221 protein-coding genes, 5 tRNA genes, 3 rRNA genes and 4 pseudogenes (2 of these 233 running past the window's edge) are annotated in these 228,605 nt (G+C 55.5%); 107 read left to right on the plus strand and 126 right to left on the minus strand.

Annotated elements, in window-relative coordinates; translation table 11 throughout:
- Both MW898_RS14870 and MW898_RS14875 read left to right on the plus strand, forming a co-directional pair.
- Window positions 1–979 carry the 3' portion of a winged helix-turn-helix transcriptional regulator gene (locus MW898_RS14870; RefSeq protein ID WP_248908551.1) on the plus strand. It extends 743 nt beyond the left edge of the window, so 979 of the gene's 1,722 nt are visible here — the last part of the coding sequence; its start codon lies off the left edge, out of view; it ends in the stop codon at window positions 977–979.
- 49 nt (window positions 980–1,028) lie between these two features.
- Window positions 1,029–1,715: an SDR family NAD(P)-dependent oxidoreductase gene (locus MW898_RS14875; protein ID WP_248908552.1), complete on the plus strand. Its 687-nt coding sequence runs from the start codon at window positions 1,029–1,031 to the stop codon at window positions 1,713–1,715.
- A 31-nt stretch (window positions 1,716–1,746) separates the two neighbouring features.
- Here MW898_RS14875 and MW898_RS14880 read toward each other — a convergent pair whose 3' ends face one another.
- The 4 genes from MW898_RS14880 to MW898_RS14895 form a co-directional block, all read right to left on the minus strand.
- Window positions 1,747–2,949 (minus strand): metal-dependent hydrolase family protein, encoded by a 1,203-nt coding sequence (locus MW898_RS14880; protein ID WP_248908553.1) that lies wholly within the window; start codon window positions 2,947–2,949, stop codon window positions 1,747–1,749.
- Window positions 2,950–3,126: 177 nt separating this feature from the next.
- Window positions 3,127–5,748, minus strand: coding sequence for a valine--tRNA ligase (locus MW898_RS14885; protein ID WP_248908554.1), 2,622 nt, complete (start codon window positions 5,746–5,748; stop codon window positions 3,127–3,129).
- Between the two features lie 330 nt (window positions 5,749–6,078).
- A complete protein-coding gene (locus tag MW898_RS14890; RefSeq protein ID WP_248908555.1) occupies window positions 6,079–6,315 on the minus strand; it encodes a hypothetical protein in 237 nt (78 codons plus the stop codon).
- Between the two features lie 78 nt (window positions 6,316–6,393).
- Complete coding sequence (locus MW898_RS14895; RefSeq protein ID WP_248908556.1) at window positions 6,394–6,984, minus strand: TetR/AcrR family transcriptional regulator; 591 nt, start codon at window positions 6,982–6,984, stop codon at window positions 6,394–6,396.
- Between the two features lie 208 nt (window positions 6,985–7,192).
- On the opposite strand from MW898_RS14895, the gene MW898_RS14900 reads away from it, so the two are divergent.
- From MW898_RS14900 to MW898_RS14920, 5 genes are all read left to right on the plus strand, one after another.
- On the plus strand, window positions 7,193–8,446 hold the full coding sequence (locus tag MW898_RS14900; RefSeq protein ID WP_248908557.1) for an MFS transporter: 1,254 nt from the start codon (window positions 7,193–7,195) through the stop codon (window positions 8,444–8,446).
- Window positions 8,447–8,748: 302 nt separating this feature from the next.
- Window positions 8,749–9,015 (plus strand): HAH_0734 family protein, encoded by a 267-nt coding sequence (locus MW898_RS14905; RefSeq protein ID WP_248908558.1) that lies wholly within the window; start codon window positions 8,749–8,751, stop codon window positions 9,013–9,015.
- Between the two features lie 638 nt (window positions 9,016–9,653).
- On the plus strand, window positions 9,654–10,136 hold the full coding sequence (locus tag MW898_RS14910; RefSeq protein WP_248908559.1) for a hypothetical protein: 483 nt from the start codon (window positions 9,654–9,656) through the stop codon (window positions 10,134–10,136).
- 850 nt (window positions 10,137–10,986) lie between these two features.
- A complete protein-coding gene (locus MW898_RS14915; protein WP_248908560.1) occupies window positions 10,987–12,354 on the plus strand; it encodes a glycosyltransferase family 2 protein in 1,368 nt (455 codons plus the stop codon).
- Between the two features lie 43 nt (window positions 12,355–12,397).
- Window positions 12,398–14,143: an ArnT family glycosyltransferase gene (locus MW898_RS14920; protein WP_248908561.1), complete on the plus strand. Its 1,746-nt coding sequence runs from the start codon at window positions 12,398–12,400 to the stop codon at window positions 14,141–14,143.
- 123 nt (window positions 14,144–14,266) lie between these two features.
- Here the strand turns inward: MW898_RS14920 and MW898_RS14925 are convergent, their stop codons facing one another.
- Window positions 14,267–16,729, minus strand: coding sequence for a DUF2298 domain-containing protein (locus MW898_RS14925; protein ID WP_248908562.1), 2,463 nt, complete (start codon window positions 16,727–16,729; stop codon window positions 14,267–14,269).
- A gap of 83 nt (window positions 16,730–16,812) precedes the next feature.
- Between MW898_RS14925 and MW898_RS14930 the strand changes: the two genes are divergently transcribed.
- From MW898_RS14930 to MW898_RS14960, 7 genes are all read left to right on the plus strand, one after another.
- Window positions 16,813–17,619, plus strand: a complete 807-nt coding sequence (locus MW898_RS14930; protein WP_248908563.1) for a glycosyltransferase — start codon at window positions 16,813–16,815, stop codon at window positions 17,617–17,619.
- Window positions 17,616–18,077, plus strand: a complete 462-nt coding sequence (locus MW898_RS14935) for a GtrA family protein (RefSeq protein ID WP_248908564.1) — start codon at window positions 17,616–17,618, stop codon at window positions 18,075–18,077. The genes MW898_RS14930 and MW898_RS14935 overlap by 4 nt, the downstream gene beginning before the upstream one ends.
- 53 nt (window positions 18,078–18,130) lie before the next feature.
- Window positions 18,131–18,205 (plus strand) — tRNA-Met (locus tag MW898_RS14940).
- A gap of 302 nt (window positions 18,206–18,507) precedes the next feature.
- A complete protein-coding gene (gene citZ / locus MW898_RS14945; RefSeq protein ID WP_248908565.1) occupies window positions 18,508–19,644 on the plus strand; it encodes a citrate synthase in 1,137 nt (378 codons plus the stop codon).
- Window positions 19,645–19,717: 73 nt separating this feature from the next.
- Complete coding sequence (locus MW898_RS14950; protein WP_248908566.1) at window positions 19,718–20,248, plus strand: hypothetical protein; 531 nt, start codon at window positions 19,718–19,720, stop codon at window positions 20,246–20,248.
- Between the two features lie 227 nt (window positions 20,249–20,475).
- Window positions 20,476–21,687: a threonine ammonia-lyase gene (gene ilvA / locus MW898_RS14955; RefSeq protein ID WP_248908567.1), complete on the plus strand. Its 1,212-nt coding sequence runs from the start codon at window positions 20,476–20,478 to the stop codon at window positions 21,685–21,687.
- Between the two features lie 135 nt (window positions 21,688–21,822).
- Window positions 21,823–22,503 carry a type I 3-dehydroquinate dehydratase gene (locus MW898_RS14960; RefSeq protein WP_248908568.1) on the plus strand — a complete coding sequence of 227 codons (681 nt, stop codon included), beginning with the start codon at window positions 21,823–21,825 and terminating at the stop codon, window positions 22,501–22,503.
- Window positions 22,504–22,510: 7 nt separating this feature from the next.
- On the opposite strand, the gene MW898_RS14965 is transcribed toward MW898_RS14960, so the two are convergent.
- Window positions 22,511–23,272 (minus strand): proteasome assembly chaperone family protein, encoded by a 762-nt coding sequence (locus MW898_RS14965; RefSeq protein ID WP_248908569.1) that lies wholly within the window; start codon window positions 23,270–23,272, stop codon window positions 22,511–22,513.
- 140 nt (window positions 23,273–23,412) lie between these two features.
- On the opposite strand from MW898_RS14965, the gene MW898_RS14970 reads away from it, so the two are divergent.
- Genes MW898_RS14970 through MW898_RS25660 form a run of 3 tightly spaced genes read left to right on the plus strand, consistent with a single transcriptional unit; the run spans window position 23,413 to window position 25,044 of the window.
- A complete protein-coding gene (locus MW898_RS14970) occupies window positions 23,413–24,318 on the plus strand; it encodes an RsmB/NOP family class I SAM-dependent RNA methyltransferase (RefSeq protein WP_248908570.1) in 906 nt (301 codons plus the stop codon).
- Complete coding sequence (locus MW898_RS14975) at window positions 24,315–24,827, plus strand: DUF7122 family protein (protein WP_248908571.1); 513 nt, start codon at window positions 24,315–24,317, stop codon at window positions 24,825–24,827. Before MW898_RS14970 ends, MW898_RS14975 begins: the two co-directional genes overlap by 4 nt.
- On the plus strand, window positions 24,757–25,044 hold the full coding sequence (locus MW898_RS25660; protein WP_264822285.1) for an AbrB/MazE/SpoVT family DNA-binding domain-containing protein: 288 nt from the start codon (window positions 24,757–24,759) through the stop codon (window positions 25,042–25,044). Before MW898_RS14975 ends, MW898_RS25660 begins: the two co-directional genes overlap by 71 nt.
- A 218-nt stretch (window positions 25,045–25,262) precedes the next feature.
- On the opposite strand, the gene MW898_RS14980 is transcribed toward MW898_RS25660, so the two are convergent.
- Window positions 25,263–26,777, minus strand: a complete 1,515-nt coding sequence (locus MW898_RS14980; protein WP_248908572.1) for a DUF790 family protein — start codon at window positions 26,775–26,777, stop codon at window positions 25,263–25,265.
- 2 nt (window positions 26,778–26,779) lie between these two features.
- Window positions 26,780–28,132, minus strand: a complete 1,353-nt coding sequence (locus tag MW898_RS14985) for a DEAD/DEAH box helicase family protein (RefSeq protein ID WP_248908573.1) — start codon at window positions 28,130–28,132, stop codon at window positions 26,780–26,782.
- A gap of 107 nt (window positions 28,133–28,239) precedes the next feature.
- Here MW898_RS14985 and MW898_RS14990 point away from each other — a divergent pair, with 107 nt between their 5' ends.
- Complete coding sequence (locus MW898_RS14990; RefSeq protein WP_248908574.1) at window positions 28,240–28,692, plus strand: DUF5814 domain-containing protein; 453 nt, start codon at window positions 28,240–28,242, stop codon at window positions 28,690–28,692.
- 332 nt (window positions 28,693–29,024) lie between these two features.
- Here MW898_RS14990 and htpX (MW898_RS14995) read toward each other — a convergent pair whose 3' ends face one another.
- The 4 genes from htpX (MW898_RS14995) to MW898_RS15010 all read right to left on the minus strand — a co-directional run bounded on the left by htpX (MW898_RS14995) (window position 29,025) and on the right by MW898_RS15010 (window position 32,069).
- Window positions 29,025–29,891, minus strand: coding sequence for a zinc metalloprotease HtpX (htpX, locus tag MW898_RS14995; RefSeq protein ID WP_248908575.1), 867 nt, complete (start codon window positions 29,889–29,891; stop codon window positions 29,025–29,027).
- Window positions 29,892–30,001: 110 nt separating this feature from the next.
- Complete coding sequence (locus MW898_RS15000; protein ID WP_248908576.1) at window positions 30,002–30,409, minus strand: DUF8146 domain-containing protein; 408 nt, start codon at window positions 30,407–30,409, stop codon at window positions 30,002–30,004.
- 141 nt (window positions 30,410–30,550) lie between these two features.
- The gene (locus MW898_RS15005; RefSeq protein ID WP_248908577.1) at window positions 30,551–31,141 is read right to left on the minus strand and encodes an RPA family protein; all 591 of its coding nucleotides are present in this window, start codon (window positions 31,139–31,141) and stop codon (window positions 30,551–30,553) included.
- 1 nt (window position 31,142) lies between these two features.
- Window positions 31,143–32,069 (minus strand): replication factor A, encoded by a 927-nt coding sequence (locus tag MW898_RS15010; RefSeq protein ID WP_248908578.1) that lies wholly within the window; start codon window positions 32,067–32,069, stop codon window positions 31,143–31,145.
- Window positions 32,070–32,264: 195 nt separating this feature from the next.
- Here MW898_RS15010 and MW898_RS15015 point away from each other — a divergent pair, with 195 nt between their 5' ends.
- On the plus strand, window positions 32,265–32,549 hold the full coding sequence (locus MW898_RS15015; protein WP_248908579.1) for a DUF7091 family protein: 285 nt from the start codon (window positions 32,265–32,267) through the stop codon (window positions 32,547–32,549).
- 91 nt (window positions 32,550–32,640) lie between these two features.
- Window positions 32,641–33,630 carry a mannose-1-phosphate guanylyltransferase gene (locus tag MW898_RS15020; RefSeq protein ID WP_248908580.1) on the plus strand — a complete coding sequence of 330 codons (990 nt, stop codon included), beginning with the start codon at window positions 32,641–32,643 and terminating at the stop codon, window positions 33,628–33,630.
- A gap of 14 nt (window positions 33,631–33,644) precedes the next feature.
- On the opposite strand, the gene MW898_RS15025 is transcribed toward MW898_RS15020, so the two are convergent.
- Complete coding sequence (locus MW898_RS15025) at window positions 33,645–34,106, minus strand: Tfx family DNA-binding protein (protein WP_248908581.1); 462 nt, start codon at window positions 34,104–34,106, stop codon at window positions 33,645–33,647.
- A 3-nt stretch (window positions 34,107–34,109) separates the two neighbouring features.
- A complete protein-coding gene (locus MW898_RS15030) occupies window positions 34,110–34,589 on the minus strand; it encodes a TRAM domain-containing protein (RefSeq protein WP_248908582.1) in 480 nt (159 codons plus the stop codon).
- Between the two features lie 312 nt (window positions 34,590–34,901).
- Here MW898_RS15030 and MW898_RS15035 point away from each other — a divergent pair.
- The 4 genes from MW898_RS15035 to MW898_RS15050 all read left to right on the plus strand — a co-directional run bounded on the left by MW898_RS15035 (window position 34,902) and on the right by MW898_RS15050 (window position 36,408).
- Window positions 34,902–34,974: transfer RNA gene (locus MW898_RS15035), tRNA-Pro, on the plus strand.
- Between the two features lie 146 nt (window positions 34,975–35,120).
- Window positions 35,121–35,738, plus strand: a complete 618-nt coding sequence (locus tag MW898_RS15040; protein WP_248908583.1) for a molybdenum cofactor guanylyltransferase — start codon at window positions 35,121–35,123, stop codon at window positions 35,736–35,738.
- An 83-nt stretch (window positions 35,739–35,821) separates the two neighbouring features.
- Window positions 35,822–36,208, plus strand: coding sequence for a Rid family detoxifying hydrolase (locus MW898_RS15045; protein WP_248908584.1), 387 nt, complete (start codon window positions 35,822–35,824; stop codon window positions 36,206–36,208).
- Entirely contained in the window at window positions 36,205–36,408 is a 204-nt protein-coding gene (locus MW898_RS15050; RefSeq protein ID WP_248908585.1) for a DUF7981 family protein, read from the plus strand. The genes MW898_RS15045 and MW898_RS15050 overlap by 4 nt, the downstream gene beginning before the upstream one ends.
- 21 nt (window positions 36,409–36,429) lie before the next feature.
- On the opposite strand, the gene MW898_RS15055 is transcribed toward MW898_RS15050, so the two are convergent.
- The 3 genes and pseudogenes from MW898_RS15055 to MW898_RS15065 all read right to left on the minus strand — a co-directional run bounded on the left by MW898_RS15055 (window position 36,430) and on the right by MW898_RS15065 (window position 38,838).
- On the minus strand, window positions 36,430–37,182 hold the full coding sequence (locus tag MW898_RS15055) for an acetoacetate decarboxylase family protein (protein ID WP_248908586.1): 753 nt from the start codon (window positions 37,180–37,182) through the stop codon (window positions 36,430–36,432).
- Window positions 37,183–37,484: 302 nt separating this feature from the next.
- Window positions 37,485–37,940: pseudogene (locus MW898_RS15060) on the minus strand (TIGR00725 family protein).
- 157 nt (window positions 37,941–38,097) lie between these two features.
- Entirely contained in the window at window positions 38,098–38,838 is a 741-nt protein-coding gene (locus MW898_RS15065) for a beta-ketoacyl-ACP reductase (RefSeq protein ID WP_248908587.1), read from the minus strand.
- Window positions 38,839–39,018: 180 nt separating this feature from the next.
- Here MW898_RS15065 and MW898_RS15070 point away from each other — a divergent pair, with 180 nt between their 5' ends.
- Window positions 39,019–40,272 carry an RNA-guided endonuclease InsQ/TnpB family protein gene (locus tag MW898_RS15070; protein WP_248908588.1) on the plus strand — a complete coding sequence of 418 codons (1,254 nt, stop codon included), beginning with the start codon at window positions 39,019–39,021 and terminating at the stop codon, window positions 40,270–40,272.
- Between the two features lie 30 nt (window positions 40,273–40,302).
- On the opposite strand, the gene phaC is transcribed toward MW898_RS15070, so the two are convergent.
- Genes phaC through MW898_RS15090 form a run of 4 tightly spaced genes read right to left on the minus strand, consistent with a single transcriptional unit; the run spans window position 40,303 to window position 43,318 of the window.
- Window positions 40,303–41,802, minus strand: a complete 1,500-nt coding sequence (gene phaC, locus MW898_RS15075) for a class III poly(R)-hydroxyalkanoic acid synthase subunit PhaC (protein WP_277999790.1) — start codon at window positions 41,800–41,802, stop codon at window positions 40,303–40,305.
- A 6-nt stretch (window positions 41,803–41,808) separates the two neighbouring features.
- Complete coding sequence (locus MW898_RS15080) at window positions 41,809–42,354, minus strand: poly(R)-hydroxyalkanoic acid synthase subunit PhaE (protein ID WP_248909782.1); 546 nt, start codon at window positions 42,352–42,354, stop codon at window positions 41,809–41,811.
- 39 nt (window positions 42,355–42,393) lie between these two features.
- Complete coding sequence (locus tag MW898_RS15085) at window positions 42,394–43,011, minus strand: hypothetical protein (protein ID WP_248908589.1); 618 nt, start codon at window positions 43,009–43,011, stop codon at window positions 42,394–42,396.
- Window positions 43,004–43,318 (minus strand): AbrB/MazE/SpoVT family DNA-binding domain-containing protein, encoded by a 315-nt coding sequence (locus tag MW898_RS15090; protein ID WP_248908590.1) that lies wholly within the window; start codon window positions 43,316–43,318, stop codon window positions 43,004–43,006. The genes MW898_RS15085 and MW898_RS15090 overlap by 8 nt, the downstream gene beginning before the upstream one ends.
- A gap of 139 nt (window positions 43,319–43,457) precedes the next feature.
- On the opposite strand from MW898_RS15090, the gene MW898_RS15095 reads away from it, so the two are divergent.
- On the plus strand, window positions 43,458–44,057 hold the full coding sequence (locus tag MW898_RS15095) for a MaoC family dehydratase (RefSeq protein WP_248908591.1): 600 nt from the start codon (window positions 43,458–43,460) through the stop codon (window positions 44,055–44,057).
- 84 nt (window positions 44,058–44,141) lie between these two features.
- Here the strand turns inward: MW898_RS15095 and MW898_RS15100 are convergent, their stop codons facing one another.
- From MW898_RS15100 to MW898_RS15110, 3 genes are all read right to left on the minus strand, one after another.
- Window positions 44,142–45,023 carry an alpha/beta fold hydrolase gene (locus MW898_RS15100; RefSeq protein WP_248908592.1) on the minus strand — a complete coding sequence of 294 codons (882 nt, stop codon included), beginning with the start codon at window positions 45,021–45,023 and terminating at the stop codon, window positions 44,142–44,144.
- A 76-nt stretch (window positions 45,024–45,099) separates the two neighbouring features.
- Window positions 45,100–45,582 (minus strand): KEOPS complex subunit Cgi121, encoded by a 483-nt coding sequence (cgi121, locus tag MW898_RS15105; protein ID WP_248908593.1) that lies wholly within the window; start codon window positions 45,580–45,582, stop codon window positions 45,100–45,102.
- On the minus strand, window positions 45,582–47,816 hold the full coding sequence (locus MW898_RS15110; RefSeq protein ID WP_248908594.1) for an ATP-dependent DNA helicase: 2,235 nt from the start codon (window positions 47,814–47,816) through the stop codon (window positions 45,582–45,584). The genes cgi121 and MW898_RS15110 overlap by 1 nt, the downstream gene beginning before the upstream one ends.
- A gap of 266 nt (window positions 47,817–48,082) precedes the next feature.
- On the opposite strand from MW898_RS15110, the gene MW898_RS15115 reads away from it, so the two are divergent.
- Window positions 48,083–48,328, plus strand: a complete 246-nt coding sequence (locus MW898_RS15115) for a ferredoxin (RefSeq protein ID WP_248908595.1) — start codon at window positions 48,083–48,085, stop codon at window positions 48,326–48,328.
- Between the two features lie 85 nt (window positions 48,329–48,413).
- On the opposite strand, the gene MW898_RS15120 is transcribed toward MW898_RS15115, so the two are convergent.
- On the minus strand, window positions 48,414–49,175 hold the full coding sequence (locus MW898_RS15120; protein ID WP_248908596.1) for a bacteriorhodopsin: 762 nt from the start codon (window positions 49,173–49,175) through the stop codon (window positions 48,414–48,416).
- A 189-nt stretch (window positions 49,176–49,364) separates the two neighbouring features.
- On the opposite strand from MW898_RS15120, the gene MW898_RS15125 reads away from it, so the two are divergent.
- Window positions 49,365–50,087, plus strand: coding sequence for a lycopene cyclase domain-containing protein (locus tag MW898_RS15125; RefSeq protein ID WP_248908597.1), 723 nt, complete (start codon window positions 49,365–49,367; stop codon window positions 50,085–50,087).
- Between the two features lie 54 nt (window positions 50,088–50,141).
- On the plus strand, window positions 50,142–50,276 hold the full coding sequence (locus tag MW898_RS25665; RefSeq protein WP_264383066.1) for a hypothetical protein: 135 nt from the start codon (window positions 50,142–50,144) through the stop codon (window positions 50,274–50,276).
- A gap of 202 nt (window positions 50,277–50,478) precedes the next feature.
- Here the strand turns inward: MW898_RS25665 and mdh are convergent, their stop codons facing one another.
- Window positions 50,479–51,393, minus strand: a complete 915-nt coding sequence (gene mdh, locus MW898_RS15130; RefSeq protein WP_248908598.1) for a malate dehydrogenase — start codon at window positions 51,391–51,393, stop codon at window positions 50,479–50,481.
- Between the two features lie 241 nt (window positions 51,394–51,634).
- Here mdh and MW898_RS15135 point away from each other — a divergent pair, with 241 nt between their 5' ends.
- Window positions 51,635–52,252, plus strand: coding sequence for an Sjogren's syndrome/scleroderma autoantigen 1 family protein (locus MW898_RS15135; RefSeq protein WP_248908599.1), 618 nt, complete (start codon window positions 51,635–51,637; stop codon window positions 52,250–52,252).
- A 685-nt stretch (window positions 52,253–52,937) separates the two neighbouring features.
- On the opposite strand, the gene pepF is transcribed toward MW898_RS15135, so the two are convergent.
- The 7 genes from pepF to MW898_RS15170 all read right to left on the minus strand — a co-directional run bounded on the left by pepF (window position 52,938) and on the right by MW898_RS15170 (window position 60,502).
- Window positions 52,938–54,725, minus strand: coding sequence for an oligoendopeptidase F (gene pepF / locus MW898_RS15140; protein ID WP_248908600.1), 1,788 nt, complete (start codon window positions 54,723–54,725; stop codon window positions 52,938–52,940).
- Window positions 54,726–54,918: 193 nt separating this feature from the next.
- A complete protein-coding gene (locus MW898_RS15145) occupies window positions 54,919–55,929 on the minus strand; it encodes a hypothetical protein (protein WP_248908601.1) in 1,011 nt (336 codons plus the stop codon).
- A 166-nt stretch (window positions 55,930–56,095) separates the two neighbouring features.
- Window positions 56,096–56,890 (minus strand): tRNA pseudouridine(38-40) synthase TruA, encoded by a 795-nt coding sequence (truA, locus tag MW898_RS15150; protein WP_248908602.1) that lies wholly within the window; start codon window positions 56,888–56,890, stop codon window positions 56,096–56,098.
- Window positions 56,891–56,893: 3 nt separating this feature from the next.
- Window positions 56,894–58,189 carry a histidine--tRNA ligase gene (gene hisS, locus MW898_RS15155; RefSeq protein WP_248908603.1) on the minus strand — a complete coding sequence of 432 codons (1,296 nt, stop codon included), beginning with the start codon at window positions 58,187–58,189 and terminating at the stop codon, window positions 56,894–56,896.
- Between the two features lie 98 nt (window positions 58,190–58,287).
- On the minus strand, window positions 58,288–58,629 hold the full coding sequence (locus MW898_RS15160) for a DNA-binding protein (protein ID WP_248908604.1): 342 nt from the start codon (window positions 58,627–58,629) through the stop codon (window positions 58,288–58,290).
- 298 nt (window positions 58,630–58,927) lie between these two features.
- The gene (locus MW898_RS15165) at window positions 58,928–59,377 is read right to left on the minus strand and encodes a 30S ribosomal protein S19e (protein ID WP_248908605.1); all 450 of its coding nucleotides are present in this window, start codon (window positions 59,375–59,377) and stop codon (window positions 58,928–58,930) included.
- A gap of 54 nt (window positions 59,378–59,431) precedes the next feature.
- Window positions 59,432–60,502 carry a lysylphosphatidylglycerol synthase transmembrane domain-containing protein gene (locus MW898_RS15170; protein ID WP_248908606.1) on the minus strand — a complete coding sequence of 357 codons (1,071 nt, stop codon included), beginning with the start codon at window positions 60,500–60,502 and terminating at the stop codon, window positions 59,432–59,434.
- A gap of 163 nt (window positions 60,503–60,665) precedes the next feature.
- On the opposite strand from MW898_RS15170, the gene thiL reads away from it, so the two are divergent.
- Both thiL and MW898_RS15180 read left to right on the plus strand, forming a co-directional pair.
- Complete coding sequence (gene thiL / locus MW898_RS15175) at window positions 60,666–61,526, plus strand: thiamine-phosphate kinase (RefSeq protein ID WP_248908607.1); 861 nt, start codon at window positions 60,666–60,668, stop codon at window positions 61,524–61,526.
- Between the two features lie 383 nt (window positions 61,527–61,909).
- Window positions 61,910–62,854, plus strand: a complete 945-nt coding sequence (locus MW898_RS15180) for a ferritin family protein (protein WP_248908608.1) — start codon at window positions 61,910–61,912, stop codon at window positions 62,852–62,854.
- Window positions 62,855–63,047: 193 nt separating this feature from the next.
- Here the strand turns inward: MW898_RS15180 and MW898_RS15185 are convergent, their stop codons facing one another.
- Entirely contained in the window at window positions 63,048–64,190 is a 1,143-nt protein-coding gene (locus MW898_RS15185) for a site-2 protease family protein (protein WP_248908609.1), read from the minus strand.
- 44 nt (window positions 64,191–64,234) lie between these two features.
- On the opposite strand from MW898_RS15185, the gene MW898_RS15190 reads away from it, so the two are divergent.
- Entirely contained in the window at window positions 64,235–64,420 is a 186-nt protein-coding gene (locus MW898_RS15190) for a hypothetical protein (RefSeq protein WP_248908610.1), read from the plus strand.
- On the opposite strand, the gene MW898_RS15195 is transcribed toward MW898_RS15190, so the two are convergent.
- Together MW898_RS15195 and MW898_RS15200 are read right to left on the minus strand one after the other, a co-directional pair.
- Window positions 64,407–64,673: a DUF7123 family protein gene (locus MW898_RS15195; protein ID WP_248908611.1), complete on the minus strand. Its 267-nt coding sequence runs from the start codon at window positions 64,671–64,673 to the stop codon at window positions 64,407–64,409. The genes MW898_RS15190 and MW898_RS15195 overlap by 14 nt on opposite strands.
- Before the next feature lie 284 nt (window positions 64,674–64,957).
- Complete coding sequence (locus MW898_RS15200; RefSeq protein WP_248908612.1) at window positions 64,958–65,773, minus strand: molybdopterin synthase; 816 nt, start codon at window positions 65,771–65,773, stop codon at window positions 64,958–64,960.
- Window positions 65,774–65,867: 94 nt separating this feature from the next.
- Between MW898_RS15200 and pyrH the strand changes: the two genes are divergently transcribed.
- From pyrH to MW898_RS15215, 3 genes are all read left to right on the plus strand, one after another.
- Window positions 65,868–66,548: a UMP kinase gene (pyrH, locus tag MW898_RS15205; protein ID WP_248908613.1), complete on the plus strand. Its 681-nt coding sequence runs from the start codon at window positions 65,868–65,870 to the stop codon at window positions 66,546–66,548.
- Window positions 66,545–68,284, plus strand: coding sequence for a lysine--tRNA ligase (gene lysS / locus MW898_RS15210; RefSeq protein WP_248908614.1), 1,740 nt, complete (start codon window positions 66,545–66,547; stop codon window positions 68,282–68,284). The genes pyrH and lysS overlap by 4 nt, the downstream gene beginning before the upstream one ends.
- A gap of 70 nt (window positions 68,285–68,354) precedes the next feature.
- Complete coding sequence (locus tag MW898_RS15215; protein WP_248908615.1) at window positions 68,355–70,127, plus strand: site-2 protease family protein; 1,773 nt, start codon at window positions 68,355–68,357, stop codon at window positions 70,125–70,127.
- 12 nt (window positions 70,128–70,139) lie between these two features.
- On the opposite strand, the gene MW898_RS15220 is transcribed toward MW898_RS15215, so the two are convergent.
- The gene (locus MW898_RS15220) at window positions 70,140–70,373 is read right to left on the minus strand and encodes a hypothetical protein (RefSeq protein ID WP_248908616.1); all 234 of its coding nucleotides are present in this window, start codon (window positions 70,371–70,373) and stop codon (window positions 70,140–70,142) included.
- Between the two features lie 73 nt (window positions 70,374–70,446).
- On the opposite strand from MW898_RS15220, the gene MW898_RS15225 reads away from it, so the two are divergent.
- Window positions 70,447–70,695 (plus strand): antitoxin VapB family protein, encoded by a 249-nt coding sequence (locus MW898_RS15225; protein ID WP_248908617.1) that lies wholly within the window; start codon window positions 70,447–70,449, stop codon window positions 70,693–70,695.
- Complete coding sequence (locus MW898_RS15230) at window positions 70,692–71,090, plus strand: PIN domain-containing protein (protein ID WP_248908618.1); 399 nt, start codon at window positions 70,692–70,694, stop codon at window positions 71,088–71,090. The genes MW898_RS15225 and MW898_RS15230 overlap by 4 nt, the downstream gene beginning before the upstream one ends.
- 14 nt (window positions 71,091–71,104) lie before the next feature.
- On the opposite strand, the gene MW898_RS15235 is transcribed toward MW898_RS15230, so the two are convergent.
- Window positions 71,105–71,923, minus strand: coding sequence for a class I SAM-dependent methyltransferase (locus MW898_RS15235; RefSeq protein WP_248908619.1), 819 nt, complete (start codon window positions 71,921–71,923; stop codon window positions 71,105–71,107).
- Between the two features lie 173 nt (window positions 71,924–72,096).
- Here MW898_RS15235 and MW898_RS15240 point away from each other — a divergent pair, with 173 nt between their 5' ends.
- Window positions 72,097–73,869: a heme-binding protein gene (locus MW898_RS15240; RefSeq protein ID WP_248908620.1), complete on the plus strand. Its 1,773-nt coding sequence runs from the start codon at window positions 72,097–72,099 to the stop codon at window positions 73,867–73,869.
- 73 nt (window positions 73,870–73,942) lie between these two features.
- On the opposite strand, the gene MW898_RS15245 is transcribed toward MW898_RS15240, so the two are convergent.
- On the minus strand, window positions 73,943–74,575 hold the full coding sequence (locus MW898_RS15245; protein ID WP_248908621.1) for a ribonuclease H family protein: 633 nt from the start codon (window positions 74,573–74,575) through the stop codon (window positions 73,943–73,945).
- Window positions 74,576–74,854: 279 nt separating this feature from the next.
- Between MW898_RS15245 and MW898_RS15250 the strand changes: the two genes are divergently transcribed.
- A complete protein-coding gene (locus MW898_RS15250; protein ID WP_248908622.1) occupies window positions 74,855–75,850 on the plus strand; it encodes a DMT family transporter in 996 nt (331 codons plus the stop codon).
- A gap of 8 nt (window positions 75,851–75,858) precedes the next feature.
- Here MW898_RS15250 and MW898_RS15255 read toward each other — a convergent pair whose 3' ends face one another.
- The 4 genes from MW898_RS15255 to MW898_RS15270 all read right to left on the minus strand — a co-directional run bounded on the left by MW898_RS15255 (window position 75,859) and on the right by MW898_RS15270 (window position 79,137).
- The gene (locus MW898_RS15255) at window positions 75,859–76,281 is read right to left on the minus strand and encodes a universal stress protein (protein ID WP_248908623.1); all 423 of its coding nucleotides are present in this window, start codon (window positions 76,279–76,281) and stop codon (window positions 75,859–75,861) included.
- A 147-nt stretch (window positions 76,282–76,428) separates the two neighbouring features.
- Window positions 76,429–76,725 carry a hypothetical protein gene (locus MW898_RS15260; RefSeq protein ID WP_248908624.1) on the minus strand — a complete coding sequence of 99 codons (297 nt, stop codon included), beginning with the start codon at window positions 76,723–76,725 and terminating at the stop codon, window positions 76,429–76,431.
- Window positions 76,726–77,135: 410 nt separating this feature from the next.
- Window positions 77,136–78,257 carry a pyridoxal phosphate-dependent aminotransferase gene (locus MW898_RS15265; protein ID WP_248908625.1) on the minus strand — a complete coding sequence of 374 codons (1,122 nt, stop codon included), beginning with the start codon at window positions 78,255–78,257 and terminating at the stop codon, window positions 77,136–77,138.
- Between the two features lie 88 nt (window positions 78,258–78,345).
- Window positions 78,346–79,137 (minus strand): PHP domain-containing protein, encoded by a 792-nt coding sequence (locus tag MW898_RS15270; RefSeq protein ID WP_248908626.1) that lies wholly within the window; start codon window positions 79,135–79,137, stop codon window positions 78,346–78,348.
- A 118-nt stretch (window positions 79,138–79,255) separates the two neighbouring features.
- Here MW898_RS15270 and MW898_RS15275 point away from each other — a divergent pair, with 118 nt between their 5' ends.
- On the plus strand, window positions 79,256–79,543 hold the full coding sequence (locus tag MW898_RS15275; protein ID WP_248908627.1) for a DUF5789 family protein: 288 nt from the start codon (window positions 79,256–79,258) through the stop codon (window positions 79,541–79,543).
- A 29-nt stretch (window positions 79,544–79,572) separates the two neighbouring features.
- On the opposite strand, the gene MW898_RS15280 is transcribed toward MW898_RS15275, so the two are convergent.
- The 4 genes from MW898_RS15280 to dcd form a co-directional block, all read right to left on the minus strand.
- The gene (locus tag MW898_RS15280) at window positions 79,573–79,962 is read right to left on the minus strand and encodes a hypothetical protein (protein ID WP_248908628.1); all 390 of its coding nucleotides are present in this window, start codon (window positions 79,960–79,962) and stop codon (window positions 79,573–79,575) included.
- 44 nt (window positions 79,963–80,006) lie between these two features.
- On the minus strand, window positions 80,007–80,687 hold the full coding sequence (locus MW898_RS15285; RefSeq protein ID WP_248908629.1) for a class I SAM-dependent methyltransferase: 681 nt from the start codon (window positions 80,685–80,687) through the stop codon (window positions 80,007–80,009).
- A gap of 20 nt (window positions 80,688–80,707) precedes the next feature.
- On the minus strand, window positions 80,708–81,613 hold the full coding sequence (locus MW898_RS15290) for a thiamine-phosphate synthase family protein (RefSeq protein WP_248908630.1): 906 nt from the start codon (window positions 81,611–81,613) through the stop codon (window positions 80,708–80,710).
- Between the two features lie 61 nt (window positions 81,614–81,674).
- Entirely contained in the window at window positions 81,675–82,262 is a 588-nt protein-coding gene (dcd, locus tag MW898_RS15295) for a dCTP deaminase (protein WP_248908631.1), read from the minus strand.
- Window positions 82,263–82,361: 99 nt separating this feature from the next.
- Here dcd and pth2 point away from each other — a divergent pair, with 99 nt between their 5' ends.
- Entirely contained in the window at window positions 82,362–82,700 is a 339-nt protein-coding gene (gene pth2 / locus MW898_RS15300) for a peptidyl-tRNA hydrolase Pth2 (protein ID WP_248908632.1), read from the plus strand.
- A 135-nt stretch (window positions 82,701–82,835) separates the two neighbouring features.
- Here pth2 and MW898_RS15305 read toward each other — a convergent pair whose 3' ends face one another.
- The gene (locus MW898_RS15305; protein WP_248908633.1) at window positions 82,836–83,786 is read right to left on the minus strand and encodes a DUF7282 domain-containing protein; all 951 of its coding nucleotides are present in this window, start codon (window positions 83,784–83,786) and stop codon (window positions 82,836–82,838) included.
- 336 nt (window positions 83,787–84,122) lie between these two features.
- Here MW898_RS15305 and truD point away from each other — a divergent pair, with 336 nt between their 5' ends.
- The 7 genes from truD (at window position 84,123) to MW898_RS15340 (ending at window position 88,018) form a co-directional block, all read left to right on the plus strand.
- Window positions 84,123–85,508, plus strand: a complete 1,386-nt coding sequence (truD, locus tag MW898_RS15310; protein WP_248908634.1) for a tRNA pseudouridine(13) synthase TruD — start codon at window positions 84,123–84,125, stop codon at window positions 85,506–85,508.
- Between the two features lie 91 nt (window positions 85,509–85,599).
- Window positions 85,600–86,319 (plus strand): DUF2103 domain-containing protein, encoded by a 720-nt coding sequence (locus tag MW898_RS15315; protein ID WP_248909783.1) that lies wholly within the window; start codon window positions 85,600–85,602, stop codon window positions 86,317–86,319.
- 61 nt (window positions 86,320–86,380) lie between these two features.
- Window positions 86,381–86,647: a 50S ribosomal protein L37ae gene (locus tag MW898_RS15320; RefSeq protein WP_248908635.1), complete on the plus strand. Its 267-nt coding sequence runs from the start codon at window positions 86,381–86,383 to the stop codon at window positions 86,645–86,647.
- A 30-nt stretch (window positions 86,648–86,677) separates the two neighbouring features.
- A complete protein-coding gene (locus tag MW898_RS15325; RefSeq protein ID WP_248908636.1) occupies window positions 86,678–86,812 on the plus strand; it encodes a DNA-directed RNA polymerase subunit P in 135 nt (44 codons plus the stop codon).
- Between the two features lie 95 nt (window positions 86,813–86,907).
- Window positions 86,908–87,165 carry a KEOPS complex subunit Pcc1 gene (locus tag MW898_RS15330; protein ID WP_248908637.1) on the plus strand — a complete coding sequence of 86 codons (258 nt, stop codon included), beginning with the start codon at window positions 86,908–86,910 and terminating at the stop codon, window positions 87,163–87,165.
- A 116-nt stretch (window positions 87,166–87,281) separates the two neighbouring features.
- Window positions 87,282–87,698: a prefoldin subunit beta gene (locus tag MW898_RS15335; protein ID WP_248908638.1), complete on the plus strand. Its 417-nt coding sequence runs from the start codon at window positions 87,282–87,284 to the stop codon at window positions 87,696–87,698.
- Between the two features lie 35 nt (window positions 87,699–87,733).
- Window positions 87,734–88,018, plus strand: coding sequence for a DUF3194 domain-containing protein (locus MW898_RS15340; RefSeq protein WP_248908639.1), 285 nt, complete (start codon window positions 87,734–87,736; stop codon window positions 88,016–88,018).
- A 312-nt stretch (window positions 88,019–88,330) separates the two neighbouring features.
- On the opposite strand, the gene MW898_RS15345 is transcribed toward MW898_RS15340, so the two are convergent.
- The 3 genes from MW898_RS15345 to MW898_RS15355 all read right to left on the minus strand — a co-directional run bounded on the left by MW898_RS15345 (window position 88,331) and on the right by MW898_RS15355 (window position 91,408).
- A complete protein-coding gene (locus MW898_RS15345) occupies window positions 88,331–90,262 on the minus strand; it encodes a DUF2070 family protein (RefSeq protein ID WP_248908640.1) in 1,932 nt (643 codons plus the stop codon).
- 19 nt (window positions 90,263–90,281) lie between these two features.
- Window positions 90,282–90,830, minus strand: a complete 549-nt coding sequence (locus MW898_RS15350) for a GMP synthase subunit A (RefSeq protein ID WP_248908641.1) — start codon at window positions 90,828–90,830, stop codon at window positions 90,282–90,284.
- 65 nt (window positions 90,831–90,895) lie between these two features.
- Window positions 90,896–91,408 carry a DUF7097 family protein gene (locus MW898_RS15355; protein ID WP_248908642.1) on the minus strand — a complete coding sequence of 171 codons (513 nt, stop codon included), beginning with the start codon at window positions 91,406–91,408 and terminating at the stop codon, window positions 90,896–90,898.
- A gap of 216 nt (window positions 91,409–91,624) precedes the next feature.
- Here MW898_RS15355 and MW898_RS15360 point away from each other — a divergent pair, with 216 nt between their 5' ends.
- Window positions 91,625–93,157 (plus strand): (R)-citramalate synthase, encoded by a 1,533-nt coding sequence (locus MW898_RS15360; RefSeq protein WP_248908643.1) that lies wholly within the window; start codon window positions 91,625–91,627, stop codon window positions 93,155–93,157.
- Here the strand turns inward: MW898_RS15360 and npdG are convergent, their stop codons facing one another.
- Window positions 93,158–93,826 carry an NADPH-dependent F420 reductase gene (npdG, locus tag MW898_RS15365; RefSeq protein ID WP_248908644.1) on the minus strand — a complete coding sequence of 223 codons (669 nt, stop codon included), beginning with the start codon at window positions 93,824–93,826 and terminating at the stop codon, window positions 93,158–93,160.
- A gap of 157 nt (window positions 93,827–93,983) precedes the next feature.
- Entirely contained in the window at window positions 93,984–94,445 is a 462-nt protein-coding gene (locus tag MW898_RS15370; protein WP_248908645.1) for an NUDIX domain-containing protein, read from the minus strand.
- A 422-nt stretch (window positions 94,446–94,867) separates the two neighbouring features.
- On the opposite strand from MW898_RS15370, the gene MW898_RS15375 reads away from it, so the two are divergent.
- Both MW898_RS15375 and MW898_RS15380 read left to right on the plus strand, forming a co-directional pair.
- Entirely contained in the window at window positions 94,868–95,248 is a 381-nt protein-coding gene (locus tag MW898_RS15375; RefSeq protein ID WP_248908646.1) for a MarR family transcriptional regulator, read from the plus strand.
- Window positions 95,245–95,580: a type II toxin-antitoxin system PemK/MazF family toxin gene (locus MW898_RS15380; RefSeq protein WP_248908647.1), complete on the plus strand. Its 336-nt coding sequence runs from the start codon at window positions 95,245–95,247 to the stop codon at window positions 95,578–95,580. The genes MW898_RS15375 and MW898_RS15380 overlap by 4 nt, the downstream gene beginning before the upstream one ends.
- A 51-nt stretch (window positions 95,581–95,631) precedes the next feature.
- On the opposite strand, the gene MW898_RS15385 is transcribed toward MW898_RS15380, so the two are convergent.
- A complete protein-coding gene (locus tag MW898_RS15385; protein WP_248908648.1) occupies window positions 95,632–96,051 on the minus strand; it encodes a GNAT family N-acetyltransferase in 420 nt (139 codons plus the stop codon).
- 75 nt (window positions 96,052–96,126) lie between these two features.
- Window positions 96,127–96,915 (minus strand): enoyl-CoA hydratase/isomerase family protein, encoded by a 789-nt coding sequence (locus MW898_RS15390; protein ID WP_248908649.1) that lies wholly within the window; start codon window positions 96,913–96,915, stop codon window positions 96,127–96,129.
- 312 nt (window positions 96,916–97,227) lie between these two features.
- Here MW898_RS15390 and eif1A point away from each other — a divergent pair, with 312 nt between their 5' ends.
- The 7 genes from eif1A to MW898_RS15425 all read left to right on the plus strand — a co-directional run bounded on the left by eif1A (window position 97,228) and on the right by MW898_RS15425 (window position 102,067).
- Window positions 97,228–97,518 (plus strand): translation initiation factor eIF-1A, encoded by a 291-nt coding sequence (gene eif1A, locus MW898_RS15395; RefSeq protein ID WP_248908650.1) that lies wholly within the window; start codon window positions 97,228–97,230, stop codon window positions 97,516–97,518.
- A 1-nt stretch (window position 97,519) separates the two neighbouring features.
- Entirely contained in the window at window positions 97,520–97,942 is a 423-nt protein-coding gene (locus tag MW898_RS15400) for a hypothetical protein (protein WP_248908651.1), read from the plus strand.
- Window positions 97,939–98,796, plus strand: coding sequence for a serine/threonine-protein kinase Rio1 (gene rio1 / locus MW898_RS15405; RefSeq protein WP_248908652.1), 858 nt, complete (start codon window positions 97,939–97,941; stop codon window positions 98,794–98,796). The genes MW898_RS15400 and rio1 overlap by 4 nt, the downstream gene beginning before the upstream one ends.
- Window positions 98,797–99,012: 216 nt before the next feature.
- Window positions 99,013–99,561: a KH domain-containing protein gene (locus tag MW898_RS15410; RefSeq protein ID WP_248908653.1), complete on the plus strand. Its 549-nt coding sequence runs from the start codon at window positions 99,013–99,015 to the stop codon at window positions 99,559–99,561.
- A gap of 160 nt (window positions 99,562–99,721) precedes the next feature.
- Window positions 99,722–100,195, plus strand: coding sequence for a MaoC/PaaZ C-terminal domain-containing protein (locus MW898_RS15415; protein WP_248908654.1), 474 nt, complete (start codon window positions 99,722–99,724; stop codon window positions 100,193–100,195).
- Window positions 100,196–100,250: 55 nt separating this feature from the next.
- A complete protein-coding gene (locus tag MW898_RS15420; protein WP_248908655.1) occupies window positions 100,251–101,720 on the plus strand; it encodes a sodium-dependent transporter in 1,470 nt (489 codons plus the stop codon).
- A 2-nt stretch (window positions 101,721–101,722) separates the two neighbouring features.
- Window positions 101,723–102,067 carry a DUF8026 family protein gene (locus tag MW898_RS15425; RefSeq protein ID WP_248908656.1) on the plus strand — a complete coding sequence of 115 codons (345 nt, stop codon included), beginning with the start codon at window positions 101,723–101,725 and terminating at the stop codon, window positions 102,065–102,067.
- Between the two features lie 42 nt (window positions 102,068–102,109).
- Here the strand turns inward: MW898_RS15425 and MW898_RS15430 are convergent, their stop codons facing one another.
- Window positions 102,110–103,159: a M48 family metalloprotease gene (locus tag MW898_RS15430; RefSeq protein ID WP_248908657.1), complete on the minus strand. Its 1,050-nt coding sequence runs from the start codon at window positions 103,157–103,159 to the stop codon at window positions 102,110–102,112.
- 179 nt (window positions 103,160–103,338) lie between these two features.
- On the opposite strand from MW898_RS15430, the gene MW898_RS15435 reads away from it, so the two are divergent.
- A complete protein-coding gene (locus MW898_RS15435; RefSeq protein ID WP_248908658.1) occupies window positions 103,339–103,680 on the plus strand; it encodes a hypothetical protein in 342 nt (113 codons plus the stop codon).
- On the opposite strand, the gene MW898_RS15440 is transcribed toward MW898_RS15435, so the two are convergent.
- From MW898_RS15440 to ahaH, 9 genes are all read right to left on the minus strand, one after another.
- A complete protein-coding gene (locus tag MW898_RS15440) occupies window positions 103,616–104,632 on the minus strand; it encodes a M48 family metalloprotease (RefSeq protein ID WP_248908659.1) in 1,017 nt (338 codons plus the stop codon). The genes MW898_RS15435 and MW898_RS15440 overlap by 65 nt on opposite strands.
- Window positions 104,633–104,720: 88 nt before the next feature.
- Entirely contained in the window at window positions 104,721–106,160 is a 1,440-nt protein-coding gene (locus tag MW898_RS15445; protein WP_248908660.1) for an ATP synthase subunit B, read from the minus strand.
- Window positions 106,160–107,926 (minus strand): ATP synthase subunit A, encoded by a 1,767-nt coding sequence (locus MW898_RS15450; RefSeq protein WP_248908661.1) that lies wholly within the window; start codon window positions 107,924–107,926, stop codon window positions 106,160–106,162. Before MW898_RS15450 ends, MW898_RS15445 begins: the two co-directional genes overlap by 1 nt.
- A gap of 104 nt (window positions 107,927–108,030) precedes the next feature.
- Window positions 108,031–108,384: a V-type ATP synthase subunit F gene (locus MW898_RS15455; protein WP_248908662.1), complete on the minus strand. Its 354-nt coding sequence runs from the start codon at window positions 108,382–108,384 to the stop codon at window positions 108,031–108,033.
- Entirely contained in the window at window positions 108,381–109,436 is a 1,056-nt protein-coding gene (locus MW898_RS15460; protein WP_248908663.1) for a V-type ATP synthase subunit C, read from the minus strand. Before MW898_RS15460 ends, MW898_RS15455 begins: the two co-directional genes overlap by 4 nt.
- Window positions 109,433–110,041 carry a V-type ATP synthase subunit E gene (locus MW898_RS15465; protein WP_248908664.1) on the minus strand — a complete coding sequence of 203 codons (609 nt, stop codon included), beginning with the start codon at window positions 110,039–110,041 and terminating at the stop codon, window positions 109,433–109,435. Before MW898_RS15465 ends, MW898_RS15460 begins: the two co-directional genes overlap by 4 nt.
- 30 nt (window positions 110,042–110,071) lie before the next feature.
- A complete protein-coding gene (locus MW898_RS15470; RefSeq protein ID WP_248909784.1) occupies window positions 110,072–110,323 on the minus strand; it encodes an ATP synthase subunit C-like protein in 252 nt (83 codons plus the stop codon).
- A gap of 236 nt (window positions 110,324–110,559) precedes the next feature.
- Window positions 110,560–112,743: a V-type ATP synthase subunit I gene (locus MW898_RS15475; RefSeq protein WP_248908665.1), complete on the minus strand. Its 2,184-nt coding sequence runs from the start codon at window positions 112,741–112,743 to the stop codon at window positions 110,560–110,562.
- On the minus strand, window positions 112,730–113,062 hold the full coding sequence (gene ahaH / locus MW898_RS15480; protein ID WP_248908666.1) for an ATP synthase archaeal subunit H: 333 nt from the start codon (window positions 113,060–113,062) through the stop codon (window positions 112,730–112,732). The genes MW898_RS15475 and ahaH overlap by 14 nt, the downstream gene beginning before the upstream one ends.
- Window positions 113,063–113,552: 490 nt before the next feature.
- On the opposite strand from ahaH, the gene MW898_RS15485 reads away from it, so the two are divergent.
- Window positions 113,553–114,203: a methyltransferase domain-containing protein gene (locus tag MW898_RS15485; RefSeq protein ID WP_248908667.1), complete on the plus strand. Its 651-nt coding sequence runs from the start codon at window positions 113,553–113,555 to the stop codon at window positions 114,201–114,203.
- Window positions 114,204–114,231: 28 nt separating this feature from the next.
- On the opposite strand, the gene MW898_RS15490 is transcribed toward MW898_RS15485, so the two are convergent.
- Both MW898_RS15490 and MW898_RS15495 read right to left on the minus strand, forming a co-directional pair.
- Entirely contained in the window at window positions 114,232–114,690 is a 459-nt protein-coding gene (locus MW898_RS15490; protein WP_248908668.1) for an archaellin/type IV pilin N-terminal domain-containing protein, read from the minus strand.
- Between the two features lie 91 nt (window positions 114,691–114,781).
- Window positions 114,782–116,041, minus strand: a complete 1,260-nt coding sequence (locus MW898_RS15495) for a DUF7096 domain-containing protein (protein WP_248908669.1) — start codon at window positions 116,039–116,041, stop codon at window positions 114,782–114,784.
- Window positions 116,042–116,250: 209 nt separating this feature from the next.
- Here MW898_RS15495 and MW898_RS15500 point away from each other — a divergent pair, with 209 nt between their 5' ends.
- Genes MW898_RS15500 through MW898_RS15510 form a run of 3 tightly spaced genes read left to right on the plus strand, consistent with a single transcriptional unit; the run spans window position 116,251 to window position 119,226 of the window.
- Complete coding sequence (locus MW898_RS15500; protein ID WP_248908670.1) at window positions 116,251–117,435, plus strand: helix-turn-helix transcriptional regulator; 1,185 nt, start codon at window positions 116,251–116,253, stop codon at window positions 117,433–117,435.
- Window positions 117,436–117,472: 37 nt separating this feature from the next.
- Complete coding sequence (locus tag MW898_RS15505; protein ID WP_248908671.1) at window positions 117,473–118,264, plus strand: electron transfer flavoprotein subunit beta/FixA family protein; 792 nt, start codon at window positions 117,473–117,475, stop codon at window positions 118,262–118,264.
- Window positions 118,261–119,226, plus strand: a complete 966-nt coding sequence (locus tag MW898_RS15510; RefSeq protein WP_248908672.1) for an electron transfer flavoprotein subunit alpha/FixB family protein — start codon at window positions 118,261–118,263, stop codon at window positions 119,224–119,226. The genes MW898_RS15505 and MW898_RS15510 overlap by 4 nt, the downstream gene beginning before the upstream one ends.
- Before the next feature lie 21 nt (window positions 119,227–119,247).
- Here MW898_RS15510 and MW898_RS15515 read toward each other — a convergent pair whose 3' ends face one another.
- Together MW898_RS15515 and MW898_RS15520 are read right to left on the minus strand one after the other, a co-directional pair.
- Complete coding sequence (locus MW898_RS15515) at window positions 119,248–120,867, minus strand: SLC13 family permease (protein ID WP_368409094.1); 1,620 nt, start codon at window positions 120,865–120,867, stop codon at window positions 119,248–119,250.
- Between the two features lie 83 nt (window positions 120,868–120,950).
- Entirely contained in the window at window positions 120,951–121,196 is a 246-nt protein-coding gene (locus MW898_RS15520; RefSeq protein ID WP_248908674.1) for a DUF8599 family protein, read from the minus strand.
- 155 nt (window positions 121,197–121,351) lie between these two features.
- On the opposite strand from MW898_RS15520, the gene MW898_RS15525 reads away from it, so the two are divergent.
- Window positions 121,352–122,239 carry a polyprenyl synthetase family protein gene (locus MW898_RS15525; protein WP_248908675.1) on the plus strand — a complete coding sequence of 296 codons (888 nt, stop codon included), beginning with the start codon at window positions 121,352–121,354 and terminating at the stop codon, window positions 122,237–122,239.
- A 25-nt stretch (window positions 122,240–122,264) separates the two neighbouring features.
- Here the strand turns inward: MW898_RS15525 and MW898_RS15530 are convergent, their stop codons facing one another.
- The 4 genes from MW898_RS15530 to MW898_RS15545 all read right to left on the minus strand — a co-directional run bounded on the left by MW898_RS15530 (window position 122,265) and on the right by MW898_RS15545 (window position 126,871).
- Window positions 122,265–123,116: a UbiA family prenyltransferase gene (locus MW898_RS15530; protein ID WP_248908676.1), complete on the minus strand. Its 852-nt coding sequence runs from the start codon at window positions 123,114–123,116 to the stop codon at window positions 122,265–122,267.
- A gap of 166 nt (window positions 123,117–123,282) precedes the next feature.
- Entirely contained in the window at window positions 123,283–125,091 is a 1,809-nt protein-coding gene (locus MW898_RS15535) for an ATP-binding protein (protein ID WP_248908677.1), read from the minus strand.
- Between the two features lie 89 nt (window positions 125,092–125,180).
- Entirely contained in the window at window positions 125,181–125,513 is a 333-nt protein-coding gene (locus MW898_RS15540) for a DUF7113 family protein (RefSeq protein WP_248908678.1), read from the minus strand.
- 92 nt (window positions 125,514–125,605) lie between these two features.
- The gene (locus MW898_RS15545; protein ID WP_248908679.1) at window positions 125,606–126,871 is read right to left on the minus strand and encodes a DNA double-strand break repair nuclease NurA; all 1,266 of its coding nucleotides are present in this window, start codon (window positions 126,869–126,871) and stop codon (window positions 125,606–125,608) included.
- A 170-nt stretch (window positions 126,872–127,041) separates the two neighbouring features.
- On the opposite strand from MW898_RS15545, the gene gpmI reads away from it, so the two are divergent.
- Window positions 127,042–128,553 carry a 2,3-bisphosphoglycerate-independent phosphoglycerate mutase gene (gene gpmI, locus MW898_RS15550; RefSeq protein WP_248908680.1) on the plus strand — a complete coding sequence of 504 codons (1,512 nt, stop codon included), beginning with the start codon at window positions 127,042–127,044 and terminating at the stop codon, window positions 128,551–128,553.
- An 8-nt stretch (window positions 128,554–128,561) separates the two neighbouring features.
- On the opposite strand, the gene MW898_RS15555 is transcribed toward gpmI, so the two are convergent.
- Entirely contained in the window at window positions 128,562–130,298 is a 1,737-nt protein-coding gene (locus MW898_RS15555; protein WP_248908681.1) for a Rieske (2Fe-2S) protein, read from the minus strand.
- A 118-nt stretch (window positions 130,299–130,416) separates the two neighbouring features.
- Between MW898_RS15555 and dnaJ the strand changes: the two genes are divergently transcribed.
- Both dnaJ and MW898_RS15565 read left to right on the plus strand, forming a co-directional pair.
- Window positions 130,417–131,562: a molecular chaperone DnaJ gene (dnaJ, locus tag MW898_RS15560; RefSeq protein ID WP_248908682.1), complete on the plus strand. Its 1,146-nt coding sequence runs from the start codon at window positions 130,417–130,419 to the stop codon at window positions 131,560–131,562.
- Between the two features lie 94 nt (window positions 131,563–131,656).
- Window positions 131,657–132,457, plus strand: coding sequence for an acyl-CoA synthetase family protein (locus tag MW898_RS15565; RefSeq protein WP_248908683.1), 801 nt, complete (start codon window positions 131,657–131,659; stop codon window positions 132,455–132,457).
- Window positions 132,458–132,526: 69 nt separating this feature from the next.
- Here MW898_RS15565 and MW898_RS15570 read toward each other — a convergent pair whose 3' ends face one another.
- The gene (locus MW898_RS15570; RefSeq protein WP_248909785.1) at window positions 132,527–133,546 is read right to left on the minus strand and encodes a DUF5784 family protein; all 1,020 of its coding nucleotides are present in this window, start codon (window positions 133,544–133,546) and stop codon (window positions 132,527–132,529) included.
- Window positions 133,547–133,751: 205 nt separating this feature from the next.
- Between MW898_RS15570 and MW898_RS15575 the strand changes: the two genes are divergently transcribed.
- Complete coding sequence (locus MW898_RS15575; protein WP_248908684.1) at window positions 133,752–133,925, plus strand: DUF5786 family protein; 174 nt, start codon at window positions 133,752–133,754, stop codon at window positions 133,923–133,925.
- On the opposite strand, the gene MW898_RS15580 is transcribed toward MW898_RS15575, so the two are convergent.
- Window positions 133,912–134,637 carry a DUF7530 family protein gene (locus MW898_RS15580; protein WP_248908685.1) on the minus strand — a complete coding sequence of 242 codons (726 nt, stop codon included), beginning with the start codon at window positions 134,635–134,637 and terminating at the stop codon, window positions 133,912–133,914. The two genes, MW898_RS15575 and MW898_RS15580, sit on opposite strands and share 14 nt — an antisense overlap.
- A complete protein-coding gene (locus tag MW898_RS15585) occupies window positions 134,634–135,545 on the minus strand; it encodes an NAD(P)H-binding protein (protein WP_248908686.1) in 912 nt (303 codons plus the stop codon). The genes MW898_RS15580 and MW898_RS15585 overlap by 4 nt, the downstream gene beginning before the upstream one ends.
- A 342-nt stretch (window positions 135,546–135,887) precedes the next feature.
- Between MW898_RS15585 and MW898_RS15590 the strand changes: the two genes are divergently transcribed.
- Window positions 135,888–137,594, plus strand: coding sequence for a helicase C-terminal domain-containing protein (locus MW898_RS15590; RefSeq protein ID WP_248908687.1), 1,707 nt, complete (start codon window positions 135,888–135,890; stop codon window positions 137,592–137,594).
- Between the two features lie 104 nt (window positions 137,595–137,698).
- The gene (locus MW898_RS15595) at window positions 137,699–137,956 is read left to right on the plus strand and encodes a DUF7553 family protein (protein WP_248908688.1); all 258 of its coding nucleotides are present in this window, start codon (window positions 137,699–137,701) and stop codon (window positions 137,954–137,956) included.
- 92 nt (window positions 137,957–138,048) lie between these two features.
- Here the strand turns inward: MW898_RS15595 and MW898_RS15600 are convergent, their stop codons facing one another.
- Window positions 138,049–139,161 carry a 60S ribosomal export protein NMD3 gene (locus MW898_RS15600; RefSeq protein ID WP_248908689.1) on the minus strand — a complete coding sequence of 371 codons (1,113 nt, stop codon included), beginning with the start codon at window positions 139,159–139,161 and terminating at the stop codon, window positions 138,049–138,051.
- Between the two features lie 502 nt (window positions 139,162–139,663).
- On the opposite strand from MW898_RS15600, the gene MW898_RS15605 reads away from it, so the two are divergent.
- From MW898_RS15605 to radA, 5 genes are all read left to right on the plus strand, one after another.
- The gene (locus MW898_RS15605; protein WP_248908690.1) at window positions 139,664–141,283 is read left to right on the plus strand and encodes a gamma-glutamyltransferase family protein; all 1,620 of its coding nucleotides are present in this window, start codon (window positions 139,664–139,666) and stop codon (window positions 141,281–141,283) included.
- A gap of 96 nt (window positions 141,284–141,379) precedes the next feature.
- Complete coding sequence (gene htpX / locus MW898_RS15610; RefSeq protein ID WP_248908691.1) at window positions 141,380–142,246, plus strand: zinc metalloprotease HtpX; 867 nt, start codon at window positions 141,380–141,382, stop codon at window positions 142,244–142,246.
- 178 nt (window positions 142,247–142,424) lie between these two features.
- The gene (locus tag MW898_RS15615; RefSeq protein WP_248908692.1) at window positions 142,425–143,693 is read left to right on the plus strand and encodes a metallophosphoesterase; all 1,269 of its coding nucleotides are present in this window, start codon (window positions 142,425–142,427) and stop codon (window positions 143,691–143,693) included.
- A gap of 136 nt (window positions 143,694–143,829) precedes the next feature.
- A complete protein-coding gene (gene pspAB, locus MW898_RS15620; protein WP_248908693.1) occupies window positions 143,830–144,432 on the plus strand; it encodes a PspA-associated protein PspAB in 603 nt (200 codons plus the stop codon).
- 402 nt (window positions 144,433–144,834) lie between these two features.
- Window positions 144,835–145,863 carry a DNA repair and recombination protein RadA gene (gene radA / locus MW898_RS15625; RefSeq protein WP_248908694.1) on the plus strand — a complete coding sequence of 343 codons (1,029 nt, stop codon included), beginning with the start codon at window positions 144,835–144,837 and terminating at the stop codon, window positions 145,861–145,863.
- Between the two features lie 25 nt (window positions 145,864–145,888).
- On the opposite strand, the gene MW898_RS15630 is transcribed toward radA, so the two are convergent.
- The 10 genes from MW898_RS15630 to MW898_RS15670 form a co-directional block, all read right to left on the minus strand.
- The gene (locus MW898_RS15630; RefSeq protein WP_248908695.1) at window positions 145,889–147,001 is read right to left on the minus strand and encodes a D-glucuronyl C5-epimerase family protein; all 1,113 of its coding nucleotides are present in this window, start codon (window positions 146,999–147,001) and stop codon (window positions 145,889–145,891) included.
- Window positions 147,002–147,238: 237 nt separating this feature from the next.
- Window positions 147,239–147,652 (minus strand): Fe-S cluster assembly sulfur transfer protein SufU, encoded by a 414-nt coding sequence (gene sufU / locus MW898_RS15635; protein ID WP_248908696.1) that lies wholly within the window; start codon window positions 147,650–147,652, stop codon window positions 147,239–147,241.
- Window positions 147,653–147,798: 146 nt separating this feature from the next.
- Complete coding sequence (locus MW898_RS15640; protein WP_248908697.1) at window positions 147,799–149,040, minus strand: aminotransferase class V-fold PLP-dependent enzyme; 1,242 nt, start codon at window positions 149,038–149,040, stop codon at window positions 147,799–147,801.
- A 100-nt stretch (window positions 149,041–149,140) separates the two neighbouring features.
- A complete protein-coding gene (locus MW898_RS15645) occupies window positions 149,141–150,238 on the minus strand; it encodes a mandelate racemase/muconate lactonizing enzyme family protein (protein ID WP_248908698.1) in 1,098 nt (365 codons plus the stop codon).
- 73 nt (window positions 150,239–150,311) lie between these two features.
- Entirely contained in the window at window positions 150,312–150,617 is a 306-nt protein-coding gene (locus tag MW898_RS15650) for a DUF5615 family PIN-like protein (RefSeq protein ID WP_248908699.1), read from the minus strand.
- Window positions 150,618–150,623: 6 nt separating this feature from the next.
- The gene (locus MW898_RS15655) at window positions 150,624–150,935 is read right to left on the minus strand and encodes a DUF433 domain-containing protein (protein ID WP_248908700.1); all 312 of its coding nucleotides are present in this window, start codon (window positions 150,933–150,935) and stop codon (window positions 150,624–150,626) included.
- A 135-nt stretch (window positions 150,936–151,070) separates the two neighbouring features.
- Window positions 151,071–151,209, minus strand: a tRNA-Met gene (locus MW898_RS15660).
- A 56-nt stretch (window positions 151,210–151,265) separates the two neighbouring features.
- Window positions 151,266–151,622, minus strand: coding sequence for a DUF5830 family protein (locus tag MW898_RS15665; RefSeq protein WP_248908701.1), 357 nt, complete (start codon window positions 151,620–151,622; stop codon window positions 151,266–151,268).
- A gap of 101 nt (window positions 151,623–151,723) precedes the next feature.
- The gene (locus tag MW898_RS25915; RefSeq protein WP_303647254.1) at window positions 151,724–151,840 is read right to left on the minus strand and encodes an HVO_2523 family zinc finger protein; all 117 of its coding nucleotides are present in this window, start codon (window positions 151,838–151,840) and stop codon (window positions 151,724–151,726) included.
- Between the two features lie 116 nt (window positions 151,841–151,956).
- Window positions 151,957–155,064, minus strand: a complete 3,108-nt coding sequence (locus MW898_RS15670) for an adenosylcobalamin-dependent ribonucleoside-diphosphate reductase (protein ID WP_248908702.1) — start codon at window positions 155,062–155,064, stop codon at window positions 151,957–151,959.
- A gap of 378 nt (window positions 155,065–155,442) precedes the next feature.
- Here MW898_RS15670 and MW898_RS15675 point away from each other — a divergent pair, with 378 nt between their 5' ends.
- Window positions 155,443–155,637, plus strand: coding sequence for a DUF8029 family protein (locus MW898_RS15675; protein ID WP_248908703.1), 195 nt, complete (start codon window positions 155,443–155,445; stop codon window positions 155,635–155,637).
- 77 nt (window positions 155,638–155,714) lie between these two features.
- On the opposite strand, the gene map is transcribed toward MW898_RS15675, so the two are convergent.
- The 4 genes from map to MW898_RS15695 form a co-directional block, all read right to left on the minus strand.
- Window positions 155,715–156,614: a type II methionyl aminopeptidase gene (map, locus tag MW898_RS15680; RefSeq protein ID WP_248908704.1), complete on the minus strand. Its 900-nt coding sequence runs from the start codon at window positions 156,612–156,614 to the stop codon at window positions 155,715–155,717.
- Between the two features lie 53 nt (window positions 156,615–156,667).
- A complete protein-coding gene (locus MW898_RS15685) occupies window positions 156,668–157,519 on the minus strand; it encodes an isoaspartyl peptidase/L-asparaginase (RefSeq protein ID WP_248908705.1) in 852 nt (283 codons plus the stop codon).
- Between the two features lie 77 nt (window positions 157,520–157,596).
- Window positions 157,597–158,082 (minus strand): histidine kinase, encoded by a 486-nt coding sequence (locus tag MW898_RS15690; RefSeq protein WP_248908706.1) that lies wholly within the window; start codon window positions 158,080–158,082, stop codon window positions 157,597–157,599.
- A gap of 156 nt (window positions 158,083–158,238) precedes the next feature.
- Window positions 158,239–158,541 (minus strand): hypothetical protein, encoded by a 303-nt coding sequence (locus tag MW898_RS15695; protein WP_248908707.1) that lies wholly within the window; start codon window positions 158,539–158,541, stop codon window positions 158,239–158,241.
- A gap of 217 nt (window positions 158,542–158,758) precedes the next feature.
- Here MW898_RS15695 and MW898_RS15700 point away from each other — a divergent pair, with 217 nt between their 5' ends.
- The gene (locus tag MW898_RS15700) at window positions 158,759–158,995 is read left to right on the plus strand and encodes a hypothetical protein (RefSeq protein WP_248908708.1); all 237 of its coding nucleotides are present in this window, start codon (window positions 158,759–158,761) and stop codon (window positions 158,993–158,995) included.
- Window positions 158,996–159,203: 208 nt separating this feature from the next.
- Here MW898_RS15700 and MW898_RS15705 read toward each other — a convergent pair whose 3' ends face one another.
- The 4 genes from MW898_RS15705 to MW898_RS15720 form a co-directional block, all read right to left on the minus strand.
- Window positions 159,204–160,523 (minus strand): polysaccharide deacetylase family protein, encoded by a 1,320-nt coding sequence (locus MW898_RS15705; RefSeq protein ID WP_248908709.1) that lies wholly within the window; start codon window positions 160,521–160,523, stop codon window positions 159,204–159,206.
- Between the two features lie 392 nt (window positions 160,524–160,915).
- Window positions 160,916–161,494: a hypothetical protein gene (locus tag MW898_RS15710; protein ID WP_248908710.1), complete on the minus strand. Its 579-nt coding sequence runs from the start codon at window positions 161,492–161,494 to the stop codon at window positions 160,916–160,918.
- Between the two features lie 12 nt (window positions 161,495–161,506).
- Window positions 161,507–162,352 (minus strand): DsbA family protein, encoded by an 846-nt coding sequence (locus MW898_RS15715; RefSeq protein ID WP_248908711.1) that lies wholly within the window; start codon window positions 162,350–162,352, stop codon window positions 161,507–161,509.
- A 550-nt stretch (window positions 162,353–162,902) separates the two neighbouring features.
- Complete coding sequence (locus MW898_RS15720; RefSeq protein WP_248908712.1) at window positions 162,903–163,796, minus strand: sulfurtransferase; 894 nt, start codon at window positions 163,794–163,796, stop codon at window positions 162,903–162,905.
- Between the two features lie 197 nt (window positions 163,797–163,993).
- On the opposite strand from MW898_RS15720, the gene MW898_RS15725 reads away from it, so the two are divergent.
- The 4 genes from MW898_RS15725 (at window position 163,994) to MW898_RS15740 (ending at window position 169,408) form a co-directional block, all read left to right on the plus strand.
- Complete coding sequence (locus MW898_RS15725) at window positions 163,994–164,179, plus strand: hypothetical protein (RefSeq protein WP_248908713.1); 186 nt, start codon at window positions 163,994–163,996, stop codon at window positions 164,177–164,179.
- A 422-nt stretch (window positions 164,180–164,601) separates the two neighbouring features.
- Window positions 164,602–164,928 (plus strand): DUF7518 family protein, encoded by a 327-nt coding sequence (locus MW898_RS15730; RefSeq protein WP_248908714.1) that lies wholly within the window; start codon window positions 164,602–164,604, stop codon window positions 164,926–164,928.
- 42 nt (window positions 164,929–164,970) lie between these two features.
- The gene (gene smc, locus MW898_RS15735) at window positions 164,971–168,534 is read left to right on the plus strand and encodes a chromosome segregation protein SMC (protein ID WP_248908715.1); all 3,564 of its coding nucleotides are present in this window, start codon (window positions 164,971–164,973) and stop codon (window positions 168,532–168,534) included.
- Window positions 168,527–169,408 (plus strand): segregation and condensation protein A, encoded by an 882-nt coding sequence (locus MW898_RS15740; RefSeq protein ID WP_248908716.1) that lies wholly within the window; start codon window positions 168,527–168,529, stop codon window positions 169,406–169,408. The genes smc and MW898_RS15740 overlap by 8 nt, the downstream gene beginning before the upstream one ends.
- Before the next feature lie 282 nt (window positions 169,409–169,690).
- On the opposite strand, the gene mtnP is transcribed toward MW898_RS15740, so the two are convergent.
- Together mtnP and MW898_RS15750 are read right to left on the minus strand one after the other, a co-directional pair.
- Window positions 169,691–170,539: an S-methyl-5'-thioadenosine phosphorylase gene (gene mtnP / locus MW898_RS15745; protein ID WP_248908717.1), complete on the minus strand. Its 849-nt coding sequence runs from the start codon at window positions 170,537–170,539 to the stop codon at window positions 169,691–169,693.
- 88 nt (window positions 170,540–170,627) lie between these two features.
- Window positions 170,628–171,320, minus strand: a complete 693-nt coding sequence (locus MW898_RS15750; protein ID WP_248908718.1) for a phosphoribosyltransferase — start codon at window positions 171,318–171,320, stop codon at window positions 170,628–170,630.
- 461 nt (window positions 171,321–171,781) lie between these two features.
- Here MW898_RS15750 and ppsA point away from each other — a divergent pair, with 461 nt between their 5' ends.
- From ppsA to MW898_RS15795, 9 genes are all read left to right on the plus strand, one after another.
- The gene (ppsA, locus tag MW898_RS15755; RefSeq protein ID WP_248908719.1) at window positions 171,782–174,082 is read left to right on the plus strand and encodes a phosphoenolpyruvate synthase; all 2,301 of its coding nucleotides are present in this window, start codon (window positions 171,782–171,784) and stop codon (window positions 174,080–174,082) included.
- A 138-nt stretch (window positions 174,083–174,220) separates the two neighbouring features.
- A complete protein-coding gene (locus tag MW898_RS15760) occupies window positions 174,221–174,949 on the plus strand; it encodes a class I SAM-dependent methyltransferase (RefSeq protein WP_248908720.1) in 729 nt (242 codons plus the stop codon).
- A 171-nt stretch (window positions 174,950–175,120) separates the two neighbouring features.
- A complete protein-coding gene (locus tag MW898_RS15765) occupies window positions 175,121–175,786 on the plus strand; it encodes a DUF4166 domain-containing protein (RefSeq protein ID WP_248908721.1) in 666 nt (221 codons plus the stop codon).
- Window positions 175,783–177,558 carry a YndJ family protein gene (locus tag MW898_RS15770; protein ID WP_248908722.1) on the plus strand — a complete coding sequence of 592 codons (1,776 nt, stop codon included), beginning with the start codon at window positions 175,783–175,785 and terminating at the stop codon, window positions 177,556–177,558. The genes MW898_RS15765 and MW898_RS15770 overlap by 4 nt, the downstream gene beginning before the upstream one ends.
- A 90-nt stretch (window positions 177,559–177,648) precedes the next feature.
- The gene (gene mfnA, locus MW898_RS15775; protein WP_248908723.1) at window positions 177,649–178,719 is read left to right on the plus strand and encodes a tyrosine decarboxylase MfnA; all 1,071 of its coding nucleotides are present in this window, start codon (window positions 177,649–177,651) and stop codon (window positions 178,717–178,719) included.
- An 88-nt stretch (window positions 178,720–178,807) separates the two neighbouring features.
- A complete protein-coding gene (locus MW898_RS15780; RefSeq protein ID WP_248908724.1) occupies window positions 178,808–179,098 on the plus strand; it encodes a DUF7562 family protein in 291 nt (96 codons plus the stop codon).
- Window positions 179,099–179,215: 117 nt separating this feature from the next.
- Entirely contained in the window at window positions 179,216–180,553 is a 1,338-nt protein-coding gene (locus tag MW898_RS15785; protein WP_248908725.1) for an RNB domain-containing ribonuclease, read from the plus strand.
- A gap of 87 nt (window positions 180,554–180,640) precedes the next feature.
- On the plus strand, window positions 180,641–180,982 hold the full coding sequence (locus tag MW898_RS15790; RefSeq protein ID WP_248908726.1) for a DUF8156 family protein: 342 nt from the start codon (window positions 180,641–180,643) through the stop codon (window positions 180,980–180,982).
- A 391-nt stretch (window positions 180,983–181,373) separates the two neighbouring features.
- Complete coding sequence (locus tag MW898_RS15795) at window positions 181,374–182,891, plus strand: flippase (RefSeq protein ID WP_248908727.1); 1,518 nt, start codon at window positions 181,374–181,376, stop codon at window positions 182,889–182,891.
- 460 nt (window positions 182,892–183,351) lie between these two features.
- On the opposite strand, the gene MW898_RS15800 is transcribed toward MW898_RS15795, so the two are convergent.
- From MW898_RS15800 to MW898_RS15825, 6 genes are all read right to left on the minus strand, one after another.
- A tRNA-Cys gene (locus tag MW898_RS15800) sits at window positions 183,352–183,426 on the minus strand.
- Between the two features lie 197 nt (window positions 183,427–183,623).
- Window positions 183,624–183,742, minus strand: a 5S ribosomal RNA gene (gene rrf, locus MW898_RS15805).
- A 98-nt stretch (window positions 183,743–183,840) separates the two neighbouring features.
- Window positions 183,841–186,755 (minus strand): 23S ribosomal RNA (locus MW898_RS15810).
- Window positions 186,756–186,948: 193 nt separating this feature from the next.
- A tRNA-Ala gene (locus MW898_RS15815) sits at window positions 186,949–187,020 on the minus strand.
- Window positions 187,021–187,124: 104 nt separating this feature from the next.
- A 16S ribosomal RNA gene (locus MW898_RS15820) occupies window positions 187,125–188,596 on the minus strand.
- The 16S, 23S and 5S rRNA genes sit together here with 2 tRNA genes alongside, the layout of an rRNA operon.
- A gap of 979 nt (window positions 188,597–189,575) precedes the next feature.
- Window positions 189,576–189,890, minus strand: a complete 315-nt coding sequence (locus MW898_RS15825) for a non-histone chromosomal MC1 family protein (RefSeq protein WP_248908728.1) — start codon at window positions 189,888–189,890, stop codon at window positions 189,576–189,578.
- A 179-nt stretch (window positions 189,891–190,069) separates the two neighbouring features.
- On the opposite strand from MW898_RS15825, the gene MW898_RS15830 reads away from it, so the two are divergent.
- Together MW898_RS15830 and MW898_RS15835 are read left to right on the plus strand one after the other, a co-directional pair.
- Window positions 190,070–190,270 carry a hypothetical protein gene (locus tag MW898_RS15830; RefSeq protein ID WP_248908729.1) on the plus strand — a complete coding sequence of 67 codons (201 nt, stop codon included), beginning with the start codon at window positions 190,070–190,072 and terminating at the stop codon, window positions 190,268–190,270.
- Window positions 190,270–191,325, plus strand: coding sequence for a quinone-dependent dihydroorotate dehydrogenase (locus MW898_RS15835; protein ID WP_248908730.1), 1,056 nt, complete (start codon window positions 190,270–190,272; stop codon window positions 191,323–191,325). Before MW898_RS15830 ends, MW898_RS15835 begins: the two co-directional genes overlap by 1 nt.
- Window positions 191,326–191,379: 54 nt before the next feature.
- On the opposite strand, the gene pheT is transcribed toward MW898_RS15835, so the two are convergent.
- The 3 genes from pheT to MW898_RS15850 all read right to left on the minus strand — a co-directional run bounded on the left by pheT (window position 191,380) and on the right by MW898_RS15850 (window position 195,169).
- Window positions 191,380–193,113, minus strand: a complete 1,734-nt coding sequence (gene pheT / locus MW898_RS15840) for a phenylalanine--tRNA ligase subunit beta (protein ID WP_248908731.1) — start codon at window positions 193,111–193,113, stop codon at window positions 191,380–191,382.
- The gene (pheS, locus tag MW898_RS15845; protein WP_248908732.1) at window positions 193,113–194,621 is read right to left on the minus strand and encodes a phenylalanine--tRNA ligase subunit alpha; all 1,509 of its coding nucleotides are present in this window, start codon (window positions 194,619–194,621) and stop codon (window positions 193,113–193,115) included. The genes pheT and pheS overlap by 1 nt, the downstream gene beginning before the upstream one ends.
- A 257-nt stretch (window positions 194,622–194,878) precedes the next feature.
- Window positions 194,879–195,169 carry a DUF7536 family protein gene (locus MW898_RS15850; RefSeq protein WP_248908733.1) on the minus strand — a complete coding sequence of 97 codons (291 nt, stop codon included), beginning with the start codon at window positions 195,167–195,169 and terminating at the stop codon, window positions 194,879–194,881.
- Between the two features lie 364 nt (window positions 195,170–195,533).
- Between MW898_RS15850 and MW898_RS15855 the strand changes: the two genes are divergently transcribed.
- Window positions 195,534–196,490, plus strand: coding sequence for a succinylglutamate desuccinylase/aspartoacylase family protein (locus MW898_RS15855; RefSeq protein WP_248908734.1), 957 nt, complete (start codon window positions 195,534–195,536; stop codon window positions 196,488–196,490).
- The gene (locus MW898_RS15860) at window positions 196,480–197,571 is read left to right on the plus strand and encodes a threonine synthase (RefSeq protein ID WP_248908735.1); all 1,092 of its coding nucleotides are present in this window, start codon (window positions 196,480–196,482) and stop codon (window positions 197,569–197,571) included. Before MW898_RS15855 ends, MW898_RS15860 begins: the two co-directional genes overlap by 11 nt.
- Window positions 197,572–197,642: 71 nt before the next feature.
- On the opposite strand, the gene MW898_RS15865 is transcribed toward MW898_RS15860, so the two are convergent.
- Window positions 197,643–198,980: a tRNA(Ile)(2)-agmatinylcytidine synthase gene (locus MW898_RS15865; protein WP_248908736.1), complete on the minus strand. Its 1,338-nt coding sequence runs from the start codon at window positions 198,978–198,980 to the stop codon at window positions 197,643–197,645.
- A 132-nt stretch (window positions 198,981–199,112) separates the two neighbouring features.
- Here MW898_RS15865 and MW898_RS15870 point away from each other — a divergent pair, with 132 nt between their 5' ends.
- Entirely contained in the window at window positions 199,113–200,069 is a 957-nt protein-coding gene (locus tag MW898_RS15870) for a transcriptional regulator (protein WP_248908737.1), read from the plus strand.
- 290 nt (window positions 200,070–200,359) lie between these two features.
- On the opposite strand, the gene MW898_RS15875 is transcribed toward MW898_RS15870, so the two are convergent.
- The 4 genes from MW898_RS15875 to pyrE form a co-directional block, all read right to left on the minus strand.
- Entirely contained in the window at window positions 200,360–201,097 is a 738-nt protein-coding gene (locus tag MW898_RS15875; RefSeq protein ID WP_248908738.1) for a sporulation protein, read from the minus strand.
- A gap of 179 nt (window positions 201,098–201,276) precedes the next feature.
- Window positions 201,277–201,549 (minus strand): glutathione S-transferase N-terminal domain-containing protein, encoded by a 273-nt coding sequence (locus tag MW898_RS15880; RefSeq protein WP_248908739.1) that lies wholly within the window; start codon window positions 201,547–201,549, stop codon window positions 201,277–201,279.
- Between the two features lie 74 nt (window positions 201,550–201,623).
- Window positions 201,624–202,337 (minus strand): phosphoribosyltransferase family protein, encoded by a 714-nt coding sequence (locus tag MW898_RS15885; RefSeq protein ID WP_248908740.1) that lies wholly within the window; start codon window positions 202,335–202,337, stop codon window positions 201,624–201,626.
- 168 nt (window positions 202,338–202,505) lie between these two features.
- Window positions 202,506–203,027 carry an orotate phosphoribosyltransferase gene (gene pyrE / locus MW898_RS15890; protein ID WP_248908741.1) on the minus strand — a complete coding sequence of 174 codons (522 nt, stop codon included), beginning with the start codon at window positions 203,025–203,027 and terminating at the stop codon, window positions 202,506–202,508.
- 242 nt (window positions 203,028–203,269) lie between these two features.
- On the opposite strand from pyrE, the gene MW898_RS15895 reads away from it, so the two are divergent.
- The gene (locus tag MW898_RS15895) at window positions 203,270–203,950 is read left to right on the plus strand and encodes a class I SAM-dependent methyltransferase (RefSeq protein WP_248909786.1); all 681 of its coding nucleotides are present in this window, start codon (window positions 203,270–203,272) and stop codon (window positions 203,948–203,950) included.
- A gap of 155 nt (window positions 203,951–204,105) precedes the next feature.
- On the opposite strand, the gene MW898_RS15900 is transcribed toward MW898_RS15895, so the two are convergent.
- Entirely contained in the window at window positions 204,106–204,516 is a 411-nt protein-coding gene (locus MW898_RS15900; protein ID WP_248908742.1) for an HIT family protein, read from the minus strand.
- 210 nt (window positions 204,517–204,726) lie between these two features.
- Between MW898_RS15900 and MW898_RS15905 the strand changes: the two genes are divergently transcribed.
- Complete coding sequence (locus tag MW898_RS15905) at window positions 204,727–204,888, plus strand: hypothetical protein (RefSeq protein WP_248908743.1); 162 nt, start codon at window positions 204,727–204,729, stop codon at window positions 204,886–204,888.
- A gap of 51 nt (window positions 204,889–204,939) precedes the next feature.
- Window positions 204,940–205,290, plus strand: coding sequence for a hypothetical protein (locus MW898_RS15910; protein WP_248908744.1), 351 nt, complete (start codon window positions 204,940–204,942; stop codon window positions 205,288–205,290).
- A 48-nt stretch (window positions 205,291–205,338) separates the two neighbouring features.
- Here MW898_RS15910 and MW898_RS15915 read toward each other — a convergent pair whose 3' ends face one another.
- Entirely contained in the window at window positions 205,339–206,115 is a 777-nt protein-coding gene (locus MW898_RS15915; protein WP_248908745.1) for a sulfurtransferase, read from the minus strand.
- 240 nt (window positions 206,116–206,355) lie between these two features.
- On the opposite strand from MW898_RS15915, the gene MW898_RS15920 reads away from it, so the two are divergent.
- On the plus strand, window positions 206,356–207,207 hold the full coding sequence (locus MW898_RS15920) for a sulfurtransferase (RefSeq protein WP_248908746.1): 852 nt from the start codon (window positions 206,356–206,358) through the stop codon (window positions 207,205–207,207).
- Window positions 207,208–207,439: 232 nt separating this feature from the next.
- On the opposite strand, the gene MW898_RS15925 is transcribed toward MW898_RS15920, so the two are convergent.
- Both MW898_RS15925 and MW898_RS15930 read right to left on the minus strand, forming a co-directional pair.
- The gene (locus tag MW898_RS15925; RefSeq protein WP_248908747.1) at window positions 207,440–209,200 is read right to left on the minus strand and encodes a cbb3-type cytochrome c oxidase subunit I; all 1,761 of its coding nucleotides are present in this window, start codon (window positions 209,198–209,200) and stop codon (window positions 207,440–207,442) included.
- Between the two features lie 201 nt (window positions 209,201–209,401).
- A complete protein-coding gene (locus MW898_RS15930) occupies window positions 209,402–209,860 on the minus strand; it encodes a DUF6789 family protein (protein ID WP_248908748.1) in 459 nt (152 codons plus the stop codon).
- Between the two features lie 103 nt (window positions 209,861–209,963).
- Between MW898_RS15930 and MW898_RS15935 the strand changes: the two genes are divergently transcribed.
- Entirely contained in the window at window positions 209,964–210,599 is a 636-nt protein-coding gene (locus MW898_RS15935; protein WP_248908749.1) for a ferritin-like domain-containing protein, read from the plus strand.
- Between the two features lie 111 nt (window positions 210,600–210,710).
- On the opposite strand, the gene MW898_RS15940 is transcribed toward MW898_RS15935, so the two are convergent.
- The 7 genes and pseudogenes from MW898_RS15940 to MW898_RS15970 form a co-directional block, all read right to left on the minus strand.
- Window positions 210,711–211,289 (minus strand): DUF7090 family protein, encoded by a 579-nt coding sequence (locus MW898_RS15940; RefSeq protein ID WP_248908750.1) that lies wholly within the window; start codon window positions 211,287–211,289, stop codon window positions 210,711–210,713.
- A gap of 97 nt (window positions 211,290–211,386) precedes the next feature.
- The gene (locus MW898_RS15945; protein ID WP_248908751.1) at window positions 211,387–212,163 is read right to left on the minus strand and encodes a DUF7089 family protein; all 777 of its coding nucleotides are present in this window, start codon (window positions 212,161–212,163) and stop codon (window positions 211,387–211,389) included.
- A 146-nt stretch (window positions 212,164–212,309) separates the two neighbouring features.
- Window positions 212,310–213,815, minus strand: a complete 1,506-nt coding sequence (locus tag MW898_RS15950) for an MATE family efflux transporter (protein WP_248908752.1) — start codon at window positions 213,813–213,815, stop codon at window positions 212,310–212,312.
- Between the two features lie 161 nt (window positions 213,816–213,976).
- Window positions 213,977–214,846, minus strand: a complete 870-nt coding sequence (locus MW898_RS15955; protein WP_248908753.1) for an OapC/ArvC family zinc-ribbon domain-containing protein — start codon at window positions 214,844–214,846, stop codon at window positions 213,977–213,979.
- Between the two features lie 20 nt (window positions 214,847–214,866).
- Window positions 214,867–215,238, minus strand: coding sequence for a divisome-positioning protein B (gene dipB, locus MW898_RS15960; protein ID WP_248908754.1), 372 nt, complete (start codon window positions 215,236–215,238; stop codon window positions 214,867–214,869).
- Between the two features lie 5 nt (window positions 215,239–215,243).
- A pseudogene (gene dipA / locus MW898_RS15965) lies at window positions 215,244–215,774 on the minus strand (divisome-positioning GTPase DipA); the annotation flags it as partial.
- Between the two features lie 12 nt (window positions 215,775–215,786).
- A pseudogene (locus tag MW898_RS15970) lies at window positions 215,787–216,698 on the minus strand (intein-containing protein); the annotation flags it as partial.
- A 1,217-nt stretch (window positions 216,699–217,915) separates the two neighbouring features.
- Here MW898_RS15970 and MW898_RS15980 point away from each other — a divergent pair.
- A pseudogene (locus MW898_RS15980) lies at window positions 217,916–219,394 on the plus strand (Cdc6/Cdc18 family protein); the annotation flags it as partial.
- 54 nt (window positions 219,395–219,448) lie between these two features.
- On the opposite strand, the gene MW898_RS15985 reads toward MW898_RS15980, so the two are convergent.
- A complete protein-coding gene (locus MW898_RS15985; protein WP_248908755.1) occupies window positions 219,449–220,201 on the minus strand; it encodes a S24/S26 family peptidase in 753 nt (250 codons plus the stop codon).
- Window positions 220,202–220,441: 240 nt separating this feature from the next.
- Between MW898_RS15985 and MW898_RS15990 the strand changes: the two genes are divergently transcribed.
- Complete coding sequence (locus tag MW898_RS15990) at window positions 220,442–222,001, plus strand: DNA-directed DNA polymerase II small subunit (protein ID WP_248908756.1); 1,560 nt, start codon at window positions 220,442–220,444, stop codon at window positions 221,999–222,001.
- A gap of 28 nt (window positions 222,002–222,029) precedes the next feature.
- Here the strand turns inward: MW898_RS15990 and MW898_RS15995 are convergent, their stop codons facing one another.
- Complete coding sequence (locus tag MW898_RS15995; RefSeq protein ID WP_248908757.1) at window positions 222,030–222,413, minus strand: hypothetical protein; 384 nt, start codon at window positions 222,411–222,413, stop codon at window positions 222,030–222,032.
- 145 nt (window positions 222,414–222,558) lie between these two features.
- On the opposite strand from MW898_RS15995, the gene MW898_RS16000 reads away from it, so the two are divergent.
- Window positions 222,559–223,743 (plus strand): aspartate kinase, encoded by a 1,185-nt coding sequence (locus tag MW898_RS16000; protein ID WP_248908758.1) that lies wholly within the window; start codon window positions 222,559–222,561, stop codon window positions 223,741–223,743.
- 171 nt (window positions 223,744–223,914) lie between these two features.
- Here MW898_RS16000 and MW898_RS16005 read toward each other — a convergent pair whose 3' ends face one another.
- Window positions 223,915–224,880 carry a metallophosphoesterase family protein gene (locus tag MW898_RS16005; protein ID WP_248908759.1) on the minus strand — a complete coding sequence of 322 codons (966 nt, stop codon included), beginning with the start codon at window positions 224,878–224,880 and terminating at the stop codon, window positions 223,915–223,917.
- 576 nt (window positions 224,881–225,456) lie between these two features.
- On the opposite strand from MW898_RS16005, the gene pdhA reads away from it, so the two are divergent.
- The 3 genes in view from pdhA to MW898_RS16020 are tightly spaced (at most 4 nt apart) and all read left to right on the plus strand, a layout consistent with a single transcriptional unit that may run on beyond the window.
- Window positions 225,457–226,560 (plus strand): pyruvate dehydrogenase (acetyl-transferring) E1 component subunit alpha, encoded by a 1,104-nt coding sequence (gene pdhA, locus MW898_RS16010; RefSeq protein WP_248908760.1) that lies wholly within the window; start codon window positions 225,457–225,459, stop codon window positions 226,558–226,560.
- A complete protein-coding gene (locus MW898_RS16015; protein WP_248908761.1) occupies window positions 226,557–227,564 on the plus strand; it encodes an alpha-ketoacid dehydrogenase subunit beta in 1,008 nt (335 codons plus the stop codon). Before pdhA ends, MW898_RS16015 begins: the two co-directional genes overlap by 4 nt.
- A gap of 4 nt (window positions 227,565–227,568) precedes the next feature.
- Window positions 227,569–228,605, plus strand: the 5' portion of a protein-coding gene (locus MW898_RS16020) for a dihydrolipoamide acetyltransferase family protein (RefSeq protein ID WP_248908762.1). Its footprint extends 427 nt past the window's final position; 1,037 of the gene's 1,464 nt are visible here — the first part of the coding sequence; its start codon is at window positions 227,569–227,571; its stop codon lies beyond the right edge, outside the window.

Raw genomic sequence — 228,605 nt, forward strand, 5'->3', positions numbered from 1 at the left:
CCGCGAACACGGTCAAACAACGCAGACGACTGCCGAGGACACGTACACAACAAACACAGAACGACCATCTTCGGCTACTGATTCATCACCGACCGATAATACAACAGACGCACGCATCCAACCGTATCCGGACAGCAACAAGAGCCATGCCGACAGTTCCGAACCGATTAATGCGTCAAACAGCACCGGCAACACGGATAAAATCGCCGAAGGGGGCTCAGAAGACGAACAGCATCAGAACGTGTCACTGTTGGAAGAACCAACTATTCCACACACACCGGAATCGACCCCAGAAACAGGCGTTGCAGTCGGAGCAACCGCTGTGGCTATTCGAACACTCATCAGACAAGGAAGTATCGTCCCGGGGACAGTAAGCAGTACTATCTCGGTGTCGAACACTGGGCTTTTACCAACCATTCGGACGAGTCTCGATACCCACGTCACCGACCCACTCTCACGAACGCTCGCCCTGTTCCGGTACAGTCGACACGACGACTCTGACCCACTCGATCACGATGGGCGCGCGCGTGTCTTCAAAACGATTGAGGAGACGCCAGGCGTCTACCTATCGGCAGTGAGCCAGCAGACCGATCTCTCACTCTCGACGATTCGCCACCATCTCCGCGTCTTAGAGCGAGAAGATCTGGTGATGAGTGCAAAGGTACACGGAAAACGGCGGTTCTATCCGACCAACAGTGAGCAACTGGAACTCACAGCAGTGCTAGACGACGAAGCGACCGCAAACGTCATTGAAGCCCTCTGTCGCCTCGGTCCGACATCAGTATCGAATCTCGCGGACGACCTCGATCGTGACCCGAGTACCGTAACGCATCATCTCCAGCGGCTCAACGACGACGGCATTGTCCACCGTGAACGCGACGGTCGAACCGTGATAAACTATGTATCACCTCGCGTGCGCGCGCTACTATCGGATTCGAACGTCGACGGAGCCGACCAGTTCGTCTGCGAGGCTGACTAACCGCTTCGCTCGGGCCAATTCCTATACCACTCCCGACCGTTGATAGTGTATGTCTGACACAGCAGTGATCGCTGGTGTCGGTCCCGGCCTTGGGGAGTCGCTTGCTCGCCGATTCCACAACGAAGGATACTCCGTGGGGTTGTTCGCTCGCTCGGCAGACTACCTCTCCGATCTTGAAAACCACCTCGGTGAGCGCGCGCTCGCGGTACCGACAGATGTCAGCAACGCCGAGCACGTCGCAGACGGATTTGCGAGAGTACGCGAGGCGTTCGGTCCGATTGATGTGTTAATCAATCACGCTAGCAGTGCACCGTGGCGAGGGCTGACAGATATCGCCCCCAAGGAGTTCGAACGCGCCCTTCAAGTCGGAGTATCTGGGGCGCTCTATTGCTCGCAGGAGGCAGTCCACGATATGCTCGCAAACGACGGTGGAACGATTATTTTCACAGGTGCGACGACCGCTAGGCGAGGTCGCGGGGGAGCAATCGGGTTTTCGGCATCGAAGTTTGCCGCACGAGGGATGGCCGAATCAATGGCCCGTGAACTCGGTCCCAAAGGGATTCACGTTGCCCACGTCGTGATAGACGGCCAAATCGGAGTCGGAGACGCAACTGAACAGGACGCAAAGTTTCTCGATCCAGACGAGATCGCCCGTCAGTACTGGCATCTCGCCGAACAGGACCGCTCGACGTGGACACTAGAACTCGACCTTCGACCCAATATGGAGTCGTTCTAATCCACAGCTCAGAGAGAGCCGTGTCTACGAATCAGACGAGGACACGCTTTCCGTCACGGTAGACCGTTTCGACTCGTCTGAGTGCGCTAATGTCATCGAGTGGATCCGATTCGAGCGCAACGAGATCAGCTACTGCGCCATTCGAGATCACACCGACGTTGTCGTCAGGGAGTGTGCGAGCGGCGACGCTCGTTCCGGCTCTGATCGCGTCCATTTCGGTCATGCCGATCTCCTCGACGAACAACTCGGCTTCCAGCATGTTCTCGCCGTGAGGAACGAGATCGGGACCGATGAAGTCAGTTCCGAGGGCAATAGGGACACCAGCCTCGTACGCACGGCGGATGGAGTCGAAATGGTCCCGTCGTGCGGCTCTTGACTTCTCTAATCCCCATTCTGGGACTCCGTGGTCGGCTCCCTCAGTGACGAGACGGTGCATAATAGCGAGTGTTGGGACGAGCGTCGCGTCTGTCTCAAGCAGCAGATCGATCGTCTCTGTATCGAGGAAGAATCCGTGTTCAATCGTATCGACTCCGTTTTCGAGTGCGCGCTTGATACCTGCTGCACCCTGTGCATGGCTCGCAACCGGGATACCAACACGATGAGCTTCCTCTGTGAATGCACTGATCTCGGCGTCGGTGTACTGACTCTGGTCGGGTGCATCCTTCTCGGAGAGGACACCGCCGGTCGTCATGATCTTGAGGCAGTCGACACCCTGACGGATGCGTTTTCGCGCCTCTTTTCGACATTCGTCTGGCCCGTCAGCAATCGTTGAAAGGCCAGCGCGGGTTTTCGCCCATTCGTACGGGAGAAAGTGTGAGTCACCATGGCCACCGGTCTGGGAAATGGATTTCCCGCTCGTGTACACCCGTGGTCCGGGGATTTCTCCCTCTTCAACGGCGGTCCGAAGCCCGAGTCCAGTCGAGCTCCCAACGTCACGGACAGCAGTGAATCCAGCAGCAACGAGCTTTCGCAGATCCGCGGTCGCACGCGCGGTCATCGTCGAGACGTTCGCTGTCGCCCACTCCATCGGATTCATCGATCGAACACCGGCGAGGTGAACGTGGGCGTCAATGAGACCAGGGATGAGAACGTCATGTTCGACGTGATTATCACTTGCAAACGCTCCGCGGTCGCTTATATCCACAATTATTCCATCTTCAATCGCAATAGCAACGTCGTGGTGTGGTTCATCAGAAACGCCGTCAATGAGGAGCCCGCACTCGATAACTAACATCCACCCATCATGGAACGCGGGTGAAAATAGCTGTACCGACTATCAAGAATCCAACAAAAGATCGGGGAAAAGGGAAAGCGATGACGAGGAGGGGAGCGAGGAAAGGAGAGAGTGGGGGGAATGAAGTGAGAAAATGAGAGCGAGTAGAAGAGGGATGTGGCAGCTGTGGGTCTATATTCAGTAGATTAGGATGGTCGCTTCATCGAGTTCGAGTACTTCGACTTCTTCTCCGCTCGCGGCGCGCTGTTCTTCGACGATTTCGATTGCGTCGGTGTCGAGAACGACCGATTCGTCGTCGACATCGAGTTCGAACTCACCGTTTGTCTCCTTCTGTGCTTTCAGTGCTGCAGGATCGGCTGCTTCGAGGGACGCGATGACAGCACCGGCTTGCTCGCGGAACTTCGGTCCGATTATCGAATGGTCGGGCGTGACGCCGACAGGGACGAGTTCGACGTTTGGTCGTCCGGGTTCGATGTAGACCGGGCCGTTGACAGCAGAGCTCAGATCGTAGGTATCGACTGCGGGCTGGTCCTCATCGCGTTCGACGTAGACTTCGACGCGTTCGAGTTCCTCATTGAGCGCCATTCCGGTGTCAGACTTCCAGCCACGGATGGTGCTTGCAATGTCAGCGATGAGCTGTCCCCGGATCGCCGTGTCCTCATCGAACGTCTCCAGATCTGGCCACGTTGTGGCGTGGACGCTCCCTTCACTCCCCGGAAGCGTCTGATAGGTCTCTTCAGCGAGGAACGGGGCAAACGGAGCGATCATTCGGAGCGACGCCGATAAGACGGTGTACAGCGCATGGCGGGCAGCATTTCGCTCGCCAGGGCGACCCTCGTACAACCGGCCCTTGAGGAGTTCGAGATAGTCGTCAGCGAGATCGTGCCAAACGAACTCTCGGAGTTCACGAAGCGCGGCATCAAATCGATACGCGTCCATATGCTCAGCAACCTGTTCGGCTACTGTTCGACAGCGAATCAAGATCCATTTATCGGCGTCGCGGTAGGCCGGATCCTGAATCGACAGCGTGTCTTCATCGAGGTGATTACCGGCAAACTTCGTGATATTCCAGACTTTCGTGAGGAAACGCGATGCCGATTTGACTTCCTTCCATTGGAACTGGATGTCACTCCCGGGCTGACCGCCAAGCGCAATTGCCTGCCGGAAGGCATCAGCGGAGTACTCCGAAACAACCTCCTTTGGCTGAACGGAGTTCCCTCGTGATTTACTCATCTTGTTGCCGTCCGTCCCGAAGACCATCCCGTTGATCAGTGCTGTCTCCCACGGGAGCTCGTCTTCGAGTGCTGCCGTTCGGAGAATCGTATAGAATGCCCACGTCCGAATGATGTCGTGGCCCTGCTCGCGCAACTGCACCGACTCGAACTGTTCATCGGGCCAGCCAGCGACGTACAGTGCGGAGATAGACGAGTCCATCCACGTGTCCATAACGTCGGTCTCACCCCGCCAGTTCGTGCCGCCACACTCCTCACACTGTATGGACGGTGTGGTTTCGGTCGGATCGATCGGGAGTTCGTCCTCGCTTGCGATGCGAGCGTGATCACAGTCCTCACAGAACCACGCCGGAATCGGCGTGGCAAAGACGCGTTGACGGGAGACAACCCAGTCCCAGTCCATCCCCTCGGCCCACTCTTCGAGTCGGGCGTACATGTGATCGGGAATCCACTCGATCTCTTGTGCGTTCTCGATAATCTCGTCTTGATCGACCCGAACGAACCACTGATCCTTACTCAGGATCTCGATCGGCGTGTCACAGCGCCAACAGACACCGACCGACTGCTCGGTCGGCTCGCTCTTTCGAAGGAATCCGTCTGCTTCGAGTGCCTCGGCGATCTCCTCTTTCGCTTCAGTGATACTCAGTCCCTCGAACTCGCCAGCGCGTTCGTTCAACCGACCATTTTCGGTGACGACTGCACGGAGCGCGAGATCGTGTTCTGCCCACCACGTGACGTCCTGTTTATCACCGAATGTACAGACCATGACAGCGCCGGTCCCGAATTCGCCGTCGACTTCTTCGTCCGAGAAGAGTTCGACCTGTTGACCAAAGAGTGGAACTTCGAACGTTTCCCCGATGCGGTCTGCATACCGTTCGTCATCGGGATCGACGGCTACGCCAACACACGCAGCAAGTAGTTCCGGACGCGTCGTTGCGATCTCAATATCGTCGTCATCACCGGAGAACGTGAGGTAATAAAGTGTTCCAGTCCTGTCTTCGGATTCGACTTCTGCGTCAGCGATCGCTGTTTCACAGCGTGGACACCAATTCACTGGGTGCTCGTCTCGATAGACGAACTCGTCCTCGGCCATGCGAACGAACGACCGCTGGGTTTCACCCCAGTACTCGGGGTCCATCGTTCGAAATTCGTGCTCCCAGTCCTGAGAGAACCCGAGATCGAGCATCGTATCGTACATTGCCTCGATCTGTTCTTCGGTGTGCTCGATACACAGCTCTCGGAACTCATCACGGGGAACGTCGGTGCGGTGAATGTCGTGGTTCTCTTCGACTTTGACCTCCGTCGGGAGACCGTGACAGTCCCACCCCTGTGGGAAGAGAACGTCCTCACCACATAATCGATGATAGCGGGCCGCAAAGTCCATATAACACCATCCGAGTGCATTCCCAATGTGAAAGTTCCCTGTTGGATAGGGTGGTGGGGTGTCGATGATGTACTCTGGACGCTCTTCACCGTCGTGGTATCGGTAGACATCCGTCTCCTGCCACTGCTCGCGCCACTTCTGCTCAATGCTGTCTGGATCGTATTCGTCTTCTATTTCGGTCATATGTACGAAAGGGGTCGACGGCCGGTGCCAACTGAACTGAAAAGAGTTTCAACTCGGCAGTATGCTTTCCGATTCTCTCGATTACATACGTACTACCGACGACCAGCGCATATCTCTCCGTTGCACTGTTTCATGTATAAACGTTTGCGTCTCGCGTGGGGTTCTTAACGGACGAAAAGAGACCGATCTCGCCGATCGCCGATCGCCAGCACATACGAATTCTTCCGTTATCGATAAGCGCCCATAGCTTGCTAACCAAGAGAGAAACAGAAAACAGCCAGTAGGCTCCGACTGCCAGACGTTGGGCGTATGTGAGTGTTCAAACCGGTATCAACGGAGTTTCTTCAGGAAGTCATTCATTGCAAGTGCGCCTTGGACCGCGTACGAGAATCGTTTGTACCGTGCGGCGACCAGAGCAGTACCAAACAGGAGCAATGCACGTTCTGTGTTCTCGTTTTTCATTGCACGCCCAGCCTGTGCGAGCAACGACAGTATGTTCAACTTCGTGATCTCATCGTTGTCCAGCAGCCCGCTCATCGAGCCAATCAGAGTATTGGAACCGATCATGTATCAAAACATGTGCCAGTGTCGGATAAGTCCGTGGCGTGCGTGTGAAGGGAGCCCGGAAAATACGTTCCAAGCCGCTTACTCGTCTGCCTCGTCAGCGAGCACATGCTGATCGATGTGTTCAATGAGCAACTGCCGCGTGGTTTCGATTGGATAGCCAACGGTAACGTGTCGGATCTGTGCACCGTTAATGTGTGTTACGAGGAATTCGGCGGTCGCATCGGGATCAATCTCGTCTTTGAATACGCCACGATCGATTCCGTCATCGAGAAACGACCGGATTTTCCGGTAGATGAGCCGATCGAACTCGGTGAGTCGCTCGCGGTACGCGTCATCATACGGAGCCTGCGCTTTGATTTCGAGAATTGCGGTCTGGAACTCCTGATGTGTGTCTTCATCGCGGGGGGTGAGCCGGTGTTCGATGAAGGAGGTGAGTTGCGTGGCCGGATCATCACCTTTTGCCTCACAAAGCTCCGCTTCGAACCGATCGTACAGATATTCGAGAAACGCGAGCAGCAGATCGTGTTTGGTCTCGTAGTGGTAGTGAAGTGCAGCTTTGCTCTTGGTCGATTCGTCCGCGATATCCTGCATCCGAAGCGAGGCGTATCCCTGCTTGCACAGCGCCCGATACGTCGCTCCCATGAGTTCTTCCGTCGTTTCGTCGGTCATTGATGTAATAATACTAACATACCAGCCAATCGATCCATAGATATACTAACGACGCAGCCAAGCTATATAGTAACTAACTAGTCAGTCAGATAAATAGCTTTTGCTACCCCTATTCACAATAGCACGAACAGAAACACAGTTCACTAAATCCTATTACAGAAATGGCATTCTGCTAATGTTTTTCTCATGGTCACATCTTTGTGCGGTTATGAGATCGGTGTTTCGGAACGCAACGTTCAGGCGGCTCTTTGTTGGACGGCTCATCACGAATGCAGGGGATAGCCTCTACTACGTTGCAGCAATGTGGTTAGTCTACAATCTTGGTGGTTCAGCGTTCTATACGGGTCTTGCGGGCTTTTTGACGCTTACACCACAAACGTTGCAGTTTCTCACGGGGCCGTTCGTCGACCGCTGGGATCTACGGCGACTTTTGGTTGGTACACAGGTGCTTCAGGGCGTGTGTGTCCTCATCATTCCGTTGGCAGCGATGACTGGGATACTCTCGGTGACGGTCGTTCTCGTCGTGATGCCCGTCGTCGCTATGATGAACCAGTTTGTCTATCCAGCCCAGAATGCCGCATTACCTCGTATCGTCAATGAGGAGGAACTCGTCGACGCGAATTCGGCGTTCTCGTTCGCCTACCAAGGCGTCGATACGGCGTTCATATCACTCGGTGGGGTACTCGTTGCACTCTTCGGTGCTGTTTCATTGTATATCATCGACTCGGTAACGTTTGCTATGACGGCCCTCATCTTCGCAACGACGCAGATCCCCAGCACGCACACGAAGAATCAGACGGACGATGACCACGCGACATCGACACGCACAGATTACGTAGAGAAGCTTCGTGCGGGCATCGAGTACTTACGCGGGACAATTCTCGTTTTGATGCTCGGCGCGTCGGTGATCATCAACTTCATCATCGGTGCAATGATGGCCGTTCTCCCTGCGTTCGCGGCTTTGCGTGGCGGTTCCGAAACATACGGGATATTACTAGCTGCCATGACTGCTGGGATGTTAATCGGTGCCCTCGGTGCTTCGCAACTGAAACAGTTCTCGTTGAGCCGATTGACGATCGTTGGCTTCGGTTTCAGCGGTTTCGTGTGGATTGCTGCACTCTCCGCTCAGTGGCTTCCCGCTACAGTTGTCTTGTTCTGTCTTGCCTGGATTCCGGTTGGGGTAACCAACGTCATTTTCGCGGCACTCCGGCAGAGCTACGTCCCCGAACATCTCATCGGACGCGTGTCCTCGGTCACGGTCAGCGCTTCAGCAGCAGCGATGCCGGTCGGGTCGTTGCTCGGTGGGATTGCAGGCGATACGTACGGGAGCACCATCGTCGTGGCTACGACGAGTGCGGGCTTCCTGTTCGTCGCGCTGTACTGGCTCGCCCATCCCCTGTTACGCTACGTCCCCGCTGTCGAGGACCTCGATCCAACAGAGTATGGACTCAGACAGGCGTGAATCTCTATCCCCGTCACGAGAACAGAGGCCGGGGGTATCTGATGGCAAAATCGATAACTTCTGATTCGTGTTTTTCACGTATGAAATTGCGAACAGTACGCCGAGATGAGATCGAATTGCCGTCTGCCGACTGTTGGCTTTTCCTCACAGAGGAGATGACAGCGCTCGATAAGTACTGAACAAAACCAGCAGACAGGCTACCCTGCATCGTCGAATCGTATTACGATCGAGCCACGGATCGAGCGCGCAGACAAGAAAACGAGGGTCGAAGCCTTTAATCGGGTTCTGCATCGAGAGTGAGTATGAAGAACCTCATCATCGACGGCGATCCAGGAATCCGTAAGGATGCGATCATCGAATACGACGGAGAAGAGGTCGTCTGCTTCTCTGTCAATCGACAGGGCGACTGGCACGGTCCCGAACGAGTTCAGCTCTGGTGTACGATCGGTACCGAGGAAGAGCAGGAGACCTTCGAGCGCCGCGAGTACATTCCCATGTACCTCGAAACCGAACACACCGACGCCGAATCGATCACGGTGATCAGATCGGCCAGCGATCTCGCGGTCTAGAAACTGCAGTCGAGAACTGGATTCAGTGCACAAACTACGACTCATCACCCGATACGAGTTGTAAACCGTCGGCACTGGCATCGCGTACACAGGTCCGCAGTCAGTGGACCGAGTGATCTCTGATCACTCGTATATGAGGTAGCGCACGCGTGGCTCCGCCCCTGTCACTCGTTTTGCGCTCTATCGACGATGCGCGTACTACTTTGATTGGTACGCTTCGTTCGATATCCGTAGATAGCATTTGGATGGCCGTGAACGCCGATAGAACCGGGCGTCACGACAGCTAACAAACTAAATAATACGACGACACTAATAGACACAGTTCTCAATGTTGACGTGCTTACCATACGATTACCTACATATTACTTTTGATTGTTATGTACTGTCCAGTGATACTGTATAGGATCCTTACCTACTATAGTGATACGAAAAATACGTGTCCGTTGCCAATATGACGGCGTGTTGAATTCGTACAGTCAATGTGTTCCGAGAATAAAGCGACCGTCCACAGACGACTGCGTCGGGAAGATCGAAGACAAAGATAGCGGACAGAGTTCATCACTGGCAATAAATTTTATAGTTTTGATATATTTCCCGAAATCCAATACGTTTTTCTAACAGTAATATAATATATCTGTATGGTTCGTCCATTTATCGAATCATCCTCCAGCGCGATACTCAGATGGCGACAGCGACTGCTTCGAACGCTCATCCACACAGGCCGTCATGATTTGGTGCTCTCGGTGGGGATGACGACCGCCCTCCTGATTCCGCTACTGGCCAAACCAGTGGCTGCCCAAGTTGGCGTCTCAGAAGCCGGCCAAGTGCTGTGTTCTGGATCGTTCAACATCGCTCAGATCCTAACGGTCGGATTAGGGCTGCTGTCGATGTATTTCATCTTCAAGGGTCTCATACGGATGATGCAAGGGCTCGACAACGCCGGTGCAACGACACTCTCGGTCCCAGAGATCGAAGACGAAGTCTACGATACCCCCCAAGAGTACGGACACCAGCAAGCGCGAGGGGGAATCTACTCAATCGCTGCGGCCCTTCTTCCTTCGATCGTTCCCGCATTTCTCGCCGTTGCCGGGATTGACGTCATCGCCTGCCTCTTTCCGTGAACCACAGAACAGACACCGACAGCAGATAGAATCCTCACGCGCGCTTGGAACGGATATGTTCACTCCACCATCGCTTCTCATTGTCTCGTCTTGAGCAGCGCTGATCGGATCATCATTACTGACGCCGTATAAGACGCCATTGAACATTCACAATTTTTGTCATCTATAGATCACAGTCGACATCCGTAAGAACGGTACCCCGAGGAAGGGGCCGCCACGCAGCCTGCGAAGTGATGGTCGACTACACAGCTGGATGGGAATGGGTAGTGAGGTGGCGGCCCACAGCTCGCAACTCGATCGATTGTCGCCCGACCGGCGACAGAAGGTTCTATTATCGGGGATACAAAAGTTGTTCGGGAGTCTCTAATCCTGCTTTGATCGCCACTGTTGGTTTTTCAACTCTCTCCTGATCGCTGCGTCTCTACAGCCGACGAAACGGCTGTCAGGTCTCGGTAGTGATGAATACGAAACCAGTCGCGTACCGATGTACTGACATACGATTGATAAAACTAGAGTCATTGTCATGAAGGAAAGTTATACATAATTAAGTTACCCGAGCAGAGAGATCGGATCGATCCGTCGTTACGGAATATTACTACCTCCATAATCAGGATTAAGGGGTGTCTATCGAGAGTGGAAAACGCACTGCTGAGGAAGAATGCGGGCTAATCATCCAATATAGTCAGAATTGAAGGGTCAGCGTATTCAGACATGTATCGGTGTTGTAGAGACGAATTTCGATCGTCTATGACTCTGATAGCTATCGAAACGGTTTGCAACGAAGGATCGACAGTGCAACAGAACGGAACGACTTGACGGCTTTAATAGCTAACCCCGGGGCAGTATTCATATGGAAGTTAAAACGGTCGAGGAGACGTCGTTATCCTTAAGGAAGATAACGACACATGCGACAATAGCTGGTATTCTCGTCATCGGATTTTTGATGCCCTCCTTTTTCATAGAGGGGTACGGGAGTATCCTCAACACAGTATTACTGATTGTGTTAGTTGGACTTGTAGGACGAACACTGCTGTCGGCATTGCTAGCGTTCTCACGGAGAGACCCACCGGAAATCGATGACGACGAGACACTCCCAACAGTGTCGGTCGTGATTCCGGCATACAACGAAGCACCGGTGCTTCCTGATACGATCGAGGCTTGCAAGCGCGTTGACTATCCTGCCGAAAAGCTTGAAGTCGTGCTCTGTTATGAAGCAAGTTCGACAGATCGAACCGCCGAGATCGCAATGGAGGCGGCTGCCGACGACTCCCGATTCAAAGCTGTCGAACGCGACGAACCAGGCGGTGGGAAGGCCAAGGCGACGAACTACGCGCTCAAATACGCCACGGGCGACATCATTGCGAGTATCGACGCCGATCATCAGTTCAAGCCGAACGCAATTCGGCGCGCTGTGGCGTGGTTCCTCTCGGATGAGGACACGTGGTGTGTGAAGGGTCGATGTTACGGCGACAACCCAACCGATACGCTACTGTCGCTACATGCGACCGTAGAGCGACACATCGTCGAAAAGGCAGACTTGTTCGCCCGCGAAGTGATGGGCGGATTCACCATCTTCGGCGGTGGGCAGGCCTTCTTCCGAAAAGAAGTTTTCGAGGAGCTCGGCGAATTCGACGAGGAAATTTTGGTCGAAGACATCGACATGTCCTCGAAGATCCACACGGTCGGAAAAGAAGTCCATGTGGACCCGCAGGTTATCACCTATGAAGAGAATCCAGCAACGCTATCAGCGTGGTGGAACCAGCGAAAACGCTGGGCGCGCGGATGGATGCAGGTTGCAGTACGGTACCTCCCAATCCTGCCGCGAGAACGTTCGGTGACAACCCGAAAGAAAATCGACGCAGTGTATACGTTCGTGTACGCGATCGTACCAGTCTTCTTTATTCTCATCTTCCCGATGCCGCTACTCGATCTCTTCGCGAACGTCTCTATCTCGACGCTCATTCCAAACGGATGGATGCTGTGGACGTTCGTGTCCATCTCCCCAATTATCGTGTCGTATCTCGTCTTCATTCAGGACTGGATGGATGGGGAGAGTCACCACTGGACTGAGTATCTCGCAGCACTCACACTCTGGCCGTACCTCGTCTTCCAGACCGTCGTGTTTGTCGCCGCGTTTATCGATGAATTCATCCTCGATAAGGAGAGTATCTACGTGACGACCTCGCGTACCGGTCAAAAACAAGGCCAAGTTCGTTAACGGCCAACTCGAAAGAGACAATGGAAACACACGAGCAACTCATATGAACTTACGGGGGATTACGGATCGAAGCCGCCTGAGCTGGGACTATATCTGGCTCGCAATCGCGCTCAGTGTCGGTGGCGTAGTATATATCGCGTATCTCAATACACACACGCACCCCGCTTACGAAGGTGGATTGTATCTTCAGATTGCTGAGGAAATCATTCAGAGCAACTACGGGTTCCCAAAACACATACCGTACTATCACGAGGGTGGAATTCCATTCGCGTATCCACCCCTCATGTTTTACGTCATCGCTTTTATAACTGATTTTACAAGTATTGATCCTGTTTCGTTGGAACTCTACATTCCTGGACTGGTAACGATCGCGTATCTAATTCCATATTATTTCATTGCCAAAGATCTGTTAGGAACTTCACGAAAAGCGGGTATCGCATCGATCTTTTTCGCCGTAACGCCGCTGGTTCTTCGGTGGCACATTTCGGCCGGAGGAATCGTCAGGGGAGTCGCAATGTTGTTCACACTGCTCGGCATCTATGCTGGTCTGAAGATCTTTCGAACGGGAAGCAGATGGTGGCTGCTTCCCGGAACAGTGTTGTTCACGCTGACGATGCTCACCCATCCGGTTTACACGGTGTTCTATGGTGGGACCTATCTCCTCTTGTTCGCATACTACAACCAGACCCCACGTGGATTTGTGAACGGGGCCATTGTAGCCATTGGTGGCGTCGTGCTCACTGTGCCATGGTGGTTCCAGATCGCTACCACACACGGACTCGACATCTATCTCACTGCGAGCGGGACCCATACAGGTCTCACTGGTGGAGTAGACAGAATCCTATCACAGTTCATCTATCCGCTCTGGGACATGAACATGGTCACACCGTTTTATGTCGCTGCGTTCGCGGGCGGTATCTACGCCACGCTCCGACGGCGGTACTTCCTCCCGGTATGGTTGGTGCTCGCCAGCTACGTTATCGGGAAAGACCGGTTCACATTTGTGGCTGGATCGATGCTGAGCGCGATCCTCGTCGTGGAAGTCATCATCCCGGCTGTATCGACTATCGATATCAACCTCGAATTCGATCCCTCGACTAACCGCCGAAAGGTCATCCCCGCTGTGCTCGCATTTATCTTCGTTCTCGGTGCAATCGGAACAGGTGTCGCGTTCGCTGGGAGTGAACTGAACACCGCCCACACCGGTAGTAGTACACAACCACAGACCGTTGATAATCGCGATCTGCAAGCGATGGAGTGGGTCAAAAGCAACACCAGCCCAGAGGCTAATTTCGTCGTTCTCAGCGATGCAGCCGAATGGGTGCCGTACTACACGGAGCGGACAGTCATCGTAAGCCCGTGGGGAGCAGAATGGACTTCAACAGCCGGATACTACGAAGAGTACGAACTCTACAGAAACCTCGGCACCTGCTCGAATATCGATTGCTTAGAAGTTCTGCTTGGTGTCTCGCAACGCCAACCCGATTACTTGTACATCTCCAATGAAGTGTATACCGTCCACGGAGACGAACGCACACCCCGTATGGAGATGATCCATTCAATGACGGTCTCTGATCAGTACGAACTACAGTATAAAAATCGTGGTGTAGTGGTCTTCAAACTAACCGATCAGCCAAAAGACATACAGAACGCCCAGAGCACGCAATCCACACAGAACGCACAGGACAGGCAAAAACAAGAGCGAGAGCAAGAGCAGAATACAACTGCCAACAAGACCGAGACCTCCACAAGCGTCGGTTTTTCAGGGCACGCGTCGGACCTCTCATAGCACGTAGCAGGCAACCTATTCTCGAGACAGCAGATCCCTTCGATACCGCACGTCGTTGAACAGCAGGCATCAGAGTGGAAGCAACCATAGAGACAGGGTACGATCGGTCGAGCTGGGGAAATGTTAGAGTCGCGCCGGAGCTGAGCCGGTACCGAGTGCGTTCGTCGTTACATTGTTACGAGATTGTGAGTTCACTGCCAATTTTCGCTGATCAACCTCGTAGATGCGTACGTCACCAAAGCGCATCTCGTTTAGACCAGCGATCTGGTCGAAGGGCATCCGATCGTACTGTTCGCGTTCGCGTGGACCGACGTAGATGTAGCGCACATCGTAGTGACGAAGCATCTGAATGGTTCGGTCTGGCGGGCCTTGATAGAGCGTATCGACATCCTCGACACGATCGTGATACACAGAGCTGTTACGGTATCCGACCTCATGGCTCCAGCCCGCGATTGTCGGTAAACCAGTAAGGCTCGATACGGCATTCGTCCATTGATAGATATCTGTCCCCGGAGCGGCAGCGACAACCGGGCGACCAGAACGACGATCGAGCCACTGGATTGCCGCTACTTCTTCGGAATGATACGTTTCGGTGTAAGTGAAGACATCGAGTGTCGGGTCATCAGGGTTGGCGTACGTACCATTAGCAGTGAAATGATTGCTCAGCGCGAGACTACCGTAGAGAGACGTGCTGATGATGAGGAGTGCAACAAACACCTGCCGGAGACCGACTTCAGCACCAAATCCAAACGAACTCGATACGACACGCTCGGCATCGGGGAACGACGACCGAACAGCGTGTGGCCAGTGCGCGAAGCGAGCGAGTGCAGCGCCCGCAGAGAGCCCCCACAGAATCCAAACTTGAAGATACGTTTTGAACACAGTATTGTATCGACTCGGACCCGCCTGTTCGTGGAGATAAATCACCTCGACAAGCAACAGGAGTCCCGCCCCTGCGAGAATGAGTACAGCTGGATACCCAATGTGAGAACGTAAACCAACACCAGCACTCGGAGGACCGGTACTATCGCCATCATCTCCGTTTTCCAATTCGTGTTCGTGATCCTCACTTCGTTCGTTGATCCGAAGGAGCGCCCACGCTCCGAGAGCAATCGGTGTGATAACCGCGAGTGCGGCAAACTGAAACACTACAGCGCCCACAAGAAGACTAATCGAAAGCGCGGCGATCGTTCGTTTTTGGAAGAACGGTCTTAATCTTCCGAACAGATACGGGACGAACACGAGCAAGAAGCCACCATGAACGAGTAATAAACCCAGCAATGGACTCCGTTCGGGGACCAGTGCGATTGTACGACCGCTCGCCGCATCGAGCCAAAACGGCAGCGACACCACGATTCCGATCGGAGCGAGTGTAATAACGAGAACGAGTGCACCGGCGATTCGTCGGAGTTCGTGCGTGAATCGCGTCTGCACCCAGAGTTCGTGGTGAGAACGGACCCACTTTACGGCACGATCTGGAAGCAACGACAGCGGTGCTGCGGGAGAAAACACAAGCGTGAGCCACAGCAGACCGAACACGGTTGGGAACGACCACGTGTTGATGACAGCAATGAATCCTGCGAGCACTGCGGTCGCACCGACCAGTAGCCTGCGTCGCATGCGTTCGTCGGCGGGCGTACGATAGTAGCTGAAACAAAGCGTTGCCACGAGCACCAAGAACGGTGTGCTCATCATGTGCGCGTGGAGATCGCCGTTCAACCACGAGAACAACGGGAATTCCGTCGCGATGCTGTACGAGTCTGGATCACTGGGCTGACCGGGAATGACCCGGCTCGCGTTCCAGTAGGAAAACTCTGACAGGGCCACGATGAGGCCCTCTCGCTCGATGCCAAGTGCGTTGACAATTGTCCGCGCTATCTCATCGGGAAGAGCCCACAGCAGTGCCCGAAACGGCGTCTGCAAATTACTCGCAACGCCGACAAAAAAAGCACCGAGCGCGCTAGCAGTGGACCGAGCCGTACCAATCGATGTTCCGAGCGATCCTGCTAGCCCGTAGGCGGCCGTGACGAGCATCGCATAAAAGCCCGCAAGTGCGAGATTGTAGGCATAGCGTGCCTCTGTAAACGTCAGTTCAGTAAGCAGGGCAGACAGCATGTGCCCACCGTAGTAGTATTTGACCGGTTCACCAGCAAACCACATATCCTCCGGTGGGAGCGTCGGCGCACGAAGCAAGCTTCCAAGGAGTCCGTAATCGAGGAATTTTTCGCCACCAGAGGGGTGAACAGCGGGATCGACCGCCCGGACCGTAACGAGAAACAAAAACGCGAGCGTAAACACAACAGCAGCCTCGATGGCAGGGCGCCGCTCGATGTCGACCGGTGTGCGTAAATAAATAGACACAGAGAGACCGCCCAAGACGAACAGACCAGCACCGAGCGCGACCCACCCAAATGAGAGTCGACCAACCCAATATCCGACGATACCAATGACAGCGAGCGACACCGGAAGTGCGATACCAGCCCCACGGTCGGCGAGTCGTGGACAGATCACAGCGGCGATCGGAAGCCCAGCAGCAAACAAAAAGAGATAGACGACAAGCCAACGAATGACGAGCCAATACTCCATGACAACTGTCATGCGAGCCGTACTATACATCTTCTGCCTGGAAGTCGAACGGCTTTTACCCGCTCGGAGGGGACCGTCCTCAAATGGCGTCTGTTGGTCTCGTAGTACCAGCTTATCAGCCGGTGCCAACGCGGCTTATCAACTACGTTCGTGCTCTTACGGATGCGATCGAACCCGAGACGATTCGCATCGAACTCGATGCACCTGAGGCAGGTGTCGTCGATGCTCTCCAAGACCTCACCGCGACAGTCAATACGGTCCCGTACCGCCGTGGAAAAGGAGTTGCCATCACTGCTGGCTTTGAAGCACTCGATACTGATATTCTCGGATTCGTCGATGCCGACGGAAGCACACCCGTAGAATCAGTCCAGACGATCATCGAATCACTCCAGGACGGATTCAACAATGAGCACGAACGAAATGATCTCGCAGTTGGGTCCCGGCGACACCCAGACGCTGTCGTTACACACCATCAGACACACATTCGCCGCCGACTCGGCGATATATTCGCTCAGATTGCCCGTCGTCTGCTCGGGATCGACCTCTATGATTTTCAGTGTGGAGCGAAAGCACTCACAGCAAAAGCGTGGGATGCTGTGCGTCAGCACCTCTATTCACCTGGATTTGCGTGGGATATCGAGCTCATCACCGTTTCGGTGGCGCTCGGTTATACGATCGATGAGATTCCGATCGCGTGGGAGGATAAAGACGGCTCGACTGTTTCGCCAATCCGGACACCACTTTCGATGGGGCGCGAGCTGCTGGCTGTCCGCCATCGCGCGCGTGCGCTGCAAGGCGAATCCAACGCGACGCACAACAGTGAGGATGAATCCGCGCTGGTCGAACGGGAGAATGAATCCGCTGTGATCGATCAGGAATCACAAGTATGAGCACGATTAGCGAACGCATTCGTGCGCGTCTCGTCAGTATTCGCTTCGGGCAATTCGCATCAGTGGGTGTCGTCGGTGCAATCTGCGATAATCTTGTCCTCGCACTAGGGCTCTCGTTCGAGATGACTCCAGAGCTAGCAAAGATAGCGGGGGCAGAAACCGCTATTATCGTTATGTTCTGGATCAACGAACACTGGACATTCGGAGAAGAAGGCAAGGAAGGAATTCGACCCCTCATCCGACGACTCCTCACCTCGAACGTCGTCCGATTAGGTGGTGTTCTCGTCGCTACGGTCATCTTCTCAGTCGTCTATCGCCAGATCGACGTGCGCATATCGCTCGTCGATTGGGATGTGTGGTTCCTTGTCGCAAACGGCTGTGGGATCATTGCCGGACTCGTTGTGAACTACATTCTTGAAAGCACAGTAACATGGCGCGCCGGGGATGCGTACGAGTAACAGAGGGGACTCGAATCACAACCCTTACTACCGTGTCTCGGATACATGGTAGTAGCGGGATGGGATAGCCAGGAGATTCCGCCGGGCTCATAACCCGGAGATCGGTAGTTCAAATCTACCTCCCGCTATTTTTCGTTTCGTTCACCTACTTCATTTTCGTCTGATTTTATGCTCGAACACAAGCAAGTGTGTGAGTTCGATAGATCTGTTTTCCATCTGACTCGACAGTAGTCGGCAACGGAGAGCTACACCACGACGCGTATCGGTTGGCTGATCAGACAATGGACCGATCTGTCGGCATCGGTCACTCACCAGACGATGGGTGGTGAACGAAATTACAGCAAAAAGGAATGGCAACGAGATTTACGCTCGTTCAAGATGTTCTGCACGAAAGATAATCCTTTTGAACACAGCTATGGAATCGAAGGGTATGCCCGAGGAACTGAGAAGAGGGCTGGAGGGTGTGCTCGTCGCCGAATCCGAGCTAAGCTATATCGACGGCGATGCCGGGCAGCTCATATACCGGGGGTATTCGATCGATGACCTCGCTCACGGAGCCAGTTACGAAGAGGTCTTGTATCTCCTCTGGCACGGTCATCTGCCCGATCGGAACGAGCTTGAATCGTTCGCCGACACGATGGCGACAGAGCGAGGAATCGACAGCGACGTTCTCGAAAGCATTGAGGCGCTCGCTCGCGCTGACGAGGAACCGATGGCGGCCCTTCGAACGATGGTTTCGACGCTTTCTGCGTACGACGACGATGCCGACGCAGATCCAACCGACCGCGAGGCGAATCTCCGGAAAGGAAGACGCATCACTGCGAAGATTCCGACCGCGCTCGCTGCATTCGTTCGAATGCGCGATGGAAACGACCCCATCGCCCCTCGAGAGGACCTCTCGCACGCCGCGAACTTCCTGTACATGCTCAACGATGAGGAACCCGACGAGGTTCTCGAAGAGACGTTCGACATGGCGCTTGTCCTCCATGCCGACCACGGCCTGAATGCCTCGACGTTCGCCGCACTGGTCACCTCATCGACGCTTGCAGATCTCCACAGCGCTATTACCAGCGCGATTGGAACCTTGAGCGGATCGCTTCACGGCGGCGCGAACCAAGATGTCATGCAGATGTTACAGGAAGTCGACAACAGCGATAAGGAGCCATCGACGTGGGTGAACGACGCTCTCGAAGGTGGCCGTCGGATTCCTGGCTTTGGTCACCGCGTCTACAACGTCAAAGACCCTCGTGCACGCATTCTCAGCGAGAAGTCCGAGGAGCTGGGAGAAGCCGCGGGTGATACGAAGTGGTACGAGTACAGCGTCACCATTGAGGACTACATCAAAGACGAGAAAGGTCTCGTTCCAAACGTCGACTTCTATTCTGCGTCTACGTACTACCAGATGGGCATCCCAATTGACACGTATACACCTATTTTCGCGTTGTCACGCGCTGGTGGCTGGATCGCCCACGTCCTCGAACAGTACGAAGACAATCGTCTCATTCGACCACGCGCCCGCTACGTCGGAGCGAAAGACCGCGAATTCACCGAACTCGACGCCCGCTGAATCGCGCGAAATTTTCGTGTCTTCGCGGAAGATAGATACAGTTATATTTGATGTTTACAGATTATCATTTAGTGTGATCGACTTGGCCTCGCTCATAGAACTGATCTTTTCGTTCGCCTATACGTCAGGGCTGCTGGGCCTTCTCGGCGTGTTTGGCTACTCGTTTCTCGTAGCGCTGGTCCTTCCGATGCCCGGGGAGGTCGTTCTGGCCGTTCCGATCGATCTTGGGATCTCTCGGACGATGACGATAGCACTCATTATCGCCATCAGCAGCCTCGGAAAAGCTATCGGAAGCCTCGTAGCGCTTCGAATTGGCGAGCAAATCACGCAACTCAGGCCAATTGAGGCGTTGAGCGAGTACCTGCCATCACCCCCGACCATCGTCGAACGAGACGGTCGCGTCGTCGGGTTCGTTCAGCGATATGGCTACGTTGGTCTTGCACTCGCACTCGCGGTGCCGCTCATGCCCGACACGGCGATCATCTACGGATTCAGCGTCATCAAAATGAATCCGATCAAATTCATGCTCGCAGCCTTTACGGGAACCATCTTTCGGCTGCTTACAGTCCTCGGGCTAGTCGAATTCACCGTCTCCTTGTTCTGATACGCCAGTTCGTCCGAGCAGACAGAAGCGATGAAAGAGATATAGAGAGCTCTGTACCCGTCCAAACATCTCACGAGCGACGCGCAACCAGCGCGTCGTCCAACAGTTTCACTTTCAGTGTAAAAGGGGAGTATTTATGTTGAGTTGGTCAGATGAACAACTGTCACACGCTCCAACTCCCCTTTTTGGAGCGTTACACGTAACCCTGAGCCAGCGGTATGCTGCGTATGCTTTCGTTCGATGACGTTTTTGCCGCGCGCGACCGGGTCGGTGACGTCGCTCGTCACACCCCGCTCGAACGTTCCACAACGTTTTCCGAACACACTGGTGCTGAGATCTATCTCAAACTCGAATTATTCCAACGAACCGGTGCGTTCAAAATTCGTGGAGCGACGAACCGTATTGCGACGTTGAGCGAATCGGAGCGCGAGGCTGGTGTCGTCACCGCAAGCGCCGGTAACCACGCACAAGGTGTTGCACTTGCGGCGACGCGGGCGGGTGTCGATTCGAAGATCGTCATGCCAGAACACGCACCAATTTCGAAAGTCAGGGCAACAGAAGGATACGGAGGTACTGCTGTCCTCCACGGAATCGACTACAACGAGGCGCAAGAGCACGCACACGAGATCGAGCGAGAGGAAGGGCGTGTCTACCTCCATGCATTCGATGACTGGGACGTAATGGCAGGACAGGGCACGACTGGACTCGAAATCATGGATGACTGTCCAGACGTAGACACCGTCGTCGTTCCGATCGGTGGCGGTGGACTCATCGCGGGAGTGGCAACAGCTGTGAAAGCAGTCGACCCCGATGTCCGTGTCATCGGCGTGCAAGCCGACGGAGCCTCAAGCGTGGTAGAATCGATCGATGCTGGCGAAATCGTCGAATTGGAGACAGTTGATACGATTGCAGACGGTATCGCTACCCGTCGTATCGGTTCGAAGCCGTTTCAAGTCATCCAGAAACGGGTCGATGAAGTCGTCACGGTCCCCGATTCGGAGATTGCGATGGCGATCACGCTATTGCTCGAACGCTCGAAAGTCGTCGCAGAGGGGGCTGGGGCAACCGCGCTTGCTGCTGTGCTCGGGAACGCGTTCGAATACGAAGCTGGTGAGACGATCGTCCCACTCTTGTCCGGTGGCAACATCGATCCGAACGTCCTCACGACGGTACTCATGCGCGGACTCGTCCAGAGCGGGCGATACATCAAGCTGCGCACGGTTCTGAAAGATAAACCCGGTGCGCTCATGGACCTCTCGAAGATCGTCGCAGAGAACCGTGCGAACATCTACGGCATTCAGCACGATAGGACAGCGCGGGACATCGGAATGGGTTCAGCAGAGGTCGAGCTCGACCTCGAAACCCGTGGTCACGAGCACGTCGAACAACTCATCGCATCGCTCGAAGCGCACGGATATCCAGTCGATGTGCTCGTGTGAGCGGCACCGATCCTGATTGTCCGACGATCAATCGGAGAGGACCGACGGAGGGTGAAGCGGAAAGGTGGACAGAACGAGACGAATGGAGTCGTCCAGATGACGAGGAGTTTTGGCTATCGGCACAGATCCAGACGTATGGACTTCGATTCGTTCGTGCTTTCGGCTGCCACCGCCGATCTGTCACAAGAGCCGTTGGCCCGCGAGCACGCTGATGCAATAGAGTTCCGGCTCGATCTTGCAGATTCGCCCCTTGATCAGCTTGCTTCGTACGACGGCGATCTTCCAGTTATTGCGACGAATCGCGTCGAACGGGAGGGTGGCGACAGCCCTGAGACGCCAGAGCGACTCGAAGCGCTTCGTCTCGCAGCCGAACACCCGATGGTCGAGGCGATCGATGTCGAGCTATCTGCTATCGCAATGGGGTCAGGATTAGAGACCATCGAGCATGCGAGCGATCGCGGCGTCTCGGCAATCATTTCGATCCACGACTTCGAGGAGACCCCCGCGATTGCCGAGATGGAGCGGCTCCTCACGAAGACGGACGAGTACGGTGACGTCGGTAAGCTGGCGGTGACAGCAACGACGCTCGACGACGTGCTCCAACTGTTTGCAGTCACACGGACGCGTACGCAAGCGGGACAGCGAGTGGCGACGATGGCGATGGGCGCAGTCGGTCGCCACTCGCGGGCCGTCGCGCCGCTCTATGGCTCACGAATCGGCTACGCACCGGTCGACCCCGAAGATGCGACCGCACCCGGACAGTACGATCTCGCAACGCTTCGGAGTGTGATCGACCACCTCGATGATGGAACGTAAGAAAATGCTACTGAAAGCCACGCAGTGGTTGTGCTTGTGAGCTTTCTTCGGTTTGGGCCTGCTGCATCCGTTTTGCGAATCGTTCGCGTGCTTCTCGAATCTCTTCTGCCTGCTCGATGAGCGACGTGGTGTCGATGTCGATGTCTGCAATCGGTGAAATTCCGTGTTCGAGGAGGACTCGAGATGCTTTCGGGTCCGGAAACTGTGGATTTGCCTCGACAATGAGACCGACGCCCGTCAGATTCGCCCCAATTGCTTCGTGGAGGAGCGCTCCAGTCGGCCCACTAACCAATCCACTCTGTCTGGGCGGAACGATCCCTTCGCGGTCGAGATGTGAAATACCGTCTCCCGTTGCAACGCCGAACAGCTCCGGCGAATTCTCCGTACCGATCTCACCGTCGGCGACGCCCTGCTCAGGGAGCCCGCTGAGAAACAACGGTGTGATTCCGTTTGCTGCGATCCAATCGACAATGCAGCTCGCAAATGTCTCTGTGCTATCTGATGAGATCGGAACGTCGCTATGAAGCACGAGCAGGTCACGCTCGGCGTCAGCGTAGAGCCTGACGGGAGGTCTGAGCACCGAATCGTCCCCGCGATAGACAGCTACAGACGGGAGACCACCACACTGAACGCTCGCGTAGTACGTCATATCGAATGTGTCGATAAGGTGGTCAGTTGCGATCTTTCCGACGAGTCCGACACCCGGAAGCCCCTCGATAAGCATTGGATCATCGAGGTCAATGTCTGTTTGGAGTTTGATGGACGCCATATATCAAACACACGCGTGGTGATGACTTAACGTTCTGCTCGATGCGTATGCTCGAACAACAGTGAACTCTCCGCGCCAGTGGGACAGAACGAGGCGAGGGCTTCCGTAACGCACAAACCCGCTGCTGGCAAAGCTGCGTCATGGTTCTCGAGCGGTACGAGTCTTTTATCGATGATTTCGACGCGTTTCGTGCGGCCTGTGAGCGGTCGCTTCCGTCTGTGGTTCGGGTGAACACCATCAAGACGACTGTCGAACGAGCGCGTGCAGCCCTCGAAGCAGGGGGCTACGCATACGAGCCCTGCGAGTGGCACCCCAAGCTCCTCCGTCTGGAAACAGATAGCCCTGGTACGTCGTGGCCGTACTTTCACGGCTGGCTGTACGGGCAAGAAGAGGTCTCAGCACTCCCCGCTCTCGTCCTTGATCCGAGTCCGGGTGAGCGCATCTTCGACGTCTGTGCTGCACCTGGCAGCAAAACAACACAGCTCGCTGCTATGATGAACGACACTGGAATCTGCGTGGCGAACGACGCCAATCTCGGGCGTATCTCTGCGCTTCGATCGAACGCCGAGCGCTGTGGCGTTTCAAATCTCGCAATTACGCATGGTGATGCCCGCCACGCCTCACTCAAGCCATTTGACGGAGAACTGTTCGATCGAACGCTCGTCGATGTGCCGTGCTCGTGTGAGGGCACGGTCCGGAAGAATCCGACCGTGCTTGAGGAGTGGAGCCGCGAACAGATCAAGGGTGTCGCAGGTGTCCAACGCGGCATTCTCAAGCGAGCGATACAGGTAACCCGACCCGGCGGAACGGTCGTCTACTCCACTTGTACGTTCGCTCCTGAGGAAAACGAAGCCGTCCTCGATCACGTACTCGCAGCTGAGGACTGTCGCATCCGTTCGTTCGACGCACCGCTGGAGACTCGTCCCGGCGTGACCGAGTGGAACGGTGAACAGTTCGATCCGAGCGTTCAACACGCAAAGCGCATCTACCCGCATTTGAACGACACGGGTGGCTTTTTCTGTGCGAAACTGGAGGTAGAGGCGTGAGCGAACAGAATATCGGCCAGCAGTTCGACCGCTTGCCCGCAACATCGACAGAGCGAGTTGTTGACGGTCGGCCGACCCGCGAGGAAGTGCTCGCGTGGTGGGACGAACGGTTCGGTGTTCCGCCTGACGTCTTCGATGGTCACACGTTCTGGGAGAAAGGCTCGGGAAAGCTCTGGGCGTTCTCTGGCGACGTACCTTCACCAGCCACGATCGAGGCGCTTGGCATCACGTTCCTCCGCGTCCGCCAAGAGCATTGGAAACCCACGACGGACGCCGTCCAACGCTTCGGGCAACATGCCACGAAAAATGTCATCGATCTTGAAGACGAGCAAGCCCGTGCGTTCGTCGCTGGTGAGGATCAAGAACGAGCGTGGGACGGCGACTGGGGCTATCTGATTGTTACACACACTATTGCAGGCGAACCGGAGCCGCTCGGGGTTGGTCTCTACGTGTACGGCGAACTCCGCTCACAGATTCCGAAAGGACGACGACGCAACATCTCACAATGAGACAACGGTCAGGGTAGACACAAAAGGACGAATTGTCATCCCCATCGAAGTTCGAAAACAACTCGGGCTACGGCCTGGGAGCGAGGTGACTGTGACTGCTACGAATGGACGGGCAATTATCGAACCGGAATCCGACCCCGAGCAGCTAATGTGCGACCTAGAGGCGATGATCGACGAAGCGGTCACGAATCGTGATCGCCGACTCGATTCACGATAGCTTCGATGGACAAATCGAGCTGTTGATGATTACAATGAACGAGGCGTTCCGTGGTGCAGGACAGACGAAAGTGGATGTGGGATGTGGGGCTTATCTCTCGCTGAAGATTATTTGCTTCCCAACCGCCTACGCATCCCATCACTGAGATACGACATCGCGGCGTCGAACGTGGTGACATCACTCTCGTGTTTCTCTAGATCTGCCACCGACCCAGTTACTCATTTTTCACGAATCGTCCCTCCGCTCAATCCGTCCCACGCCACACGGTAGCCGAGGTGTGAGAGAACAGCGCTCGTGTCATCGATTCCGTCCTCGTCGAGAACGGTTGCAACGGCGGAAAGTGACATTCCAGATTCAATTTGTTCGTCAATTCGTTCGAGGACAGCAGGCCGGACGAGCGTTCGTCCGACGCGCGCGTGTTCAGGGAACGCCTTTGCTTCGATCGCGGATTCGCTGACAGCGTACGCGGTGGCGAGTGCTTCGAGGGTCACAACATCGTGCGTGGGTACAAGTTCGTTCGGAAGATCGTCGGCGCTTTGCTCGACCAACTCGGCTTCGTGACGACGGAGCGCATCCCGAACGTCTTTGAGACGGACAGTGCCGCTGTAGGGAATGGCACGGTGATCGAGCGATTCGATCTGTTCGCCAACACCGAGCGATTCGTCCACAGCGACGAGCAGTTCCACGTCTTCGAGGTCAGCGAGTCGGGAGAGTTTCTTCTCGACGTATGCGGGGGTCCAAAAGCCCATGATTTCGAAGAACACGCGGAAATCCGCGCTGTGGGGCTGCCAGTCGAACGCAAAATCCGGAATAACGACGTGGGCACCCGCTGCCAGCGGCTCTGGTTCGCGCACAAGGGTCCAATCGAGATCGAGACTCGAAAACCGGGCCGCAAAGTCACTCTCGACGCCGCTGTCGAACGTCATCTCCGTGACGGGGTCCACGTCGGGAACAGAAACATCCTCATGCGTGAGCTGGAGCCTGCGTTCGGTGCCGCGGTCGTCAATGGACGCTTGGAGGTGCCACTCGGGCGCGCGGGCAATCGTACGGAGGAGGCGTGCAAACCGCGTACCATAGCGACGAGAGCGTCGAAAGAGCGCGTCGGGACCCGTGATGTGAACCGTCCGTCCTGCGTCCGTCTTCTCGATCTCGTACATCAACCGCAGCCGTTTGACCGCCGAAACGAGAGCCTTCGGATCCGAACTGCGCACCCGGACGTCGGTAGCGTCGAACAGCGCAGTTTGGGCGAGCGACAGATCGTACTGATCGAGCAATTCGTCAGGGCTCCATCGAGCGTCGAACGCGGTCATGACCTGCCGAGCATCGAGATCGTCGTAGAGGCACGCGTCGAGTTTGTCTGGCGAGACTGAGAGACGCTCTGCGGCCCGTGAGAGCGCTTCAGTGCGTTCTGATTCGGTGACAACACCGATCGCTTTTGCTGCCTCGAACACCGTCCGGCGGGCATGCACTGGCTCGATTGGTGATTGGGTCTCGAACACCGCTTCGCGTTCGAGTAACTTTGCGAATCCCCGAACCAGTTTGAAATCGTCCGACTCGCGTTCGATGGCAGTCAGCGCCTCATCCAGCGCTTCATGCTGTTCTCCGACATGACCTTGATAGACGCCGAGAACACGCGCAGCGAGCGCACGATGATCGTCGCTCGCGTGATCGACGAACTGTGGATGGTAGCCTCCGCTTGCGCGAGAGACACGAAGGAGATCTTTCGTGAGCATCGTTACCGACGCCTCCGTGAGATGCGTTCTTCTGCTGTCTCTTCGGTCACGATCTCATACAGCAGCGCTCGCTCGCCGTCTGTCTTCGGTCGCAGTATTCGACCGAGCCGCTGTGTGAACTCGCGCTGACTGCCACTCCCTGCCAGCACGACACCGACGTTTGCGTCGGGGACATCGACGCCCTCATCGAGGACGTTGGCAGTGACGACCCGCGAGTACGTCCCATCACGGAACCGATCGAGAATTTCGCGGCGCTCGGTCGTTCCGGTGTGATGAGTGATTGCCGGGATGAGAAAGCGTTCTGCGAGCCGATAGACGAACTCCGTTGAGGCAGCGAACACGATGATACGGTCGTCTCGGTGGCGATCGAGGATGGTCGTGAGTTCATCGACTTTTCCATCCGCGTTCATCATAATGTCGCGGGCGCGTTGTTTTGCTAACAACGCCTCCCGTGCTCTCGGATCGGTGCCAGAGCGCATCACCAGCTTCTGATAGTCACTCCCCTGACGGAGGGTCAGATTCGAACGCTTCAGGTAGTCAGTGAACGTCTCTTGGGCGTGTTCGTAGCGTTCTCTTTCGTCGGCAGTGAGTGAGACAGTGAGGCGTTTGATGTCGTAGGGTGCGAGGTGCTCACCAGCGAGATCATCCACAGCGAGGCGGTAGACACATTCACCGATCAGTTCCGCAACGACCTCGTGTGCGTCGTCAGGTCGTTCGAACGTAGCGGTGAGACCCATACGAGCGGGAGCTGCGAGCAATCGAGCAATATCCCGGTAGCCCTCGCCACCAAGATGATGGACTTCATCGAAAATCACGAGACCGAAACGGTCGCCAATGTCATCAGCCCGCAGGTACGCGGAATCGTACGTCGATACGGTTACGTTTTCGATCCGCTGTTCACCACCACCGAGTTGACCCACGGGGACTGCGAATTCCTCGCACAGTTCTCGACGCCACTGATCGAGAAGATCGATCGTCGGAACGACGACGAGCGTCGGAACCGAGAGTGCTTCGATGGCCCCGATACCGATAACGGTCTTCCCGCTACCAGTTGGTAGTTCGAGCACACCGCGACCGTTGTTCTCTCGCCACGCCGCAAGCGCCGCCTCTTGATACTCCCTGAGTTCATACGTAGAAGAGAGATCGAGCGACGGAATCGATAGTCGTGATGTGTAGTCAACCGACTGTTCGTCGAGAGCCCCAATGAGATCAGAATAGCGGTACGCGGGCGCTCTGAAAGCCTCAGAACGTGGATCGTAATCGATACTGGGGAGATCAAGATCAGGTTTGGACACAGAGTCAGCGTGTGCTCCGTCGATACGGATGGTTCCGTCTTCGAACGAGAGCGTCAGCACAGTAGTCCGGTACGTGATTTACGAGACTAAAGCTTCCCCTTCGATCTAGCGTCGGCCAGTTCAGCGAGGACGCGTCATTTTTTACGCTCGAAATCATCCATAGACACGTGGCTATCACGGACAAAATCTATCTCAAAAACCATCGCCAGATCGTCTCCCAACTCGAAACGTCCATCCCAAAAAGCGCGTTCGCGGGCGCAACGATGGACGTTCTCTACTCCGGTGAGGGGCTTTCACAACTCGACGATGCGACCCGTGATCGACTCCTCGATTTTGCGAGTGACTTCCTCGATTGCGAGACGGAAGCGGAGCTCTACACCGGCTACCCCGAACGAGCGTTCATCCGCTATCTCCTCTCGCTGCGCGAACAGGGACTCGGGCCGGATGCGATCGTGGATGTGATGGGCGATGACTACATGCTCTATGCGTATCCTGGCGATGTCCTCTCGTTTCTCGATGATTCCGTGCGAACGCTCGAAGCTGTCGAGGATCTCGCACACGTAGACGAGAACGAAAGCGCTGCGAGAGCCGCTGCTGATAGAATTCGGAAGATAACATGAAGCAGCACCCACAGCTAAGCGCGAGACAAACAATCCAAGAGAACTGTTGAAAGTGCCCCGAACCTTCCCGTCTCATCGGTTTCTGCAGATGACATTTGGAGTGTCTCCAGTTGCGCCATCCAACCGTTTTGATTGCTAATGGTCCGTGGGAAGGAATGTCGAATGATCTTTTATACGGGGCACGTGATTGTATGACAGTCCCAAAGGTATACCTTACGCCTAGTATACACGGCCATTTATAAATCTATTGTCAAAATTGAGAATCACTTGCGGATGAGAGGGTATCTTATGACAGAAATGTTAATTAATGTACATTGGCGTTCAAATAATGTTCATGTTTTTGATATTTCTTGTTCAAGTGTCTGCAGACGATCAACACGATCTCCAACAGCAGGATGGGTTCGGAACCATTTGGTGAGTCGTGTTTCCACGTCTTTGAACATCAGAGCGTTCGTTCCGGCGCGTGCCCGGAGGTCGTCGCTCGGAACCGAATCCATTCTTCCGCTGATTTTCATAAGGGCAGACGCGAGGGCCGAGGGGTTCCCCGTGATGCTCGCTGCCCCTCGGTCAGCAGCGAATTCGCGGTAGCGCGACAACAACCGAAGAACGAGTGTCGAAGCGATCCACACGCCAGCCGAAGAAGCGAGTGCGACCCAGAGGTACTGGTTGCCACTGTCACCGTCCTCAAACATCCATCCCCAACGGAGGACAAAGTACGCCATCGTCGTGATACCAGAAGCGATCGTCATAATCGCCATGTCACGGTGCATGACGTGTGCGAGTTCGTGAGCGAGTACGCCATCGAGTTCGTCCTCATCGAGCGTTTCGAGCAGGGCACTCGTCACGCACACGACTGCCGTTTCCTGAGAGCGCCCCACAGCGAACGCATTGGGGACCCGTGTATCAGCGACAGCAACGTTCGGTGGAGGAAGGTCTGCCTGCCGAGCAAGTCGCCCGATCCGTGCGTGGAGGTCAGGATATTCAGATTCGCTCACAATCTGTCCACCCATGCTCTTGAGAGCAAGCTTGTGGCTCCAAAGGAACTGAAGCACAGACACAGCCCCAATGGCTGCCACGACCGCGAGTTGTTCATTGAAGTACACAGCGAGAACTGCTGCGAAGCCGACGTACAACACTCCCATGAGGAGTAATACACCAACCATTCGGAGGTAGAGGGACCAATCCCGCCGGAAGACCATACTAACACTTCGATCGACAGGTCAATAAACGTTCTTGCTGAGAACAACTATCTGAATGATTTCTATTTTTGTAGAGGATCGTGGAACCGCGAGGAGAGAGTCTGTCACTGTCAGCCCAACCGATACGACTCGTCGGTGTCGGTATCATCGAGATCATCGAGAACGATGACGTCCTCGTCATTGTAGTCATCGAGTTGCTGGGTGAGTTCCGTCACGTAGCGTTTGTACTCATCGAGCTGCTCTCTGAGGTGTTCAGCCTCAAGTTCGAGCCGTTCGTGTTCACGAACAAAGCTCTTCGGGACCTCGATTTTCGGCGGAAAGCTCTCTTGCTCGGCTCCGTTGTCGTTGATTTCGTGTTCTGGAACGACTCGGACCTGACCATCGTGGGCAACGAGCTGGTCTACATAATCGCGGAAGACCGCTGACAGTGAAATATCTCGTTCCTCTGCGATATCCCTCAGCACCTCAAATACATCTTCGTTGACACGAAACGAGATCGTCTTATTCTTGTTGCCCATCGGTGTACAATATTCATTCTACCCACTTAATCGTTCGTCAGACAGCGACTCAGTCGCCGTTGACGGACAACAGCCAGAACCTGACAATTGAATGTCGTTTTTTGTTCGCCGAATTAGTCGATATCGCACCACGGCGTCGTGCTACATCGACGGTTCGGGACTAGCTTCTTCATCAAGTTTTTCGAGCGCACTCATGGCGCTCTGTTTATACTCATCGACGGAGCGTGCATACTGTTCGTCAGCCATCCGAGCGTATTCGGTGTTCGCGTCCGCAATTGTCTCGACGCGTTCGATGGTTCGCATCGCGGTTTCGGCGACCCAGCGATCGCGTGTTCCGGCGTCGATAATCGAAATCGACTCGGGACGCAGCGAGACGTTTACGGTACCGTCGTCAGTTTCGTACGTCCGGGGCTTACCGACGATCGCAACGTACGACGGTGGCTCCGTTTCGCGGAGGACACCCGCTGCCTCGGGCTGGTACTGTCCAGCGTATACGAAGAACGTACCTGTTGGGTCGATGACGCGGCCCTGCCAGTACTCACTCTCTGAGCCGACGTCTTCCGTTTCGGTGAGCGTCCCGACGACGAACACCCGGTTTGCGCGCTCGCCGGTCGGGAGAAGCGCATAGACAGGCGCGCGCTCTTCGTTCGATTCCTTGAACGTGTAGGTAGCGTCGTTGAATTCGCGGGCGAACACCCGTCGAGCAACTTCGCGGGAAGGAGCAGCAGACATGTTAGATCGACCTCGCTTTGATGAGGGCTTCATCCGCATCGACTGACCCGAGGCGTTCGAACTCGTTAACGAGCACGTATCGACCGAGGGTTGGACCGCGAACGCGGTAGTATCTTCCAAGTGTCGTCGCTTTCATTTCGTCTGCCACAACACTCGTATCGAGCGCATCCATCGCCATCTCTTTGGCTTCTTCGAGACTGACGCCAGTCAGTTCTTCAGTCACTTCCTGCCCGAAGACCAGTTCTTGTACGTTCGCGCCATCGTCGAGGACGCCCTTGATTCGGAGATCGAATTCGCCTTCGACCTCGCCGTGTTCCGAGCAGCGACCGTTCTGGAGAACGCGTGTACAATCCTCCTCTGGACACCGTTTGATGAGACCACTCCCGCGTTGAATGTCCACGAGTGCGCCCTCGACCTCGATGCTGTTGTCGCCGACCTCGATCTCCGCATCGAGCTGTTCAATATCCGTCGTCCGGTTGAGTTTTACCGAATACTGGCCCTCGTACTCGTCGGTGACGACGTTTCCGAGGCGATAGACCGCTCCCTCCTCCAGCAGTGGGAGATCACTCGTGGCGAACGATACGAATTTGCTCTGTCCGGATTCGTCACCGAGCAGTCCGACCTGTGCGATAGCGTCGCTGCGGGGTTCCCAAAGATCGACGACTTTTGCACGAACATCGATCCACTCTCCATCGGTGTCGATCTCAGCGAGCGGCTTCAGTTCGTTGTCGCCGCCGCTCAAGTTCTCTCGCTCCATCCCTGCCTCTTCGAGATAGCTACTCACGAGGCTCCGGTGTGCCTCCTCGGGAGGAACCTTGTATTCGGAAACGAGTGTGTCGAGTCGCTCTTCGATCTCATCGACATCAACATCGAGGTGGTCAGAAAACTGCGCGTGTACCGATTCCGCTTGCTGTCGTAAATCAGTCATTGCACTCCGTCTCCGCTTGTTTTCAATGGGAGACATACGTAGGTTGGCTCTCCATAGCATAAAAACTGTCGCAAGCGCAGTGAAAGTGAATAATGATAGTATGTAAAAATAGTGGTATTTCGATGTATTTCGGGAGACTCATCGTGATGTTCACGATGGCGACGATTTTTATCAATGCCGAACTAACTCGTCGGCATGAGTAACAGGCGTCGGCTCGAACTGCTGCTTCGAACGAAATTCAGGTCGGCTGGACGACAGTGCGAGGAAGCGATGCGAGCCTACAGCGCCTCGAAAAACGCGACGATTTCGGGTCTCCCGATCGACAGAGAGGGGAAAGCGCGCATTGTTTGTCGTCGCTACGCAGAAAAACGTTCGGTCGACCTCGATGACCGCGGGCGACCGCACTGTTTTGATCCCGATCATCAGGACTGTCGGGGCTGTGTCGAGGACATCAACGATGGACGAATAGAAACGTGGTAAGGCTGTCAGTTGCGGCTGGGTAACGTACAGACAGCTCGCTCTCTCATCCACAGTCGGAGATGATTTGTTCAGCCGAGAAGAACCGTCCGATATGGAGATCGCAGTTATTCTCGCTGGCGGCGTTGGAACGCGCCTCTATCCTGCGAGTTCAGCCGATCGACCCAAACAGTTTCTTTCGTTCGACGAGAGCGGACGTTCCTTGCTTTCACGGACTGTCGAGCGCGTCGAGAAAATCGTTGATACGGTGTACGTCCTTACGCGCCCCGAGTACGCAGATCAAATCCCAGAGCACGCACCTCATGCGACAGTGTTGACCGAACCCGAAGGGAAAGACACCGGGCCGGCCCTCGTCTACGCCGCCCACCGCATCCACGAACGAGAGGATGATCCAGTGTTGCTGTGCGTGCCGAGCGATCACCACGTTGATCGCTCGTTCGCTTCGATCGCAGAGCGCGCACTGCGAGTCGCACGTGAGACCGACCAACTCGTGACGCTCGGCATCGAACCGACGCGCGCAGCCACCGAATACGGCTACATCAAACCTGGCGAGGATCACGGCGAATACTACGATGTTGCCGGTTTTTACGAAAAACCCGATCCGGGAGCCGCAGCGCGGTACATTTACAATGACTTCTACTGGAATGCGGGCGTGTTCTCGTGGACGCCCACATCACTCCTTGAGGAAGCCCGCGAAACCGAGCTTGCGCCGCTCGTTGCGGCACTCGATGTGGGCGAGGAACAGCGAGGATTCGCCGCTATCGACTCGGTGAGTATTGATTACGCGATACTGGAGGAAACAGATGAGATAGCCATGGTGCCCGCAGAGATGACCTGGGACGACCTCGGATCGTGGGATGCCCTCCAGCGAGTGCACGAGACAGACGAAGACGGAAACGTCACGACTGGAGACGTGCTCACCATCGACGCGGAGGACTGCGTTATCGCTGCCGATGAGACGAGTCACATCAGCGCTGTTGGCGTCTCAAATCTCACCATCGCAGCCTACGATGGGCGTGTACTGGTCGTTCCGAACACAGATACCCAGCGCGTGCGCGATGTCGTCGAACAGTTGCGCGAATAATTTGGCTGTACAAATCAGGACGATCGGACACGGACCTGCCCATCACTCGTGATTCCGATGAGCAGCTCGCAGCACACTTCTCGCTCACGAATAGCGTCTCCTGCGCTATCGCGGACGAGCGCCATGAGTTCCGGTGCAGCGTAGTTCACCTTCAAACCAGCCTCGTCACAGGCTGAGTAGATCGTCGAAGGAACATCGTACAGATCGCTCCCGGTTTCGATTGTCACCTGTACTGGAGCCTCGATCGCTTCGACGAAGGCGACCGTTTCGCGGGCTTTGTCCACATTCTCGCGGGCGCTTGACTCGATGTTAGAAACGTTCGCGCGCGACGTACCAAGCCGATCAGCGATTTCTGCCTGTGAAATGTCCTGCTCGCGGAGACAAAGAATTTCGGCCTGCCGGTAGGTGAGTACGCTTCGATCGGTATCGAACCCGACACGCTCGAAGAGGGAACTGTCGTCGGGTCGGTCGGTCATCAGCTACGAGCCCCAGAAGTTGTCTCGACTCCCAAGTCGCTGTCTACCGAGCGGCTGCTCTTCAGTATCCTCCTCGCGTCCTGCAGCAGTATCTCCCTCACCACCGTTTCCACCCTCATCCGTGTCCTCGTCTTCGTCCTCGTCCTCGTCCAGCGGGAGGCGTTCGAGTTCTTCGCCACGAGCGTGGTTCGAGTGGACCGTCGTGATCTTCACTCTCGCTCGAGCGTCGGGAAGTATCCCATCGACGAGAACGATGAATCCGTCCTCGGTCCGACCAACACCGGCACCACTCTCGTGGATATCAGTCACTTCGACCACAATCTCCTCGCCACGTTTGACGGGCTGGGACTTCAGTTCACGGATGGGCTGATGATAGTGATTACACCACTCCGCCCCCCCGCGTTCACTGAAATGATGACACCCCATTCCCTCAATACGTTCTGTATAACTGGGGCATTCGTCCGCGAGTGGACAATCCGGCATACGAGTACAAACACGCGTGGCGTCTAAATCGTTACGACACACCATTTTACTCGTATAACACTCTCTTCTGCCGGTTTCAATCAATAATATAATTTTTCTAGTAGTATCTCATAGTGAAAACTGCGCTATGTGTGTTCCCGCATGTTTGGCGATAGTCAAGAATTCGCTGTCTATCTGTGGCTGGTCCTGTGTACGGTACGACACGAAAAGAGCGACCGATCCGAGTGAACAAGCAGTTTGGGTGAGTTCGTCTATCAACATCATCGGACGAAAACGAAACGATTAGGTTACTGGTCGACAAAAACGTATCACGGGGCTGTGGGTTAGTCTGGTATACTTGCGGCCTTGGGTGCCGTTGACCTCGGTTCAAATCCGAGCAGCCCCATACTGTTCCGTTGTATCTCAGTAATTCTATCGTAGTCTACTCTACTATTAGCTCGGCAACTATACTACGCTATACTATACTATGCTATGCTGTTGGCGGGTCGTTCGGCACGTTTGGTTTTTCTTCGATCCACTCTATGTACAACCATGCACAGCGGCCTCATCGTCGCAGGCGGCCGTTCGACTCGATTCGGTGACAGCGACGATGATAAGTCAGTCGTCGATGTCGCTGGTGTTCCGATGATTCGACGAGTTGCAGACCGCCTCGGGCCAGTCATCGACGAACTCGTAATCAACTGTCGGGAAGAACAAATCGAATCGATTCGGGACGTACTGGCTGGATACGGTTCTCCCCTGCGGTTCGCTCCAGATGAGACACCCGACGTTGGTCCGGTAGGTGGAATGGCAACAGGATTGCGAGCGGTCGAACACGAATACGCGTTCGTCACTGCCTGCGATATGCCGCTTATCGACAGCGCGTTCGTCGCGTATCTCTTCGATCAGGCGGTCGGTCACGATGCGGCCGTGCCACAGCTCGACGATCGATGGCTCCAAACGATGCATGCCGTCTATCGTGCACAAGAGATGGCAGACGCTTGTGAGATGGCACTACACACAGGAGCGCGACGGACCGTCGCGCCGCTGTCCGATCTCGATTACATCATCGTCGATGAAGATGCGGTGTGCGAACACAGCAGTCTCGATACGTTCAAGAACGTCAACACACGCGAAGAGCTCGAACAGGCCGTTGAGCGACTTCGCTGACCGGCGGTCGGTTCGTGCACACCGGACGAGAACTGGCCGCGGACGAAGAGAGGATTTATGATTCTGGCAAGGCTGCGCCGTGTATGAAGCGCGTGATCAGCACAGACGATGCTCCTGCAGCAGTCGGCGCGTACAGCCAGTCGACCACGAACGGAGAGCTTCTGTTCAGCGCGGGGCAGATCCCGCTCACTCCGGACGGGGAACTGCTCGATGATGCTCCAATCGCCGAACAGACTCGCCAATCGCTCGACAACGTTGGCGCGATCCTCGATGCCGCCGGCGCGGGTTTTGAGGACATACTCAAAGTGACGGTGTTTCTCGCTGACATCGACGACTTCGAGGAGATGAACGAGACGTATGCGAGTTACTTCGAATCCGAGCCGCCAGCCCGCAGCGCTGTTCAAGCCGGTGCACTCCCAAAGGGTGTCGAGGTCGAGGTCGAAGTCGTTGCCGACGTGAGCGACGAGTGAGAGGGCGCACGAAGGCGAGCCTCCTTTGGGGCGTCATCGCCGCACTCTCATTTCTTGTCCTCATCCAAGCCTACCACCTGTTTGGAGAGGAACGAGTCACGCTCAGTGTGATGATTGGCGTTGCTGTCGTCGTCGGAGTTGTGTCGGGCGTGTTCACATACGTCGTTGAAGGATGGCTTGCCTCGCGTGCACAACAATGAGTCCGGGGCATTGGGTCATGACTACTCAGAGTGGATCGGTTTGCCGGGATGAACGACGAACGTCCCCCTCCCGTAGCACCGAATAAGTGCTCGCTCACCGATGTCGAATGTTTTGAGCGACCCCCAGTCTCCGAGTGTGTACGATGCTCGCTTACTAGGTAGCCGCATTCCCAACTCACCATCGAACGATAGCGGCTCTCGAATGACGGTTCCGTCTAGTACGGTGTAGCTTTCGGTCGTCGCAGAAACCGAGAAATCGAACTCCGGTGGTTGATCAATTTCGAGCGTGATGAACTGTTCGCCGTCGATCGCTACGCGTATGCGCCGACGTTGACCACTCTCTGTTAGCTCAATGTCGCCAACAACCTTCGGATATCCCCACACCTCGTCACCAAGTGCCCGTGACGGTTCGGTCGTGACCGGCAGCGAGTGGACGTAGCCACCCACACCACCAGGGAGCCTCGATAGGATGGGGGTTGCTCTGGACGACGGGCGGGTTGCCGGAATGAGAACACCAAACTCGTCGTACGGCTCAAGCGATCCATCGTCGACGCTGTGGTATCTGACAAAGAGAAACGTCACCGCAGCTCGTTTGCGTCCTACGCGCACTGGCGAAAGACACGACGGAAGAAGCGCACGAACGGGATCGAGAGCGGCTGAAAAGACCACACTCATCATCGTTACGTCCGTGGACAGCGGAAGCGTTACCGTCTGTCCAGTCGAGAGTGTAACCTGCTCCTCGACGCTTTCCTCACCGTCGTCTGCCAGTCCCATACGCCACGTATCTTGTCTGAAATGTATAATTCTTTGTTGTCTGATGTTCGAATAGAGCGTTGATTTGATCACGCGCTGTTCGCAGGCGTGACTGTCAAAGCGTGAGGGAGGCGGTGAAATTACCGTGGACGCGCCGCAGATCTCGTTCCTCAAACGGGAAACCATTTCCAAAATAACGATTGTACTCATGTAGCGCGTCGTTTCCTCGTAGACGCAGTTTAACGAGAGCGAACAACACATCTTGATGCTTCGGAAGCCCTCTGTCAATGAATTAATATATTGTGCAAAATCGGGGGTACCAATCAGACACGTCGTTCAACCGATGCAACCGCTTCCTCAGGAGTTTCGACCGACTCGAATCCCGTCAGTTCCGCGAGATCGTGCGTGTCGATCCCGGCGACAGGACGGTCATAATCGAGCGCATGTCCGATTTCGGAGAGTGTACCAGTCGCACCATCGATAGCGATGACCGCATCACTGTTCAAGACCACGAGCACGTTCCGTGCGTTTCCCATCCCCGTAGTGATGACCGTCTCGACGTACTCGTTTGCCCCATCGCGGTCGGTTCCCGGAAGAATACCGATGGTATGCCCACCAGCGTCCGATCCACCACGACACGCCGCCTCCATCACGCCCCCCAATCCACCACAGACAATCTCGTGACCGCGCGTTGCGAGGAGTCGACCGACCGCCCGAGCGGTTTCTTACTCCGTCTCAGTATCCGTGATTCGACCACCGCCAATAACTGCGATCCTCATGCTGTTATAACAAATTCCGGCTCACCCATCCTCACAGTTTCCCTCCGTTCTCACAGCATCGTTGTGTTTACAGTCCAAGCTCCCGAGCGGAGATACTCGATTGCGATGAACTGTCGCTGGATGTACGATGAAAAACGAGCTCCGTTTGAGGGGGTCGTTACCACTCCATACCGCCGTTGACAGCGAGAATTTGGCCGGTCATATAACGGGATTCAGGACTTGCGAGGAAGCGAACGATACCGGTAACGTCCGCAACTTCGGCGAATCGATTGAGCGGGATGCGCTCTATGATGCGTTCTTGGACGTGTTCGGGGACTTTATCGAGCATGTCGGTTCGGACAAAGCCGGGAGCGACACAGTTGGCAGTTGAGCTAGATCGAGCCATTTCCAACGCAAGCGTGCGCGTAAAGCCGAACAGTCCACTCTTGGTAGTCGCGTAGTTCGCTTGCCCATAGTTTCCTTGCTGGCCCACCACCGACGAAATGTTGATCAGACGACCATTCTCGGCTTTGAGTAAATCATCGAACAGGCAGTGTGTGCAGTTGAAGACACCCCCGAGGTTGATCTCCATGACACGCTTCCAGTCCTCACGCGTCATATTTACGAACTTCTTATCGATAGTGATACCAGCGTTGTTCACAAGCACGTCAACGCTCCCGAAGGTGTCGTGGACCTGTTCGCACATCGCATCTACGTCGTCGTAGTCGGCGACGTTCCCTTGACAAGTAATAGCACTCCCGCCGGACGCCTCGATCGCATCGACGACCGCGTACGCTTCGGATTCCGAAGACCGATAGTTGACGACCACATCCGCACCGTGTTTGCCGAATTCTTCGGCAATGCCCTTCCCAATGCCCCGTGATGCACCAGTCACTACGCATGTTTGATCGTCAAGCATGAATAGAAATTATGTACCTAAATACAAAGATATACCGACGGTCGAAAATTCAACTAAACGGCAGCGCGGAGTCCCATTCCTCAAGCGCGAGCGAACGCGAGCGGTAGGGAGGAGAGGAGCGCGTTCGTACAGCTCGGCATTCCCACTATCTGTAAATAGCCACGAGGTTACATTGAATGTGTGGTAGACGACTACGTGCGTCGGACGGCAATCACCCGCCTCTCGGTTGACGGCGAGCAACGCGATTTGCTCGAAGACACCATCACCGAGTGGAAACGGGGATGCCAAATCGCCACAGAACTCGCGTGGGGACGTTGCAATGCCAAGAGTGACGTCCAACCCCTCGCCTACGACTCTGTGCGCGAAGATACCGACCTCGGTAGTCAGCACGCGATTCTCGCCACCCACCAAGCCGCACAAGCCATCACCGGCTGTATCGAACGCCGGTCGAAAGGCAAGAAGGTCAGCAAACCGACGTTCACCGCGCCGACTGTGAAGTACGATACGCGGACGATGACACTGTTCGATGACGCTACCGTGTCCCTCTCTACAACGGAGAGCCGGGTTCGGTGTCCGCTCGACCTTCCCGACGCCGACGATGGCTACCAGCGTCAGTATCTCGACTCGGACGAATGGAGTGTTACGGAAAGTACGCTCACCGCCCGAGACGGCGAGTTCTTCTTGCATATCGGCTTCCGCCGGTACAAGAACGATACCGAACGGAATACCGCCGAGGACGGAACGGTTCTCGGGGTTGACCTCGGGATTGAAAACCTCGCCGTCACCAGCACCGCCTCCTTCTTCAGCGGGCGGGAGCTAACCCACCGACTCCGCGAGTTCAAGAAGGCACGCGCTGGCCTGCAACAGACCGGGACGCGAAGCGCCCACCGGACCCTCGTACAGTCGAGTGGTCGGGAACTTCGTTACGTCCGCGACGTACTACACCGAGCGTCGAACGCGCTGCTAGACGAAGCACTTCGCTACGACTGCGACGTGATCGCGTTCGAGAACCTCACCCACATCCGCGACCGGACCGGCGCGTCGTGGGGGCACAAGTGGGCGTTCCGAACGCTGTACGAGCAAGTGGAGTACAAAGCCGAAGCGGTCGGAATCTCGGTGAAGCAAGTCGGGTCGGCGTACACGTCGAAGCGGTGTTCCGAGTGTGGATTCACGGCAGACAAGAATCGCTCGTCTCGTAACGACTTCCAATGCGTGAAATGCGGGTCGGAAGCGAACGCGGACTACAACGCGGCGAAGAACATCGGTATGCGGTACGTCCGTCGAGGCCAACAGTCGTCTCGGCGGACGGGCGACAGTCAGCTCGCCCTCAAGTCTGGAACGGTGACGCCGAAGAGCGGATTCACCGCCTACCCTGACGGGTTCGAGGCCGAGTTCACGGACAAGCCCCACCCTCAAAGCGCCGAAGGCGCTTAGGGTGGGGTAGTTGACGACAGTAATACACTCTCAGATCTGGTCAAGCCAGCTCTCGGCGCGTGTGGTGCTGACTTGCGCGGTTTCGGCAACCGTGTCAGTTGTGGTCGTTGCAAGATCATCGACCGTCTCGATGCCAGCCTCGCGCAGACGCATCGCGTACGTCGGACCGATGCCATCAACTGACTCGACATCGGCAGTTAGTTCTGATTTGTTTGGCGTGTGGCTGTCGTCACCGATCTCGCTGTCGCTGTTCTCATCGCCAGACCCGGTGTCAACACCGGTCGTGGAGTCCCGGACCGCAACACCGCTGTCCTCTCCGTTGGTAGCTTCGGAACCGCTCGCTCCCGTACGAGATGATTCGAACGCGTCATCATCATCATTCTCGACAGTGTCGGACGATCGTTCGTGGAACCAGTCGGCCACCTCCGGCCAAACTTCCTCGTGGCTGCTACTGGAAACAGAGAGTCCGATGTGGCCGGTCGGATATTCGATGGTTCGTACATCCTCGCTGCCGATCGCGTCGTTGAACGGTTTCGACGACTCCGACGGAATGAGATGATCGTACTCTCCCACGATCTGGAGGAGTGGCATATCGATCTCGCGGAGATCGACGTGCTTGTCTCCGATATACATCTCGTTTTTGTACAGTTTATTTTCCTGGTATATGTCCTGAAGGAACTGGACGTAGGTTTCACCTGCCACGTCAATACCGTCAGAAAGCCAGCGTTCCATTCTGGCAAAATTCTTAACGAAATCTTCGTTTTCGAGATTGTCGTAGAGTCGGACGTACTTGCTGATGAAGTTCGAGATGGGATCCATCAGTGCGAATCCGACGTCCAGCATCTCTGCAGGCACGTTGCCGAAGGTTTCGGTCAGATCGTTCGGGTCGTAATACTCCTCATCACCCCACAGTTCGAGGATACCACCAGTGTCCTCGAAACAGAGACCGGCCGCCATCAATCCGAGCGCGTTGACTTTCTCGGGATGGAGTGCAGCGTACATCGCTGACATCGTCCCACCCATACAGTAGCCGAGGATGTTAATCGAATCCCGCCCAGATCGACGACAGATCTCCTTGACGCAGTTTTGAATGTATCGGTTGACGTAATCATCGAGTGTTAGAACCGAATCGAGACGCGAGGGTTCGTTCCAGTCGATGAGGTACACATCGTGGCCTTCCTCCAACAGGCGTCTGACGACGCTTCTGTCGGGCTGCAAATCGAGAATGAACGGCTTATTGATAAGCGCGTAGATGATGAGAATAGGGACATCGTTCTGTTCACTCGTTTGCGACTCGTAGTGGAGTAGTTCGAGTTTATTCTCGGTGTAAACGACTTCGCTTGGAGTCTGACCTACTTCAACAGACGCAGTCTGATCGAGTCGCTCCGCGACGACCGGAAGCTTAGAAAGAGACTCAGAGGTCTCGTTGAGGACCTCGCGCTGGGTGTTGAGCGCCAGCGTAAACGGATTCATCAGCGACGGGGAGTAGTTGATATCATCCTTGCGTTTGCGTTGACTATTAGGTGCCATGATCGTTCATTCGAGTTGCTCTATGATTCGATCGAGCTTCTCTTCGACCCGATGCTGTCGTCGTTCGAGTTCGACGAGGCGCTGTGCAACTTCGTCAACCTCCTCCCGGGTCGGGAGTCCAAGCTGTGCGAGCGTCTCCTGACTGATCTCTTCTGTCTGCTGTTGGATTTCCATCATCGTTTCAACAACATCACCGGTCGCAGCAGCGAACGCCGAGGTGCCCATCACTTCTTTGAACGCCTCGTTTGCGGTGCGCAACCAGATATCGCGGAATTCGGTGATGGAGACGTCTTCGCCCTCCGCGGCGTCGACAGTGCGCTCGAACATCTCGTCAGCAGCGTTCATCCAAACGCTGTAAGCGCGGTTGTACGCCTCGAAGCTCTCAGTCATCATCTCCTCGTCCGGCATCGACTGCTCCATCGTGTCCGCCCACGACTCCATAAATTTCGCTTGGGTCTCCATGTTCTGCTCGACCGACTTTGTCATCGTCTCGTTCATCTGTTCGATCGCCCGGTTCCAGTGCTCTAATACGTCCTCTCCCGTGTCACTCATTGCCATCGGTTTCTAAATAGTAGGAGGGTGAATGAAAGTTTATGCGTCCTCGAGCTTGATTGCTCGTTCCTGCAACGCTTCGAACTGTTCTACCTGCTCCTCGAAACGCTCTTGGAACAGTTCAGCTTGCTCCTCGAAACGCTCTTGGAACTGTTTTGACTGTGCATCCATATCAGACTGCAGCTCTTCGATCTGCAGTCTGACCTGTTCAAATGTGTCAACAGTCTGGTATTCCATATCCTCGTGCGCATCGAGGAGTAGCTCTGTCTGCGAGGAAAGTACCCGAAGGTACTCCTCCATCATCTCGTCGTAGGTGTCGATGCCCTTCTCGAATTCATCTTCAGCCACATCGAACGATTCTCTGTGGGCATCAAGCAGCGCGTCGTACTGTTCATCGATCATCGCACGGACTTCGTTGACAGGGCCGGTCAGTCCGGGAACCGTTGCTTCGACCGTGTTGAGATACGTATGCAGCGTTTTACGCGATAGCTCGACACCCTGTCGCTGCGCGTCCTCCTGTGAACCCATACTCCCGACGAACGCATGGGTCATGTTCTGTTGCATCTCGATCGATCGCTCGAACATCTGCCGTCCTTGCTCGATCGTGCTGCGCTGCAGTTCGAACGCCGTGCTGATAGGTGTCGTGTACTCACTCATTGGTCTCACCAGTGTGATTGCGTTTGACCGGGACGACGATTGTTTGAACGATGTCACCTTCGTCGATGTCGAGGGCTTCGCGTTCAGCATCGGGGATGCTGATGCGTCCACCGCTTTGCACCCTCGTTTTGAACATCGCTGTTTGGCTCAATGCTCCCAGCTGGGAGCTGAATCCCGACGGATCGGCCAGCCCGAGCATCTGTCGGATCATCTTTTGTTGATTATCGATCGCTTGTTCGCTGGCCTGTTGTACCCCCCGAGTGAACGCAGTCGGAGGCCACATGGGACCGTCGTTCTCGTTTGACATCGCCTATTACCACTGAACACCTTTTGAGACTTAAGAATTGCGCTCATCACCATTCAATACCATTCAATACCATAACGTTTGTCAACTCCTCGGGAGGAACCGACAGTTTTTAAACCTCGACCGATAAGTATAGGCGTTCATGAGCTCCGGGTCATACCCGTCCATTTTTCGAGCGTGGACGCGGTCGTCGTCCCTCTTGTTCAATAGTTTGATCGAGGCGAACCGGGCCGCTGTCGCTACGTTTGGTGTTTCCGCTGATCAAGAAACACCAACCGAAGAGCGAATCACGCCCAACGCTACCCTCGAAGAATGGAATACCAAACGTTCTATCCGCGAAGATGGAACGCTCTCAGTCGATGACTCAATCCAGTTTTCGAAGACGCTTTCCGAGATGGATGTCGTACGCTTTGCGACAGCCAGCGGTGATACTAATCCACTCCATCTCGATGCAGAGAAGGCGAAAGAGACACGCTTCGAAGGCCAAATTGTCCACGGGATCCTCGCTTCTGGGTTGATCAGCGCCGCGCTCGCTCGACTCCCGGGCGACGTCATCTACCTATCACAGGACGTAGAGTTCCTGCGACCGATCCCGATCGGAGAGTATACCAGCGCTTACGTCGAGGTTGCAGAGAACCTTGGAGGCAACCGTTACCGTCTCATCACGCAAGTTCTCACCGACGACGAGCAGATCGCCATCGACGGCGAAGCAACCATTCTTATCGACGAATCGCCGAACTGATCGCGTCGCTTTTTCGTGGTCCACAAGAGATCGAGTGACAATGCAAACACACTCGCACGTCGACCAATTCGTCGAGTGTCAGTTTCACTCAATGAATTCGGTCACAATGCTGTTGAACGTGTTTGGCCGTTCGCGTGGTGTCCAGTGACCACAGCCGTCGATGAGTTCGAGATTGGCCTCTGGACTGTCCCGTGCTGCCCGGACTGACCAGTTCGATGGCAAGAGCGGATCGGCTGTACCGTGAACGAACAGCGTCGGTACAGTGAGATTTGGGAGTCGTGGAACGTGATTCGTTTTCAAGCCATCAAAGCGGAATTCGCTCCGTTGCCAACTCGTCTGCGCTCGTCCAGCGCCCGGCAGCTGTACGATTCGATAGATATCTTCGACAAGATCATCCGGCACGGTGTCTCCGACGAGTCCTTGGAGACTCCTTCGAACTGCTGTGCGCGTATCCGTCGCTGTTCTCCAGAGCAGCCGACCAGTCCCCGGCAACCGGAGTGCAAGACTCGCAGGGGCCCGCCACAGTGCGTCTCCACCAAGACCGTAGCTGTTCACGAGAACGAGCTTTCGAACCGTTTCGGGCGCATCGAGCGCGTGCCCGAGGGCGACACATCCCCCCATCGACGTTCCCACCAGATCGACATTGTCTCCAGCAAGTGTATCGAGAAACCGTTCGAACACCTCCCGGTAGAACGACGTCGTGTACTGAACATCGGGATTCTCGCTCTTCCCGTGTCCGGGGAAATCGAACGAAATGACCCGCCGATTCTCAGCGGTTGGTGGGATGAAATGACGAAACGACACCCGCGCCGCGTCGAGACCGATACCATGCAACAGGACGAGCGGCGGCTCCGCGGTGTCTCGTGTTCCTGTCTCGTAGTACTGTATCTCAACGGTTTGTTGTGGTCGTTTTCCCGTCCCCTCGACAGTGAGCGATACCCGACCTGAATCAGCGGTCACACTCATTGATTCACCATTTAGTCTCGACGCGTATTGCTCACCCGGTCACAGCGTCGCCGAAGTTTCACTGAGTCGTCAGCAGTTATTTCTCGACATCAAGCAGCGCAACTCGTTCGCGGACGAGATCCGAAAGCGTTGCGTCCGTCGCTGCGATCTCTGCATCGCTGATATCGAAGTACGATCGCACCCGAGATTCGTCGTACGCACCGAGTGTCGCCGCCGGTTCGAGCATCGACCGAACCGGTTCGACAGCGCGCTCGTCACCGTCAACCAACACGACGATCTCCGTTTCGCCTTCGCTAACGCCCAATTCGAGCGCCTGATCGATCTGCCTTCGTCCGGCTGCGTACAGTAATATTTCCACTCCTCGCTCGCGCGCGATGTTTGCTCCTCGCTCGATGGCTCGATCCGCAAGCGCGAGTGCCCGTTCGAGATGCGCCCGATCGACCACATAGCGGGCGTCAAACGCCTGCACGGTCGTTTCGTACTCGGATTCAATCTCTCCAAGCTGTGCGATGAATGCGTCTACGTCGTCGATGGTCGCCCGACCTTCGAGTAGTTGCATCAGAAATCACCGAGTCTCGACTGATCCTCTTGTGCTCGTGGGGTCTCTGGTTCGGGTCGTGCCTGTTCGTCCGCACGAACACCGTCCATCGAAGGGTCGGTGTGACCGACGTGTTTGAGGATAGTTTCTGCCGTTTTCGTCCGACCACGGAGCGCACCGAGCACAACGCTCTTTTCGGCCTCGCGGAGGTCTGCTCGCGTCTCGATGCCCGCATCATACAGCCTTCGGGCGCGCTTTCTCCCGACGCCACGGACGTCAGCAAGATCGATGAGTTCATCGCTGACACCGTGTTGAACGCGCTTTCGCGCCTCGTGGACCGCTGGCGCGACTTCGATATCCAACTCGCCAGCGAGTCGCTCCGTTGCGCCAAGGAGCCACTCGGCGGTGTCGACCTTGCCACGGATATCGCCCGGCCCAACGCCGTAGCGATCCGTAATGCGGTCCTCGTCCTCCTCGCTCGCCCAATCTTCGAGGAGACGGGCCGTTTTCAGCGCCGAAAGCCACTCCTCGAAACGGCCTTCTTCGAACTCGCTCGGCATCGCTCCGAGAAACTCCGTCTCGCGCTCGTACGCCGTCATCGTGTACTCCTCACGGTCGCCAGAGCGCAGATACAGCTCGTACATATCCGGCGTTCGACAGACAAGATGATACAGCCCGAACGCCGTCGGCTCGCTTGCCCCACGGAGCCCATCGACGATCTCCGCTGCGCTCATCGGATCGAGATACAGCCGCGAGACTGTGTGGCCGAGGCTCGTAGCGATGAGTTGCTCGCCCGTCTGTTCGAGAAATTCGTTCGTGACGAGATACGCGATCACGTCATCAGTCACTCGTTCGAGACGCCCTCGTTCATTCGTCTGTGTGGCGTACAGCGTTCGATCGAGGAACGTCAACAGCTCCTCACGCGAATCCGCAACGCCCGAGGCGACGGTAGCGAGAATGTGCGTCCGGAGTGCTGGTTCAGCCGCAAGCTTCGAACGGACCGCTTCGGGTTCGGCCCACACGTACTCCTCGAAAAGTTCGTCCAACTCGTCGTGGCTGTTCGCCAGCAGTAATGCCTCACCGTATGGATCGAGTCCTGGCCTGCCCGCCCGCCCGAACATCTGGTGAACTTCGAGTACCGATAGCGGGGCCATACCGCCGACAGAGCCGTCATAGCGTCGCCAGTCGCGCACGACTACGCGCCGCGACGGTGTGTTCACACCGGCCGCAAGCGTCGGTGTCGCTACGACAACCTTGACGAGTCGATCGCGGAAGGCGTCCTCGATGAGCGTCCTGTTGTCTCTCGCCAAGCCTGCGTGGTGAAACGCTGCCCCACGCTCGACAACGTGCGCAAGATCCGAGCTCGTCTCCGTGTCGCTCACGTTCCTGATCTCCTCAGCGACAGCTTCCAACCCTTCTTCTTCCGCTCCGGTGAGAGCATCGTTCGTCACGCTTGCGAGGCGCTTTGCCGCTCCTTCGGCGTTGCGTCGGGAGTTAACGAACACGAGCGTCGAGCCGTCGTCATCGAGCGTCTCTCTGACGATGGCCGCCGTTGGCTTTTCGCCGCGCTTGACCGAGAGTTCCGTCTGTTCTCCGTCATCGAAATGAAGCGCTTGTCCGTAGTGAACACCCGTCCGGAGATCAATGGGTCGCCAGTCAGAGTCAATGAGTGCTGCATCGAGCCACTCGGCCACCTCATCCGCATTGCCGACCGTCGCCGACAGCGCCACGATTTGGACGTTTGGGTTGTGCCGTCTGAGTTTTGCAAGCGTCACTTCGAGCGTCGGTCCGCGGTTCGAATCGTCAACGAGGTGTACCTCGTCCGAAACGACACACGAGAGATCGTCGATCCACGGCGCATCGTTGCGCACGAGCGAATCGACCTTCTCACTCGTGGCCACGATGATGTCACACTTTGCAAGCCACTCGCCGCTCGATTCGTAGTTCCCAGTCGAGACGCCGATCGAGACACCGTACTCCTCGTACTGCTCGAATTCGCGGTGCTTCTCGCTTGCGAGTGCCCGCAGTGGGACAATATACAGCGCCTTGCCTCCACGAGCAACGCTGGAAATCATCGCCAACTCAGCGATGAGCGTCTTTCCGCTTGCGGTCGGCACACTCGCAACGACGTTTTCGCCCTCAGTTACGCCCGCTTCGACTGCGTTCGCCTGTGGTGGATAGAGTTCCTTGACACCCGCACTGTGGAGATGCCCCGGCATCCAGTCCGGCACTCCCGGCAGCGATTCGACATCCATTACGGACTACTTCGTGCTTTCTCGGGTTTAACTGCTGTGCAGGGCGCTTCATCAGTTAGTTTCGTGTTGTGCGCATTCGACGCGTTCAAGCAGAAGACGGAGCTCGAAAACGAGGAACAGACCGAACGATCTGGAAATTGTGGCGCGAGGAAGAATAGTAGATAGTGAGAGCAGTAGACGATGTCAGACGTATTATTCGTGACAGCGGTAGGATCAGACAATTCTGGCCCGACAGCCATTTGATAGCCGTTCTCGAAACACGACACATGAAGATCGAATTCGATCGTGACACGTGCATTGGAATGTTCCAGTGCGTCGCCGAGTGGGATGGATTCGAGCGGGACGAAAACGCTGGAAAAGCCATCCTCGTAGACAGCGAAGAAGAGCAACCGGACACGTTCGTCCGCGAAATACCAGCGGACGCAGAACTCGATGCGAAGTTCGCTGCCCGCGTCTGTCCCGTCGATGCCATCACCGTCTACGACGACGACGGAGAGCAGATAATCCCATAAACTGTCACAGGATACTCGGTACTCACGCACGGCGTGAAAGTTGCAGTGTATCACCAGTCTCGGCTCTCGAAATCGGAGAAGATACTCAGTTCAGAAGCGTTGGTGTTCGCGTCCCCGTCGTTTGTTCGCGGATGGTATCGCTTCGAAGGAGGAGCGCACCGACTCCGATTTTCGCGAGGAGGTCGACAACGAGGTACGCAAACAGCGTGACAGTCGGAGCGATAACGTTGATCACGTGGCCGAGCAGCCAGATCGTTGGATAGAGCGCCCAGAGGACGATAACGATGTTCCGGAGCATGCTGAACAGCATCGCCACCTCCGTTGACTGTTTGGCAGCCTCTCGTGAGAGCGGGCGGACTAACAACCCGAGCACACCGAGGTAGGCGACAACACTCGCGCCCCACAGTACGAAACGGAAAGTCTCGCTATCGAGCCCAGCCATCCCTCTCGTCGTGATTACGGTGACAAGTCCGAACAGAATCATCGAAGCGTCGAAGCCGACGAGAATAATGATCATCCGGCGCGTCCCTTCCGCGAGCAGCGCGAGTGCGAGTAATATCAGCGGCGTCGTGAGCAACCAATCCACGTAATGTATCCAATAGATCGTTTGCGTTTGACCGCCGTCGGCCACAGTCATGACACCGTAGCCGAGCGTCATCGCAAGATACGCGACAGCTGCGATGGCTGAGACAGCAACGGTAATGATGTAGTATCTTCTCGCTTTCGGATTCTGTTCTCCCCACCCAGTTCCGACGAAATACGTCGTTCCAAACACCATACCGATCGTCCCGAGCAGTAACCAGACGCGGCCGCTATCGATGGCTCCTGCCTGTAGCAACACTGCCATCGAACTGGATATCGAGGGTGCCAGACTTATATTTGACTCTATCAGTGTTAGCATCGATGCGTACGCAGTTACCACACTGACAGTGGATATACCCCACGAGATGCTCCTCAGCGCAGTGTCCCCACCTGAACCGAACAACCCGTTCAACCGACGCTTTGTTGTTGCTCGGTCTCGCTCTCCGAGTGACTCATGACGATCTCGTACCTGTCGTTCGATTTCCTCGTTTTTCTCATTCCAATCGTAGTGCTTGCGCTCGTGAATCGATCCTCACTCTCAGCGAGGCGGTTGTCGGTGTTCGGATCGCTGATTGTGCTCACCGTGGTGTACGCTACGCCATGGGACAACTACCTGGTCTCTCGTGGGGTCTGGACGTACGGTTCCGGAGTGGTTTACTTCCGGCTCGGGCACGTGCCACTCGGAGAGTATGCTATATTCATTCTTCAGCCACTGCTGATCGGACTCTGGTTCACTCACCTCGATCCGAATATCGAAGCCAGTGTTGGAACCGCTCCGTTCCCGTCGCGTCCTGTTGGGTCGGGCGTCGGATTCGCCCTCGCGCTCGCAGGCGGTGCGCTTCTCACGATCGAATCCGGGTATTATCTCGGTGCGCTTCTCATCTGGATCACACCTATTCTTGGTCTCGAATGGGCGTTCGGCGGACCTGCACTCTGGCGCTACCGGCGCGTACAACTCTCTGCGCTGGCTCTTCCAACCCTCTATTTCTGGCTCGCCGACGCGGCCGCTATCCATCTCGGTGTCTGGACAGTTGCAGAAAAAACCGCACTTGGTCTCGCTGTTGCTGGTCTCCCGATCGAGGAACTCGTGTTTTTCGCACTCACAAATCTGCTTCTCGTTCACGGACTCGTACTGATACACTGGACCGATGCACGAATTGACGCCAGCACGAGCTAATCGATGACCTCCAGAATTATATTCTCCGCCGTGTATCTGGCACGATGAGTGCTTATGGACGCGCACTCGCCACAACACCTCTCCGAATGGGCCGAACTCACTGGTGCGACGCTCCCTGATGAGTACGAAAAACGCGATTACAAATTCGACTGCGATTACGATTGTGACAGAGAATTTCAGAACCGATAGCGAGAACCAAACCGAGAGATAACTGTTGACGCGAAGGGTGCGGACCAACACAATGACACACACACACACACATAGAACCATATAAATAATTTCGAATATAGTAAGAGTCACTTCCTTCATCGTGCGTACATCTGATGAACTCGGCACTCATCCGAGCCGATGGACGACGAAACGACGAAGTCAGAGCGTAGCAGGAAGAAACTTACGCGACTTTGTTGTACTGATCGGACAGCTTCTCTGCTGCGTCAGCGAACTGCGCTTTCTCTTGTTCGGATAAGTCCCACTCGACGACTTCCTCGACGCCATTGCGCCCAAGTTTCACAGGAACGCCGAGACCGACTCCGCTGTGGCCGTATTCGCCATCAAGCACGACCGAACCAGGTAGCACTTCACCCGTGTCTCTAAGCACAGCTTCGACCATGTGTCCGACGCCGGTCGCTGGGCCCCATTCCGTCGCGCCCTTGCGCTCGATGACGTTCATCGCACTCTCCTGCAGATCTCCGAGGATCCGTTCTTTCTCGGCGTCTGTGAACGACGGATCACGCCCGTTCACACGAACCTTCGAGAAAACAGGAACCTGCGAGTCGCCGTGTTCTCCGAGGATCGTCGCCTCGACGTTCGAGACCGGTGCGTCGAACTCATTCGAGAGGACGTACCGGAAGCGCGCGCTATCGAGACGACCTCCAAACCCGATCACCTGCTCGCGCAAGCGGTCACCCGTTTCGTAGAGGTGTCGGTTCAACAGATCGACTGGGTTCGACGTGGTAATCGTCACGAAGTCGTCGTTGTGTGCTGCAAGCGAGGACCCGATATCATCCATGATCGATGCATTGTCCCCTGCAAGGTCAAGACGAGTCTGTCCCGGTTCACGCGGTTTGCCAGCCGTAATAACGACCACGTCAGATCCGGCGGTGTCTTCGTAGGTGCCCTGTCGAACGACCGTGTTCGCGTCGTACGCAACACCGTGGTTCACGTCTGCGGCCTGCCCAACCGCAACGTCCTCCATATCCGGAATATCGACGAACACAACCTCATCAACGATGTCACGGAGCGCGATGTTGTACCCGGCCGCCGCACCGACCGTTCCTGCTGCCCCCACTACGCTTACTTTTACCATACCACAGATCGTCTCACGATTCGGTTAAGCGCTTCGAAATTACCCATTTATGAGATGGTAACGAATTCGTAGAAAAACGCTGACAGCGTTCTTATGCCTGTTGTTTGTGGTTACCGAAAGAATCGAAATCGGATGTTATAGAATACGACGTTTCATATTCAGACAAAAACGATGATTCGCACTCACGGTTCCTGCAGAACCTGTCGCAGTCCTTTTTGAGGTCGATCACTTCCAGTCGAACATGAGTGACTTCGATAAGGAAGCCGAACGCGAAAAGCTCAGAAAGCAGTTCGAGGAAGACGAGAAGAAACGAAAGTCCACAGAACGGATGAGCGAACTCCTCCTTCAGGGAGCGACAATGACCAACAAACACTGTGATGTCTGTGGCAATCCGCTGTTCCGACAGCAAGGTCAGGAGTTCTGTCCAACCTGCCAGACACAGGGCACAGACGTCCGAGAGCAGCCACCAGCAGAACAGCAACAACCCGACGAGACGACTCAAGCCGAATCGACGACAAGCATCGAAATCGAAGAGCAGACGGCAAATACGTCTGAAACGACACCCGCTGAGCCGATCGACGAAAACAACATATCAGACCCATCTTCTCAATCACGGACGCCACAGACACCGTCGCCGTCGCCGTCGCCGGAGTCTCACAGAACCGCATCTCCCTCTGAATCTGCCTCATCCACTCGGACGACAGATCTCACTGAGGCGCGTCGGTCACTCGTCCGAACTGTTACGAATTTTGCAAAGCAGGCTGAAGCCGCAGACGAACTCAGTCGTGCTCAGATGCTCCTCACAGCAACCAAGGACGCAGCCGAGGCACTCGAAGCAGTCAACCGAGCTGAGGAGTAGAACAGCCATCTGCTACTGACAGGCTCAGACAGCCGTGTGGCCGATTAGTCGCTACTTTTGTCTCTTGCACGCTGTTCACGGCTCATAGACATACAATCCATAGAGCAAATACTAGAAATAAAGAAAGATATATACAGACTCAATTCTAATTTGTTACTGTGACGGGGGGACTGCGTGTGTGTCACGAGTGTGGGAGTGCCAATCTTGAGGATTATGACGAGGACCGGTGGAGATGCAAAGAGTGCAATATGCTCGTTTATAAATAAATCAATCGTATTGCGAAATAAATTATAAGACATATGATTTATCATACGTCATGAACACGATTTCTACAATGGGATCTGATACCGTAGTGCTGGTGGTGAGAACAGATATCGGCGACGAGATACGATATTCCATGCAGATATCTGAGTGGGAGGATCTCAAAAATGAATCTCCATCGATGTTTTGCTGTGCTACGTGTAACGTCCTCTCGGGTCCCAATCGACCATATCCTGGCGCACGGTGTAAATGTCCGTCGTGCGATAAGCGCATGGCGCGCGTGAAATACATATTTCGGGATGAAGAATAGCGGTATCAGGTTTTATCGACAGCAAAATTCGAGTAATTCAAAGATGTCGAACAGTCTCATCGGAATCGCTCGATGAGATCCCCCCCATCAATTCGCCGATCCACCCTAACGCGCTCAGATGAGTTGTTCGAACTCCTCGATGTACTCCTCGTACGTTGAAAAGGCGGATTTCACCGGTGCAGGTCGTGCCATATCGACGCCAGTCTCTCGCAGGAGATCGAGTGGGTACGCCCGCGAGCCAGACTGGAGGAACTGCAGATACTTGTCAGTATCTGTGTCGTGGTTGAGAAGCTGATTGACGAGCGCGACAGCTGCACTGATTCCCGTCGCGTACTGATAGACGTAGAACGCGCGGTAGAAGTGCGGAATACGCATCCACTCTCGGGTGATCCGCTCGTCTACGACAGCCGGTTCGTAGTACGTTCGCTTCAGATCGCCGTACAGCTCGTCGAGTCGGTCGGGAGTGAGTGCGCCACCGTCTTCGACGATCTCGTGTGTGTGGTGTTCGAACTCGGCGAACATCGTCTGTCGCACGAGCGTCGATCTGAACCGCTCTAAGTACTCATCGAGCACATGCCGTCTGAATCGTTCGTCTTCGACTGTTTCGAGCAAGTGGTGAGTGAGTAGCGTTTCGTTGACCGTGCTCGCAACCTCGGCAACGAACGTCTCGTAGTTCCCGTAGATGTACGGCTGTGCTTCGCTTGTCAACTGAGTGTGTAGCGAGTGTCCCAACTCGTGAGCCAGCGTGAACAACGACGAGATATCATCCTGATAGTTCATCAGGATGAACGGCTGCGTATCGTACGTTCCACTGCTGTACGCACCGGAACGCTTTCCAACGTTTTCGTAGACATCAACCCACCGCGAGTCGAGTCCTGCTGCGAGTCGAGATTGGTACTCCTCTCCGAGTGGCGCAACCGCCTCGGTCACGTATTCTGTCGCCTGTTCGTAGGGAACCTCTGGACTTTCACCCTCGGTGAGCGGCGTGTAGACGTCCCACATCTGCAGTTCATCGACACCAAGCGCGTTTCGCTTCAGTTCGGCGTGCCGGTGGAGAACATCGAGATTTTCGTTGACGGTTTCGATGAGGCTATCGTACACAGCGGGAGGGATGTTGGCGCTGTCAAGGGCAGCCGCGCGTGCCGTCTCGTAGTGGTGTGCTCTGGCCGACTTCACATCGGCAGTGACGCTGTTTTTGTAGGCCGTCCCGACCGCATTGCGAATCGTCTCCCACTCGTCGTAGAACGCCTCGTACACCGTTTGGCGAAACGCACGATCCGAGTTCTTCTGAAGCGTCGTAAAATTAGAGAGGGTAATACGAACCGGTTCGCCATTGGGATCATCGACGGCCGGAAACTCCATGTCCGCGTTCGTCAGCATGGTGTACACTTCGCCCGCCGCACCGGTCACCTCACTGAGATCAGCGAGTAGCGTCTCGACCTCGGCAGAACGGGTGTGGGGTTTCATCCGGAGTACGTCATCGAAGTAGTGTTCGTACTGTTCGAGATCCGGCTCTGCCTCGATCATGTCGTCGAGTTCTTCACGAGTGAGCGATTGAAGATCAGGTTCAATGAATCCTGCTGCACTCCCTGCACTCGAAGCGAGTGATTGTGCCCGGGTCGAGAGGGCTTGATAGCGCTGCTCGCGAGTATCTTCATCGCTTCGCATCCGAGCGTATGCAGAGACGTTCGCAACAGTTCGCATCATCTCCTCTGCGAGTTTGAGTACATCGAGAAGTGTTTCGGGATCGTTAGTTGTGTCACCCTCGTAGGATTCGAGCTCTTCGATGAGTGACTCAGCCTCTGTGTAGGCGGTCTCCCACTCGTCGCTGTCTGTGAAAATATCGTCAATGTCCCACTTATACTGCTCGTCTATTTCCCCCCGTTCAGGAACTGAACTCATGCGTGAACGTTCGTCCGTCGTCTGTTAAACGCATCGCCAATCTCTGGAGTAATGAGGTCGATCCACTGTTTCAGTAATCGCTGCCGAGAGAGCAGTCGCTCTCGTAGTAGCAGCAAAAATAAAGAAGTTATTACCATCATTAATAAAAATAGTCAGTGCGTCAAACGCCGTGATTTCTGGTGTTTGGGTGCCGCTATCGCCGTCGAAGGATGGCGATGAGAGCAGCAGCCAGTGCAAACACCGTGAGACCGATGCCGAATCCAGGACCGGTCGCTTCAGTTTGGTTCGACGAGCCACCAGAGTCGGTGGAGGTCGTTCCCATCTCGGTTGATGTGTCCATCTGACCATCACCGTTCGACCCACCTGCACCAGAGTCGGTCATTTGGTTACCGGTTTGGCCACACGTTCCTTTTTGGATCATGACTGGCTCGTAGAGGTTAAGCGCGTGTGCTTCACCATCACCAGATCGGACGATCCAACGCTGGACTTGATTCGAGGTCTCGTCGCCTTCCCACTCAGGGTCAGGGTACGAGGCCGATTCCCTGTTGAATCGCGGAACGATTTTCACTTCTGAGTTCCACGCGTTAGGGTTAGCTTGGTAGACACCACCGTCAGAGCGTCCACCAGCCCACGACCACGACGCTGTGGCCACGGATTCGTTGAACGTGAAGGTATCATTCGATCCCGCGTAGCCATCGTCTTTGACGGTCCAGCCACCGGTTACTGGCAGTCCGTGCATCTCAAGCGTGACCGCGCCACCACCAGACGAGGCGTTGCCAGTAAACCGATCGTGAAGGAATACGAGGCTCAGCCCACCGTTCCCTTTGTACAGGAACATCTGGCTGGTGTCCTCGACCTGAAGATCAGTCGTTCCGCGCGAGCTGTATCCACTTCCCTCACCTCGATAGTTGTAGAACGATACTACGTTGTCTGTGTCATTTCCGAGTGGCGAGACCGTATAACAGTTGTTACCCTGTGTAACAGCGAACTGCTCCGCTGCGCCCCCGTTCCCGGACGTGTTATTCCCGGATTGGGTTCCTTGCTGTGCATTTACGCTGGCGACAGTGCCCATAGCCACGGAGCCGACAACAATGAGCACCATGGCAACAGTGGCAGCTGTCCCGAGTCGTCCAGCAATACTACTATTCAAACGCTCGTACAACCCTTTCGTGCTACTCGAATTGGTCGACCTTTTCATTGTCACCAGTAACTGACCGATAAAAACTGCCATATATGTAAGTATGATTGGGTTTATGCCAGTAAAGGATCAATTAACGTGGTTCCGTTTGGGGGCAAATATCGACGAATAATCGTATACAGAGGCTATATTCGACAATCAGCATCTTCTATTGTGTTGCCCCCAATAATTATCAATTCCTGACTATTTTTGCTATTGTTCCTGCAGTCCGTGCACCCGTTTCTCGTTCAATGCGTTTTGTCTCAAATATCCTGCTAGCGTTCTTCACAGCCGTGGAATCCCGTTCAAAAGAGAGATTCGGATATTCGACGCCGGTCAACACCAGCGGTTCCGGAGGTGCGTTCGGAACGCCATCGGGTCCTGACAGCTCTTCGGATGAAAGGACCCGGTCGATGTCGTCACGCTCAGCGTGGGCGACCGCTTCGACCAGCCCGACGACGCGTCGGACGAGTTGACGTGAAAATCCACCTGCACGGAGCGTGATGATGAGATACGATCCATCGACCGAGAGATTCGTTTCGAGTGTTCGCGTCGTCAGCTCGTCGTCTGGCGTTAGATTGTGAAAGTCGTGTGTTCCGGCGAGTGCATCGAGTGCAGCACTGGCACGGTCGAGAGACGCTTTGGGAGCCCAGAGATGGTACGTGTACTCTCGTTCCGTCGCGTCGTGTGTCGCATGGAAGTCTGCAGACGTTTCAGTACTCGCCCACGCGCGAACAGCACCAGGAAGTTCGCTGTTGAGTGCTCGCGGTGACAGCCACTCGGGACAGTGAAAGGCAACCGTTTGAGCAACAGCAGATACACCAGCGTCCGTCCGCCCAGCAGCAGCATACCCATCAGGGCGGGTCCCGCTACGAACCCCGAGTCGGGTGAGTGCCGCGAACAGTTCACCTTCGACGGTCGGAACGTCCGGCTGACGCTGAAAGCCGTGGTAGGGCGTACCGTCGTAGGCCAACCGGAACGCTCGCATGGTTTACGCGTAGTCCTCGTACGTCGGACGACCCGCCTCAGGAGGGAACACATCGAGTGGTGCCGTCGTCTGTTCGCCCGAATTCATATCCTTGATCGTCACCTCGTCGTTCGCTAAATCCTGCTCGCCGACGATGACGACCGTTTCGGCGTTGATACTATCGGCATAGCCCATCTGTGCACCGAAACTCCGTCCCGAGACATCGGTTTCGACGATGTGACCGAGCGCGCGCAGTTCCCGAACGATCCTCGCAGCGACACCGCGCGTCTCACCGACCTGCAGGACGTAGTAGTCGGTCGAGAACGACTCCTCGGGCCAGACATCCGCTCGTTCGAGAAGCAGCGACAGCGGCGCGTGTCCGAGTGCAACACCGACAGCGGGCGTTGGCTGACCGCCGTAGCTCTCGATCAGTTCGTCGTATCGACCGCCGCCAAAGACAGAGCGCGATACCTCTCCAGTCGAATCGAAGCACTCGAAGACGACGCCGGTGTAGTAATCGAGTCCGCGAGCGGTGTCGAGTGAGAGCGTACAGTACTCTCTCGCGCCGAAGTCTTCCGTCGCTGCGAGCACGTCCTGAAGATTTTTCACGGCGTTTTCGAGCCGCTCTGTCCGCGCAAAGTCAGTGAGTTCGGAAAGATCCTCCGTCGAGAGAAGCGCATCGAACGTGCTCGCCTGCTCTCGAGTAAGCCCGGCATCGACCAGCAGCGCGTGATAGTCCGCTTGATCAAGCTTCGCACTCTTGTCTACGGCCCGAATCGCGCTCGGAACGTCTACACCGTCGAAGGAGTCGAGAAGGCCGCCGAGAACACCACGGTGGTTCACCCGAAATTCGAAATCGCCGCTCGTGAGTCCGAGTTCAGTCAGTGCATCAGCCGTGAACGCGAGAATTTCGGCGTCTGACTCCGGCTCCGACGATCCAAAACAGTCTATGTTCGTCTGATAGAACTCACGAAATCGGCCCTGTTGGGGTTCCTCGTAGCGCCAGAACGGCCGCGTCGAGAACCACTTGATTGGTTTTGAGAGCTCCTGTTGTTTGTCAACCACCATGCGCGCGACGGTCGGTGTCAGCTCTGGTGTGAGAGCGACATCCCGCTCTCCTTGGTCTGTGAACGCGTACAGTTCTTCAACGATCTCCTCACCGCTTTTGTCCACGTACAACTGTGTGCGTTCAAGCGCTGGCGTCCCGACTTCACGGAATCCGTACCGTCGCCCGACGGCCTCTAGTGTGTCGATGACCTGACGGCGCGCACCCATTTCGTCGGGATAAAAATCTCGAAATCCCTTGATGTGGTCGTACATACCCGAAACTCACGGAGAGCACACTTCAACTGTGTGGTAGTGTGGTATCGCCTCCCCTCCAGAACGAAGACGCAGTCGAAATGGGGGAGAGGAACGCGTTATCGTCGTCGGATGTTGAAGCTCTGAGAATCCGGCGTCAGTTCGCTGAGCAACTGCTTCATCTGATCTTCGTCGATCTGATCCTGGACGCGGCCACTCTGGGCGAGCGCGATGATCTGCCGTTCGATCTGTTCGCCGTGCTCGGGTTTCGACATCTTCACCGTGTTGAGGCGCTTTCGTGCACCGTCGGTGAGATACTGACGAAGAATCGCTTTCTTTTGGGCATCGGCCTGTTCCCGTTGGGCCTGCATCGCGTCTTCGTCCACGTCCTGTTGCTGTTGCTCTTTGAGCTGTTCCATCTTCTTCTGTCTGAGTTCCTCAAGGTCGTCCTCCTCGGGCATGCCCAACGGTTAGTGAGGGCGACACAAAACCGTGACGGGCCGGGATGCAATCCGTTTCGTGGGACGTTCGATTCGTCGCCCTCTCGAAAAATAGTATTAATGGGAGATATTAACCAAATTCCAACCCTAGATGACGTATGCTCTCTTCGAAGATGGATTCAGTCAGAACTGATGAGAGACTTTCCTTCAGCGATGCTATGCAATAGCGCGATCCTCGCCGAGCGCATCGACCGAATAGAACATCGACACCGGAATCTGCACCGGTCGTTCCACCCACAGTGAGAGAGATAGCCGCTTTTTAGGCGTAGCGTTCGAGTTCAGGGCGGTCGAGTTCGTCGAGTACGTCAGTGGCAGTGGTGTCAAGGAGTGATCGGCCGGCACCCGTGATTCGTCGACCCTCACCATCGGCAGTTTCGACGAGTCCTTCCTCCTCCAGTTGCTGAAGCATCGTTCGGATAGCGTTGCCGCTGGCTTTAGACTTCGCGCTCGGACGGACGCGGTATCGGGTCGATCCCTGTTTCGACCCGCCATAGTGCGAGCGTAGGCGTTCGATTCCGACCGGACCATCTTTTGCGACAACCCGGAGGAGACTAGCGGCGCGGCGTTGCCAGAAGCCCTCTTGTTCCGGAGGCAGTTCGCGTGAGACGCCCGATTTCGTGTAGGCAGCCCACTCAGGCGCTTCGATGTCGAGTTCCTCGGCGACGGCCTCGATGAGCGCATCCGCCGGGACGTCGTAGAACGTCGTCATTACGGGTCTATCCTCGCGCGCGCTGTTTAAACACATCGATGACGAGCGAGCGAACTATCGGAATCGAGACTCGGACTCAGAGTCAGAATCACGTTGTGGCTCGAGATGAGACCGTGACTGCACACTGAAGACGGAGGCAACGATTCCCCCGATGAACGTCGGAAGCCAGTACGAGGCTGTGCGGTGCAGGAGAACCGCTGCGCTGGCTGCTGCCGGGTCAATCCCTGCCATCGAGACGAGCAGCGCGATCAGGACGGATTCAATTCCCCCAAGTCCACCAGGAAGTGGGGTGATGCTCGCAATGCTCCCGAGCGGCACGACGACGAGCGGGATCGCGATCGGTACCGAGTATCCAAGCGCGTACAGTGAGAGCCAGAGAATACTCGCAAGCGTGATCCAGCCAGCCGTGGCGAATCCGAATGCGAGAGCGAGGCTCCGACGATTGGTCGCGACGCGTTCGACTGCTACGAAGAATCCCTCAACGCGAGCGACAATCGTCTCACGATCCGGTGGCGCTCGATTCGGAATGAGCCGCGCAACGATCGTGGCGACAGGCATCACGAGACGAACAACGATGTTCTCGACCCGCACTCTGAAGTTCCAGACGAAGATCGCAATGAGGAAGATAACGATCCCGAGCCCGACGACGATCACTGCTGCGGCCCGTAACCGTTGATTGAGGGCCGCAGTTGCCGCAATAGAGGCAAGACCGAGCGCCGCAAGTGAGAGCGAGGGAACGAAGTGGATCGCATCGACGCTAGCAATGGTTGCAAGCCCTTTCTCGTACTTGCTATCGGTTGCATCGGCGATGAAATAGGCACTCACCGGCTCACCACCAGCCTGTCCGAACGGAGTGATGTTGTTGGCGAACATGGCCACCGTGTAGATGAGTACAGATGACACAACCGTGAGTCGACCGTCGAGTACACTAACGACAACCCGGAGCAAGAGACCCCACGAGAGGAGCCACACGACAACGACACCCGGAAGAATCGCGACGATGAGCGGATTGGCCCGCGAGAGTACAGCGATGATCCGACCAATCCCGACGAGGCTGAAGAGGACAGCAAGAACGACAATCGCGCCAGCGAACCCGGCAACTGTCGTCCGGAGATTGCCATCCATACAAGCTCTCCGACAGTCGGTCGCTTGAAACCACCGGATTCAACACATCCAAACAATTATTAAAAATAAATAATTCGGGAATTATGTCTATCGAGTCACTGTTGTTCGTGCACACAATTCGTCGATAGCGGTGGGTTTTCATCGATGCACGCATAGGCCGAGCATGGACGAACGGGCCGCACTCACGCTGATCGACTCGTGGCTTCCGCTGGCAGGTGATGACGCAGCCGTTCTCGACGATCTCGTGATATCGACCGATATGCTGCACGAGACGACCGATTTTCCGGAGGGAACGACGCGCTACACCGCAGGATGGCGGTCAGTCGGCGCGTCGCTTTCGGACATTGCCGCGATGGGTGCTAATGCAACTGCGGCTGTTGCCGTGTACGCTGCGCCATCGTTCGAGGAGCCCGAAATCCACGATTTCATCGATGGAGCACGAGCAGTCTGTGAACGAGTCGGAGCGGAGTACGTCGGTGGCGATCTCGACGGGCACGATGAGTTCACCGTTGCGACAACGGTTGTAGGAGATACTCACGAGCCGGTTCGGCGATCTGGTGCGAGTCCGGGTGAAACCCTGTGTGTGACCGGAACGCTCGGACGGAGTGGGGCTGCTCTCGAACTGTTCGACCACGAGCCAGAGCGGGCGAACGATCTCTTCCAGTTCGAGCCACGCGTCGCTGCTGGCCGAGCGATCGCTGCTCACGCAGGCGCGATGATGGATTCGAGCGATGGCCTCGCGCGTTCGCTCCACCAGCTCGCCGCTGCGAGCGACTGTGGATTCGACGTGGCAGGCAGCGCGCTTCCGATCGACGAGTGCGTCCACGAGGTCGCAACCGACGAGCTCGATGTATACGAACTCGCGGTCCACTTCGGCGAGGATTTCGAGCTTGTGTTCACGACCGACGCGGTCGAGACAGTCCGATCCCTGTCGCCGACACCTATCACGCCGATCGGAACAGTTACTGACGACGGCGTAACGCTCGACGGTGCATCACTTCCTGATCGGGGCTACAGCCATTAGCGTCAGCCTAACTGGGAGCATTCGAACGATCAATCTCGCCATCAACTGCACGACTCAACACGGTACGCGTCGGGAGTGTGTTCAATCAGACCGGGAAGAGCGGTCTCCTCTGGTGCCAAAAAGCAAATCGAGCGACAACGCGCTCACGCTGCGCCACGTAAGCCGGAGGTGAGTGTATCGTACAGCAATCGAGCAGTCACTTGGTTGGCTATGGTTGACACGACGACGTAATTGGAAATCTTCTCCGATTACAGAAATCAACAGAATAGAACAGCAGTAGCGTTTACACATCGTATATGAGTCATTTCCCGAGTTCGGTAATAATCGGTAGAGTAACCCGACACGAGCGTTTAACTTTGCCGCGATACAACACTCATCCGATAATGACACAGATCGAAGACACCAGCCGTGATCATCGGCTGGACGCGGAGTCATTCGCCGGGGGATATTTCCGAAACGCCGTCTACCGCCACTGGGATCCATACGAAGACATTCCGCAGGAGTTGCTCGAAGAAGATCGAGAACGGCTCATCGACCACGAGCAGACAGCACAGGAGTTTGACGGACTGCGGCGCACGCTCGCACTGTTCGGTGCTGGCGAGGAAGCCGTTACGGAGGACCTCACGCCTCTGTTGCTCGTTACAAAGGACATCAACAAACAGATGTTCCTCACCTCACAGCTCTACGAGGAGGCAAAGCACACTCAGTTCTTCGACCGGTACTGGCGTTCAGTCATCGATCCGGTTGCAGAGGCTCGTGGCTTCGAAGTGACGAACCCGACCGATCAGCGCTATTTCAACGACGACTACATCGCGCTGTTCGATAAGACAGAAGAAGCAATGCAAACGCTGCTCGAATCTGACACACCGACGGACCGGGCACGAGCGTACTGTCACTACCATCTCGTCATCGAAAGCGTCCTCGCACAAACAGGGTACTACGGCATTCAATCGAACTACAGCTCAACCGGCGCAGATCTTCCGTCGGCGGTCGAACCCGTCCATCTCGATGGCCTCATCGAGGGCATCACACGAATCCGGAGCGACGAAGGACGACACGTCGGCTTCGGCATGCATGAAGTACAGCGACTCATCGCCGAGGAGGGTGTCGATCCAGATGTCGTACAAAACACGCTTCAGGAACTCATGGGACACGTCGCAGGGACGGTCGATTACAAGGACAGCCCGGTCGATTCGACACCGCTCATCGAGTACGCATCCGAGAAAACGGCCCGCCGGATCGAGATCATCACTGATGCCGACGCCGATCTCCCACCCATCGAAGAACTCGTCCACGTCGATGGGGGACGAGACATCTCGCAAGTATAACTGACGACCAGCGAATCACGGCAGTATCAGCAAACACGATATACCACGACAGACGCGACACGCGTCTGAACGACGTGGTTCGGACCGAGGATGAAACCAAACCCATCTCTCAGTCTCATCTCATTTGCTACAGAGAGTGTATCGATAGCTAGCGCTGTTTGGTGCTATCAAGCCGGAGCGAAGGACTAACGGCTCAAACGAGTTGGAACGGGACGGGAGTAAAACAGAGCAGTCCGAGGATGAAGGTGAGGATCCCGATCGCCATTCGGCGCGAATCGAGTGGATCGTCGTGAACCGGGTGAGCCGGACCGGCGTAAGCGAGTCCAACAGCGATGACGCCCCAGAAGAACCAGAGGAAGACGGCTTCGAGAGCGAACTCGCGCACGAAGAAGAGGTACGCACCAAGCCCGAACAGACCAGCAGGCACCAGTGCGGCCACAGTTTCTTGTCGCTTTCCGAGCATCGCGCGAAGAAGGTGTCCACCGTCGAGTTGGCCGACCGGCAGGAGATTGAGGAAGGTGACGAACATTCCAACCCAGCCGCCGACAACGACGGGATTCACCCGCATGGCGGTATCGGTGTACGAAAGCTGTGCACCGGTGGCTGCTGCAATGAATTGAATAAGTGGTGGGTAATTCAATCCCTGAATACGGAAGATGGGGCCCTCAACCTCAACGGGGTCTAGTTGCAATCCGATGGCAGTGACGACGATCGCAGCGATGAGTCCCGCGAGAGGACCAGCGACACCGATATCGAACAGTGCCTTCCGATTCGGAATGCGTCCTTTCATTTTGATGACGGCACCCATCGTTCCGAAGATGGTCGGTACAGGGATGAAATACGGAAGACTCGCATTTACCCGGTGATACCGACTCATGACGTAGTGACCGAGTTCGTGGATACCGAGAACACCGAGAACAGCAAGCGCGAACGGCCATGTCTGAAAGACGACGAACGGATCGTCGATCTCCAGACCATACCACCGAAGACCGGCAAACAGCGTCGTTGCAACCGTGAGCAAAGCAAAAATGATGTTTTTCCACGGGACACCATCGATGCCGACTGATCGTGGCTCGGCGATGAGTGCACGCCGACTCGTGGTAATCTCGATGCCTGTTATCGGATCGGCCTCTCCATCCTGAACGGTCGCAAGCCGGACCTCGTACCCGTGATTGCGAAACAGTGGCCAGACGTGCTGTTCTAAGCGTTCCGGTCCGACGGTCGGTTCACCAAAATAGAGCAGCCGCTCATCGTCCCTGCGAGTCTCCGAGACATCGAAGACAGACGAGAACGCTTCGATAGGAGGCCCACCCACCGGCTCGTCGATGTCGGCCATTAGCGGAATAACGACTCCCGTGAAAATAAATCCCGTGACGAAAGATGCGGCTACAAGCGGAACGCTACAGAGTGCAAAATGCCAGAGAAGGAGGGCTGGTTGGACTACCAGAGATGCAGTCAGTACACCAGCCTGCGCACACGGACGGAACCAGTGACCGTGAGCGGACAGACAGTGTCGTGACCGCGAAGGGGACCAGTCTACATCGATGGGCGGTCAGCCGTTGGTGACACGCCACGTCGTCGCACTCGTGTACGACCACTTTTCGATCGACAGGTCAGAGGCGGAGTCGCAGAGTTTGAGCATCAGCGCACCGATTTCCTTCGGAGAGAGACCAACATCGTCCGCGATGAACTTACTCTTGAAATAGACCTCACCGTTCCCCTCTTCGGTTCGCTGGCGAAGATACGTCTGAAGCCGCTCTTCTTTGCTTCCAGCGTTGAGGCGCTCTTCATTACTGCTTGTGGAGGGAGTTGCGCTCATTCATTTCACCACATCTTCTCCTTCACCGATAGCAGCATATAGCCAGAGGAAAGCTAGGATTAATTTGCGTCTCCTGACGATGAATACGGCTAAAAGGTTCCTTTCACAACAGCACGAAAAACCATTAGACGTTTTAAAACTCGATCTGAGGCCTTCAAACTGTTTTATGATTGTTGAGAATCATATTCCCAACTCCGTCAGTCATCAGTATATTCACTAGCTCGTTATTTATAAATATTTTCGTAGCGGTAGCGATTACAAATGAATCACAGTTGGCGCGCGACTCACGACCGTTCGTGAACCCAGAACGCTTCGTCAGTCGTAACCTCTTTTTTGAAGATCGGCACTTCATCTTTGAGCCGATTGATGCCGTCCTCAACGGTTCGGAACGCCTCTTCGCGGTGACCGGCAAGAACAACTACGAAGACGATATCTTCGCCATTTTCGATGACGCCGGTCCGGTGGTGCATACACACCTCGTAGACGCCCTCTCTCTCTTCGAGGTCGTCGCTGATAGCCGACATACGTTGCTCTGCAACACCGGCGTAGGTTTCGAACGTGAGTCGTTCGGTCGGTGTGTCGTCTGGACTGTCTTTCCCGCGCACGCGACCGGTGAACGTTGCGATGGCTCCCGATCGCTCTGCGAGTGGGGAGCGTTTCACGTCTGCAACGAGCGATTCGAGCGTCACGTGAGGTTCGGTAGCGTCGATAGCGTTGATGAGAGCACCAAGCTCGTCGCTGAGCGGGTCTTTGACTGTTGCGATCGTTTCGCCAGCGTGTTCTTCCGGCTCGATGGTGATAGTTGGGCGTGTCGTGTCCTCGAAACCATCGAGGAAACAGTAGTCGTACTCGGAGGCAAGGCTATCGAGGGTGTCCGAGAGCGATCGTTCCTGTCCGGCGTGGGCAGTCCATCCATTCTGGTTGATACCCAGAGAAACACCAGCACCTTCGGCTGTGTATCCGATTGCGTCCTCGAATCCTGGGGCGGGAGCGACCGGGAGCCGCGAGATGGTCGTGACAGCGTGCTCGGCAGCGAGATTCCCCACGAGTCGCTCGATGAGATCGGACGAGTGCGGGCCGACGACGGCGACTGTGTACATACTTCGACTACGCTGTCCAAACGGCTTTAGCCTTGTCTCGCTGTCACCGCACGCCTTGACAACGCTTAAGCGGGTAACAGGGTTACGCGGGACAATGAGAGCAATCGTTTGTGTCGGTGGGAGTGTTCTCGCACCGGATCTCGACGGTGAGCGGGTGCGATCGTACGCCGACTGTGTCGAATCGCTCCTCGCTTCGGGACACGAGATCGGTCTCGTCGTGGGAGGTGGACGCGTCGCTCGCGAGTATATCGAAACCGCTCGAGACCTTGGCGCGAACGAGATAGCGCTGGATCAGATCGGGATCGACGTTACGCGACTCAACGCTCGTCTTCTCATCGCCGCCCTCGAGGAAGTGGCCGCGCCAACGCCGTTCGAGACGTACGAGGACGCTGCCGCTGCGCTTCGATGGGGTGACGTTCCGGTCATGGGTGGAATGATCCCCGGACAGACGACCGACGCTGTCGGGGCTGCACTGGCAGAAACTGTCGACGCTGATCTGCTCGTCTACGCGACGAGCGTCGCTGGCGTATACAGTGCGGACCCGAACGAAGATCCCGATGCGACTCACTATGACGAACTCACCACGAGTGATCTCGTCGACATTATCGCAGATATCGAGATGAACGCCGGGAGCAATGCACCGGTCGACCTCCCCGCAGCGAAGCTCATCCAGCGTTCTGGAACTCGAACAATCGTCTTGAACGGAGCCGACCCCGAAACAGTCCGACAGGCCGTCGAATCGGGAGAGCACGACGGCACAGAGGTCGTTCCATGACGCCAGAACCCGAAGGGCACGAAACAGACGAAAGCGAGGATCAAGAACGGCTTCCACCGTCGGACGAAGACCCGCTCACCCCATCGGAAGCAGACCCAGAGAGCGATGAATCCGCAGAGGACCAGCATCGGGTGTATTGGGCCGACACAGTCGCTGATAAGATCGAAGCTCGCAATCCAGACGAACCGATCATCGTCAAGGGTGGCGTCTCTCCGTCCGGTGTCCCTCACATTGGCCACCTGAACGAGATTATTCGGGGATATCTGGTGGCCGAGGTGCTCCGTGAGCGGGGCTACGAAGTTGATCAAGTGTTCACGAGCGATGATAAAGACCGGCTTCGTGGAATGCCGCGAACGCTCGCTTCACTCGATTGGGAGATCGTCGGTCTCGGTGACGTCGACGCAGGCGCACTCGGACAGAATCTCGGCAAGCCGTTGACTGACGTGCCGGATCCATTCGGCTGTTGTGAGTCATTCGGTGCCCATCAGACCAAGCTGCTGAGCAAAAGCGCCGAAGCAATGGGGGTCCCGATCGAGATACTCTCAAATACTGAACTGTATGCGGAGGGTGCGTTCGAAGCTGTGACACGCGAGTTGCTCGAACAACGTGAACGCGCCTACGAACTGCTATCTGCGTATCAGGACAAAGTCGACGAATCGTACGTTCCGTTCTCTCCGCAGTGTTCGGAGTGTGGGCATCTGACCGAGACAGTCACCGGTATTGACCTCGACGCTGGAACGGTCGATTACGTCTGTGAGTCGATCGAAGCGGGGAACCAGATCATCGAAGGCTGTGGGCACGAAGGAACGGCAACGTTCCGAGAAGGAAAGCTCCCGTGGCGATTCGAGTGGCCAGCCCAGTGGAAGGTGCTGGGAGTGGACTTCGAGCCGTTCGGAAAAGATCACGCCGAAGGCTCGTGGCCAAGCGGGGAGGAGATCGCTCGTGAACTACTCGACAGCGAACCACCCGTTCCGATGGTGTACGAGTGGTTCACCTACAACGGAGAAGCGCTCTCATCCTCGTCTGGACATATCCTCACGGTGCGTGATGTGCTCTCGATCCTCGAACCCGAGGTGTTTCGCTACTTCTTCACGAAGGATCCGAATCGGGCCCGCGACTTCGACGTGCGGCGGCTCGATCAGCTCGTCGACGAGTTCGATCGTTTCGAATCCATATTTTTCGATGAAGTCGAAACGACCGACAGAGAGAGCGCGCTTGCAGACCGCGCGTATCCGATGGTCGTCGAAGAAAGTCGAGATGAACGGGTGCGCATTCCGTATACGTTCGCCGCCGTGCTCGGGATGACCGACGACGAAAACCTGCGAGAAACCATGGCCCGCCGAAGCGGACATCTCCCTGACGACGCGTCTGTGTCGGTCATCGATGACGCGCTCTCGCGGGTCGAGAACGCTCGAAACTGGGCGGTGCAGACGGACAATGAGTACAACTACAGACTCGCCGAAACGCTCCCGGAGGTCTCGGTTTCCGATCCAGAGACGGCGGCACTCAGTGCTCTTGCTGAGTTCATTGAACAGGAAAATCCAGACGGGGAGGCACTTCAGGCACAGATCTACGACTGTGCCCGAGAAAACGACGTCGATGTGAGTAGGTTTTTCGAACTCGGCTATCGACTTTTCCTCGATCAACCAGACGGGCCCCGTCTTGGACCATTCCTCGCAGCAATGAACCAAAACTTCGTACTCGAACGGCTGCGTCGAGAATCAATCGAGCAGTAAGCGCACAATCGTGAACGGATAGAACGAAAGAAGATAAGGCTCATACGAGCGCCTGTGCTTGATACTAACGATGGTCGATACGCTCTGGTTGGCCCTTGGCGGTCTTGTGATTTATATGATCATTGTAGCGACCGCCCAAAAGCGAGGATTGCTTCCCCCGCAAGTTCGCGCGCAGGGACCGATCACGACGCTTCACACGCAGTATGGGAAAGTGCTCCTCGATCGACTCGCCAGTCCGAAACGATTCTGGCGTGCGTGGGGGAATTTCGGCGTTGGGATCTCGCTCGTCATGATGGTCGGTGTGTTTCTGATGGTGATTCTCGCGGGCGTACAGGCAGTGTCGAACCCACAGCCAACCGCCGTGAGCGAACCGCAAAACGTGCTGGTCATCCCGGGCGTAAACGACTTCCTCCCGCTGGCAGTGGCACCGGAAATCGTCTTCGGGTTGCTCCTCGGATTGGTCGTCCACGAAGGAGGCCACGGCTTGTTCTGCCGGGTTGCTGACATTGATATCGACTCGATGGGGCTCGCGTTGTTGGCGATCATTCCCATCGGTGCGTTCGTCGAGCCAAAAGAAGAGAGCAGAATCAAAGCAGACCGAGGGAGCCAGACGCGGATGTTCGCTGCTGGTGTGACAAATAATTTCGCCATCTCGGTGCTCGGCTTCATGCTTCTGTTTGGTCCCGTTATCGGATCGATCGGCGTTGCACCGGGTGCGCCTGTCGGGGATATCGTCCCCGGCTCACCAGCTGCAAACGCGGATATCGATCGGGGGGACCGTATTACCGCGATCAATAACGAGTCAATCGCTAATGCCTCCGAGCTTGACCAGCGACTCACCGAAGTTCAGGACAAACAGGTAGAGGTGACGGTTGATGACGGAGAAAACGAACGGAATGTCACAGTTACCCGCGAGTTGTTCCTGACACATTCGACACCGAGCGTCGTGGAGGGCGTCAATACGAGTGGGCCACCACCCCACATTCAGGAGATCGGCGGAGAGCCGGTTTCGACCCGAGCGGAACTGCACAGCAGGCTCGAAGCGAATCCGAAGACGACGGTGACCACCGACAAGGGAAGTTTCGAATTAATCGCCGGGGCGTACGTCGGACAGATGGAGGAGGGAGGCCCGCTTGCGAACCAAGTTGACGCTGCTGATGCCGAGGTCGTCATCACCCGCATTGGTGGTGAACGGATCGTTACATCGAACGACCTCACGCGAGCACTGTCTGATACGTCACCCGGAGATACTGTCAACGTGACAGCCTTCGTCAATGGCACACCACAGCAGTACAACATAGCGCTCACGAACGGCCCCGGAGAGCATGGCTACCTCGGTATCAACGTCCAACGTGGCACTGGTGGGATTGTCGCAGACGACTTCGGTGTGTTCGTCTATCCCTCCCAACAGTTCCTCACTGCACTCGGTGGGAACGGTCCGATCGGCATCGAAGAGTTCATCAGCAAGTCCGTGAGCGTCCTGTTCCTTCCACTTGCCGGAGCTGTGGGGATCTCCCAATACAACTTCGCAGGCTTCATCGATCCGATCACGAACTTTTATACAGTCAGTGGACCGCTCGGCTTTTTCGGTGACGGAGTGTTCCTTTTGGCCAATATCTTATTCTGGACCGGATGGATCAACATCAATCTCGGCTTCTTCAACTGCGTTCCTGCGTACCCATTGGACGGTGGCCACATCCTGCGGACGAGCACCGAAGCACTCGTCTCGCGGCTCCCGATCTCGAACGGTCGGATAGTGACCCGAACCATCACGACCGTCATCGGTCTGAGTATGTTCACTGGACTGATGCTGATGGTGTTCGGGCCACAACTGTTCGCTTGACGAACGAATTCACTACGGTGAGAGCCACTCGAACTCCTCGACGACGATCACTCTGCCATCGTAGACACGCGTCACCTCCTCGATTCCCCGTTCGAGCGATTCGGGACTGGCAAGCTGTGGACTGAGACGGGTGAGAACGAGTGTGTCAACGCCTGCATTCTGGGCGAGCATCGCCGCGTGCGTCGTTCTGAGTTGATTCTCCGCAGAGCCGGTTTCATCTAGTATTTCCTGATGATTCCAGCACATACTCACCTCGTCCTACGTACGCGACCCCCCGGATCAAAAGACAAGGTATCGTCAACGCTAATGTCAACGTACGGTGGGAATCGCGAACGAACAGATCCGAGTCAGTGAGACGGTGAAGCACGAGATCAACCGGCGAAGGAGAGAGGGTGAGAGTTACAACGACGTGCTTGAGCGCATCCTCGCCGAAGAGGACACAGGGAACTTCTATGATGGATTCGGTCGATGGTCTAACGAGACAGCCGAACATATCCGTGAAGAACGGCGCAAGGCAAAGGAAACGCGAAAACGCCGGATACGTGAGCGGGCTGAGGAGACTACATGAAGATCCTCGACGCTACATTTTTAATCGATTACCTTGACGGCCGCGAGGTGACTCGCACGTTTTACGAGAAAAACGGTGGTGACGATATCCGTTGGGTCGCCCCGCTTCCAGCGTTCGCCGAGGTGCTCGTCGGCGAAGGAAACCTCTCGGACGGAGACATCGACGACGCCCGCGCCGATCTAGCATGGGTTGATGTCTATCCCGTTGATGAGCACACAGCTGTCATGGCAGGAACAATCGTGGACGAAATTGCACCAGGCGGACCATACCTCGACAGCCCAGACGCGCTGATCGCAGCGGTCGGGCGCGAACTCGACGCGCCAGTGGTTTCCGGAGATGATGACCTCACCCACCCGAAGACCAAACAGGTCGTCGATGTCGAGGAATACCGATAACTCGCTGTTCGAACCTACGAGCTCGCACGGAACATCCCGACGCTTTTGGTAATGTGGAACACTCCATCATCGTCATCGCCACCGTCACTGTCATGATCACCCTCCTTATTCTCGAACGCTTCTGCGAACGCTTCGTGGAGATCCGACGCAAGCGAGTGATCGACATCGTCACGCGAGAGGGCGTATGCGACTGGCGCGTCGGGATCAGTGACAGCCAACGAGTGCTCGTATCGCCGAATCCGAACGTCATCGAAGTGTTGTTCGAGTTGTGAGCCACCGTTTTCGAGCGTAAATGCCGTTGCGCGTGCGGGCCGTTCACCGAGCACAGCCTCGAGCACGTCGTACAGCTCGACCATATTTTGCTCGCCGTTCGTTGTGGCATAAAGTGTCCCATCAGGTCGCAGAACGCGTCGCAGTTCGGCAATAGCGTCCTCGCGGTCCGGAACATGGTACAACATGTGGTTGGCCGTCACCGCGTCGAAAGAGTCGTCCTCGAATGGCAGACGAGCAACGTCAGCCGCTCCGAACGCGAACGTCCGGTCACAGTCAGCGAGATTCTCATGGGCATCCTCGATCATTCCTCGAGAGAAGTCTGTCAACGTCACTGACCACGCTGATGGAATTCGCTCGCAGTTCTCGGCCCAGAGATCCGCTGGGCCGCACCCGACAGCGAGAACGTCGACAGCGTCACGAGCGAGCTGATCAAACTGCCACTCTCGAAGGCCAGTCTCAGCAGTGCTATACTGTTCGTGAAGCGCGATGCGAGCATTCAGATTCGTAGCATCTGCGTATTGTTCAGAGAGTGCGGTGGGCGATTCGAGCCAGTCAACCATGCGATCAAACTCACGAACTCGAATGAAAAGTGTTAGGATAAATAGAATTCAGCAGCTGTTCACAGAGCGTATCGAAACGTGCCATCGTTTTCCGACAGTACGAGAGACAGAACATCCGTGTTTGCCTCGCTGCAACTCAAAAGGTCCTTGTCCGCCGGCTTCCAATCGCAACTATGCCCGAAGCACCGCAGACCGACGAGGGTTGGTATGCGCTTCACGATTTTCGGACTATTGATTGGGACGCGTGGCGATCAGCAGAGGAGCGCAAGCGCGAACGGGCCATTGAGTCCGGTGTCGGATTCTTACAGACACACGAGGCGCTCGAAGACGCAGACGACGGTGGGACGGCTGTTTTCTCCGTGCTCGGTCACAAGGCCGACATCTTGATTCTTCACCTCCGACCAGAGACAACGCACCTCGACACCGCAGAGCGTCGGTTCGAGCAAACAGCGTTCGCCGAGTTCACCGAGCAGGTTTCCTCGTACGTCTCTGTGACTGAAGTCTCGGGATACATGTCGCAGGAGTATTTCGAGAGTGGAGAAGTGGCTGACAGCGGGATGGCCCGCTATATTCGCTCGCGCATCGAGCCGGATATCCCAGAGTCAGAGCACGTCTGTTTCTACCCGATGGACAAGCGCCGCGAAGAGGACAACTGGTACGACCTCCCATTCGACGAGCGTGCAGATCTCATGGCAAACCACGGCGAGATTGGCCGGAAGTACGCCGGAAAGGTGACACAGATCATCACAGGGAGTATTGGTTTTGATGATTACGAGTGGGGCGTCACCCTGTTTGCCGACGATCCAACCGACATCAAACACCTCCTCTATGAGATGCGCTTCGATCCCTCTTCGTCCCGGTATGCCGACTTCGGACCGTTCTACTTCGGACGACGCTTCCCGCCGACTGATCTCGGTGCTATTCTTGCTGGCGAACCCGTTCCAGCATCGACAGACGATGAGACCAACAGCGAAAACGAGCTCAGCGAGGAACTCGATCGGTTCGGTGTGTCAATCGAGACGACAGAGGACGCATTCGGCGTTATTGTCCCGTGTGAAGCCGCCACAGAGGCAGTGACCGAAGCGGTCGATGGGCTTCGTGGAAACTTCGAGCACTACGACAGCCACATCGAAACGGCTGTCCACGGCGGGAACAGCCCAACTGTCGTCAGTCTGTGGACGACCAACCGCGCAGCAGACACCGCCGCCGGATTCCTCGAAGACCTTCCGGGTGCAAGCGAAGCGACGGTCGGCTCCCTCACAGGAAAGACGAATGCAGCGGACGCGAGTGAAACCACAGACCGAGAACACGAGACAGACCAGAGCGACATCGAAGACGAAGTCCGCGAGGAACTCGAATCGCTCGACATCTACGCCGGCAAACCTCACGGCGAGGACGTCTACGCAATGGTGCTCTACTCGACAGCACCCGTAAGCGAAGTCGATGCTGCGGTTTCAGATCTCCGCGACGGGTTCGATCGCTACGACACGCACGTTGAGACAGGCGTCTACCGCGCGCGTGAGCGCGATCGCGCGGCCGTCGTCAGCATCTGGGAGACACAGCGAGCAGCCGACACCGCCGGTGGCTACCTCGCGGACCTGCCGGGAATCGTCGCTCGCGCAGGTGATACGAGCGAAACCGGTGACGACCCAATGCAGGAGTCCGGATTCGGTACGATGGGAATGTTCTACAGCGTCAAACCCGAACACCGAGAGGATTTCGTCGGGAAGTTCGAGACAGTCGGTGACGTGCTCACGGACCTCGACGGTCATCTTGAAACCGATCTCATGGTTAACGTAGACGACGAAAACGACATGTTCATCGCTAGTCAGTGGCGATCGAAGGAAGATGCAATGGACTTCTTTCGCTCAGATGCCTTCCGCGACACCGTCAAGTGGGGACGTGATATTCTCACAGATCGTCCGCGACACGTCTTTCTCGCCTGAGTGATCTGGGGTACAGTTACAAAAAATAGCGACAGCGTGTTTCGATCGTTCTGACGACCGGTTCACACCGTTTTCAATCGCTGGCGTGGCGCTGGCGATTCGCGCGCGATGGGGGAGGGAACTGCTGTACGGTTTCCTCGATGGGTTTTGGCGGAAGCATGCAGCGGTCAGGTTCTCGATTGACGTGTGCGTACTGTTCGGGTGCGTTTGCGAGCGGATGGGCGGGATTTTCACCGCTGTCGATGCGGGCGGCACGGAGCTCTTGGAAGCCCGCGATTCGAGCACGGATTCCTCGCCAATGGTATCGCGTCATTGTTGGGATACTGAATGGGTGCGGCGGGCCAATCGTGGGTTGCTTTGCAGCAATTGTAGCCCGATTGACGTTCGCGGCGAGGTCGTCGTGATCAATGAGGACTCCGACACGCGTATTCTTGGGAGTACGTGCGTCGAGAATATCCAGTCCGAGATGCAACGCGCGATACTCGGCGACGTTGTTATCAGGGACATCATCGGGAAGTGATCGACGGGCGACACGCTCGCCGTCGCGGGTTTCGATGATGACACCAAGTCCTCCACCTGAATCACTGAATGAGCCATCGCTCGCGATGTAAAAGTCTCGATGATGGGTGCGCGGCGGATGCGCAATGTGAGGAGTCGGCGATTCGTCGAACAGGTCTCGCAAGGTCGGCCGGCCGTATGCGGCCATGTTTACCACTACTCTTCGTGCAACTTAAACTTGTGGGAGAATGAACACAACTGTTTGTGTTTGTTTCACAAACACAAGGGAAAGCTTGTGTGCGTATCACACACTTTACGACACACTCAGACTGACCGAAGCATCGTATTGTCCTCAGAGCTGATCTGATCGACGATCGAACACAACACCATAACGAAGCGAACCAGATCGATCAGCGCAGATCCAACTGCAATCCGTACTAGGACACCGAAGCAAAGCGAAACGTGACTGGGATTGAAAAATACATCTATGGCGAACGTCGTTCGCCGGGAGCGAAACGTTGAGACACGATCCTCACGGAGTTGCGGTGTGCGCTATCGGAACCTCATTTTGTTTCTCGTTCTCGCATTGGTTTGGGGGTCGTCGTTCATGGCGATCAAAGCCGGGCTCGAATACTTTCCGCCGGTGTTGTACGCTGCAGTTCGCTACGACATCGCGGGCATCGTTATGCTCGGCTACGCGTGGTATGTCCTCGATGATCCGATTCCCCGCACACGGGGTGAGTGGCTACTCGTTCTCATCGGCGCTGTTTTTCTCATCGCGGCGTACCACTCGCTGCTGTTTATCGGAGAGAAGAACGAAGCCGTGACGAGTGCCTCCGCAGCGATTATCGTCTCACTGTCGCCCGTGCTGACCACTGCCTGTGCTCGCGTGATGCTCCCGAGCGAACGTCTCGAACCGATCGGTCTCGCTGGTCTCGTTCTCGGTCTTGTTGGTGTCGGCGTCCTCGTACGACCCGATCCATCGAATCTCTTATCGGCAGATGTTCTCGCCAACCTGTTGATCTTTGCCGCCGCGCTCGCGTTTGCGTTCGGGACCGTTCTCATGCGTCGGCTGGACGCGACGCTTCACATCGAGTCGCTCGAAGCATGGTCGATGCTCGGCGGTGCGTTGCTCATGCATGGTATTAGCCTTGCAATCGGCGAATCCCCGACCGGGATCACCCTCACGATCGAGGCGATCGCCGCAATCGGCTACCTCTCTCTGTTTTCGAGCGCGCTCGGGTTCCTCATCTACTTCGATCTGCTGGCGCAACTCGGCCCGATCGAGATCAATCTCGTCTCCTACGTCGCACCGCTCTTTGCAGCTATTGCGGGCTTTCTCTTTCTTGATGAAGGCATCACCACTGCGACCACAGTCGGGTTTCTGATTATCGTCGCTGGATTCGCACTTATAAAACGAGAAACAATTCGACGCGAAGTCAACTCATTGAGAGCCACCTCAATGGCTCAGAGCGACGATTGAAAAATCAGTCACGGAACAACAGTAACGGGCACCGGTGAGCGCCGAACGACGGCTTCGGCGACGCTTCCGAGAAGGAGCCGGGAGACGCCTTTTCGCCCGTGGCTCCCCATAACGATCTGATCAATGTCGTGTGTCGTGGCGTATTCGACGATCGCCGGAGCCGGCCGACCAGTCTCGACAACTGTCTCGACTTCAAGTCCTGCCGTCTCAACCTGTTCGCGTGCATTGGAGAGACGGACCTTCACACGTTTTTTCTCTGACTCGTACCACACCTCTGCTGCCCCGGGAGTGCCAGCCCCGGTACTGAACCCAGACGAGGGATCGATAACCGTCATGAGAGTTACACTCTTCGTGGGGATCGTCTCGGTGGCGTGTGCCAGCGCCCGGTCAGACTGCTCTGACCCATCTAGTGGAATGAGAACACTCCCCATTGTAATAATACATAATATTTATTCATACAAAAAATCATCGGTCGTTAGCATTCACACAGTGTTGATTATCCCGAAGAGCACCGAACGCGAAACATCGCAGAAAAGAGTGTGACCACCAGTTTTCCCGGGAACGACCCGAAAGCACGTTTATCGGCTACGGCTCGGACGTGGTCGCGTTACTGCGACTTCAACGTCGAGTTCAGTTCCGGGAACGTGGAACGTCTGGCGCCCACTCCGTCGAAATCGGTTTGCGAGGCGAATAAACACGGTGCAAAGACCGATGACAGCGGCAAGCCCGACAAGTCGGGTTGGATCGTCAAGGGCCCACAAGATGGTCGGAACGGCCACAATCAGACCGAAGGACACGGACAACGATCCAGTGTCGAGGGATGCAGGATAGTCGGACGAACTGTTCTGTGCTAAAAGCGGTTGTCGTGGTGTCATGATGTACTCCGAGATGGCCACAGTCACCGAATTCGAAGCACTGCTCCCGTACAGGAACAGCGACGGTCTGCGACCACTGTCTCACTAACGAATACAACGTCCAGGTACAAAAAGTTTCACTTATCTGATTGGAAATGAGAAGTGATACCATATACCATGTTAACCTATGAAACGGCACAATTTCACACCGTCACCGGATCTTTCGTGAAGGACCGTGTTCTTCACGGATTTTATAGACATATATGACAATATTCAGTTAATAGAACTTCCATATTCGATGGTTATTAGATCTATTGATTGAAAATCATCGGGCGTAGTATATTTTCGGACGAGTGGTGAAAATAACGCGGTTCTCTAGTGGAAGAGCATCGTCGTGTGGTTCCACTCAGATCGACGTGGATGGCGACCGGTCACTGCACTACGCGGGTTGCCTCGGCCATCCGTTCGAGCGCCTCTTTGATCATCTCTTGATTGGTGGCGTATGAGATGCGCGCGTGGCCACTTCCGCGCTCACCGAACGCCTCACCCGGGACAACGATGACGTCCCGGTCGATCACTTCCTCAACCCAGCCGTCCGGCACTTTCGGCATCGCGTAGAACGCGCCTTTCGGCGTCGGTGTTTCGAGTCCGATATCGTCGAGTCCATCGAGCAAGATATCTCGTCGTTCTTCGAAAGCCTCGACCATCTGATCGACGACGCGCTGCGGTCCGGTGAGAGCCGCCTCACCAGCATACTGTGCTGGTGCGCTCGCGCACGCCTGCGCGTACTGATGGACGCGCAGCATCCGCTCGATGCGCTCGTGGCTGGCGGTTACCCAGCCAAGACGCCAGCCAGTCATCGAATAGGTCTTCGAACAGGCGTTCACGAGGACGACACTATCAGTTTCGGCAAACTGCATCGGCGAGTAGTGATCTCCCTCAAACACAATCTGCTCGTACACTTCATCGGTGAGACAGAGCACATCGTGTGTGTCGGCGATACGCGCAAACTCGCGCATGTCCTCCTTCCGTTGGACTGCTCCCGTCGGATTCGCGGGACTGCAGACGACGAACGCAGCGGTGTCCTCAGTGATGGCCTCCTTGACGGCTGCCGGGTCCATCGTCAGATCTTCGCGGAGACCGATTGGCTTTGGCGTCCCACCCGCGAGGTGCGTCAGTGCTTCATACGAAACGAAGCCTGGATCGGGAAAGATGACCTCCTGTCCGCGCTCGACGTGTGCCTCCAGCGCGAGGTGCAAGGCTTCACTTCCACCCGCTGTGGCGATGACGTTCGAAGGATCAACAGTGAACCCGTTATCCCGCTCGTGCTTTGTGGCAATGGCCTCTCGTAGCGCGGGAATCCCCTTATTTGAAGTATAGCCATCCACCTGTCCCGCCTCGATAGCGTCGATGGCAGCTTGGCTCGCGTGTTCCGGTGTCGGGAAATCCGGTTGACCAATTCCGAGATTGATCGCGTCTTCGCCCGCACTCTCGAACACCTCTCGAATGCCGCTGATCGAAATTTGCTCAACCCGAGATGAGAATCGTGGCATTACTCGTAGCCAGCGCCGTGTGATAATAATGGTTGATGTGTTGTCGACCGTTCATCAGCCGCGAACTGATGTGTTCTGTCATCGAATCTCATGGGTATCCGGTCTGGAGATCGATTCGATCGCGGAAGGTGCGGTATTCGTCGCGGTTCAGGCCGACCCGACCGAGCGTTCGGTCGTGAGCGTCGCTCCCGCCGGTAATGACGAGATTGTGCTCTTGAATCGCCTGCTCGACCGGGCGCATATCGACCTCGCGGCCGTAGTCGTAGTGATATTCGACACCATCGAGGTCGGCGGTGAGTGAGAGTGCAGCCGTAGGATTGTCATAGCGCAGCGGATGAGCGAGACTCACCAGCCCGCACGCTCCGTTCAAGAGTTCGAGGCCACGCTCGAACGACGGGACACTGCGAGGGACAAAACACGGACAGTCGTTTCCGATGAGAGTATCGAACGCTCCTTGGTAGTCTTCGTCGATCGCGCTCTGCTCGATGGCGCGGGCGATGTGTGGGCGACCGATTCCTTTCTGCGGTGTCAGATCGAGCGATACGCCCGTCTGCTCCTCGACGCGCGCGATGATTTTTCCAGCCCGCTCGATGCGGTCGGCTTGAAGCCGATCGAGTTCAGCCCGGAGGGCGTCGGTTGGTGTCACACCGTACCCGAGTAAATCGAACCGCTCTCCGTTCTCTTCGACTCGGAGCTCGATTCCGTGAACGATAGTTACTCCCTCGACGTGGGTGATCGGCACCGACTGATCTCCGAGTCGGTCGTGATCGGTGATCGCCACGACACGCACGCCAGCGGCCGCCGCTGCACCCGGGACTTCTGACGGCTCCAGCTCTCCATCGGAATTCGTCGTATGAACGTGCAAATCTGCGATAACCATGGCAGGGATACGTGGTCGAACTCAATATCATATGTCCTTAATAGTCGTTAATTATCGTTAATCACAACCCACGAATTCATACTGAACTTTTATGAAGGTTAAGCGGCTTAGATCAATCATGCGGATGTTCACCGAAGCAAACAAGCAGTTCGAAACTCACAGCTACCCAGCGACGACGCGCGAGCTCATCGCTGAGTACGGCCATCTCAAACTCTCGTTGCCAAATGGAACGGAGACGGTGGGTGCCGCCCTCTCACGACTCCACAACGAAACGTACGACGACGCAGAAGCAGCACAGCTGGCAATGTACGGAGCAGTCAGCGATAAGGCCATTGGGCGAAAGTACTACTCCGACCGCGATCCGTTTGGACCCGGCGAGAACGGTCCCGACCCACTCTCCTTCTAACTCGTTTCTTTTCGGTTCGGTTCGAACGTCTATGAAGGACGCACGAGCCGAGCACGGCGGCCAATGCGTCGTCCGACGACTGAACCGAGAAATCCGAACACAGCGAAGACGGGAAGAGCAAATACGGCGGCATAGTATCCATACGATCCGAAGACGAAGAGGACGTTAGCGAGTGGTAGCGACCCATTGAACGTGAGAGCCAGATACCCCAACCCACCAAGATAAAGCAAGACGGCGGTCAGTCCACCGGCAATGAGTCCCTCTGCTGGCGTTTCATCGAGATCACTCGTTGCGAGGAGACCAACGACGATCCCGGAAACGATGCTTGCGAGACCGATGCCGACGATATCGATTGCCGCTGTAGCTGCACCGAGAATTGCCCCTCCGAAAGAACCAATCACGATCCGCTGACGATTCATACACTCGTTTCTTCCCGGGTCAAAATAACTATTAGCCCGTTTGGTCAGTACACATCCGATCGTCCACTCAAGAGTCCGATAAATCCCAGTCCAAACGTCTCGTAGCGTCGGTTCGTCGTGTGAGAAGCGAGCGCGTCTCGTGACGCTCTGATGGATGCATCGAGTCGCTGTCGGTCGTTGGTTGGGGTGAGTAATCGACCAACGGTTTCTCCAAGAGAGTCGGTCGGTACACCAGCAGTCACGCACGCGCCAAACAGCGGATTAATCAGTCGGCCAATCGGGTGATGGCTCGAAGCGCCATCGAGCAGCGCGATACGACCATCAGTCAGTTGACACCACAGTTCGACCGCACCAGCGGGATCAGGAAGGAGTCCGACGACGAACGTCCCAAGAACAGCGTCGGCTCGGGAGACAGGTGGTCGACTCGCATCACCACAAACGAGTGAGACGTTCCGCCAGCCCGCGCGTTCGATACGGATTCGTGCCTGTTCAAGCAACGCTGGTGTCAGGTCGATACCCACAACGTGACCGGTTCGACCGACCTGGTCACGAAGGTACGGAATGTTCGCACCAGTTCCACACCCCATATCGACAACCGTATCTCCGCGCGAAAGGTCAAGCGATTGGACAGCATCAGCGCGCCACTCACCAACCCGTGGAAGCGTAGCGATGGTATCGTACACCCTCGCCCAGCGACCGTAGAAATCAGCGATAGACACTGTCATTCTGGTTTTGTATTCATGCCTTACGCGGATTCGAGTTCCGTGAGATCTCGGGCGATCGCCGCTGTGCTCGCAGCATCCTCACCGAGGATGTAGATTGCCGGTTCGATGCCAAAGCCTCCCGTCTGATAGAGCACATCGACCGAGTCGTCGGCCACCTCATCGATAGCAACACTGAGTTCACCCTCGGGATCGAAGGCAGCAGTCTGCAAGCCCATTGTTTCGAGATGATCGACGGTTTCTGTGGAATACCGGACGTTCAGCGTAGCCCGCGCCTGGTTACCGGTTTCGCGGACTGCGAGCAGAACGCTTGCAACGTGACCACTCGCACCGAACTCCGGTTCGGTCGGAATCGTCGCCCGGCCTTTGACATCGAGAATACGACCCGGGACGGCCACCACGTCGTCGATACTCGTCGCGTGTGGAAGACATTCGACGAGATTCGAGCCAACCGCAGGGATGAGTGCGGCGAACCCACTTGCATTTTCGAGGATTCGCAAACCGCGTCGGACAGAGCCGAGTATTCGTTCCGTGGTTCGGAGTGAGCTATCGTCGTCGTGAATAGCAAAATCACCCTCGTAGGACGCCAGCTCGGGCATCGATCTCTCGTGCAAGGCAGCGAGGAGATCACCACGTTCGAGCCGTCGGATGAGGATTTCCGTCTCGGCAAGTGCCTGCACCTGACTCATTTCGCCCGCAGCGAGCCCACCACCGAGACGCGCGACGAGATCGAGAACGCGCTGATCGGCCAGTATCTCATCGCATCGTTCGATCTCTCCGTGCGAATATTTCGACACCGCTGATTGGCTGATGCCGAGTAAATCTGCAACCTCACTTTGTGTGAGATCGCGCCCGCGCAGCTCCTCTGCCAACATCGAACGGAACGTCGGCAGGAACTCGTCGACAACGACTTCTTCAATGAATCGCATCGTCGTAACACCCCCTTTCCTTCGCCTCGAGAGTAAGCGGTACCGAACAGACGCATGTCATTTATTGATCACCTCCGAACTCACGATCACCCTGTATTCGTGAGGCCTGTGGTCCACCTTGATCTTGGTACTTCGACCCTCGATCGCTCCCGTATGGGCGCTCAGAGGGCGACCGTAGTTCGGTGAACGTCAGTTGTGAGATTCGCATTCCGGGCGTCAGTGCGACCGGCGCTGTCCCGAGATTCGACAGTTCGAGCGTAATTGTCCCACGGAAACCAGGATCCGCCAGTCCGGCGGTAGCATGCACGACCACAGCGAGCCGCCCGAGCGAGGAGCGTCCTTCGACGTGCGCGATCAGATCGGGAGGAATTTCGACGCGTTCGTGCGTCGTTCCGAGGACAAAATCGCCAGGATGAAGAATAAATTCTCCACCTTCTTCGACAACCGTTTCGTCGACGTACTCTTCGACCTCTCGTTCGCTGTTCGGATGGATACACGGGATGTTCGTCCGCTGAAATTCGAGAAACTCCCGCCCGAGTCTGAGATCAACACTCGCTGGCTGGATTTGAAGATCCAGATCGTCAAGCGGCTCGACGACCAGATCACCCGCTTCGAGCCGGCGGAGAATATCCACGTCTGAGAGTATCATATCCATACAGCGGCCCCCCATGGGGTAAAAGTGCTCGAACCATTCCCAAAATCCGTTTCGTGTCGCCAGCGCTTTCATCCCGTCGGTCGAGCGTTCTGTATGAAACAGGCCATTGTCGCCCGAACTGATCTCGGTATGGGACGCGGAAAGTTGGCTGCGCAAGTCGCTCACGCCTCGCTCACAGCCTACGAAGATGCGTCGTCCGATGCGCGGATGGAGTGGAAATCAGGGGGGCAAAAGAAGATCGTCCTGAAGGTCGCCAGTAAAGACGATCTGCTCGATCTCGCAGAGCAAGCCAGACGGGAGGGCCTCCCATACGCTGTCATTCGGGACGCTGGCCACACACAGCTTGATCCTGGCACCGTCACCACGCTCGCTGTTGGACCAGCTCAAGAGGCGCAGGTTGATGCTGTGACTGGTGACTTATCTCTATACTAAACCAAGGACAAGGAAGTGTTCGACCGCGGTAGACGTCGTTTCGTCGCACATCGCGTTTCAACAACGACGGGACGGACCGGTCCGTTGTTCACAACCACACGAGAAGATACCGGAGAAAGATGAGAAGATGTCTTCCTAATTACTCTTCACGGTTGCTGTATCGGAGACATGTTGTCCATTGTTGGTGTAGGCTGCGTCGCCAGAGTTGAACGTGCCGTCATCATTCGTATCGTAGTGAAGCAGCGCCACGAGTGTTGGATTGCCCTGTATCCCTTGTGGAACAGTGACTTTAACGTCGTTAGCGACGCCAGAGCCGATACGCTCAGAGGAGCTAACGAAGTTGCCGTCCCGCGTATAGAGGACAACGAAGCCGCCTTCGGGCAGTGAAGCCTTATCGACCGTGACGGTCTTTCCGTCGGACGAGGTCTGATTCGTGAACGTGATGCTCGGTGTCGTTGGTTGTTCGTTGTTACACGGAGCCTCAGCACTCTTGTACGTGACGCCACTGTGCGTTCCGTTGTTGATTCCAGGGAATCCTATCGTGAGCGCGGTTCCATTCGAACCACCAGAACCAGACGTAGAGATGTAGACATCGACTGAACCGCCACTCGGAACGGTCACCTCATGGTTGTTTCCAGATCCAGCGGCCGAGGAGTACACGATAGTGGCTGGCTTCCCGTTTTGGTTGCGCAGCTGGTACTCTGCCTGATTCTTCTCGAAGTTGGTACACAGCGGCTTGACAGACACTTTACTCGGATCCACGCCTTTGTTGTCCGTCGGCGTCGATTGCGTTGTTGTCTGTGTTGGTGTAGCAGTCGGCGTCGGTGTTGGTGTTGCTGTTGGTGTTGCTGTTGATGTTGGAGTACCTGTCGGTGTTGGTTCTGCCGTGATTGGTGTTTGTGGTTGCGTGTCCGTGGTCGTATTCGGCGTGGGCGTGATCGTCGAAGGTGTGGGAGTGTCAGTTCCGACTCCCGATGGCGGCTGAGCGACACTCATCGCCAGCACGACAGCACCAGCAATGATGACGATCGCGAGCACGCCAGCCGCGATACCTGCGATGTGTGTTTCGGTTAGATCGTATCTCATTTCCAGCCAATGTAGTGTAGATATGTCCCGGAGAAGGACGCATTTACTCGTCGTCAGCCCCGGATACGTGGCCTACTTTTGTCCCGGAGCATTATTATTCACCCGATAACCTTGCCGGTGGGGAAGATCATCAGGATCAATTGTGAAGAATAGCCGGGCGACCACCACAGGTATTGAAAGTACCCCACCATGAAAACACAGCCGAGACTATTGTTTCGACATCTGCAAAGCGTCATCTCACACTGCTGTGAGTTGCCAGCCAGAATCGAATCACCAAGAACTGATTACGGGGCGTGTCTGAGGAGAAACCATGCACACAAGCGACGGGGGAGTGTGATGCGCCCAGCACATTCTCGGGAGCAAGCGATGGGGATTGCCTATTACGTCAGTGACACCGCTGGCATCGGTGGACACCTCCGTGACCGGGCGGCGGACTTTCGCGTGCGCGAGCGTGAAGCATTCGAAACGCAGCCGGTGGACGCTGATACGGGTGCGTACCCAGCCCTCGTCTTTCGTGCGACACTCACGAACCGGGACACGAACGGATTCGTAAACGAGCTTGCGAATCGGCTCGGCATCAGCCGAGAGCGGATCACGTGGGCTGGAACGAAAGACAAGCGTGCGATCACGACCCAGTTGTTCTCGATCCGAAACTTCGAAGACACAACGCTTCCAGAACTTTCTGGCGCAGCGATCGAAGTCGTGGGCCGTGCCGGTCGGCCAGTGCTGTTTGGCGACCATATTGGCAACGAGTTCGAGCTCGTCGTTCGTGACGTGCATCCGGATTCAACCGAGAAGATCGACGATATCACAGCAGATCTGCGGTCGTTCGTGGAGGCAGACGACCGTCGTAATCGAGGTCGAGATCGAGATCGTGGCAAGGATGCTGTGAGCGTTGGTGATGGAACAGTAACAATTGGTGTTCCGAACTTTTTCGGCCAGCAGCGATTCGGTACGTTGCGACCAGTTACGCACGAGGTCGGGCTTGCCATCGTTCGCGGCGATTGGGAGAAAGCAGTGATAGCGTATCTCGGGAATCCGTCAGAGCACGAGCCGGCAGATACACGCGAGGCGCGCGACTATGTCGATCGGACACACGACTGGCAGGGCGCAATCGATCGGTTCCCGACGCATCTGCGCTACGAACGATCGATAGCGCATCGACTCACGGAAATCGGCGGAGACGAACCCGATCAGTTCCGTGAAGCACTGACAGCAGTTCCGTCGAACCTTCAAGCGCTGTTCGTACACGCGGCTCAGTCGTATCTGTTCAACCAGATGCTCTCGCTTCGACTCGAACGCGATCTTCCGTTTTCGAAACCAGTTGTCGGCGACGTCGTCTGTTTCGTCGATGAGCACGGCCGTCCAGACAGTGACCGTCAACAGTTGGTGACCGAATCTCGCGTCGAGACGGTTGTTCGTCACTGCGAGCGCGGACGAGCGTTCGTCACCGCGCCGCTGGTCGGAACAGACACGGAACTGAGTGAGGGCGAACAGGGAGAGATCGAGCGTCAGGTGCTCGATGAGACGGACCTCTCACTCGACGCGTTCGATCTCCCTGGTGAGTTCGATTCGACCGGCACACGACGCCCAATCCTCCTCCAGACTGAGCTCTCGATCGATCACGATCCGCTTACGTTCTCCTTTTCGCTCCCAAACGGATCGTATGCCACGGTCCTCATGCGCGAGTACCTGAAAGCCGATCCGGAATCGATGGCCTGATCGGCTGCGTTGTCCGTGGAGCTGACGCCCCTCGCACCGAAGGATGCAGCCGAATCATCCTGTTTATCCGTCGGCCGAAGATACGATGAGTATGGCGTGTCGCCGGTGTGCGTCTCCACTCGATCGACCGGGTGATTACTGTTTAGTGTGCCGTACACCGAACGCCGACACTGTTGTTCTCGAACTCACACGAGAGCGTGCGCGAGTGACGGCGTTATTAGAGGAAGATGTCATCGCTGCGCGAGAGATCACGACCACTCCCGAAGCAGGAGAGAACGAACCCGTCGAACTACGGAACTTCGCGGGCCTCATCGCCGATGAAGTTCGCCGAAAGCGTCCGGAAGAAGTGTATGCCACCGGTGATCGTGCGGTACTGACCGCCGTCAGAGAGCAGATTCATTACAAGCTGTACCGCATCACAGGCGACGATGCGGTCGAATCGGTTATCGAACGACGCGGACAGCCGGCTCTCGAAGTCGTCGAGGCCTCACTTTCAGAAAAGCTCGGGGGATCTCACACCACACTCATCGGCGGACGATCCGGACGCAAAGCGGTTCGGACCATCGCTGCACATCCTCACGTGAAAAAGCTCGTCCCTGGTCCGATCGACGCAAGCGGCACTGGTTCACGCTCCGGTGTTCGTGCGAAAGCGACCCGTTCGGATGGGAACGGAAACGTCCGGCTGCTCGTCCGCGACGGATCGAGCGTACAGGAAAACCGAATCGTTACGACAGCACACGATCGTGATACCGGCGAACGGGTTCGTGAAGACCTCAACGAGGCACTACAGGAAGCCGCACTGCAGGAGTGACGAAATGAGACGGGTCGAACTCAACGGATTTATACCACCGCTGGAGCTATGTAGAGCCACTATGGCCAAGAAAAAAGGACGAACTGGGAGCGCTGGCCGATTCGGCGCACGCTACGGCCGTGTTGCTCGTCGTCGCGTCGCCGAAATCGAAGAAGAAATGCGAAGCGCAACCGTCGACGGTGACTCAGTCAAGCGCGTCGGAACAGGTATCTGGGTGAACGAGGAAACCGGCGAGAAGTTCGCTGGCGGTGCATACCGACCACAGACACCGCGGGGACGTACGGTCACCCGATCGATCCGTGCCGCACTCGATGAAGACGACGAATAAATACGTCATTAGCCCGTATTCTGCGATACCATGAGCTACAAGTGTTCTCGTTGTAAACGCGATGTCGAACTCGACGAGTACGGTGGTGTGCGCTGTCCGTACTGTGGCCATCGCGTTCTTCTCAAAGAGCGTAGCCGCGACGTAAAAGAGATACACGTCGAATAAGAGAGAACGACGCGCGTCAAAACGAATCAAGTCGAATCAGATCAGATCGGATCAGATCAGATAGGATAGGGCAGGACAGGGTAACTGAGTAGAAATTGCCATCTGATACGTTATCGTCTCACGATATTCAGCTTGAGTTCGAATACGAGAGCGGAGAGCGTGCAACGCTCATTGAGCGTAGCATCCAGCAGGAGATTGGGGAAATCGAAGGGGATCGTACCCGAACGACGATCGTTCGAGACGGTTCTATCGTCAAGATACACGTTGAAGCCGACGATCTTGTTGCGCTCCGAGCTGGATTGAACACGTGGTGTACTCTCATCGAAGTCGCCGAGCGGTGTTCTGAGCGCTGATCATCCGTTCTCTTTGTCGTGGGCGCTCTTTTCGCTCTGCAAACGGCGTTCCTTTCGTCTATTCTCTCCAGACGAGAACACGTGCCTTTTTGCGCTGCGGTGCAGACGGTGTAGGTATGCAGGGAAATCTTCCGCCGGAAGCACAGGAGAAAATCGAGGAACTGCAAGACCTACAGGAGACGGCCCAACAGGTTGCGATCCAAAAGCAGCAGGCAGAAACGACGCTGAACGAGACGAAAACAGCGCTCGACCAACTCGACGATATCGATGAGGACACCAACATGTACCAAGAAGTTGGTGAGCTTCTCGTCCAAACCGAATACGATGAGGCTGCTGAAAGTCTCGAAGAGAAGAGTGACAGTCTCGAAATCCGCGTCGAGACGCTCGAAAAGCAAGAAAGCCGCGTCGAAGAGAAGTTCGAAGAACTGCAACAAGAACTTCAGCAACTACTGAGCGGCGCTGGAGGCGTTGGTGGACCACAAGGCCCGCAAGGACCCGGCGGCCCAGGAATGGGCGGACCGGGCGGTGACTAAAACGAAAAACGTACGACACCTAACCATACGTCACCATGCCGACAGACGAAGAAGTAGTACAAGCCGCCTCAAACGCAGCCGAAGGCGTGATCTTCTCACGATATAAACAGTCACACGTCAAGGATGTCGACGTGAGCGTCAGCTTCGAAGACGGTATCCTCGACATCGACGTCTACCTGAACGTCCCCGACGATGTCACCTCAAAATCCGATTCTGATTCTGATTCTGATTCTACGGATCCCGATCAGGTCACCGAGGACGCTGCGCTTGCTGCGCAGTCAGCCGTTGACGAACTGTTTGCCACAGAGCAAGAGGAGTAGTCGCTCAGTCGTCTGCTGTGACAGCAAGATTCGAGACATCGTATCCACACTATTCTGTTTCCTCGGCGACGAGCACTGTGATGGTCTGGCTTTCGGCCCGATGCAGTACCCGATTCGTTGCCGATTTGTGAGTATCGAGCGTCGCTGCTGGCTCGGTGACTGATCAACTCAAAAGAGCGTAATAGTCTCGTAGACAGATGCTCGTCGTACGTTGATTCTCACTCGATCGTTTCAGTATACCGTAATACCTCGGTGTCGTCGAGCTGCTCACAGAATACCCGTTGCGTCTTCGAGCAAGAGCTGAACAGTACATCACGTAACGAAGAAGATCAGCACGCTCACTGCCATCACAGCGAGGATGAACGCGGCGGCGAGTGCACTGCCCATTGAGGTCATAGCGTTTGCGTGGCTCGCGAGCGTTTCGGTGCGATCATTGCCGAACACAGTCACCGTCGTCCGTTCTTTCCCCATTCCAGCTTCGACGGGTTCGAGATCGTCGGCGGCTTTCGAGGTGAGTTCGGCAATGAGGTCCACGAGTTCCTCGTGAGGAATCACAGAGCCGACCTGATTGTCAGGGTTGATAGTGTTGACGACGTGGGTGTCGGTGGTCATCACTTCAGCATTATCGATGGCAGCACGTCCGTGCTCGTCGGCAATTCTACCACTGCCGTCGGCTGCGATCGGAACGCGTTGCTGTTGCTGTACCGTGATGGTCTCGACGATACGATCCCGGAGTCCTGGCTCCATGTTGTTCCCATCGATGAGGACGTACGCAGTCCGTTGTCCATCGATTTCGATGACAGCGACGCGAACGCCGAGTGGCCCGATGCCCTGATGGATGGACCACGCAGTACGATCCCACGCGGTACCGAGTTGGATCGGGGCACGATGGGCTGAGGCGAGCTCTGTACCGGCCTCGCTCGCCGCTTGGAGCATTGAGAACGATCGGTGGCTCCCGGGCGCAACATGACCGAGGTCGGGACCCGAAAGACCGTTGTTACAGTTGTGAGCGTCGACGAGCATGACGGTATCGAGTCCACTAGCACGTGCCTCGGCCGACGCCGACAGCCCGACAGCGTATTCGATATCATCGGCAAACGATGGAGAGTAGGTGCCAATGAGGAGTGCGCTGTCACCGAACGCCTGTCCGAGGATGGACACTTCGTCATCGCGTGTTCGAACACTTTGAGTGGCGGTGGTTTCGTACTCGATCGACTCGTACGCTCGTTCGGCGGCGTCGATAACCGTGTCGACCTCGCGTTCCGTGACGAGATTGAAATCGTGACCGGCAGTTGCGTGTGGTGGGAATCCGAGTCCTTCCGTGCTCTGTGCGACACGCTCTGGAAGATTTCCACCACCGATCTCGCCCATTGGTCCGGGGTGAATCATCGGAAGAACAAATCGCGCCTTCTCTGTTCGATCGCTCGCCCGCCGAAACGAGAGGACGGTGATGGGAACAACGGCTTCCTCTCCGAGTTGTTCGAAGAAATCCTCCAACTCTCGTGTTCCCTCCGCGATGTGACCCACGAACCCACGGATGAAATCGAGGACGCTCACACCGAGGCTACGCTGCCACGGCCGGTCGATAGTGACGATGAAGAGCCACGAAGCGAATGCATAGAAGACACAGATGCCACCGAGGAGGACAAAATCCTCGGGGACGACCGCGGGAAACTGTTCCGGAGCGCGTCCCGATCGAGCGAAGAACGACTGGATAATCGGGCCACCAATTTCGAGATACGTGATTGTCCCGCTGTACGTAAACAGAAGAGCAGCTGCAGCGACAGTCTGGATACTCGCCGGAACAGACGCGATGAGAAGCGATTTCCGCGAGATCGCCATCACAACGAGTAGTCGGATGGCGAACATGCTCGCAAGTGCCGCGATGAGCATGTCGAAAACGAATCGCTGGTTGAGTTGTGTGAGCACCGCAATAGCGCCCGAAGCGGTTAGGATTACGACGACGACGAGTTCACAAAAGAGTGCGAGCAGTGACGCGCGATTTGGAGTAAGCTGACCACCGACTCGCAGATCGACGTAGGGTGTGAGGACACTTGCGATGACGGTTGGGACGCCGATGAAAAAGATTCCCTGCCACGCATCCGCAAGAATGAACGGAGAATCAAATGCAGCAATGCCTGTGAGCGCAGCAATGAGCAGTGAAAACGCGACACTCGCATACCAACTCGGCGCACGAAAGATGAACCGAGAGAGGCTTGCAAGATCTCCTTGAGTTCGTGTCATGCGTCACCCGTGTGTACTATTACTCACAGCAGGTCCTGAAATTCTCGAAAACCTCCTCTCCGGCTTCCGTATGAGCGACTTCAGGATGCCACTGCACGCCGTAGAGGTCACGGTCAGGATCACTCATGGCCTCGATAGCGCACACGTCACTTCGTCCCGCGAGCGAAAACCCACGTGGAAGTGCTGTCACCTCATCAGCGTGGCTGGCCCACACTCGGGTCTCGGGCGCGAGTGAGCCGACGAGCGGATCGTTTTCGTCCACGATCTCGACAGTAACGTCTGCATATCCCCCGTATTCGCCATCATCGACCTGACCTCCGAGTGACGCAGCCATCACCTGCATCCCGAGGCAAATCCCGAGAACAGGAATTTCGAGATCGAGATACTCCGCACAGCGACCACTGTCGGCGATATCTGGCCCGCCAGAGAGCACGAGACCGTCGGCCTCAATCTCCTCTGGAGGGGTCGTGTTGTCGAGGAGGGCGGTGTCCACGCCGATATCACGGAGCGCACGCTGCTCCAGATGGGTGAACTGTCCGTGGTTGTCGACCACGTCGATACGCACCATTAACTTCGATAGATTGCCATCCCGTATATACTTCCTGAAATAGTTGGCTGTTCACTACAGATCCATTACTCTTCCCGTCGCTCTGCAGCCGATTGAAATCCGAATTCCGCCTGTTCGCGAGCGCGTCGGGTTTCACGAGCCGCGATGGCCTCAGAGGTGGGCGAGGCGTCGTCATCGATACGCGCCCACGAGTTGTGTACGCTCGCGTGGCACCACCGACAGAGCGTGACAGTGATCTCGTGGGTCAGTTCTGTTTCGTTCTTATAAGATAGATGATGGTTTTCGAGCAACGGACGCTCGTCTGTGTGTGCCATTCTAATTCCGTCGAGACCGCAGCGAACGCACGACTCCGAGCGATTGCGCGCTCGAAAGTGGGGACAATCACACCACTCCCACTCGTCGGTTCCGACCGGACAGCGTAAATTCTCGTGTTCGCGCTCGCGTGCGAACGCGGGATCACGATCTTGCTGTTCGACCGCGAACCGGCATCGGCCGTCGTCGGTGAGATGATCGCACCGCTCGGCGTACGCGTACGGATCGTCGACACCGACGGAAGTACCCGAGGGCGTCGTTTCCATACTCCGGGTAGGCGGTCCTGACTAATAACACCGCGGAGGACTGCTGACAGGCCACGCTGTCGTGGATCGCTCGTCGTAACTCTCACTGGCGTTTGTACCGCTGATCGGCTCAAATGCACCGGCTGAGCTAAATGATTCAGGATCGACTGCAATATCTGACGGACTCATCTGTATTATATACTTCCGCGCCGCAGCCATAGATGGTAATCATGACCGGTGACCGATTTATTCGGGGGCCCCCCCGAATCAACCCCTCTCTCCTGTTCTGACGTACAGTTTCTCGATACAACACTCCGTGACGGCGAGCAAGCGCCAGGGATTTCGCTTACTCCAGCGGAGAAGGCCGAGATAGCAACAAAACTCGATAGTGCTGGCGTCAGCGTTATCGAAGCTGGTAGTGCCTGCACAGGCGCGGGTGAGCGCGAAACCATCGCTCGCGTCGCAGATCTCGACCTCGACGCAACGGTGACGAGCTTTGCTCGTGGCGTCCAGCGTGACATCGACCTCGCGCTCGATTGCGGCGTTGATGGCATCAACCTCGTCGTCCCGGCGAGTGACCGCCACATTGAGCAGAAAGTCGGGACGACCCGCGATTCAGTGATCGAAAAGACCGTCGATCTCACGGAGTACGCAAACGACCACGGGCTCTGGGTCGAGGTCCTCGGTGAAGACGGATCTCGATCGGAACTGCAGTTCCTCGAGCGGTTGATGGAAAGCGCACTTGATGCCGGAGCTGACCGTGTCTGTTACTGTGACACCGTTGGCCACGCAACGCCCGATCGAACGATGGAGGTCGTCTCTCGACTCACAGCGCTCGGGCCGACGAGTACGCACACCCACGACGATCTCGGGCTCGCAGTGACGAACGCACTGGTGAGCATCGTTGCCGGAGCCGACCTCGTTCACGCTACTGTCAACGGTATCGGCGAACGTGCGGGCAACGCCGCGTTAGAGGAGATCGCCATCGCGCTCGATCACGGCTACAGCGTGGAAACACTCGATACGACCAAGCTCTACGACCTCGCTCAGACGGTCGCAACTGGAACCGGGATCTCGCTCGCGCCGAACAAGGCCGTCGTCGGTGAGAACGCATTCACCCACGAGTCGGGGATTCACACCGACGGCACCCTCAAGGACGACGCGATGTACGAACCGTATCCACCCGAGACGGTTGGTCGAGAGCGGCGGCTCGTGCTCGGAAAACACGCCGGACGGGCTGGCGTCCGAGCTGCACTCGACGAACACGGCGTGGATGTGACCGACGAAGAGTTAGGCGCAATCGTCGAGCAGGTGAAAGCCATCGGTGATCGAGGAAAGCGGGTCACTGACGCTGACCTCCTCACAATCGCCGAGGACGTACAAGACCGCGAACGCGACCGACGCGTTGAGCTGCTCGATCTCACTGCGGCCAGCGGTGGCGCAACGCCAACTGCGAGCGCCCGGCTTGCTGTCGACGGAGAAGAGCGCGTTGCGAGCGGTGTTGGAAGCGGTCCTGTCGATGCGGCCGTGAGTGCTGTCCGCGAAGCACTCGCCATCGATGCGACGCTTGAGTCCTACCGCGTCGATGCCATCACCGGAGGGACTGATGCGCTCGTCACCGTCGAGGTCGTGGTATCACGCAGTGATCAGTCAGTCACTGTCACAGCGAGTGATGCCGACATCACCCGCGCAAGCGTCGTCGCAATGGTCGATGCGTTCGATCGTTTGCTCGCAAGTGATGTCTCATCAGTCGCCATCGCAGACGACTAACTACCGAAACACCACACCGAGGTCGTGCAGTTCCTCGTTGTTCATCGCGATGTTGATGAGCAACGGCGTAATTCCCTCGACTTCAGCAGCGTTGGCGATACCGCCGCCATCGAGTGCACGCAGTCCGTCGATATCTGCTGCGAGAGACATGACGATCCCTTTCGCATCCGCATCGTCACCGAGGACGATTGTGTCCAACTCGAACGTCACGTCGAGGTTTGCGAGCGTCCCCGCAGCGAGATTGTGGAACGCACCGATAACAGGGACGTCATCGGGAGCGGCGTTTGCAGCGAGTTCGACGACACTTCCACCCGATGGACGGTTGTAGTGAAAGCCTGCGTCGTCACGCTTCATCCCAACGGCGGGCGAAACCAGCGTGGTATCCGAATCGATGCGGTCAGCAATTGCCTCGATGGTGTCCGCGAGATGATACGCTGGAACGGAGAGAACGACCACGTCCGCACGGTCAGCGGCCATCTCGTTTGCAAAGCCATTGATAGAGACCTCAACGCCACGGCTTGCTAATTCCTCCTCGTATTCTGCGGCCTTCGTACGGGCCCGTTCGGGATCACGTGAACCGATGATGACCTCGTGTGGGGAGTCGCGTGCCCACCGCAGCGCAAGTCCTTCGCCGATATCACCGGTTCCGCCGCACAGTGCGATTCGCATACCAACATCTCGGTACCCAGATGATTAAATTGATTGTGTAACCGGTGTCTATCGTACCGGATTCGACGATGGCTCATTCCCACACTCTTCTGTAGAACTGCGGAAAGCGTCTCCAGAAATATAATACTCGATAATTGATGCTTAGATATGCCATGAGTTAGTGTTCAACCTGCTGCATCGCTTGTTGAATCTGCGTCAACTCACCCGGTTGTAACTCGGCTTCGATTTCTTCGGGGGACCAGAACCGGACCGCTTGTACGTCTGCCCCGGCTTTCGGTTCCCCTGTCGTCTGGACTCGTGAGACGCCAAAGCAGACGCGAACCGTAGAGACATCATACGGATCATCTACCTCGTCGTTCCACCCGCGAGTGGAGGTGAGGGTCAGATCGGTTGGAGAGACTGTTAGGTTTAATTCTTCTCTCAGTTCTCTTGTGGCAGCTTCGTCGGGAGATTCGCCATATTCGATCACGCCACCGGGAAGGGCCCATGTCCCCTGATACGGTGGGGATGCACGCTGGATCAGGAGGACAGTCGCTTCCTTCCGTACGGCAACACCGGCACACGGACAGGGAACATGGAAGATATGAACTGTGCAGGTGGGACACGCGTTCTTTCCCATCGAACTGATCCAGCGTCAACTCTGTTCCACATCGCGGACAGAAACGTAGATTGAAAATAGACATGTGCCGATATCGTGCCACAATATGATAGAACCACCCATTCTATTCGGAATATTACAACATACCGTCGCGTTCCGTAGCACTACATAAAAGCGCACTCCGCGCCTCAAATGCAGTCCGTGTTCGAGAACGCCAGAGCGGAGGAACCGGGATCTGACTGTTCCTACACCCCTGTTTCGAACACGTATCCCCAACGAACCATTCCGTCTGATTCGTGAATTGATACAAATGAGCCATCTATCCACTTCCTACCGAGATGAACGCAGTGAGACGTTCTTCTCACGTTCCCGTTGCGTCATTGCCGATTTCGGATAGGGAGACATGATTTTAAATACAATCAGATACAATTGAATGGTATAGGATGCCGATCAAGTTCGACACGTATCCAGCCGAAGGGACAAATCTCAGTCTTCGTACGGGGACAAACGCGTATGAGATACTCTCGTTCCTCGCAGAGCATCCCGACACTGGCTTCACTCCGAGCGAGCTTCACGAGGCAACCGGCGTCAAGCGCGGATCGGTCAGTCCAACGCTTGCTCGCCTCGAAGACAACGGATTGGTGCGTCACAAAGGTGAATATTGGGCAATCGCGCCTGAAGACCGCCTTGGAGTGTACGCCGGGGTATTGCATAGCCTCGATGCGGTGCGCGAACAGTTTGCGGGCGATTATTACGACCGAAATCCTGATTGGGCAGATGATCTGCCGGACATTACCGAGGAGTCGGGGGACACTGACGAATGACCCATCCGCGGGGTGCGGTGGTGGTCGCTGACGACCCGTTCGGCCGGACACCCCGACGCCCGTATCTAATCGTCAGTGACGACCATCATCCGTTTGTGGGCATGCAATACATCGCTATTGGCATCACCACGTCAAACTACGACGAGGCATTCCCAATCAGGGGTCATTTGACAGACGGGACACTCAAACGAGAGGCAGAAAGTCAGGCCGCGCCGTGGGCCGTTGTTACGCTCAAACACAGTAACATAACCAAACGGATTGCACAAATCGAGCAATCACTCATCGATACCGTCGCCCATGCGGCGGTCGGCTACCTCGGTCTCGAAGTATGAACCATGAGAGGAACTGCAGCACAGAGCCAGCGCAGATATTTTCGTGATAGTTCAGTGAGTCTCGATCTCTGTTTCGAACACGTGACCCCACCGAACCATTCCGTTCGATTCGTAGAACTGACGGGCTTCTTCGTTCCCAAGTCGTCCAGCCAACGCGACGTACTCACAGTCGTGCTCTCGCGCCCACTCCGCAACGAACGAGAGGAGTTGCGTCCCGTATCCGTTCGAGCGATGTGCTTCATCGATGACGAGGTCGTGGACCCACACGTGTCTCGTATGATGAAGGACTCGCTGAATTGAGATTCCGACGACTCCGACGAGCGTTCCGTCCACGTGTAGCCCGAACAGCCGATAGCCGTCTTCCTCGGCCCACGATCGGATAAACGACGCATCGGCATCGGTCCACAACTGCTGGATGATTGGGATCGCTCGCTGGTACTCCTCGTCAGTCTCCAGTTCCCGGAGTTCCATGTGTTCCGCAGAGACGCGATCAACTCATGATCGTTGTGCTAGCCAGAGAAAGCATCTCAGCGCAAACGGGTAGCGCTACCGACCAACAAATTCCGGATCGTCGTCTCCGAAGAACGCTTCGTAGCCACGCTGGTAATCTTCAGTTTGGGCAGCTTGTGCAATGGTGTTCGTTTCGTCTGCAAGTTGCTGTGCAAGGTCACGGTCAAAGCTCTCGGTGAGCAGGCGCTTTGTTGCACTCAGCGCTACCGTTGGACCGTCTGCGAGTCGCTGGGCAACATCGTGAAGGTGCTGTTCGAACTCGTCGGCAGGGACGCTTTCGGTGACGAGACCGAGACTCACCGCGTGATCAGCGCCGATTGGTTCATCAAGCAGCGCAATTTCCTTTGCACGACGGAGACCGACGAGCCGTGGAAGGAGGAACGTCGCACCACCATCGCCCGTGAGTCCAATGCGAGGATACGCGAACTCGATGGATGCGTCCTCGTTCATCACGACGAGATCACCGGAAAGCGCTACTCCGACACCAGCACCCGCAGCGACAGCGTTAATACCGGTTACAATCGGCGTTTCGGCCTGATGGAGTTGGATCACGCTGTCGTGAAGCGTGGATGCGAGGCGGCGCAAGCGTGGAGCATCACTTGCGTCTCCGTCGAAAGCAGTGAGATCTGCACCAGAACAGAATGCCTCACTGTTGCCCGTCAGTGTGAGACACCGCACAGACGGATCGTCGCTCAGATCAGTAATGACAGTCAATAGCTCGTCCGCCATCGACATCGTAAGCGAGTTGAAGCGACTGGGACTGTCGAGCGTGATGTGCGCAATCGAACCGTCGTACTCGACGCGAATAGTCTCGTATTCGGACATGGTGATTGTACAATATCACCTGTGATAAAACAACTGGGATAGATTGTATATTATATGATATGAAAATATAGCTACAGTGTATTTTTGTAATAACACGATAGGGAGCGAGTCATCTACTCATTCATCAAGAATACTGCTCCCTGCTGTGTCTGAGGCACTTCCAGACAGATATTTTAAACGTCAAGGAAATAATCTATAGGACTGTTGTGCAGTTCTCACAGATAGTGTGGTTCGCACAGAGAACCATCGGCAGTACAACCGTCGTCCGGTCGATGGGAGACACTTAACCGTCCGCCAGTCGAACAACGGGGTATGAGCGACAGTGGGAGCCGCAAAAGTTTGCGAATGCCCGACGATGACGAAGTGTTTGCAATCGTGACGAACATGCTCGGAGCGAATCGGGTGAGTGTACGATGCATGGACGGGAAAGAGCGAACAGCACGTATCCCAGGGCGAATGCAAAAACGAATCTGGATCCGGGAGGACGATGTCGTTCTCGTCGAGCCGTGGGATTGGCAGGACGAAAAGGCAGACATAGCATGGCGCTACAGCAAACAGGACGCTGATCAGTTGCGGCGGGAGGGACATATTCAAAGCGGTTAGCATGTCCACAACCAACACCCGGAGAGCCATTCTCTTCTCCCAATACGACTGGCTCACTGGGGTAGATATCGCCAGAACCAGTAGCACGAGCAAAAACGCCACACACGATTGTTTCGGTGCGGTGTCGAGACGGACCGGGACATCGGTCGCTACCGACAGACGAGTCCGAACCGAAACGCCAATCGCGGAGTACGCCGCTCATCCCACTCAACGGCTCGAAACCACGACCGATAGCGTCTATTCTGTTGAAAGGACTCAGACAAGAACGCAATCTAGCTATAAGGCTGCCAATCGCTGTGCGTTCGAGCATCAACAGCGCGTTGTGTTTAGACCACAAGCAGCGCGAGGAGATTCACTGAGAAGGAGCGGCTCAGACACAGCACAAGCAAGAGCAGCACTCACAACGGCGGAGGGTGACCCATGACCGAGGAGTACGGTTTGCTCGACATGGACGCGAGTGATGAGCCGGGCGATGAGTGGAAAGAAATCGATGTCGAGGACACGGCTGCCGATCGCATTGCTCGCAAGCAGGACCGCGAATTCCTCTCATTCCGCAAGCGCATCAAGGACGCAGATCAGTTCAAGGTCGAAGAATCGGTATTCGACGATGCGACGTTCGCGGCGATCTACAAACTCGTTCAGGATGGATACATCGAGGCGTTCGGTGGGCCGGTCTCGACGGGAAAAGAGGCGTCGGTGTACTCCGCGCTCGGGGCGGAGGATACGGTCGCCGTCAAGATCTATCGCATCAATGCGAGCGATTTCCAACACATGCGAGCGTATCTCGACGGCGATCCTCGCTTTTCGGGAATTGGGAGTGATAAGAGCAAAGTCGTTCTCGCATGGGTTAGAAAGGAGTTCGCCAACCTTCAGCGCGCACAGGAAGCAGGAGTGAACGTCCCCGAACCGATCACGACCGAGCGTAACGTTCTCGTAATGGAGTACGTCGGTGACGAGCAGGGTCGTGCGCGGCGACTCATCGAAGTGGAGATCGAAAATCCGGAGACAGCATTCGAGGTTGTCCGGGAGTACACCCGTCGACTCTACGACGCTGGGCTCGTCCACGGTGATCTGAGCGAGTACAACATCGTCGTCCACGATGGACAGTTATACGTGATTGATCTCGGACAGGCAGTGACCGTCCATCACCCAAACAGCCGCGAATTCCTCGAACGCGACTGCCGAAACGTCGCGCGCTTTTTCTCACAACAAGGGGTAGACGTGACGACCACAGAACTACTCGATTATGTGCTCGGAAATGTGAAACCCAAACAGTAGCACAACGCCGCTTGGAGAGTGATGATAGACATCATCAATCATGAAAATGACACCAAAGCACATACACGGAGAGGCCACACAGACAGTACTCTGATTGGCCGGTTCGAATAGAACCAGATCTGGTCAGTCGTGGCGCACGCTTTGAAACAAAAATAGCCTAGTTATCTACCCACACGATGGCGAAGGCTTGAAAGGTGGTCCTGTTTTAGTAGTGGTATGCAGCACGTGACGATTCCGCAGGACCGCATCGGCGTGCTCGTCGGTGAGGGAGGCGAAACGATGCGGGAGATCGAGTCGAAGGCTGAAGTCCGACTCGACATCGATTCTGAGACTGGGTCGGTCGCTGTCGAAACCGTTGGCGATCCAATTCTCGGGTTGAAAGGTCCAGAGATTGTCAAAGCTATTGGACGTGGATTTCGACCCGACGACGCTCTACGGTTGCTCGACAACGACGTGATGATGCTCGAGATTGTGGATATCGACGCCGCCGCGCGCAACAAGAACGATCTCCGTCGACAGAAAGGCCGACTCATCGGTGAGAACGGTCGCACACGCGAGTTGATGGAAGAACTTACCGGTGCATCGGTCGTCATTTACGGCTCGACGCTGGGGATCATCGGCCGACCGAACGAAGTGTCGGCTGTTCGCCGCGCCGCGGAGATGATTCTCGATGGGTCACCTCACGGCTCGGTCTACTCGTTCCTCGAACGACGCCGCACCGAAATGAAACAACAGGAGTTGAGTTATCACGAATTCCCTGGCTGAACCAAACTCCGGGAGATACTACCGCATCGAGTGACGCTAAATTGGCCCGTCGGCTCTCGTGAGCTGTGCTGATACCTGCTGGAGACGGGTTATTTTCATTCTTTGGTTCAGAAAAACTCTCGGTCGATACATACTTACATTCGAGATTTGATGTAAGGCCATGCCGTACAGCTACGAGCCGCATTATTTCGAGGACATGGAAGTGGGAAAGACGTTCGAGAGCGCTGGTCGGACGGTAACCGAGACCGACTTCGTGGTACACTCGATGCTCACTGGAGATTGGACCGAACTACACACGAACAAGGAGTACGCCCGCGACGGCCCGTACGGCGAGCGTATCGCTCACGGTCCGATGACGTTTATCATCGCCACTGGTCTCGTCCAGCGCAGCGGCTTCGTCGAGCGAACCGTCATCGCCTTCCTTGGAATGAACTACATGGATATTCCAAACCCGCTGTTTATCGGTGATACGCTCACCGCGACGTTCGAAGTGACCGAAAAGCGCGAGCTGAACAGTCGAGACGATGCTGGGCTCGTCGTCATCGACGCTGACGTGCGAAATCAAGACGATGAAGCAGTGTTCGCGGGAGATATGAAGTTCCTCTTCAAACGAACGGAAGAACACGAATCGTAAACGCGCGTTGGGTCCACCGTTACTACTTTGCAAGTGGTGTGTTATACCGTGTCTCATGACAGATGACGAGGCACGAACTGCCAGAGAAGAGTGGGGGACTCGCTTTGGTTTCCTCATGGCAATGGTCGGCGCAATGGTCGGATCGGGGAACATCTGGCGATTGCCGTATATCACAGGAGAAAACGGCGGTGGGGGGTTCTTGCTGGTCTATCTCTTCCTGTTGTATCTCATTGCTGTGCCCGGATTGATGGCCGAAACCATGCTCGGTCGGTACACTGGTCGAGGGGTGATCGGGAGCTTTCGCTCGATACTCGGTGAGGGTCGATGGGAGGGCTTCGGACTCGTTGTCCTCATTGTCAACATCGCGTTGATGTCCTACTACGCTCCGGTCGTCGGCTGGATTCTCTACTACATTGGGCATTCGTTGCTCGGCACCTTCTTTCAGCCAGGATTTGCCGCCCAGCAGCTCTGGACTGCGTTCGCAGCTTCACCCGTGTTGACGCTTGGGACGCACACACTCGCGGTTGCACTCATCGGAGGCGTGTTGCTGTTCGGGATTCGTGATGGTATCGAACGCACCGTGAAGTGGATGTTTCCGGCCTTGGTCATTGCGTTGCTCGCTGTTGCGATCCGGAGTCTAACGCTGTCCGGTGCGACAGCTGGATTAGCATTTCTGTTCACGCCAGACTGGAACTCCGTTACCCGGCCCTCGACGTGGATTACTGCGCTCGGCCAAGCACTGTTCTCGACCGGCCTCGGCTGGGGAATCGCAGTCACCTACGGGAGCTATCTCCGCAAGCACGACGACGTGGCGCTCGGTGGCGGACTATTCACAGCTGTTGGAAACACGAGTATTGGCTTGCTAGCACTCTTTGCGGTGTTTCCGGCTGTGTTTGCGTTCGGATTGGAACCGGCTGCGGGGTCGAACCTCACGTTCATCACGCTCGTTCAAGTGTTCCCGAAAATGGCCGGTGGTCCCATCTGGGCGATTCTGTTCTTCCTCGGGTTCTTTTTCGCTGCGTTCACCTCGGGACTTGCGATCACTGAAGTTGGTGTGACGACAGTGCAGGAGGAAACGCGCCTCTCGCGCAAGCAATCGGTGCTCGGTGTCTCGCTTGCCATCTGGTTACTCGGTCTCCCGAGCGCCTACTCCGCCGAATTCCTCGGGCTGATGGATTTCATGTTTGGAAATTGGGGACTGCCCGTTGCGACGCTTGCAATCATCGTCGTAGTCGGCTGGAAGATGGGACCCGGATGGCTGTTGACCCCCGAGTGGGTGCGACTGACCGAACTCAATCGAAACTCCGACATCTACGTGGGACGGTGGTGGAGTTTGATCGTCCAGTATCTCATTCCACCGATCATGCTCGCCATCATGGTTTATTTCGTGGTTTCGAATATCGGTCAGCAGCCGATCGAAACCGCTGGGGGCGTTGTGCTCGTTGGAATCATCCTCGTCGCCAGTTTGGTGATTATGAGCGCAACGCGACAGCGTGGAGCCAGCCAGACGCTTGGAGGTGACTGACGATGCTATCGTTACTACAAACGACGGGGACAGCCGTCCCACTCAGCGCGTGGGTCGTCATGCTCGGGGCGATCGTTCTTCTCTGGGGCGTCGCAGGCTGGGCGCTCTATCGAACGCTCACCGACGAGGAACGAAAACTCGACCTCATCAGGGATCACGGTACGATCGACACCTATTCTCCACGAACGATGGCGGAACTCCGCGAGTGGATCGAAGCACACCCAGATCATCCCGAGAATGAAACGGCGAAAGCAGCCTACAACGACTGCGTCGAAACGCTGCACGAGATCGATACGCCGTTCTATGAGTGGAGTGACGAACAGCGAGCAGAACTCGAACAACTGTGATCAAGTAACCAACGGCACAGTTCGACTCACTGCAGCTGGGTTCTACAGCTCCGTCTCGATGTCTTGGAGCTGCTCTCGTCGTCGTTCGACGGATGGGTGAGTGGCAAGGAAAGGGGCCATCTTCTTTTGAATCAAATATTCGTACTGGTTGTGGGTAGGAATTTGGTCACCGTTCGGACCAAGTCGAATCGGTTCTTCCAGTGGCTCGGTTTCGACCGGAACGACCGCGAATGCCTGAATCGATCCGTCTGCTGACCGAAGATCTTCACGAGGGAGCGACTGGTGCTGTGCGCTGATTGTTTCCAAGGCACTCGCCAACGCTGCTGGCGAACCAGTGAGTGCGATAGCACCCCGATCGGCCGCCAGTTCGCGGTAGCGCGACAGTAGGTGGAACAGGAGACGACCAACCAGCCAGAACGCGCCGGAAATCATGTAGCACACGTTGAGCATGAACGTCGATCCATTATTATTCTCCGACGAAGTGGATTTTCTCTTTGTGTTCCTCTGATCGTCTGTCCATTCGTGAATGCTCTGTGCGATCTGCAATGGCACCGACGCGACCGTCATCACTGCGGCGTCACGGTGTTTCACGTGGGCCAATTCGTGGGCGAGTACTGCTCGGAGTTCCTCCGGGTCGAGTTTCTCCAACAGTCCGGTCGTAACGACGATCGTCGCTTGCTGGGACAATAGCCCACTCGTATACGAGTTTGGAACCGGGGTATCTGCAACAACGACGGAGGGTACTGGAAGATCAGCCTGCTGAGCCAGTCGCTCGACAGTCCGGTCTAACAGTTCCGAATGTTCCGTCTCCATGCGGTCGACTGATTGGGTATCGAGTCCACGAAGCACAGGAGTCTGACCGGAGAACTCCACGTAGATGATCACTCCGATGATGATACAGGTCATTACACCCGCAATTTCTCTGCTGACGCTGGGAGGAACCGGATTCATCTCGAATACAACAATTATCCAAGTGACCGCAAGCAGTACTGTCCCGAACAGCGCGACGACGAGCACACAAGTGACGATAGCGAGCAACCCGAGTGTGACTGCCATCCGGACGCCAAGCTCCCAATCCCGTGACCAATTCATACCACACTGTTCACATCACCACAGTATAATTGTTTATGAAGAGATATTTCAAATAGATGGTCGATATAGATAGAGAGATTCATATGTCCGAATCTATGCGACGATATTCACCAGCGATAAGCAGACACAACTCGCTTCAACAGTTCACTGACGTGTGAGCCTACTGATGATTATCAGTAATGAAGATAGGACAACCAGTAAGCAGTGATGCTCCTCAGTGCGTTGGTCGTCCCGTTTGGATCATTCGTCATCGATACCTCGTCACCACGACAATGGCGGAACTCCGCGAGTGGATCGGGATACATACAAAATCTCCCACGATCGAAGCGGCGAAAGCAGCCTACAACGACTGCGTCGAAACGCCACACGAGATCGATACGCCGTTCGACGAGCGGAACTCGAACAACTGTGATTGGGTGAACGACGACAACCTGTTCGACTCACTGCAGATGGGCGCTATATCTCCGTATCGATGTCTTGGAGCTGCTCTCGTCGTCGTTCGATGGATGGATGGGTCGTGAGGAAAGGGGCTATCTTCTGTTGAAATAGATATATGTGCCGATCATAGGTGCGAAATTGATCTCCGTTCGGACCGAGTTGGAGCGGTTTATCTACTGTCTCGGTTTCGACTGGAACGACCGCGAACGCCTCGATCGATCCGTCTGCCGATCGAAGGTCCTCACGAGGGAGTGACTCGTGCTGTGTACTGATTGTTTCTAAGGCACTCGCCAACGCTGCTGGCGAACCAGTGAGTGCGATAGCACCCCGATCGGCTGCCAGTTCGCGATAGCGCGACAGTAGGCGGAATAGGAGACGACCAACCAGCCAGAACGCGCCGGAAACCACCAAGCATAGAGCGCACGGTATCACCAACAAATCGTAGTCGTTTCCATACCGCCAATCCCATCGATCGTCCACCCATTTATAGAGTGTTCGTGCAATCACCAGTGGCACTGACGCGACAGTCATCACCGCTGCGTCACGGTGTTTCACGTGGGCCAATTCGTGGGCGAGTACTGTTCGGAGTTCCTCCGGGTCGAGTTTCTCCAACAGTCCGGTCGTGACGACGACCGTCGCTTGCTGTGGCGATAGCCCACTCGTATACGAGTTCGGAACGGGCGTATCTGCAACAACGACGGAGGGTACTGGAAGAGCAGCCTGCTGGGATAATCGCTCGACAGTCTGCTGTACTGCCGAATTCTCGGCGCTCGTCACTGACTGAGCATTGCACCCACGAAGCACGAGAGGGTCTCCCGAGAACGCTGTGTACACGATGATCGAGAGAACGACGACCGTCGCACCGATTCCGATTTCTTCGATCGCGGTGGATGGAAATACACCAGAACCCAGTTCCCGGGCGGTCACGGTCAATCCTCCGAACAGTGCGCCGATGAGCACACAAGTGACGACAGCGAGTAATCCAAGCGTCACCGCCATCCGGACGCCAAGCTCCCAATCGCGTGACCAATTCATGCCACACTGTTCACGTCAGCTACTCAAAGCTATTTCTGAAGAAACGTTTAAAATAGAGAGACGAAATTACAGAGTAATCGATTTCAGATCAGTCCGCGCTCGCTTCGACGGTTTCCTCTGTCTGCTCTTCTTCGCCGGTGTAGTACTCTTCGATGAGGTCTTCGTCGATGCGGTTGAGTTCCTGTTTCGGGAACATCGAGAGGAGGTCCCACCCGATGTCGAGGGTCTCTTCCACGTTACGATCGGTGGTGAAGCCCTGATCGACGAACTCGCTTTCGAAGCGGTCAGCGAAGTCGAGATACTGGTTATCACGCTCGGAGAGCGCCTCACGACCGACAATGTTCACGAGGTCGCGCAGGTCTTTCCCCTGTGCGTAGCCAGCATAGAGCTGTGCGGAGACGTCAGCGTGGTCCTCACGCGTGAGTCCCTCGCCGATCCCGTCGTCCATCAGCCGTGAGAGACTTGGAGATACGTTGATCGGTGGACGGACGCCCTGAGAGTTGAGGTCACGGTCGACGTAGATCTGTCCCTCCGTGATGTAGCCCGTCAGGTCGGGGATCGGGTGGGTGTCGTCGTCACCTGGCATCGTCAGAATCGGAATCTGAGTCACCGATCCCTCGCGTCCTTCGATACGACCGGCACGCTCGTAGAGCTGTGCGAGGTCAGTGTACATGTAACCGGGGTATCCACGGCGTCCGGGGACCTCCTCACGGGCCGCGCCGATCTCGCGCAGCGCCTCACAGTAGTTGGTCATATCCGTCAGGATAACGAGCACGTGGTATCCCTTCTCGAATGCGAGATACTCTGCTGTCGTCAACACCAGCCGGGGCGTGATCGTCCGCTCGACTGCCGGGTCGTCGGCGAGATTCATGAAGACCACGGACCGCTCAAGCGCGCCGGTGCGCTCGAAGTCGTCCATGAACTCGTTTGCTTCCTCGGCAGTGATACCCATTGCACCGAACAGCACTGCGAATTCAGAGCCCTCCTCGTCGCCTTCCTCATCGGCGTCGGCAGATTCCTCAGGAACAGTTGCCTGTCGGGCAATCTGGAGTGCGAGATCGTTGTGTGGCAGACCCGATGCGGAGAAAATCGGCAGTTTCTGTCCGCGAACGAGCGTGTTCATGCCGTCGATCGTGGAAACACCCGTCTGAATGAACTCTTCGGGATACTCCCGCGCAGTGGGGTTGATCGCGGCACCGACAATATCGTGGCGAGCATCCGGAACAATATCCGGACCGCCGTCGATTGGTCGTCCAGAGCCGTCGAGAACGCGACCGAGAAGATCCTCCGTGACAGGCATCTTGAGCGTTTCACCGAGGAAACGGACCGAAGAGTCGCGGTCGATGCCTTCAGTGCCTTCGAACACCTGAATAGCAACGTATCCGCTCGATGCTTCGAGTACCTGTCCACGGCGGGTTTCACCGGCCGGTGTCTCGATCTCGACGATCTCGTCGTATCCGATCGGTTCGTCCGTCTCGACAAAGACCAGCGGACCGCTGATCTCCGTGATGGTTTGGTATTCTTTCATTAGTATTTCTCCCGAAGTTGGGCCTTGATCTCCTCTGCGAGGTCGTTGACGAAGTCCTTCGCCTCATCGTCCGGAGTGGTTGCGATTCGGTTCAAACGTGGAGCTGCGTCGATCGACGTGATCTCCTCGACCGGAACACCAGCGTTGAGTGCCTCGAACGCCTCATCGTTGAGGGTCTGGATAGCCGTGAGGATCAGATACGTCTTCTCAGGCGGGCAGTAGCGATCAACATCGTGGAACGCGTTCTGCTGGAGCCACGCTTCCCGAAGGTATCGGGCCACTTCGAGTGTGAGGCGCTGATCTTCTGGGAGAGCGTCCTTACCGACGAGCTGAACGATCTCCTGAAGTTCGGCTTCCTCATCGAGCGTATCGATCGCCCACTGGCGCGTCTCTGGCCAATCGTCGGCAACCTCATCCTCGAACCACGAATCGAGCTGTCCGCGATACAGCGAGTACGACTCGTTCCAGTTGATCGCAGGGAAGTGGCGACGTTCGGACAGATCGGAGTCGAGCGCCCAGAACGTCTTGACGATGCGCAGCGTGTTCTGGGTCACTGGCTCGGAGAAGTCACCGCCCGGTGGCGATACAGCACCGATAACCGAGATCGACCCTTCAGTTCCGTTGATGTTCTCGAAGTATCCTGCGCGCTCGTAGAACGCCGACAGCCGAGCTGCGAGATACGCAGGGTAGCCTTCCTCACCGGGCATCTCTTCGAGACGCGAACTGATCTCCCGCATGGCTTCTGCCCACCGCGAGGTGGAGTCAGCCATCAGAGCCACGTCGTAGCCCATGTCGCGGTAGTACTCCGCGATAGTGATTCCCGTGTACACGCACGATTCACGCGCCGCGACGGGCATGTTCGAGGTGTTTGCGATGAGACACGTTCGTGCCATCAGCGGGTTTCCACTTTGAGGGTCCGGTAGTTCCGGGAAGTCCTCAATGACCTCGGTCATCTCGTTTCCGCGCTCACCACAACCGACGTAGACGACGATGTCGGCGTCTGCGAACTTTGCAAGCGACTGCTGTGTAACCGTCTTCCCCGAACCGAACGGGCCCGGAATCGCTGCGGTTCCGCCCTTTGCGAGGGGGAACAGTCCATCGAGAATGCGCTGTCCCGACACGAGCGGAATCCGAGGCGTCTGTTTGTCGGTGGTTGGTCGCGGTTCGCGCACCGGCCACTCTTGGCGCATCGAGATCTCTTCGCCGGAAGAGAGCGTTGCGACAGTCTCTTCGACGGTGAACGCACCACCTTCGATAGACTCGACCTCACCGCCTTCGTAGTGCGGTGGGACGAGCACTCGGTGCTCGATACTAACCGTCTCATCGACGGCTCCGATAACATCGCCGGGTTCGACTTCATCACCGACCTCGACTCTGGGATAGAACTCCCACGTCTTCTCGAGGTCGATACCAGGAGCGTCGACACCTCGGTCGAGGAACGCTCCCATCTTCGATTCGAGGACGTCGAGCGGGCGCTGGACACCATCGTAGATGGAGTCGAGCATTCCCGGACCGAGGTCGACAGACAGCGGTTCTCCGGTGTTCTCGACCGGCTCGCCGGGAGCGACAGCCGAGGTTTCCTCGTACACCTGAATCGTCGTTTGATTGCCTTCGATTTCGATGACCTCACCCATCAGCCCTTCCTCACCGACGTACACAACGTCGTTCATCCGGGCGTCGAGGTCCGTAGCGGTCACAACCGGACCACTCACGCTCTCGATAATGCCGTCTTCGCTGACGGTCGCTTCCTGTGTTGCCTGACTCATGATTTGGATTGGTTTGAATTGGATTTGGATTTGGTTCGTTTGCTCTGATTTGGACCGGATTGGAGTCGGCTCGTATCTGTGTTGTCTGAAGCGTCCAAATTCAGTTATTCTTCGTCCATTAGATCGATACCGATGGCTCGCTTGATCTGATCTCGCAGTCCGCCGCTCCCGGCTCCGCCACCCAGTGTGACGAGAACGGGCTCAACGCTTGTTTCTGCGGCTTGGCGCACCTGTCTGGACAGATGCGAGAGGTCGTCATCGTGCATCACGACGATACCGACGTCGTCGTCGTTCAGCATGGTTTCGACTGCGTCGTCGAGTTCCTCGGACTTTTGATCGTCAGGGACGTTCTCAAACCGTCGCACACCGGCCAGTCGAAAGCCAGTCGTAAACTCCTGGCTCCCGATGACGCCGATTTCACGACTTTGTCTTTGAGTATCGTTCTGGCGCTGACTCATACGATCACCAGTTCGTCTTCTATCTCGTCGCCTGTCAGTCCTGCCTCTTTGCCGCGTGCGATCGCACGAATGTTGTCTACTTCGCGTTCTTTCGCGCGGATGTACGCGATCACGGGACAGACCGAGAGGGGATAGCGATTCGAGAGCGTGTCCGCGTATTCGACGAGGGCACGCTCTAGTGCGCGCTCGAATTCGATGAGGCTGTCTGCTGATTCGAGTTCACTTAGCGCCGAATCAAGATCGCCTCCGTATGGACTCTGTCGGACGTACTCCGTGAGTTGATCCATGTTGCCAACGAGCTGTCGCAGCTCGGACTCCTTGAACAATCGACCACCTGAAATGTAGTACGTGCCGGGGTCGATGTCCGCACCGCTCCGCGCTAGTCGAAGCGCGTTCCGGATGTTTCGGAAGTCGATCTCGGCGCGCAACACTTGAATATACAGCCCAGTTGCGCGATCCGTCTCCTCCGGTAACCCTTCGAGCATGTCAGAGTAGAACGCGCGATCGATGGCGTTTTCGAGGGGAACGAGCACACCCGTGTTCTCGTAGTCGTCTAGTGCTGTTGCCAGCGACGGTCCGAACAGGGTGCCCTCGAGCTGTTCGACGACCATTGAGATGGAGTCTGCCCCGACAAGACGGTCTAACTGGCGCTCAGAGAATGCGCCGGCAGGAATGAGATCATCTTCGATCGTCTGCTGATCGGAGTCAGCGTAGATTCCCCGAATGATCGTTTTAACGTTCCACGCGTCGAATTTCCGCAGATAACGCGCGAGGTAATCGTACAGACTGCCCTCGGAAAAGTGAAGCAGATCGTTGAAGTGCTTCGCCAAGTTGCGGTTGAGCGCGTACTCGATGAGATTGACGCCTCTGTAACGCGATCCGAGCGCATTCATCTCAGTTTCGTACTCGGTCTCTTCCATGAACCGGGCGATCTCTCCGGGACCCATGCGAACAAGCTTCCGGTAGTCGTCCTCGTCGAAGAGGACTGCTCTGCGCGAGCGGACTCGCGCTGTGACGTACCCGTAGTTCGCCGTGTCATACGTAACGCTCATTCTTCGAATAGCCTCTCACTCACCTCACGCAGGGAGTCTTCCCAGACATCCTCAAACACCGAATCGAACGTGTTGTTCACACGAATCCGCGAGTTCTCAGTCTCAACGACCACACCACCGAGACAGTCGTACTCGCCGGCGTAGGTGAACTCGTCGTACTCGTTTCCGACACCAGTCCCATCGTCTCCAGCGAGGATCGATTTGATGAGTTCTGCATCGTCGGCACGACCGTACACCTGTATTTCCTCCTCATCAGTATCGAACTCCTCGGCGGCGTCGTCGAGCAGTGCGCGCGTGAGTTCAGCACGATTTTCTTCAATCGATACAATCCGTTCTTCGACCGACTCCCGAACGTCTTCGAGGATATCACGGCGCGCTTCGAGGCGCTCTTGTTTTGCCTCAAGTTTGGCGCTCGAAAGTCGCTGTTCTCGTTCCTGTTCGATCTGTCGTTCGACCTCGCGCTTGCGCTCTTCGACTATCTCGTCTGCGTCCGTTTCGGCCTCTGAAATGATCGATCGGGCCTGCTTCTCGGCGTCCTCGCGTGTATCATTTGCGCGCGCGCGGGCTTCGTCTCGTATGTCCTCTACAACCGTATCAAGGCTCATAATGGGTGATAGGGGGAGTCAGAATCGGCTCTATTGGACAACGAAGACGACAACCAGTGCAAGAATGACTAGCGTCTCCGGAAGAACGGTCAAGATCAGCCCACGACCGAACATGTCGCTGTCCTCAGCGGTGGCACCGACGGCAGCCGCACCGATACTCCGCTCTGCAATGCCTGAGCCGAGTGCGGCGAGTCCAACAGCGATAGCCGCGCCAGTCTTTGGCGGGATTGCGGAAACAGATTCTTGTGCTTGCAGTGCAACGACGCTAAGAAACGCTGTCATAAATTCAAGTTCCATCATGGTGTTAGTGGATTCTCCGTAGGGTTCACTTGTATCCGAACGGTTAGTCGTAGCTATACTGCGTTCATAAAACTTCCCAAAGCAATTTCATCGTGATCATGCGAATATATACCAAATACGGAAACAAGTGACACGTCTTCTTGGCGATTTCCGAAAGCGATTACAAAATACAATGACGCTCTGTGAATAAATCTGGATGTGACGACTACAGAGCGTGGTTAGTCGTCAGTCGTGAACTGGCGCGCATATCCGAAGGGTTGATATTTCTCACCGCCTCCCTCGTAGAACTTCTGGAAGAACTCCACGTATTCGAGACGGAGGGTCTGTAGACCAGCACTCGTGATACCGAGCACCAGCACGAGCAGGTGACCAATGACGAGGATGATCAACCCTGCAACTGAACCAATGAGGAGATCAACTGGGCCAGAGCCGTTGACGAGTCCGGCAAACATCACTTCGTTTGGCGGAATGTCTGCGAGGCTCTTCTTGCTGAAGAAGATGAAGTGATACTCTCCATGGTGTACATACGCTCCAAAGACGAGGAGGTTGACCACAAACGCCATTCCCGCCTTAGCGAGCAACACTGCGGCGATCCGCGTGTACGAGAGGACGTTTGCGAACACTTGCAGGAAGACTGCCTCCACGAACTCTGCGACATCAGCTTGGGCGATCAGGACCAGTCCAACGAAGAATGAAATGAGGCCGAGATAGCCAACCATCGCTGGGAGTCCCGTGAAGCCGATCGCCACCGGATGAGCGTTGAACACCGAGTTCGATCCGACGAGGAAATCAGGTGCAACACCGAAGGGCGGCGTGTTGGCGAAGATCCACGCCCACAGGCCGAACATCATCATCAGCCACGAGCCGCTTTCCAAAATCGCGTCACCAACTCCGTGTGAGAGATTCTCGTAGAAGTCGAACACGTATCCGATGGTCATGTGCGCCATCCCGATCAGCAGACTCACGACGAGCCATAGCTGGGCGTACTCGGCTTCTGCAGGTTGCAGCCCTTTATGCAGTGGCGGATGGCCATGCCAGAGGACTTCTCCAAGGATATGCAGTCCGAAGATCTCACCGTAGAGAATACCGAACAGCATCGTGAAGCCACCTGACCACAGTGCAATCCCACCAAGGCTCTTTGCGACCCCGTCAAACTTCGTGAAGATGTAGTAGCCAATCGCGGCATACAGCACACCGTACCCGAGATCGCCGATCATGAACCCAAACAGCGCGGGGAACGACAGGAATACAATGAACGTTGGGTCAAGCTCAGAGTATTTTGGCCGGTTGATGATCTTGACGAGGGATTCGAACGGTTCGACCGGGTCAGGATTGTCTTGCACAACGGGAGGACTGCTGTGACTCATCGACTGGTCGACGCCACCGTCGGAGACGACCTCTTCGCCACCATCGGTAGTGGCGGCGGCCGGGTCGGGTCCGCCGTGTGTGCCACCAACATCCTCGCGGTCGACGAGGTGTCCCTCCCCGTCGTAAGACGCACGTTCGAGTTCGTCGACTTCGACGTGGTCGCCGACCACGTCATAGAGTCCCTCAACGAGATCAGCGAAGTGTTCTGTTGGGATCCATCCCTCTGAGACGAACGCATTCTTGGTCGTCGCAAACGAAAGCGGCGCTTCTTGCTGCTGGACCTCAATCGTGAGCTTCTCTTCGGCTGCGAGGAGGAACGCACCGTATTCCAACCGTTGCTCTTCGAGCTCATCTTCGACCGTTCTGAGCTTCGATTCGAGCCGTTGGCGGTCGTGTTTCAGTTCCTCGATGTAGTCTTCGGGACTTCCATCCGCGTCGGGAATCTCGTGGAGCGCAAAGTCCGCGCTAACGAGCACATCTTCGATGTCGTCGGTGCGGGCGAACGCGGCGACGACTTCATCCTCTTCGAACACTTCGTAGGCGCTTGCGTCTGAACCTGCCAACGCATTATCGACTGCGACCGCATCACCATCTCCAACCGCGACGGAGATCGAATCGTATCCCGACAGTAGGTCGAGATCAATTCCGAGCGTGGCGAACGGAACCATCGCGTCGATGCGTTCGTTGACCTGACGGAGTTCGTCGTTCAGTTCGTTCCGACGGTCATCGAGTTCGTTGACTGTTTGTCTGACTGTTTCGAGTTCGCTGTCGAGTGCGTCCTCGGTAACAATACGGTTGGGACCCGCATCCTCGTCGTCAATACCGAGGATGCTCTGCAACGAGCGGACAGTGACGAGTTTCTCCGCTGCCTCGTCTGCCCCTTCGATCGGGTCACCAGGATCGAAACCATCCCACCCACCGTCGTAGTCGGTGACGTGCAGCAGGTTCATGTCGTGGATGGTCTCGATCACCTCATTCATGACTTGTCTGGAGCCGGTCACCGACACCCGGCTCATTCGCTCAGGTCTCAGCATTGACGGTCTCCTCGAACGTCGCGAGGATCTCCTCGATCACCTCGTCCTCGCGCTCGTTTGCGTGCGTTTCGAGATTGTCACGTTCTGCTTCGCCCTGTTCGAGGATCGATTGGCGTTCTGCCTCGATCTCCGAGCGGGCTTCACTGAGACGTTCCTCGGCCAACGCATCTGCGTCCTGATTGGCTTCCGAGCGAATCTCGTCAGCACGTTCGTGAGCCTCCGCAATGATCTCGTCGCGGTCGTCTTCCGCTTCGGCGACGATCTCGTCGGCATCAACCTCGGCTTCCTTGATTCGATCCAGAACCTCGGGTCTCGCCATATTTATATCGTTTCGAGATTAGACAAGCGGCTATTTGGTAGTTGCGAAGTGGATTGTACAACCGCAGCAGTAACGGATTTAGCTGTGATGAAACGGGGAGTCGACCAACTCGATTCTATACTCCGGAAGATCGTCCGCGGTGTCGAAACACGTGCTCTCTGACGGTGTCAAAGTCATCATCGAAGGAGTACAGATGCTCACTGTCCGTTCGGTGCACGTGTGCGACGATTACTCCATTAATCAGTGAAAGGGCTTTATCTGTCCGAAGCAGGGAGCGGTCGGTGTCGAAATCGCTCTACTGTCGAGCTGAACGGTATTAACGTGATTAGCTGCTCAATACAGCAGACGAGAGCTGTTCAAACAGAGTATCCGAGCCGAATGACTAGCTTGAGTTGGACTGCATTCCCTCGATTTGAGTGGTGAGGTCGACCATTGGTCATCCAGACCATCAATCCGCAGTATTATGCCACAGTGGCGCCAATCACATCCAATGGGATTCCTCGAAGACAAGGCTCGTGCGCGTGTTTTCTACAAGTATCTCTCGAAGGTGTACGACGAGGTAAACGCATTCATCTGGACCGAAGAGATGCGCACTGAGGCCATCGAACTGGTTGGAATCGAATCCGACGATCGGGTGCTCGATGTCGGCTGTGGGACGGGATTTGCGACCGAAGGGCTGCTCGAACACACCGAGAATCTTCACGGCATTGATCAGAGCATCCATCAGCTCGAAAAAGCGTGGGACAAGTTCGGGACGCAGGGACCCGTCCAGTTCTATCGCAGTGACGCTGAACGGCTCCCGTTCGAGGACGATACGTTCGATGTGGTCTGGTCGTCCGGCTCGATCGAGTATTGGCCAAATCCGGTCGATACACTCCGTGAATGTCGTCGGGTCGCAAAGCCAGACGGGAAAGTGCTCATCGTCGGTCCCAACTATCCGAAGCGGACGCTGTTCCAGAAGTTCGCCGATGCGATGATGCTCTTTTACGACGAGACCGAAGCCGACCGAATGTTCAAGGAAGCTGGTTTCTCTGAGTTCGAACACCATCTCATGGGACCACCACACAGCCCCGAGATTGCGATTACCACGCTCGCTTACCTCCCAGAGTGCGTAGAGCGAACGCCCAAAACAGCGCCTTGAGCCGGCGTTTCGATTGGTTCTGGTCGATCTAATGTGCTCGTATTTCGAGTGTCGCCAGTGCTTGGTCGCCCGTATACAACTGGATCGAGAGCACCGCCCCGGCCTGAAACTGCGTGTTCGTACTCGCAAGCCGGACGCTCGCTGATTGTCCACCAACCCATTGACCGGTGTAGGCGCTGTTGAACGGGCCAGTCGGTCCACTCATGAAACCCTTGGCGGCGAAAAATGGCACCGGTGGTTGATGAGCGATCGGCTCACCGTCAACAGCGATACGGAGTCGGAGTGAAGACGGATCAAGCGCCGCACCGCCACGGTGCGTGAGCGTGATCGTCTGGGTCGTACTGTCGGCGTTAGCTGTGAACGTCGCTCGTGTTGGTTCATCCAGTGAGACGTCGAAGACAGTGAGACCAACCGTCCCCGCCGCAACGAGCGTGATGACGATGAGTAAGACGGTTGCAACGACGGGTGAGACGGCACGGTCCGACACGCGACGGTCTGGTCTCTCGATGCTATATAAAATTCAGTGTCAATCGATGAAGATCCCGTTTCCCCGCGTTACCGGCATCACTAAGGACGGGTCAGAAGAGTATGTTCCCCAGTTGTTGCCATTTATTCTGTCCTTCCTCACGAACCGATAGTCCCGATTTTGGCGGTCCCATGGGCTTTCCAACAGTCACGGAGACCGTTTCGCCGTCAACGGTCGCGTTGATCGTGGACCCGTTGGGTGGCTGGAGCATGTGCAGTTCGCCGTCTTCGGTGGTACCGACTGTCTCTCCATCGACGGTGATGGTGCCGTTGGGTTCCGCATCCGTTTCCGGATCGTTCACGCGGACGATCATATAGCCGCCGGTGTAGGTAGTGTTGGTCTCAAGGGTAAATGGGCCGCTTGTGTTCTGTGGGCCGCGTACGGTGTGTTTGTCGCTGATTAATATTTTCTGATGTTCAGAGAAGATATTCTCCGATGAATGATCAACCATAGACATGAATCCTCCACCACGTCCACGGAATACATAGTGACTCATTCCCGGTAATAATGCTGTGTCATCTGCGTCAATAGATGGATACGATTCGTTGATGATTTTATTTGCCTTATCCTTGCTAATGGAGCCAGTGGTGTTTGGTCCTGCTTTGGCATCAGAGAGATATGCTTCTCGAATATACTGCCCATCATGGATCGTTGCAAGGACGACACCTCGATCAGATGTTCGAACAAAAAACTGCTTTGGGGAACTAGGATCACCGTTTAAGGTAGACTGAGCAATGGGTCGGACAAATCCAATAAGCGGGGTGAGTTCCATCTTAAGTTGTTGTGCCCGATTTGCACTTTCACTCTGCTGTGGCGTACGAAGAATGTACTCGGCGAACACACGGATTTGATATGCTTCGGCAGAGATTGCCGCGAGTTCACGAAGAAACGCCTGTGCCGACAGTGTGCCGTCATTGTAATTCTTGATAGCTTCCTTCTGGCGTGTTTGCAGTTCGACAGTTTGATTTTCAGCCTGATCCAATGCGCTGTTGATAACTTCTTGACGGTCAGAGGCGTTTTTGAGGGTAGCATCAAACGATTTGATACGGTGTCTCCGGTTGTAATTGCTTCCGTCGAAGGCAACCGCTCCACTAACATCAAGCGTAACAGTCTCTATCCCAGTTTCGTTGATCTGGGTCGAATTAATTGCCAGATGTGATACCGAATTGTTGATCGGACGTTTGATCGTCCCCGGCGAGACTGTCCCGGACCCCGACGCCGTTGGGGTGTTTGTCTCAGTCGCCGATAAGGGAACGCCCGCGATGGGGGCAAGAACGAGCGCACACGCGAGGAGAAGGTGCGGAGAGCGCATTAGGAAGGTGTAGAATAGGCTGGAACAAAAACCTCATGAGACATAGTTGATCAGTGTTAACACACTGTTTGTGTCTCCGATTGTCTCGAATATTTCCCACAGACACCCCCAGAGTGGGGTTTCAGCACTGTTCACTGCATTTGTCAGTGTGGCACACTCAGGAAAGACCGACAGTAAGTGTTTTCCTACCGGAGCAATCACAAGATGGTATGCGGACCGGGGTTATCCTTGCCCTCCTCATAGCGGTCTGTGTCCTCTTTACCGTCCACGGAAGCACTGCTCCGGTCGATGCTACATCGTCTTCTGTCGTGAACGGGTCGGAGACAGTAATCGAAATCCAACTCCAGTCGGATGGAGACGCCAATATCTCTGTCGAGACGGTCATCCCGCTTCGAGATGCAAACGACACAGCGGGATTCAATCAAACAAAGGAGGATTTTAGGGCAGGGGGTTTTGAAGGAGAAACCATCGATGTGTTTCGCCAAGCAGCCGCGGCATCGGACGACGAAACGAATCGATCGATGGTTATCGATAACGAGAGTGTTAGTAGAACTGCATACATCGAAGAAGATGCCGGAAAGTACGTTCTCGAATTCACGTGGTTGAACTTCGCAAACCGAACCGTAACGGAAGAAGGAATTATTCTCAAAACGAATGATTCCTTCAGGACGGCTCAAGGAACATGGTTATCGGTACTGGGATCGAACCAATCGCTCGCTATCCGTGGGCCAGAAGGGTATCAACTTATTGACTCTCAACAGAAGATTGAAAATAGGTATATCGTCTGGTCCGGCCCTCGGTCGTTTACTCAAGGAGACTTTGCCATCACGTACGCCGATTATCGAATTCCCCAGTCGACGCCATCACCAAACGGACCGTTCGAATTCGATATTCTGTCCAACCCTGTTATTGGACTATCGATGATCATTGCACTCGTTGCGATCATCTCGGTCGGTGTTTTTGCGTTCTCACGGCGTGACGGATTGTTGCGGCGCGTGACGACCGATGGAGGCGTGGGGATGCGCAGTACGAACGCGTACGAACCATCACCCACTCCAGACAGTGATATCGATCAAAGCGACAGCACCGAAGCTGATACAGACACCGATGTCGCCAGTACAGACACCGACACTGACGACGATTCCGCGTCCGGTGAGAACGGAATTGATGTCGAGCTACTGAGCGATGAGGAGCGAGTCGAACGGTTGCTGGAGGAACGCGGTGGGCGGATGAAGCAGGCGAATATCGTTCGAGAGACGGATTGGTCGAATGCAAAAGTCTCACAACTACTGTCAGCAATGGATGAGGATGGTCGCATCGAGAAGCTCCGCATCGGGCGCGAGAACCTAATCAGTCTCTCTAACCACGGCGAGAACGATCAAAATAGTTCCTAAACGTTTAACACGAAACGGAAGGGAGTACTGGGTGTCTATGAAGATACTCGTCACCGTCAAGGAGGTGGCCGAGGCCGAAGATGAATTTGAAATCGACGGTCTCGATATCGATGAACGCTATCTGGAATACGACCTCAACGAATGGGACGAGTACGCCATTGAAGAGGCCGTCCAGATCAAAGAGAGCGGGGACTGCGAGGTCGTTTCTGTTACGATCGGTCCTGAGCGGTCCGAAGAAACCATTCGCATGGCACTCGCAAAGGGTGTCGACCGTGCTATTCGCGTCTGGGACGACGATCTCGCGTCGGCAGAGATGATCGACATCGGTACGAAAGCCGATATTCTCGCGTCAATCGTCGAGGAAGAGGACCCAGACCTTGTACTGACTGGCGTCCAAGCCAACGACGACAGTTTCGGTGCGACTGGTGTCGCACTCGCCGAAACGATCGGCTTCGAATGGGGTGCGGTTGTCAACGCGCTCGATCTCGATCGTGATGACGGAGTTGCCCACGTCCGACGTGAACTCGAAGGTGGTATCGAGGAACTGACAGACATTGAGATACCAGCTGTTCTGACGATCCAGACAGGAATCAACGAACCGCGGTACGCCAGTCTCCGGGGCATTCGGCAGGCACAGAGAAAGCCACTCGACGTGAGTACGCTCTCTGATCTTGGACTGGGCGAAGATGTTCTCGAAACACCCGTCAGTCGCACTGCGATGTACGAACCCGAAAGCGAGGGCGAGGCCGTCGTTTTCGACGGGAATCCCGAAGAGAGCGCCACACAACTCGCTGATCTCCTACGAGATAAAGGGGTGGTCGAAGGATGAGCGGCGATGTACTCGCCATCACCGAGCACCGACAAGGAGAACTCCGTGATGTGAGCTTCGAGCTTATCACTGCTGGCCGACAGCTCGCGGACGATCAGGGCGGCGATCTCCATCTCGCTGTTATCGGTGGCGACGTCGATACCTTCGCATCAGAGCTGAACAGAGAGAGTGTCGACACCATCTTCACAGTCGCAGCGGGAGAGGAGTTCAACCACGACACGTACACGCAGATCACAGAGCAGCTCTATGCCGAAGTCGAACCCGACGCGCTGTTGCTCCCGAACTCCGTCAACGGACTCGATTACGCACCCGCCATCGCCGGTCGTCTCGACGTTCCCCTCGTCACCGACGCTATCTCGCTCTCGCGTGCTGATGGAACGCTGGAAGTAGCACGCGAAATGTACGGCTCGAAGGTAGAGACGACCGTTACTGTCGATGCTGATACCGCCGCAGTGAGCATCCGCCCGGCCGAATGGGAAATCACCGAAGGAGAGGGACAGGGCGATGCCGAGGTCCGCAGCTTCGACGCCGACATCGACGAAAGCGCCGTCAAATCGACTGTAACCGGCTTCGAGGAAGTCGCAGGCGGCGATGTCGACATCTCCGAGGCGAACTTCCTCGTCTCGATCGGACGTGGTATCGAAGAGGAAGACAATCTTCCGCTTATCAAAGATCTTGTCGAAGCGACCGACGCCACGCTTTCTTCCTCACGGCCGATCGTCGACAACGGCTGGCTGCCGAAAAACCGACAGGTTGGCCAGTCGGGGAAAGTCGTGACACCGGACGTGTATCTTGCGATCGGAATTTCAGGAGCAGTCCAGCACGTCGCTGGGATGAAAGGATCTGATACGATTGTCGCAATCAACACCGATTCAAACGCGCCGATCATGGATCTCGCCGACTACGCCATCGTCGATGATCTCTTCGATGTCGTTCCGCAACTCATCGAAGCGTTCGAGTAACGCAGCTACCGTCTTTATTCTTCACCAGAGGACGACTGGCCAGACGAATTTGAACAACGCCCAGATCAGTCCAGTGAGGATGATCGTCATGATGACGTTGAGAATGATGCCAGCTCGCATCATGTGTCGCTGTTCGAGGTAGCCGCTGCCGAAGACGATAGCGTTCGGTGGCGTTGCAACGGGGAGCGCGAACGCAAAGCTCGCAGCCACCGCCCCACTGACCGCAAGGAAAATCCCAGCGGCCACATCCGATAAACCGAGCGTGGCAGCGAATGCGCCTCCGATACTGATGAGCACAGGTATGATGATCGTCGCGGTCGCTGTGTTCGATGTCATTTCAGTGAGGAAAATGACCAGCAACACAACTGCGCCCACGACGAGGACGATTGGCGCACCAGTCAGTCCACCAAAGATGGTCTCGGCGATCCACTTCGTCGCACCGGTGTCCGCAAGCGCGTCTGCAAGCGCGATCCCACCACCGAATAGGAGAATCACACCCCAGTCAATATCGGCGAGTTCCTCCCACTCCATTGTGTCCGCGAGGACGAGCGCGGGGATGGCGTACAAGCCAACCATCACGTAGTAGAGAAGTCCTTCGTGACCACTGACGCCGAAGATCGTCATTCCCTCGCCGCCGAAGATCGTCCGTGCCCACACCGCGGGTAAATACGGCTCGATGAATCGATCGAATCCGCCGACCACCCACAGTAACGCGGTTGCCGTAAAGATATAGACGACACGCCGACCGCGAGTGCTGAGTTCGCCCTCCTCACGCAGGTACGTTCGGGCTTGTTTGCGCGCGTCCTCAACGGTGTCCACCTGCGGTGGATAGAGAAGATAGGTAAGGAGATACCACACGATCGGGAGTGTTACAATAACGATTGGCAGACCGATGAGGAGCCACTCGCTGAAACCGATCTCGTAGTTAAGGATCGCGTTGAGCTGCGATGCGAGAATAGCGTTCGGTGGCGTTCCGATGAGTGTACCGACCCCACCGACGCTCGCTGCGTACGCAGTGCCGAGGAGCATGGAAATCTGAATGTTCGTGAATCCATCTCCAGCTTCTGCGAGTCCACCATCCGTAGCGACATCGGAGTCTACGTCTGCGCTTGGACTGTCAGCCCCCGACGCGATCTCTTCCCGACCGATGATCTGTGCGAGCACACCGAGAGCAATTGGAGTCATCATCGCCGCTGTCGCAGTATTCGAGACCCACATCGAGAGGATCGCGGTTGCGAGCATCACGGCGAGAACCAGCCGTCGAGGAGAAGTCCCCATCGTCGCCATCATATACAGCGCGATCCGTCGGTCGATATCGTATTTCTGGAGCGCATTCGCCAGCATGAAACCGGCGATGAACAGGAAGATGATGTGGTCAGCAAATCCTGCGAGCGCTTCATCAATGTTTGCGTACACGCCGAAGCCAGTCAGAAGAATAGGAATTGATAATGCCGTTACGGCAAGTGGGAGCACGCCAGACACCCACAGTACACCCGCGAAGAACATGGTCGCCAGCGCGTATTGACCCCGTGCTGGTAATCCATCTGGTGTTGGCAGCACCCCAATCATCAGCGCACCGAGGAGTGCGATACCAAACACCATGACTCGACCGCGAACACCCGTTATCCATCTATGTATCATTGATACACGCACTCATTTAGGTATACATATTTAACAGTTACGGAATATTGATCATTTATTAGTATAGAACGTGATCGATAATCTCAGAAATTTTCGGCGATCGCTCTGATCTGCTCTTCCGTCAGCTCAGCTGAGTACAGTGCGAAAAGGGTGTTGCAGCGGGACGGTGAAAGCGCACGAGAGCCGTTTTCGAGCATCGAGATGTGTGCTTGGAGAATGTCGTCTATCTCGCGCTCGACGGTGCGCTGCTCGTAGTCTGCGGCGACGCGGAGCAGACGCCACGCGAGGGGAGAAAGATCAGCTGGTTCTACCGACCTCGGCGCTGCCATCGATCGAATGAGAAGCGCGAAGAATCATAAAACGCGTGATGCAGCGGCGTGATAGCACTATGGCCCTTGTTTTCGTATGCACGCGTAATCACAGATTCACTAGGCTGCCATTCCATTCGTCACCTACAAACCACACCACACCAAGTATCGATACGATGGAGTATCTGCAAACCCGCCGAGACCGCGTCGAGGAACGGTTGGAAACGGTGCTCGACGGCGTGGCTCCAAGCGAACTCGCTTCGGAGGTACGACACGTTTCTTTGGCGGGGGGCAAGCGTGTCCGACCCACCGTAACTGTTCTCGCCTGCGAAGCCGCCGGAGGAACGGTCGAGGATGCACTCGATTTTGCGGTCGGGGTCGAACTCGTCCACAACGCCTCGCTCGTCATCGACGACATCATCGATGAGGCAGATCTCCGGCGAGGCGTCGCAAGCGCGTGGGCCGAATTCGGCTACGGACCAGCGATCATCGCAAGCGATGGGTTGCTCGGTGAGGCGTTCTTCCTCTTTTCAAGCGACGAACGGGCCATGCAGGTTGTCGCAGAGGCAATGGTCGAGCTCGGAGAGGGAGAGGCGACGGAACTCGTTGCCCGTCCCGAAACAGAAGCAGAGTATATGGTACTCGCCCGCCGGAAAACCGGCGCACTGTTTCGTGCCGCTGCTGAGCTCGGAGCCATAGCCGCGGCCGCTGACCCCTACACCGTCGAAGCGTTCGGCCGATACGCAGAACGGGTCGGAGTTGCCTTCCAAATACGCGACGACGTACTCGATGCCACCGCCGAAACGGAAGCGCTGGGAAAACCAACCGGACAGGACGCAGCGATGGAACGCCCCTCGATCGTCCAAATCGCCGAACTCTCACCCGAAGAGGCGAACCAACGCGCGCGCGAACAGGCTGACGCTGCCCTCGACGCACTCGCAACAGCCGACGCAGGGAGCAACCAAAACCAAAACCAAAGTCAAAACCAAAGTCAAAACGAGAATCAACAAGCGCTCGAATACCTCCGCGATCTCGCGGAGTTCGTCGTTGTCCGCGAGCGGTAACCGCCGACTCGTTCTCCAATACGATCTACGTCAACGGACGGAACCAGACTGCTGCGACGAGCAGTGCAAGGAAGACGTACGAGCCGCGGATCAGAATCATTGTCGTGTGTTTTGCATCCATTCGTCTGGTGACGGTAGCGATAGCAGCGAACGCGACGACAGCGACGATGCTGCTGGTCGGAAAGACCCCTAGCACAGCCAATACGACGACAACAGCGAGACCGACGGTCATGAGCGCAAAGGCGCTCTGTCGTGCACGGTCACGGCCAAGAGCGACTGCAGCGGTTCGTTTGTCGATGGAACGGTCGTACTGGTAATCTTTCGCGTCGTCGATGACTTTGATCCCTGAGAGAATCACGAGGAACACCACGCCGAACGCGACCACGGTCGTCGAAAGTGATCCTGCTTGCACGTAGTAGCCGCTCACGAGGGTGAAGGCGATACCGAGTGGATAGCCCATCGTGGTCGTCATAGGATTCGAATCGAGTTGTGGAGCGTGGAAGTAGGCGATGAGCCACCCGGGAAGTGTAAGAAGCGCAGCGACTGGGCCGACAGCGAGGAAGATGAGCGCCAATCCCGAAAAAACGAGCGCCGATGCACCGATGAGAGCAATGTGGCAACCGTGGGCAGTTAACGGGTGATCGTCATCCTCATCACGAACGTAAAAATCGACGTAGCCGTCTTTGATATGCGCGGTGTAGAGTTCACAGAAGACGACAACGGCGTGGAGCACCGCGAGGGTAAGTGTGACCTCCCGAGCAAGGATCGAACCAAACACGCTCGCGGCAACTGCAGGTAACATGAATACTGGATGCACCTGTGAAGCGAGAGCGCGGAGCGTTGCCAACGCCCCAGTACCGTGGCGTGCGATTGCCATAATATGCGTATCGATCGTTAGGGCAATAAACAACCGGGAGAATCATCAGTTGTTTTAGTTACACATGAATTCACTAACAGAAAATACACGCTATCTCAGCCATTTCTTTGTCGCTGCTATCTGAACACAAAGCTCACGCAAATAATCGCGCCCATCTGTCGAGCAATTACTCTCTTCCGTGCCGCGTTACGCAGTTAGACAGTCCAATGATCTCGACTGGCTCTGAATTGTCAGGCGAATAGACGACCATCTGTCCTTTTTCCATGTACGGGACTTTCGATTCGAGCGTCGAAGGAATGTTGACGGATTGGATGGCATCTTCGTCGCCGAGATTGAGGACAACCGTCGTGTTCACCTGCTTGAAGACAGGATCAGCAATATCCTGTGGATCCTGCGTGATGAGAAAGAGCCCGAGTCGTTCCTTACGGCCCTGTTTTGCGGCTTCTGTGAACTTCCCGATGACCTTTCGCGCTTGTGCGCTCTCGGCGTCGGTGAGGAAATTGTGCGCCTCGTCCATACCCACGATGAGCGGCGTTTCTTCGATACGCTCGTACTTCGGATCGTTCGAAAGCTTCTGATCGACGAGGAGACTCGACAGCGCGAGCACGATCGTCTCCTTGTTTCGTGAGCTGTTGAGGTGGTACGTCGGGACAACCGTCAGTCCACCCGGACGGACGAGCTCGTGAATCAAGTCGGTGACGGGTGTGGCGTCTTGGTCGAAGAGATCTGAAAAGCCGCCAGTACGCCGGAGAACCGCGTTGAACGTGGCCTCGTGGATCTGACCGCTTTCAGAAAGTTCCTCGCGCAACCCGGGACTGAGGAAGGAGCGAAAATCCTTGTAGGTCCCAGCATCACCGTACTGCCGGAAGAATCGATCGAGCAGCTCAGTGATCGCGTTGTACTGATTGTCGTTCAATCCGCCGCGCGCAACGAGCCACTTGTTGTCTTTGACCATCGAGAACGGGATGGTAAACTCGACCTGTTCGGCCCGGTGGTGATTCGCCGCGTAGCTTGCGTTTCCGACGTTCGGGACGAACGCGATGGTGTCGTCGTGTCCTCCATGCGCGATCCCCTCACGCTCGTACTGCCGAGCAGTATCGGCATCAAGGTCCGCGTTGTCGTCATGCATCTGTGCGTACTCGTCTTGTGGATCGAACTGAACGACCGCCATCTGGGGCGACCGACCGTCGTCCATTTCGTACCGGCGACCGAGATACTGGCGGAGAATGTTCTTTGCGCCGTGTGTTTTCCCGGAGCCGGTACCTCCGGCGATGAGCGTATGGCGGAACACGAGCGGATCACCCGCATCGTAGTCGTCTTTCAGCCGGTAATCGATGGTCGGTGGCTGAGCAGCCGTCTTCACCCTCTGGCCGCCAACTGCAAGATGACCGAGAAAGATCCCGTCATCAGGTATTTTCAGTCCCGTCTTGATCTCCTCGGTGTCCGTCGCAGACCGAACAATCGTCTCAGGGACTGGTACGCGGTCTGTCATTCGGCGCTTTAGCTCGCCACCCTCTTCGTACAACACTGCGACGGGTTCGAGCGTGGCAATGAACTTGTAGTCGTGCTCGTCGATCCCTTGAGAGCGCATCGCGCGGCGCGCGTGAATCTCGTTCGCATCGTCTGAACGAAACTCCTGTGCGTATTCGAGTGCCGTAATGCGCGCGAACAATCGCTCACCATCAGGATACGATGCGATCAAATACGTGCCGATGCGGACCGACCGTCGATTCTCGACGGTGATGTACGCATGGAGGCTCGTATTATCGACTTCCTCGTCGATGCGTAGCCCTTCCGACGCCGAGAGAATGCCGATCCCTTGGTCGCTCCCGACGAGTGAGACGTCCATCCGATCGAAATCGTCCGCATCGGAAGTGGTGTCTGTACTATCGGTACCAGTTTGAGTGGTGTTATTCGTGTTTCCATTCTCGGTATCATCTTGTTGAAATCCAGTGAAATCCCCAATATCAGGCATATGTCCCAGTTCCATCCGAATGCTTAAAATACGTTTTTCCGGTTGCGAACACGAAATCACTCCAAACAAAACGTGAATTATTCGCGCAGCTACGCCTGTCTTTTCTCCGTTTCGAATTCGACGTCGACCTCCGAAACACCAATCCGGGCGAACTGTGTTCGGATGTGATCTTTTGCGCCAGAGAGCGCTTGATCTTTTGTTTCGAATCCACGAGGGATGGGTGTCTCGAATGCGATGCGTATCGTTGTTTCGTTGATTTCGAACGTCGACCCACCGCTTTCGACCTCGTAGAATTCATCGCAGAGTAGCACATAGGGGGCGTCTTCGTCGGGTGCGCCTCGAAAGGATGGCGCATCCTCACCACGTTCGTAGATGATCGCGGTAAGTGCAGTCCCACCAGCACGACCGACAACGTGTAGCATAGATTCGGTACCGGGGCAGGCCGGATAAATTCTCCTCAATCGTGATTTGAGCGTCGAAAACAGCACGGAGATTTCGCCCTGATTTTGTGTTGCTAGTCCAGTCCCCACTGTTCGCTTCGTTTTGTGTCGTAGTTCATATCCCGCTCTGAGTCGAGCGTTTCTGCAAGCGAGTCCTGAAGCGCCTGTGTTTCGTGTTTGCTGATCCGTGCTAAGCTGTCGGCTTTTTCGATTGCGAGCGGCGGCCCTCGTTCGATGGCGACGCCCTTCAGTACTTGTGTGATGATTTTCTCGCGTCGGTCGGCATCGTGTGTAAAGACAGCAGGGGCTTCGATCCGGTAGATGACATCATCGCGGGGATCGTGCATCACACAGAAGGTAACCTCGTACTCCTCTGGACTGAGTTCACGTTCGAGATCGAATGCGTCGTCGAGCGTCGAGATCGCGCGGTCAGATCCACCACGAGAGACGAACCAGTTCGTGAATGTCAGCGTATCACGATTTCGGTCGCTTCCGTCGGAGTCCTCGGACTGTTCGGAGCGGCCGAGCACCTGTGAGAAAAACGCGGCGTCATTCACCCATGGAGCGTTTCCTCGCGCTTGACGAACCGTTCGCGTGATCGACCGTGAGAGTGGTGTCTTGACGAACCCGACGAGCGGAACGTCGCGCTTTGCGAAGTTCTCGACAAGCTCGATGTAGTTTTCCACAACGTCTCGTGGGCGTTCGTTCTCGACGAGAAGATCCGCAAGCTCCGGTTCCCGGTACGACCAGTTCAACAGACCCTTGGGATAGATCGGCCCATCTAGAATCAGCAGGTCCTCGACGACCTCTGCTTGCGTGCAGGCGTGCTCGCTTTCGGCGAGATACAGCGCAAGCTCGTGGACAACAGCGGATTCATAGCGACTCACACGAGGAGCATGGAGGACGCGCTCGCGCGTGTAGCCCTCGTCTCGCATCTGCCAATCGTCGTGGAAGTCGACTGTCGCGTCGTTCGAATGGACCGTCATGACGACGGTCCGCGACCGATGGAGTTCGAGATCCGAAGGCACTGCGCTCATTGCTGCTTGTGCCACATCGAGCACGAGCCCGTTCTTGAACGTCGTTGGGTTGATCGTTCCGGAATCAACGCCGTGGCGGGTCGGAAACTGGTCGTCAGAGAGGGCAATGTCCTCAATTGTCACCATTCGCCGATGTTGCTCGTCGACCGGCTCGACGACAATTTCACCATCGTTTCGCAACGGATCGAGCCACTCGTCCCAGACGGTCGCGGCGAAGTCCCGATGATCGCTCGCATCGACATTTCGCTTGATGCGACCGGCGAGCTGCGTGATTCCCTTAAAGTGAACTGGGTCGAGCGTCATGGCGCTGTCGTCACTTGCGAGAAACAAAAAGCCACCGCGAACGTCACTCAGTCAGACGCCGCATCTGAAAGCCGGCCGTTCAGGCGCGGATACGAGCGATCATCGTTTAGCGAACAGACAGAGTCTACCAAAGCGAAGGCTAGTTACCCGGTGGTGGCGAGCATTCGTGTATGGACGCGGCGCTCGTCATTCTCGATGGGTGGGGGCTCGGTTCGGGCGAACGTGACGCGGTTGCAGCCGCTCGAACGCCGAATTTCGACCGAATTCAGGACGAGGGTGCGGTCGGCACGCTCGAAACGCACGGGAGGGCCGTCGGGCTCCCCGAGGGACAGATGGGGAACAGCGAAGTCGGCCACCTCACGATCGGTGCGGGTCGGATCGTACAGCAGAGTTCGACGCGCATCTCGGATGCGATCGATGACGGAACTGTTGTCGAGAACGAGGCGCTTTTGAGCGCGATCGAGTACGCCGCGACACACGATGGACACGTTCATTTCATGGGACTGGTCAGTGACGGCGGGGTCCACTCTGCACAGTCGCATCTCCACGCACTGATCGAGTGTGTTGCCGAGCATGGAGTCCCAGCAGTCACACACGCGTTCACGGACGGACGCGATACGCCTCCAAAGAGCGGGTCGACCTATCTACGCGAGCTTCAGGCAGTCACCGACGACGTTGGAACAGGCCACGTCGCCACGGTGTCGGGGCGCTACTACGCGATGGATCGGGACGAGAACTGGGAGCGGACGAAACGCGCCTACGACGCCATCGTTCACCGCGAGGCGGAGTACACTGCTCCGAGTGCCGTCGAGAGTGTCGAGCGCGCATACGAACGCGGCGAAACGGACGAGTATATTGAGCCGACGCTCGTCGAACGCGAGGACACCCAACTGACAGACGACGACGCGGTCGTCTTCTTCAACTTTCGGGCGGATCGAGCGCGCCAACTGATCCGACTGTTGGCCGACATCCGTCCCGACTGGCCGTTTGAGACCAATCCACCGACAGCGCACGTGGTGACGATGACCGAGTACGACGCCACGTTCGATCTGCCGGTCGCCTTTCCGCCGAACGAGCCACACGATACGCTCGGTGAACGCGTCGCAGCAAGCAGTCGGACACAGCTTCGGATCGCAGAATCAGAGAAGTATGCTCACGTCACGTACTTCCTCAATGGCGGACGTGAGGTCGAGTTCGAAGGAGAGATCAGAACGATCGTCGATAGTCCCGACGTTCCAACGTACGACCAACAGCCAGAAATGAGCGCGCTCGAGGTGACGGATGCCGCTATCGAGGTCATCGAACGCGACGATCCCTCGTTACTCGTGCTCAACTACGCGAATCCGGATATGGTCGGTCACACCGGTGACTACGCGGCTGCTATCGAAGCCGTCGAAGCCGTGGACGAACAGCTAGAACGGCTCGTCGAAGCCTGCCACACCGCCGGCGCGCACGTGTTCCTCACCGCTGATCACGGCAACGCTGATGACATGGGGACAGTCGATGATCCACACACCGCACACACGCTGAACCCGGTCCCATTCGTCTCGTCACCAGTCGAGAGCGACAGCAACCACGCAGTCCGCGACAACGGAACGCTCGCTGACATCGCGCCGACGATTTTAACGGTCATGGGAATCGAGACACCCGATGCGATGACAGGGGAGTCACTACTCAGATAATCCCGTCCTCAGGCTTCGTGGATCGTCTCGCCGCGATGGAGTCGTTCTGCGATCGTGTAGGTTTGTTCTGCTTCGCGCCGTGTCGGGAAATGGGCCGACATATAGCGTGCTGTCGCAACGAGGGCCATTCGCTGATCGGACTCGTGTGCTGTGCAATCGAACTGCCGGAACGCAGCCTCGACGTTTTGGAGCGTGTGGAAATTTGCATCCTCACGGAGGAGACCCTCTCCCAATGTCTGTTTTAGATCCGCAGGATCGCCACCAGCGTCGAAGTGTTCGTTCACCAATCCGGCAGCCTCATTCACGTACCCCTGTTCGTCGAACGCTTCCAACAGTTCGTCTCGGATGTCGGCAGGTGCTCGATCCCCTGCGTCTGGTTCGGGGATCGGTGCCGGTGGCGTGTTCAGAAAGCGATCGAGGTAGACGCTCATTGCGGCATCGAGACAGCCACGATAGACTTCGATAGCGTCGGTTCGGCGGGCCATACCGTGGACAGCGTTCGCATACGAGAACGTGTGGTGGACGGTGTTCCAGTCGGAAAATTCGTTGCTAGTGGAAAAGCGGGTCGTCCGTCGCACTGCTGCTGCGGTAACCGCGCTCGCCAACTGTTCGCTCGTCGCACCCGCGCGGATGGCATCTGTGAGTGTCTCCATAACTGCGTGGGGATCGTCGACGAGGAGCTCCGCAACGAATTCGTCTGGACGCTCCCACGTTTTTCCCTCACCTGCTGCGACGAGATCTGGCAGACGATCGTGGGCATCGAAGCAGAGCTGTGCGACGTCGATGGGTTGACGCCACGCTGAGCGCTCTTCGCTCCGGCTTGCGTTCGTGATCTGTGGAACGGTCGAGGCGAGGATCGGGCCAGCGTGCTCCCATCCGAGATGGTCGATGGTCTCGAAGGCCTTGTTGATGAAATCAAGCGTGTGACCGGTGTCCATGTAGAGGTGATCGGTGACGGCAGCGATCATCACCTCAGCGACATCGGCTGGTGAGAGATTCTCGACCGCAGTGAGAAGGCACCGCTCTGCTCCATCCGCATCTCGTACCTCGCAAGTTTCGCGGAACCACGTCTTGAGACGCTCTTTCCCGAGCGATCGATTCTCGAACTGATACTGACTGAATCGCGGCGGCTCACCCGCACAATCGTCTGCAACGTACCGAACGCCGGTGTAGAGCGCGCGTTTTTTCTCGGAGACTGCGAGATCACCGTGCAGGTTCGCCATTGCACCGAGAATCGTTAGCCCCGGTCCCCAACCCATATTCCGGTATTTCGTCCCGAAGTTCACGCCCGTTTCCAACGGCGTATAGAATCCCTCATCTGCGGCTTCGAGTCCAAGAACCGCCTTCGCCATGACGAGGCGCAGATTCTCCTGGAGACCGTCCGCGAGTCGATTACGCCAGTGCGTTTCTACGGAAACAGTACTCTCCGGGTCGGGATCGAGATACACGCCATCATCACGCAACTCGACCGGGAATGTCTGTACGTCGTCTGCCCAGATGTCGAACGTATCGCCCTCGGAAAGCTCAAAGCGCGCGTGGTGCCAATGACACGTGAGAATCCCATCCTCGACTGTGCCCTGTGTCAGCGGAAATCCCATGTGCGGACACCGATTGTCGACGGCGTACACTTCGTCTTCGTGGTGAAACAGCGCGATCGCGTGGCCAGGATTGACGACCATGCTCTTTGCTTCTTCGAGAGCAGATCGGTCAGCGACACGAACGTACTCAGAACTGTCAGTTGCCATATTGTGACATGGGTACTCATTGCACAAAACTATTCCCTGAACGTTGTTTTTGTAAATTTTCCATACTGATCGGAAGCCGTTCTTTTCAAGTAGCTCAACGGCCAATAGCTCTTAGAGAATGAGCGAGGACTTTTATGACGTGCTTGGCGTCTCTCGTGATGCATCGGAGGATGAAATTAAATCGGCGTATCGGGAAAAAGCATCAAAGTACCACCCGGACGTAAGCGACGACCCGAACGCCGAAGAAAAGTTCAAGCAGGCTAAGAAGGCAAAGGAGGTCCTCACCGATGATGAGGCGCGTCAAGCGTACGACCAACTGGGACACGATCGTTTCGAAGAAGCCGAAAAGCGGGGTGGCTTTGGTGGCGGTGGTGCCGGTGGCGACCCGTTCGGCGGCTTTGGAGGAAATGGTGGCCCATTCGGCGATATGAACGACATCTTCGAGCAGTTCTTCGGCGGGAGACAACGCCAGGGGAACGCCACACGACAGGGACGTGATCTCCAAACCAGACTCACAATCGAGTTAGAAGACGCATACCACGGCACCGAGAAACAGATGACGATCAATCGTCCCGAGCGCTGTTCTGACTGCAATGGAAAGGGACATCCACCTGATGCCGACGCACAGACGTGCTCAGGCTGTAACGGCAGTGGACAACAGACACGGGTTCAACAGACTCCGCTCGGTCGTGTGCAGCAGACGATGGCGTGCCCAGAGTGTGAGGGTTCGGGGACCATCTACAGTACGAGTTGTTCGGCGTGCCACGGCGACGGTCAGGTGATGAACGAGGCGACGCTCATGGTCGATATCCCTGCCGGTATCAGTAGCGGGCAGACGCTCCGATTGGAGCGAGAGGGTGCTCCGGGCGAGAACGGCGGCCCGAACGGCGACCTTCTGGTCGAGATAACCGTCGAATCGCATGCTGATTTCGAGCGCGAGGGAGACGATCTCATCTATCGACTCCCGATCTCGTTCCCACAGGCTGTCTTCGGAGACGAACTCGAAGTGCCAACGGTCGACGGCGCTGCGACGTTCGACATTCCCAAAGGGACCCAAAGCGGTGAGACGTTCCGACTCCAAGGGAAGGGAATGCCGCGCCTACGACGGCGCGGGTCCGGTGATCTCTACGTGTACGTGCAGGTCGTCACGCCCGAGAGCTTGAACGAAGAGCAGCGCGAATCGCTGAAAGCGTTCGCTGAGGCTGGTGGCGAAGAGATCGACGTGAGTGAAGGCTTCTTCGAGAAGATTAAAAATTCGCTGTGAGCCGTGTCCGCCGATTGTAGTGGGCACGACGTGAAAATTGAGTAGTGTATCGACGGCGCTTAGGTCACACCTCACAAAGCAGTGGAGTAGTAGTATGAACGTCCTCGGTGATCTCCTCGCACGCGACCGGCGAAGCGACGCGTCAGCACTCCTCGCGTCTGCTACGGGACACGAATACGACTACCGGCGTTTCTGTACAACCGCGTGGAAGGTCGGTAATTTCCTCCGTCATTTCGGGGTGCGCGATGGGTCGACAATCGCACTCGCCGAGGATCCACAGCCACAACCAATCCTCGTATTCCTCGGAACAGCGCTGCTTGGCGGGATTACACAGATCGATCCACCACGGAAAACCGATGCACGAGTTCTAATAACTCCCGCTCAAGCGATAACAGAGACCAACGCGGACAAATGCGAAGGCGAGCGTGTGTCCGAGAGCGAGGATGAGGATGAAGATGAGAATGACGATGACGATGAGTACGAGTACGATCTCCCGATGGGGGGGCAACGGATTGTCTACGGTGGTCCGTCTAACGATCCGAGCGTTGAGTACTTCGAGCAGGGCGTGTGGAGCGAGAATCCGACGAAGCCACCAGGTAGTACTGGACCAGATCAGGCAGTGCTCCGATCTACTAAGAGCAAAAGGACGTACACACACGCTGAGATACTCAATGCTGCTCGGTCGATCGTCGGCGCATGGGGACTCACAGAGGACGACGTTGTCGCCATCCGAACACCACTCCGTGAGCCAGAGACAATCGCAGCTGGTGTCGTTGCACCGCTACTGGTTGGTGGAACCATCCTACTTCCTGACGAAGAAAGCGTTGGTGACTACGCAATCGCAAACGCCGCACCAGAGCCACGAGTAATACCACCGGACACGATCAAATTATAGGAGCAGCGATTGGGTCGCCCCAGTAGAGTAGAAATTGCTGCATCTCACACTTATCGGAGGCACCACGTCTCACACCCACCGAATCGATCCGCCGAGATCGATCGGCGGAGTACCGACAGCGTAGCCTTCGACTGATCCGTTTGGTCGTGCCCGGAAGACGATCGCGGGATTGTGTGCAACGCGTGGTTGTTCGCCTTTGATAGCGTTCCACTCATCATCACGGAAAGAAGAACAATCGACGAGCAACAGCGCGTTGGGGTGCGCATCGAGTTGGTTGTCGGTTTTGGCTGCTGCTGTCTGTTTGAGTGCAGCGGTAGGCGTATCTACTACCCGTCGCGTCGGTGGGCGAGGGCGGGTAACTTCGACGAGGACCGGATCTGCGTTGGCGAGATCAACTCGAAAATCAAGCGCGTAGCCGCTGTCGAGTTCGATCTCAGGGACGAATGCGTACCCCGACTCGTGGAGGAGCTTCGCAACAGTGAACTCGCTCATCGCTGCGCTCATTCGAACGAGGTCAATCTGCGAACTTGTTCCAACTTTTCCTGCCATTGTCTCACGGTTTGAATCGAGCACGCCGGTTCGAAGGAAATCGTTGTAGAAGCGCAACGCCTCATCGTGTCCAGCGTCGGGAAAGCCAGCAGCGTGCTCTTGGAAGAACGCCCGTGTGCTGTCTCGTCCGTCTTTCGAGTGAAAGACGGGGAGGAAAAACCAGCTGAGATGTTGATACGCTTCGAGCCACGGGTCCTGTTCGTATAAGTCCGCGAGGAGTTCACGGTGGGCCCATTGTACGAGTTCCGTGGGGGCTGTCTCGAATCCGACCTTGTCTGTGCGCCAGAGTGCTTCTGGTGTCTTCGTGTTCCCGAGCCAGTACGCTACGTGAGGTTTTCCCTCGTCGGTTCGCCACGCGAACAACGCAAAATCACCGTTGTTCATATCGAATCGACATCCCTCGAACGCTCCTGGAACGCCGTTGCGCGTCTGGCCAAGGGTTGCACCGAGAGATGATTCGAGGGGTTCGAGAAGATCGCGCCGAACACGTCTCAGAGACCAAGAATCGAACGACAATCGAAACCGCAGCGGACCCGCCACAACGCTCGGTTGTAGCCGAACGATTGTATCAATTCCGTTCTCGACGCTCATCTCACCCAAAATATAGATGAATACAAATCACGGCAACTATACGAACAGAACATGTTTGATTAGGATATATTTTAGATAGACATTAACAGAATTCACATTTAATCGGAATCACCGTTACATTGATAAGCTTGAATTCGTAAGGATTATTCATACCATGTCAATGGGTGCCTTTGACGAGGACGAGTACGAACGTCGTGAAGCGAAAAACGGTACCGTCGATGCGGATTTCGACGACGAACGGGTGAAGTACCGTGGAACACTCACGTATGACTCCGGTGACTCCACCGATGCACTGATCGATCAGTTCAAACAAATCAAGTCGAAATAGCGTCCTCAAGTTCCGCCAAACGTCGTGTGAGCAGAAGAATCGACACGCTCGTCACCGTTCCGACTGCCGCCACATGCGCGATGAGAACAGTTGCAAGTACCGACTGGTCCGGAAAAAACGGTAGCAAAACGAGCTGGAGAACACCAAACGAAATATTCTCGACATCGGCCCGACGGAGAGCCCGTGTCGTCGGTCTGTCGAACTGACCGCGGTAGTGATACGAGCGCCACAGCGCTGTTACGGAAGTCCACCAACCAGTTCCAATTCGATAGCAAACGTCCCAGAGGATAAGGAGCATCAGATAAACGACGATGATGGGCGGTTCGGGACCCATGAACTGCTCGATGAGACGCTCGTTATCGAAGACGAACAGGTAGGTTATGACCGCGATGAACGAGAGAACGCCAAGCACGACCTCTATGCTCGAACCGAACAGGAGTCGTCGATAGGTTTCAGGGATGGATTGTCCGCGAACGAGCGTGGAGATCCGGAGCATTTCGATACTACCAACAGCAGCGACGAAGACGGCTGCAGTGCCAACGGTCACCGCCGACCAGAGATCGTAATACCACGCTGCCAGCACGATACTCACCTCGAAAAATCCGATTTGGATGACGAGCGCAAGCGGTGTCGGAACATCAATGCCGGGGAGCGCGGCAACGATGCTTTCGTAGACCCACGTCTCACCGAACTCAATTTCGTCTCGTGTCATGTTTCACTACTCGCGCGCGTATAGCTCCTATCGAGTGTTTGTATCACCGCCTCTTCAAACGGCGTTAGTTCAGTTGGGATGAGCGATCTGATGCGGGTATCTGTTACCACGACCGGCGTTCTCACTCCACAGAGCAGTGGTTTCGCAACACTGGACGGGATATCCGTCACCATATCCACCCAGTAAGTAGACAGACGCAGCGAGTGAATCGGAACCGTAACAACGAGCGGTTGTCGTCCACTGGTAGCGCGCGCAATCCGCATGACAATCTCACGGTATGTCAGTACGTCCGGACCACCGATCTCGAACGTGTCGTCTGCGGTTTCCGGCACCGAAAGCACTCTCGTAAGATATTCGACAGCGTCATCAATGGAGATCGGCTGACATGGCGTCTGAATCCACGTCGAAACAACCATGATCGGAAACCGTTCTGTAAGCTGCCGGATGAGTTCGTAGCTCATGCTCCCACTACCAATGATGATCGCTGCCCGGAGTGTCGTCAGATCGTACGTGCCCGAGTCGAGGATACGCTCGACTTCTCGACGCGAGCGGAGGTGTCTCGACAGCCGATCGCCATTCGCGCCAAGTCCACCGAGATAGATGACACGCTCGATATCCGACTCGCTTGCCGCACGGGCGAAGTTGCGCGCTGCTCGACGATCACGTTCCTCGAACGAGGGGCCCGAATGCATAGAGTGAACGAGATAATACCCCGCATCAACTCCGGAAAGGGCATGCTCGAAGCTTCCCGGTTCGAGCAGATCACCCTGCTTTACTGTGACGCTTGCGGGACCGCTGTATCGGTCTCGATTGCGGACAAGTGCAACGACGTCGTGTCCCGCCTCAAGCAACGCTGGAATGAGATGACTGCCGACAAAACCAGTCGCACCCGTGACGAGTATGCGCATGCCTGAGCCATGGTTCCGCTTTGCATAAATCCCACTGCGTGCTCCGAATCTTTCCATCGTGAATTGTGCTGTGTACTGCCATTTTGTACGACAGATCCGGTAGCCCACTATCCGATAATAAATAAATTATATGATATGAAATATCACACAGTTGTAAGCGGATTTGCATTGTTCATTATCCAGAGATGAGGTGCCGTATCACACTGGATTTTTATACCGATGGAGAACAATCAGCGACCATAGACGCACCTCGGAGTCGGTCCTCTCTTCGAGGGAGCAATATCGCACACGCCAGAGCGTGTCTCTTCGAAATTGGAGTAAAACGAACGGAGCTCATCGACTGTGAATCCAACGCGCATCGAGAACGAATTCCCGGCCGCCACGTATCGCGGCGCACAGGAACAGGCCCTCTCTGACATTCGAGCAGCCTTCGAGGCTGGTAACGACATCGTGCTCGTGCGTGCTCCAACAGGGAGTGGAAAGTCGCTTCTCTCTCGTGCAATTGCTGGCTGCGCTCGTCGTCCGGGTGAAGCACGTCCGGAACAACCGACTGGTGCCTACTACACCACACCGCAAGTTTCACAGCTGGACGATGTCGCTAGTGATCCACTTCTCGAAGATCTGAGTGTGATCAATGGAAAAAGCAACTACTCGTGTATTCTTCCCGGTGAGACGACGACGCCCGTCGATCGCGCCCCGTGTGCTCGTGAGACCGGGTTCGATTGTCCCGTCAGACACCGTTGTCCGTATTTCTCAGATCGGGACCTCGCGGCGAGTCGTCAGATCGCTGCAATGACACTCGCGTACTTCATGCAAACTGCCGGCTCGGAGGTGTTTGGTCAGCGCGATGTTGTCGTCATCGACGAGGCACACGGACTCACCGAGTGGGCAGAGATGTACGCCACCATCGAACTTGGTCCCAAGACGGTTCCCGTCTGGGAGCGAACGCCAGCACCGAAAATCGCGGACGTGGAAGACGCTGCCGAGTATGCGGAGACGCTCGCTTCAGTCTGTGATCGTCGTCGACACGAACTACAACGCGAGCCTGAGATCAGTGCGGAGGAAACCGCCGTGCGCGATCGGTTGAGCGAACTCGTTCGGGATCTCACGTGGTTCGTCACCGATGCCCGCGACGCGGAGAGCGCAACCACGTGGGTCACAGATCAGCACGGTGGTGCAAAATCACCAGTGACGATCAAGCCGATGAATCCCGAACGATATCTCACGCATACGGTCTGGGATCGTGCTTCGACGTTCGCGCTCCTCTCTGCGACCATTCTGAACAAAGATGCCTTCTGTCGTGGGACGGGACTCGATCCGGACCGCGTAGCGCTCGTCGATGTCGAGCACACGTTCCCGGTCGAAAATCGTCCATTGTACGACGTGACACAGGGTAAGATGACCTACGAACAGCGTGATGAGACGCTTCCGAAGGTCGCCCGACTCCTCGTTCGTCTCATGAGTCACCATCCAGACGAGAAAGGTATCGTTCACTGTCACTCGTATACGATTCAGGAACGGCTCGCCGATCTGCTCTCTGAATCCGGAGTCGATTCCCGTGTCCGTACCCACGACCGACAGAACCGCGACGCCGTCCTCTCATCGTGGAAACGCGACGATTCGACGGTGTTTCTCTCCGTGAAAATGGAGGAAGCACTCGATCTGAAAGATGATCTCGCGCGCTGGCAGGTGCTCTGTAAAGCCCCATTCCCGAACACGCGCGATTCACGGGTCGCCCAACGATTGAAAGAAGGACTGTGGGGTTGGTACTACCGGAGCGCGCTTCGAACGGTCATCCAAGCCTGTGGCCGCGTGGTCCGATCACCGCAGGACTATGGCGCAACCTACCTCGCCGATTCCAGCCTCCTCGATCTGTTCGAACGCGCACGCCACGACGTGCCGCCGTGGTTTAAGGCACAAATCGACCGCATGACAACGCCGACCCTTCCAGCGTTCGATCCACAAGCGGCCGTCACAGACACCGAATCAACGCAACGCCAGCCACAATCAATCGATGATCATCCCTTGGGGGATGTCTGGAATGGGTGAATCGACGCGCGGCCAGAAACAGAGTGACCCGAAGCAAGCCAGGAGCCGTCGTCTATAAACCGAGAATCCGAAATATTATATTTGATATCATCGAGGAAGATAGTATGAGTGGTGAGCCCCTCCGGCGCGCGAGTCGCCGACTCGTGGACGCGAGTGAAACAGTCGAGAATGCGGCCATCAGCGAGCAGCTAGCAGCACTCGCTCGTCGGTGTCGATATCTCTCAGATAGCGATCCAGATACCGACCAGCTCGTCCAGCTCGAAACCACGATTCGTTCGACGAGCAGACACCTCGATGGAGACGTCGCCGTCACCGTTCGTCGAGCTGGTCAAGACGTTGTCGTCTACCGGGATCAGCGCTGAGCGACGCGTACTCAATTCGAGACACACCTCACGCCCATCTTCAGAGCGACAGGTATTTTATGTCGTATATCTGTTAGTGTTGTCGCTTTCGATCAGCGTTCGACCGCGTCGTCTGGCAGCACGTGCAGTCCTGTTCGGTGTTTCAGAACTGCTACAGTCTCTGCATCGGGGTCGAGGTAGGACGGACGAGCGATGGTTTTCGATTCGTAGGTTTCGGGATCGAGGACCTGAACAGCGTTGTCGTCTTCGACTGCAACGAGTGTCGTCTCTTCTGCGTCATCAACGTGGCCGAGACGGCGTGCGTCGGGGGCGATACCGTCCTCAGATGCGGCCTCGTATCGTTCTCCAGTCGTGAGGCGGTCTCCCTTGAGATTCCCGTGAACGCTTCGGACGAGCACTGGATCGTCGTCCTCAGGGTGGATAATCGTTCCAGCGGGATACGGCGGCAGTCGGACGGCGTAGGTGACTCGATACACCTCGTTTCCGTCCTCATCTTCCGTGATGAGCGTCCGTGAGTCTGTTACCCGACCACCGAACTCTCGCTGGATGCGATCAGCAATACCACGCCCCAGTCGGGTCGTCGAGAGGCGAATGTCGGCTCCTTCGGTCCCTTCGTCGATCTCGCTGATGAAGGCGTTACGGTCGCCAGTCGCCTCACGCTCTGCAACGAATTCGCGAGCAATTTCGATCGCACGAGTGGTTTCCTCGTCTGTCGGACTGCGGTCTTCGCCCCGAATCTGCACCGTGCTCGCGTAGTAATCACCCGCAATGCGCGAACAGCGGGTACACGTTTCGCGTGAGAATCGAACACGAACGTCGTGGTCGGCTTCGATCGGCGTCTCGCGGACGATTCCTGAGAAAAAACAGTGCATCACGACGGTGTTTTGATCGATCTGTTCCGGTTCGACCATCCACTGCACATCGTGGGCATCGACGTGAATACCGAGCGTTTCCGTGGTCTCTTCGATGGCGATGTCTGTATAGTCCTCTGCGCCCACATCGACCCACTGTTCACCGCGCTTGACAGCACCACAGCGAGCACAGATGCGGACAGTAAACTCATCAGGGGCGTCCACGAGGTCAAAATCGGCGAAGAAACACCCATTACAGAGCCGTGACCGACGACCGCTCGGATTTCCGGGGAGCGGCTCCTCACGTGGCTCAACCGAGTCGCCACAACGGGGACAGAATTCGCCAGAACTCATTGCCGACGGTAATGTGCCATCGTTTTTAAACCCATCACTCGCCGATTTTCGAGAATAGTGTAGTATCAGTAACAAGTTCTGACTGACACCTACTCGTTCTCCGAGTTGATGGGACGTACAGCCCCAGTGAAGACCGCTATGAGAGTGAGATGATCAACGATCGATATATCGATCTTACTCTGCTTTGTCCATACTGATCGAACGTTCGATCCCAGCGCCGTCTGTCTATTCGATACGGCAGTCGAAACGGTCATGTAGTCCCTCTGTTTCGTTACAGATGGTCTCGTTGCCTGCCTGAGATGGCAGGGCGAGACCGGGCCGGGCGCGTTATATTCGAGTGATGTATTCGGATCACCGAATGATCACTCGTTTTCCCTTCGAGTGTTGTCCAATCTTCTATCGTACAAGCGTGTGTTTTCATTCACACCGGTACAGCAGATGGCGCTGTTGAGCCAGTTGTGGAGGGCGGTGGAACTATGTCTGGTCGTGATATGGATCGAGTATGGATTCTGACATCGATCAATTTGGATCGCGCCGATCGACAGTATACGCTCACAACGGGGTCGTCACGACGAGTCAGCCACTCGCAGCGAGCGCAGGACTTCGTGTGCTTCGAGAAGGTGGCAATGCGTTCGATGCAGCCGTTGCGACAGCTGCCATGTTGAACGTCGTCGAGCCCACGAGTACGGGGCTCGGGGGTGATGTGTTCATGCTGTACCGGACTGCCGATGGCTCGGTTGGTGGAATGCGATCGTGTGGTGGTGCACCAGCTGGGGCGACTCGTGAGCGCGTACGAGAAGCGCTCGGGAACGAGCGGGGTGTCGCTCCAGAGGAGGCGACGATGCCCGAACGTGGCCCGCACACGGTGACAGTCCCGGGAACAGCCCGCGGATGGGAGTTGACAGTCGAACGATTCGGTCGGCGGTCATTTGCCGAAGTCCTCCAGCCAGCCATTCAGTCCGCTATCGACGGCTATCCTGTGAGTGAAGTCATTGCGAGCGCGTGGACGCACGCTGAAACGCTGTTCGAGCGTGCTAACGCTCGCTCGGCGTATCTCGTCGGCGGGAAGCGCGCACCGCGAGCTGGCGAGACAGTGACACTTCCTGAACTGGGATCCTCGCTGCAAACGATCGCCGAAAGGGGTGCAGACGCCGTCTACGAAGGTCCGATCGCCGACGCAATCGTTACCGAAGTGCAGGATGCGGGTGGATTTCTCACGATGGATGACCTCGCTGCCTTCGAACCTGAGCTCCTCACACCGGTGAGTGCGTCGTACAACGGAGTTGAGGTGTACGAACTCCCACCGAACAATCAAGGACTGATCGCCCTCGAAGCGCTCACCATTGCAGAAGAACTCGGCGCAGGCGACTGTGAGTATACGAGTGCTGAGCGCGTTCACCGGTTCGCCGAAGCGACGAAACTCGCGTTCCACGACGGACACCGCTACATCACCGATCCCGCGTACGAGGAGATCCCACCGCTCGCCTCAACCGCGTACGGGCGCAAGCGGGCACAACAAGTCGGTGAGAAAGCTGGAGAGTTCACATTCGGTGTTCCCGATGCGCACGCAGAAGACGCGGACACGGTTCTCTTGTGTGTCGCCGACAACGCTGGCAACGTCGTTTCCTATATCAACTCTCGTTTCGCTGGCTTCGGCAGTGGTCTCGTCGCTGGTGATACTGGCATTGCACTCCAGAATCGAGGAAGCTCGTTCTCGCTCAATCCCGAACATCCGAATCGCCTCGAACCCGAAAAGCGTCCGTTCCACACGCTCATTCCGGGACTTCTCGAATTCGGTCCCGACGATTGGGCCGCATTCGGAGTGATGGGTGGGTATATGCAGCCACAGGGACACGTACAGGTTGTCTCCAATCTCGTCGACTACGACCATTCCTTACAAGCGGCGCTTGACGCGCCACGCTGGCGCTACCGCGAGAACGGACGGCTGGCCGTCGAAACACGCATTCCAGAACGCATCCAACACGGTCTCGTTCGGCGCGGTCACGACCTCTCTATCCTCTCACCGATCATGTTCGGTGGGGCACAAATCGCCCGAAATAACCACGGAACACTCTCTGCGGCGACCGAACCGCGAAAAGATGGGAACGCAGTCGGGTACTGACGGACAGATTCGATAGGAGTAGATATCTCGTATCACTCGCGTGATAGCAGCACACACAGCGGTGAATCTATATGTTTCTGACCGCGTAGTCAGGGTATGCAGTGGAAATCGGACTGGGGACTGCGTGGGCGGATGCTGCTCACGATGTTCCTATTGTTCGCCGTCTACATCGTGTTCATTGGGGTGCTGCTAAGGTACATTGGTCCATTAACCATCCTCATCGTGATCCCGTTCTTGATTGGTCAGCTCTTCTTCAGTGATAAGCTCGCGCTCTACAGCATGGGTGCACACGAAGTGAGCGAGGAGGAGTATCCCGAACTTCACGCGGCGGTCGCTCGGCTCTCTCAGCAGGCTGACCTTCCCAAGCCGACGGTCGCGGTTTCGGACTCTCGCGTTCCGAACGCGTTCGCAACTGGTCGCTCGCAGGATAGCTCGACTGTCTGCGTGACGACGGGCATCATGAACACATTGACAAAAGAGGAGCTGGAGGGTGTGCTGGCGCACGAACTCGCACACGTCAAGAATCGAGACGTGATGGTGATGACGCTCGCTTCGTTCATCGCAACGATCGCGCTCTTCGTCGTCCGCTGGGGCTGGTTGTTCGCCGGTGGCGATGACGAGCAAGGTGGTGGTGCCCTCGTCGCTATTGTTGGGTCACTCATCGCCTGGATCGTCTCGTTTTTCTTGCTCCGGGCGCTTTCGCGCTACCGCGAGTACGCTGCCGATCGTGGTGGAGCCGTCATCACGGGTAACCCGAGCGCGCTCGCCTCGGCACTCATGAAGATCTCGGGACGGATGGACAAGGTTCCCGAAAGGGACCTCCGCGAGCAGTCCGAGATGAGCGCATTCTACATCATCCCGATCAAAAGTGGCGTCGTTGGACGTCTGTTCAGCACCCATCCCAGTACGGAACAGCGAGTCGAACGACTCCGCGAGATGGAACGGGAAATGCAGTTCGCGTGAGTTGAAAGCGTCCGATTGAGTAGCTCACTGTTCGTTGGCTCATACCCTTCAAGTGGGTGAGATGATCCGCGTAATTCGTAGAATGCCTGCCTAAACAGTTGGCACGAAGACGGTCAGTACACCTATTACTGAGACGGCGGACTTTTTTCATACAGATTCCGCCGGATACGATAGTTCGATGACGACGTACTACTTCATCAGCGACCTGCACATCGGTGGCGACGAGCAACTCCGTGAGATTCAGTTCGAGGCGGAGTTACTCGACTTTCTTCAGCACCTCGAAACGGTCGACGAAGACGCCGAGTTGATCATCAACGGTGATACATTCGGTCTCTGGGAGTTCACTGAACTCGACGGGATGGCGAAGTTTGATGCGCTTCTCGAACGTTACCCGGAGCTATTCGAGCAACTTCGGGCAACGGGTGCTGAGCTCCCGATCACGATCATTCCCGGCAATCACGATTACGAACTGGCGGCTCACGACGAGTACGTCGACCGGCTCGCCGCGTGGAACGTTACGCTCGAACAGGACGTCGTCATCAGACGATCCGTTGGTGAGCAGGAGCTCTGGATCGAACACGGGATGCAAGAGGACAAGAACAACCGGTGTCCGGATTTCGGCAATCCATACGCAAATCCGCTCGGATACTTCGTGAATCGTCACTTCACGAGCAAGGCCGGCCAGTTATCCGGCCGTGGCCGATACAACTGGCTCAAGGACATCCAGTCAGTGACGCCGATGGAGCTGATTCCCGAGTGGCTCATCTCGAACTACTTCTACAGAGAGATGAACCCGATGCTGCGCTACGCTGCACTCCCCTTTCTGCTCATGTTCAACGTGAGCATACTGTACCTGTTCCTGATTCTCATCGACATGACGGGGATCTGGTCGACACCAATACTCGTTGTTCACGATGTATTGGGACAGCTCGGTATCGTCGGATCCCTCATCGATACAGTCATCGCGGTCAACCTTGCGATCGTTACGCTGCTGGCCATCGTTGCGGTCCCACTGTACGTGTACGTCCGTGACATCCGGACGACGCTCAGTCGGTTCGGTCTTCTCGCTACTCCAGACCACGCTGATCCCTATCTCGATCGCGCACAAGCGGTGTTCAGAGAACATCCCACCGTCGCTGCGTTCATCTACGGGCACACCCATCAGGTATCGTTCCGTCGGGTCGACGATCGGGCAGTCATCAACACAGGGACGTGGCTCAAGCGATTCACCCCGACATCCGCTCGGCTCGGTCTTCTGCCGACAGTCTTTCACCCATCGTTCAGACTGAGCTACTTTCGAATCACTGCCGAGAACGGGACGGTCGTCGTTGAGTACGACGAAGTTGATAAACCGAATCCGTCGGAGCTGTCGCTGCTCGAACGACTCGTCTCGAAGCGACCCAAACGACAATCAGAGATTCCCGATCGGTCAGTTATCGATCGATGAATCATACATTCGGTGTGTACATTCTAGAGAGACAGTACTATCTCTCGTCCCGACCGCGGTTCGGGATGGATTTTGAACAGCTGGAAATGCACTAGATGATAGAAAATCGCAAGCCCCACTGTCTCCATGGTGGCATATGGGCATCATGGATTCGCTTCGGCAGGCGCTTGGCCTCAGTGCCGAGACGGACGCGACACGCGCTGCCGATCCCGATGATCTGTTCGGAATGAGCACGGCTTACATGACGATGGAAGCTGAGCTTGGCTATCGACCAACCGGTGAAGCAGCGCTCTGCTTTTCGAACGTCGACAGCACGGCTTTCGAGTCAGCACAGCGGGAGGTCGAACGCATACTCGAAGCAGGGAAAGAAGAGACCGGAACCGAAGCGAGGGTCAACACGGACTCACACGGCTATCAATGGGTCGTTCTCGAAGATCCCGACTTCGAAGATCTCATCACGAGCCTCCACTTCGCTGCGGACACGTTCATCGAGGAAGGATTCGGAAGCCGACTGCTCGCTGCCCTGTTTGCCTTCGAAAAGACAGACCAAACCGCATACTGGGTCTACTCGTTCCGGCGGGGAGCGTACTACCCGTTCGCCCCGCAACCGAGGAACGAACGCGATTCGAGCGCAGAATTCAAGCTCGAAAGCGTTCTTGACGGCGAACTCGAAGTCGAAGACGAAAAGGAGTACTGGTACCCGCTCTGGCCCGATGGAAACGGTGATCCGTGGGAGTAAGCGAGTAGCGCATCTGCGATGCAGACGTAATTCAGACGCGAACTGTGCGTCTGTTAAGCTTTATTCGCCGAACGTCTCTTCGAATCGGAACACTCCGTCTCGCTGGACAACAGTACCATCTACTTCGATAGACGAGTTCTGACTCATACCCACGAGCATATCAGCGTGTGTGGCGCTCTCGTTGAACTCACGGTCGTCAGGAACACACTCTTCTAAGGCATTTCCGAGTGCGATGTTCCTTTCACCTTCGTCTCAAAGGCGCCACTCACGAGCCGCGAATGCAGACCTCGATATTCATTCTAACCATCATGTCTCATGATCACATTCACGATCCTTCTCACGGTTTCACTTTCACTTAGGTGTTAACGAGTTTTTATATGCGATGGAGTGCAACCGATAGCCATGGCAGTTGATTTAGAGAATCTCCCGGGTGTCGGGCCGGCTACAGCAGAGAAATTGCAGGACAACGGTTTCGATTCGTTTCAGGGAATCGCGGTCGCCAGCCCGTCTGAGCTGTCGAACACCGCTGATGTTGGCGAGAGCACTGCTCACGACATCATTCAAGCCGCGCGCGAGGAAGCGGATATCGGCGGGTTCGAGACGGGTGCGACAGTGCTTCAACGGCGTGAGCGAATCGGGAAGCTAGAGACACGCGTACCGGAAGTGGACGAGATGCTCGGCGGCGGTGTCGAGACACAATCGATCTCCGAAGTGTACGGCGAGTTCGGAGCTGGCAAGTCACAGATCACCCACCAGCTTTCTGTGAACGTCCAGCTTCCACCGGAAGTGGGTGGACTGGGTGGCAGCGCGGTCTTTGTTGACTCTGAAGACACGTTCCGCCCCGAGCGCATCGACGAGATGATTCGGGGGCTGGACGATGAAGCAATCGCTGCTGCGATGGAGGACCGAGAGATCGAAGGCGGTCCGAACGACGAAGACGCGCTCAAAGAACTCGTCCAGTCGTTCCTCGATCACATTCACGTTGCAAAGGCGTTCAATTCGAACCATCAGATCCTGCTTGCAGAGAAGACCAAGGAGATCGCAAGCGAGCACGAAGATAGCGAGTACCCCGTTCGGTTGGTGTGTGTCGATTCGCTCACGGCACACTTCAGGGCAGAGTACATCGGGCGTGGTGAACTTGCTAACCGCCAGCAGAAGCTCAACCAACATCTTCACGACCTCGACCGGGTCGGGAACCTCTACAACGCCGCCGTGATCGTGACGAATCAGGTGCAGTCGAATCCTGATGCCTTCTTCGGTGATCCGACGAAACCGATCGGCGGGAACATCCTCGGTCACAAATCCACCTTCCGTGTCTACCTCCGCAAGTCAAAGGCAAACAAGCGCATTGTCAAACTAGTCGACGCACCAAATCTCCCAGACGGTGAGGCTGTCATGCGCGTAGAAGGAGCAGGACTCAAACCGGAGTAAACAAACGATACTCACGCTCTGTTGCTTACTTTCGAATCCCCTCTGTTTCGGGATGGTCGGTATCGAACGTCTGTGACATCTTCTTGAAGTACGAATCACCCGTGATTCGGTGGAGCTTTCGTAACTGAAGGATGTGCATCGCGTGGTAGAACGCATTACCACGATACCCCTGATTGAGTGCGTACCAACTCACCTCACCAGGAACTCGGTACTGTTCGAGATAGTGTTTGACAGTGGTGGTCGCTGCCTCCACGAGAGCTCTACTCTCGTCAGATTTCGTCAACAGCCAGTACTCGTACAGGCCCCAAAGTCCAGTGAGATATCCGTTGAGTACGTGCGTCGGTGGGTCGTGTGGATACTCCTCGAACCAAAGATAATTATCGTCATCGACCATCGCAACCCACGGTCCATCTGTCGAACGCTTGAGCTGTTTGAAACTTTCGTAGATGCTATCAGCAATACGACGGTATTTCTCGTTTCCGGTCGCTTCGTGGAGTCTGAGATAGGCAGAAAGCGACGTTCCTTGCGACAACGCCGAGTACCACGGCGGCTTCAGCGTTACACCAGCGCCGCCCTTTTTCAGCGTATACGGGAAGTACAGCGCGCCATCGCTCCGGTCGGCGATGTCCATATATGCCTGTGAGATCTCCGTTGCTTTATCGAGATAGGGCTCCCGTTCGAATTCCCGATAGCAGAACAAGAGTTTCATTATCGATCGTGAAGTTCGAACTGGCATGTGGCCCCGCTCACCATCGACCGTCGCCATCCGAAGGTTGGGAAGTGTGTCCGCCTTCGATGCGTCGATCCGGCAGTACGGCTCCATCCAACGATTAACAAATATCGTTGGCCGCTCCTCAAACGGAACCTCCTGAAGCGAAAACTGCTGGCGATGAACCGACACGCCACCAACCTCAACCATCGATTCGTCTGGCGTTTGAGTGCCTGACGTCGTCGTCTGATTCCCAGACGATGCCGTGGTCGGTTGTTTCGTCGGTGTCGCTGTCTGCGTCGTCGTTGTTGCTGTTCTCCCGTTTGTTTGTACACTCGTCTGCTTCGTCGCTGAGCTCCCTTCATTACTCAGAGCACCACACCCTGCAAGACCTGTCGTGAGCAAGAGAGCAAACGTTCGCCGCTTCATAGATGAAGATTTCATATGAATTGTTATCTTTGATTTCAATAAAGAGACTATTTACGCCGATAACTACTCGATTTACTCATAACATGTCACTCATTGATACAATATGATGTCTGCCTATCATTGGTCAAAACGCCCTTTGCCGGTCGTATAGGCTTTGTGGCCTATCGACGACGCAGACATATCGATACGTACAGCTATTGACTGACGATTTGTTAATTTATATGAAAAACAATACTGCTATTCAGTTTTTGTTGTGTCGAGTTCGATATCGTCGTTGTAGATTTTTGCCCCGTCCTGTGCGACTTTCTCAGCGAGGACAGCACATTTGATCCGCATCGGACTAATTTCGACTCCAAGCATATCGACCACATCGTCACGGTCCAGTTCCTGAAGTTCATCGAGTGTGAGTCCTTGGAGTTTTTCAGTCAGCAGCGAGGCGCTGGCTTGACTGATCGCACAACCTTCACCCGAAAAGGCAACGTACTCGATCGTCTCGTCGTCTGCGAGTTGTACGTCCATCCGGATGGTGTCGCCACAGGTCGGATTCTCGCCAGTGTGTGAGAAGGTGGGATCCTCGAGCTTCCCGTAGTTACGGGGGTTCTTGTAGTGATCGAGAATCTGCTGGCGATACATGTCGGAGCCCAGTCCCATTGTTGTCGTCGATAGGATGTTGTGCCAGAAAAGCGTATCGCGCCCTCTCGGATGGTGCCCGTTCACACACCTCGATGATGGAAACGGCAAGCCTGAACGAGCAGCAGAGATCGATTGTGACTCAAAATCAGAGATAGCGTGGCGCCTCAGCTAAAGATCGACCGCGCAGCGTCGACTCCTTCGATGAGTTTGTCGATCTCTTCACGGGTGTTGTAGAGATAGAACGATGCTCGCGCAGAGGCGGCAATTCCGAGTTTGTCGTGGAGTGGTTGGGTGCAGTGGTCACCAGCACGAATGGCAACTGCGTAGTCGTTGAGGATGCTCGAAAGGTCGTGTGCGTGGACTGAATCGAGGTTGAACGAAACCAGCCCGCTTCGATCTGCTCCCGGTGGCCCGTACACTGTGACATCATCGGCTGCGGTGAGCTCCTCGTAGGCGTATTCGGCTAGTGCTTCTTCGTGGCGTTGGATGCGTTCCATGCCAATCTCATCGAGATAGTCACACGCCGCAGCGAGTGCGATGCCTTGCGAGATGACCGGGGTGCCAGCCTCGAATTTCAACGGTAGTTCTTCCCACGTCGAGTCCTCGTAGGTGACCTTCCGAATCATCATCCCACCGTAGAGGTATGGCTGCATCTCTTCGAGGATCGCATGCTTGCCGTAGAGGACGCCGACACCTGTCGGACCACACATCTTGTGTCCGGAGAAGGCAAAGAAGTCGGCGTCAATCTCCGTGACATCGACTGGTCGATTCGGGGCAGACTGTGCGCCATCGACGAACAGGTACGCACCGTGATCGTGTGCGATGTCGGCGAGTTCTGAGATCGGGGTAACGGTCCCGAGCGTGTTCGAGACGTGAACAGCACTCACCATCTTCGTATCATCGGTGATCAGCTCGCGCGCGTGATCCATATCGAGATAGCCGTTCTCGTCGATACGGATGTACTTCACCTCGGCACCAGTTCGTTTTCCGATCTGCTGCCACGTGACCAGCGAGGCGTGGTGTTCCATCTCGGTCGTGACAATCTCATCGCCAGGACCAAGTTCGGCTAACCCCCACGCGTAGGCCACGAGATTCACGGCCTCAGTCGTATTCTTCGTGAAGATGATCTCTTCACCATCCGACGCGCCGATGAACTCTGCAACGCGATCGTGGGCGTCCTCGTAGGCAATCGAGGCCTCTTGGCTCAGCTGATGGATGCCACGCTCGACGTTCGAGTTATACGTTCGATAGTACTCGGTGATGGTGTCGATGACCTGCTCTGGAGTTTGGCTGGTCGCGGCGTTGTCGAGATACACGAGCTGTGAGCCGTTGATTTCTCGTTCGAGGATCGGGAAGTCCTCTCGTATGCGCTCTGTGTCCAGCGGATCTGTGACGGACGCTTCCATTACTCGAAACGACGAGCCGAAGACAGAACACTTCTTCGGTCGGGTCATGACAGACACACACATTCGACATCAGTAGACGGGGATATCGGACGATTTAGCCTTATTTTGGGAGCAATGTCCGATCGAGTTCGACACCGAGTCCGGGGTCGTCGGGTGCAGTAATGACGCCGTCGTCGTGATCGATCGTTTCTGTGAGGAGAAAATCACGCACATCTGGTGTCCACGGGGGGTCGATCGAGAACTCACACCACGCACTTTGGGCGGCGGTCATTACGTGGAGATTGGCGACGAAGCCGAGACCGTTCGTCCACGTATGCGGAACGAACTCAACGCCGTGTTGGCGGGCCATCGCGGCTGTGTCGGTGGCTCGCTTGATGCCCGTCGCGAGCGCGGCGTCGGGTTGGAGGATATCGAGCGATCCGTGCGCGAGGAATTCTCGGAGCTGCCAGTGACCGTTGTTGAACTCGCCTCCAGCGATCGGAACATCGGTCGCTTCGCGGAGTCGGGCATAGCCCTCGAAATCGTGACGCGGGAGAGGTTCTTCGAGCCACGCAACGTTGCCAATCTCTTCTAACTCCCGAGCGAACGCTAGCGCTTCAGAAAATGTCCATCGCGCTTCGTGTTCCATGACGCGGACGGCCCACCCCTTGTTCGCATCGACCATCAGGGTTAGCTCCGGAAACGCCTCGCGCACTTCCCGAACAACGTCGATGTGTTCGGGGCATGTGACCCGCAGCTTTACTGCTTCAAATCCCTCACTAATGCGCTCTTCAATGGATGCGATACGTTCGTCTGCGTCGATCACCGCGCCCGTACTGGCGTAGACTGGAATCTCGCGCTGCTCTGCGCCCAAAAGCTCGTAAACGGGTTTACCCGCGTCTTTGCCGATGATGTCCCACAGCGCGTGCTCTATGTGCCACGGCCGCGGTCCGATGAGATTGACGCTTTCGAGTTTTCGAAGGATCCCATCGACGTTGTGGGGATCTTCACCGAGCAGGAAATACGACAGCGCATTCTCGTAGTCGATTCCACCCGCAAAACTCGGGCTGGCGGCGATTCCCGTTATCCCAGCATCCGTCTCGATCTCGAACAACTCGACTTCGTGGGTGGTCTGTGGGTAGCCCGGAATCCACGTCGGACGAAACGATTCTCCGATCTCGTGATTGAGGTGATACTGGCTGACACCGGTGATCTGCATGCCAGCAGGCGGGCGGGTAGCGGGAAATATCTTTGGTCATGGCAGTACTAGACAATATACTTCTTCTAAAATGTTAGACGACAGATAGCCAGAGAGGATCGGTCTGTGTGGGATCAAATGGGATGGCTTCGATACGGGCGATCGCTGCACGAACGTCGCCTCCAGACATGGACTGTGGAGCGACGAACACAGGGACCTTAGCTTCACGACTTCCGAAATATTTTACATCGGTTGAGAGGATAGCGTAATCTTCGTATTCAGCGTAGTTGGTGATTGCGTCGTCGGTGGCTTCTGGACCGAGCGTTGCCACATCGTGGCCATCACCACGAAGTGCAGAGACATATTCTTCCGGTACGTTTGTATCAGCAAGAATCTTCATGGGCCGTCAATCGGCCCGTCTGCCGGTTTCTGCAGCACCGTTCTCAGCTCGTTCGAGGATCTCCCATGTCTGTTGTTTACCTTCTCGGCGAGCAACATCGATCTCACGTTCACGTTCAGAGAGGGCAGCGCGGTGCTCGTAGTAGTAAGCAAGGGCGTAGAAAAGATTCGTCATTGATATATCATATTCACCAGCGACGATATGGGGGTCCTCGCCATTGTCAATGACGCGCTGCTTGACGTCAAAAACCGTAATCCGGGTCCCCTGAATGCGAGGATCGCCGGATCGGATATCATCATCGTGGACAATGACTGTCATGGTGTAGCAATAGCGCGTGTTTACTTTTAAGACTTCGGAGGGGATCAGTTCATAAAACCGGTTCTGAGCTCCTGTCGTCAGTCATCTCCACAGGCGTTACGATATCACTACGATGTGATACAATATGATAATAAGTGCCCGGGGTGGGCTCCGAACCCACGATCTCCGCATATCCCAGGTACGAGGCGTCGGCATAGCCTCAGGGATGCGTTTGGTACCGCACGGTCTCGTGACCCTATGAGTGCGGCGCTATGTCCAGCTAAGCCACCCGGGCTCATTTCCTCGTATCACACACCCACTCATTAACCTTCTCATGTCGTTCGGTGGGCTCTATTCTCGTCCGGTCACCTTCCGGATACAGGTCGAACCGAACGGGCCGTGTTCTCCAGCCTCCAATCGCATGAAGTAGCCGGTTGAAAGCTGCGATCCACACCGTCGGCACGTGAAATCACCGTCCTTCGTGATGACTTCACTCTGAAATTGAAGAAATCTTCCACCAACGGGTTTGACCGTTGCCCCATCGCGTTCGATGATACCGCGTGCTTGAGCTGTTTCGAGAATAGCTCGCGTCGTAGCGGGGTGAGTCGTGATGGTCTCTAACCGATCGATGGTTTCTGCTAAGGATAGTTCGGCGTGTTCGAGCCGTTCGAGTAACTGCACGCCAAGCTCGATCGGATCGTCGCTCACGCAGCCCCGTACTACCCACGAACGAATAATGGTTGGTATCCACGAGGTGTCTACTCAAAAATTCGATCATCACACAGCGAGATGGTTGAGAGTACCCGTGGTCACCAAAACGTGTCCGAGCAGTCGTACACGACTCCGTGCTGTGGACAGACGTATTTGCAGTGACGGTGAATCATCGGTTCTGCACAGAGCGGACACGGTCGTCCCCCTTCGGTCATACGAGTCGTACGGGTCGAAGACGATCGAGCATTTCGATTGCTGCTGGATTGGATTTCAATTCGAATCAACCATTCCGAGCTCGCAGCTTACTCTGTCCGATTCGGTCGCTTCTCAATCAACACTCGGACCAGCCACAGCTTTCGCAGGTCTTGCAGCCTTCGCTGAAGTACAGCGTCATTGACCCACAGTCTGGACATTCTGGGCTTTCTCCGGCGTCGATGAGTGATTGCGCATCCGCTTCCTCGTCGGTGTCCTCATTATCGCCGTCACTGTCCTCAATTTCTGGCGCGTCATCCCTTTCGACATCCACATCGACTTCTGCGACCTCGGTGAGGTTCTGTTGTTGTGGATACGGTCTGTTGATCTCATCATCGAGATACCGTCGCATTGCGACACCGATCGCATCAGGGATGGAGTTGATCTGTTCGCCCTTATCCCACGCGACCTTCGGACTCCGGATACCCTGAAGATCTTCGGCGATTTCGTATGGATCGACGCCGGAACGCAGCGCGTAGCTGATGGTTTTTGCCAACCCTTCAGTGAACGAAGCTGTGAAGCCACCAGAGTTCCCGATCGTCGCAAAGAGTTCGAATGGCTCGTTGTGCTCGTCCTCGTTGATATTGACGTACATCTTCCCGTAGCCAGTATCAATGCGCTGTGTTACGCCGTACAGCACGTCTGGACGTGGTCGCTCTCGTGCGTACGCACCGCCAGTCCGGCCTTTCACCACGTTCTCGATATCCATTTCGAGGTCGGCTTGGACTGCTTCGTTTCCGAGGAACGACTCAACGTCACCGAACACCTCATGTATCCGTTCGACGATGGCTGTTGCCGCCTCGCTTTCGTCGGTGAAGTCGGCGTTCTCGGCGCGAGTCGTCAGCACCTGCTTCGAGCGCGTTCCATCGCGGTAATACGTGACTCCTTTCCCGCCATGGTTGTAGATGTACTCGAATACCTCCCTTGCGTCCTCCATTGTGGAGTCGTTCGGCGCGTTGACCGTCTTTGAAATGGAGGAATCAACACCGTGTTGACAGGCACACTGGACAGCAGCGTGCTCTTTTGCTGTTATATCGGACGTGACGACGAACAGTTCACTGATGGCATCTGGAACTGTCGAGAGCGAAGCGACTCCATCAAATTCGTTTTTCGCCATCTGCTCTTTCGCTTCGTCCTTGACGACTTTGACGTCGATATCGTTCGCCTCCAGCACCCGGAGGAAGTAATCGTCGAACTCGACGAGCATCTCATCGCCCTGCACGTCGTCGGAGACGTTCTTGTAGTAGGCGACGTTGTAGATCGGCTCACAGCCACCCGTCGTGTTTCCGAGCATCGAAGTGGTGCCTGTCGGTGCAATCGTCACTGTGTTGTGGTTTCTGACCGAGAAGCCCTCGTCCCACTCATCCGCAGAGAGTCCCGTTTGGTGCTCGAACCATTCGCGGTACTCAGTTGGAGCGGCGTACTTCGAGTCCGACCAGTCGTTGAAGTTTCCTCGTTCGAGCGCGAGTTCGTGTGAGGCCCACTTCGACTGGTGGTTGATATGCACCATGATCTGGCGGGCTACCTCGTTGCCCACGTCAGAACCGTAGCGGATACCAAGCTGGATGTACAGCTGTGCCAGACCCATGATCCCGAGACCGATCTTTCGCATGTCCCGGACCTTCTGTTCGATTTCTCGAACCGGGAAGTCAGACATCGTGACGACGTTTTCGAGGAAACGCGTCCCGAGTTCGATGCGGCGGTCGAACGCTTCCATGTCGATGGCTTCTTCGAGGTAGGCCTCGATTGCATCCTCTCGGGAGTCGTATTCGTCTTCGTGTTCGCCGGACCACACCCGCCAATCGGGCGCATCGAACGCAGCAAGGGTAGAGAGATTGATGTGTCCGAGGTTACAGGCCTCGTACTCCTCCAACGGTTGTTCACCGCAGGGGTTTGTTGCCAGAATTTCATGATCAGGGTGTTCCTCGACATCGAACGAGTGTTCCTTGTTCACCCGTTCGAGATAGATCACGCCCGGTTCACCGTTCTCGTGTGCTCCTTCGATGATACGCTCCCAGATAATCTCGGCGGGAATCGTGAGTGGTTCTCCGATTTCAATGTGATCTTCGAGATCGTACCGGCCGTACATTTCCTTCGTCTCGGCGGTAGCGATGTGTGGATCACCTGTGCGTGGATTGGTGAACGTGAACTCCTCACCCGCGTACAGTGCCTCCATGAAGCCGTCGGTAACGCCGACAGAAATATTGAAGTTCGAAAGGTGCCCTTCGACAGCGTTGCGGAGATGCTTTGGAACACGGCCATCGTCATCGATGAGACCGCGTGCCTCTTCGAGAGCATCGCCAAAGGAAGTGTATGTGTAGTCGTCCGGATCGTTCAGGCGAAGACAGTGAGCCAAGGAGACGTCCTTGTTTTTCGAGTGAATGAACTCGATCACGTCCGGGTGAGAGACGCGCATGACACCCATCTGCGCGCCGCGTCGAGTTCCCCCTTGGGCGATCGTCTCACAGAGCTGATCGTACGTTCGCATGAACGTGATCGGGCCGGATGCGATTCCACCAGTTGAACCGACCGGGTCGCCGTAGGGCCGAAGCTGCCAGAAAGCGTATCCGCACCCACCGCCGCTCTGGAAGACCTCTGCAGCATTTTTCGCTGTTTCGTGGATATTCGTCAAATCATCATCCGGAGACATAACGAAACAAGCCGACAACTGCTGGAGTTCGTCGCCAGCGTTCATTATTGTCGGAGAGTTCGGAATGAACGAGAGGTGCTCCATTAACGCCTGAAACTCTGTGGCGACCTGTTCGACGTGGTCACGAATTTCATCGGGAAGGTCGGGGACGACAGTTTCGAAGGCGAACTTGTTGACAGTGTGGACCGAGAGTGTGGCCTCTCTGTCATCGTCCACAGAGGTCCCTGCTCCAAACACCTCACTAGCAAGTTCGTCGCGGCGTGGATGATCTGGTTTCAGTTGCTCAGGGCGGACGGTGACCGCAACATCACGCCGCTCTGCTTCGAACACTGCTTCGGCGAGAGCGATGTTCTTTGCAACCCGCTCGAACAGGTCGTCCTGGGATTCGACAAGGGACCCGGTGGCGTCCTTGCGCAGGTAACGGGCGGGGAGAATATTTTGATACGCATTGTCGGTCATCCGGTCTTCGAGCAACTCTTCTTCGGTTCGTTTGATTGGAAGGGTAATCTCGTCCGCAGAGTGCTCTGGCTGGCTCATACTGATCTCCAAGGTGATTGTGCTGCGACTGGGTGGTCGTTTTGTCTTTGTGTCATCGATGACTGGCCAGTCCGATTGCTGGTCATTTCAACGCTACGGCTCGCAAGATACATGAAATCATGTTCACATGCGGCATTACGCCTATTCAGTTGCACGTGTTCTAGCCTCTTTGCAATCGTCCATAACGGTACTTAGACCGGAGTGAAAGTGAATATTCCGACGTAAAATCGATCGAGGAGGAGATTATTCGAGTGGAAACTATCGGGGGTTTAATCAGATAATCGATAGTTGAATTAAACGCCGATTGACGTTTTATCCCCGATGAAACCACACTTTCTATCAGAATGATTTAACTGGGATGGCGTTATGTCCGTACGCATGCACGGACTGATCGCAGCTCAGGCATTCACCGTCCCCGGCATTCTTGGCACACTAGTCGTCGTTGGAATCATCCTACTCATTGGCCGATTCCTGTTGAACATGGCGTTCAAAGTCGTCCTCATTGCAGCAATCATCGCTGGTGCTCTCTGGTTTCTGGGGGCAGAGTCACTCCTCTCGCTGTTTCTCGTGTGACTCACGTCCTGAACGGTTGTGGCACTGCGACCCCGAATTATAAACTGAATTACGTATTTTAACTCCGATTGTTTATATTAATCAATTGACTGTGTCGTTACTTCACAACCATCGCTGGTAACGATAACCGTGTGTTCCTTCTGGCTGACGAGCGTTCCTTCCTCCTCTTGAAGAACAGGATATCCGTGGACGACGTTCGCCTGCTTGAGTCGTCGGAGCGCCATTTCTGCACGGTTTACATCGAGCCAGCGGGTGGCAAACGGGAGCGTTTTGTAGGACTCTGTGATCTGATCGAGTGCTTGTCTCGCCTGTCGGTTTCGCACCGAGCGCTCGCGGTCGAGTCCGAAAATCTCCTCGGACGCTCCTTCATTGACTTTTCCGCTGCCGTCGGTGGCGAACGGCTCAACAGCGACAACATCGCCGACTTCAAGTTCAACACCAGAGTCAACAGCCCGGTTAGGGATGTTCGGTGGGACGTGTTGTTTCCAATGACCGAGTCCGTGGCCAGTGAGGTTTACGACCGGGTTGAAGCCGTATCCATCGATTACGTCCTCGATTTCAGCACCGATCATTCCGGTGTGCACGCCAGGTTCGATCGTTTCGAGCGCCGCATCGAGTGCTTCCTCGGGTGCTTCTTTCAGTTCCGGATTACCAGAGAGATCGACAGTGATCGCGGTGTCAGCAAGCCAGCCATCAATGTGAACCCCAATGTCGAGGTTAATCATCTCTTCGCCGAACGTGCTGTCGTCGTCGATCGATGGGGTTGCGTGCGCTGCCTCGTGGTCGATACTGATGTTGACAGGAAACGCCGGCTCTCCTCCCAGCTCCCGTATTTTGTTCTCTGCCCACTCGGCTACGTCGAGGTGGCTCGCTCCAACTTCGACACGCTCTGTGGTTGCATCGCGTACCTCTGCGAGAATGCGGCCTGCCTCGCGGTGTTTCTCGTATTTTTCGGTCGTGAGATTGGCGTCGCTCATATTCTTCATCCGTTCGATTGGAAGAAATGCGTTGTGCTCTCTTCCGGAGGATATCACTCAGTCTTGCTCGTCTGCATTGCTTCTGTGTTGAACGCGCTACCAGTAATGCCATCGCGGTTCATGACGATGATACCGGCGAGTCCTCCAGTGAGCTCTTCGAATTCCTCAAGGGCAAGATCGGCTGCATCCTGTGGATCACGCCCGAGTTCGAGATGATCGACAGCACGTCGTGAGAGCGTCACGCGAGCGATATCTTCGCCCGCACCGGTTGCGCTTGCTCCGCCCGCGTGTGTGCAGTAGAACCCAGAACCAATCTGTGGAACGTCACCCACACGGCCTGCGAGCGCACACCAACGCCCTCCAGTCGAAGTGCAGGTTGCGATCTGATCACCGTCGGAGGCAACCGCGCCGACGGTGTCCGCTCCGCCGAACTTGTCTTGTATCCACTCCAGTTGGGCACGGGGAGTATCGGTTTCGAGCGTGTCGAGATCGGCCCATCGTTGCCGGGTGCGTTCGCTCTGGAGATCACATCCGGTCTCGATACCGAAATCGTCCGCGAGCGCGACGGCACGCTCGCCCGCGATGAGAACATGCGGGGTCGACTCCATAACAACGCGTGCGACTTCACACGCGTGTTCGACGCCGGGCATCGAGCAGGCCGCACCCGCTTCCCGATCGTCGGTCATCAATCCGGCGTCGGTCCGCACGATGCCATCGGATTGGATCGCACCACCGACGCCAGCGTTGAATCGTGGGGACGACTCCAGTTGCCGAACCGTCTCGATGACGGCATCTACTGGCGTTTCTTCTCGTCTACCAGCGGAGACAGCTGTATCGAGGACGGCTTGTCGCTCGTTCGGTTCGTCCACAGAGCCACCAGCTCCACCATGGGCGATAACGTGCATATCCGAGGTGCTCTTGCGGAGAATATAACGGCGGCTATCGATCAACGAAATTCAAGAGTTTCAATCACCGACCGAGATTACCCTGAACTGTCGAGTAGTGGGTACACTGCCCCGAGGAGCCCACCGTATACGATGTGGGGAACAAGACTCCCCGGCAACGCCAAGTTCGGGAACGGAGGTGCTTGCGCGAACCCGACAGACTGTAACCAGAATGGCATCACGAATCCAGCGGCAACGACCCAGAGTGCAGCTCCGTACACGATGCCAAGAGCGGCACTTGTCCACACGGTATCGGAGTATTGCGATAGCATCGGTAGCTGAACGATCACCACGAAGAGAAGACCGAGGACGACACTATGAAACAAGTGCGCTACCCATCCGATAGTACCACCTTCGAATCCGTAGAGACCAGGAATTGCACCATTGAGAATCGCGCTCTTCATCATCCAAATCATCGCACCCATGAGAACGCCACCGACGAGACCACCAACAGCGCCAGCTTCCCAGCCGCGGGTGCTGATATCACTCGAAACCTGTGCTTCTGTGTGAATGTCTGAACTCATACAGGAACGGATACTCCGTATCAATTGAAGAATGTGTGCCGAATGTGCGAGATAAACGCACATTCGTCCCACCCCACCGTGTACAAATGAGAGTACTAACCGGAGTCAAAATAAAATAAAACAGCGAAATTCGACAGTCTCAATTGTTCTGACATGTCATTGTTCGACGTTGGCCACGTCGGCCGTGATGATTCCGAAGCCGTCGGTAAGTGCAGTTTCGACGGACGTGGCGTCTGTTTCGACAGTGTGGACGCACACGTTGACCACGAGATCAACGCGGATATCGGTTGCAGTGGGCCGGAAACCAACCACGTCGAGCTGTTCGACCGAAGCGATGGGGGTAGCATCCGCGAGTACGTCCATCGCACCGGCAGCGAGATCACCTGCTGCACCACGGGGAACCCAGAGGGTGATTTCAGTGCTCGCCCTGACCACGGTGAGTGGGTCATGCATTGTCATACGTTCCCGCCGAGCCTCGAACTCGGTCTTCGGCCACGAAGCCGCGTGCTTTCCTCATACACCACGGGAGTGTCGGTTGAATCGTCTCTGCGTGATCGAAACACGTGGTCCGCGTAGTCGGCGGTCGATGACAGAACAAATCACTCAAGCCCTGCACCGACCGTTGGTGTCACGGCTCCGCCCTCAATGGATGTAGTACAAATATAACCAAACTGGAATGAGGAGCGGACCCGACAACGCGAACGCCTTACGCGGCGACCACGGATTCGGGCAGGGAATGCAGATGAGCGAAGGCCGACCCACGCTTTCCATATCCCGCCGGACAAGCGCCATCTCGAAGAGAGCGATTGCCGGAAGTGCCGGATGTACTGCTGATGGCTTCAGCGAGCGTCCGGTTGGTGGAAAGTGTAGTCAGCATTCATCTCACCTGCACGCGGTGTATCATTTCGTATAATCGCAATTATATTAGTCTTTCCGCAGGCATGGTATTCGATGACACCGGTCAAATACTGGGCAGGAAAAAAACAGACGGTCGTTTTCGTGCTACTGCTTTAGCTGCTCAGAGAACACAGAGAGTATGCGATCTCGGAATAGTAGATTCACGATACACACCACGAACAATGCAGTGGTAGTTGGTCTTCAGAGATGATCCACATCACGAATTACCAATTCTTGCTATCGATGAGTTGAGACGGTGTGATAACGTCCACATCTTTCTTTTTGACGTGGTCAACGACCTCTCTGAACTGATTCTCTGGTGTGCCACCATCACCAATAATGTGATAGGAGATAACGACTAGCTGGTTGGTCTTCTCGGCAACATCAACTGCTCGCCGAGCACCTCGGACGGATGGACCCTGCACACGTGAGATGAAACTCGGGTTGCTCGGGTGCTGTGCGTTGTTGGGGCAGGCGCCGAACAGATAGCCCGTCTCATAGAGTTCGTCGATGAGAGAGAGTGTCGTCGAGTTCACACGACTATTCGGGGCGACAAAGTGGCGTGCACCTTTCTTGAACCCCTTCACGTCAAGGTATCGTTTGACGTTCTGAAGAACTCGGCGCTGCTCCTGTTCTTTCAGATTCGGGAGGAGCTGACCTGCATGGCCCATCATGTCCCAGCTCGCTTTGCCCATCTCTTTCATCATTTGATCAGTCATCCGATCTTCTGAATTGATGGCATCGGGGATGATTCCGACCGCACCGGGCCATCCATTCTCTTTCAGAATCGGATAGGCTTTATTGTAAGCAGAGATGTGAGCGTCGTCGAACTGGAACATCACCTTACCCTTTTTGGGTTTGGGAATCTTGCGGAGATCGTCGATCAGCACCTGAAAGTCATTCTGATCAGTCAGCGGCCCGATTTGAATATTCACCTGCGAGACGCTGTCCATAGCGGGTTGTCCTTTGACACCCGTGTACCCAAGATCGAAGCGAACCCACCCGTCCAGTTCGAGCGGAATGTAGCGAGTCGCCGTGAGCATAGAGCTTTTCGCGGGGGCGATGACTTCTGCAGAGATCTTGATATCCTTCGGTTTGTTCACCTTCACCGCGAGCGAGAGATCGTGTTTGCTGAGATCGAGTGCCTTCGGATAAAACGACTTGAAGATCTTGGCGACAGGCTGTTTTGCGTTCTTCTTCGGTTCCAGAGCGAGTGACTGCTTTCCTTGAAATGAGTCTTGTTTCGCTACTTTGAACCTGCCGAAGCTGATGCCCCAGCGAGAACCGACATCGCCTTCGAAGTCGTCGACCGATGTTCCGGGGGCCTTCTTGTCTTCGTTTGATTTTTTATCTGTATTCTTATTGTTTTCAGTACCTGATGATTTAGTTTGGGAACCAGCACTGGTGCCAGTACCGTTCGTTGCTGTCGAAGTGCCGGGAGACGAGCTGTCGCCGCCCATGATTGATGAGCACCCGGCGAGCGACATCGTTCCGGCGGCTCCGAGCGTTGCGATAAATTTACGACGAGTCGATGGGGGCTGCATATAGACATCTGAACCAAATGCACCGGTCCTCATAATTATGCGGGTGCTAGCTGGCCCATATCACTCAACCATACTATTGATATATTCTGTCAGATTATGATACGAACTGAAACCGACCTCAACAATATAGTTCGCATTGTTGCTGGCGGATAGCGTCCTCTGATCTCGCCACCATAGATATTCTGTCGTTCTCTTGCGGTTGTGAATTATTTGGTGGTTCTTAAATAACAGTCATGTGGCGATTATACATCGTTGCAAACGGTTTCACGGGGGGATTGATACCGACACTCATCAAATCGGCTCAAGTTTCGGTACGGGTCGAGACTCAGACCAGCAAATCCCTCCGATCATGGTGTAATAGCAAAATCACAACAGATCGTATTTACTGCAATTCAATCAATGCGGCATTCGCGGGGATCACCGGATAGCCCAAGGAAAAAGAGAAACATGCCAAGTCCACCAAGACGGAGCACAGTCCCCTGAAACGGAATAAATGCGATGGCACCAGTGAATCCAAAGAGCGCAAAGAGACCAGGACCACAACTCGCACAGCCAGCAGCGAACAAGCCCGGAAGAATTCCACCAATATTTGCCAGACTACCCATCTGTAGCATCCGGAGTTGTGCGACCATATTCGTCAGTGCAATCCCAGTCAGCACCGCGTACAGAGCGTTCATCACGATTGGCATCCACCCGTAGTGGGCGATGGTGGTCTCAAAGTTGATCAAGAACATGTCTTCGACGTACGCAGAGGTGACCACGATTTCGGGCGATCTCATGAACATCTGTAGGACGCCCATGGATTGTGAGGCCAAGATGAGCACAACGAACGTAAGTGCACCCAATATCACCGCAAGGAGCGCTCGCAGTGCAGACTGAAACGGATAGAGGAGTGCTGCGAGTAAATCTTCGCCGAATCGTTCGAGACGATCCGTGCCGGTTCGTTTGAATACGCTGAAATAACTACTCATTGATGTGTTTTGTTACTGATTCAGAAATGCCTGAATTTGTTTTTGGAAGCTGGTGTATGGCTGTGCGCCTTTGAAGATTTGCTGTCGATCCGTTTTGGGATGATACAGCACGAATCCTGGGGTGTTGGCAAATCCCTCCTTCTTGCCGCGTTTTCGCTCTTTTTTAAGATCACTTTCAAGTTGCTTGCGGTTTGTTCGCATGCACTGGTCAACTGCACGCGCGTCAATCCCCTTAATCTTACGGGCGTATTTCAGGAGATTCTTCCGCGAGGACCACTCTCCACCATCTAGTTCTTGATGGTCAAATACAGTGTGGTGCCACTTCCAGAATAGGTCAAGATTTTTATCCTTTAACTTTCGCCAGATACATTTGGCCATCACTCCGGCAGTCCATGAGTGGTCGCCGTAATTCGGATATTGGAGAAAGGCAATATTGACCGTTCCATTGGCGATTTCGTTTCGAACGAGTTTTGGCAGGGCTCCGTGTTTGCCGAGTTCGAACTGTTTGCAGTACGAACATTGGTAGTCCGACCAGTAGTAGATGTGAACCGGCGCATTCGAATTCTTCCCCATCACTGGTGCTCCAGACAGGTCAATTCCGTACTTTGTCTTTCCTTTTCCTTTCACGAACGGCGGTGAGAGCGGTTTCGATTGCGTTGGTTTCGATGTTGGTTTCGATGTTGGACGCGACGTCGGTGTGGGTTCAGCTGTCTTCACAACAGAGGTCGAAGTGGCTGTTGGTGAAGCTTCGGTTGATGTTGCTGTCGAGGATGTCGTCGATGACGGAGTCGTATCTGACGAATTCCCTTTTTCCTCACCTAAACAGCCTGCGAGCCCCCCGAAGACAGCAAGTGTCATGCTTCCAAGGAATTTCCTACGTGTTGATTGTATGATATCACGGGACATGATAGTTAAGAGGCCCGACTGAGAAATCTACTTCCCTTAGATTCGTCGCCGGGCGGTCATTTCTACTAGCAGTTCAATAGTGACTGGGGGATATGTTTTATGGCTTTTGATTTGACAATTCAACACCAATTTACGAAATATAAAAACAAACCAGTACATAGTTGTTAACCTACTAATTCGAAGTTGTGATAATCATGTTTGAGTAGTGTTATTTACTGCGGCAAAGGTCAGTTCTGCGGTTTTATTCGGTACCTTATTCCATTATTCTGATGTGACTATAGTCGATTTTATGAACTCATCGCTGTGTTAGTCATTATTAAGGACTTTCTCTGTAGCAATACATACTAATCTATTGTACTCATACACCTACATTCACACTTACTCGAATAATATAATTCCAAAGTTATGTCTGATATACAATGTATTAGCCGGTGTGATGTTCTGGGGCGAGAACATCACGTTCAAGGACATTTTGGTCGAGAAATGCGAACAGGTTACAGCTTCATATCTCTCGTTCAATTGGTGCGCGAATCGTGTTCCCCCACTCGGTCCACGAACCATCGTAGTTTTCGACGTCACTGAAACCAAGGAGTTCGGTGAGGACAAACCACGCAATCGACGAGCGCTCACCGACGCGGCAGTACGTGACGACGGCCTGATCCTCGGTAACTCCGTTCTCGGCATACAGCTGCTGCAGTTCGTCGGCGCTTTTGAAGGTACCGTCGTCGTTGAGGACTGATGCAGTTGGAATATTGCTTGCACCAGGGATATGCCCACCACGCTGTGCCGTCTCTTGTAGCCCTTCTGGAGCGAGAATTTCACCCGTGAACTCCTCTGGAGAGCGGACATCGACCATCGGGAGTCCGCTCTCCATGGCTTGTTCTACGTCTCCTTTGTACGCACGGATCCCTTCGAACGGACCCCGAGCGTTGTATTCTCGTGCGGTGAAATCAGGAACCTCTTCGGTGAGCGGATAGCTGTTGTGCACCCAGTAATCCTTCCCACCATTGAGGACGCGCGCGTCGTGGTGACCGTAGTACTTGAACTCCCAGTAAGCGAACAGGGCGAACCAGTTGGCGATATGCCCGTCACCGTAAAAGACGACAGTTGAATCTTCGGTGATACCAGCGTTTCCGATCGTTTCCTCGAATGATTCCTTGCTGAGTATGTCGCGCTCAACCGCATCCGAGAGATCCTCGTCCCACTGGAATCCGATCGCACCGGGAATGTGTCCATCATCGTACCGCGATGGAAACTCTTTCTCAGGGGACTCAGGACTGTTCACTTCGAGTAATCGAAGGTCGGAATCGTCGCTCTGGAACGCATCGAGACGTTCCTCTACCCAATCGGCCGATACCAGCACGTCGTTTGCGTAGCTTGAGCTGCTGGCGTTCATGACCACTTTGCCATTCGTCGCCGATTCAAATGTATCTTCGTGATAGTTCAGGTTGGCCCGTTTGATTAGCTGCTCTCACCTATTCAGATCGACACCGTTATTCTTACAGAATGGACGTCCTATAGTTTATTCTCTAAAAAATTTGGTGAAATAATTCCAGCGTGACCATTTTAGGGATGCAGAACAATACTAAATATATGATGGGTGCGTCGGGTAATCGTCCACCGAGAGACGAACGGCGACGAAGCTCTCGGCGATCGGCGGGAAGATCGGCCGAGAACCGATATCAGTTCATTCACACCTCACTCTTGATGCTCGGAACACTCCTGTTCGTTGCTTCGATCATCATTACCGTCATCATGGTCGTGATGTCCGTGCTCTGATTTAGTGGGTGTTCACGTCCCGCCTTCATCGAGGAATGAGAGTGATCAATCCGAACGGCAGCTGATTTTTCGTGTGAGAGCCAATGAATCGCGCTTTCCCAGAGGATGACCGTCGGAACCGGTATTCGCTAACAGAAGGTGAAGGTACGGAGTCCGTCTCCTCGCTCGATATCAGTCAGACCAGCCCTCAGAAATTCGTAGAACAAAACGACTGGCGATTCCGTAGATCCTGATTAGCGAACATAGAGCTAACGCCGTTCGTTTCGAGGAATATAGAAATTATCGGACGTCTTTCGATCAGTCCATCAACATCAACTATTCTGTTTGATGATAATAATGGGTTCCGATGGTAGTCCGGATTTAATGGAAGACATATATATGTCTGACGTAAGCTTATACGCCTTGCGCGGCCGCTAGTGCATATGGGAAGTGGCAATCGCGTTGAAGAGCTCGAAACACGCGTTCGAGAGTTAGAAGCGACAGTCACTGGATTGACAGACGAACTACTCGAATGCAAACAGCGTCTTGGTGAACTGGAAGAACACGTCGATGACAACATCAGCGGCGAAACAGCAGCCGCTACATCTTCGGCATCATCTTCATCTTCAACTTCATCGTCATCTCCGTCGTCATCGTCACCGTCGTATCGGCCGTTCTCGGAAGAAGACGACAGTGATAACACCCACGAGGACGAATCGGAGGAGAACACGAATACGGATCTCACGGGCGACGAGATCATCGTCGCATAAGCCGGGACCGTCGGGTGGAACCCCGAAATCACAACACCACCGATGCACATCAAAGAACTCGTCCTGGATAATTTCAAGAGCTTCGGACGCAAGACGCGAATTCCCTTCTACGAGAACTTCACGACCATTAGCGGTCCTAACGGGTCGGGGAAATCGAATATCATCGATTCGGTTCTATTCGCACTTGGACTAGCGCGCACGTCCGGAATCCGTGCAGAGAAGCTCACAGATCTCATCTACAATCCAGACGACGACGGTACGACAGTGACGGGCGAACGTGAGGCACAGGTCGAAGTCATTCTCGACAACAGCGATGGTGAGATCTCGCGCTCGCAGGTCGTCAGTGCTGCGGGCACCGACAATGTCGGTGACACCGAAGAGATCAACGTCAAGCGCCGGGTCAAGCAGACTGAGGAAAACTACTACTCTTACTACTACCTCAACGGCCGCTCCGTCAACCTGTCAGACATTCAAGATCTCCTCTCGCAAGTCGGCGTCACGCCTGAGGGGTACAACGTCGTCATGCAGGGCGACGTAACCGAGATTATCAACATGACCCCGCACGCCCGCCGCCAGATCATCGATGAGATCGCAGGCGTCGCGGAGTTCGATGCTCGAAAAGAGGATGCACTAGAAGAGCTGGCGGTAGTCCGAGAGCGGGTCGACGAAGCCGATCTTCGGATCGAAGAGAAACAAGAACGGCAGGACCAACTCGAAGACGAGCGAACGACTGCGCTCCGGTATCAAGAGCTCAAAGACGAAAAGAGCGAGTACGAGGGCTATCTCAAAGCTGCAGAGCTCGAAGACAAGCGTGCGCGTCTCGAAACGACACAACAACGGATAGACGAGGCAGAGGAGACGCTCGAAGAGCGCCAACGCGCGCTCGAAGAACGCCAGCAGACAGTTACCCGGCTCGAAGAAGATCTCGCAGACCTAAACGCCGAAATCGAACGCACGGGCGAGGACGAGCAGTTGCGCGTCAAACACGAAATTGAGGAGATCAAGGGTGAAATCGCCCGGCAGGAGGACGCCATCGAAAGCGCCAAAGAGCGCATTGAGGAAGCAGAGCAAAAGCGCAGCCAAGCGTTTGTGAAAATCGATCGCAAGCAGGAGACGGTCGATGATCTCGCCGCGAAAATCAAGAACGGAAAAGTCGAAAAATCCTCGCTTAAAGCCGAAATTCAACAGAAAGAATCGGAACTCTCCGAGGTCGAACGCGAGATCGAGGCAGTCGACACGGAATACGACCAACTGAAAAACGATCTCGCTGACGCGAGAGACCGGCTCGAAACGGCGAAATCTGAGAAAAACGATAGCCAGCGCGAGCAGGATCGGCTGCTCGATGAGGCTCGTCGGCGATCGAACGAACAGCGCGAACTTCAGTCCGACATCGAGGCGTTAAGAGAGGAGATTCCAGAGCTTGAGGCCAAACGCGCCGACGTCGTGGCAGAACTCGAAGCCGCCAAAGAAAACAAATCGACCATACAGTCGGCGGTAAACGATCTCCGGGACGAAAAATACGCGTATCAGGACGAACTCGACGAGATCGACGACGAGCTAAACGCGGCACAGCAGGAGTACGCAGAACTCGAAGCGAAAGCAGGAGAGAGTGGCGATAGCTCGTATGGCCGGGCGGTTTCGACGATCCTCAACAGCGGACTCGATGGAATTCATGGGACAGTCGGTCAGCTGGGAAGTGTTGCGGGTCGCTATGCAACAGCCTGTGAAACTGCCGCCGGCGGACGGCTCGCACACGTCGTCGTCGATGACGACGGTATCGGTCAGCGTTGTATCGATCACCTGAAATCGCGCAACGCGGGACGAGCGACGTTTCTTCCCATCTCACAGATGCAGCGGCGCTCAGTTCCAAGCTGTCCGGATCACGACGGAGTGGTCGATTTCGCGTACAACCTCGTCGAGTTCGATCGTCGCTACGCAGGAGTGTTCTCCTACGTGCTCGGTGATACCCTCGTTGTTGAGGACCTCGAAACTGCACGCGAACTGATGGGCGAGTTCCGCCTCGTCACGCTGTCCGGTGATCTCGTCGAGAAAAGCGGTGCGATGACCGGCGGCTCGAAAAAAGGGACGCGCTATTCGTTTTCGTCCAGTACGGGCCGTCTTGAACAGGTCGCAGAGCGCATTACCGAACTCGAAGACCAACGACAGTCGGTTCGTGAAGAACTTCGCGCGGTCGAATCGCGGCTGGACGACGCCCGAGAGCGACAATCGAACGCGACCGATCAAGTGCGTGATATCCAGAACGAGATTGAAGGAATCGACGAGCGCATTGAAACGATCCAAGAACGCATCGAGGAGAAGAAAAACGCGCTCTCTGAAATCGAGGCAGAACGCGAAGACGTTGGCGAACGTATGGAAGCGATCGACGAGAAAATCGCTGAAAAAGAGGCAACCGTCGAGGAGATCGAAGCCGAAATCGACGATCTCGAAGCTGAGCTTCGGTCCTCGGAAGTCGCAGAACTCACAGAGCAGGCTGAAGCTCTCCGCGAGACGATCGCTGACCTCGAAGACGAAACGAGAGAAATCGACGATGAGCTGAACGAACTACAGCTGGAAAAACAGTACGCCGAGGAAGCCATCGATTCACTCGAACAGGAGATCGAAACGGCCCAAGAGCGCAAGACAAAGGCGAACGAACGCATCGAAACGCTGAAGAGCGAAATCGAAGAGAACGAAGTTCGGTTGGCGGACAAACGCGAGCAAGTGGCCGATCTCGAAGCCGAGCTTGCCGAACTCAAAGAGGAACGAACGGAGCTAAAAGAGACGCTCGGTGAAGCGCGTACGGCATACGAGCAGACAAAAGAGCAAGTCGATGAGACCGAAAGCCGACTCGAGTCGCTCCGTCAGACCGCAGAACGACTCGATTGGGAAATTGACGAGCTATCGGCGCAGGTCGGCGCGTACGACCCCGAAGAAATACCCGACCACGACGAACTCGAACGCGAGATAGAACGGTTAGAACAAGAGATGGAGTCGTTAGAGCCGGTCAATATGCTCGCTATCGACGAGTACGATCGTGTTTCGGAGGAGCTCGCTGAACTCGAAGAGAAACGCGAAACGCTCCTCGAAGAGCGCAACGGTATCGAGACACGCATCGAGGAGTTCGAGGCGAAGAAGAAGGCGACGTTCATGGACGCCTACGAAGGTATCAACAGACAGTTCGAAGACATATTCGCTCGGCTGTCCGACGGCTCGGGGACACTGTTCCTCGAAGATGAAGCAGACCCGTTCGAAGGCGGTCTGACGATGAAAGCACAGCCGGGTGATAAGCCGGTACAGCGGCTCGCGGCGATGTCAGGCGGTGAGAAATCGTTGACAGCACTCGCCTTCATTTTCGCCATCCAACGGTACAATCCCGCGCCATTCTACGCGCTCGATGAGGTCGATGCATTCCTCGATGCGGCAAACGCTGACGCCGTCGGTGAACTCATCGATGAACTTGCTGGCAATGCGCAGTTCGTCGTCGTCTCACACCGGTCAGCGCTGCTCGAACGCTCCGAACGAGCCATCGGCGTCACCATGCAACAGAACAACATCAGTGCAGTAACGGGAATCGACTTGAGCACGGAGGTACCTGCAGATGACTGAACACGTCGGTGGTATCATCACCAAGACAACGGAGACGGATAGAACAGAAGCTGGAACGGACGAAGATGACAGTGATGATCGAGCCGACAGCGATGCAGGGGAGGTCGAACCAGTCGAACTACTCGTCCAGCTCGCAGAGCGCGGGGAGATCGAACCGTGGGATATCGACATTGTTGAGGTCACTGACACGTTTCTTTCTGCGCTCGATGAGGCAGATCTCCGTGCCGGGGGGCGGGCACTGTTCTACGCGAGTGTCCTTCTGCGGATGAAAAGCGATGCTCTCGACGAGCCAGACGAAGAAGAAGCAGAAGAGTGGGAGGATCCTGCGTGGAACGCTCCAGCTGAGGGCGTGCCGGATGATTCGAGTCCGTTCGACGCACTCGAACAGGAGATGGAGCGACGACTTGACCGCAAGCGCGCCCGCGGAGTGCCGCGTACCCTCGACGAGCTCGTGCGAGAACTCCGCGAGCGCGAGCGTGGATCGCGTTGGAAAGAGTCGCGTACATACAACACCAGTGATTCTCCACGCGGGTTCACGCGCGGGACACAGACACTCGATTACCGGTCTGGCGACGACCTCCGGATGGATGACGAGCCGACAGAGACCGATGTCACTGGCACAACGCATGGCGAGGACATTGAGACGACGATTCAGGACGTCTATCAGGCGCTCCGGAAACAGTACGACCGCGGTCGTGACGAGGTGCTGTACGCTGAGATCGAGGCTGCGGGGGGCTCACGAGTGGAAACGTTCCTTGCACTCCTCTTTCTTGCCCACCGTGGACAGATCCAACTCCAACAGGATGAGCTGTTTTCCGATCTCTGGATTCAAAACCCAGCCACGCGAGCAGCAGAAGAGGCTATCGCAGACTAATATTCGGATACACAAATTATAATTGCTCGTGCTAAACCTCCGAAAGATTTATGTGAGATTAATTCCCATGATAGATTATGACACCCGACCGAATCAGAGAGCGGTTGGAAGAAACGGAGGGGCGTGTCGATCCACAGGAATTGGCGAAAGCACTCATGTACGTCCGTGAGGGTAGAAAGTAACTACCTCACCCGGTAGTTATCAGATTGTGTTGTTCCTCAGTGGTTCAGTGTCAGCTTTTCTTCGCGCATCGAGATAGTTTCAAGAAAAAGATGAGAAAAACTACAGATACTCTCCCGCGAGCAGATCGATGCGCTCTCTCGTTTCGTCTGGAATCGCGTCACTCGGTGTGTTGATCGCTCCTTCAAGTGTCTGCCCGCAGTCACAGTCGCGTTCGTCTGGGAGGGTCTCGATCGCGCGCTCGATGAGCTGTTTGATCGATTGTTCGTTTGCGGCGGCGTTTCCAAGCACTTCTTCGAGAGTGACTTCGGCGTCTTGCTTCCAGACATCGTAGTCGGTGACGCCGGTAACGGTCGCATAACACAGTTCAGCCTCGCGTGCGAGCTTCGCTTCCGGGATGGCCGTCATGCCAATAACGTCCCAGTTGTTGGCGCGATAGAACTCGCTCTCAGCGCGAGTCGAAAACTGTGGTCCTTCGATACAAACGTAAGTTCCCTCATCAACGACGGTCGCATCGGTCGCGTCCGCACACGCGGCAAGATGTGATGCCACGTGTGGACAGTACGGCTCCGCAAAACTCGTGTGAGCGACGACACCGCCTTCGAAAAACGAGGAGCAGCGGTGGCTCGTTCGATCGAACACTTGGTCGGGAATGACGAGTGTCTGTGGTGGAAGATCCTCGCGGAGGCTCCCAACAGCGTTACTGGAAAGAATGCGCTCAACGCCGATCTGCTTTAACGCGTGGATGTTTGCGCGGTACGGAACCTCAGTCGGCGAGTACTGGTGGTTCCGTCCGTGACGCGGAAGGAACGCGATCTCCGTGCCCGCCAGCGTTCCGATCGTGATTGGAGCGCTCGGTTCGCCATAGGGTGTCTCTACCCGCTCCTCGCGGACGTCCTCAATGTCGAGCGACTCGTAAATACCACTCCCACCGATGAATCCGACGGTCATACCATTGCTCTAGGTGGGCCGACAATAACGGTACCGGGAAGCGATCGAGGACGAAACAAGAACGGCCGAAATCGGATGCCTCGCTCCGTTACTCCAACAACCGCCACGCACCGGTATCGTGTTCGATGAGGTCACGACGCTCCATCTCGTGAAGCACTTCCCCCAACCGGTTGGGCTGTGCGATCTCCATCTCAATTCGGTCGATCTGGTGGTACTCGCTGAGGTAGTGGCGGATATCATGGCGAGTGAAGGTCTCCTGATCAGCCTCATCCATGACACCGCTGGTGAGATCAATCATATCCTCGATGAAGTTCCATGGATAGATGACCCACGCCCACTCTTCGAGTCGTTCGCCGACGAAATCAGGTTCGAATTCGCTCGTACCGAGCAACTGGAGCGTTCCGGTACGGACTTCGCCAGGATCGCGTTCGGTGACGTATTCGTGGGCACGGCGAATCGATCCGCCCGTATCGGCGATATCATCGATGATGAGCACATCCTTACCATCGACGCTCCCCTCGGGCATCGGATACCGAACTTGTGGCTCGCCGGTCTTCTGGGCGGTCCCAACGTAGTGTTCCATCTTGAGACTCGCGAGGTCGTCCAATCCAAGGAAATCACAGAGACACCGTCCGGCGAACCAACCACCGCGCGCCAACGCAACGATGACATCAGGCTCGAAATCCGCCGTCGTGACCTGCTGTGAGACGTCACGACAGAGACTGTAGATGTAATCCCAAGTAGTGAGTGTACATTTGAAGTCGTCGGGGAGATCACTCATGTTAATTCTCCCTCACCACGCAGAACGGATAAGAATTATCAGAACCGTCCGACCATCAGAACACACCGCACAGATCGTTCGATCCCGCTCAATAAGCAGAAACACGAACACGAGTTCAAGCACTCCACTCCCCAAAGTTGAAGAAGCAGTCTATCTGCTCGGTCGTTTCCAGTAGGATGTGTATTACTGTCTACCAACGACAGACCAACAGTCAGTAACTCACGAGTGCTCATGAGGAGTGCTGGAAAAAATATAGTCGATAGTGATTCGTACTAATACGGTTGTATTGCGGTGGTTTGCCTCTTATTACGCCACTCTATCGATGAATTTCACCTGTTACGAATATCCGTAAACTGTCCGTACATCACCGCTATGTACAATACATAACCCATTTTCGAGTTAATTATTCTTGCGTCGGTCGGAAGGTTCTTTATTGGCCTTGTCGACCTTTCGAATACGCAATGGCTGTACTCTGGCTGGATACTATCGGGTCCGACGACCTCGATTCCGTCGGCGGGAAAGGGGCGTCGCTCGGCGAACTCACGGGAGCAGGACTTCCAGTTCCATCGGGGTTCGTGGTAACGGCAGGTACGTACCGGTCGTTCATCGAGCAGGCGGGTATCGATGACGAGTTGTTCGAGGCAGTCGATATCGATCCGGACGACTCGTCCGCGCTCGCCGACGCCGAGCAAGCTGCCGAGGACCTCATCCTCGATACGGAGCTTCCGGATGACATCGCAGATGGCATCCTCGACGCGTACGACGAGGTGGGAGACGGCGAGGCGTTTGTTGCCGTCCGCTCTTCGGCGACAGCGGAGGACTTGCCGGATGCGAGTTTCGCTGGACAACAGGAGACGTTCCTAAACATCACGCGTGAGGATCTGCTCGATCGGGTGAAACGATGCTGGGCATCGTTGTTCACCAAACGGGCAATCTACTACCGCGAGGAACAGGGCTTCGATCACGATCGGGTGGATATCGCTGTCGTCGTCCAGCAGATGGTCGACGCAGAGAAGAGTGGCGTCATGTTCACGAGCCACCCATCGACTGGTGAGGACCAGATCATTATCGAGGCTGCGTGGGGACTCGGTGAGGCTGTCGTTTCTGGCTCCGTCTCACCTGACAACTACGTCGTCGATCCCGCAACTGCCGAAGCGACCACCGTCACCGTCGCCGACAAGAAGGTGATGCACGTCAAAGACACGGAGACGGGCAAAACCGTAGAACGAGACGTACCCGACGAGAAACGAAATGTTCGTGTTCTAACCGACGACGAGATTGCCCGTCTCGTCGAGCTTGGAAGACGGGTCGAAGATCATTACGGCACACCACAAGACGTTGAATGGGCAACTATTGACGGTGAAGTGTTCATGCTCCAATCGCGGCCGATCACGACTATCAAAGAGCAGAGCACAGATGCCTCGTCTGCTCGAACAGCAGAAGCGACGGACGGAAGCGGTCTCGAACAGGAACGACGCGGCAGCGAAGACGTTCTTCTGAAGGGTCTTGGAGCGAGTCCCGGTGTTGCATCTGGTCCAGTTCGCATCGTGACGAAACTCGATCAGCTCGACAAAGTCGGTGAGGGCGACATCATCATCACCGAGATGACGACGCCAGACATGGTCCCGGCGATGAAGCGGGCCGCGGGCATCGTGACCGACGAGGGCGGAATGACATCACACGCGGCGATCGTTTCGAGAGAACTCGGCGTCCCTGCTGTCGTCGGCTCTGGGGGTGCAACCACACAACTGTCAGACGGACAGGTCATCACGATCGACGGCGATAAGGGGACCATTCGAGAAGGATCGACCGAAGGCGCAGAAGAACGAGAACCGTACGAGGACGTCAGGCCACAGAGTCCCGTCAAACCGATGACGGCGACAGAGGTCAAGGTGAACGTCTCTATCCCAGAAGCGGCTCACCGTGCGGCTGTCACCGGTGCCGATGGGGTCGGATTGCTCCGATTGGAGCACATGATCCTCTCGACGAACAAGACGCCAGATCGATACATTCGAGACCACGGCGCTGATGAATACATCGAGGAAATCGTGAGCGGCGTTCGTGGCGTGGCGGATGAGTTCTATCCGCGTCCAGTACGTGTTCGCTCGCTCGATGCCCCGACAGATGAGTTCCGACAACTGGAGGGCGGTGAAGACGAGCCAAACGAACACAACCCGATGCTCGGGTACCGCGGCATCCGCCGGAGCTTAGATCAGATCGGCGTCTTCAAACACGAACTCGAAGCGTTCCGACGACTCTTCGAGATGGGGTATGACAACGTCGAGATCATGTTCCCGCTTGTAAACGATGTCGAGGATGTGTATCAGGCGAAGTCGCTCATGGAGGAGGTCGGTATCGATCCCCAGAAACGCACGTGGGGTGTGATGATCGAAACGCCAGCGAGCGCGCTCTGTGTTGATGAGATGGCCGACGCCGGGATCTCGTTTGCCTCCTTTGGAACGAACGATCTCACACAGTACACGCTGGCGGTCGACCGGAACAACGAGAACGTCGCCAACAGGTTCGACGAACTCCACCCAGCAGTATTGAAACTCATCGGCAACACCATCAAAGCGTGCCGCGAGAACGACATCGATACGAGTATCTGTGGACAAGCCGGGTCGAAGCCACAGATGGTCCGCTATCTCGTTAACGAGGGCGTTAGCTCAATCAGCGCAAACATCGACGCAGTTCGTGATGTCCAACACGAAGTCAAACGCGTCGAACAGAAACTCCTGCTCGAAGCCGTTCGACAGGAATAACTGGATCTATTCTGACAATTGAGGTAGCGGGATTCGACGGCTGAATCTTCTTTTAATTTGCTTTCTGTTTTAGTTCCGTGTAAATGCTACACAGCCTCATTGCAGCGTTATTACAATAGAGGTGTGATACCACATCGTATGTCCGACCCATATGGTCGTGCGATTCGAGATGCGTATCACGATCAACGAGAGGAGCCACTGCTCGACCGTCACGGAAACTACGGTACCGAGCACACTCAGTTAGAATCGCTCTACCTCAACGAGTTCACTCCCACTGGAACAGACAGCGAATGGGTCGTGTCGTGGCTCGATGGTCCATTGCTCGATATGGGTGCTGGAACGGGGCGACAGGCCCTCTATTTCCAAGATCAGTTCGAGACAGTCGCCATCGATACGAGCGAGCATCTCGTCGAAACGATGCGTGATCGGGGCGTCACTGACGCGCGTCGTGCAAGCATGTTTTCGCTTAGAGACGAGTTCAAACGTGAGCGCTTTCGATCGGCGCTTGCAATCGGGACACAAGTGGGGCTCGCAGGTTCGATGCAAGGGTTGCGACAGTTCCTCGGTGACCTTGCATTCGTGACGATGCCTGAAGCAACGGCGGTTCTCGATTCGTACCACCCAGACTGGCTCGCAGCCGTCGATCCGCCCCATTACCGCCACGATCCCACAGCGGGGCTTGCCTACCGGATACAGCAGTTCGAGTACGAAGGTGCTCTGAGCGAACCGTTGCTGTTTCGGTTGTTCTCGCCTGATCGGCTTCGAGAAGCGACGGTCGGAACCGGATGGAAGGTGAGCGAAACCAGACGGCATCCGAGTGCGCGTGACGATGCGGTTCAGTATCGAGCGGCGCTCGAAAAAGTATGAGTGGACGTGGAGACACAGAAATTTGCTCCAGCACAGAATGATGCTTTCGCCTTCCGAACATTGATCTGCCTACACTAGTGTCCGTCAAATTGAATTCCAGCCGATTAATTAATATCTGGCTGAAAGATATTGTATGGATGAATGTAACGGCTTCATTACTGGAGGCTGTGCGTGACATCACTGTTCGAACGGGCAGTCGGAAGCGACTGGACGGAACTACACCCCCAGATCCGCGAGCGGTACGGTCTCAGTGCTGACGACAGCGTGGCCATCGGAACGGGGCGGATGAGCCAACTCACGCACAATGTGCTCGCGCTACCCGTGTTGTGGCTCGGTACGACCCAAAACGTCCTTTTTCCCGAGAGCGGAACCGACATTCCATTCGAAATCAAATCCGAGGCGTTCATCGACACGGACGGAAACGAGGCGCTACGACTTCAGCGGCGCTTCGAGACCGACCCTCCACGCCGGTTCGACGATACGATGCGCTGGAACCCAGAACGAGAGTGCATTACCGAGTTCCTCGGGCGTGACGGACGACTCGTCGCCGACATTCACCTCTCGGTCGCGGACGGCGGACTCGTCATCGAGATCGGTGAGCAGTGGATCCGGTTCGGTGATCGGTTTATCAGCGTACCGACACCGCTTGCAGCCAATGCAATCCTGCAGGACTGGTACGACGAGTATGCGGGCCGATTTCGTGTCGCAGCATCCATCACGAATCCACTGGCCGGTCACGTTTTTGGCTACCAAGGAGTCTTCGACAACGAGTGGCGCGATGAACCCCCTACCGATGAACCAGTTCGCCACAGCAGCCTCCCGAGTGGTCGGCAATGAACGCCTCCCGACTCGGTTTTCATCCACAGAGAGTGAGCGACGGAAGCGCCGTTATCGGAGGGGCAATGTGGCTCGCGATAGTGGTTGGTGGGCCGTTCCGACGGCTCGAACTGCTCCTCTTGCTCGCCCCGTTAGTACTCGTCCCGCTTTTGCTCGGGATGATCCCAGCTGAGGGTGGGCGTGAGACTAGCTCGCGCTGGTACTGGTGTGCCGTTCTTGGTCAACCGATCGGTGCGCTTCTCGTCACCGCCTCGTTTGCGCTCGACCACGGTGTTCTCGCCGGAATGTTGATTGTCCCGTGGGGGGCTGTTACGCTCTCGATGGCGCTCTGGGGACTCGAACGGCTCCTCCCACGCGGGCCCGAACCGCTTTCGGAGCTGAGTATCGACGCTGGTCTGTTGTACATCACTGTCGGTAGCTGCTGGCTGCTAATCAGTCGGTTGGGAATGAATCCGCTGGGATTTGGCGATCCGATCGTCTTTTTTACAGGCATTCACTTTCATTACGCGGGATTCGTCTTGCCGCTTCTGGCCGGTATCGCCGGACGAGCGCTTTCAAACGGCGTCTGGCGTCGTATCTACACGTTCTCGGTCGTGACGATCGTGTTCGGTCCCGGGTTGATCGCTGCTGGAATCACGCTGTCGCCACTGGTCGAAGTCGTGGCTGTGACCGCGCTCACCGTTGGCGTGGTTGCGTTCGCGCTAGTCACACTCCTCGCCATCGTTCCCGCACGCACGAATCGGTTCCAACAGGCAGCACTAACGGTTTCCTCGCTTGCTATCGCGGCATCGATGGTGTTCGCGTTTGGCTACGGACTTTCGGAGTTTCTCGGGCGAACACTCGCTGGATTGCAGATCGGAACGATGGTTGCGTTTCACGGGCACTTGAACGCACTTGGATTCGCGCTGTGCGGCGCGGTCGGCTGGCGCGTCGCTGTGCCGGCATCGTACTCAGTGTGCCACGCTCCATTCAGTTCGCTCACTGCTGACGGTCGCGTCGGAGCGGATTACCTCGAACGGAACGGGATCGTCGGCCCATTGTCGCCGAGCGGTCAGATGGACGATTTGGCCGCGTACGATCGTCCTGATTTTGATTCCGGGGCTGTCCACCCAGCGATCCGAACGTTCTACGAACACACAGCCGAGTACGAGTTGCGCTATAAAGCGACGTGGCACCCTGGCTTTCGGACGGGCGCGCGTCTTGCAAAGCGGTTGACTATGCGAATCGAGCAGCTCGATCTCCCCGTAGGAGCAAATTCCCAGCGGACAGACAGTCAAATCGTCGATATCGACGACTCAGTTGACGGACGAACAGGCGTTCGGGCGTGGATTCGGACAGACACAGAGACGGGAAATGCAGTGTTCGTCGCTGCCTACGCAACGCACGAACACGATGGTGAAACGTACATGAACATCGGACTCCCCTTGCCGTGGTGCAATTTATCGGCTCTCTTGTGGATGGACACAATCGAAACCGACGTCGATAGTGCGGGGATCCGGCTTTCCTCACGAACGCGGGATGAACAGGGCAATAAAGGACTCTATCTCATCACACCACACCTCCCTGTTCGCCTCCCAATGTGTGAGGATTTTCGTGTTTGGCCAGCGTCAGTGGATGCACCACAGGCACCGACAACGCTCCGTACCGACGACACGGCACTCGTTGCACAGCACGAAATGTGGCTGTTCGGACAGCAGTTTCTCACCATACAGTATGCGATCGAACACGTCGGATCTACGAACGAGTCACCCGAGTCGAAAAGACGGTCGTGAGTCGATCCCTCGCTCATCGAAGTTGTTTCGTTCAGAAATATCCGCTATCGATAACGCAATGGATAAACGCAAGAGCAGGGAAAGGAAGCCATGCAGCGGGCCGAACCGCAGGATTTCGCTCGCGTTCTCTCATCGATGTGTACGGTGCCCCACCCAAAGGCCCGCACAGCGGCAGAACGCTTTCTGACGACGAATCCCGGTGATCCTGGTACGTATGAAACTGTCGCGGCGCTCGAAGAGAAAGCCATTGGCATGCTCGGAGCGGTAGCTGGCCATCCGTCTGCTGGGGGCTATATCGCATCTGGCGGCACAGAGGCGAATATTCAGGCGGTCCGTATTGCTCGCAATCGCGCCCGCACTCACAGAGACGTCACGTCACCGAACGTCGTTGTCCCCGAAAGTGCTCACTTCAGCTTCACAAAAGCAGCTGACGTGCTTGGTATCGAGCTCCGACGCGCACCACTCACAGACTACCGCGTCGATACAGACGCGATGGCCGCGCTTGCCGACGAGGAGACGGTGTTGATGGTTGGTGTTGCCGGGACGACCGAATACGGTCGTGTCGATCCCATTCCCGACATCGCTACACTTGCTCACGAGTACGATGCACTCTGTCACGTCGATGCTGCGTGGGGCGGATTCGTGCTCCCGTTCACGGGCCACGAGTGGAACTTCGCGCACGCACCAATCGATACGATGACCATTGACCCCCACAAGATGGGCCAAGCGGTCGTCCCCGCCGGTGGGCTGCTCGCACGCACGCAGGAACTACTCAATCCACTCGCCATCGATACGCCGTATCTCGAATCTACATCACAAGTAACCCTCACAGGAACACGCAGTGGAGCGGGTGTTGCGAGTGCTGTTGGCGCGATGGACGCGCTGTGGCCCGAGGGCTACCGCAAGGCGGCAACAACCGGACAAGAGAACGCAGAGTGGTTCGCAAACGAGCTTTCTGCTCGTGGCTACGCAGTCGTCGATCCTGTTCTCCCGCTCGTAGCGGCCGATATCCCACACGAAACGATCAGAAAGCTGCGCGATCGAGATTGGCGCATCTCGAAAACGAGTTCCGGAGAGCTTCGCATCGTGATGATGCCACACGTCACTCGTGAGATGCTCACGGCGTTCGTCTCCGACCTCGATCGAATTGGGCAAAAATAACCCAATAATCAGTCATTTATCCTGGAAGAATTGGACCGGTTATTGCGTGGAGCAAAGCTAAGTATCGACGCGCGTGTAGTTACAACTGATGTGGGGAATGCGACTGGGACGGGCTGAACATGTGACATGCATTGCCTGCGGGCTGACGATCGTCCGATCAGACGCCCGTGAGTACGACAAGGAGGGTGATCGATGGTCCCGAAGTGGAAAAGAATTTGAATACCTCTGCAAGGCCTGTTACCGTGAGCTTAACCATCAGCCTCGCGACGAACTTGAGGCGCTCCTCATCGATATCGAACAGCCAATTCGCATGACCCAAGAAGAGTTCGTACACCGATACAACAAACGTGTCAAGGAACGATATGGACCGGTCGAATAACATTCAAATACTTTTCGGGTGTGATGTCGACAGATACTGTTCTGTGCTCAGTCGTCCCTTCTTTCAATTCTCTCTCGCTCCCGACACGGCTAACTGTCCCACTGCTGTACACCATTTATGACCGATTCACAAAATCAAGCGGCCGCCGGAACCGCCGAAGGGCAAGGTCCAGTCACGATCGATGAAGACCTTGCACGTCATCTCGACAATAAGCGAGAGGAGCTCTTCGAGAAGTTTGAGATCCGTGATGCGTTTCCGCCTGAAGTGATAGAGGAAGCCGAACAACGGACGGACGGTGTCCAAGAAGAGATTCAAGCCGAAATCGACGACCGCGCTGATCTCCGTGATCGGACAACGTGGACGACCGACCCCATCGACGCACAGGATTTTGACGATGCAATCAGCATCGAACGGACCGACGAAGAGTACATTCTGTGGGTGCACATTGCCGATGTCACACACTATGTCCACCCGGATAGCAATATGTGGGCAGAAGCAATCGAACGCAGCAACTCCGTGTATCTCCCTGCGTACACCATCCACATGCTTCCGCCAATGCTCGCAGAGACGGTTTGCTCTCTCGTTCCCAACGAAGACCGTCTCGCTCACACGGTCGAGATGCATCTGGATCCCGAAACGCTCACCTACGAATCCATCGACATCTATAAATCTGTCATCAACTCGGACGAACGGCTGACGTACACACAGTGCGAAAATCGTCTCGACGATCCCGACGCGCCGTTGCACGAGGAGTGTTCGCTCGTCTATGAACTCGCAGAGCAGATGCACGAACAGCGAAAGGCAGACGGATCGCTCGTGCTGAACCCGAGCCGTGACCGTGCCCACACTATCATCGAGGAGTGTATGCTAAAAGCAAACAAGGCCGTCACGCACGAGCTCATGTGGAGCCGTGGCGTCGAAGCGATGTATCGCGTCCACCCACAACCGTCTCCTGAAGAGTGGGACGAGGCCCTCCGAGAAATTCAAGAACTCGACGGTGTCTCCATCCCCGGTGGATCGTGGGACGACCCACGAAAAGCCGTCAACGCAACGCTCGAACAGGCGCCTGACCGCCAGCTCCGAAAGATCCAGCGCGCGGTGATGAAAGTGATGCCTCGCGCGAAGTATATGAACGACCCGTTCGGCGGCCACCACGCCCTCAACTTCGAGATATACGGTCACTTCACGAGTCCTATCCGGCGACTTTCCGATCTCATCAACCACTGGATCGTCTATACGAACGACGTTCCTGTGAATCTCCTCAAACTGTGTGACCGCGCGTCTGAAAAGCAGATCAGCGCAGAGCGGTGTGAGCGCGAATACAAGCAGTTCCTACAAGAGGTCGGTCTCGATCCGTACGCAGTCAACAATCGTGGACTCGTCGTCGTCGAAGAGGAAGAAGAAGACGACGATGGTGACGATGAGGGTGAGAGCGGGGAAGATACCCCGAGATAGATAATTTGGTTGCTTTTGTGGCACAGTAGAAACGAAAACGGGATCGGATTGTATTTCGGTATTTCTGGAAACCGCCCCGTCTTCACTATGTACGACACCGTGGTAGCAGTCGTGATGATGTCCGAATCTCATCGACTGACAAACGAGAGCAACTACGACCGTATGGTGTCACAGGTACTGGATACGCGGTGGGATACGTATCGCAGCGAACTTCGTCAGGCCGATCGAATTGTGTTTGATCGACTCCACGACCATGCTCACGCACACGCAGCCGCGAGCAGAGCGTATATGGAGGCGCGTGAGATAGAACATCCGCTGCACATCGAACGGGCAGCGTTCGTTTCGATGCTCATCGAACAGCAGACCCACATCGATGATCTCGAAGATCGACTCGACCACTTAGAGAAAGATCTGAACGACGAGGAGTGAGATATATTCATAAGAATTTATCCGAAAATACTATCGTACGTGGATAACACTGAATTGTGCTGTCTCGGTTGAGGCATGAAACCATTCGATATCGCTTCGGAGAGAAATGGCGAATTAAAACGCTAGTCTTTCCTACTGTCCGAGTGTGTTTTCCGCTCAGTATGAGGTGCCCGACCAGATGAAGCTCTGTTTTCTAATTCTAATCAATCAACTCGCCCCCAGTGGGGCTCTGACACTACTCCTCAATGGTGCCCGCCACACTGACGCTCATTCAATTTCCGAGTATACAGACTGTTTCATTGAGGGGACAGGCGCACGTGCCGTCTGTAGATACCTTCGTGATGTATCCGCGGATACGCTTGGAGTTCGATACCTGGAGGAGTGTTAGAACGTGAGCGAACAACCAGCCTCTGAGCGTCAACTGTCGTCGTTACAATCGATTGTCGACGGGGCCTCGATCTTCATTATTGGCGAGATTCTGTACAAGGCATCTGGCTTTGTGTTGAATTTTCTTTTAGCGAAAGCGCTTGGACCAGTGCTGTATGGGGTCTATTCGTACGCGTACTCATATATCACTGTTTCGACGACGTTTGCGGGGATGGGAACTGATAATGCCGTCTTACGGTATCTCCCTGCGTATTCCGACGACGAATCGACGCAAAATTGGGTCTTTGGTTTGTCGACGCTGTCCACCGTTGTGGGTAGTTGTCTCGTTGCTGGCGGACTTTTCGTCCTCGCCCCGACGATCAACCAGTACACACTCAATCATGAGCTGTTCGTCGATGTTATGCGAATTATCGCGATTATTCTACCGTTCGACACCCTCATCAGACTGTTCAGTAGCACATTTCGTGGATTAGAACTCCCCACCGAACAGATTCTGCTCCAAAAGATCCTCAGACCAGGGCTCAGGATCTGCGTGGTTGCATTTGCCCTGTTTCTCGGATATACGCTCTTGGATACGGTCGCTGCACTCGTCGTTGCCAGTGTCCTCGCGTGCTCACTTGGGGTGTATCTCTTGCTTCGTCGAACATCACTCCGTCCGTCATTTGCAGGACTGTCGGGGAATTCGGCGACACGAGAGATTGCGTCGTATTACAACTACTCGCTTCCGCTGATGTTCTCGCAAGCCGGATCGATCCTCTACAACCGCATCGACGTCTTCATGGTCGGTTACTTCATCGAATCGAGCGCGGTTGGGTTCTACAATATCGCATTTCTTATGTCGAGCGCGATCACGCTTCCGCTGATAGGGGTTAACCAGTTGTTTGCTCCGATTGCATCTCGACTCTACGATGACGGTGAACAGGCGGAGCTGAATGAGATCTATACGACGGTTACGCGATGGGTGTTCACTGTCTCACTCTTTGCAACGCTCGGTGCGATCATCTACGCTCGTGATGTGCTTGCGATCCTTGGTCAAGATTACGTTCCCGGCGCACCCGTCCTCGCTCTCTTCGCCGTCGGACAGCTGCTGAACGCAAGCGTTGGCCCGAGCAACTACCTCCTCATGATGACCGATCACCAGTACGTGTCGTTTCTCAACCATTGGGGATTTGGTCTCCTCAACGTCGTGCTCAACGTCTACTTCATCCTTCAGTTCGGATTCGTCGGAGCGGCACTCGCAACAGCGAGCATTCTTGGTGCTTTGAATATCGCACGCTGGCTCGAAATCAGACACCTCGAAGGACTGACGCCCTTTTCTCGTGAGTACTACAAACCGATCGTTGCGGGTATCGGCGCTGCAGGTGCACTCTCTCTCCCGACGCTGTGGCTGTCTGGAATGGTGCTCCTCGTGGTTGGTGGCGTCTTTGGCTTGCTAATCTACGTACTGGTACTGTATCTTCTTGGAGTGGAACAATCGGATATCGAGTTTGCAAAGCAGATGTGGAATCGACACAGCGGCTAGGTTACTCGATATGCAGTGTTGTGATACCGAAGTTGAGATATCGAAGTCGCGATACTGAGTTGCAGACTGTCCGGCCGGATTCAATTGTTGCGTAATCGCTGTTTCAAATGGCGACACCTCATCCAATCACGACTGGAACAGACTCGGTTAGAGACGCCTCGATATCGACGCAGTCTGGCGGATGAACAGAGAAGCCACTCTCTCGGTATTGTACTCGTACACAACAGAGGGCTCCTTGGTGAGCTCTTCGGTAAGTCGGTAGTGATCTCCGATCACAGATGTCTCTTTGATGAGTGAACCCATTTGCTCCCCAATCGGGGAGTGATTTTTGGAACATAACGCGCTTCTGTTGAATTTCGAAGTCTGCACCCGATTGTCGTGAATGCGTCGTCTCAAGCCTGAACCGATAGAGATGTCACTCTTGTTATGAATAGTGAAAAATGAATGAAACGAAAATGAAAGCCAAGGGCCGGATTTGAACCGGCGTGTAGCCGCTCTGCAGGCGGCCGCGTAAACCGGACTCTGCCACCTTGGCGCAGATGCTTCTACTCGGAGTGTACGAATAAGGATAGCGATTTTAAGTCAGTACCGTCGCTATCCGATGATTGAAATGAAGTATGAATGGAAAGGCGGCGAACCACCAGTAACAGGTGTCGACAGCCTGGTCGCCAGATCCACCGGGACGAACCCTGCGTGTACTGTGGCTGGCAGACCTCAACCTGCACTTGGCCACCCTTGCGGGTCAGTTTTCCCAGAGGCTCTCGCACTCCAGTACTCGCTGGAACGCAGGCGGGCTTATCTTCCGTGTTCGGGATGGGTACGGGAGTTACCCCGCCGCTGTGGCCGCCCTAATGCCGATCTACGGAATCGAACCGAAGGCGAAGACCACTATCGGTCAAAATACGTGCGATCCAGTTTACGCCTGGACCCGTTCATCGGGCCAGTACGAATGGTGTGGCATTGACCAGTTAGTTCTCGCGGGCTAAACACCTCGTTGCCTCGGTGCGTACACCCCGAGTCTATCGAACTCGTCTTTTACAAGCGGTCTCAACGGTGTCTCTTTTCTATGTGGGTTTCGGGCTTAGATGCATTCAGCCCTTACCCCGTGTCGCGTAGCTGCCCGGCACATGCCCTCTCGGACAACCGGTACACTAGTGGCGACCAACCGTAGTTCCTCTCGTACTATACGGCCGTTCACATCAGACACCAAACACCCCCAATAGATAGCAGCCGACCTGTCTCACGACGGTCTAAACCCAGCTCACGACCTCCTTTAATAGGCGAACAACCTCACCCTTGCCCGATGCTGCACGGGCAGGATGGAGGGAACCGACATCGAGGTAGCAAGCCACCGGGTCGATATGTGCTCTTGCCGGTGACGACTCTGTTATCCCTAAGGTAGCTTTTCTGTCAGTCATTGCCCGCATCAAGCGGGACCAATGAGTTCGCTAGACCACGCTTTCGCGTCAGCGTCCCTCGTTAGGTAGGACACTGTCAGACCATCTTTTGCTCTTGCGCTCTTCTCCGGATTCCTGACCCGGATGAGATGGCCTTAGGGCGCGCTCGATATCATTTCGAGCGCGTACCGCCCCAGTCAAACTGCCTGGCTATCGGTGTCCTCCTCCCGGAGTGAGGGTCACAGCCACTGACGGGTAGTATTTCACGGGTGTCTCGGCGGTCCGCTAGCAGCGGACGCCTGGGTAATGACTTCTACCTATCCTGCACATCAGCGGCCATGTCCCAGCAACAGCCTGCAGTAAAGCTCTATAGGGTCTTCGCTTCCCCTTGGGGGTCTCCAGACTCCGCACTGGAACGTACAGTTCACCGGGCCCAACGTTGGGACAGTGACGCTCTCGTTGGTCCATTCATGCAAGCCGCTACTGAAGCGGCAAGGTACTACGCTACCTTAAGAGGGTCATAGTTACCCCCGCCGTTGACGGGTCCTTCGTCCCGTTGTACCGGGTGTTCAGATACCCGCACTGGGCAGGATTCAGTGACCGTACGAGTCCTTTCGGATTTGCGGTCACCTATGTTGTTACTAGACAGTCGGAGCGCCTGAGTCACTGCGACCTGCCCCTTTCCGGGGCAGGCATCCCTTATCGCGAACTTACGGGACTAATTTGCCGAATTCCCTAACGTCGGTTGTACCCGACAGGCCTTGGCGTTTGCAGCCACGGACACCTGTGTCGGATCTTGGTACGGACACTGTGCTTGCCTTTTCACGGGCTCTGGGTTGATCCGAGTTTCCCTATTCCGCCGTTCATCCGCTTCGTGCCATTACGGCTTCCACGAATTTTGACGGTTCGACCGGGCGATGGCCCGGCTCGGACGACCCCAAAGCGTCGGCGTTTACTGCACAGCGGCACTGGAATATTAACCAGTTCCCCTTTTGTCTCGCTCGAATTGCGACGAGACTTAGGACCGGCTAACCCTCAGCTGACGATCATTGCTGAGGAACCCTTGTCCGTTCGGCCGTCGGGATTGTCACCCGACTATCGCTGCTACTATGGCCAGGATTTTCGTCACCGGTCGGTCCACACGAGCTTTCGCCCGCACTTCCACCCGACCGGAGCGCCAACCTACGGAATCACGCCGTAAGGCGTGCCGCTAGGTCTCGGTAGTGGACTTGAGCCCCGATCATTTTGGGCGCCCCGAACCTCGGCCGGTAAGCTATCACGCTTTTCTTGGAGGGTAGCTGCTTCTAAGCTCACCTCCCGGCTGTCTAGGGCTCGGGACCACCTTCAATCGCACTTAGTCCACATTTGGGGACCTTAACCCAGCTCTGGGTTGTCTCCCTCATGGTGCACAGGCTTACCCCGCACACCGGACTCCCTGCGTCCAAAGCGTCAGTCGGTTCGGAGTTTGACAGGAGCGCCGACTCCTCTCGGAGGCGGACACTCCAATCGGTCGCTCTACCCGACAGACTACCTCGGCAGAGGTCATGCTTCGACATGTTTCGGTTGGAACCAGCTGTTACCGAGCTCGATGGGCCTTTCACCCCTACACGCAGGTCACGGGAGGGTATTGTAGGACACCATCCCTAGCAGGCTTCCACATAGCTTTCGCCATGCTTCACCTTGCCCACGCGTAGATCGCTCGGATTCGGGTCGTATCCATATGACTCCCCGCGCTTGAACACGGCGGCCCTCGCAATGCTGCGGCCATGTCGGTTTCCCTACGCCTTCCCCGATACTCGGGTTAGACTCGTCATACAGACACACTCCCTGGCTCGTTTTTCAAAACGTACGACGGAACGTCGGCTCCGATTGTTTCCTACTGTGGAGTCGCCTCCATGTCGTTTCACAATCGGCCTTGTACGCTCCGTCGCTCAATCGCCACGTGATTTCAAGCCCTATTGCACCTCCTTTCTCAGGGTGCTTTTCAGCGTTCACTCACGCTACTTGTTCACTATCGGTCTCAAGTTGTATTTAGTCTTGGCAGTGGATGCCTGCCATATTGACGAGGGATTTCCGACCCCCGCTACTCAGGAACAGACCCACAGTCTGCTGTCTACGATACGGGGCTTTCACCCTGTATCGCGCTCCGTTCCAGAAGACTTCTCGCAGACAGCTGACTGATTACGGTCAGTCCATACACCACATTGCCCGAAGGCTTCGGTTTGGACTGTGTCGCGTTCACTCGCCGTTACTAACGACATCTCATTCGATTTCTTTTCCTATCCGTACTAAGATGTTTCAGTTCCGGACGTTCCCCATTGCGTAATGCAATTGCTGAGGGGATTCCCATTCGGAAATCCTCGGTTCAACCCCTCCGTGCGGGTCCCCGAGGCTTATCGCAGCTTGGCACGTCCTTCATCGGCACTTGAGCCGAGCTATTCACCACGTGGCACAGTAGCCACGACGATAATAATCTGGACCACGATGAACGGGTCCAGTGAGCGCCTGGATCGCACGTACATACAGTCTCATACGCTCACCTATGTGCGGTAGGTGGCAATCAACCCTTCCCATCCCCGCTTAACGCGGGATGGTGCATTTGTCGTTAACGGAACGAGTGTCGGATACCACTTAAGGAACCCGGTTTCGTCCCGCGAACATGGACCCACTGGGATTCGAACCCAGGGCATCCTCCTTGCAAAGGAGGCACTCTCCCACTGAGCTATGGGCCCTACCTGTTAGCTCTGATAGTTCTAAAGTGCTCGGTCGGTCAATCAATTGCCTCACGTCCGATCCGTATAAAGGTGGGCCAGGTCATCGACCTGGTCCCGATCTGTGGAGGTGATCCAGCCGCAGATTCCCCTACGGCTACCTTGTTACGACTTAAGCCCCCTTGCGGAGCCCAGATTCGACCACCGGACGGTGGCCTCATCCGGACCCCACTCGGGTGCTTTGACGGGCGGTGTGTGCAAGGAGCAGGGACGTATTCACCGCGCCCATCTGAGACGCGATTACTACCGAATCCAGCTTCATGCGGGCGAGTTTCAGCCCGCAATCCGAACTACGATCTGGGTTAGGAGATTAGCGCCCCCTCTCGGGGTAGCATCCCATTGTCCAGACCATTGTAGCCCGCGTGTTGCCCAGCTCATTCGGGGCATACTGACCTACCGTTGCCCGTTCCTTCCTCCGCTTTGGCAGCGGCAGTCCCCCTAGTGTACCCAACCATCGCGAGATGTTGCTGGCAACTAGAGGTGCGGGTCTCGCTCGTTGCCTGACTTAACAGGACGCCTCACGGTACGAGCTGACGGCGGCCATGCACCTCCTCTCAGTAGCTCGGGCAGAGACCATCAGCCTGACCTTCATTACTACTGTCGGAGCTGGTGAGATGTCCGGCGTTGAGTCCAATTAAACCGCAGGCTCCTCCGGTTGTAGTGCTCCCCCGCCAATTCCTTTAAGTTTCATCCTTGCGGACGTACTTCCCAGGCGGCCCGCTTCGCGGCTTCCCTACGGCACAGCGCAGGCTCGTAGCCTGCGCCACACCTAGCGGGCATCGTTTACAGCTAGGACTACCCGGGTATCTAATCCGGTTCGAGACCCTAGCTTTCGTCCCTCACTGTCGGATCCGTTCTCCCGAGGCGCTTTCGCCACCGGTGGTCCGTTCAGGATTACAGGATTTCACTCCTACCCTAGACGTACCCCTCGGGTCTTCCGGTCCCAAGCCGAACGGTTTCCGCTGGACGCCCACTCGTTAAGCAAGTGGATTTCCCAACGGACCTGTCCGGCCAGCTACGGACGCTTTAGGCCCAATAATAGCGGCCATCACTTGGGCTGCCGGTGTTACCGCGGCGGCTGGCACCGGTCTTGCCCAGCCCTTATTCGTACACCACCCTACGGTGTACAAAAGCGAGGACTGTATGCCCTCGCACTCGGAATCCCCTTATCGCACTGTCGTGCAGTGTAAAGGTTTCGCGCCTGCTGCGCCCCGTAGGGCCCGGACTCGTGTCTCAGAGTCCGTCTCCGGGCTCTCACTCTCATGACCCGTACCGATTATGGGCACGGTGGGCCGTTACCCCACCGTCTACCTAATCGGCCGCAGCCACATCCTATAGCGCCTGAGCATTTCGCGTTCCCCACATTCCAGCAGGGGATCGCTATCACGGATTACCCTCAGTTTCCCGAGATTGTCCGTGTCTATAGGGTAGTTTGGCCACGTGTTACTGAGCAGTTCGCCACGGGTCTAAACCCGTGCGACTCGCATGGCTAAAGCGGATTCCGATAGCAATGGCCTCCGGCAGGATCAACCGGAATGCTCTCCCCAAATGGGGAGGGTTTGACGGAGTGCATGTCGCATGCACCAACTATCGGTCGTGCGGCAATACTCGACCGACCGAGTATCACCGAACTATCAGAGCTAACATCAGATTCCATCTTGACGGCGGACCGTAGGGGTGGAATCCTCATTTCCTTCGGACCTGATCGTAGGCCATTCGGGGTATTAAACCCATCGAACCGCCCTTGTCGATCGATCCTGGGCATGGGTTAGATCCAACAACCCACGCCCGCTGCGTATTTCATCCGAATGCCCCCATATACATAAAGGCTTCGGATCGAGCGTGAATCCAAGCGACAGACCCACGCTCACTGCGTATTTTATCCGAATGCCCTTGTATATATAAGGGCTTCGGACTGGGGACGCGCACCCCCTAAGGGGGCGCGCCCCGCGTTCTTCGCATTTCAATCAGAATAGCACGACCACCTTAAGCCCGTCGAACTAAAGGCGCCACGTCATGCGGTTTCATGAGACGTAACTACACGGTACACACATTCTGGGTAATCGAATGTTCGTAGTGAGAAGTGCAGCACAGCTCGTCGATAGGATGGAGAGATCACAGAGAAAACGCTCACCACTCCTCCTCAACACGTGACAAGCAGATATGGTCGCAACTAATGAGGAAGATATCATAACAGAAGATGGTATATCGCGCGGCTGGAGACCGACCCGTCATCCCGCGATTGTACGCTCGGTCCGGTCGAGTGAGAGCCGCGCACTCCTCGCTTCGTGTTCCCCTTATCTATAGTATGCGGACGCGAAGCGAGAGGGGACAATCGTCGTGAACTGATGATCTATCCCGATTAGATGGTGTAGCGTCACTGCAGCGAGCGTTGTCACTCATGGCCAGAGACGTTCGCTCGGTCGCGCTCCGACTTCTGTAGACAGAGATGGGTGACGCTACGCTGGCCATCATAGCACATTGAAAAAACGAGGGATAGATGTCTATCGCTAATTTCAGATCTCGTCAAGATGTTCTATACCCTGCTTCGAGACGTTAGCCTCGGTAATTCGATCAGGCATCCAGTCAGGTTTGTCATCAGGGGCGTCTTCTTCCCACGCCCACCCTTCGTAGATGTGTACCTTCTTCGTGCCTTTCTCACGGAGTTCTATATGCGTGCGTTCTGCCTCCTGTTCTGATGATGCCGGCTCCAATCGTCGAGCCGCCTTCAGTGCAGCCTGACGTGGTGTTCGCCCGGAAAACACACTCGATTCCTGTCCACTTGATTCTCTGAGCGCAAAATTTCGTTTGTCATCCGTACTGCGTGCCATGATTTTCACACCTCCACGTCAAATCAGTACATACCATCATATAACTGTATCCCCAAAATCGGGGTGCGGCGGCCCCCACTTTTATATAGAGGGATAATGCGCGATTAGTCAATTAAGCAGACTCTGAGCACGCCAGACTTATGTATAGCGTATATCGAAGGATGAAATACGATACTGCGATGGTGCGTAAGAAAAAGCTCAGTCCGAGCGGTGCCAAAGACGAGAACGGCGAGTACCACAACGTTCATCTAAACCTTCACGAAGACGAGCTTGTAGTTGCGGGGATGGAAATCGGAGACGAAGTATTCGTCAGGGTGCGTGATAACAAGATCATCATCCAGAAAGCGAGTGCCGACGAAGATCTCGAACACGAGTTCTGATGCAGATCTACGACGCTGTCAAACCACTCTTGTTCAGGCTTCCTCCAGAAACGGCGCATAATACTGTCCATTCGGTGCTTGGCGCGGTACAGGAAACCGCTGTAATGAAGGCCATTTCTCAGCGATACCGAGTCGATGACCCACGGTTAGCAACGACAGTCTTCGGCCACGAATTCTCGAATCCCATCGGCGTTGCCGCTGGCTTCGATAAGAACGCCAAGATCCCATCCGGGCTTGCGAGCCTTGGATTCGGACACGTCGAAGTAGGAGGTGTAACCGCAGAGCGCCAGCCGGGAAATCCCAGACCACGTCTGTTCCGCCTCTCCGAAGACCGCGCGCTCATCAACCGCATGGGCTTCAATAATCACGGCGCGAACGCGGTCGGTGCTCGACTCGCGCGGACGCGTGTAGATGTCCCTGTCGGAGTCAACATCGGAAAATCAAAATCGACGCCGCTGTCGATGGCGGCCGACGATTATCGCTATACGTACAACCGCGTTGCATCGAGCGGCGATTACTTCGTGGTCAACGTTTCGAGTCCGAACACCCCTGGTTTGCGCGAGCTACAAAACCGCGAGCACCTCGAACAGATTCTGGGAACACTACAAGATGCGGGTGCCACACCACTTCTCGTTAAGCTCTCTCCAGACCTCACCGACGATGCGATCGAGGAAGCGCTGGCCGTCGCCGCCGATTTCGGGCTCGATGGGATTATCACGACGAATACAACGACCGACCGTCCCGATTCGCTCCGAAGTACCAATCGGGCGGAGACAGGCGGGCTGTCCGGTGACCCGATTGAAGAGCGGGCGACCGACGCAGTCCGGTTTGTCGCAGAGCGCACTACTCTCCCCGTCATCGGGGTCGGTGGTGTCTCGGATGCGCGAGGCGCGTACGCGAAGATCCGAGCCGGAGCATCTCTTGTTCAACTCTACACAGGATTCATCTACGAGGGACCATCGATTGCACGCGATATCAATCGTGGCCTCGTTGAATTATTAGAGCGCGACGGCTTCAACTCAATCGAGGAAGCCGTCGGAGTAGACGTAGCCTGAGCGCGAGCAATACGGCCGGGAAAATACCACAAGACGCGACAATACGAAGCGTGTTCACTCGATCGTTTCCAGATCGAACTCGAACGCCGCGACTGGCACTTCTAAATCGTGTTCGACGAGCACACTGGGGTGAATCTCACCGATGACGCCAGCCGATTGGCCGTCGAACACCACGTCCGCGGTGCGTCCATCGATGAAGCTCGGGTGGCTGGTCGGTGGCGTGCTAAGATCTGCATCAAACGCGCGTGCGATCGTTTGCAGGGTTGCCTTTGCGTCCTCGTAGCTTGCGTCTGTCCGCGCGAGAACTGCTGCGACAGTCCGGCGTTCCGCAACCTTCGTCTCCTCTTGCTCGTCGATGTGGGCCGCTAAGCCGATTTCAGCGAGCGTCTGTGGATACGACCGGTGGGTGTTGTTCTCCAGCACCATCAAGAGCGACGGAAGCGCCCACGTTCTGACAATGGTGTACTCCTCGCTGTATGGCTCTTCGATCGTCGCAGGGGGCGCGACTCCAACGGGATTCTCATCCGAAGCCTGGGACGTGAGGTCGATATTCATCCGATCGAAGCATTCGCGTTCACTACCGAGATAAAAGTTCAGCGTGTCTTCGAAGCCCACTCCCACAAGTACGTCCCGAACAGCGTCTTCGAGTAGCGTCCGGTCGTGACAGCCACCGATGGTGCTCACGTCCGGATAGCGCGGTTCGAGCTCGTTGAAACCGTAGGCCCGTCCGATATCGTCGATGAGATCGATCGAATGGAGCACATCAACCCTGTACGGAGGAACAGCGACCTCGTACCGACGCTCATCGGTCGTCGGATTGGCGTCCAACCCAGCTCGTTCGAGGTAGTCGACAACGTTCTCAGTCGTGAGATCAACGCCAAGAATCGATTCGATGCGCTCGTGTTCGACGGTTTTCTCCGTAACAGAGAGATCAGGCCGATCCAGTTCTGTGTCAGGATACTCGACCGTAACCCGTTCGACTTGGCCCCCGCGCGCATCGAGCGCGTAGCAGACAATGGTACACATCTTGTCGATAGTCCACTGATCGGTTCCAGTCATCTCGATGAACAGATCCCGAGAGTTCTCCGTGACCTCAGTCCGACGGCCGTTGATCACGGGAGGGAACGAAAACAACCCGATGTCGTCGTAGATCGCAGGGTAGCGTTCGTACTCGGTTACGAGATCGGCGTACTGCTCACCAGTCGGATGCTCCGAGAGCACTTCTTCGGGGGTGTAATCGCTGTCGCCGTCCAGTGGAACGAATCGATCCTCGTCCGGAGCAAGACCCCGATACGTGATCGTCTTAGTCTGCTCGGATCCTGATGCGCCGCTTTCTGCCCGACTGCCTTTGAGCATCGTGAGATCGTGGACCCCGATGGCTCCCTTCGCGCGCTTTCGTCCCATCGTCGCGTGAAGTTTCTCCTGAAGTTGGATGAGCGACTGCAAGCTCTCCTCACTCATGTCGAGCCCGCGAACGACCGCACCAGTAACGTAGGGACGCTCTTCGGGAACCGATTCGTCTACTTCGATGACCCACTGCGAGTCGTTCGTGCTCGGAACGTAGACCCCTCGGTCGTGGCCGTATTGGTATCGGAGCGAGCGCGCGACACCTTCGACGCTGAGGCGATCGAGCCGATCCGGAGCGAACTCGAACTGCAGCTCTCCGTCCTCGGTTTCGCCTTCGTACTCCAGACCGAGTGCGAATAGATCGCGCTTCAGCACGTCGTCAGAGTTCTCCGTCGAGGCAAGGTGACGAAGATCGTCCGTGTCGATGTCAACGACTGGCATCAGTGAATCACCTCCGCGTTCCGCAGGAAGTCAAGATCTGTGAGCGTCCCATGCAAGTCACGGATATCCTCTGCTCCGGTGATCAGCATTGCAAGTCGTTCGAGCGCGAGACCCCACGCCATCACGTCACAATCGACACCGAGCGGTTCGAGCACCTCAGGACGGAACAACCCACTGTTACCGATCTCAATGAGTTCATCCGTCGTTGGATGTCGACCGAACAGCTCGAAGCTTGGCTCCGTGTACGGGTTGTAGTGGGGCTTGAATCGGATGTCGGTAATCCCGAATCGTCGGTAGAACTCCGTGAACGTCCCCATTAGATCCCGTACAGAGAGATCTTCTGCCATAACCCACCCTTCGATCTGGAAGAACTCAAGGAGGTGAGTCGCATCGAGTGTGTCGTTGCGGTAGACCTTTTCGACACTGAAGTACCGTTGTGGCGGGTCGAGCGTTCCAACCGAATGTCCAGCGAGATACCGCATCGATAGTGACGTTGTATGCCCGCGCAACGCGAGCGCGCGTGCGAACTCTTCATCCCACGGCGAATGATATCCGTCACCGTCCTCGATACCTTCAAGGTGCGCCTGACGGACTCGTTCGACGAGATCCTCTGGAAGATCGTCGATCCGTTCGGGAGCAGAAAGCGCAAAACGATCCCAGTGAGTGCGCGCTGGGTGATCCTGCGGCATGAACAACGCGTCGTTGATCCAGAAGTCGGCATCAACGTGCGGGCCATCCATCTCCTCGAATCCCATCCCAACGAGAACGGTTTTGACACGATCTCCGATTCGGCGGAGGACGTGCTTTTTCCCGCCATTGATCGTTTCGGCGTCGGCTTCGACGTTGTAATCTGCGAACTCAACATCTCGCCACTCACCGTTTGTCAGAAGATCTGGTGTGACCTGTCCGACGGTATCGGCGACCTCGATACCGTCCATGAGCGCAGTCACGCCGTCGTCGGTGAGCGCGATCGACCGGACAGACGTTTTCTCACGACTCATGAGTCCCCGGCGTTCCAATGCATCGAGTACGTCGGCGGAGTGATACCCACCCGTTCCGTCTGCGATATCGGGAAGCGCAGCGGCTTCTGGATCCGAGTCAGGATCTGCCTCAGCATCGACAGACACCGAACCGCTTTCGATCGTCCCGTAGCCCTTGCGGGCAAAGTTCGAAAGAGCAATATCTATCTCAGATCCGTCGAGGTCGGACTGCTCGATGAGATCACCCATCGAAACAGGCGTTTCGTCTGCTCCGGATTCGATCGCGGCCCAATAGAGCCGGTTCTCAGGGAGACCATCATCGAAGTAGCGTTCGCCCTCGTCAGTGAGCGTGACAGACTCCGCAGTGTGTTCGTCCACGCGGAGCAGGCCAGCCTCTTCGAGTTCGAACGCTGCTCGGGTAACGGCCGTCGGATTCTCATCGACCGTATCAGCGATCGTATCGATCGTTCGTGTCTCGGTCGCGCTCGCTGCTTCGAGCACGATGGCTTGTGTTCGTGGAAGTTTCATAGTTGATAGTGTAGCGATTACTGGAAATCAAACGCGGTTCACGCAGAGCAGCGGTTTCAGGGTGCATCACGTTTCCGCTCGGCACCAGTCCACCGTTGCCTACGCGGGAAAAAAGCAAAAGCCGAACCCAATGCGCGGCTGTAGCCGAAGCACGAGACTCACTGGCAGGGGTTCGGATGCCATACGATCTCTTGAATCGGGAGAGACGAAAAGCGTTCTGGGTCGGAAGCGACAATCACCACGTGATCTGGGACGACCTACTCAAGTTCCTGCACTCGTCGATACGCTGAAACGAGCGTGAGCGAGATGGTTACGAGCACAAACGCCCCGAACGCGAGAACGAACGCAAGCGCGAGAAAGAGGACAGGACCCGCCACGCCCTGTGGGGCGGGACCAAGGAGTTCGAACACGCGAACGGCATAGACCAGCGCGGCGAACGCGAAGCCAACAACGACGCCAATTTTCATATTCCGAGTTACATTAAGCGCATCAAGAAACGCCGCAGTACCGTTATTCGCGCGCGGGGTCGATGACTCGTCGTTGCTCACCACGCAAGCAGCTACGAGACCCGATGACAAAGCGCCTTCGCACTCGCTTTTCGGAGCTCACGTTCACCTGTCCGGACTCACACAGCCACTCTTCTGAACGTATAACGTCGGTTCGAAAACGCAACCCAAAGATCGAATCCGCACTATGAAATTGAGAAATAACAAACACAAAGACATAAATACAGACACTAACAATATCAATAGTACAAGTAGAAATGAAAATTGAAGTGGTGTAATGCCAGCATGATGAACTATACCACCACAAAATTGGGTCATTCGAGTGAGGAACGACTCCAGTGACTGACAGCGAAAATCGTTATGGAAATCGAACGGTCTAAGAGTGTGGATTTACCGATTATATACAATGACGACGCTCGGCACCGCAACCGCCTGTCCCGGAGAAATTGCTACGGGACGGCTGTCTGTCGGGGAGGCTCGAGACGGCAGTGAGATCAGTCTCCCGGTCGCGGTGATCAACGGTCAAGACGAAGGCAAGACACTCTACATTCAGGCAGTGAGCGATGGTGACGAACTCAACGGTGTTGGGGTTATCCAACAATTTGTTCCACGGATTGATCCGAGCGAACTTTCCGGACAGATCCTCATCGTCGGTATTGTCAATTATTACGGCTTTCAAGTCGGAGAACACCGTAATCCTATCGACGATACGAAGATGAACCGGGCGTATCCGGGCGATCCAAACGGAATGTCCTCAGAGCGCATCGCTCACGCCACCTTCGAAGCCGCGATGCGGGCTGATCTCATTCTCGATCTGCATCAAGGTTCGACGAGTCGGATGATCGATGAGACGCGCGTCCGGTGTGGATCCCGGCACCGTCTTCACTCGGACTGTCTCGAACTCGCCAAGGTGTTTGACTGTGGATTCATTCTCGATCAGAAAGGCCCTGACGGGCAACTCGCGCGGACAGCACCCGATGAGGGCGTTCCGACGATTGATCCCGAACTCGGCGGCTCCGTTGGATGGGATCAAGAGAGCATCGAAATCGGCCTTCGCGGAGTGAACAGGGTGCTGAAATACTACGGCTTCATCGATGGGAGTATCGACATCCATCCTCAGACGCGGGCAAACAGCTTCGAACAGTACGGAGCCCCCGCAGGAGGATTAACGTCGTTTCATCCTGATCTCGGCGATTACGTCTCCAGCGGCGACCCACTGTTCGACGTCACAGACACGTTCGGTCGGGTGAAATCCACGGTGACCGCCGATTCGACCGGCGTTTTCTGGCGCACACGCCGCCTCCCGCAGGTTGCAACTGGTGAATACGTCTGCTCGGTCGGAACGGATCTCGATGAGTACTGAAACGAAGCTTCGTTGTTCGTCCTGTGATCGAACCTACCGGGACCGCTGGCGATGTGAATGTGGCGCTCCACTGGACATAGCAGGGCAGCCTGACCCAGAGAAAACGGATCGGTTCAAAACCGATATCGATCCCCATGAGGGGCTGTGGACATTCGATGCGTTCCTCTCTGAGAACAGAGACAGTCGGATCAGTCTCGGCGAAGGATTTACGCCTTCACTCACGGCTCCACCTCCGTGGAACTGCCAGTTCAAACTGGAGTACGTCTCACCAACAGGGAGTTTCAAGGATCGGGGTGCTACAACGGTCCTCTCGCGTGCAGTGGGTCTCGGTGTCGAGCATATCGTCGAGGATTCGTCCGGCAACGCAGGAGCAGCGATCGCCACCTACGCTGCTCGCGCAGGGTTAGACTGCACTATCTACGTTCCCGCAGGCGTCAAGCCTGGCAAAGTACAAACCATAGAGCGAGCTGGCGCAACGGTCATCCGCGTCGAAGGCTCGCGTGAAGCCGTTACCGAAGAATGCATCGAGGCAGTAGAGGCAGATACGGGCTGGTACGCGAGCCACGCGTGGAACCCGTCCTTTTTCGAAGGCACAGCGACACTGGCGTACGAACTCGCCTACCAGCGCGACTGGGACGTTCCCGACGCACTCGTCATGCCAGTGGGACACGGCACGCTGTTTCTCGGTGCGTATCGGGGATTTCGTGCGCTTTACGATGCCGGAGTGACAGAGAAGCTGCCACGGCTCCTCGGTGTTCAGTCCGCCGGCTACGCACCCATTGCGAGCGAGTTGCACGCCGATGTATCGGGGGAAAATGACGTCGCCGATGGGATCCAGATACGAGAACCAGTGCGAAAGGATCAGATTCTGTCAGCCATCGAAGCGACAAACGGAGACTGCATCGCACTCGGCGCTGACGCAGTCGAAACCGAGCTCGAATCGCTGCACAGACATGGCTTCTACGTCGAACCAACGAGCGCTATCGCACCCGCTGCGCTCGAACCGTACCGCGAGCAGGGAACCATCACCGGCGACGATGAGGTCGTTGTCCCGCTGACCGGGAGCGGGCTAAAAACGTGAAAAGACGCCAGCGCATAGCGATTCATCAACAGTAACAATTCACCTGACCACCACATATCAGGCCCAACTCCCTATCGCTCGGGATGGGTCTGTGCATCGAACCCGCCACGGATCAACGGTTTTGCGATGTGGCGACGGGCACAGGGCGGCACTTCGTACCACCCTAACTCAAGCGTGCGTTCGATCGGTCGATCGACCTTGTCCTCTGCACTCGTTCCACAGTCGCGACAGCGATAGCCCTGATTCCGACCGGCACTCTTCATCCGTCGTTCACAGTCCGGACAGGTTGGCGTAACGCGTCTTGTCGTCGTCAACGCTCGAACAGCGAACTTCTCAAGCTTGAGTGTTCCACTTGAAACTTCCCCGCAAGCAGTGATTCGGTCGCCCGATCGGAGCGCGCGGACATGCTCTCGAAAGCGTTTTGTTGGCTCGAACGCGGCGCATTGGAGGGTTGTATCGCCACCCTGATTCTCGCTTTCGATGGTCAGAAAAACGTGTCCACCCCGCTTCGTTTCGGGTGGAGCTGTGATCGTTCCCGTCACCTGATACGCGCGGCCGTCCGCGACCGAACCAATCGTACCATCGCGTAGATGGACATCGGTCCCCTGATTCGTCACGAAGATTTCGCGCGCAGCAACCGGTTCGCTCTCAATCAGCTTGGCGATGCGTTCGCACTCACTGGGGTCGTCTCCACGGATACCGTGAAGAATGGGACAGGGGGTATGGGGAACACAGACCGCCTCGCGTTCACCGCGATCAACTGTATCCCAGACCGCAGGATAGCCATCAGTAGCAGCTCGAAAGATCGAATCAGAATCGACCGTCCGTCGGGAGCCCCACTGCTCAGGCTCCCGATAGGAGATACATTCGTACGTCCAATCACCGAAAATCTCATCCACAGAGTCCACCTTCGAGTTCCATCCGATCCATGCACCAATGGCAGCAAGCGCACCGATTCGTCCGCGTCCGTTACCCCAGCTTTCGGAGCGATAGCCAGTAACATCGAGGACGCGTTCGACATCAGCGATTGTGAGGCGATCGCGGAGTGCAGCCCGTGAGAACGCGAGAACAGCGTCGTACGCACCGAGCTGATTCCACTCTGCTGGATCAGGGGCAGCGACGACGCCCGGATTCGTATTCGGATCCTCGGTCTCGGCAAGTCGGTCGACAACGTCACGAGCAATCGGAAGCGCCACATCAAGATCGAGCGTCGTGTGCAATGCAAGCGCAGCGTTTCCCCTCGTCTTGTGTTTGATAGCAGGGTTTAGACGAACGAGCAGCGGGCGTCCGACACTCGATTCCGCATCAGCGTCGTGCTCGCGCAGTCGCTCGACGATCAGATGGGCAACGTAGGTAGTACACATCCCGCGATCGCGGGAATCGGTGTCATCGAGACCGATAACCGTCACAATGGGTCATCCTCGGTCAGGAGACAAACGGCTTTCGCTGAGCTCCTATGTATATATACTTTTCGCAAACTATTGGGACAGATTTGCCCGTCGACACAACGCATATATGGTCGGAATCGCCTATGGTCATGTATGTCACGGTCTGCACTGGTCGGAAACGTGATAGCCATGCTCGAAGATGCGGGCTTTCTCGTGAGCGACCGGTGTGCTGTTCGTCCGAAGAGTTTCGATATTGCCGCCCGTCGTAGCAAGGATGTCATCCTTGTCAAGATTCTCGGTAATATCGACTCATTCGACACAGCCACAGGGACAGAGATGCGTCGGCTCGGGTTCTATCTCGATGCGACACCGATCGTCATTGGCCTTCGCACTCGCGATGAACAACTCGAACCGGGGGTCGTGTACTTCCGCCACGGCGTACCAGTTCTCAGCCCAGACACCGCAATGGATCTCTTCGTCGAAGAGGTCCCGCCGCTCATCTACGCTGCCCCCGGTGGGCTGTACGTAAGCATCGATGGGGATGTGCTCGCCGATGAACGCGAAGAGCGCGAGTGGAGCCTTGGCCAACTGGCGAACGAACTCGGCGTCTCGAGACGCACCGTTTCGAAGTACGAGAGCGGAATGAACGCAAGCGTCGAAGTAGCCGTACAGTTAGAAGAGCTGTTCAACGCTCCTCTCACGGATCCAGTCGATGTCTTCGATCCAGGGGACGTTCACGAGGACGAGTCGACACCCGACGATCCAGAAGTCGATCCAGACGACGAACAGCTCGTTACCGTCCTCACGCGCGTTGGGTTCGACGTACACCCAACGCTGCGCTCGCCGTTCAAAGCCGTCAGCGAGGACGAACGTGAGAAGGTGCTCACTGGTCACTCGGCGTTCAACCGGACTGCCGAAAAGCGCGCGAAGATCATGAGCTCAGTCGGCCACGTCACGCGAACAACATCCGTCTACGTCGTCGATAAAACGGACCGCGAATCGGTCGATGCCACAGCGCTCATCCAGCGCGACGAAATCGAAGAGATCGACGACAGCGACTCACTCAGAGAACTCATCCGCGAACGAGCAGAGGAAAAGGAAACAGCATAGAGTAGCGAACTAGATTGCTATTATCTCTCGACCGCTGTGCTGAGCGACAGCAACGGACGGCGGGTACCAATTTCGTTGGTTGATTACTCGGAGGGTGAGCCACATACACCGTCGCAGAGTTACTTCACGGCTCACGTTCATTCATACATCAGGAATCGAGGCTTCGGAGCCGATCAGTATCCCTACAAGGAGACGTATCTCACTGGACGATCAATCAAAGAAGCCGCAGTCGTTCTGGTGTTCCCTCCCCAACGCAATCGCTACTTTCCGTTCGAGCGGGACCACACGGCTCAGGAGAAGCGTTCGAGTATCTCGCTGAGCTGATTTGCGATCTGGTTGCGGTCCGTGCTCCGAATGGTGATCTGTGTTTTCCGTTCGTCCATGTCAGTCATCTCGCTGAGCAGACCACCGCGACGGTCCACTTCGACAGTGACCGCAAGCGCATCAGAGCCCGCATCACAGACCAGTTCGATTTCGTCGACACGGCCAGCGAATGGGCCACTCTGGGGCCGGAATTCGAACTCCTGAACGAACGGTCTCCCCGTTGTGTATCGTCCATACGGGTCGGCTTGACACGCGGACTTTCGCAGGGAAAATCCGAGGTCCTCGGCCGCATCGAACAACGCCTGCATCCGGGGGGTCGGTCGGACGTCGAGATAATCCTTATCCTCAGGGTCAAGTGCGAGATCAATCTCCAGTTCCGTCTCGATCCAAACGTCGACTCGATCGATCGTTACCGGCGTGTTGTACGGAATCTCGATCGATGTCGTGCGGATCTCGTCTTGTCCTGGTCTGATCGTGAATCCATCAGAGAGACGCAGCCGGTCAATCGTTCCTTCTGCATACCCCTCTTCGGTCTCGTATCGAGTCTCAATTTCAAGATCGATAGCACTGATATCCTGTTCCGCGTTGCCGCCACTGATGTTGATTTCGGCGTCGATAGTCTCGCCGGGTGTAACTGTCGTAGAGGGCAACACAGTATCGACTGTCGCTGAGCCGATACCGATACTTGCGAGGATCTTCTTCATGGCTCAGATCGGTAGACGTAGACAGCCTATATGGAAGTTGCGCTGGTTCCCCTACCGAGGGTGAGAGACACCGACTGCGTGTATCGCACGAGAGAATACGTCTAGCAAATCATTAAGTTCGTTCTATAATATTCTACAATGAAATTCAGCTCCGTTTTGTCGCACAACACGCTTTGGTCTCAAGCGCCTGTTTCTGCTCGTTTGCTATCGCCGTAGGTTTTTTCGAGATACGCGATAATGTCACTCGATTCAGGCATTCCTTCGACGTCGTGTTCGTGGTCGACGAGCACTGGGACACCGGTTTGTCCGCTAGCCTCCTTGACCTCATCTCGGTCTGCGTGGGAGCGTGACACCAAGTGCGATTCGTACTCAAGCCCGATTTCGTCGAGTTTCTGCTTAACCTTCGAACAGAACGGGCATCCTTCGAGCTCGTAGAGTTCGATTGATGACATCGACGTGGGTACGTTAGCATCACATATAAAACACCGCTGGAGTGTGTCAAGCGTGTGTGATTGCTCTGAAGGATTCACACAATAGTCGTGAGGGAGTTCACAGGGGCGTCGATCCGTTCTCGAACAGTGTCGATACCGTCGGTCCCGACAGCGATGAGCGTGAACACGCCAACAACGGTGGCGTCCGCAAAGGCAGCGATGTCGAGGAGAAGTTCTTGGGTTTCTCCCGAGCGGATGAGATCGTCGACGACGAGCACTCGCTGACCCGAGCTAAGAGCGCTCGCAGGGAGATAGTACGTGAGTTCGATACCGCTTTCGAGCCGTGAACGCGCTTCGATGAACTCCTCGACAGCCGTTTCTTTCGACTGCTTCGCGTAGGCGATCTGAGCGTCGAAATACCGTGCCATCGCTGCTCCGAGCGTAATACCGTCGGTCGCCGCTGTCAGAACGACGCTCGGCTGTTCGAACGCGAACGCTTCTGCGACAGCGGGAGCAACGAGATCGAGAAAGGATTGATCGAAAACGAGTGAGGAGTTATCGACGTAGCCATCTCGATCGACGACGAGACGGGTATCCAACTCGGCAGCGAGGGTTTCGAGCCCCGTCTCTGCGAGAAGTACCCGTGCGCGCTCGGGACCAGGGAGAACGTGACCGTTGACGTACCGATTCAGATCGCCCGCCGAGAGACCGGTTGTCTCGGCCAGCTCGTCGTACGTTCGCGTCTGCTTGAGCATCCGGAGCACTTTCACCGCGCGCAACTGAAGCGTCGCTTTCTCCGCCCTGTTCATACGACTACTCGTCAACACACCAGTATGGATACTTCGATTGAGAAAGTGAGTGAGATAATCATCGGTGTGGAGTTTGAGAAGCGTACTCGTCAGCAAAATCACCCGCAGCGTGCAAATTCAGTTGTAACAACGTTGCTTGTTCCCACGATAGTGCAAATTCGGTGACGGTTATGAACTGTCCAATAGCTCGGAGGCTGTGAGGAGCGCTTCTAATTCGATACCTTCTGCTTTGAGCCGTTCACTCGCCCCCTCCTCGCGGTCGACGACCACGAGCACTCGGTTCACGGTGGCACCAGCTTCTCGAAGCGCCCCAACAGCGTCGATCGCGCTCTGACCTGTGGTAGCAACGTCTTCGAGAACAACGACTTCTTCGCCATCTTCGAGGACACCCTCGATACGATTCCCCGAGCCGTACTCTTTCGTTTTCTTGCGCACGATGACGTACGGAAGATCCGTTCCAACACTCGTCGCAGTCACGAGGGGAACCGCTCCAAGCGCAACTCCAGCGAGCTTTGACTCGCTGATGCGCTCTGCGAACGCGTCGGCGATGAGCCCAAGACAGTGCGGATCCGTCTCGAAGAGATACTTGTCCACGTAGTAATCGCTCGTCCCTCCATGAGAAAGCTCGAATGTGCCGAATTGTACCGCATCGACGGTCTGTAACGCTTCGATGAGATCCCGGTCAGCCATACGGAGGATGAGCGTGGGGTCGTGTTAAGCGTGTGGAACGGATTGGGAGTTCCAGTCGAAACGAAGGGGTTCGTGTGGTATCAACATGCGCAGACAGTGGTGTCTTTGGCGGGGGTCGGTGAGAGATGATATCGACTGTTAGTCGAGTCCGCGGACTCGACCCATCAGGACCGAAGACACCGACCCACTGTTCGAGAAACTTCGGGCGAACGAGTTTTGATCATAGCGATGAGAAGACCGATATGGGAGTCAGAGAGGAATTCGACGCGTGGGCGGCCGACGGCCGCGATCGAGGGATGGAAGAGCGCCACTGGCACACCGCAAAGCACGCATTAGCGCGGATGCCAGTCGAGACAGGCGATGTGATTCTCGATCTCGGTTGCGGGAGCGGATACGCTGGGCGTGCGCTCCGCGAGACGAGAGAGTCGGGACGTGTCTACGGATTTGATGGCTCGCCCAAGATGGCGCGCAAGGCTCGTTCGTACACGGAGGATCCAGCGATCGGTTACGTCGGAGGCGATTTTGACGACCTCCCGTTTGCGGACGACAGCTTCGATCACGTCTGGTCGATGGAAGCATTCTACTACGCCGCCAAACCGGAGAATACGCTCTCCGAAATCCTTCGTGTCCTCCGACCGGGCGGGACGTTCTTCTGCGCTGTGAACTACTACGAGGAGAACATTCATTCTCACGACTGGCAAGAGTTCATCAGCGTGGAGATGACCCGCTGGTCTCGGGCAGAGTATCGCAAAGCGTTCCGAACAGCAGGATTTCACGTCGCCGAACAGGACACCATCCCCGATCGTGAGATAGCTATCCCGTCTGAAAACGCGTTTCCAACCGAAGAGTGGGATACGCGCGAAGAGATGGTTGAACGCTACCGGGAGTACGGAACGCTCCTGACGGTCGGTGTGGCTCCGTAAACGACCCGCTCCGGTGTCTATCTACTGAATCACTTTTGACTGGTGTTTGTGGTCTGCAAATGGGCCATAGGTCGGCACACGAACGAACTACTCGGTTAACCATCGAACAGACAGAGCACAATCGTAGCCTCGGAGGACAAAAACGAACACGAAGTTCACAGTTCATCGCGGATTGCAACGGCAAGATTTCGTCCCGACTCGTCGGTCAGCTGTCCGTGTGGCCAGCGGAGGGTTATACCGTCCGCTTCGTAGCGTGGCACGATATGAACGTGGGCATGAAACACGTCTTGGCCAGCAGCCACGCCGTTCGACTGGATGATATTCAGACCATCTGGATCAACGATTGACTCGACAGCGCTTGCGACGCGCTGGGTAGTCCGGAATACGCTCGCTACGAGATCTGGTTCCATATCTGTCAGCGTTTCGTAGTGAGTCAACGGAACGACCAACGAATGGCCGGGAGTGGCAGGTGCAGCGTCGAGAAATGCAAGTGTGCTACCATCCTCGTAGAGACGAGAGGCGGATTCCTGCTCATCGGCGATATCACAGAAGACACATTCAGACATACGGAACACTGCAAAGCGATGAGGTAAATGCTTTCAAGAGAACGCAGACAGCTCACTGTCCAGTGATACATTCAAATCCATCGAGTATCACGGCTGATCGAACAAAACGAATGGAGGTTCACAGTATCGATCAACGATCGAATCGACGATCGACGTACGACCCATGCTAACCATCCAAACAGTCATACTACTGAACGTACAACGCGAGGTATGAACGCAAAACGTGTGCTCATCGTGATTGGTGCGGTCCTCGCGTTCTTGGCTGCTATTACGCTGTACCGGCAGCGAAACAGTTCTCGCATGCGACGTGAATCTGGCCCAACCCGAGCGCGATTAGACGATGGTCGAGAGGTCGGAATTGTGAAATTCTAGAAGAATACGGTCGATAGTATCTACTATACGCTCCGCTCGTGAACCAACAGTATGTTCGATGTCGGGATCCGACAGCATCGTCCGCTCTGGATCGTTTTGTCGCTATTCGTCGCCGGTGTCTTCGCCATTATCATCTGGAATCCAGTTCTCATCGCGGACTTTCCACTTGAGCAGTTCCTCGATTGGTACGCCGTGTCTGGACTGCTACTAGTAGGACTCACAGCAGCCATCGAGGGAGACACGATGTACGCGCTCCTGTTCGCGCTCTACGCGCTCGCGTTCACGCTTCTCGTCGCCACCGTGCTTCCCACCGTGATTGCCAAAGTCGGGGTGCTGGTCTGTCTCACGCTGAGTGTGGTCCTCGCAGACACAGTGAGGTTACTGGATCACGCCAGCACGTAGTACCACAAACAGTGGTGATACAATCGTACCGTACCGAACCATACCGTTCTATTGTGTCAGCGAGCCTCCTTCGCGTTCCCATTCAGTGAGGCTTCCCTCGTAGAATGCGAGGTGTTCGTATCCGAGATGTCGAAGAACAGTGTACGTATGGCTGATCCGCCGGGCGGTGTTGCAGTAGAGGACGATTCGCCGATCGGGTGTGATGTCGCGCGCTTCGAGGAGCGACCGGATCTCTGTCTCCGGTTTCAAGCCGCGTTCCTCTTGATTGACGAGTTCAAGCCAGTCCAGTTGAATCGCGCCGGGAATGTGTCCCTCTTCAAACTCCCATTCTTCGCGCGTATCGACGAGTATTGATTCAGGATCATCCATCGCACTCTCGACGGCGGTCAGATCGACGAGGGGACCATCTTCGACGAACGATGCCTCATACTCGACAGACGATATCTCAGGAGCGCTGCGACTCACCTCCTGTTCACGACTCCAAGAGCTATAATCGCCGTCTAACAGATGGAGTGACTCGCGTGAATGACCGTAGAGTTCGCACGTAACGAGAAACCGTGCAGCGAACACACCGTGCATGTCGTCGTAGGCGACGATCTCGTCTCCGTTTTCGATGCCAACACTCCCCACTAACTCGGCAAACGCCGCTGCCCCCGGAAGCATCCCCCCCTCACCATCCTCCTCTGAGCGGAACGAATCAAACGGAACGTTGACTGCGCCCGGAAGGTGTCCGATGCCTTCATACTCCCATGCATCACGAACATCGACGAGATGCACTCCATCGAGATGATCGCCCACCCACTCATTGTCGACAATTGTGTCCATATCGTTGCTATGTGTCTCACGACTTCAAGTATTTACTACTAGATCCATCAGAGTTAGCGGGTAATATCTCCGGTATAACGTAGTGACACCATCAAATATACCCAGAGAAGAGCGAACCGCTGATGCATCCAATATATATTCATCCCTGAATAGGAAAAAATTTCTGGTACAGGTGATGAGCGGCGAAACGGGCCGGCAGTAATACGGATATACCAATTGGGCCGTGAGTACAAATGTACCATGAGTGATTACGCGAACGACGTGCTCGTTACGGCCGATTGGGTCGACGAGCATCTCGATGACTTCCAGAGTGATGAACCGGACTACCGACTCGTAGAGGTTGACGTTGACACCGAGGCATACGATGAGAGCCACGCCCCCGGTGCCATTGGCTTTAACTGGGAAACCCAGCTGCAAGACCAGACGCGACGCGATCTGCTCTCGAAGGAGGAGTTCGAGTCGTTGCTCAGCGACCACGGGATCTCCAACGACTCGACGGTCGTCCTCTACGGTGACAACTCGAACTGGTTTGCTGCCTACACGTACTGGCAGTTCAAGTACTACGGCCACGACGACGTGCGACTGCTCGATGGAGGCCGCGATTACTGGCTCGACAACGATTATCCGGTGACCGAGGAGGTCCCGGAGTTCCCCGAACAAGAGTACAGCGCGAGCGAGCCCAACGAGGATATTCGCGCGTACCGATCGCAGGTCGAGTCGGCGATCGACGACGGCGTCCCGCTTGTCGACGTGCGCTCGCCCGAGGAGTTCAGTGGCGAGATCCTCGCACCTCCGGGACTGCAGGAGACGGCCCAGCGTGGCGGTCACATCCCCGGCGCGAGCAACGTCTCGTGGGCTGCAGTCGTTCAGGACGACGGCAGATTCAAGAGCGCCGACGAGCTGCGCGAACTCTACGGAAGTGAGGGAATCGAAGACGAGGAAATCGTTGCTTACTGTCGGATCGGTGAGCGCTCGTCCATCGCGTGGTTTGCACTCCACGAACTGCTCGGATACGACGACGCCGTCAACTACGACGGTTCGTGGACCGAGTGGGGCAACCTCGTCGATGCTCCCATCGAGACGGGCTCGTAAACGGCTGGACACGATCTTCTTATTTGATCCAGATCAACCAGTTCCGACAGCAGGGAAGACGATTCAATTGACGACGCGCTGATCGCTGATTGAGTAGATCGTTTCGCGATTCACTCGATGAGGGCGAATCGTCCGTCCTCCGACCCGATTTACTGACAGAAGAGATCGATTTCGTGTCCTTGCCGGTCGGGTGATACGTACTGGAGTCAATATGCGAACGAGACACAAGTTGTCACTCTCCTCGAATTTTCCGTCGTCGCTCTTCGAGGCGCTCCTCGAACCACTGCCATTCGCGAGTGAACTGATCAATCGACTTCAAATTCCAGACATCCGCATCCATCACGACCGGACCAATACGGTAGGATTGGATCATATTGTACAACCAAATGATCACACCAGCGAAGATGAGGAAGGCACCGATCGTCATCATCTGCTGAAGGGATGCAAACTGTTCTGGATACGTCGCGTACCGCCGCGGCAGTCCCAATGCTCCGTTGATGAGCATCAATCCAAACGCGATGACGGTTCCGACAATGCTGAGCCATGCGTGGACTTTCGCCAGCAATTGATCGTACATCCGGCCGGTGAGGAGAGGATACCAGTAGTAACTCGCAGCAAATGCTGCAAAGGTGATGATCCCCACCACGATGAAGTGGAAATGTCCGACGACGTAGTAGGTATCGTGATAGAGGAGATCGATCGGGATCGCCGCGAGGAACACGCCCGTGACGCCACCGATAATGAACGTCCCGATGCCACCGATACAGAACAGCATCGGTGCGGTGAGGCGGATGTGTCCTTCCCACATTGTCGTCATCCAGTTGAACGTCTTGACAGCACTCGGAATGGCGATTGCGACTGAAACGGCCATGAAGCTAGCGCGTATTCGTGGATCGATCCCCGTCGTAAACATGTGGTGCGCCCAGACACCAAAGGAGAGGACACCAATCGCCAGCGTGGAGTAGACGATGAATTTGAAGCCGAACAGCTTCCGTCCCGAGAATTTCGGGAGAATGAGACTCACCAGCCCAAACGCTGGCAACACGAGGATGTACACCTCTGGGTGGCCGAAGAACCAGAACAGGTGCTGCCAAAGAAGCGGCCCGCCGCCGTCGACTGTAAAGAACGTCGTCCCAAAGTTCCGGTCCAGCAATAGCATGATTAACGCACTCCCGAGCAATGGGAAAGCGAACAGAATGAGACCGCTGGTCGTCAGCATCGTCCACGAGAATATGTCGAGTGTCGACCACGACACGTCATCGCTGCGTTCGGTGAAGATCGTCACGATGAAATTAATCGCAGCAAGCAGGGTTGCGATCCCGCTCAGGTGAAGCCCAAGTAACATCAGATCAATCTGTGGATTCACCATCTGTGTCGTCAGAGGCGTATACATCGTCCAGCCTGTTCCCGGGGGTTGGAGCGCGAACAACGACGTGATCGAGAAACCGATCACGGCGAGTGCCTTAGCGATGATCTCTGTGATCAGCCCCGCGCGCACAAGGAGATACGCCGGCGGGAGGATCCAAAAAGCGATGGCGTTGATACGAGGATAGGCCATATCGTCTGCACCGAGCAACAACGGGAGGAAGTAGTTACCAATACCGGTGAACGCAGGCGTGACGAAAAACAGCAACATCGTAAGCCCGTGTGTTGTAAACAGGGCGTTGTATGTTACTGGATCCCATGGGCCCGCTCCCGGTGTAAGCAACTCGGTTCGGATCATCATCGCGTCAGTTCCACCCCAAAGGGCGGTCGCGGTTGCGAACACGATGTACATGATTCCGATATCCTTGTGGTCAACACTGGTTACCCACCGAAACAGTCCAGACGGTTTCTCGTTCTCTGTTTCGGTCTCACCACCAAGCAAGTATCCACCGTCTGGCACCGCCAGCGTCGGAGGCCAGCCGTTCCGCATGGCAAGCACAACAGCAAGTGTGAACAGGAGACCACCGACGACCGCAGCGCCCGAAAGAGAAACTGTCGGAATATTCATGTGTGTGCTGGATTATGGCCGAAGCTACAGGCGCACAATGGAAATAACTGTGCGTTCTCATCAGAATAAGTTGATTCTATACAATACGTAGGAGATGTTGTGATGTCACGCTGGCCAGTAATACTTTAAAATACGGTTACAATAACGGTACAGTGTAGCCACCAATACAGGCACGATAGGCTACAGCGTTGTGTGGCTCGATCAAGCTGTGTCAGCGACGTTTTCCTCACGGAGGCTCGCATAGACCGCTCCGAGCGTGAATCCGTACGCGAGGTGAGCAAGCAGCGTCAGTCCCGCATAGACAATGATGAGTGGCCAGCCAATGGAGCCGCGACCGGCGATGACAAACGCTAGCCAGAGAACGAACGCGAACACGATCCCGCGGGCAGCCGGATCCGGACCACGGGGGATGTACGGTTCGAGTGCGATGAACAGTAACGGCCACGCGAACACTCCAGCTGCTACGAAGAGCACAAATCCAATCAGAATGTTATTGGGGAGTCCAACGAAGCGCGCAATAGCATCGAAGATGTGGACTTGGCTCCGAGTCTGGACTTCGAGCAGAATCATCAGCAACGATAAAATGGCCGTGCCGGCGATACCACCGGCAATGGCACTGGACGGACGATTCATCTTTGCCATTCCAACGTAGTCCTCCATCAAAAGGCTGACTCAGTGCTGACCTCAGCAGCTCTGACTCGACGATTGTCCCAACAGTGCCGATGCCGGAGAGTACAAGCCACAGGCGAAAGTACAGCATTGTATGACAGTCGAATCGGATTCGTTCGTAGAAGCTGTGAGGGAGGAGAACAGGACCGCTCTTTCGCGGCTCGGCTCGTCGAAGGCGCTGTACGCCGACACGCAGGGAGAGATGGAAACCGAAGAGGTGCTTCAGGCTGGTGCGACAGCAGAACAAGCCGCGATGGCGACGTTCGAGCAGTGGGCCGACACTGAAGACGGAGAAGCTGCCGACGTATTCCGCGAAAGCGCAGCCGAAGAACAGGAACACTACGACACCGTACGTGATCAGCTCGATGCTCACGATGCCGATGCAAGCGAACTGCCAGCAATTCAAGCGTATCTCCGCGATTTGGATGATACGATCGCGCGAGTAGGTGGGTTCATCGGACGAACGCTCGCGGCTGAGAAATCAAAAGAGCAGATGACTGCCTTTTTTGTCGGACAAGCAGACCCACAGACATCACAGCTCTTCCGTGAGATGGGTGACGATCTCGACGCACAGCTCGAACGCGGTCTTGCGCTCCTCGAGTCGTGCTGTGAAACCGATGAAGACAGAGCACACGCACTCGAAGCAGCCTCCGGTGCAATTCAAACAGCTTACGAAGAGTACACCGATCGACTCGAAGGGATGGGCGTAAATCCGAAGCCAGTCTGTTAACTCCCCATCCGCTCTGCTGTCCAGAACCAATCGATCGCAGTGGCTACTCACGTCACGGATTCGTTCTGACTGCGGCCCGACGGATCACCGGGCCGCTGAAGAAGTAATGGTTTAGAATTGACAGCTCACCGTTCCGTCTTCATCGAGATCGATGACACCGTCGAACAACTCTCGGTGCGCATCGAGTTCTGTAGCTGCGTGGACTTCTTCTGCGAAGTGAAAGAGGCCGACCGCATCGTGTTCTTCGAGGAGCGTGAGGATTCGCTTGATCGCTTCTCGTGCGCGCGCTTCATCAGCGTAGTAAGCCATCTCCGTGACCGAATCAATGCTAATGCGGAGCTTCCCGTCGTGGGTTTCAAGGAACTCTCGAATGGCAGCGATCATACCATCGAAGTCGTCCGGCGAGGAGACGTAACGTACGTTGTCGCTCGATCGCCGTGAGTATCCTCGTTCAATAGACAGCGTATCGAGAATGACAGCTTTCGACTCATCAACTTCATAGTATTCGAGTTTTTGTTTGACTTCTCGGGCGGTTGTGCGCGTCGAGAGAATGAACAAGTTGTCAGTGTCGGTCTTGAAGAAGTCAGTATCGAGCCGGTCAGTTTCTCCAGTACTCGGGTGTAAGAGCATAATTCCGGTACCAGCCGGAACAGTTTCGGGTGCGTTCTCAATTGCGAGACGATAATCCATACATCATTCCCGGTCGGCGTACTATTAACTTTTCATGAAGTGTACAGCACTCACGAAGAAGGAATGAATGTTGATAGGTCTTGACAATCCTGAACTATCAATCATATATGTTTTCAAATATCTTCCGAGTCCACGCGACGGCATATTCAGGTCCGGTTTCGTGGTATGCTGTCGTATCGAGTGCACCGAAGGGGGTCGGAACGTCGAGGTCGTGTTTCAGCGCACTACAGCCGATTTCTGCCGCAGTCGAGAGGCCTGAATCGGTTGCGATCTCGCGAGTGAGATTAGATAACCGAGGCTCAAGGCGTTCTCCTGCATCAGTCCACGCATCATAGAGGCGAGGAGCGGTGTCTTCCCACGACTTGAAGACAGATCGAGTGTGCAGCCCGAGGTAGGCCTCGTACAGGGCAGTCGCCAATTGGTAGGTTTCAGCCGGCGAGAGTCGGGCCCCCGCGTCGAGGTCCCGATACTGTTCTCCGAAAAAGCCGATGAAATGTTCAGGTCTTCCCAATCCGGCTTGTACAAACGCTTCGGCAATGAGGAAGTCAACGAACGAATCGGGTGATCCCTTCATTCGTGCCTTGATGAACACCGTCGGCGGTTCGGTTTGTGCCGTCCACGTTACACCACCGTCGCCGGGCATTCCGATAGTGAAGCTGCTTCCGACGTACTCACGGAGCTGTTTGGGACATTTCGGTGGAAGCCACTCGTCAGGGTACGTGACTGGATCGAGCGCATCAACAATGATTCCAAGTTCCTCGGCTTGTGACGGTGGAAGTGTCTCGAAATCAGGAGTGTCAAAGACAAGCGTGCCTGGAACATGCTCGTCTCGGACTGATGCGAGGTCGTCCGGAAGATCGCGGCGAGTAAACATCAGACGACGATGGTACCAATGAGAGCGAGTGCAGCGAGAGTAGAGCTCCCGACAGTTGCGATGACGATTTTCGTTGCGTCACTCATACTCGTGTCTCCAGTGGCGAACGCTTAACACTGTTGTGTTACGACACGTGACGGACGGTTTCAGTCACTGATTTTCGGCGACCGGACGCTCGTTTGCCGAGCAATCTTCTTCCACGCACCCGTGTGAAACCGAACTGTGTTCACCACCGCTTTGACGTAGATGTCAGCGAGAATGGCCACAAAAAAAGCGAGATATCCGAGATCCAGCCCTGGTGAGATGGCGATCTGGCCGATGGTGATAGGGATTGGATCGAGCGCAAGCGGTCCGACTGCGAACCCGTAACTGGCCGGAAGAGCAAGTGTGGCGATTGGGAGTTTGAGAAGATACGAACCGGTGAGCGTTCCATAGAACGGCCAACGGGTATCACCAGCACCACGAAGGCCGCCTCGCATTGTCCGAGAAATCGAGAAACCAGCCACACCGAGACCGAACACACGGATGAACGCGACAGTGAGATCGACACTCTCAGTTCCGAACACGAGCGCGATCGGTCGAGCTGTGAGTGTAATTCCGACGGCCACGATCAGTTGCGTTACGAGGGCGAGTCGAGTCGTTTGCCAGCCGTATGCGGCCGCGCGGTCGTCCTCGCCCTGACCGATATGCTGACCGACGAGTGTGCTTGCCGCGGTTGCGTACCCCCACGCGGGCATCATCGCTAGCAAAATCACGCGACGGCCGATCGCGTAGGCCGCAACGGCTTCTGTTCCGAGGACACCGAGGAGAAAGAGAAACGGAAACCGACCGAACGTTCGTGCGAGACGTGTTCCAGCGAGCGGGAGCGCAACACGAACGATTTCGCGCATGATTGTCCAATCGAACATCGTTCCCCCGAGTCGGAGACGGATCGAGCGGCGACCGTTGATGAGCAGTACGAAGAAAATTGACGCCGAGAGAGTGTTTGCAGCGAGGGTTCCGACAGCAGCTCCGACAATTCCGAGCCGTGGGAACGGTCCAATGCCAAAGATGAGAGCGGCGTTGAGCACGATATTCGTTGGTAACGAGACGAGGCGGACGTACATCGGCGTTCGAGTATCACCAACGCCCGCGAGTGCGCGCGAGGCAACCATCCCCCAAAACCGAGGGATGATGCCAAGCATCACGACCTGTAGATACGCAGCCCCGAGGGAGATCGTACGAGGTTCGTTGCTCAGAACGCCGATCAGTTGTGGAGCATATATCCAACTCACGACGGTGATCGGGACAGCAATACAAAGCGAGAGCCACAGCGATTGTTTGACCGCCGTGTCAGCCTTGTCATACTGTTCTGCTCCAGTATACCGCGAGACGACGCTGATTGTTCCACTGGTCAGCGCAAGCGACAGACCAAACGGAATGAAGTAGTACTGAAACCCGAGTTCGATAGCCGCAATCCCTGCGTTACCCAGTGCGAGACCGACGAACACGAAATCGGACATTCGAATGAGCACGCGAAACACACCCGAAACCATCGCGGGCGCTGCGAGATCGAACGCTTCTTCTCCCATTGTTCGGTCGATGATTCCAAACCGCGAAAGCATCGCCGGAAACCACATGAAAAACGACCTTATGTCAACACGGAAGACCATCAGTCGATTCACGGACTCCGGCATAGTATGACTTCTGGCTGACCGTACTACCTCTGGAATCCACTACTCAAACGAACAATAGTTAGTGATTATAATTTAAATTAAATTTGGTTTATATGTGTAGAATCTGATATTAACACTGACGTTGCGTTAATTGGGGGTCACTCGTCATTGCCGCCGCGCCACGATTCAGGCATTTGGATCACGTAGCGACCGTTTTCACGGAGTGCAATGATATACTCATCACGGTTGTAGAGTTCCATCAGATTGAGTTCGTACTGTCCGGGTGCGAGAATCTTGATGCTCTCGAACTGATCGTTGAGCTCCTTTCGAAGTTCTTCGAGATCGGGCTGGTCACCAGTCGGCTCGCGGACAACGCGACCGTTGCTCGGTGGTGGAGACTGCCGAGTTGAATCGACAGCAGACGTAGACGTAGACGCAGAAGAAGATGAGTTTGCGGAAGAATGAGGAGGGAGTTTATCGCGAGAGACGAATTCTGACCGAGCGTTCGCTTGTGCGGTGTCTTCCGATCCGTCTGTGCTGTGGTTGCCATCCTTCGCCAGCACGTCGGCGTCGTGTCCGTTTTCGTCGATAGCCGCTCGACTCGCGCTGTGCTCTTTATTCGATTCTTCATCGTCAGAAATCGCATCCGCTGTCGTCTCGTCTATTGAATCCGTCGCGTCTGATGCTGATGCTTTGACAGGGAGTTTATTTGGTTCCTCGGCGGAGGAGTCTTCACCGGTTGTGTCTTCTGTGACACCGGATTCATCTGTTGTGGACGATCCGCTCGACATCCAGCCACGAACGGTCGACGTTGCACGGCCTACGTGTTTTCCGACGCGTCCCCCATTCGGAGCTAACGATGATTGAGGAGGTGAGGGAGCGGCAGATTCATCGGGAGGAATTTCGGAAACGTCTGTATCGGCTGGGTGGAATTGGAACGTCGTTCCACTACACTCGGGACATCCCGAGAGCATTTCTTTCGATCCATCCTCGAACACGTAGCCGCAAGTCGTACACTGATGTGGCATACTGGTGTGGCATTAAACCGCTACGTCACGAGCGCGCGAATCAAGTTCTTATCCTTGTGAAGCGTTTCAATACGGTTTGCTGGCCCGATAACAGTCAGTTTGTTCGGCGGATTGTGTCCGAAAAGTCGGCTGAAAAAGCCAGGATTTGGCTCTTGTTGCGGGTAGCTCTCGATTTCGATACCAGCGAACTCGTCGGGGCTAATCTCAGTCATCGTCACTTCGATGAGTTTCGACTCCTCGTCGGGCGAGAGGCCCTCTTCGAGAATGACGATATTACCGTCGCGCACCCCATCAAGGATGAGTCTGATTTTCTCCATGCTCCGCAGTTTCTTCATACGCTCGCCACTCACGAGGTCGATCTGGACACCATCCTCAGTTGTTATTTCAGCCATTTCATTCACCCGAAGTACTCTGCAATCTTGTCGTAAACCTCCTGCATATTGTCACCCTCAAGCGCTGAAAGCGGTACTACCTCGTGTTGGGGGAACGCGTTGACGATACGCTGAACGCTCGATTCCTCCAAATCGATTTTGTTTGCAAATATCATCACCGGGAGGTCTCGACTCTCAATGATACCAACAAGCATTGTGTTCACCTGCGTGAACGGATCATCGGTGCTATCAAGCACGTAGATAACCCCATCGACATCCTCACGGAGCCAATGCATCGCCTCCGCAACACCCTCTGTTGCCTCCCGCGAACGTCGCACAGCGTCCTCTTTGGTCATATCGTGTTCGAGGAATTCGTTGTAATCGACCTTCGTCGTCACACCCGGCGTATCGACGATGTCAATGGTAACAGCCGATCCATTACGCTCGATTTCGACGTTTTCTTTTCGCCGGGCACGACGGGTTTCGTGTGGAACATGGCTCTCAGGTCCAACAGCATCACCCGTCCAGTCGCGTGCGACTCGATTTGCGAGCGTCGTGTTGTGCACGACGAGTCCGTCCGCAGTAGTGAAGGTGTGATGCTCGGGAACAGTGAGATCGTAGATGTAACCGTCGTAGTCGACACTCTCGACTGATTCGATCTCATCCCATGCAGCGTCGCCGTTCGCTAGCGCATGAATGTATGTCGTCTCTTCTACTCTGGGAAGTCCGTTTGCGATCGACCGAATACGGTCGATGGAGATTGTTTCGGGAGAATCTGATGTAGGATCTGTTCGAGCGCTGAATTCAGTCTCATCCGTACCACCGTAGAACGCAGACCGTGTCATCTCTAGTGCCTCACGCGTGCTTTCGAGGCGTTGACCGATGGGCAGCGCAGCCGAGGCGGTTTGTATGCGACCACCATCGGCAGCCAGATAGCTATCAGACGCCTCTGCAGAGAGCAATCGGTCGACAGTCGAAGATGGTTGATCGGCCGTATGAGTGGCGACCGATGGGAAATGTGCGATGAGCGTTCCCGTCGAGACATCGTCCGCTCGTTTTTGCTCTACTCCATCTTCGGAGACAACAATAAATGGATGATCGGGACTGACGGTTACATTCCCACCAGATTTCGTGGTGACGTGGCACATCGAACCACGATAGCGCTGACGAAACACGTGAGAGATCGTTGCCGACGCAGCTTCGAGATCCCTCGTGAGAGCGGGGACTTGTATTCCCGCCTCAGTGCATTCGATCCACGTTTCATCTGGCTCATCACTCACGTCAGGAGCAGTGGGACATTGTTCTCTTGCGTCTAAGAATACGTCTTCTATCGGCCGGTAAGTGCCGTCTGAAAGCAAAATCGGTTCACTGGCGGCGAGGCATTTCCCTGCGTTCGGCGGCCCGTAAATACCAATTCGCTTTGGCTCGCCGCTGAAGAACAATTTCGTGATGCTTTGTTTAAGGCTCGTAATCAGTCCCATCCTAACGCGCTCCTCCCACGACCGAAGGCCGTGTATACCCGAAATACCCAATCCGACGTACTTAAGCGTGCGTCAGACAAGCATATGTTTGGTTTGATATTGTTTTTGACGGTTTTCATATTTGTGACTTTTTGGGCTATGCTTTTATGCATTGGTTCGAAATTTGCATACCTGTGCCCACAAAATCGAAGTTGTGATTCACAGCCATACATACTCTAGTTTTTCAATTTTAGAGTCCATGATATCATAGCAAGTGACGTGTAGTCATGTGACATGCAGTGACACAATGTACATATTTTTGATGCATTATACGTGGATCACTTACAAGGAGCATGCTGTTCACTTACCTCATAACATTACTAGGTCTCCAATAAACCTGTTTTATCTGCTGTTTAAATAAAAAATGATATACCTTTAGTGTATGAAATAATATTAAGGACATACCCCCCCCCACCCCTTCGTTTCGACTGGAACCGTCAAACAGAGTATACCCAACAGACACGAATATGTCTATAGAATAACTGTTGACGAAGTGATAACGATCTAGTAAGAAGAACTAGCGGTAGATAGTCGAATTATTGGACAAACAACTAGGAAACAGCCTAGAAATAGAAGAAGTTAAATTATAGTTGTAGTTGTCTGTTCTATGGTTGTGTTTGTTGTTCTTCCGTCTTAAAACTACCGCTTTCCTAGAGCTCTCGTGGTTCCTACCCCACCCCCACTCTCTCGTGTCGTTTCCAGTCGAAATGAGGGGGTGGGGGGGTCGTGGATATCAGATACGTCTCCAAGGCGCCCTCTAAAAGACAGTCAAAATCACGACAAAAAATCGATCTCAATGAATAACATAGTAGCAATCGAAAAGACTAATTAACGACACATAATAATCTCATTGTCTAGACGGTACTAAAAAACTATTAATACGTATCTTTCCATTAGTGATTAGTACGCATAAATAGTAATTTGACGCACGACAATTGGTAAACGGTAACTAATACCCATACTAGTTTTTGAAACCCGTTTCAATATATCATATACCTTAGCAAAATTTGAACCACAACGTTTAATGACTACCTCATCCACGTGTTCTCCTGCATCAGGTGGACACTGAGATATCCGCCCTCCCTACGTAACCCGTATCACACTACCGATATCGACCGTTGCGGTGAGTGCGCGGATCGTTTCCACTTGAAATGAGGGGGTGCACGAAACGAATGCCAGACACGGACACGGACATGAATTCGGACGCTATATTCGATGATGAGTCAGTTGACACACAAGATACAATGTTCGATGGGTTTTCTAACGAAGGAGCTTCTCCTGGGCTATTCGATGACCTTCTTAGTGGAGAACCAATCTTCGAGAATAAGGAGGTGCTTCGGCCATCCTATACACCACGGCAACTCCCTCACCGCGAAGAGCAGATCAACAACATGGCAACGATTCTTGTGACTGCTCTTCGTGGAGAGACTCCCTCCAACATCCTCATTTATGGCAAGACCGGCACCGGGAAAACTGCGTCTGCGAAGTTTGTCAGCGAGGAACTTGAAAACACCTCCGAGAAATACGAGGTACCCTGTGATGTTCAGTACATCAACTGTGAGGTAACGGATACTCAGTATCGCGTTCTCGCTCAACTTGCCAACACGTTCATCGAAGAAAACGAACAGTATATCGATCAGCGCCTCACAGATCTCGAAGAACTTTGCGAGCGTGCGAGTGAAACTCCGTCCTCTCTTTCTGAAACGTCGTTTGATTCAGTAACGGAGATCGAGGAGGAGATACAATCACTCGAAGATGACCGCGACGAGCTCGAATCCGTTCCGATGACAGGGTGGCCGACCGATCGAGTGTACTCAACGTTCTTCGAGGCAGTCGAGTACGACGAGCGCGTTGTCGTCATTATGCTCGACGAGATCGATAAGCTCGTCGAGAAGAGTGGCGATGATACCCTCTACAATCTATCACGGATGAACTCAGAGCTCGAAAACTCGCGCGTTTCTATCATCGGCATCTCGAACGACTTGAAGTTCACCGACTTTCTTGATCCCCGTGTCAAATCGAGCCTCGGTGAAGAGGAGATCGTTTTCCCACCGTACGACGCAACGCAACTCAAAGACATCCTCCAGCACCGGGCAGAAGTCGCGTTCAAAACCGGATCACTCTCTGACGATGTGATTCCATTGTGTGCTGCTTTTGCGGCCCAAGAGCACGGCGATGCACGACGCGCGCTCGATCTGCTCCGGACTGCGGGTGAACTCGCAGAACGCGATCGCACCGATTCTATCGAAGAAGCACACGTCCGTCGCGCACAGGAAAAAATCGAACTCGACCGTGTCGTCGAGGTCGTCAGAACACTCCCAACACAGTCGAAACTCGTCCTTTATGCCATCATACTTCTCGAACGACAGGGAGTTCGAAACATCAACACTGGCGAAGTGTTCAACATCTACAAGCGCCTGTGTGCCGAAATCGACGTCGACGTACTGACGCAGCGCCGCGTCACAGATCTAATCAGCGAACTCGATATGCTCGGGATCGTCAATGCCGTCGTCGTTAGCAAAGGCCGCTACGGACGGACCAAAGAAATGGGTCTTTCAGTCCCACTCGAAGACACCGAAACAATCCTACTGAGCGACTCACGGCTTGCCGATGTCGAGGAAGCACAACCGTTCGTTCAAGCTCGATTTGACGATTAGGCGGCGAGAGAGAATCTGTTCGTATTTTCAAAACCAAATACTGGCTTTGGGTCGCTAATCCCAATCAGTTGCAAGGCCCCCACCGAGCAGGGCCATTCCAAGGAGTGATGCTCCGAGCGTGGTTCCGAGTCCACTAATGATGCCCGTTCCCAATCGAATAAATCCGAGATACGGAATGCGGAATTCGGCTGTGCCGACGATCCAGGACGGCTTGACTGGAGAACTGATGTCCACGACTTGATCGTACATGTCGTTCCGCTGTTTGTTATCACCTTTCGTAATGAAACCACTGTGTGGCGCTGGGCAGTGTTCGAGCTGCTCACAGTTTTCAGCACCTCCGACGTACGCGGGGTTGGCTTTGTCATACCAGTTTTCACCCTCATTCACCCAAAATCGCGCCCTGTGAATGATTGGTGTTACCCGTTCTTCACCATGTGGTTGATATATAATCACGTCGCCGTACGCTTTGAATGTCTTATACCCAGATTCTTTTCCAGCCTGATACGGAACAACGCCCGTGCTTTTTCCGTTGTACGTGACCGCTTCGCCACCCGCAAAGCGATGTTCTTCCATAACAAACACGAGATCGCCCGTCTGAATGTGGGGGTCCATGCTCGGGCTTTCAATCGCGACCATTGGGGGCCACACGCCGCTCACTCCAAAGAGAATGGCTCCGATAAGGAGTACTGCAAGCGCACTTCCGACGATATCCCTGATATATGCGACTGCACCTTCATCTGTTGTCAACAACCATTTAATCCATCCAGTTGCCCCGACTGGACCGTCTCTATCACCGCGGTTTACCATTAGCAGCAATGTGTGCTCATGTTGTTTGAACCTTCTGGGTTCTGCTTGATCGAATCAACATACCAATGATGTCAAACAACTCACGTGACGTACTATCACAGTCATTCGATCTCAATATAAACCAGTATTGAGACTAACATTGACTGTTTGAATGACATTTTATTTTCATTGCGTCTGCACTATTTTCCTCGTTGACGTCAGTCGCTATGCTTTTGCCTACGCTCGGTCACGTCTTTTGGTGTGCCATTGGAGACGCCGCGTCGACTCGTGACCGAACTCGCGCGTCGGGGATACAACGCCGAGCGTGAGGCTGTCACCCTTCTCGCCCGCGCACACGATCCTGCTGCCGCGCTTGATCGCACGATCGAATCACTCCCCGAGAATGCGCTGAAGCTCTCTGCCGAACACGTCCGGTCGATTCTCGATGGTACCTCTACTGGCCGTCCTCAAACCCCCCAAACAACCGTTTCAACTGGAAAGGATCAATCCGAATCTGATCCTTCTCGACACGAAACAAGCGAAGATGATGAACAAGTTCCAGTCGAAACAAAGGGGTCTAGCGAGTCGCAGCTCATTCGACAGAGTGACCGGAATCCATCGCCGGCATCGATCGCAGACGATATAACTGGTGAAAGTACCGGAACTGGCGAGTACAAAGATTTTGTTGCCGTGTTTCGTGACCGCTACGAACGACTCTCTCGTTTGCTCAGGGGACGGGTCAACCATCGCCCGACGAACGCCGTCCAGCAGATGCCGGGTGGAAACGACGCGGCACTCATCGGAATGGTGAGCGACATTCGCTCGACTGCGAGCGGTCACTGGCTGATCGAACTAGAGGACACAAACGGCGTCTTTCCGTGCCTTGTCATGAAGGACAGATCGATTGCCGATCTTGTCGATGAACTTCTTCTCGATGAGATTATCGCTGTCGACGGAACTCTCTCCGACGATGCTGGCATTCTGTTTGTCGATTCGTTACATTTCCCAGACGTCCCCCATACTCACCATCCAACCACGGCTGATCGACACGTACAGGCAGCACTCATCAGCGACGTTCACGTGGGAAGTCAGGAGTTCATGGACGAGGCGTGGTCGCGCTTTGCTCGCTGGCTTCACACCGACGAGGCAGAATCAGTCGAATATCTTCTCCTCGCGGGTGATATGGTCGAAGGTGTCGGTGTCTACCCCGAACAAGACAAGGAGCTCTCAATCGTTGATATCTACGAACAGTACGAAGCGTTCTCCGAGCGCCTCAAAGAGATACCAGGTGACATGGAGATCGTCATGATTCCAGGTAACCACGACGCTGTTAGGTTAGCAGAACCACAGCCAGCGTTCGACGAAGAGCTTCGGGACATCATGAACGCTCACGACGCTCGCATTACTGGGAATCCCTCGACGGTCACTGTCGAAGGCGTCTCGATACTCATGTACCACGGTGTCAGCCTCGATGAAGTCATCGCAGAACTCCCCGAAGAAAAAGCGAGCTACGACCACCCTCACCACGCGATGTATCAACTGCTCAAAAAACGCCACATCGCACCACAGTACGGCGGCCATACGCGACTCGCTCCAGAGAAACGCGATCACCTCACTATCGATGAGGTTCCCGACATCTTCCATACCGGGCACGTTCACAAACTCGGGTACGGAAAATACCACAACGTACTCGCAATCAACAGCGGCTGTTGGCAGGAACAGACATCGTTCCAGAAGAGCGTAAACATCGATCCTGACCACGCGTACGCTCCGATCGTCGATCTCGATACCCTCTCGCTGACGATCAGAGATTTCAATTGATACACTGACACAGACGAGTCCAGTCTGTCTACGGTTCCAATCGATACCTCACTGTCCGTGTCCCCTCGAACGCCGGACCGTATCCCTCTAGTTCGAATGCAGCGTTCTCGACGACATCTCTCATTTCTTCGTCGTCATCTGCGACGAGCAGTTCCACGTCCATCGCTTCCTTTCGAGCGAACCGAATGGGTTCTTCGAGGAGCGCCTCACAGAGCTCTTCTGAGCCCTCTAGTTGGGTGATGTGGACGGTCTCTTGACGTGCATCGAAGCTGACAAATCCACCGACAGCATCGTCTGCTATCGCAACCCGAACTGTTCGGTCATGGACGAGATTTCGCATGACGTCCCGTGGCGCGCCCGTTTGGGCAGCGAGTTCTTCTGCATCCGCCTCGATGGCGTCCCGAACTTGCATATCCGGTCTACCGGTCTCGATCAGTATAAACCTCCGTCGGTAGCGACACCCGAACGGCAAGGCTTCGTTTTTCCCTGTAGTTTATAGCTAATCACGCGATACACACGGCAATGAGTTACAGTACCATAGTTGCTGGAGGACGATCATGCGCGTAGTTTCGAAATTCGGCGGAACGAGCCTCGGAAACGGCGACCGCGTCAACAGAGCCGCAGATTCGATCGCGGCGGTCGTCGAGGCGGATCACGAGGTTGCTGTCGTTGCAAGCGCAATGGGATCGACGACGGATTACCTACTCGACTCAATCACGTTCGATGCGGACGATGCCGACCGCGCCGAAATCGTCAGCATGGGAGAGCGGACCAGCGTCCGTATGCTCAAAGCAGCGCTCGCTGCCCGTGGCATCGATGCAGTCTTCCTCGAACCGGGCGATGAAGACTGGCCGATCGTCACCAACGCTCGCGGCGAAGTCGATGTCGAGGAAACCAAACAGCGCACCAAGGTGCTCACTGACCGCCTCGATGGTATCGTTCCGATCATTACGGGCTTTCTCGCTCAGGATCACGCTGGCAACGTAACGACGCTCGGTCGCGGTGGCAGCGATATGACGGCGGTCCTGCTCGGGAACTATATGAACGCCGACGAGGTCGTCATCGTCACCGACGTTGAAGGCGTTATGACCGGCGATCCTCGCGTGGTCGAGGGGGCACGCAATGTCGGACAAATCACCGTCGACGAACTGCGAAATCTCTCGTTCCGTGGTGCAGAAGTCATCGCCCCTAGCGCACTCGGATACAAGATTGAAGGGCTCTCTGTCCGTGTCGTCCACTACCAACACGGTGACCTTCTTTCGGGCGGCACGACGATCGAAGGACAGTTCGAAAAGCTCATCGACCTCCGAGATGAGCCACTTGCGTGCATCACGCTCGCGGGTCGATCGGTTCGAAATCAACACGGAGTCCTCTCTCGGCTATCGGGGACCCTTTCCGATCAGGACATCAACATCGACGCGGTCGCAAGCGGTATGGATTCCATCACATTCTACGTCGATCAGGAACTCACCGAGCGCGTCGAAACCCTCTTGCACGATGTCGTTATCGAGGATCAACGTCTCTCAAGCGTTACCGTCGAAGACGAAATCGCCGTTGTTCGCGTTACCGGTGGAGAACTCCCCAACCAACCCGGCGTGATTAGTAATATTGTGAATCCCCTCGCTGGCGCTCATATCAACGTTCACGATATCATCACGAGCGCGACCAGCGTGGCCCTCTTCGTCGACTGGGACGATGGGGAGGAAACGCTCGAAATCATCCAAGAGGAGTTTTCACAGTAGTCGACGGGACTGACAGAACAGTATTGAGCGATCGGGAATCCGTACGGATTCGGCGTTGGAAAACAGTGTTCGTGAGCAGACTGGGAGATCGGAGCGATGGATGCAGCAGTACCAACGCACGTGATTGTCACACACAATTTTTGTTCGACATCAACATTGACTACCGGAGAGCTATGGAACTGCCCACCGGTCGGGAGCAGCATCGACGAGCGGAAAGCGTTGAAAGTAGCCTGCATCAGTGCTGTCAGTAAGCCGTGAGCCACGAGGATCTGCTCGGGCCGCGCGGTAGGCTTCAGCCAGTCCTGGATTGTCAGCGAGGGGTACGAGCTCGATGGTCGTGCCGCGTGGTTCCACATGAACGAGAAGATACGCCTGCGGGAACGAACAGGTCGCTGGTGCGACAACTTCGTATCCGCCGCCGAGTGGAGCCACGGAGGGCCAATGGACGTGCCCGGCGAAACACAGCCCAACGTCGTGTTTTTCGAGCACAGCTGTCAGTTCGTTGGCGTTCGCTAGTCGGTACTCGACATCGTTTGCGCGATAAGCGTGGTCGCTCCCTGGTGCTGCAGTGTGATGCATTGCGATAATCGGTGTCTCTGTCTCCGGGAGCGTCCGTTCGAGCCAGTCCAACTGCGCACGTGAGATGGCACCACCGTGTGTCTCATCGAGTGATCCATCAGGCATCCACGCCGTGTTTATCCCAACGATGTCGACACTGCCGACACGCTCTACGAACGGCAGCGAACCGGGCGTGTACTGTGAAATGAACTCTAACAGCGGTGGGGTCTGGTGGTCATCGTACTCCTTTGGAACGTCGTGATTGCCAGGAACGGCCAGCACGGGCACAGCACACTGATCCAGCAATTCATCGAGTCGGTCGAACTCCCGACAGTGTCCATCCCGTGTGAGATCACCGACAAACACCGCCGCATCGACAGCAAGTCGGTTGATATCGGCAATGGCCGTCATAACCCGGGCTTCTGTTCGGTGATACAACTTCCACGTTCCTTCAGCGTCTGGACTCACGTGAGGGTCAGCAATGACCGCAATCGTCGTCGATCGTCCACGTGGCGCGGGAAACCGTCCAACAAGCGGACCACGCCCCCCAACGATCGATGATCTCGTGTGTGCTCCCATCTCATTCGTTCCTTTCGGAGCGATCAGAATGAAGATATTCACAGTATTCTACATATCCATCGTGAGCATGCATCGCTACTTATTGTGGGTGCTTTCAGCACAATAGGAATATAGAAATACACACAAAAGCAGAAATAATTTCAGAATAATCGTACAGTAATCACAGCCGTCTGTTCAGGATACTCACAATGGCACGCTTCGAGATCCGTCCCTTTCTCCCAGCGGTCGTAGGCTATCGGGGTGGGACTATATGGCCCACGAAGTTGCCCATCACAATGGAAGTGTGGTGGGGTGACGGCAAACTATTTCGAGACGACTGTCGTTAATAAGATCATCACGGACGGTGGATCAATCCAGTAGCACCGAAACGTAGTGACTGCAACCTACCTCCACTGGTGGAAACTCACAAACTGATTTGTTTCCCGTTCTGCCGTCGAATTTTTGTGTTTTCAAAAGTTATTCCGGAAAATCGGCGTTTCCAACGACCGTGCGGCAAGATTAGTAACGAAGCAAAGATATTTACGAAAACCCTATACGCACGGCGCGGGAGTTTCATTGTATGCTGCAGAGGGGATTATGAGTACATTAGAACGCGACCCCAATGAACGCGTTCAAGTTCTCGACGAGAACGGACGCGTTCGTGATGGGGCCACGGAACCGGATCTCGACGAGGACGAACTCGTCGAGATGTACCGTGAGATGAAAATCGGTCGCCACTTCGACCAGCGGGCAGTGAGTCTCCAGCGGCAGGGGCGAATGGGAACGTTCCCGCCGATGTCCGGTCAGGAAGGAGCACAGATTGGGAGCATTCACGCGCTCAACGCGGAAGATTGGATGATTCCATCGTACCGTGAACACGCGGCCGTATACGCCCGTGGCGTCGACTTCGATCAGACCCTCCGATACTGGATGGGTGATGAGCGTGGTAATCAGATGAGCAATCAGAACGTCTTTTCAGTCGCCGTTCCGATTGCGACTCAGATACCCCACGCAACAGGCATGTCGTGGGCATCGAAGCTCAAAAACGAAGACCGGGTGTTCATGTGTTACTTCGGTGACGGTGCGACCAGCGAAGGTGACTTCCACGAGGGGCTGAACTTCGCGGGCGTCTTCGACACACCGACAGTATTTTTCTGCAACAACAATCAATGGGCGATCTCCGTCCCGCGAGAGCGACAGACGGCAAGCAACACCATCGCGCAGAAGGCCACTGCCTACGGGTTCGAGGGTGTGCAGGTCGATGGGATGGATCCACTTGCTGTCTATCAGGTGACGAAAGCAGCCGTCGATAAGGCCCGTGATCCAGGGACAGAGGAACGTCGGCCGACACTCATCGAGGCTGTCCAGTATCGCTTTGGTGCACACACGACGGCAGACGACCCGAGCGTATACCGCGACGACAGCGAGGTCGAACAGTGGAAGCGCCGCGATCCGATCCCACGTCTCGAAAAGTATCTCCGACGGGAGGGAATTCTCGACGACGAGCGCATCGACGCCATGACGAACGAGATCGAAGCGGAGGTCGCAGAAGCGATCGATGCCGCAGAGTCCACCGAACGGCCCGATCCATCGGACATGTTCGAGTACGTCTACGCGGACGTTCCCGAGCGGTTGAGTGAACAGCGCGAATGGTTCGAACAGCTTCGTGACCGACACGGCGATGAGGAGTTACTGGAATGAGCACACACTCACAGGAACAACAATCAAGTTCGCAGGATCTCACGCTCGTACAGGCGATCAGAGACGGTCTGTACGGCGAATTGGAACGGGATGAGGACGTCATCGTGATGGGCGAGGATGTCGGGAAAAACGGCGGCGTCTTCCGAGCAACGCAAGGACTGTACGACGAATTCGGCGAGGACCGCGTCATCGATACACCGCTCGCCGAGTCTGGTATCGTCGGAACGGCTATCGGAATGGCAGCTTACGGTCTCCGTCCCGTCACGGAAATCCAGTTCATGGGATTCATTTATCCCGCCTTCGATCAGATTGTCTCCCACGCTGCGCGGCTTCGTAACCGTTCTCGTGGGCGTTTTTCCTGTCCACTGGTGGTCCGTGCGCCTTACGGAGGCGGGATCCGCGCACCGGAACACCACTCGGAATCGAAGGAGGCCTTCTTCGTCCACGAACCCGGTCTGAAGGTCGTCGTTCCAAGCACGCCGTCTGACGCGAAAGGACTGCTCGCGTCGGCGATCCGCGATCCTGATCCAGTCGTGTTCCTCGAACCGAAACTCATCTACCGAGCGTTCCGCGAGGAAGTGGCCGACGAGGCATACACCATCCCGATCGGAGAAGCAGCGGTGCGCCGGGAAGGCTCCGATGTTTCAGTGTTCACGTGGGGTGCAATGGCCCACCAGACGCTCGAAGCCGCCGAGGAGCTCGCAGGAGACATCGATGTCGAAGTGATCGATCTCCGGACCGTCTCCCCGCTCGACACCGAAACGATCGTCGAATCGTTCAAGAAGACGGGCCGCGCTGCTGTGGTCCACGAGGCACCGAAAACGGGCGGACTTGCGGGTGAGATCACCGCTACGATCCAAGAGGAGGCGCTCCTCTATCAGGAGGCCCCGATCGGGCGTATCACCGGCTTCGATGCCCCGTTCCCACTGTACGCGCTCGAAGATTACTACCTTCCAGAAGCCGCGCGTATCGCAGACGGAATCCGAGAGGTCGCTGAGTTCTGATCAAATGGTTCGCGAATTCAAACTCCCGGATGTCGGTGAAGGTGTCGCAGAAGGTGAAATCGTCAGCTGGCTCGTCGAAGCCGGTGATCCTGTCGAAGAAGACCAGCCAGTTGCGGAAGTCGAAACCGACAAAGCGGTCGTCGATGTTCCATCACCGGTAAACGGAACTGTTGCCGAACTCCGAGCCGAAGAAGGGGAAGTCGTCCCTGTCGGTGACGTCATCATCGTCTTCACTGTCGAAGGAGAGGAACAACAGCAAAAAAGCGACACGGAAAGTGAAGACAGCGATCCAACAGACTCGGCTGAAACCGATACGGACACATCGTCTCGTGTCTTCGCTGCTCCAAGCGCCCGTCGTCTTGCGCGTGAACTCGGCGTCGATATCAGCGCGGTCGATGGCTCCGGTCCCGGTGGTCGCATCAGCGGAAGTGACGTTCGTGCGCACGCAGAAGGGTCCGACCCCGAACCAGCAAACAACACTGCCGAGCCCAGCGAGGCTACGGATGTTGAACCTGTCACAGAAGACGTAAGCGATACTACGACTCCTCGATCCGTTCCCTCCTCATCTGCCGATCGAGAACAAACGCTCGCTGCTCCCGCGACCAGAAAGCTCGCTAAGGAGCACGAGATCGACATCAATACCGTTCCGACCGACGAGGAGCACGATGGCCAGCCGTTCGTTACGCCCGAGCAGGTTCGTTCGTTCGCCGAAACCCAACAGGCTGCCCAACAAGCCGACGCTCGCGCTATGCAGACCGCAGGTCCCAGCGAGCGAGAAGAGCGCATTCCATACCGCGGTATCCGACGTACCATCGGGAAGCAGATGGAGCGCTCGAAATACACCGCGCCCCACGTCACCCACCACGACGAAGTTGATGTGACTGAGCTCGTCGAAACGCGCTCGGATCTCAAGCAGGTCGCAGAGGAACAGGGCGTCTCGCTCACCTACATGCCGTTCGTGATGAAGGCTGTCGTCGCCGGACTGAAGGAGTTCCCTTATCTGAACTCCTCGCTCGATGAAACTAGCGATGAGATCATTCT

Source organism: Halocatena marina (assembly GCF_023276375.1).
Classification (GTDB): domain Archaea; phylum Halobacteriota; class Halobacteria; order Halobacteriales; family Haloarculaceae; genus Halocatena; species Halocatena marina.

What these genes read in the sequence shown, in the direction of transcription:
- MW898_RS14875 (WP_248908552.1), top strand. Translation starts at nt 1,029, where the DNA reads ATGTCTGACACAGCAGTGATCGCTGGTGTCGGTCCCGGCCTTGGGGAG.
- MW898_RS14880 (WP_248908553.1), bottom strand. Translation starts at nt 2,949, where the DNA reads ATGTTAGTTATCGAGTGCGGGCTCCTCATTGACGGCGTTTCTGATGAA.
- MW898_RS14885 (WP_248908554.1), bottom strand. Translation starts at nt 5,748, where the DNA reads ATGACCGAAATAGAAGACGAATACGATCCAGACAGCATTGAGCAGAAG.
- MW898_RS14890 (WP_248908555.1), bottom strand. Translation starts at nt 6,315, where the DNA reads ATGATCGGTTCCAATACTCTGATTGGCTCGATGAGCGGGCTGCTGGAC.
- MW898_RS14895 (WP_248908556.1), bottom strand. Translation starts at nt 6,984, where the DNA reads ATGACCGACGAAACGACGGAAGAACTCATGGGAGCGACGTATCGGGCG.
- MW898_RS14900 (WP_248908557.1), top strand. Translation starts at nt 7,193, where the DNA reads ATGAGATCGGTGTTTCGGAACGCAACGTTCAGGCGGCTCTTTGTTGGA.
- MW898_RS14905 (WP_248908558.1), top strand. Translation starts at nt 8,749, where the DNA reads ATGAAGAACCTCATCATCGACGGCGATCCAGGAATCCGTAAGGATGCG.
- MW898_RS14910 (WP_248908559.1), top strand. Translation starts at nt 9,654, where the DNA reads ATGGTTCGTCCATTTATCGAATCATCCTCCAGCGCGATACTCAGATGG.
- MW898_RS14915 (WP_248908560.1), top strand. Translation starts at nt 10,987, where the DNA reads ATGGAAGTTAAAACGGTCGAGGAGACGTCGTTATCCTTAAGGAAGATA.
- MW898_RS14920 (WP_248908561.1), top strand. Translation starts at nt 12,398, where the DNA reads ATGAACTTACGGGGGATTACGGATCGAAGCCGCCTGAGCTGGGACTAT.
- MW898_RS14925 (WP_248908562.1), bottom strand. Translation starts at nt 16,729, where the DNA reads ATGGAGTATTGGCTCGTCATTCGTTGGCTTGTCGTCTATCTCTTTTTG.
- MW898_RS14930 (WP_248908563.1), top strand. Translation starts at nt 16,813, where the DNA reads ATGGCGTCTGTTGGTCTCGTAGTACCAGCTTATCAGCCGGTGCCAACG.
- MW898_RS14935 (WP_248908564.1), top strand. Translation starts at nt 17,616, where the DNA reads ATGAGCACGATTAGCGAACGCATTCGTGCGCGTCTCGTCAGTATTCGC.
- citZ (WP_248908565.1), top strand. Translation starts at nt 18,508, where the DNA reads ATGCCCGAGGAACTGAGAAGAGGGCTGGAGGGTGTGCTCGTCGCCGAA.
- ilvA (WP_248908567.1), top strand. Translation starts at nt 20,476, where the DNA reads ATGCTTTCGTTCGATGACGTTTTTGCCGCGCGCGACCGGGTCGGTGAC.
- MW898_RS14960 (WP_248908568.1), top strand. Translation starts at nt 21,823, where the DNA reads ATGGACTTCGATTCGTTCGTGCTTTCGGCTGCCACCGCCGATCTGTCA.
- MW898_RS14965 (WP_248908569.1), bottom strand. Translation starts at nt 23,272, where the DNA reads ATGGCGTCCATCAAACTCCAAACAGACATTGACCTCGATGATCCAATG.
- MW898_RS14970 (WP_248908570.1), top strand. Translation starts at nt 23,413, where the DNA reads ATGGTTCTCGAGCGGTACGAGTCTTTTATCGATGATTTCGACGCGTTT.
- MW898_RS14980 (WP_248908572.1), bottom strand. Translation starts at nt 26,777, where the DNA reads ATGCTCACGAAAGATCTCCTTCGTGTCTCTCGCGCAAGCGGAGGCTAC.
- htpX (WP_248908575.1), bottom strand. Translation starts at nt 29,891, where the DNA reads ATGGTCTTCCGGCGGGATTGGTCCCTCTACCTCCGAATGGTTGGTGTA.
- MW898_RS15000 (WP_248908576.1), bottom strand. Translation starts at nt 30,409, where the DNA reads ATGGGCAACAAGAATAAGACGATCTCGTTTCGTGTCAACGAAGATGTA.
- MW898_RS15005 (WP_248908577.1), bottom strand. Translation starts at nt 31,141, where the DNA reads ATGTCTGCTGCTCCTTCCCGCGAAGTTGCTCGACGGGTGTTCGCCCGC.
- MW898_RS15010 (WP_248908578.1), bottom strand. Translation starts at nt 32,069, where the DNA reads ATGACTGATTTACGACAGCAAGCGGAATCGGTACACGCGCAGTTTTCT.
- MW898_RS15015 (WP_248908579.1), top strand. Translation starts at nt 32,265, where the DNA reads ATGAGTAACAGGCGTCGGCTCGAACTGCTGCTTCGAACGAAATTCAGG.
- MW898_RS15020 (WP_248908580.1), top strand. Translation starts at nt 32,641, where the DNA reads ATGGAGATCGCAGTTATTCTCGCTGGCGGCGTTGGAACGCGCCTCTAT.
- MW898_RS15025 (WP_248908581.1), bottom strand. Translation starts at nt 34,106, where the DNA reads ATGACCGACCGACCCGACGACAGTTCCCTCTTCGAGCGTGTCGGGTTC.
- MW898_RS15030 (WP_248908582.1), bottom strand. Translation starts at nt 34,589, where the DNA reads ATGCCGGATTGTCCACTCGCGGACGAATGCCCCAGTTATACAGAACGT.
- MW898_RS15040 (WP_248908583.1), top strand. Translation starts at nt 35,121, where the DNA reads ATGCACAGCGGCCTCATCGTCGCAGGCGGCCGTTCGACTCGATTCGGT.
- MW898_RS15045 (WP_248908584.1), top strand. Translation starts at nt 35,822, where the DNA reads ATGAAGCGCGTGATCAGCACAGACGATGCTCCTGCAGCAGTCGGCGCG.
- MW898_RS15055 (WP_248908586.1), bottom strand. Translation starts at nt 37,182, where the DNA reads ATGGGACTGGCAGACGACGGTGAGGAAAGCGTCGAGGAGCAGGTTACA.
- MW898_RS15065 (WP_248908587.1), bottom strand. Translation starts at nt 38,838, where the DNA reads ATGCTTGACGATCAAACATGCGTAGTGACTGGTGCATCACGGGGCATT.
- phaC (WP_277999790.1), bottom strand. Translation starts at nt 41,802, where the DNA reads ATGGCACCTAATAGTCAACGCAAACGCAAGGATGATATCAACTACTCC.
- MW898_RS15080 (WP_248909782.1), bottom strand. Translation starts at nt 42,354, where the DNA reads ATGAGTGACACGGGAGAGGACGTATTAGAGCACTGGAACCGGGCGATC.
- MW898_RS15085 (WP_248908589.1), bottom strand. Translation starts at nt 43,011, where the DNA reads ATGAGTGAGTACACGACACCTATCAGCACGGCGTTCGAACTGCAGCGC.
- MW898_RS15090 (WP_248908590.1), bottom strand. Translation starts at nt 43,318, where the DNA reads ATGTCAAACGAGAACGACGGTCCCATGTGGCCTCCGACTGCGTTCACT.
- MW898_RS15095 (WP_248908591.1), top strand. Translation starts at nt 43,458, where the DNA reads ATGAGCTCCGGGTCATACCCGTCCATTTTTCGAGCGTGGACGCGGTCG.
- MW898_RS15100 (WP_248908592.1), bottom strand. Translation starts at nt 45,023, where the DNA reads ATGAGTGTGACCGCTGATTCAGGTCGGGTATCGCTCACTGTCGAGGGG.
- cgi121 (WP_248908593.1), bottom strand. Translation starts at nt 45,582, where the DNA reads ATGCAACTACTCGAAGGTCGGGCGACCATCGACGACGTAGACGCATTC.
- MW898_RS15110 (WP_248908594.1), bottom strand. Translation starts at nt 47,816, where the DNA reads ATGGATGTCGAATCGCTGCCGGGAGTGCCGGACTGGATGCCGGGGCAT.
- MW898_RS15115 (WP_248908595.1), top strand. Translation starts at nt 48,083, where the DNA reads ATGAAGATCGAATTCGATCGTGACACGTGCATTGGAATGTTCCAGTGC.
- MW898_RS15120 (WP_248908596.1), bottom strand. Translation starts at nt 49,175, where the DNA reads ATGGCAGTGTTGCTACAGGCAGGAGCCATCGATAGCGGCCGCGTCTGG.
- MW898_RS15125 (WP_248908597.1), top strand. Translation starts at nt 49,365, where the DNA reads ATGACGATCTCGTACCTGTCGTTCGATTTCCTCGTTTTTCTCATTCCA.
- MW898_RS25665 (WP_264383066.1), top strand. Translation starts at nt 50,142, where the DNA reads ATGGACGCGCACTCGCCACAACACCTCTCCGAATGGGCCGAACTCACT.
- mdh (WP_248908598.1), bottom strand. Translation starts at nt 51,393, where the DNA reads ATGGTAAAAGTAAGCGTAGTGGGGGCAGCAGGAACGGTCGGTGCGGCG.
- MW898_RS15135 (WP_248908599.1), top strand. Translation starts at nt 51,635, where the DNA reads ATGAGTGACTTCGATAAGGAAGCCGAACGCGAAAAGCTCAGAAAGCAG.
- pepF (WP_248908600.1), bottom strand. Translation starts at nt 54,725, where the DNA reads ATGAGTTCAGTTCCTGAACGGGGGGAAATAGACGAGCAGTATAAGTGG.
- truA (WP_248908602.1), bottom strand. Translation starts at nt 56,890, where the DNA reads ATGCGAGCGTTCCGGTTGGCCTACGACGGTACGCCCTACCACGGCTTT.
- hisS (WP_248908603.1), bottom strand. Translation starts at nt 58,189, where the DNA reads ATGTACGACCACATCAAGGGATTTCGAGATTTTTATCCCGACGAAATG.
- MW898_RS15160 (WP_248908604.1), bottom strand. Translation starts at nt 58,629, where the DNA reads ATGCCCGAGGAGGACGACCTTGAGGAACTCAGACAGAAGAAGATGGAA.
- MW898_RS15165 (WP_248908605.1), bottom strand. Translation starts at nt 59,377, where the DNA reads ATGACGACGTTCTACGACGTCCCGGCGGATGCGCTCATCGAGGCCGTC.
- MW898_RS15170 (WP_248908606.1), bottom strand. Translation starts at nt 60,502, where the DNA reads ATGGATGGCAATCTCCGGACGACAGTTGCCGGGTTCGCTGGCGCGATT.
- thiL (WP_248908607.1), top strand. Translation starts at nt 60,666, where the DNA reads ATGGACGAACGGGCCGCACTCACGCTGATCGACTCGTGGCTTCCGCTG.
- MW898_RS15180 (WP_248908608.1), top strand. Translation starts at nt 61,910, where the DNA reads ATGACACAGATCGAAGACACCAGCCGTGATCATCGGCTGGACGCGGAG.
- MW898_RS15185 (WP_248908609.1), bottom strand. Translation starts at nt 64,190, where the DNA reads ATGGCCGACATCGACGAGCCGGTGGGTGGGCCTCCTATCGAAGCGTTC.
- MW898_RS15190 (WP_248908610.1), top strand. Translation starts at nt 64,235, where the DNA reads ATGCGGCTACAAGCGGAACGCTACAGAGTGCAAAATGCCAGAGAAGGA.
- MW898_RS15195 (WP_248908611.1), bottom strand. Translation starts at nt 64,673, where the DNA reads ATGAGCGCAACTCCCTCCACAAGCAGTAATGAAGAGCGCCTCAACGCT.
- MW898_RS15200 (WP_248908612.1), bottom strand. Translation starts at nt 65,773, where the DNA reads ATGTACACAGTCGCCGTCGTCGGCCCGCACTCGTCCGATCTCATCGAG.
- pyrH (WP_248908613.1), top strand. Translation starts at nt 65,868, where the DNA reads ATGAGAGCAATCGTTTGTGTCGGTGGGAGTGTTCTCGCACCGGATCTC.
- lysS (WP_248908614.1), top strand. Translation starts at nt 66,545, where the DNA reads ATGACGCCAGAACCCGAAGGGCACGAAACAGACGAAAGCGAGGATCAA.
- MW898_RS15215 (WP_248908615.1), top strand. Translation starts at nt 68,355, where the DNA reads ATGGTCGATACGCTCTGGTTGGCCCTTGGCGGTCTTGTGATTTATATG.
- MW898_RS15220 (WP_248908616.1), bottom strand. Translation starts at nt 70,373, where the DNA reads ATGTGCTGGAATCATCAGGAAATACTAGATGAAACCGGCTCTGCGGAG.
- MW898_RS15230 (WP_248908618.1), top strand. Translation starts at nt 70,692, where the DNA reads ATGAAGATCCTCGACGCTACATTTTTAATCGATTACCTTGACGGCCGC.
- MW898_RS15235 (WP_248908619.1), bottom strand. Translation starts at nt 71,923, where the DNA reads ATGGTTGACTGGCTCGAATCGCCCACCGCACTCTCTGAACAATACGCA.
- MW898_RS15240 (WP_248908620.1), top strand. Translation starts at nt 72,097, where the DNA reads ATGCCCGAAGCACCGCAGACCGACGAGGGTTGGTATGCGCTTCACGAT.
- MW898_RS15245 (WP_248908621.1), bottom strand. Translation starts at nt 74,575, where the DNA reads ATGGCCGCATACGGCCGGCCGACCTTGCGAGACCTGTTCGACGAATCG.
- MW898_RS15250 (WP_248908622.1), top strand. Translation starts at nt 74,855, where the DNA reads ATGGCGAACGTCGTTCGCCGGGAGCGAAACGTTGAGACACGATCCTCA.
- MW898_RS15255 (WP_248908623.1), bottom strand. Translation starts at nt 76,281, where the DNA reads ATGGGGAGTGTTCTCATTCCACTAGATGGGTCAGAGCAGTCTGACCGG.
- MW898_RS15260 (WP_248908624.1), bottom strand. Translation starts at nt 76,725, where the DNA reads ATGACACCACGACAACCGCTTTTAGCACAGAACAGTTCGTCCGACTAT.
- MW898_RS15265 (WP_248908625.1), bottom strand. Translation starts at nt 78,257, where the DNA reads ATGCCACGATTCTCATCTCGGGTTGAGCAAATTTCGATCAGCGGCATT.
- MW898_RS15270 (WP_248908626.1), bottom strand. Translation starts at nt 79,137, where the DNA reads ATGGTTATCGCAGATTTGCACGTTCATACGACGAATTCCGATGGAGAG.
- MW898_RS15275 (WP_248908627.1), top strand. Translation starts at nt 79,256, where the DNA reads ATGCGGATGTTCACCGAAGCAAACAAGCAGTTCGAAACTCACAGCTAC.
- MW898_RS15280 (WP_248908628.1), bottom strand. Translation starts at nt 79,962, where the DNA reads ATGAATCGTCAGCGGATCGTGATTGGTTCTTTCGGAGGGGCAATTCTC.
- MW898_RS15285 (WP_248908629.1), bottom strand. Translation starts at nt 80,687, where the DNA reads ATGACAGTGTCTATCGCTGATTTCTACGGTCGCTGGGCGAGGGTGTAC.
- MW898_RS15290 (WP_248908630.1), bottom strand. Translation starts at nt 81,613, where the DNA reads ATGCGATTCATTGAAGAAGTCGTTGTCGACGAGTTCCTGCCGACGTTC.
- dcd (WP_248908631.1), bottom strand. Translation starts at nt 82,262, where the DNA reads ATGATACTCTCAGACGTGGATATTCTCCGCCGGCTCGAAGCGGGTGAT.
- pth2 (WP_248908632.1), top strand. Translation starts at nt 82,362, where the DNA reads ATGAAACAGGCCATTGTCGCCCGAACTGATCTCGGTATGGGACGCGGA.
- MW898_RS15305 (WP_248908633.1), bottom strand. Translation starts at nt 83,786, where the DNA reads ATGAGATACGATCTAACCGAAACACACATCGCAGGTATCGCGGCTGGC.
- truD (WP_248908634.1), top strand. Translation starts at nt 84,123, where the DNA reads ATGCGCCCAGCACATTCTCGGGAGCAAGCGATGGGGATTGCCTATTAC.
- MW898_RS15315 (WP_248909783.1), top strand. Translation starts at nt 85,600, where the DNA reads ATGGCGTGTCGCCGGTGTGCGTCTCCACTCGATCGACCGGGTGATTAC.
- MW898_RS15320 (WP_248908635.1), top strand. Translation starts at nt 86,381, where the DNA reads ATGGCCAAGAAAAAAGGACGAACTGGGAGCGCTGGCCGATTCGGCGCA.
- MW898_RS15325 (WP_248908636.1), top strand. Translation starts at nt 86,678, where the DNA reads ATGAGCTACAAGTGTTCTCGTTGTAAACGCGATGTCGAACTCGACGAG.
- MW898_RS15335 (WP_248908638.1), top strand. Translation starts at nt 87,282, where the DNA reads ATGCAGGGAAATCTTCCGCCGGAAGCACAGGAGAAAATCGAGGAACTG.
- MW898_RS15340 (WP_248908639.1), top strand. Translation starts at nt 87,734, where the DNA reads ATGCCGACAGACGAAGAAGTAGTACAAGCCGCCTCAAACGCAGCCGAA.
- MW898_RS15345 (WP_248908640.1), bottom strand. Translation starts at nt 90,262, where the DNA reads ATGACACGAACTCAAGGAGATCTTGCAAGCCTCTCTCGGTTCATCTTT.
- MW898_RS15350 (WP_248908641.1), bottom strand. Translation starts at nt 90,830, where the DNA reads ATGGTGCGTATCGACGTGGTCGACAACCACGGACAGTTCACCCATCTG.
- MW898_RS15355 (WP_248908642.1), bottom strand. Translation starts at nt 91,408, where the DNA reads ATGGAAACGACGCCCTCGGGTACTTCCGTCGGTGTCGACGATCCGTAC.
- npdG (WP_248908644.1), bottom strand. Translation starts at nt 93,826, where the DNA reads ATGCGAATCGCACTGTGCGGCGGAACCGGTGATATCGGCGAAGGACTT.
- MW898_RS15370 (WP_248908645.1), bottom strand. Translation starts at nt 94,445, where the DNA reads ATGGGAAAGAACGCGTGTCCCACCTGCACAGTTCATATCTTCCATGTT.
- MW898_RS15375 (WP_248908646.1), top strand. Translation starts at nt 94,868, where the DNA reads ATGCCGATCAAGTTCGACACGTATCCAGCCGAAGGGACAAATCTCAGT.
- MW898_RS15380 (WP_248908647.1), top strand. Translation starts at nt 95,245, where the DNA reads ATGACCCATCCGCGGGGTGCGGTGGTGGTCGCTGACGACCCGTTCGGC.
- MW898_RS15385 (WP_248908648.1), bottom strand. Translation starts at nt 96,051, where the DNA reads ATGGAACTCCGGGAACTGGAGACTGACGAGGAGTACCAGCGAGCGATC.
- MW898_RS15390 (WP_248908649.1), bottom strand. Translation starts at nt 96,915, where the DNA reads ATGTCCGAATACGAGACTATTCGCGTCGAGTACGACGGTTCGATTGCG.
- eif1A (WP_248908650.1), top strand. Translation starts at nt 97,228, where the DNA reads ATGAGCGACAGTGGGAGCCGCAAAAGTTTGCGAATGCCCGACGATGAC.
- MW898_RS15400 (WP_248908651.1), top strand. Translation starts at nt 97,520, where the DNA reads ATGTCCACAACCAACACCCGGAGAGCCATTCTCTTCTCCCAATACGAC.
- rio1 (WP_248908652.1), top strand. Translation starts at nt 97,939, where the DNA reads ATGACCGAGGAGTACGGTTTGCTCGACATGGACGCGAGTGATGAGCCG.
- MW898_RS15410 (WP_248908653.1), top strand. Translation starts at nt 99,013, where the DNA reads ATGCAGCACGTGACGATTCCGCAGGACCGCATCGGCGTGCTCGTCGGT.
- MW898_RS15415 (WP_248908654.1), top strand. Translation starts at nt 99,722, where the DNA reads ATGCCGTACAGCTACGAGCCGCATTATTTCGAGGACATGGAAGTGGGA.
- MW898_RS15420 (WP_248908655.1), top strand. Translation starts at nt 100,251, where the DNA reads ATGACAGATGACGAGGCACGAACTGCCAGAGAAGAGTGGGGGACTCGC.
- MW898_RS15425 (WP_248908656.1), top strand. Translation starts at nt 101,723, where the DNA reads ATGCTATCGTTACTACAAACGACGGGGACAGCCGTCCCACTCAGCGCG.
- MW898_RS15430 (WP_248908657.1), bottom strand. Translation starts at nt 103,159, where the DNA reads ATGAATTGGTCACGGGATTGGGAGCTTGGCGTCCGGATGGCAGTCACA.
- MW898_RS15435 (WP_248908658.1), top strand. Translation starts at nt 103,339, where the DNA reads ATGAAGATAGGACAACCAGTAAGCAGTGATGCTCCTCAGTGCGTTGGT.
- MW898_RS15440 (WP_248908659.1), bottom strand. Translation starts at nt 104,632, where the DNA reads ATGAATTGGTCACGCGATTGGGAGCTTGGCGTCCGGATGGCGGTGACG.
- MW898_RS15445 (WP_248908660.1), bottom strand. Translation starts at nt 106,160, where the DNA reads ATGAAAGAATACCAAACCATCACGGAGATCAGCGGTCCGCTGGTCTTT.
- MW898_RS15450 (WP_248908661.1), bottom strand. Translation starts at nt 107,926, where the DNA reads ATGAGTCAGGCAACACAGGAAGCGACCGTCAGCGAAGACGGCATTATC.
- MW898_RS15455 (WP_248908662.1), bottom strand. Translation starts at nt 108,384, where the DNA reads ATGAGTCAGCGCCAGAACGATACTCAAAGACAAAGTCGTGAAATCGGC.
- MW898_RS15460 (WP_248908663.1), bottom strand. Translation starts at nt 109,436, where the DNA reads ATGAGCGTTACGTATGACACGGCGAACTACGGGTACGTCACAGCGCGA.
- MW898_RS15465 (WP_248908664.1), bottom strand. Translation starts at nt 110,041, where the DNA reads ATGAGCCTTGATACGGTTGTAGAGGACATACGAGACGAAGCCCGCGCG.
- MW898_RS15470 (WP_248909784.1), bottom strand. Translation starts at nt 110,323, where the DNA reads ATGACAGCGTTTCTTAGCGTCGTTGCACTGCAAGCACAAGAATCTGTT.
- MW898_RS15475 (WP_248908665.1), bottom strand. Translation starts at nt 112,743, where the DNA reads ATGCTGAGACCTGAGCGAATGAGCCGGGTGTCGGTGACCGGCTCCAGA.
- ahaH (WP_248908666.1), bottom strand. Translation starts at nt 113,062, where the DNA reads ATGGCGAGACCCGAGGTTCTGGATCGAATCAAGGAAGCCGAGGTTGAT.
- MW898_RS15485 (WP_248908667.1), top strand. Translation starts at nt 113,553, where the DNA reads ATGGGATTCCTCGAAGACAAGGCTCGTGCGCGTGTTTTCTACAAGTAT.
- MW898_RS15495 (WP_248908669.1), bottom strand. Translation starts at nt 116,041, where the DNA reads ATGCGCTCTCCGCACCTTCTCCTCGCGTGTGCGCTCGTTCTTGCCCCC.
- MW898_RS15500 (WP_248908670.1), top strand. Translation starts at nt 116,251, where the DNA reads ATGCGGACCGGGGTTATCCTTGCCCTCCTCATAGCGGTCTGTGTCCTC.
- MW898_RS15505 (WP_248908671.1), top strand. Translation starts at nt 117,473, where the DNA reads ATGAAGATACTCGTCACCGTCAAGGAGGTGGCCGAGGCCGAAGATGAA.
- MW898_RS15510 (WP_248908672.1), top strand. Translation starts at nt 118,261, where the DNA reads ATGAGCGGCGATGTACTCGCCATCACCGAGCACCGACAAGGAGAACTC.
- MW898_RS15515 (WP_368409094.1), bottom strand. Translation starts at nt 120,867, where the DNA reads ATGATACATAGATGGATAACGGGTGTTCGCGGTCGAGTCATGGTGTTT.
- MW898_RS15520 (WP_248908674.1), bottom strand. Translation starts at nt 121,196, where the DNA reads ATGGCAGCGCCGAGGTCGGTAGAACCAGCTGATCTTTCTCCCCTCGCG.
- MW898_RS15525 (WP_248908675.1), top strand. Translation starts at nt 121,352, where the DNA reads ATGGAGTATCTGCAAACCCGCCGAGACCGCGTCGAGGAACGGTTGGAA.
- MW898_RS15530 (WP_248908676.1), bottom strand. Translation starts at nt 123,116, where the DNA reads ATGGCAATCGCACGCCACGGTACTGGGGCGTTGGCAACGCTCCGCGCT.
- MW898_RS15535 (WP_248908677.1), bottom strand. Translation starts at nt 125,091, where the DNA reads ATGCCTGATATTGGGGATTTCACTGGATTTCAACAAGATGATACCGAG.
- MW898_RS15540 (WP_248908678.1), bottom strand. Translation starts at nt 125,513, where the DNA reads ATGCTACACGTTGTCGGTCGTGCTGGTGGGACTGCACTTACCGCGATC.
- MW898_RS15545 (WP_248908679.1), bottom strand. Translation starts at nt 126,871, where the DNA reads ATGACGCTCGACCCAGTTCACTTTAAGGGAATCACGCAGCTCGCCGGT.
- gpmI (WP_248908680.1), top strand. Translation starts at nt 127,042, where the DNA reads ATGGACGCGGCGCTCGTCATTCTCGATGGGTGGGGGCTCGGTTCGGGC.
- MW898_RS15555 (WP_248908681.1), bottom strand. Translation starts at nt 130,298, where the DNA reads ATGGCAACTGACAGTTCTGAGTACGTTCGTGTCGCTGACCGATCTGCT.
- dnaJ (WP_248908682.1), top strand. Translation starts at nt 130,417, where the DNA reads ATGAGCGAGGACTTTTATGACGTGCTTGGCGTCTCTCGTGATGCATCG.
- MW898_RS15565 (WP_248908683.1), top strand. Translation starts at nt 131,657, where the DNA reads ATGAACGTCCTCGGTGATCTCCTCGCACGCGACCGGCGAAGCGACGCG.
- MW898_RS15575 (WP_248908684.1), top strand. Translation starts at nt 133,752, where the DNA reads ATGTCAATGGGTGCCTTTGACGAGGACGAGTACGAACGTCGTGAAGCG.
- MW898_RS15580 (WP_248908685.1), bottom strand. Translation starts at nt 134,637, where the DNA reads ATGACACGAGACGAAATTGAGTTCGGTGAGACGTGGGTCTACGAAAGC.
- MW898_RS15585 (WP_248908686.1), bottom strand. Translation starts at nt 135,545, where the DNA reads ATGCGCATACTCGTCACGGGTGCGACTGGTTTTGTCGGCAGTCATCTC.
- MW898_RS15595 (WP_248908688.1), top strand. Translation starts at nt 137,699, where the DNA reads ATGAGTGGTGAGCCCCTCCGGCGCGCGAGTCGCCGACTCGTGGACGCG.
- MW898_RS15600 (WP_248908689.1), bottom strand. Translation starts at nt 139,161, where the DNA reads ATGAGTTCTGGCGAATTCTGTCCCCGTTGTGGCGACTCGGTTGAGCCA.
- MW898_RS15605 (WP_248908690.1), top strand. Translation starts at nt 139,664, where the DNA reads ATGGATTCTGACATCGATCAATTTGGATCGCGCCGATCGACAGTATAC.
- htpX (WP_248908691.1), top strand. Translation starts at nt 141,380, where the DNA reads ATGCAGTGGAAATCGGACTGGGGACTGCGTGGGCGGATGCTGCTCACG.
- MW898_RS15615 (WP_248908692.1), top strand. Translation starts at nt 142,425, where the DNA reads ATGACGACGTACTACTTCATCAGCGACCTGCACATCGGTGGCGACGAG.
- pspAB (WP_248908693.1), top strand. Translation starts at nt 143,830, where the DNA reads ATGGGCATCATGGATTCGCTTCGGCAGGCGCTTGGCCTCAGTGCCGAG.
- radA (WP_248908694.1), top strand. Translation starts at nt 144,835, where the DNA reads ATGGCAGTTGATTTAGAGAATCTCCCGGGTGTCGGGCCGGCTACAGCA.
- MW898_RS15630 (WP_248908695.1), bottom strand. Translation starts at nt 147,001, where the DNA reads ATGAAGCGGCGAACGTTTGCTCTCTTGCTCACGACAGGTCTTGCAGGG.
- sufU (WP_248908696.1), bottom strand. Translation starts at nt 147,652, where the DNA reads ATGGGACTGGGCTCCGACATGTATCGCCAGCAGATTCTCGATCACTAC.
- MW898_RS15640 (WP_248908697.1), bottom strand. Translation starts at nt 149,040, where the DNA reads ATGGAAGCGTCCGTCACAGATCCGCTGGACACAGAGCGCATACGAGAG.
- MW898_RS15645 (WP_248908698.1), bottom strand. Translation starts at nt 150,238, where the DNA reads ATGCAGATCACCGGTGTCAGCCAGTATCACCTCAATCACGAGATCGGA.
- MW898_RS15650 (WP_248908699.1), bottom strand. Translation starts at nt 150,617, where the DNA reads ATGAAGATTCTTGCTGATACAAACGTACCGGAAGAATATGTCTCTGCA.
- MW898_RS15655 (WP_248908700.1), bottom strand. Translation starts at nt 150,935, where the DNA reads ATGACAGTCATTGTCCACGATGATGATATCCGATCCGGCGATCCTCGC.
- MW898_RS25915 (WP_303647254.1), bottom strand. Translation starts at nt 151,840, where the DNA reads ATGACCGAAGGGGGACGACCGTGTCCGCTCTGTGCAGAACCGATGATT.
- MW898_RS15670 (WP_248908702.1), bottom strand. Translation starts at nt 155,064, where the DNA reads ATGAGCCAGCCAGAGCACTCTGCGGACGAGATTACCCTTCCAATCAAA.
- MW898_RS15675 (WP_248908703.1), top strand. Translation starts at nt 155,443, where the DNA reads ATGCACGGACTGATCGCAGCTCAGGCATTCACCGTCCCCGGCATTCTT.
- map (WP_248908704.1), bottom strand. Translation starts at nt 156,614, where the DNA reads ATGAGCGACGCCAATCTCACGACCGAAAAATACGAGAAACACCGCGAG.
- MW898_RS15685 (WP_248908705.1), bottom strand. Translation starts at nt 157,519, where the DNA reads ATGCACGTTATCGCCCATGGTGGAGCTGGTGGCTCTGTGGACGAACCG.
- MW898_RS15690 (WP_248908706.1), bottom strand. Translation starts at nt 158,082, where the DNA reads ATGAGTTCAGACATTCACACAGAAGCACAGGTTTCGAGTGATATCAGC.
- MW898_RS15695 (WP_248908707.1), bottom strand. Translation starts at nt 158,541, where the DNA reads ATGACAATGCATGACCCACTCACCGTGGTCAGGGCGAGCACTGAAATC.
- MW898_RS15700 (WP_248908708.1), top strand. Translation starts at nt 158,759, where the DNA reads ATGAGGAGCGGACCCGACAACGCGAACGCCTTACGCGGCGACCACGGA.
- MW898_RS15705 (WP_248908709.1), bottom strand. Translation starts at nt 160,523, where the DNA reads ATGCAGCCCCCATCGACTCGTCGTAAATTTATCGCAACGCTCGGAGCC.
- MW898_RS15710 (WP_248908710.1), bottom strand. Translation starts at nt 161,494, where the DNA reads ATGAGTAGTTATTTCAGCGTATTCAAACGAACCGGCACGGATCGTCTC.
- MW898_RS15715 (WP_248908711.1), bottom strand. Translation starts at nt 162,352, where the DNA reads ATGACACTTGCTGTCTTCGGGGGGCTCGCAGGCTGTTTAGGTGAGGAA.
- MW898_RS15720 (WP_248908712.1), bottom strand. Translation starts at nt 163,796, where the DNA reads ATGAACGCCAGCAGCTCAAGCTACGCAAACGACGTGCTGGTATCGGCC.
- MW898_RS15725 (WP_248908713.1), top strand. Translation starts at nt 163,994, where the DNA reads ATGATGGGTGCGTCGGGTAATCGTCCACCGAGAGACGAACGGCGACGA.
- MW898_RS15730 (WP_248908714.1), top strand. Translation starts at nt 164,602, where the DNA reads ATGGGAAGTGGCAATCGCGTTGAAGAGCTCGAAACACGCGTTCGAGAG.
- smc (WP_248908715.1), top strand. Translation starts at nt 164,971, where the DNA reads ATGCACATCAAAGAACTCGTCCTGGATAATTTCAAGAGCTTCGGACGC.
- MW898_RS15740 (WP_248908716.1), top strand. Translation starts at nt 168,527, where the DNA reads ATGACTGAACACGTCGGTGGTATCATCACCAAGACAACGGAGACGGAT.
- mtnP (WP_248908717.1), bottom strand. Translation starts at nt 170,539, where the DNA reads ATGACCGTCGGATTCATCGGTGGGAGTGGTATTTACGAGTCGCTCGAC.
- MW898_RS15750 (WP_248908718.1), bottom strand. Translation starts at nt 171,320, where the DNA reads ATGAGTGATCTCCCCGACGACTTCAAATGTACACTCACTACTTGGGAT.
- ppsA (WP_248908719.1), top strand. Translation starts at nt 171,782, where the DNA reads ATGGCTGTACTCTGGCTGGATACTATCGGGTCCGACGACCTCGATTCC.
- MW898_RS15760 (WP_248908720.1), top strand. Translation starts at nt 174,221, where the DNA reads ATGTCCGACCCATATGGTCGTGCGATTCGAGATGCGTATCACGATCAA.
- MW898_RS15770 (WP_248908722.1), top strand. Translation starts at nt 175,783, where the DNA reads ATGAACGCCTCCCGACTCGGTTTTCATCCACAGAGAGTGAGCGACGGA.
- mfnA (WP_248908723.1), top strand. Translation starts at nt 177,649, where the DNA reads ATGCAGCGGGCCGAACCGCAGGATTTCGCTCGCGTTCTCTCATCGATG.
- MW898_RS15780 (WP_248908724.1), top strand. Translation starts at nt 178,808, where the DNA reads ATGTGGGGAATGCGACTGGGACGGGCTGAACATGTGACATGCATTGCC.
- MW898_RS15785 (WP_248908725.1), top strand. Translation starts at nt 179,216, where the DNA reads ATGACCGATTCACAAAATCAAGCGGCCGCCGGAACCGCCGAAGGGCAA.
- MW898_RS15790 (WP_248908726.1), top strand. Translation starts at nt 180,641, where the DNA reads ATGTACGACACCGTGGTAGCAGTCGTGATGATGTCCGAATCTCATCGA.
- MW898_RS15825 (WP_248908728.1), bottom strand. Translation starts at nt 189,890, where the DNA reads ATGGCACGCAGTACGGATGACAAACGAAATTTTGCGCTCAGAGAATCA.
- MW898_RS15830 (WP_248908729.1), top strand. Translation starts at nt 190,070, where the DNA reads ATGGTGCGTAAGAAAAAGCTCAGTCCGAGCGGTGCCAAAGACGAGAAC.
- MW898_RS15835 (WP_248908730.1), top strand. Translation starts at nt 190,270, where the DNA reads ATGCAGATCTACGACGCTGTCAAACCACTCTTGTTCAGGCTTCCTCCA.
- pheT (WP_248908731.1), bottom strand. Translation starts at nt 193,113, where the DNA reads ATGCCAGTCGTTGACATCGACACGGACGATCTTCGTCACCTTGCCTCG.
- pheS (WP_248908732.1), bottom strand. Translation starts at nt 194,621, where the DNA reads ATGAAACTTCCACGAACACAAGCCATCGTGCTCGAAGCAGCGAGCGCG.
- MW898_RS15855 (WP_248908734.1), top strand. Translation starts at nt 195,534, where the DNA reads ATGACGACGCTCGGCACCGCAACCGCCTGTCCCGGAGAAATTGCTACG.
- MW898_RS15860 (WP_248908735.1), top strand. Translation starts at nt 196,480, where the DNA reads ATGAGTACTGAAACGAAGCTTCGTTGTTCGTCCTGTGATCGAACCTAC.
- MW898_RS15870 (WP_248908737.1), top strand. Translation starts at nt 199,113, where the DNA reads ATGTCACGGTCTGCACTGGTCGGAAACGTGATAGCCATGCTCGAAGAT.
- MW898_RS15875 (WP_248908738.1), bottom strand. Translation starts at nt 201,097, where the DNA reads ATGAAGAAGATCCTCGCAAGTATCGGTATCGGCTCAGCGACAGTCGAT.
- MW898_RS15880 (WP_248908739.1), bottom strand. Translation starts at nt 201,549, where the DNA reads ATGTCATCAATCGAACTCTACGAGCTCGAAGGATGCCCGTTCTGTTCG.
- MW898_RS15885 (WP_248908740.1), bottom strand. Translation starts at nt 202,337, where the DNA reads ATGAACAGGGCGGAGAAAGCGACGCTTCAGTTGCGCGCGGTGAAAGTG.
- pyrE (WP_248908741.1), bottom strand. Translation starts at nt 203,027, where the DNA reads ATGGCTGACCGGGATCTCATCGAAGCGTTACAGACCGTCGATGCGGTA.
- MW898_RS15895 (WP_248909786.1), top strand. Translation starts at nt 203,270, where the DNA reads ATGGGAGTCAGAGAGGAATTCGACGCGTGGGCGGCCGACGGCCGCGAT.
- MW898_RS15900 (WP_248908742.1), bottom strand. Translation starts at nt 204,516, where the DNA reads ATGTCTGAATGTGTCTTCTGTGATATCGCCGATGAGCAGGAATCCGCC.
- MW898_RS15905 (WP_248908743.1), top strand. Translation starts at nt 204,727, where the DNA reads ATGAACGCAAAACGTGTGCTCATCGTGATTGGTGCGGTCCTCGCGTTC.
- MW898_RS15910 (WP_248908744.1), top strand. Translation starts at nt 204,940, where the DNA reads ATGTTCGATGTCGGGATCCGACAGCATCGTCCGCTCTGGATCGTTTTG.
- MW898_RS15915 (WP_248908745.1), bottom strand. Translation starts at nt 206,115, where the DNA reads ATGGACACAATTGTCGACAATGAGTGGGTGGGCGATCATCTCGATGGA.
- MW898_RS15920 (WP_248908746.1), top strand. Translation starts at nt 206,356, where the DNA reads ATGAGTGATTACGCGAACGACGTGCTCGTTACGGCCGATTGGGTCGAC.
- MW898_RS15925 (WP_248908747.1), bottom strand. Translation starts at nt 209,200, where the DNA reads ATGAATATTCCGACAGTTTCTCTTTCGGGCGCTGCGGTCGTCGGTGGT.
- MW898_RS15930 (WP_248908748.1), bottom strand. Translation starts at nt 209,860, where the DNA reads ATGGAGGACTACGTTGGAATGGCAAAGATGAATCGTCCGTCCAGTGCC.
- MW898_RS15935 (WP_248908749.1), top strand. Translation starts at nt 209,964, where the DNA reads ATGACAGTCGAATCGGATTCGTTCGTAGAAGCTGTGAGGGAGGAGAAC.
- MW898_RS15940 (WP_248908750.1), bottom strand. Translation starts at nt 211,289, where the DNA reads ATGGATTATCGTCTCGCAATTGAGAACGCACCCGAAACTGTTCCGGCT.
- MW898_RS15945 (WP_248908751.1), bottom strand. Translation starts at nt 212,163, where the DNA reads ATGTTTACTCGCCGCGATCTTCCGGACGACCTCGCATCAGTCCGAGAC.
- MW898_RS15950 (WP_248908752.1), bottom strand. Translation starts at nt 213,815, where the DNA reads ATGGTCTTCCGTGTTGACATAAGGTCGTTTTTCATGTGGTTTCCGGCG.
- MW898_RS15955 (WP_248908753.1), bottom strand. Translation starts at nt 214,846, where the DNA reads ATGCCACATCAGTGTACGACTTGCGGCTACGTGTTCGAGGATGGATCG.
- dipB (WP_248908754.1), bottom strand. Translation starts at nt 215,238, where the DNA reads ATGGCTGAAATAACAACTGAGGATGGTGTCCAGATCGACCTCGTGAGT.
- MW898_RS15985 (WP_248908755.1), bottom strand. Translation starts at nt 220,201, where the DNA reads ATGGTAAACCGCGGTGATAGAGACGGTCCAGTCGGGGCAACTGGATGG.
- MW898_RS15995 (WP_248908757.1), bottom strand. Translation starts at nt 222,413, where the DNA reads ATGCAAGTTCGGGACGCCATCGAGGCGGATGCAGAAGAACTCGCTGCC.
- MW898_RS16000 (WP_248908758.1), top strand. Translation starts at nt 222,559, where the DNA reads ATGCGCGTAGTTTCGAAATTCGGCGGAACGAGCCTCGGAAACGGCGAC.
- MW898_RS16005 (WP_248908759.1), bottom strand. Translation starts at nt 224,880, where the DNA reads ATGGGAGCACACACGAGATCATCGATCGTTGGGGGGCGTGGTCCGCTT.
- pdhA (WP_248908760.1), top strand. Translation starts at nt 225,457, where the DNA reads ATGAGTACATTAGAACGCGACCCCAATGAACGCGTTCAAGTTCTCGAC.
- MW898_RS16015 (WP_248908761.1), top strand. Translation starts at nt 226,557, where the DNA reads ATGAGCACACACTCACAGGAACAACAATCAAGTTCGCAGGATCTCACG.